This is a genomic window from Pseudomonas sp. 1912-s (genome assembly GCF_029269205.1).
In the GTDB taxonomy this organism is placed as follows: Bacteria; Pseudomonadota; Gammaproteobacteria; order Pseudomonadales; family Pseudomonadaceae; genus Aquipseudomonas.
The window spans coordinates 1-175,815 of the sequence record NZ_JARIXR010000013.1 but is presented as its reverse complement, the minus strand read 5'-3'; the positions used below and the strand labels follow the sequence as shown (position 1 = coordinate 175,815).

Below are 175,815 nucleotides of genomic sequence, written 5' to 3'. Positions count from 1 at the left end.
CCCCAATAAAAACGCCGCATTTTTTCAGATAGAACCCTGTGGCAGGTTTTAGGGCCGCTGCGCAGCCCAGCGCGGGGCAAGCCCGCTCACCACAGGGTGATTGCCTATAGGGAAGAAATGTTTCTAAACCGGATCCGCCTGTTCGGGTGGAGTTGGGGGATGGTTCGGTGCTGTCCGAGTCCCAACTGACGGCACTGGGTTGCCAGGGCGTGAGTCAACTTGAGAGCGGTGTTTGGCACTTGCTGATTGGTGACAAGGCTTCGGGCTTGGGTGAGGCACTGGAACGGCTGGTCAGCGGCCGCGAAGCCGTAACCGGCGCTTAGCAAAATTGTAGTGAGCGGGCTTGCTTGTGGTGAGCGGGCTTGCCCCGCGCTGGGCTGCGCAGCAGCCCCAATAAAAACGCCGCATTTTTTCAGATAGAACCCTGTGGCAGGTTTCAGGGCCGCTGCGCAGCCCAGCGCGGGGCAAGCCCGCTCACCACAGGGTTACTGCCTATAGGGAAGAAATGTTTCTAAGCTGGGTCCGCCTGTTCAGGCAACTCATACAAGTCCAGCGTCCGATCCACCATCAACTGAATCCCCTCCAGCACCCGACAAATCCCCAGCGCCACATCACGGTGGGAACCATCGACTTCAAACGCCAGATGAACTGTCAGCGCCTGCACGGAGGCCAGATCCTGAGAGGCGTTGGCCAGCCGCGCAGTCAAATGTGGGAGCCGGGCTTGCCCGCGATAGGGCCCTCACAGCCAACAAAAAACCCGCTGACCAAACTGGCCCAGCGGGTTTCCTGTTTTGCAGCCGACGAATCAAAAATCCGCCAACTGCCACACCTCATAAGCCGGTGTCTCGTACGGATGGCTCAGTTTCAACGCAGCCACCACAGCCACGATCAACTCATCCGCCACCACCAGCTCAACCTTCCATTCCTCAACCACTTCAACCTGGCCCACCTGCCCGATAAACGGCTGGCTGCCGTCCATCGCGCGGAATTGGCCCTGGCCCAGCACTTGCCAGGCGCAGCTATCGTAGTGGCCGATGCGCCCGCCGCCGGCTGCGAAGACCGCAGTTTTCACCGTCTCCACATGGCTGTCGGGCACAAAGAAGGCGAGTTTGTACACCGTCTTAGTTCACCCACACGCGAGCGTTACGGAACATGCGCATCCACGCGCCGTCTTCGTTCCACTCTTCCGGGCGCCACGAGTTCTGCACGGCGCGGAATACGCGCTCCGGGTGCGGCATCATGATGGTGACGCGACCGTCGCGGCTGGTGAGGCCGGTGATCCCGCGCGGCGAGCCGTTCGGGTTGGCCGGGTAGCCTTCGGTGACCTTGCCGTGGTTGTCGACGAAACGCAGGGCCACGGTACCGGACAGGTCGGCTTCCAGCAGTGCTTCTTCGCTGGAGAACTCGGCATGGCCTTCACCGTGGGCAATGGCGATCGGCATGCGCGAACCGGCCATGCCCTGCAGGAAGATCGAGTTGGATTCCTGTACCTGAACCATCGCTACACGGGCTTCGAACTGCTCGGAACGGTTACGCACGAAGTGCGGCCAGAACTCGCTGCCCGGGATCAGTTCGCTGAGGTTGGACATCATCTGGCAACCGTTGCACACACCCAGGGTGAAGCTGTCGTTACGCTCGAAGAAGCCCTGGAACGCGTCGCGGGCACGGCTGTTGAACAGGGCCGATTTGGCCCAGCCCTCGCCGGCACCCAGCACGTCACCGTAGGAGAAACCGCCGCAGGCAACCAGGCCTTTGAACTCATTGAGGTCAACGCGACCGGCGAGGATGTCGCTCATGTGCACGTCGATCGCATTGAAGCCGGCACGATCGAACGCTGCCGCCATTTCCACCTGACCGTTGACGCCCTGCTCACGCAGTACCGCCACTTGTGGGCGGATGCCTTTCTTGATGTAAGGCGCGGCGATGTCCTGGTTGACGTCGAAGCTGAGCTTGGTGCTCAGGCCCGGGTTGTCTTCTTCCAGGATCACGTCGAACTCCTGCTCGGCGCAGTCGGCGTTGTCACGCAGGCGCTGGATCTGGTAGCTGGTCTCCGCCCACTGGCGTTGCAGCAGGCGGCGCTGGCCTTCAAACACGGTTTCGCCGTTGAAGACGATGTTGATTTCACCGTTGTTGATCGGCTGGCCCACTACGGCCACGCAGTCGCCCAGGCCAGCAGCGCTGAATTGTGCGAGTACGTCCGGCGTTGCGTCCTGGCGAACCTGGATCACGGCGCCCAGTTCTTCGTTGAACAGGATCGCGGCGATGTCGGCAGAGGTTTCCGCCAGGCCATCGAGGTTCAGGCTCAGGCCGCAGTGACCGGCGAAGGCCATTTCCACGGCGCTGGTCAGCAAACCACCGTCGGAACGGTCGTGGTACGCCAACAGGTGACCGTCGGCGTTCAGGCCCTGGATCACCGCAAAGAAGGCTTTCAGGTCTTCGGCGTCGTCGACGTCCGGAGCCTGCTTGCCGAGCTTGCCGTGCACCTGGGCGAGGATCGAGGCGCCCATGCGGTTCTGGCCGCGACCGAGGTCGATCAGGATCAGGTCGGTGGTGCCCTTGTCCATGCGCAGTTGCGGGGTCAGGGTCTGGCGAATGTCGGTCACTGGCGCGAAGCCGGTAACGATCAGCGACAGCGGCGAGGTAACGCTCTTGTCCACGCCTTCATCGTTCCAGCGCGTGGCCATGGACATGGAGTCCTTGCCCACCGGAATGGTGATGCCCAGCTCAGGGCACAGCTCCATGCCGACTGCTTTCACGGTGTCGTACAGGCGCGCATCTTCACCCGGGTGGCCGGCAGCGGACATCCAGTTGGCCGACAGCTTGATGTCGGAGATCTTGGCGATGCGCGACGCGGCGATGTTGGTCAGGGTTTCGCCAATAGCCATGCGGCCCGACGCCGGAGCGTCCAGCAGGGCCAGCGGAGTGCGCTCGCCCATGGCCATGGCTTCACCGGTGTAGACGTCGAAGCTGGTGGCGGTGACGGCAACGTCTGCCACCGGAACCTGCCACGGGCCGACCATTTGATCACGGGCAACCAGACCGGTAATGGTGCGGTCGCCGATGGTGATCAGGAAGCTTTTGCTGGCAACGGCCGGGTGGTGCAGGACGCGCTCCACGCAGTCGGCGATGGCCAGGGTGGACGGATCGAAATCGTCGCCCAGTTCGTTTTCACGCACGGCCGAACGGTGCATGCGTGGGGCCTTGCCCAGCAGCACTTCCAGCGGCATGTCTACCGGGCTGTTGCCGAAGTGGCTGTCGGTGACCGTCAGTTGCGGCTCGGCAGTGGCTTCGCCGACCACGGCAAACGGGCAGCGCTCGCGTTCGCAGATCGCCTGGAAGCGTTCGAAGTCCGCAGGACCCACCGCCAACACATAGCGTTCCTGGGATTCGTTGCTCCAGATTTCGTGCGGGGCCATGCCCGGCTCGTCGTTTGGAATGTTGCGCAGTTCGAAGCGGCCGCCACGGTCGCCATCGTTGACCAGCTCAGGGAAGGCGTTGGACAAACCACCCGCGCCCACGTCGTGGATGAAGCTGATCGGGTTCTTGTCACCCAACTGCCAGCAACGGTCGATGACTTCCTGGCAACGGCGTTCCATTTCAGGGTTTTCACGCTGTACGGACGCGAAGTCCAGGTCTGCCGAACTGGTGCCGGTGGCCATGGAGGAAGCGGCGCCGCCGCCCAGGCCGATCAACATGGCCGGGCCGCCGAGGACGATCAGCTTGGAGCCGACCAGAATCTCGCCTTTCTGTACGTGTTCGGCGCGGATGTTGCCCATGCCGCCGGCCAACATGATCGGCTTGTGGTAACCGCGCACTTCATCGCCACGCGGGGTGGTGATGGATTGTTCGAAGGTACGGAAGTAACCGGTCAGGGCCGGACGCCCGAATTCGTTGTTGAACGCAGCGCCGCCCAGCGGGCCTTCGATCATGATGTCCAGCGCGGTGACGATGCGCTCAGGCTTGCCGTACGGCACTTCCCACGGCTGTTCGAAGCCCGGGATCTGCAGGTTGGATACGGTGAAGCCAGTGAGGCCGGCCTTTGGCTTGGCGCCACGACCGGTTGCACCTTCGTCGCGAATCTCGCCGCCGGAACCGGTGGCTGCGCCCGGGAACGGGGCAATCGCGGTCGGGTGGTTGTGAGTCTCGACTTTCATCAGAATGTGCACCGGCTCCTGCACCGCGCCGTACTGGCGGGTTTCAGGGTCCGGGAAGAAGCGGCCAGCCACGCTGCCGACGATCACCGAGGCGTTGTCTTTATAAGCCGACAGAACGCCTTCGCTGTGCATCACGTAGGTGTTCTTGATCATGCCGAACAGGCTTTTTTCCTGGCTCTGGCCGTCGATGTCCCAACTGGCGTTGAAGATCTTGTGACGGCAGTGCTCGGAGTTCGCCTGGGCGAACATCATCAGTTCGATGTCGTGCGGGTTGCGCTTCAGGCCGATGAAGGCGTTGACCAGGTAGTCAATTTCGTCTTCGGCGAGGGCCAGGCCCAGTTCGGTGTTGGCCGTTTCCAGCGCGGCGCGACCACCACCGAGCACGTCAATCGCGGTCAGCGGCTTTGGCTCGGCGTGGCTGAACAGACCGGCGGCCTGTTCCAGCTGGCCCACGATGATCTGGGTCATGCGGTCGTGCAGGCTGCTGGCGATCAGCTCGGCCTCGGCGTCGCTGAACTGGCCTGCTACATAGAAGGCGATCCCGCGTTCCAGGCGCTGGATTTTTTCCAGGCCGCAGTTGCGGGCGATGTCGCTGGCCTTGCTCGACCAGGGCGAGATGGTGCCGAACCGTGGCAGGACCAGGAACAAGCGGCCGTTAGGCTCTTGAACAGGAACGCTGGGACCGTACTTCAGAAGGCGCGCCAGCACTTGCTGTTCGTCGGCGGTCAAAACGCCGTTAACGTCGGCGAAGTGAGCAAATTCAGCATACAAGCCACTGACAGAAGGTACCTTCTGGCTCAGTTGCTCAAGGAGTTTGCTGTGGCGAAAGGCAGAAAGGGCAGGAGCGCCGCGCAGGATCAACATCTTCGGGACAGCCTCGGGAAGGGGGTGTGCTTTGAGGCCGTGCATTCTAGCGTAAACCGTCGCCAACGGCACCCGAAACGGTACCAGTGGCCGCAGCCGGACGTCAGTTGGCATAAATCGCACGATATCAGATGGCCATACCCGCTGTTCCGGGCAGTTATTTTAACCGTCACAATCGGCTGCCAAGCCCCGTTTCTGCGGGCTGCAGCCAAGGTTTACGGGCGCTAGCAGACAAGTGCCCCGCTGTCGAGATATGGCGCCGAGGGTCCTTTGCGTATACTGCGCAGATGTTCTCCCCAACTGCTTTACGCCCGCGAGGCGCCAAATGGCTCTTCGTCACCGGACTCTTCCTGCTGCTCAGCGCCTGTGTGGATAAACCCAACACGCTCGAGCGAATCAAGGAGGATGGCGTATTGCGGGTGGTCACCCGAAACAGCCCGGCCACGTATTTCCAGGACCGAAACGGTGAAACCGGTTTCGAATACGAACTGGTCAAGCGCTTTGCCGACGACCTGGGTGTAAAGCTGGAGATCCAGACCGCCGACAACCTTGACGACCTGTTTTCCCAGATCGGCAAACCCAACGGCCCGGTGCTGGCCGCCGCCGGCCTGGTGAGCAGCGAGCAGCGCCGCCAAGAGGTGCGCTTCTCCCATCCGTACCTGGAAGTCACCCCACAGATCATCTACCGCAACGGCCAGTCCCGCCCCACCACCGCGGCAGACCTGGTGGGCAAGAAGATCATGGTGCTCAAGGGCAGCACCCACGCCGAGCAACTGGCAGCGCTGAAAAAACAGTTTCCCGGGATTGAATACGAAGAGTCCGACGCCGTTGAGGTGGTCGACCTGCTGCGCATGGTGGACGAAGGCCAGATCGACCTGACCCTCGTCGACTCCAACGAAGTGGCGATGAACCAGGTGTACTTCCCCAACGTGCGGGTAGCCTTTGACCTCGGCGACGCCAGTAACCAGGCCTGGGCCGTGGCGGCGGGCGATGACAACAGCCTGCTCAACGAGGTCAACAACTACCTCGACAAGGTTGAAAAGAACGGCACCCTGCAACGCTTGAAAGACCGTTATTACGGGCACGTCGATGTACTCGGCTATGTCGGCGCCTACACCTTCGCCCAGCATCTGCAGCAGCGCCTGCCCAAATACGAGAAACACTTCCGGGCCTACGCCAAGGAAGAAAAGGTCGACTGGCGCCTGTTGGCGGCCATCGGTTATCAGGAATCACTGTGGCAGCCGGCGGTTACCTCCAAGACCGGCGTGCGCGGCCTGATGATGCTGACCCAGAACACCGCGCAGGCCATGGGCGTGTCCAACCGCCTGGATGCCAAGCAAAGCATCATGGGCGGCGCCAAGTACCTGGCCAAGATCAAGGATGAACTGGACGACAAGATTGCCGAGCCGGACCGCACCTGGTTTGCCCTGGCGGCGTACAACGTCGGCACCGGCCATCTGGATGACGCGCGCAAGCTGGCCGAGAAAGAAGGCCTGAACCCGAACAAGTGGCTGGACGTGAAGAAGATGCTGCCGCGCCTGGCTCAGAAGCAGTGGTACAGCAAGACGCGTTATGGCTATGCCCGCGGCGGTGAGCCGGTGCACTTTGTGGCGAACATCCGGCGCTACTACGACATCCTGACGTGGGTGACGCAGCCCCAGCTGGAAGGCAACCAGGTAGTGGAAGGCAACCTGCATGTGCCGGGCGTGGACAAGACCAAGCCGACGGAAGAAACCCCGAAGCTGTAACTCCCCGATCCTCCAAACACCACAAAATACTGTAGGAGCCGGGCTTGCCCGCGATGGCGGAGTATCAGCCAGCCTATATATCGCTGACACACCACCATCGCGGGCAAGTCGAATCGTCGCACCGCCGCTCCCACATTTGATCTTCTTTGATTTATAGAGCGGTGTTCAGGCCGGTAATCAGGTGCACCACCCCACCCGCCAACACCATCACACCCGGCACACCCGCCGCCTTCAACGCCTTCTCATCCAGCCGCCCCGCCTCCTTCAACTGCACCCGCACCCGGGTCAGTGCCACCCGTTGCTGCGACTTGAGATTCTCCGCGCCACCCAACGCATTCAACACCGCCGGCGCCAATAGTGATTCGCTCACCGGAGCCGCCTGCGGCGTCTCAAGAATCAAATCCGGGGTCAGGGCCTTCCAGAACGCCCGCTGAAATTTCTCGAACATGTCAGTTCTCCACAACCAATGAGGTTTCAACGGTAGCCGCGTGATACAGGCGCAACGCTTCGCGCACCTGTGACGCCTCTTCCAGGCCCAGCACCTGGCGGGCGATGGATTGGCAGTCCGTCAGGTCCAGCTCGCGCACGGTGGCCTTGATGGTCGGGATCAGCGGCACGCTGACCGACAACTCATCCACCCCCAGCCCGATCAACACCGGCACCGCCAGCGCTTCAGACGCCAGGGCGCCGCACACACCCACCCACTTGCCATGGGCATGGGCGGCCTTGACGGTGGTGGCGATCAGGCGCAGCACTGCCGGGTGGAAGCTGTCGGCCTGGCTGGCGAGCCGCGGGTGATCGCGGTCCATGGCCAGGGTGTATTGGGTCAGGTCGTTGGTGCCGATGGAGAAGAAATCCACCTCCGGCGCAAACACATCCGCCATCAGCGCCGCCGACGGCACTTCGATCATGATTCCCAGCTTCGGCAGTTCCGTCAGCCCCAAGGCCAGCGCTTCCTCTTCAAGAATCTGCCGCGCCAGGCGCAGTTCCGAGAGCAGGCTGACCATCGGCAACATGATGTGCAGACGGGCGAAACCGGCACTGGCGAGAATCGCGCGGAACTGTTCGCGCAGCAGTTCCGGGCGTTCCAGGCACAGGCGAATTCCACGCAGGCCGAGGAACGGATTGGTCTCTGCGTCCATCGGCACATAGGCCAGCGGCTTATCGCCACCGACGTCCAGGGTGCGCACCACCAGATTGCGCTCGGGGCCCAACGCACGGGCAATGGCGCTGTAGGTGCCCGCCTGTTCTTCGGGACTCGGTGCGCGGTTGCGGTCCAGGTAGAGGAATTCGGAACGCAGCAAACCGACGCCTTCGCCGCCCAGGGACAGCGCTTGTTCCACTTCTTGCAGGGATGCGACGTTGGCCGTCACCTCGACGTGGTGACCGTCGCGGGTGGTAGCGGGCAATGACGCCTGCTCCACTTCGCGCTGGCGGCGCAGTACGTGTTGTTGGCGGGTGGCTTGCAGTTGCTCGATCTCGGCCAGGTCCGGCTCCAGGTGCAACTCGCCCTTGTCGGCATCCAGCAGCACTTGCTTGCCGTTGGCCAGGTCCAGCACCTGCACGGGCACGCCGCAGATCGCGGGCAAGCCCAGGGCCCGCGCCAGGATCGCAACGTGGCTGGTAGCACCGCCGCCCACCGTGACGAAACCCAACACCTTGCGTGTATCGAGGCTGGCGGTTTGCGAAGGGGTGAGTTGTTCGGCAATCAGGATCGCCTGCTCCGGCAAGTCCCAGGCGCTGTCCTTGATCCCGAGGATCAGCTTCAGCACCCGTTGGCCGACGTCGGCCAGGTCCGCCGCGCGCTCGGCGAGCAAGGCGTTGCCCAAGCCCTGGAACAGCGTGGCGGTGGCGACGGTCGCACTGTTCCAGGCAAACGCTGCACTCTTGCCCTGGGCCAGTGATTCATGGGCCTGTTCCAGCAGCGTCGGGTCTTCCAGCAATTCTTGATGAGCGCGGAAAATCTCCGCCTGGGCACCGCCGACCGCCGTGGCCTGCAAGGCTTGCAGTGCCTCGGTCGCTTCGCGCAGGCCACGTTCCAGCGTCGCACGCTCGACCGCTTCACCGGCACCGGCTTCAGTGATATTCAGATCCGGCTCGGCCACCTGAACCACTTGGCCGAACGCCGAACCCGGCGAAGCACACACACCGCGCAGCAGGCTTGCCGATGACACCGGCGGCGCCGGCTCAACGACCTCGACCTGCGCCGCCACCGTCTCTCCGCAGCCGTCTGCCAGCAAGGCAACCAGGGCCGTGATCGCTGCCTCGGCATCGTCGCCCGCCGCACTCACCTGCACGGTATCGCCCTGCACCGTCTGCAACGCCATGATCGCCACCAGGGATTTGGCGTTGGCGCTCTGGGTTTGCTTGTGCAGGTAAATGCTCGCCTTGAAACCCTTGGCTGCCTGGGCAAACACCGCCGCCGGGCGAGCGTGCAGGCCGTTGGCATTGGGCAACGTCAGCGGCTTGGAAAACAGTGCCTCGCCCTGCTCTTCCTCGACCTCGGCCGCGCCCGCCTCAGGCGTTACCCGCAGCAGCGGTTGCCCCACGTCCACCAGGCCCTGCTCCGGGGTCAGCAGCTTGAAGGGCTCGCCACTGACCACCAGCATCAGGGTCAGCAAGCTACGGGCGTTGAGCGCCACGTAGTCGGCATCGAATTCGATCAGCGGCTGCCCGGCGTCCACCCGCTGGCCTTCCTCGACCAATCGGGTGAACCCCTGGCCCGCCAGATTCACGGTGTCCAGGCCAATGTGCATCAGCACCTGGACGCCGTTGTCATCGGTGACGCTCACCGCATGACCACTGTCCTGGATATTGCTGATCACCCCGGCCAGCGGCGCGCAGAGGGTCTGCGAGGTCGGATCGATGCACAGGCCATCGCCGATCAGGCGACTGGAGAACACCGGATCAGGCACTTGGTCCAGGGCGAGCAGCACCCCGGACAATGGCGCCAGCAATTCCAGGGGTTGGGTTGTGGTCATGACTTCACCTGCTGTTTTGTTCTGTAAAAATCATTGGGCACCGGCGGCTTATTTCCACCAATACTCAACCTGCACACCAACGTTGGAACCATGCAACGCACTGCCGTAGCTGCCGGTGTCGGACAACGCCGAACCTGCCGCCAGTTCATTGGCTGCACGCTTGGCCGCTTCGTTCCAGGTCGCGTAGGTGTAATACAAGCGCACTTCCGGCCGCGCCCAGAAATCCGGGCCTTTGGGCGACCAGGTCGGGGCGAAGGTAAATTTGCTCAGCTTGCGCGTGCCACCGGTGGCCTCGACCTGATCATGACCGAGTTCGGTGACCAGCTTGAATTGTTCAGAGATCGCGTAGGCCGGGCGTACGCCCACCGACATCCAGGTTTGATCCTGGCTGCCCGGCCGAATGTCTTTCTGGTACACGGCCTCGATCTGCCCGCCAAAACGCGGGGTCACTTGCCAGTCGAAGAACTCCACCGCGCGGTAGCTCTTGCTGCTTTTATCGAGGAACGTATCGCCGGTGTAGCCGAGGCCGGTGCCGGGGCCTTCACCGTACTGCAAGGCGAACTTGTTGCGCCCGCCGAGGAAGGGTTTCTGCACGTGCTGGGCGGTAATGGCCCAGCCGCTGTTGGTGTCGCGACCACCGGCTTTTTCGATGTAGCTCAAGCCCAGCTCCAGCTCGCCGCCTGGGTTGGTCTTGAAGCCCCCTACGTTGAAGTCGTGACGGGTGGCGTATTCCTTCTGGTACAGGTTGTCCTTGCGGGAAAGCGCATAGCTGTATTTCAGGTCGCCGATTTTCACGTCCTCGATACCGCCGCCCGTGGCGCTCTGGTTCCAGTAGTAGAAGTCGGAGATATGGATGTCGTTTCGTTTGTAGTAACGCCGGCCGGCCCACAGCGAACCGCCGTTGAGGCTGGGCAGGTTCGACCACTGTGCATACATCTGCGGCATGCGCGCCGAGCCGTTGTCTTCACCCTGGAACTTCAGCGCCCGGTCGTACTTGTTGTACAGCGAGGCCATGGCGTCGACGCTGAATACCGAACCGTCGTCGAGGGTCAGCAGGTCCTGGCGCAACTCGAGTTCGGCGTACTGCTCGCATTCGTTGCCCAGGCGGTACTTCGATTGTGCACCCGGCAACTGGAAGCACTGCTGCTTGCCGCTGCCGGTTGAAGTCCCCGCGCCGCTGCGCAAATACCCGGCAAATTCCAATGCCTGGGCGGCCATCGGCAAGGTCAGACAAGATGCAACGAGGCCCAGCTTTATTGTTGTTTTCATGTAGCACTCCGATATTTTTATTATGTTTTTTTAAAGCACCCCGGCGCTCCCACACCGGGGGTAAAGCGGGGTTCTCAGTCCTTGAGGTGCAGCACAAACGATTCATACGGGCGCAGCGAGACCTGGCTCGAACGCGGTGGGCAATCGTCGTAGTTGCTGATCAGCAGGCGTTGCTCGTGTGCCTCAGTCAGCAGGCCATCGGGCAATTCGATTTCGCAGGGCGTGCCGTAGAAGTTGTTCAGCACCAGCAGGCGCTCGCCCTGCCCTTCCCGCAGGTACGCCCACACCTGGGTGTGCTGTGGCAGCAGTTGGCGGTAAACGCCTTCCTGAATCAGCGGCTCGTGCCGACGCAGTTCGATCAGGGCGCGGTAGTGATGCAGCACCGATTGCGGATCATCCTGCTGGCTTTGCACGTTGATCTGCGCCGCGTTGGCCGGGATGCCGATCCACGGTTCACCGCTGCTGAAGCCGGCATTTTTATCGGCATTCCATTGCATCGGCGTGCGCCCGTTGTCGCGGGATTTCTGCATGATCGCCGCCATGCTCGACGCCTCGGACTCACCGGCCTCGCGCTTGAGCCGATAGATGTTCAGGGTCTCGACATCCCGGTATTGGTCGATGGTGTCGAAGCCCGGATTGGTCATGCCCAGCTCTTCGCCCTGGTACACAAACGGCGTGCCCTGGAGGAAGTGCAACGCAGTGGCGAGCATCTTCGCCGAGACCACACGGTGCTCGCCGTCATCCCCAAAACGCGAGACCACCCGCGGCTGGTCGTGGTTACACCAGAACAACGCATTCCAGCCGCCACCGGCCTGCATGCCGAGTTGCCAGTCAGACAAAATCTGCTTGAGTTGCAGGAAGTCGAAGTCGGCCGCGACCCACTTTTGCAGGTTCGGGTAATCGACTTTCAGGTGGTGAAAGTTGAAGGTCATCGACAGCTCTTTCGACTGCGGATTCGAATAACGAATGCAGTGTTCAAGGCTGGTGGACGACATCTCCCCGACGTTGATCAGGTCATGCCCCTCGAACACTTCGCGGTGCATTTCCTGCAGGTACTCATGCACGTTCGGGCCGTCGGTGTAGAAGCGCCGACCGTCGGTGTTGTCTTCCGGGAAATCCGCCGGCTTGGAGATCAGGTTGATCACGTCCAGGCGGAAACCGCCCACGCCTTTGTCGCGCCAGAAGCGCATCAACTTGAACACTTCGGCGCGCACTTTGGGGTTGTCCCAATTCAGGTCGGCCTGGGTGTGGTCGAACAGGTGCAGGAAGTACTGGCCGGTTTGCGCCTCGTACTCCCAGGCCGAACCACCGAACTTGGACTCCCAGTTGTTCGGCTGATCGCGCCAGATGTAGAAGTCGCGATACGGGTTATCAAGGCTGCTGCGCGCCTGCTGGAACCACTCGTGCTCGATGGAGGTGTGGTTGACCACGATGTCGAGCATCAGCGTGATGCCGCGCTTGGCCGCTTCGCTGATCAGCAGGTCGCAATCAGCCATGGTCCCGTAGCTGGGGTCGATGGCGTAGTAGTCACTGATGTCATAGCCGTTATCGCGCTGGGGCGAACGCAGGAACGGGGTGATCCACAGGCAGTCGACGCCCAGCCACTTCAGGTAATCGAGCTTGTCCACGATGCCCAGCAGGTCACCGGTGGCGTTACCCGCGTGGCTGTGGAAGCTTTTGGGGTAGATCTGGTAGATCACCGAGTGTTGCCAGTCTTGCATGGTGGTTTCCTTCAATTTGAAATGCGATCAACTGTGGGAGCTGGCTTGCCTGCGATGGCGCCAGATCAGGCAACCCTGTATCCAGGCCGGACAATCTTCATGCTCAGCGCACAGGTCAAAACAAACGGCACGACAATCGCGACGGCCATGCCGATGACAAAGCTTGGGATGTACTGCGGGATGATCGAGATGAACCCGGGCAAGCCACCCACGCCAATGGCCGAGGCCTGGACCTTGTTCAGCGACAGGAAAATGCTGCCCAGGGCCGAGCCGGTCAGGGCGGCGTAGAACGGAAACTTGAAGCGCAGGTTGACCCCGAACATCGCCGGTTCAGTGATGCCGAAGTAGGCGGAAATCGCCGAAGTGGACGCCATGCTTTTGTCCCGCGCATTGCGGCTCATGTAGAACACACCGAGCGCCGCGCTGCCCTGGGCCAGGTTGGACATGACGATCATCGGCCAGATAAAGGTGCCGCCCTGGGTGGAGATCAGTTGCAGGTCCACCGCGAGGAACATGTGGTGCATGCCGGTGATCACCAGTGGCGCATACAGCAGCCCGAAAATCGCGCCGCCGACCATGGGCGCCAGGTCAAACAGGGTGACCACGCCTTCGGTGATCAGGATGCCGAGATGACGGGTCACCGGGCCGATGATCGCCAGCGCCAGCACGCCGGTGACGACGATGGTGGTGATCGGCACCACCAGCAATTGAATGGCATTCGGCACCCGCGCCCGCAGCCATTTTTCAATCACGCTCATCACGTAGGCGGCCAGCAGGATCGGCAGGATCTGCCCCTGGTAACCGACCTTCTCGATCTTGAACCAGCCGAAAATATCGAAGTACGGCAGGCTCTGGCCGTCGAGGCCGGCGACTGCCTTGCCGTAGTTCCAGGCGTTGAGCAAATCGGGGTGCACCAGCATCAGGCCGAGGACGATGCCGAGGATTTCACTGCCACCAAACCGTTTGGCCGCCGACCAGCCCACCAGCGCGGGCAGGAACACAAACGAGGTGTTGGCCATCAGGTTGATCAGGCTCCACACACCATCCAGGTTCGGATAGGCATCGAGCAGGGTCTTGCCCTCGATGAACATGCCCTTGGCGCCCATCAGGTTGTTCACCCCCATGAGCAAACCGGCAATGATCAGCGCCGGCAGAATCGGCATGAACACGTCGGAGAACACCCGCACCAGGCGCTGCATGGGGTTTATTTTTTCGACGCTTTTCTGTTTCACGTCCGCGATGGTCGACGCGGCGAGGCCGGTCTGTTCGCGCAGGGCGGCGTAGACCTTTTCCACTTCGCCGGGGCCGATCACGATCTGGAACAGGCCGCCGGTGAAGAACGAGCCCTTGACCAGGTCGACCTGGTTCAACGCGCCGCTGTTGGCCAGGCTCGGGTCCTTGAGGGCCAGGCGCAGACGCGTCACGCAGTGGGCAGCTTGCTCAAGGTTGTCGCTGCCACCGAGGTTCTCGAGAATCTCGCGGGCAATATTCGGATAGTCGTGGCTCATGCTTGGTATCCACTTGGTTTTTTTTATTGGGGGCGGTCAGAGGCAGCACGCCGAGGGCAAAAGTACTCGTCTGTACGAGTTAAAGCAACAACTCGTCTGTACGAGTTACAAATTGTCTATTTTTCTGATTTTCGAGTCAGGCGTCGCTGATTTACACATTCCGTCGAATGGACAAACCTGACCTCTGCCACTAAGGTTCGTGCCTTGAATGCAATCGCGGCACAGAGCCCTCCTCCATGAGCAAATACAACCAGATCTATACCGATCTGCTTGCCAGCATCACCACCGAACGCCTGCAACGCGGCACGCGCCTGCCCTCCGAAACAGAACTGATGGACGCCTACCAGGCCAGTCGTGGCACGGTGCGCCGGGCGATCGAGCAATTGCAGGAGCGCGGCTTCGCGCAAAAGATCCATGGCAAGGGCACCTTCGTGCTCTCACCCAACCCCATCGAGTTCCAGCTGGGCGGGATTGTCAGCTTTCGCGAAACCCATGCTGCCCTGGGAGACGATGTCAGCACCGAAGTGGTGGAGTTCAGCCAGTTCCCGCTGGAAGGCTCGCTGCTGCAGCACATCGAAGCCGAACCCGGCAGCCTGATTACCCGAGTCAAACGGGTACGGCGCATCGCGGGCAAGCGGGTGATCCTCGACATCAACCACTTCGTCGCCGACCTGATTCCGGGGCTCGATCGAGAGATTGCCGAGCAGTCGATCTATGCGTTTATCGAGCAGACGCTGCAGCTGCAGATCAGCTATGCCCAGCGCACCATCGAAGCGCTGCCCCGGGGCAAGGACGATCAACTGCACCTGGACCTGGATGGGCAAAGCCATGTGATCGTGGTGAGCAACCAGACGTTTTTGCAGGATGGACGGCAGTTCGAGTACACCGAGTCGCGGCATACGCTGGATAAGTTTTACTTTTCGGATATTGCGCGGCGGTGAGGGAAGAAAGCCGCTAGCGAGTCACCCAGCGCCCGGCAAAAAAAGCCGGGCTTCTTATTACACAGCAATACTCCTCGCCAACCCTGCCGCCCAGGCAGCGGTCATCTTTTCCCCCACTGTGTCGAACGCTGGATGGGTGCTTCGATACTCGGAAAGCTCTTCCATGGCGAGGCTCATTCCATCACGCACCCTGGCGAGCAATTCGTTGCAGCGGGCCTCTGTCAAACCACAGGAACTACGCCCGAACTGAACCAGCATCTTGCGCTTTGGCCAGGCTTTCGAACCGCCGAGCAACAGTCCCATGATGTCGTTGCCGTTGTACACGGTGGTGGTCACCAGGTCGTAAGCAGGGGCGAGCCAAACGTCAGCATCCTCGGCACAGTTTTCATAAAGCAGGCCGAAGTTCTTCAAGTGCCCGTCACCGTTCTGGATACCGGCAGACAGCGCCACCATCATGAAGAAGTCTTCCAGCGTGCTGGTTATACGGCTTGGCGTGACAAAAGACCGGATCAGCTTTGCGCATCCCTGGTAACTGCCGTCGTACTTCTTCGCGGTTCCCCACCCCGACAGAACGCACATGTCCTCAAACCCGAGGTAGGCGCTTTCACCGATGTCGAACCGCTTCACCACCAGGAGCTTCCCTTGATGGCTGAGCTGGAATTCAGGCACCTCAAGACCGCAATGCAACGCGGCCCGCATGCAGAAGAACTCATTGGCCGCCAGTTGCGGAAACTCTGCCTCGTTGAACGCCTTCACCAGGTGCGTGGCGCCCCGATGGGTGAGACGCTCAATGTCGGCGGCCCCATCGTCAACGTCGCGCACCAGCACCTTCGGTTGAACGCCCGATACCCCCGAGTAGGCCGCGTAGGTGCTCAGAAGGTCATTGAATAGATCTTGCGTCCCGTCATAAACCAACAGCTCGGCAAGCTTGACCTGAGGCAACGCCCCATCTCCGGCTTCATGGGCAACGCTGATGCGACCCAGTTGGTGCGGCCCCACAATGCCCAGCAAGGCGAAGTCGTCAAAGCCGCGCACTGACTTGCTGAAACGTCGCACCAGTTCGTCCTTGAGATGCCCCTCGGGGATGTGCATCTCGAACAGCGGGTGAATCCCATACTCCCAGTTGTAGCTTTCCAGGCGCACCGGCATGGTCAGGGAAACAGCGTTCTCGTCGGCGACTCCCTCGTTATAGGAAAAGACCGAATCACGCCGATTTTCTTCACGCCGCCCCAGCGTTCCGGCAGGTACGCCACCTGCGCCGATGTACAGCCGCTCACGTTGACTAGTCATGGACGTTTCCTGATTTCAGTTCATCGAGGGTTTTACGCCGACGCATGGGGATGGCGGTCAGTTCGTATCCCAAACCCTCAAGGATCGCAGCCACCTTGCGAATACCGATTTCAGGGACGGTGTTGTTCTCAATCCCCGAAATGGTTGCGCGACTCATGCCGTGCCGTTGCGCGAGCTGGCTTTGTGACAGGCCTGCGGCTTTGCGGAGATTCTTGATCAGGATTCCTAAATCGCCCACTTATCTGCATCCTATACAATGCATTAATAGATATAAATTAACATATGCACCGTATACGATGCAGAAAATCCTGAATAGTCCTTTATTTGGGTAAACGACCAGCTGCAGCTCTCGCTTAAACATTCGCATCCCGGAAACACGTGAAGTCGATGGTTTCCATCGCAAGCAGGGCCATGCCCCACGCGTGGCGACGGCAATCACCCAGCACGTCAACCGATTTTACCGACTGGAACTCCACAAACGCCTGACTGAGCTTGTGGGAACTCCACCGACCTTGAAGGCACACTTACTCAATCGTACCGCCACTCGTATGGTCGCTTAACCGCCCTATTATTCTGGCGAAGCAGCTTGTTACCGTTGAGATACGCAGCGACCTGACAAACAGATAAAACCTTTCGTAGAATGCCTTCGTGGCTATGGAACACCTTCCTTCTAACCTCTGATGACCTAGGGGTTCCGCTCTCCACACCGCGCCTGCTTCTTGCAGGCGTTTTTACATCAGTTGCAGAACAATGCTGCAGCTCGTCCACGACGGCGGCCAAGGGAGAAAATCAAGCATGAATCAGGAGCTGTTCCTGCGTCGCCGTAGCAAAGTTCACGTCCCGATGGGCACTGGCGGTGCCACTCGCGCTCAGGTCGCGTCGGCTGTCCGGGAAGTCGCGGCGTTCCGATGCGTACTATCAGAGCCTCTGATTGAGCAAATCGGCATGTTGTCAGCCACAGAGCTAAAGCACTGGCTGCGCGAAATTGTCGGAGTCCTTCGGCGGAAAAATGGCGCTCATGTACACCACAGGCCATTTTATCCAGACTTTCCAGAGCAGGTTCTGGCGGCCTCAGAGGCGGAGTTGTACCTTAACGCCGTCATACACTACCTCACGCGTTGGCGTTTACCCCCGACTGAACACCATCGACCTGCGATGCTTGAAGGCAATTTCATGTCCCGCGTTATCGAACCGGGAAGCGTCTCTGAATTCGAGTCACTGCTTGAGCCGCTGGTTTCATCGCGCACCTCGCTCTCCGAAGAGGAAACTGCCGATGTCGTCTGGTTTATCCGAAAGTACAAAAGCGATGTGTTCCGTCTGCTACCAGAGACCGTTCCGTTCCGGGAGATCCGTGCACAGGTTGGCGGCGCACTTATCCTGCATGTCGCCGGTGATGCACGGGTAGACGAATTCCTGGAACGAAACGTCGAAACGGCGACTGATGTACTACGACTCGCGGTCGCGCTGAGTGGAGGAGACGTGTCACTGACGACAGCTTCGACACGTTTCAAAGCGATGAAGCGCTCAATGCGCCGTCTGCTTTTGCGCCATCTCGACCAAATACCTAACGCTGCAGAAGACGTGATGCGACATGCTGAGCGATGGAAGCGCCTGGCCGAAGTACTGCATCCGGGCGACTACGCCGATAAGTACCCACGAGCACTAGCCGCCATAACGGCTGCACGTCGCAACGAAGCACCAGAGTCATTCGGATCACGTGTCGAAACATTGCTTGCCCAGCGTCACATCTCCACGCTTATGCCCATACTACAGAGCCGTCCTGGTGAGCTCGCACGACGGCTGGACGCGACCCTGAGGCGCTCGACGGAACCAGAGTCGGTTCTCGACGCGTTCGAAACGGTTGCGACGCAGGTGTCCTCACCTGTCCTGCTGCAGTTGCTGGCCCAGGTACGTGCGCCGCGCCCCCTCCCCCTGCGAGCCTTCACACCTAAAGGTGCATTTGCCAAAATCTATGGCATCAAGGATCGACGCGAACCTATTGCCCCCGACGTGTTGGCTCGTGCGGCCAGAATCTGCGAGGGCGCTCTCGTAACGCGTTTTTCGTCGCTACCACCACTCGGTCGCTGCTTCGTCGACCCAGCATTACGCGAATACAAGGTGCCGTTGGCGCAGCGTGCCTCATCGAAATCGCTACGCACGCTGGTGCGGGGCAGTCGGTTACCTATGCCTGACACACGTTTCATTCGCCTGTTCCTGTGGTGGAAGAACGGTCGTGAACGCACTGATATCGACTTGTCCGCAGCTTTTTTCGACGCCAACTTCGTATTCAAACAAACGGTCGCGTACTACAACTTGAAGGGCTTCGGCGGCTACCACAGTGGCGACATCGTCGACGCGCCCGAAGGGGCTTCGGAGTTCATCGACCTTGACCTCAATGTCCTCGTCGAGAAGGGTATCCGCTATGTCGTCACGTCTATCAACTCATTCACCGAACAGCCGTACTGTGACCTTCCAGAATGCTTCGCTGGCTGGATGGCCCGCGCCGACGCGGCGCCGGGTGAAGTATTCGAGCCGCGCTCCGTATTCGACCGTATCGATATCGCATCCGACACAGGAATCTGTCTGCCATTCGTGATGGACTTGCAGGAACGACGCATGATTTGGGCTGATCTGGGGCTGACGTCATCTCCGCGCTGGAACAACGTCCAGACCAACCTCAGTGGCGTATCGCTGATGCTGCGAGCCTTGGTACATACACCAAGGCCGGATTTGGAGACCCTGTTCGATTTACATGTTCGAGCAAGGGGAGAACGAGTAGCCACACCGCAGCAGGCAGAGGCGGTGTTTGCTCCTGATCAAGGGGTAACACCGTTCGATACGGATTTAATTCGATCACAGTTTCTCTAATACCTGCGCCAGCCTTTGCCGCTCATTGCAAGCGACAGCTCTGGCTTCAGAGCGTTGTACCCAAAAACAAAAATGCCAGTCAGCATAACTGACTGGCATAGGCTAAATCCCTTCCTGCGCTACTCCGAATCTAGCGCCGCACTCTAGTCAGTGCCGGGCGCCCTGTTACTCCCACTCAATCGTCGCCGGCGGCTTGCTCGACACGTCATACGTCACGCGCGAAATGCCTTCGATCTCGTTGATGATACGGCCGCTGACAGTTTCCAGCAGTTCGTACGGCAGGTGTGCCCAACGGGCGGTCATGAAGTCGATGGTTTCCACCGCACGCAGGGCAACAACCCAGGCGTAACGACGGCCATCACCTACAACACCCACCGACTTGACTGGCTGGAACACCACGAACGCCTGGCTGACTTTGTGGTACCAGTCGGCCTTGCGCAGTTCTTCGATGAAGATATGGTCGGCGCGACGCAGCAGGTCGGCGTATTCCTTCTTCACTTCACCGAGGATCCGCACGCCCAGGCCCGGGCCCGGGAATGGGTGGCGGTAGACCATGTCGTACGGCAGGCCGAGTTCCAGGCCCAGGCGACGCACTTCGTCCTTGAACAGTTCGCGCAGCGGTTCTACCAGCTTGAGGTTCATTTCCTCAGGCAGGCCACCCACGTTGTGGTGGGACTTGATCACGTGAGCCTTGCCGCTCTTGGCGCCAGCGGACTCGATCACGTCCGGGTAGATGGTGCCCTGGGCGAGGTACTTGATGTTGTCCAGTTTGTTGGACTGGGCATCGAATACGTCGATGAAGGTGCGGCCGATGATCTTGCGCTTCTTCTCCGGGTCGGACTCGCCTGCCAGGTTGTTCAGGAACTGGTCTTCAGCGTTGGCGCGGATCACCTTGACGCCCATGTTCTCGGCGAACATGGCCATCACTTGCTCGCCTTCGTGCAGGCGCAGCAGGCCGTTGTCGACGAAGACGCAGGTCAGTTGGTCGCCGATGGCCTTGTGCAGCAGGGCCGCGACCACGGAGGAGTCAACACCGCCGGACAGGCCCAGCAGGACGTTGTCGGTGCCGACCTGGGCTCGCACGTTGGCGATGGCGTCTTCAGCGATCTTCGACGGGGTCCATAGCGCTTCGCACTGGCAGATGTCGAGGATGAAGCGCGACAGGATGCGACCGCCTTGCTTGGTGTGGGTCACTTCCGGGTGGAACTGCACGCCGTAGTAGCCGCGCTCGTCGTTGAACATGCCGGCAATCGGGCAGCTCGGGGTGCTGGCCAGGATGTGGAAGTCTTCCGGCATCCGGGTGACCTTGTCACCGTGGCTCATCCACACGTCGAGGCCGAACAGGCCGTCGGCGTCGATGTGGTCTTCGATGCCGTCCAGCAGGCGGCTCTTGCCGACTACGTCGACACGGGCGTAACCGAATTCACGCAGCTCGGAACCTTCAACCTTGCCGCCCAGTTGCTCGGCCATGGTCTGCATGCCGTAGCAGATACCGAAGACCGGCACGCCCAGGTCAAACACTGCCTGCGGGCAACGCGGGCTGTTGGCTTCGTGCACGGACTCGGGGCCGCCGGCGAGAATGACGCCTTTTGGAGCGAATTCGCGAATCGCTTCGTCGTCCATGTCGAACGGATGCAGTTCGCAGTACACGCCGATTTCACGCACGCGGCGGGCGATCAGCTGGGTGTACTGGGAACCGAAGTCGAGGATCAGGATGCGGTGGGCGTGAATGTCGAGGGCCATGGAGTCAGTCTCGTCTATGTAATTCAGAAACAACTCGGGGCTGAAGAACAGCCCCGGTTACTTAACGTTTTGCTGGAAGCATCAACCTACGCGGTAGTTTGGCGCTTCCTTGGTGATCTGTACGTCGTGGACGTGGGATTCGGCCATGCCGGCACCAGTGATCCGCACGAACTCAGGCTTGGTGCGCATTTCTTCGATGTCGGCGCTGCCGGTGTAGCCCATCGAGGAACGCAGGCCGCCCATCAGTTGATGGATGATGGCGCTCAGGGTGCCCTTGTACGGAACACGCCCTTCAATGCCTTCCGGTACCAGCTTCTCGGCGCCCGCGGAGGAGTCCTGGAAGTAACGGTCGGAAGAACCTTGAGCCTGGGACATGGCGCCCAGGGAACCCATGCCACGGTAAGCCTTGTACGAACGCCCCTGGAACAGTTCGATCTCGCCTGGCGCTTCTTCAGTACCGGCGAACATCGAGCCCATCATCACGCAGGAAGCACCGGCCACGATGGCCTTGGACAGGTCACCCGAGAAACGGATGCCGCCGTCGGCGATCAACGGTACGCCAGTGCCTTCAAGGGCCGCGGCGACGTTGGCGATGGCGCTGATTTGCGGCACGCCTACACCGGCAACGATACGGGTGGTGCAGATCGAGCCAGGGCCGATACCGACCTTGACCGCGTCTGCGCCCGCGGCAACCAGGGCCTTGGCGGCAGCGCCGGTGGCAATGTTGCCGCCGATCACTTGCACTTCAGGGAAATTCTCTTTGACCCAACGCACGCGGTCGATCACGCCTTTGGAGTGACCGTGGGCAGTGTCGACCACCACCACGTCAACGCCGGCCGCTACCAGGGCCGAGACGCGCTCGCCGGTATCCTTGCCGGTGCCGACCGCAGCGCCAACGCGCAGGCGACCTTGGTCGTCCTTGCTCGCCAGCGGGTAAGCCTTGGCTTTTTCGATGTCGTTGACGGTCATCATGCCTTTGAGGGCGAATTTGTCGTCGACGATCAGTACGCGTTCGATGCGGTGCTTGTGCAACAGCTCGCGAACGTCGTTCTTGTCGGCGCCTTCCTTGACAGTCACGAGGCGCTCTTTAGGCGTCATCACTTCACGGACGGTGACTTCAAGACGGTTCTCGAAACGCACGTCACGGGAAGTGACGATGCCGACCAGGTCGCCATCGTGCAGTACCGGAACGCCGGAGATGTTGTGCAGGCGGGTCAGGTCGAACAGGTCACGAACGGTGGCATCGGCCTCGATGGTGATCGGGTCCTTGACCACACCGGCTTCGTAACGCTTGACCTTGCGAACTTCGGCAGCTTGCTGCTCGATGGTCATGTTCTTGTGGATGATGCCGATGCCGCCTTCCTGAGCCATGGCGATTGCCAAACGGGCTTCGGTGACGGTGTCCATGGCAGCGGAAACCAGAGGAATATTCAGCTCGATGCCACGGGTTAGGCGGGTCTTGAGACTGACTTCGTTAGGAAGCACCTCGGAATAACCGGGCACGAGGAGAATGTCGTCGAATGTCAGAGCTTCTTGGCTGATACGCAGCATCGCGGGGGCTCCCGAGCGGGAAAATGGAAGCGCGCCATTATAGTCAGACACCCCCTCGGGTTCAATGTAAAACTCTGACAAACTTGGTAATACTGATAGAAGGATTAAAGTTCGACTTTGACCCAACTCATCTTCTGGTCCAGCCAGTCGGCAAATTCGTCGATAAAACTCTGCTTGAACCCCGCCTCTGCCCAGTTATTGAAGATGAATCCCAGGTTGGAGAAGCCGCATTCCTGCAGGAACAGAAAGCCGTTGATGTCGTCTTCATGCCCACACAGCGGGCAGGTGAAGTTGTCGGTATGGCCGGGCATCCAGTCTTCCAGGCTTTCGAACAGGGCTTCGCCGACTTCCTTGAGGCACCCGGGGCAGCCGGCTTCTTCGAGGAAGCCCTTGGCCGGGGTGTAGATGCAGCGCTTGTAGATGATCTCCAGCCCGTTGATCGGCTCGTTGAACGGCAGTGCGTCGGGGTGCAGCACCACGGCGCGGGCACCGTCGGCCAGTGCGTAACCCATGCGATTGCCGGTGCGCCCGCAGGTGGTGAGTTCTTCCTTGACGATGTTCTTGCGCACCAGCCAGCGCACGATCGCCCGGGCGCGGGGTTCGTGGACGGGCAAGGTGGAGATCTTGGGGACAAGGATACTTTGGGAGTTCATGGTGCCTGGGTGTCCTGCGGTGTGGCTTCTGGCCTCATCGCGGGCAAGCCCGGCTCCCACATTGGAATGCGATCAACTGTGGGAGCCGGGCTTGCCCGCGATGGGGCCCTAGAGCACGGCAGCTTAATCCCTGACACCCACAGGTCAAGTACTCAAGTACCGGGCAATCAAGGCAATGCCGCTGGCCAGCACCAGCCAGGTCACCAACCGCACGAACGCCTCACGGGACATGCGCAGGGTCAGCCGCCGCCCCGCCCACAACCCGAGCGCCATGGCCGGCAACAGGCACACCGCCAACATCAACAAGGGTAGCTCGGCATACACGCCCGCGATCAAAAACAGGCTCAGGCGCACCACCGTGCTGCAACTGATCAACGCGCTTTGGGTCGCCCGCGCGCCCTCCTTGGGCAAGCGGCTGTTGAGGTAGATCGCATATAAAAAGCCGCCACTGCCGAACAACGCCCCAAACAGCCCGCCGACAACCCCCATGGGAATCGCCCAGCCGGCCGCCATCTGCGTGGGCTTGACCTTCACCGCGAGACTGTAGATCGCATAGGCGCTGATAAACAGGCCCATCAGCAGCAGCAAAAAATCCGAATGCAGGTTAAGCAGGAAGATCACCCCAAGGGTGCAGCCCATTGCCATGCACGGCAGCAGCCGCAGCAATTCAGGCTTCACCACATCCCGTCGCGATTGCAGGAGATTGCCGAAGGCGGCGACAAAGTCCAGCAGCACCAGCAGCGGGATGATTTTCGACAGCGGCAGGAACAGAATCAGGATCGGCCCCGCCACCAGTGCGGTACCAAAACCCGCAATGCCGAACACGATATAGGCCAGGGCAATCGCCACGCCGATCACCAGCCAGTCCACACCGCCAAACGACCAGTGACTCAACAGTTCGACCGGGCTCATGAAGTATTCCTTATTGGAGATGGCCATCACTTTAGCCATTGGTGAGCGTTGCGACTAATATCTTCAAAGCCCGTCACTCATCTCGAAAAGGCATGACTTGTGATTTCCACCCGGCAGTTGCGTTACTTCGTCGAAATCGCCGACAGCGGCAGCTTCAGCGCGGCAGCCGAACGGCTGTTTGTGGCGCAATCCGCCCTGAGCCGGCAGATCAAGGAGCTGGAAAACCTGCTGCAAACCCCACTGTTTGAGCGCACCGCACGCCAGCCCAGGCTGACGGCTGCGGGTGAGGCGTTTTATCCACGGGCACGCAACCTGCTGGGCGAACTGCTCAAGGCCAGTGAAATGGCGACGCAAGTGGGCAATGGCCAGCTCGGCACGTTGCGTATGAGCCACTCAAGCACCGTGCCGATGAGTGGCCGCCTGCTGCGGGGCATCGGTGCCTGGCTGGAACAGTGCCCGGGCGTGTCGATGGACATCGCCAAACTGTCCTCCGAAGCGCAGTTGGAGGAAATCGCCGACGGTCGGCTGGACGTCGGGCTGTTGCGCCTGCCGGTGTTGCGCCAGCGTGAAGGCGTGCGCATCGTGCCTTTATACAGTGAGCGGTTGTTATTGGCGGTGCCGCCGAATCATCGGTTGGCCGGGCACACATCCGGTATCGATTTGGCGCAACTGAAAAACGAAGCGTTTATTTCGATCCCTCACCCCCAGCGCGGAGGGCTGAGTTACCTGTCAGCCGAGTTGTGCATGCGTGCGGGATTTTTCCCCAAGGCGGCGCGAGTGATGTCGCGCAAGACCACGCAGTTGCAGCTGATTCAGGCCGGATTCGGAATCGCCCTGCTGCCGGAGTCGATGCAAGACATTGCACCGGCCAATATTCACTTTTTGCCCCTGGCCGATCCCGACTGCCAAAGCATCGTCGCCCTCGCCTGCCAGCAAACGCCGAGTGCGCTGGTGGAGCAGTTCTGTCAAACCCTGCACGAATGCCTATAAACTGCCACCCATGATTAAAGATCCCTTTGCCCGTCTGGGCCTGGACCGCGAAGTCCTGACTGTCAGCCAGCTCAACGGCCGCGCGCGAGTGTTGCTGGAAGACGTGTTCACCAATATCTGGGTCGAAGGCGAGATCTCCAACCTCGCCCGCCCGGCCTCCGGCCACGTGTATTTCACCCTCAAGGACAGCGGCGCCCAGGTGCGTTGCGCGCTGTTCCGGCAGAACGCCGCACGGGTGCGCCAGGCGTTGAAAGACGGCCTGGCGGTAAAGGTACGGGGCAAGGTCTCGCTGTTTGAAGGCCGTGGCGACTATCAGTTGATTCTCGACACGGTGGAGCCGGCCGGTGATGGCGCGTTGCGCCTGGCCTTCGACGCGCTGAAGGAAAAACTCAGCGCCGAAGGCTTGTTCAGTGCCGAGCGCAAGGTGCCGCTGCCCGCCCACCCAAGGCGCATCGGGATTATCAGCTCGCCTACCGGCGCGGTGATTCGTGACATCATCAGCGTATTCCGCCGCCGGGCGCCCAACGTCGAACTGACGTTGATCCCGACGGCCGTGCAAGGCCGTGAGGCCGTGGCGCAAATCGTCCGCGCCCTGAAGCTGGCCGATGCCCGCGGCTTTGACGCGTTGATCCTGGCCCGTGGCGGCGGCTCGCTGGAAGACCTCTGGTGTTTCAACGAAGAAGCCGTAGCGCGTGCGGTGGACGCCTGCGTGACGCCCATCGTCAGTGCGGTCGGCCACGAGACCGATGTGTCCATCAGTGACTTTGTCGCCGACGTGCGTGCGCCTACCCCTTCCGCCGCTGCCGAGCTGTTAGCGCCGGATTCCAGTCACCTGACTCGCCAAGTAGAGAACCTGCACCGCCGCCTGGTGATGCTGATGCGCAACCGCCTGAGCCACGCCCGCCTGCGCCTGGAAGGCATGGCCCGTCGCCTGCGTCACCCGGGCGAACGCCTGCGCCAGCAAGCCCAGCGCCTCGACGACCTGGACATGCGCCTGCGCCGGGCCTTCGAGCGCAACCTGAATACCCGTCGTGAACGCCTGATCCGCCTCGAAACCCGCCTCGCCGGCCAACACCCCGGCCGCCAATTGGCCCTGCTGCGCCAGCGCCTGGACAGCCTCGCCGAACGCCTGCCCCGCGCCATGCGCGAAGGCCTCAAGGCACGCCGCCTGCAACTGCAAAGCCAGGTGCAGACACTGCACGTGGTCAGCCCGCTGGCCACCCTCGGCCGCGGCTACAGCATCTTGCTCGACGAGCGCGGCCAGGCAATTCGCAACGCCGCACAAACCCATACCGGCCAGCGCCTCACCGCGCGCCTCGGTGAAGGCCAATTGCAGGTGCGGGTGGAAGACAACCACCTGACGCCCGTCACCCTCTCGTTACTGGATTGATTGATGCCACGTTTTTTAAGTGTGTTGATGTTGCTGTGCCTGACCTTCAATGCCCACGCCGACAGCTACATCACCCGGCTGCTGAACAAGCCGGTGCCCGGTGGCGTCGCGGTGATCGACCTCGGCACTTCTGCCACGGCGCCCAAGGCCACTTACCTGAACAGGCCGGTATTGGTGGTGAAGGAGCAGAACAACTGGCTGGCGATTGTCGGCATCCCGCTGACGGTCAAACCCGGCACCCAGCGCATCACCAGCGGCAGCCAGAACCTGCCGTTTATCGTGGGCTTCAAGAAGTACCCCGAACAGCACATCACCTTGAAGAACAAAAGCCAGGTGAACCCCGACCCGGCGCAACTCAAACGCATCGAAGGCGAGTTGGCGGTCCAGCTCAAGGCGTATCGCAGCTTCAGCCCGAACACGCCGAGCAACCTGTTGCTGGACAAGCCGGTGAACGGGCCGCTGTCGAGTAAGTTCGGCGTACGACGTTTCTTCAATGGTGAGGAGCGTAATCCGCATTCGGGCCTGGATTTTGCCGTGGGCGCCGGCACACCGATCAAGACCCCGGCGGCGGGCAAGGTGATTCTCACCGGTAACTACTTCTTCAACGGCAACACCGTGTTTGTCGACCATGGCCAAGGCTTTATCAGCATGTTCTGCCATATGTCGAAGATTGATGTGAGCGTGGGCCAGCAACTGGCACGCGGTGCCGTGGTGGGCAAGGTCGGTTCCACCGGCCGGGCGACCGGGCCACACATGCACTGGAACATCAGCCTGAACGATGCGCGGGTGGACCCGGCGATTTTTATCGGGGCGTTTCAGCCCTGAGTTCTGCGCTGCATCGACGCCGGTGCAGCGCAGTTTGCTTACATTTCCTGCAGGAACCAACCCACCGTGAATACTCACCTACCTGACGACTTACAAGGAGCGTAACAACATTCAAATACTGTGAGGTTTCCCTATGTTTGCTCTCGCTCAAACGTCGATGCAGCGTACCTCGATCCACCCCCCCGCCCTACCTACCGTCCCCCCAACCCCCGTCGTCAACACCAGCCCACCTGGCCTGTTGCCCGACTCGCCAGGAATACCTCCGGAGCAACGCTCAGCACTCGCAGACCATTTCAACGTGAGCGATCAGCAAGCCTTCATCACTCAACACGACACCCTCACGCACGCGATGCAACGGCTGCAGAGCCAGCAGCCGAACTTCAAGGATTTCCTGTTGCAGCAAGTGACAACGATGCTTGCCGACCAACCCCATCTCAATCCAGCAGAGCTGACCTTCAGGCGCTGGATCAGGCAGAGCGATGGCAGTATCAGAACGCTCTCTGAGCAACCTCTTCTGAAGGCACTGGATAAAAAGATTGCAGAACTGTCGAGCCAGCCTGGGAGGAATACTGACGAAGGCACCGGCGTGCAGTCGGGCGTATTCAGCCAAGGCACAGCCAGCCAACCGCCGGCACTCATCGACACAACGCACTCGTTAAACACCATCGCCCAACGCATCACCACACAATATCCCGAGGCGTCACTCGCCTTCTGGACAACACCGCGCCCGTCGAAAACAAACCCGCCGGTACTGAAGACGCCGCAGGACGAACTGTTGACCCTGCACAAGCGCCAACTGTCGACACTGGCGGCACTGCGCGCAAGCGACGGCACCCTGAGCCCGGCAGGCAAACAACTGATCGACGCCGCGCTGCAATACCCCACTCTCGTCGAACGGGAGAAAGTCTTTGCCGATGGCGCCCGTCCGGGTGTGTATCCGCTCACCCTGGATGACGGCACCGAGCGTGGTGCTTTACTCGCAGGCACCTTTCTCATCACTCAGACTGACGGGTCCTTCGCCACTCCGCCGGCCTGGCCCAAAGGCAGATCCCTGGCGCTCAACGATGCCAATGGCCCGGTCGTACTCTATACACCCGGCGAGGGATTCGAAGAGTTCGCAACCCCCGCCCAGGCACGCGAAACGTTGGCGCAACGCCTGGATCAAGGCGGAACAGGCGCCGAGCTGCTGTTACAGACGCTACCGCTATCGTTGCAAAACCGGTCGAACCCACCCACCGGGGACGACCTGATGCTCAGCGCCGAGCCTCTGGCCGGGGAGGTGCTGGCCGAAGGCTTGCCTGAGATGCTCAAGCGCCAGCAGGCCGAAATCAACACGGGCTTTGCCAATATATCCCCCCAATCCACCACGCCATTACACCAAGCCATTGATGAGGCTGCCGACTGGTCATACCTGCTTGATGGCAGCAATGCCATGCAGGCACGCAACCAGAAACTGGCCGACAAACTGCAACCTGAATGGCTGAGAAGCTTGCAGCCGGTTCACTACGAACTGTTCAAAAAGTTGGAACATGCCGAGGAAAAAAGCCAGGACAGGTTGACTCCACTTCTGGAAAGCATTCCCTCATTGACCGAGTTTTCCCGGGACAAGATGAATGAGGCGATCAGAAAACTGTACCCAACCGCTCAGGTGAATGCTGACCAATTGAGGGTTCAGGTGCAAAGCAAAACCAGCACTCATACAGGCCGTCCCAGCGGTCACGAGTCACGCTCAGTAAACAACGCGCAGCTATCACTGACTGACCTGGGGTTGAAGAACCCTACTGAGTTTCCAGCCGGCGAGAGCGCAACCCATACCCAGATCACTTTCACGCTGCCCTTGAACGATACCCAAGGCAGACCGATTCTGGACGCTGCCGGCAAACCGGTGGTTCTGGACACGGACCAGCTAAAAACACTGGTCAATACCGCCGATGTCGGTGGCGAATACACCAAGCTGCTCAAACAACAGCTAGCCACAGATGCAGACTCAGGGCCTGCGGGCGTGGTACGCAACACCTGGAAAGCCACCCTGGCCGACGTGATGGAAAAAGAGGCGTTTCTCGCAGACCTCAACCCCGATGCCTATACCGCCAACGCCACTACCGAGACCACTACCAAACGTGGCGCACAGTGGGTTCGCGCGGTACTTGATCATCCCGAGCCGGCAAACCGCCCCACGGTGGATGGAAAGGCCATCATCACCAACACGCTCGTCCAGCATGGCTTAACGGTGCAAGGCGTCATGGTCATCAGCAACCAGATCGACGCTTCGCTGGTGTTGTACACCCCGAACGCGCCAGACGGCGTGGCCTTTCGCGAAGTGGCGGACCAGAATGCACTGAGCACCTTGCTCGAAAAGCCACAATGGAAACTCTACACCGCTGGCCGGAAGTCGCCAGTCGAGAAGAGCGACATCGATAAATACACACAAAAAATAAAATCGAATCCGCTCAACCTACTGACTAACCCTTTGTCCTCCCTGGAGCTCTTGATCGGCGCTGCGAAGCTCAAGGGCGGCGCCACACTCCACCCCATCACCGGAAACGTGCAGGATGAGCTGTACAAACAGCAGGTCCAAATGCTGATAGACAAGGCGGATTATCAGTCCGTCAGCAGCGCGGAAGTCGCGACACAATCAACAACCAACAAGATTCAATTCGGCATTGAGGTAGCCTCTATATTCCTGGATCTGTTGCCGGTAGTTGGTAAAGGCCTGTCGACGGGCCTGCGACTAGGCAAAGCAGGCGTGACGGCCCTGCGGGCCAACGCCAAGGTACTGCCAGGGCTGCTCAAGAAGCCTGGCCTGGGACGTGCGATCTACGCTGATTTTACAACCTCCGCGGCGGGCATCCCGCTGTTTCGCAGCGCGCCGCTGCGGCCGGTAAACAAGGCTTCGATGGCAATCGCTGGAAGCAGTAAAATACCCTTTGCGCAGCGAGCCTTGACGCCAGCGCCAGGCTCATTGCCCGCAGGTACTTCAACCGGCACGCCCGCACCCTCCTTACCCAAGCTACCGAGCCGCGACCTCGGCGCTTACACCGTCCCCGACAGCACGATCAAGGATCACCCCTTAAGAACGGACGGTACCTATAACGTTGGCGACAATTGGTACATTCGCTATACCGACAGCAGAGGGACCCACGATGTTTATCAGATCGATTCAGCGTTCCATGCGCGTAACGGGCAGGTCAATATCGTCGATCCCAATGCACCGCTGAGCGCCCCGAAAAGCAGCCGCATCAAGGCTTCCCTGGAGTCTGCCGGTAACGGGGAATGGCGCCTGAGCGAATTGCCGAGAGGCCGTCGCCACCGGGGAAGACCCACGCCGCCGCCTGATGACTATATGGACCGGATCATTACCGGAAAGGGTGCGAATGACTTTACTGATGCCAGCGGTGCAACGATTGGGCACATCAGGCGCTGGTTCAAACGGGACATGCAAGACTTCTACACCAGCATGGCCAACGGGCAGATGCCTGTTCGCCCTCAGCTAGCGCCGATAGACATTAATGCCACGCCCAAGAGCGCCGTTCAAAGTGCCCTGGCACAGCCGGATGTGAGGGGGTTGGTATTCGGAGAGGTGCACTACGAACCTGCCACGTTTCAACTCCTGATTGACCAAATGCAGACATTCAAAAACAGTGGAGTGACCGTTCTTTACATGGAAAACACGCTCTTTCTTCAGAAAGGGCCGGGGTTTGGCGCAGGCGCCTATACACCATCAGATGCCGTTTATGCATCGCCAAGAGTCTACGATGGAGCCTACTCACCAACGAGCCCAATAGTGTCGGATGTTATTGATGCGGCAGAAAAAAACGGTATCAAGGTCATAGGCCTCGAGCATAGAGAGCTGACAATGCACAGCGATAACTGGATTAGCAGAATAAGCAATTCACGCTTCTACGATGACCGCTTGCAAGAGTTCAATTATGCCGCTACCCAGCTTATCAATCAGACCCCGGCAGGTGAGAAATACGTCGCGGTTGTCGGCAAGGCGCACATGAATACCTATGACAATATTCCCGGTATCTCGGAGTTAACCGCAGGCGTAAGCGTCTCGATCAGCCCAACACCAAAAGGTGTGTCGACTATCGTCAGCCAGCCGCCCCATACCCCTCCACCCCCGCTCAAGCTGCTGCACGGCACCAGCATCCCTGAGCCAATCGGTGACATTCATATTGACTACAACATTGACAAGATCACCTTGTAGGTTCCTTACCGTATAGCCAACCAGGGTCGCGCCGCCCATAGCGGCGCAACCCACCATTCAAGATTGCGCACCAGCAAAATGAACAGCAATAAAAACCAACAATATTAATAAAAGAAACAATAAAAAATTGAAAAACCCGAATAACTTGGAAATTATCTCAATTTTTTTTCACGGCTTGCCATCTTAACGCCTCACGGTTAGGGTTGGACCTATGAAAACCTCTCACACCCTCATTCAGCTCCGCCAGCACCGCAGCCTGTGCCTCGTCAGCGCACGACTGCCAGGCTGAATCGATCTGCCTCGTCTTTTGCTTTATCCCCAATAACAGTTTTACGGCAGGCCGCCTTTTCTCGGCCCTTAAACAAAGGATTTCCCGATGAGCATGCTCAAAGACCCGTCTTCGAAGTACCGCGCGTTCCCGACCATTGATATCCCGGACCGTACCTGGCCGTCGAAGACCATCACCGCCGCGCCGATCTGGTGCAGTTCCGACTTGCGCGACGGCAACCAGTCGCTGATCGAACCGATGGACGCGGTGAAAAAGCTGCGTTTCTGGAAGACCCTGGTCGCCGTCGGTGTAAAAGAAATCGAAGCCTCCTTCCCGGCCGCCTCGCAAACCGACTTCGACTTCGTGCGCACCCTGATCGAAGACAACCACATCCCCGCGGACACCACCATCCAGGTGCTGACCCAGGGCCGTGAAGACTTGATCGCACGCACGTTCGAATCCCTGCGCGGCGCGAAGAAAGCCATCGTTCACTTGTACAACGCCACCTCGCCGTCGTTCCGCCGCATCGTGTTCAACCAGGACAAGGACGGCATCAAGGCCATCGCGGTCAACGCGGCCAAACTGTTCGTCAAATACGCCGCCCAGCAGCCGGAAACCCAGTGGACGTTCGAGTACTCGCCAGAGACCTTCAGCGCCACTGAGCTGGAGTTCGCCAAGGAAGTCTGTGACGCGGTGATCGAGGTCTGGAACCCGACGCCCGAGCACAAGGTGATCCTCAACCTGCCCGCTACTGTAGAATGTGCCACCCCGAACATCTATGCCGACCAGATCGAGTGGTTCGGTCGCCATATCAACCGTCGTGACAGCGTGATCATCAGCCTGCACACCCACAACGACCGTGGCACTGGCGTCGCCGCCACCGAGCTGGGCCTGATGGCCGGCGCTGATCGCGTCGAAGGCTGCCTGTTCGGCAACGGCGAGCGTACCGGTAACGTCGACCTGGTGACGGTGGCGCTGAACATGTACACCCAAGGCCTCGACCCGCAGCTGGACTTTTCCGACATCGACGGCATCCGCAAGGTCGTCGAAGAGTGCAACCAGATCCCGGTGCACCCGCGTCACCCGTATGTTGGCGACCTGGTTCACACCGCCTTCTCCGGCTCCCACCAGGACGCGATCCGCAAGGGCTTCACCCAGCAGAAAGACGACGCCCTGTGGGAGGTGCCGTACTTGCCGATCGACCCGGCCGACATCGGCCGCAGCTACGAGGCAGTGATCCGCGTCAACAGCCAGTCGGGCAAAGGCGGCATCGCCTATCTGCTGGAGCAGGAATACGGCATCAGCTTGCCGCGCCGCATGCAGATCGAGTTCAGCCAGGTGGTACAGGCCGAAACCGACCGTGTGGGCCTGGAGATGACTGCCGCGCAGATCTACAGCTTGTTGCAGCGTGAATACCTGCAAGCCAACACGCCGTACGCGCTGGTGAGCCATCGCCTGCAGGAAGAGAACGGCAACAGCTCGGTGGAAGTTGAAGTCTCCGGCAAGGGCCAGGGCGAAACCAACCTGCGCTGGCACGGTAAAGGCAACGGCGCCCTGGAAGCGCTGGTGGCCGGGCTGCCGATTGGCGTGGAGATCATGGACTACAACGAACACGCGATTGGCGCGGGCACCCATGCCAAGGCAGCGGCCTACATCGAGCTGCGAGTGAACGGTGAGCGTCCGGTGCACGGTGTGGGTATTGATGAAAACATCACCACGGCAAGCTTCAAAGCCGTGTTCAGCGCGCTGAACCGTTCGTTGAGCCAGCTGGAAGCGAAAGCGGCGTAAGCACTCAACGCTGACATGCAAAAGGCCCCGGGATGAGAATCCAGGGGCCTTTTTTGTGGAGTTCGAAATTTGTGGTGACTGTCAGGGCCTCTTCGCGGGCAAGCCCGGCTCCCACAGGGGAATGCATTCCTCCAGACAACTCAGATCAACTGTGGGAGCCGGGCTTGTCCGCGATAGCGATCTCCCAGGCGATGGAGGTCCTTCAGGTGAACTCGAAGCTGTCCGCATCCAGGTTCGCCGGGAAGCGTGTGCGGTACGCTGCCAATTCCGCTGCATCCAGGCACACCTGGAACACCCCGTCCGCCTCCCCTGCGCTCAGCAGGCTTTCTCCCTGGAAGTCCACGACCTGGCTGTCACCGGTGTAGGCAAAACCTTTCCCGTCGGTGCCCACTCGATTCACCGCCGCCACGTAGCACAGGTTTTCGATGGCCCGGGCCGGCAGCAGGCGGTTCCAGTGCTGGCGTCGTGCGCCCGGCCAGTTGGCGGTGTACAGCAGCAGGTCAGTGTCCTGGGCATCACGGCTCCATACCGGGAAGCGCAGGTCGTAGCAGATCAGCGGACGAATCCGCCAGCCCTTGAGTTCGAACTGCACCTGGCGCTCGCCGGGGGTGTAGTGGTCGTGCTCACCGGCCATGCGGAACAGGTGCCGCTTGTCGTAGTGCAACACCTCGCCATCCGGGCGCGCCCACAGCAGGCGGTTGCGGTGGCTGCGATCGGCGGCCTGGATGATCACGCTGCCGGTGATCACGGCGTTGTACTTCTTCGCCTGAGCCTGCAGCCATTGATGGGTGGGACCGTTTTCAGGTTCGGCGAGGGTTTGCGACTCCATCGAGAAACCGGTGGTGAACATCTCCGGCAGCACGATCAGGTCGGCGCCGCTTGCCTGCTCCAGCAGCAGCTCGAAATGCTCCAGGTTGGCCTGGCGGTCGTGCCAGGCCAGGGTGGTTTGCACCAATGCAATGTTCAGGTTGGGCAGTGCACTCAGATCACGCATAGTTTCTCGGCTGCTTGACGCAGCGTCTCCTCGCGTTTGGCAAAGCACAGTCGCACCAGGCGCTGGCTTTGCGGTGGGTTCTGGTAGAACACCGAGACCGGGATGGTGGCCACGCCATGTTCGCGGGTCATCCACAGTGACATGGCGACGTCATCCAGGTCCGGGCGAATCTGTGAGTAATCCACCAGTTGAAAGTAAGTACCGGCCACCCGGGTAAAGCTGAAACGCGACGGTTCCAGCAGGTCGCAGAACAGGTCGCGCTTGGCTTGATAAAACGCCGGCAGTTCCTCGACGTGTTCCGGGTGTTCGGCCATGAAGTCTGCCAAAGCGTACTGCAACGGGGTCACACCGCAAAAGTTGACATATTGATGCACCTTGCGCAGTTCGGCGCTAAGGGCCGGGGGCGCGATCACGTAGCCGGTTTTCCAGCCGGTGACGTGGTAGGTCTTGCCGAAGGAGCTGACCACGAAGGCACGCTGGTACAGCTCTTCGTGGGCCAGCACGCTGACGTGGGGCACACCGTCAAATACCAGGTGCTCGTAGACCTCGTCGCTGACCAGGTAGATATCCCGGTCGCGGATCAACTCGGCCAACTGGTCCAGCTCGGCACGGCTGATCAGGGCGCCGGTGGGGTTGTGGGGGCTGTTGAGGATGATCATGCGGGTGCGCGGTGACAGCGCGGCACGCAGTCGCTCGAAGTCCAGGGCGAAGTCAGCCAGGCCCAGTTGCACATGCACGCAGCGACCGCCTGCCAGTTCTACCGACGGCTCGTAGCTGTCGTAGGCAGGATCGAACACGATGACTTCATCACCGCTGCGAATCACCGCCTGGATCGCACAGAAGATCGCCTCGGTGGCGCCAGGGGTGATGGTCACTTCGCTGTCGGCATTCACCGTGGCGCCATAGCTGCGGGCGATCTTGGCCGCCACTTGCTGGCGCAGCACCGGCAGGCCGGTCATGGGCGCGTATTGGTTATGGCCGAGGGCAATGTGCTTGCCCACCGCATCGAGCAAACCTTGCGGCCCATTGAAGTCGGGAAAACCTTGAGACAGGTTGAGCGCACCGGTTTCGGCGGCGAGTTGCGACATGGTGGTGAAGATGGTGGTGCCGACATTCGGCAGCTTGCTGGTGATCATCGGTGCGCCCCTTGCGGTGAGCCCCAAGTTTTAAGCTGCATGCCGCGAAGGGTCAACCGCCAGGCACAAAAAAGGGCTCTGAAAGAGCCCTTTTTTAACCGATCAGGATCAGCGCTTGTCGCGGCGCTTTTTGTCGGCTTTCTTGTGGTGCGTCATCATCCGGCGCTTTTTGTTTACCTGGCGGTCGGTGAGGCTGTTCTTGTTACCTTCGTACGGGTTCTCGCCACCCTTGAACTCGATACGGATCGGCGTACCGACCAGTTTCAAGACACGGCGATAGGTGTTTTCCAGGTAACGCACGTAGGACTTCGGCACTTTCTCCAGCTGGTTACCGTGGATCACGATAATCGGCGGGTTGGCACCACCCAAGTGGGCGTAGCGCAGCTTGATCCGACGGTTGTTGACCATCGGTGGCGCGTGCTCGCTGACCGCATCTTCAAGAATCTGGGTCAGGCGGTTGGTCGGCCAGCGGGTAACCGCGGACTTGAACGAGTTCTGCACCGACGCGTAGAGGTTGCCCACGCCGGTACCGTGCAGTGCCGAGATAAAGTGAATATCGGCGAACTCGACGAAGAACAGACGACGCTGCAGCTCGACCTTGACGTAGTCGCGCTCGCTTGGCGTCATGCCGTCCCACTTGTTGATCGCAATCACCAGGGCGCGGCCAGCTTCCAGGGCAAAGCCCAGCAAGTTCAGGTCGTGGTCTACCACGCCTTCGCGGGCGTCCATGACGAAGATCACCACGTTGGCGTCTTTGATCGCCTGCAGGGTTTTCACCACGGAGAACTTTTCAACTTCCTCGTGGATCTTGCCGCGCTTGCGCACACCGGCGGTGTCGATCAGCGTGTACTTCTCGTCGTTACGCTCGAACGGGATGTAGATACTGTCGCGGGTGGTGCCGGGCTCGTCATAGACGATGACCCGGTCTTCACCGAGCATACGGTTGACCAGGGTCGACTTGCCGACGTTCGGGCGTCCGATGATCGCGATCTTGATACCGTCTTTTTCGCTTGGGCCAGGAATGCGCTTGGCTTCCTCGCCTTCGGCAACGATCTCTTCTTCGCCTTCGACTTCATCCACGTCATCACGCGGGAAGTCGCGCAGGGCGATTTCCAGCATCTGGGTGATGCCGCGACCGTGAGCACCGGCGATCGGGATCGCGTCGCCCAGGCCCATCGGGCTGAATTCGGCGCGGGCCATTTCAGGATCGATGTTGTCGATCTTGTTGGCCACCACGTAGGAACGCTTGTTGCGCTTGCGCAGGTGCTCGCCAATCATTTGGTCAGCAGCGGTGTAGCCCGCGCGGGCGTCCACCAGGAACAACACGACATCAGCTTCTTCAATGGCCAGCAGCGACTGCTCGGCCATCTTTTCGTCCATGCCATGCTCGTCACCGGAGATACCACCGGTGTCGACAATAATGTAGGAGCGCCCTTGCCACTTTGCCTCACCGTATTGGCGATCACGGGTCAGACCGGACAAGTCGCCGACGATGGCGTCGCGAGTCCTGGTCAGGCGGTTGAACAAGGTGGACTTGCCGACGTTCGGTCGGCCCACCAGGGCGATTACGGGAACCATGCGGCTCTCCACTTCGTTATTTCAGAAAATACAAAAGCCGCTGCAAGGCAGCGGCTGGTGCTCGGGGCAGCGCTCGGAAGCGCCGCATGCCCTGCCGAAGCAGGGCCGCCTGGGAATTACCCCAAGCATAGTCAAACCATTACTTGATGGTCAGCGCTTCCAGTTTGCCGCTGTTGCCATACACGTAAAGCATGTTACCTACCACCAGCGGACGGGCACGCAGGCCGTCGCTGTCGATGCGTTCGCGACCGACGAAGCGACCGTCTACCTGGCTCAGCAGGTGCAGGTAACCTTCAAAGTCACCTACCGCTACGTAGCTGGAGAACACTTCCGGTGCCGACAGTTGACGGCGGGCCAGGGAGTCGTTGCTCCACAATGCAGTGGTGGAACGCTCGTCGACACTTTCAACGGTGCCGGACGCCAGGCTTACGTAGACGCTGCCAAACCCTTGGGCGACACCGGCGTAGCTGGAAGCATCACGCTGCCAGTTGATCCGGCCGCTTTGCACGTCCAGTGCCGCAACACGGCCCTGATAAGTGGCGACGTAGAGGGTATCACCCGACAGCAGCAAGCCACCGTCGATGTCCACTACGCGGTCCAGTTCCGAACGACCTTGAGGGATCGCGACCCGGGTTTCCCAGGCCGGCACGCCGTTCTGGGTGTCCAGGGCGACCACTTTACCGGTCGACAGGCCTGCCAGTGCCAGGTTGCTGGTCACAACCGGACCGCTGGTACCGCGCAAGGTCAGGACCGCCGGCGTGCTGTCGTACAACCAGCGCTGGTTACCGGTGGCGGCGTCGAGGCCGATCACACGGTCATCCTGGGTCTGGACGACAACCACGTCACCGTTGGTAGCCGGTGGCGAGAGCACTTCACTGGTCACGCGAGCGCGCCATTTCTCTTCACCGGTGCTCGAATCCAGCGCCACGACGTCGCCTTTCAGCGTGCCGAGCATCACCATGCCAGAACCCACGCCAACGGCGCCGGACACAGGCAATTCGAGGTCTTTCTTCCACTTGACGTCGCCGTTCATGCGATCCATGGAGACCACAACGCCGGTGGAGTCAGCGGCGAAGATGGTGTCACCGTCGATCGCCGGGACCATCAGGTTGTAAAGATCGCCCTGACCGTCACCAATGGAGCGGCTCCACTGCTTTTGCAGGACCACTTCTTCCTTGAAGCTGGTCAGCTCGGCCGGAGGCAATTCTTTTTTGCTGTTGCTGCTGCAACCCGCGGCCAAAACGGCCAGAGCCAGCAATGCTGCATGTTTCCAACGGATCACGTCACGCATCCCCTTTGGCCAAGTCGTCGAGCTTGATTTGTAAGCCACCGACCGCCGCTTCATCAGACAGCGCCGCCTTGGCTTTTTGGTACGCAGCATTGGCTTCGTCGGTACGACCCAATTGGACCAGCAGGTCGCCCTTGAGCTCTTCACGAGTAGCCAGGAATGCCTTGTCAGCATCGCCGTCGAGCAGTTTCAGTGCGTCGTCGGCCTTGTTCTGTGCCGCCAGTACCTGAGCCAGACGCTGACGTGCGATTTCACCCAGTGTCGGGTTGGCCGGCTTGTCGGTGATGGCTTTCAGCTCGGAGGCTGCGTCATCCAGCTTGCCGTTGTCGACCGCAACTTTTGCGACGAACAGGCTGCCGTATTGCGCGTAGGTGCTACCGCCGAATTCGCTCTTCAGCTTGCCGGCCAGGTCCGCCACTTGGGCGAGGTCCGGCTTGCCGTTTGGCGTCAGCGTGGTTTCCAGCAATTGCTGATAGATAATCGAGGCGCCTTGCGACTGGTTAGCCTGATACTTGTGCCAGGCTTGCCAGCCGAACACCACTACTAAAGCCAGCAAACCGCCAGTGACCAGGGGCTTGCCGTTGCGCTGCCACCAGTCTTTGAACTCGGCCAGCTGGTCATCATCAGTACTCGACACCCCAATACTCCTTAATCGCTAAATCGGCTGTTTGACAGCTTCAACCCTGCACGATGCAGGTGGCCAGGTGCGCTGCAAGCGCATCAAAGGCAATGCTTTGTTGTTCACCCTGACCACGCAGGGGTTTGAAACTTACCACTTGCTGGGCCAACTCATCATCACCCAGGATCAGTGCATACAGCGCACCGCTCTTGTCGGCTTTCTTGAACTGGCTTTTAAAGCTGCCGGCGCCGGCATTGACCTGCAGGCGCAGGTTCGGCAGTTGGTCGCGCAGCTTCTCGCTCAGGGCCAGGGCAGCCAGTTCGGCCGCCTCGCCAAAGGCACAGAAGTACACGTCCACCTGACGGGAGATTTCTTCGGGAACCTGCTCCAGGGTTTCCAGCAGCAGGATCAGCCGCTCGATGCCCATGGCGAAACCGACACCGGTGGTCGGCTTGCCGCCCATCTGCTCGACCAGGCCGTCGTAACGGCCACCGGCACACACGGTGCCCTGGGCGCCGAGCTTGTCGGTGACCCACTCGAACACGGTCTTGCTGTAGTAATCGAGGCCACGCACCAGTTTGGGATTGATGACGTAAGGAATACCGGCCGCATCCAGGCGAGCCTTGAGGCCCTCGAAGTGGATACGGGATTCGTCGTCCAGGTAGTCGGCCATTTTTGGCGCGTCCACGAGTACGGCCTGGGTCTCGGCGTTCTTGGTGTCCAGTACCCGCAGCGGGTTGGTTTTCAGACGGCGCTGGCTGTCTTCGTCCAGCTTGTCCAGGTGAGCCGACAGGAATTCGACCAGGGCTTCGCGGTAGCGACCCCGGGATTCGCTGGTGCCCAGGCTGTTGAGCTCAAGCTTCACTGCGTCACGGATGCCCAGCATGCCCCACAGGCGCCAGGTCAGTACGATCAGCTCGGCGTCGATGTCCGGACCGTCGAGGTTGAACACTTCCAGGCCTATCTGGTGGAACTGGCGATAACGGCCTTTTTGCGGACGTTCGTGGCGGAACATCGGGCCGATGTACCAAAGCTTCTGCGGCTGGCCACCGCCGGTGAGGCCATGTTCCAGCACCGCACGCACGCAGGCGGCAGTACCTTCCGGACGCAGGGTCAGGGAGTCGCCGTTACGGTCTTCGAAGGTGTACATCTCTTTTTCGACGATGTCGGTCACTTCACCGATGGAGCGCTTGAACAGCTCGGTGAACTCGACGATCGGCATGCGGATCTGCTTGTAACCGTAGTTATCCAGCAGGCGCGCGACAGTGCCCTCGAAGTAGCGCCACAGGGGCGTCTGCTCAGGCAGGATGTCGTTCATGCCACGAATGGCTTGCAGAGACTTGCTCACATCAAATCCTTAAATTCGTTCGATCAGCCGCGCGCGATAACCGCTGCGTCAGCTTCGACCTTTTCGGCCGCTTTCTGGCGGATCAGCCGTTCCAGCTCATCCACCAGATTGTCATTCGTCAGTTTCTGCGACGGCTTGCCGTCGATGTAAATCAGGTTTGGCGTACCACCGGTCAGGCCCACATGGGCCTCTTTGGCCTCACCCGGCCCGTTGACCACACAGCCAATCACCGCAACATCCAGCGGCACCAGCAGGTCCTCGAGGCGTACTTCCAGTTCGTTCATGGTTTTCACCACGTCGAAGTTCTGCCGCGAGCAGCTTGGGCAGGCAATGAAGTTGATGCCACGGGAACGCAAATGCAGGGATTTGAGAATGTCGTAGCCGACTTTCACTTCCTCTACCGGGTCTGCCGCGAGGGAGATGCGAATAGTATCGCCAATCCCGTCGGCCAGCAGCATACCGAGACCCACCGCAGATTTCACTGTGCCTGAGCGTAAACCGCCGGCTTCGGTGATACCCAGGTGCAATGGCTGGACGATTTCCTTGGCCAGCAGGCGGTACGCTTCTACCGCCATGAACACGTCGGAAGCCTTTACGCTGACCTTGAAGTCCTGGAAATTCAGGCGCTCAAGGTGTTCAACGTGGCGCAACGCGGACTCGACCAATGCTGCCGGAGTCGGCTCGCCGTATTTCTTTTGCAGGTCTTTTTCCAGGGAGCCGGCATTGACGCCGATGCGGATTGGAATCCCGCGATCACGGGCAGCATCCACCACGGCGCGAACCCGGTCTTCACGACCGATGTTGCCCGGGTTGATCCGCAGGCAATCGACGCCCAGTTCGGCCACGCGCAAAGCGATCTTGTAGTCGAAGTGGATATCGGCGACCAGCGGCACCTTGACCAGTTGCTTGATGCGGCCAAAGGCTTCGGCAGCGTCCATGTCCGGCACGGACACCCGCACGATGTCGACGCCAGCCGCTTCCAGACGATTGATCTGGGCAACGGTGGCCGCCACATCATTGGTGTCGCTGTTGGTCATGCTCTGTACAGCGATGGGGGCATCGCCGCCCACCGGCACCGAGCCGACCCAGATCTTGCGCGATACGCGACGTTTGATTGGAGATTCGCCGTGCATGACTTTATTGTCCCAACTTGAGGCGAGCAGTCTCGCCACTGGTGAACGGCGCCACGTCCACAGGCTGGCCGTTGTAGGCCACTTGCGCGCCACGGGCGAAGCCCAGACGCAGCGTCAAAGGAGGCTTGCCGCCCTGGTCAAGTGTATCTCCCTTACGCTTCAGACCACTGAACAGCACCTTGCCGTTGCCATCGGAGACTTGCGTCCAGCAGTCAGCGACGTAGGTAATTTGTACTCGGCCATCACCGGCGATAAGCACCGGCGTGGTTGGCGCGGAAATCGCCGGGGCTACCGGGGTGACCGGAGCCGTTGTCGCCGGAGCCGGTGCAGGCGCAGCCGGGGCATGGGCCGGAGCGGCTGGCGTGTGAGCCGGAGCAACAGGCGTCGTTGCAACCGCTGGAGCGGGTGCGACGGCAGGAGCGGCAGGGACAGCCCCGGCCTCCGGCGCAGGTTGCTCGGCGCCAGGCTCTGCCTCAGGCGCCGCCTGGCCCTGGGCTACAGCCTGATCTTCCGGCTCGTCCAGCGGATGAATCTGGGTGGTGCCGTCGGCGCTTTCGACTTCGACGTGCTCCATGGCGTTGCTGGACAAGTCCTTGCCGCGCTGGGAGGTCTGGTCCTGCCACCATACAAAGCCACCGCCGATCACGGCGATCAGCAGCAGCAGGCTGACAATTCGCAAAATAGTGTGGGAAACCCGCACAGGCTCTTCTATGCGGCCCAGGCCGTGGACATTGCTGCCCTGGGAATCGGTGCCGGTGATCTGGTCGAATTCCTGGACCAATGCGGCCTGGTCGATACCGAGCAACTTGGCGTAGGCGCGGATATAGCCGCGGGCAAAGGTATGCCCTGGCAGCTTGTCGAACGCGCCAGCTTCAAGGTTGCCCAATGAAGTCGTGGTCAAATTGAGCTTGAGGGCCACTTCTGCCAGCGACCAACCATTGCTTTCGCGGGCCTGACGCAAGGTCTCGCCTGGGTTTCCACGATTAGCTGCTACAACTTCCGGGTGCGCCGCTTTCATCATTGCTCCGACAGGTATTGCTGATATTCCGGCGTACCGGGATAGAGTCGTTCGAGTTGCTGGCCAAAACGTGCGGCCTTGTCGCGTTCTTCATGAACCGTCGCCAGGCGCACACCGAGCAATAGACTACGTGCATTTTGCCCGCTCAGCAGGCTAAAACGCTCGTAATAGTCACGTGCCGGCACATAATGCCTGTCTTCGAAGGACAACTCAGCCATTTCGAGCAATGCTCGTGGCTGGCGCTGGTTCAGGTGCAGGGCTTTTTCCAGTTGCTGGCGGGCGCTGTCGCGCTGGCCAAGAAGCATTGAGGTCACCCCAAGGTTCTCGAAAACCCGCGAACGCTCAGGATAGAGGGTATCGGCCGCAGCCTGCTGGAAATATTCGGACGCCTGGTCATAACGTTTCTGCGCAAACAGAAAACTGCCGTAATTGTTCAGCAGTCTCGGGTCGCCAGGACGAATGGCCAAGGCCTTGTGGAAATATTGATCGGCCAGTTCGGGCTCGGCCTGGGCCTGGAACACCAAGGCCAATGCAGCATTGGCGTCAGCGTCGCTGGCGTCCAGTTCAAGGGCCTTCTTCAGCGGCAGCTTGGCCTGTTCGGCCATCCCTTGCTGCAAGTACCCCAAGCCCAGCTGCACATAGGCAGCACGCGCTTCGTCACGGCCCTTGCCGGTTTGCAACGGGCTGTCATGACCCGATGAAACACAGCCAGCCGAGAGGCTGGCAACAAGCAAAAGCAGCGCAAGGCGCAAGGGCATAGAGATCCTCTCTCAGGTTCGAGTCGCGGCACTTTGCGGCATATCGTCGGCGGCACTCAATTCACGCACGGCGATATAACGTTCGCTGCGACGGGTGCGATCCAGCACCTGTCCTACCAATTGGCCACATGCTGCATCGATGTCTTCGCCGCGGGTGGTGCGCACGGTGACGTTGAAGCCTGCATGGTGCAGTTGATCCTGGAAACGGCGGATGGCGTTGTTGCTCGGCCGCTCGTAGCCAGAATGGGGAAACGGGTTAAACGGAATCAGGTTGATCTTGCACGGTACATTCTTGAGCAGCTCGATCATCTCGACCGCGTGCTCGACCTTGTCGTTGATGTCCTTGAGCATGGTGTACTCAATGGTCAACACACGTTTTTCGCCCAAGGTCGCCATATAGCGCTGGCAAGATTCGAGCAGCATCTTAAGCGGATACTTCTTGTTGATCGGCACCAATTGGTTACGCAATGCGTCATTCGGTGCGTGCAGCGACAACGCCAGGGAGACGTCGATGTGCTTGGCCAGCTCATCGATCATCGGTACCACGCCGGAGGTCGACAGGGTCACACGGCGCTTGGAGATGCCGTAGCCCAGGTCGTCCATCATCAGGTGCATGGCCGCAACCACGTTGTCGAAGTTCAGCAGCGGCTCGCCCATGCCCATCATCACCACGTTGGTGATGGCACGGTCGGCGGTTGCCGGGATGCTGCCGAACGATTTATTGGCAATCCACACCTGGCCGATGACTTCGGCGGCGGTGAGGTTGCTGTTGAAACCTTGCTTGCCGGTGGAGCAGAAACTGCAATCCAGGGCACAGCCTGCCTGGGACGAAACGCACAGCGTGCCGCGTTTGCCCTGGGGAATGTACACGGTCTCGACGCAGCTGCCGGACGCCACGCGCACCACCCACTTACGGGTGCCGTCGGTGGAAATGTCCTCGCTGACCACTTCGGGGCCGCGAACTTCGGCAATGGCCTTGAGCTTGTCGCGCAGGGCCTTGCTGACGTTCGTCATGGCGTCGAAATCATCGACGCCAAGATGGTGAATCCACTTCATTACCTGAGCGGCACGAAAACGCTTCTCCCCGATTGAGTCGAAGAATTTTTCCATTTCCTGTTGAGTCAGACCCAGCAGGTTGGTTTTTGCAGTCAATGTAGTCATGGATTCACCTTCGCTCTTTTAAGCCAATGCTTAGCGAGCGGTTACTTCAGTAGCAGCGAAAAAGTACGAGATTTCGCGGGCAGCAGCGGCTTCGGAGTCCGAACCGTGAACGGCGTTGGCGTCGATCGATTCAGCGAAGTCAGCACGGATGGTGCCGGCAGCTGCTTCTTTAGGGTTGGTAGCGCCCATCAGCTCACGGTTCAGAGCGATAGCGTTTTCGCCTTCCAGAACCTGAACAACAACCGGACCGGAGATCATGAAGGCAACCAGGTCGCCGAAGAAACCACGAGCGCTGTGCTCAGCGTAGAAGCCTTCAGCTTCAGCCTTGGACAGTTGCTTGAGTTTCGAAGCTACAACCTTCAGGCCGGCTTTTTCGAAACGGGTGGTGATCTCGCCGATGACGTTTTTTGCAACAGCGTCAGGCTTGATGATGGAGAAAGTACGTTGAACAGCCATGGTGTAACTCCAGAAACGGTAATTTGCGAAAAATTAAACCCGCGAATTATACGCGGGTTCTTGGGTATTGCCTAACTGCGTAAAATGGTCCTAGTCCCGCTCATCGTTCCAGGCTGTCTGGATAGCTTCCAGTACCTTCTCGCCGCCTCGATCAGGAATATCATCGAATTCGGGCAGTTCCATGACCATCTGACGCAATTTGACGAAGTTCACCGAATAGGGATCCGTATCCGGGTATTTGTCCGCCAACTGAATAGCAATTTCTTGCACTTCAACCCATTTAAGACTCATGACGCTTCCTTGAATCAGTGCGGCGCTTCGGCGGCATGGTTGAGCGAGTATTTCGGGATCTCGACGGTAAGGTCTTCTGTTCCCACTTTTGCCTGACAGCTCAAGCGCGATGTCGGCTCCAGGCCCCACGCCCTATCAAGATAGTCCTCTTCCAGCTCATCAGCCTCTTCGAGGCTGTTGAAACCTTCGCGGACGATGCAGTGGCAGGTGGTACAGGCGTTGACGCCGCCGCAGGCGCTTTCGATCTCGATGTGGTTGTCGTGAGCGACTTCGAGAATGGACTTGCCGGTCTCAGCCTCCACAACCATACCGTCCGGGCAATGCTCGGCGTGTGGCAGAAAAATGATCTGCGGCATCAGTTAATCCTCAAGTTCGTTCAAGTTGCGGCCCGCCAGGGCGGCTTTCACCGTCTGGTCCATACGACGGGCGGCAAAGGCATCGGTCACTTGCGACAGGCGCTTGGTCTGTTGCTCGATGGCGTAACCATCGGTGCCTTTCATCAATTCAGCCAGTTCCTGCATTTGCAGGTCGATGACCATGCGCTCTTCGGCATCCAGAAGACGCTCACCGTCGGCATCAAGGGCGCCCTGCACCGCTTCAAGCAGGCGCTGGGCGTCAACTTGCTGCTCACGCAACACGCGGGCGACCTTGTCGTCACCGGCGTACTGGAACGAATCCTTGAGCATCTTGGCGATTTCGCCGTCGGTCAGGCCGTAGGACGGCTTGACCTGGATGCTGGCTTCGACGCCGGAGGCCAATTCGCGCGCAGCAACGCTGAGCAAACCGTCGGCGTCGACCTGGAAGGTCACGCGAATCTTCGCCGCACCGGCCACCATCGCTGGAATACCGCGCAACTCAAAGCGCGCCAGGGAACGGCAGTCGCTGATCAGTTCACGCTCGCCTTGCAGCACATGAATCATCATGGCCGTCTGGCCGTCTTTGTAGGTGGTGAAGTCCTGGGCGCGAGCAACGGGGATGGTGGTGTTGCGTGGAATCACCTTCTCCATCAGGCCGCCCATGGTTTCCAACCCCAGGGACAACGGAATCACGTCGAGAAGAAGCAGTTCGCCACCATCGCGTTTGTTACCGGCGAGGGTATCGGCCTGGATCGCGGCACCAATGGCCACCACTTGATCCGGGTCGATTTCGGTCAACGGTTGGCGACCAAAGGCTTCAGCAACAGCTTCGCGGACACGTGGCACGCGGGTCGAACCACCCACCATGACCACGGCAGCCACGTCTTCCAGCTCGACACCCGAGTCACGCACCGCGCGACGGCAGGCTTTCAGGCTGCGCGCGACCATCGGCTCGATCAACGAATCAAAGGCTTCGCGGGTCAGTTGAGCAGACCAACTACCGTAGGAAACCTCAACCGATGCAGCATCAGTCAGAGCCTCTTTAGCGGCGCAGGCGGTTTGCAGCAGGTTACGTTGCGCGCCCGGATCCAGGTCGGCAGACAAGCCGGCACTGGTGATGATCCAGCCAGCAATGGCGTGATCGAAGTCATCGCCACCCAGGGCGGTGTCGCCACCGGTAGCCAGCACTTCGAAGACACCGCCGGTCAGGCGCAGGATCGAAATATCAAAGGTGCCGCCGCCCAGGTCGTAAATAGCGACCAGGCCTTCGGCGTGCTGATCCAGGCCATAAGCCACAGCGGCCGCGGTCGGCTCGTTGAGCAGGCGCAGCACGTTCAGGCCGGCCAGTTTCGCCGCATCCTTGGTGGCCTGGCGCTGAGCGTCATCGAAATACGCAGGAACAGTAATCACCGCCCCCACCAGTTCGCCGCCCAGGGTGGTTTCTGCGCGCTGACGCAGCACCTTGAGGATATCGGCCGACACTTCCACCGGGCTTTTCGGACCCTGGATGGTGTCGATGAACGGCATATGGGATTCGCCGCCGACAAAGCGGTACGGCAGCTGGTCGCCCAGTTGCTTGACGTCGGACAGACCACGACCCATCAAGCGCTTGACCGACAGCACGGTGTTCAGGGGGTCGGTAGACGCCGCCAGCTTGGCCGACTCGCCCACTTCGGTGCGGTCGGCGTGATAGCGCACGGCAGACGGCAGGATGACTTGGCCATCCGCGTCGGGCAGCGGCTCGGAAAGGCCGCTGCGCAACGCAGCGACCAGCGAATTGGTAGTGCCCAAGTCAATCCCGACCGCCAGACGACGCTGGTGCGGTTGAGGACTTTGACCGGGTTCGGCGATCTGCAGTAGGGCCATGGTAATCAGGACTTATCTGTATATCAGGCGTGCAACCTGGGCGGCACTGGGTTAATCGTCGAGGCGCTCTTCTAACTGGCGCACTTCGTAGGTGAGCTTGTCGAGGAACTGCATGCGCCGCATCAGGCGCTCGGCCTGCTCACGTTGTGCTGCATCATCCCAACAGGCTGCGAAGCTTTCGTTGAGTTCATCCTGGGCCACTTTCAGACGACGCTTGAAGACTGCGATTCCGGCCAGGTCGGCTTCGTCCTGCAGTTCTTCGAGTTCTTCGCGCCATTGCATCTGCTGCATCAGGAAATCAGGGTCCTGGACCGTGACTTCAAGCGGCAGCTCGCGACCGCCCATGGCGAGCAGGTAGCGCGCGCGTTTGGGAGGGTTCTTGAGCGTCTGATAGGCTTCGTTGAGGCTGGCTGATTGCTCCAGCGCCAGGCGTTGCTCACGCTCGGAAGCGTCAGCGAAGCGGTCCGGATGCACCCCACGCGCCAGTTCACGGTAGCGCGTGGCAAGCTGTTCAAGGTCCAGTCGAAAACTCGGCTGCAGCTCGAACAAAGCGAAATGACAAGGAGTACCCACAATCAGCCTCAGATGTTGAAGCTTTCGCCGCAGCCACATTCACCGCGTACGTTGGGGTTGTTGAACTTGAAGCCTTCGTTCAACCCTTCCTTGACGAAATCGAGTTCGGTGCCGTCCAGGTAAGTCAGGCTTTTCGGGTCGATGATCACTTTTTCGCCGTGACTTTCGAACACCTGATCTTCCTCGACCACCTCGTCGACAAACTCCAGCACGTAGGCAAGGCCGGAACAGCCTGTGGTGCGAACACCCAGACGAATCCCCTCACCTTTACCGCGCCCATTCAGGGAGCGGCGAATGTGCTGCGCAGCCGCTTCTGTCATGCTGATAGCCATCGTGACTCCTTACTCGTCGCCAAATTGCTTAGATCAAGCCTTTCTTCTGCTTGTAGTCGCGAACGGCCGCCTTGATGGCGTCTTCTGCGAGTACCGAGCAGTGGATTTTCACTGGCGGCAAGGCCAGTTCTTCGGCCAGCTGGGTGTTGCTGATAGTCACAGCCTCATCCAGGGTCTTGCCTTTCATCCATTCGGTCGCCAGGGAGCTGGAGGCGATGGCCGAACCGCAACCGTAAGTCTTGAACTTGGCGTCTTCGATAACGCCAGCGTCGTTGACCTTGATCTGCAGGCGCATAACGTCGCCGCACGCCGGAGCGCCGACCATGCCGGTGCCGACATCAGGGTCTTCCGCGTTCATCTTGCCGACGTTGCGCGGGTTTTCGTAGTGGTCGATGACCTTTTCGCTGTAAGCCATGGTACTGAATCCTCACTCATCAGGGCCGCTCTGGAACCCTGTAAACACGCCTGCGTTTTCCGCCACGTCTTTACAGAGCCTTTTGGGTGGCGGCTTCTATATTTAGTGTGCCGCCCACTCGATCTTGGAAATGTCGACACCGTCCTTGTACATGTCCCACAGCGGGGACAAGGTACGCAGCTTGGTGACGGCCTCGCAGACTTTCTGCGCGGCGTAGTCGACTTCTTCTTCGGTGGTGAAACGGCCGAACGTAAAGCGGATCGAGCTGTGAGCCAGTTCGTCGTTGCGGCCCAGGGCGCGCAGGACGTAGGACGGCTCAAGGGAAGCCGAGGTGCAGGCCGAACCGGACGAAACCGCCAGATCCTTGAGCGCCATGATCAGCGACTCGCCTTCGACGTAGTTGAAGCTCAAATTCAGGTTGTGCGGTACACGGGCGGTCATGCTGCCGTTGATGTACAGCTCTTCAAGGTGCTCGACCTGCTTGTAGAAGCGATCGCTCAGGGCCTTGATGCGCACGTTTTCGGCAGCCATGTCTTCCTTGGCCACACGGAATGCTTCGCCGATGCCGACGATCTGGTGGGTCGCCAGGGTACCCGAACGCATGCCGCGTTCGTGACCGCCACCGTGCATGGTGGCTTCGATACGCACGCGAGGCTTGCGGCTCACGTAGAGTGCGCCAATGCCTTTAGGACCGTAGGTCTTGTGGGCAGAGAACGACATCAGGTCGACTTTCAGCTTCGACAGGTCGATGTCGACCTTGCCGGTGGACTGAGCCGCATCGACGTGCAGCAACACGCCCTTGGAGCGCGTCAGCTCGCCGATGGCGGCGATGTCGTTGATGGTGCCGATTTCGTTGTTCACGTGGATGACGGAAACCAGGATGGTGTCTTCACGCATCGCCGCTTCGATCATCGCAGGGGTCACAATACCGTCGGTGGTTGGTTCGAGGTAGGTGACCTCAAACCCTTCACGCTCCAGTTGGCGCATGGTGTCGAGGACAGCCTTGTGCTCAATCTTGGTGGTGATCAGGTGCTTGCCCTTGGTCGCATAGAAATGCGCCGCACCCTTGATTGCCAGGTTGTCGGACTCGGTGGCACCGGAGGTCCAGACGATTTCGCGCGGGTCGGCATTCACCAGGTCAGCGACCTGGCGACGAGCGTTTTCCACGGCTTCTTCAGCTTTCCAGCCGAACACGTGGGAACGGGACGCCGGGTTGCCGAAGTTTCCGTCAACCAGCAGGCACTCGCTCATCTTTTGCGCGACACGCGGATCAACCGGGGTGGTCGCTGAGTAATCAAGGTAAATCGGCAATTTCATGGACTTTCTCCTAAATCAGGCTGGCTGGCGTGCCGTTAGCTCTTCGGCTGTCACTCGACGGCGGACGCTTCAATCTTGTCCAGACGCGGCGCCTTGGTGTTGCAACGGCGCTGGTCCTGACGCTGGGCTACTTCTTGCACCTCACGGCGAGTCACAAGATCAGCCAAGCTGATACCACTCAAAAACTCATGGATCTGCAGGCTCAGGTCACACCACAAGTGGTGCGTCAGGCAGGTGTCGCCGGCGTGGCAATCACCCAGGCCCTGGCATTTGGTAGCATCGACGGATTCGTTCACCGCGTCGATCACCTGGGCTACCTGGATGCCCTGCATGTCGCGGGACAGTTGATAGCCGCCGCCTGGACCACGAACGCTGGAAACCAGATTGCTGCGGCGCAATTTGGCGAACAACTGCTCGAGGTAGGACAGGGAAATGCCTTGGCGCTCGGAGATATCGGCCAGGGACACCGGCCCATTTTGCGCGTGCAAGGCCAGATCAAGCATGGCGGTCACCGCGTATCGGCCTTTTGTAGTCAGTCTCATGGACAAGTACCAAGGTGTTTCAGAATGGGAGCAAGTATGCGATTCCCGAGTATTTAAGTCAACTATAAGACCTAGTACTTTAGTCAGGAATACCCGCAAAAAGGGCGCGCGAATAATAGCAGGACGGGGGCGGATGGAACAGCGGGAACAGGGTCAAGCCCCCAACCTCAAGACCAATGGAGATCAAATGTGGGAGCTGGCTTGCCTGCGATAGCGGTTTGCCAGCCAGCCTATCCGGCACTGACTCGCCGCCATCGCAGGCAAGCCAGCTCCCACAGGGATCGCGACCGGCTCAAGAGTCAGCCGGCTTTGGTAGCGCTTTCGTCCTTGATCTCGGCGAAGTCTTCCGTGCGCAGCTCAGGCAGGTCCTTGGCGCAGTAGCTGCTGCCCAGGTCTTTCAAGGCGCCACACATGCCGTCCAGCTTGCCATCCACCGCCTGCAGGTGGTCGAGCAACTGGCCGATGGCACGTGCCACCGGGTCGGGCATGTCTTCGCTGACGCCATAGGCATCGAAGCCAATCTTTTCGGCCATGGCCTTGCGTTTGGCCTCCTGCTCATCACCGACTTCCGGCTTGACGATGATCCGCCCCGGAATGCCGACAACGGTTGCCCCAGGCGGCACAGCCTTGGTCACCACGGCGTTGGAGCCGACCTTGGCACCCGCACCCACGGTAAACGGACCGAGCACCTTCGCACCCGCCCCCACTACAACGCCATCTTCCAGTGTTGGATGGCGCTTACCCTTGTTCCAGGTGGTACCGCCCAGGGTTACACCCTGATACAGGGTCACGTCATCACCAATCTCGGCAGTTTCACCAATAACGATGCCCATGCCGTGGTCGATAAAGAAGCGGCGACCGACCTTGGCGCCCGGATGGATCTCGATCCCGGTCAGCCAGCGACCAAAGTTCGACACCAACCGCGCCAGCCATTTCCAGCCCATATTCCACAAGGCGCCAGACAGGCGATGGATCCAGATCGCGTGCATGCCCGGGTAGCAGGTCAGCACTTCAAAGGCATTGCGCGCCGCCGGGTCACGGTGGAAAACACTCTGGATATCTTCTCGCAAACGCTCGAACATTTTTAATCCTTCCGCTTAAGAAGCTCGCCACGGGCCGCTTTCTGGGTTTCCGTGAGGATGCCACGCAATATATTCATTTCTGCCCGGCTGACCGAGCTGCGTCCGTATAACCGGCGCAGGCGCGCCATCAAATGCCGCGGTTTTTCCGGATCGAGGAATTCGATGGCCACCAGGGTCTGCTCCAGGTGCTCATAGAATCGTTCCAGCTCGTCCATGGTGGCCAATTCGCCACTCTTGGTCGATGCAACCTCGTCTTTCTCCACCTTGCTTGGCTGGCCTTCTGCAGCCAGCCAGGCCATGCGCACTTCATAACTCAACACCTGCACCGCTGCCCCGAGGTTCAGCGAGCTGAACTCAGGGTCTGATGGGATGTGCACGTGATAATGACATCGCTGCAGCTCGTCATTGGTCAGGCCGGAGTCTTCACGGCCGAACACCAAAGCGATTTCAGCACCGCCAGCGGCCTCTTCCACGACTTTGGCCCCGCATTCGCGGGGATCCAGCAGCGGCCAGGGGATGCGACGGTCGCGAGCGCTGGTGCCGAGCACCAGGTTGCAGCCGACCAGAGCGTCTTCCAGAGTGGCGACGACCTGGGCTTTTTCGAGAATGTCATTGGCGCCGGACGCGCGGGCATCGGCCTCGTGGTGCGGAAACACACGCGGCTCCACCAGCACCAGGCGCGTCAGCCCCATGTTCTTCATGGCTCGCGCCACCCCGCCGATGTTGCCGGGATGACTGGTATTGACGAGGACGACACGGATGTTTTGCAGCAAGGGAGGCGCTCTCGGACACGGGAAAGGGGAGCAAATCTTACAGAACAGCCTAAGGTTATGCCATGAAAGGTAACGTCGTCCTTCACCTGAAGAAAGTTTCTGCTAGAATGCTCGGCTTTCTTTAACAACCTTAGGTGACACATCCATGCAGCCCATGCTGAATATCGCGCTGCGCGCCGCCCGCAGCGCCAGTGAATTGATCTTCCGCTCCATCGAGCGCCTGGATACCATCAAGGTCGACGAAAAAGACGCCAAGGATTACGTATCCGAGGTGGATCGCGCCGCCGAGCAGAAAATCATCGACGCGCTGCGCAAGGCCTACCCTACCCACGGCATCCTCGGTGAAGAAACCGGCCTGCACAAAGGTAGCGGCGAAGGCGAAGACTACCTGTGGATCATCGACCCACTGGATGGCACCACCAACTTCCTGCGCGGCATCCCGCACTTTGCCGTGAGCATTGCCTGCAAATACCGTGGCCGCCTGGAACACGCTGTTGTCCTGGACCCGGTTCGCCAGGAAGAATTCACCGCCAGCCGTGGCCGTGGCGCCCAACTGAACGGTCGCCGCCTGCGCGTCAGCGGTCGCACCAGCCTCGACGGTGCCCTGCTGGGTACCGGCTTCCCGTTCCGTGACGACCAGATGGACAACCTGGAAAACTACCTGGGCATGTTCCGCGCCCTGGTTGGCCAGACCGCCGGCATCCGTCGCGCCGGCGCAGCCAGCCTGGACCTGGCTTATGTCGCTGCCGGTCGCTTTGATGCGTTCTGGGAGTCGGGCCTGTCCGAGTGGGACATGGCAGCAGGCGCACTGCTGATTCAAGAAGCCGGCGGCCTGGTGAGCGACTTCACCGGTGGTCACGACTTCCTTGAGAAAGGCCACGTGGTTGCCGGCAACACCAAATGCTTCAAGGCAGTACTGACGGCGATCCAGCCGCACCTGCCGGCTTCGCTGAAGCGCTAAGCGAGCGAGCACAAAAAAGCACCCCTAGGGGTGCTTTTTTTATACCTGAAATTACTGCTGCGGCTGGTTCTGACCGATAACCAGACGCCCTTCCTTGTCGACCGGGATCTGGTTGCCTGGATCGCGATCCATGCGCACAGAGCCTTCCTTGCCGTCCAGGGTGTAACGCACGTCGTACCCGACAACCTTGTCGCTGATGTCGTTAACGGTGTTACAGCGGGTTTGCGTGGTGGTGTAGGTATCGCGGTTCTGCATACCTTCCTGAACCTTGTTACCGGCATAACCGCCGCCGACCGCACCGGCCACCGTGGCCAGCTTCTTGCCATTACCGCCGCCGACCTGATTACCCAACAGGCCGCCCGCCAGCGCACCGACCACCGTACCGACGATCTGATGCTGATCCTGCACAGGTTTCTGCCGGGTTACGGCAACGTCCTTGCAGACTTCACGCGGGGTTTTAATCTGGGTTTTCACCGGCTGCACCGCCAGCACTTGCGCATACTCAGGGCCGCTTTTTACCAGGCTGTAGGTGGCAACAGCACCCCCGGCAGTCACACCGACAGCACCCAATACCGCACCAACCAGTAACGACTTGTTCACGTGAACCTCCTGACCATCACAAACGGACCGAACGATCCGCGCTATACCCAGCCTTGGAGCAAAAAAAAAGGCGCGAGTTCAATACTCGCGCCTTCTTTGTAACAGCAGATCAACAAACACCCATCAAGGGCGGTCGTCGACCTCCTTGCCGGTGCTGGCAGGAGGGATCAGGTCTTCGCTGTTGAGGTTCAGCCAGATCAGTACCACGTTGGCGATGTAGATCGACGAGTAGGTACCCGCCAGTACGCCGATGAACAGCGACAGCGAGAAGCCCCACAGGTTATCGCCACCGAACACCATCAGCGCGGCAATCGCCAGCAAGGTGGAGATCGAGGTCGCCATGGTGCGCAGCAGGGTCTGGGTGGTGGAGATATTGATGTTCTCGATCAACGTCGCCTTGCGCAGTACCCGGAAGTTCTCACGAACCCGGTCGAATACCACGATGGTGTCGTTGAGGGAGTAACCAATGATCGCCAGCACCGCCGCCAATACCGTCAGGTCGAAGGTGATCTGGAAGTAGGCCAGGATGCCCACGGTCACGATCACGTCGTGGATCAGCGACACAATGGCGCCGACACCGAACTTCCACTGAAAGCGGAAAGCCAGGTAGATCATGATGCCAACCAGCGCCATCAGCATGCCGAGGCCGCCCTGGTCGCGCAGCTCTTCCCCTACTTGCGGGCCCACGAACTCGACGCGCTTGACCGACGCCGGGTTGTCACCGCCGACCTTCTGCAAGGCCTCGGCTACCTGGTGACCCAGTTGCGGGTCTTCGCCCGGCATCCGCACCAGCAGGTCGGTGGTTGCACCAAAGCTCTGCACGATGGCTTCGTGATAGCCGGCCTTGACCAGCTCGTTGCGCACCAGGCTAACGTCGGCCGGCTTCTCGTAGGTCAGCTCGATGAGCGTACCGCCGGTGAAGTCCAGACCGTAGTTCAGGCCCTTATGGAACCAGCTGAACAACGCCAGAACGGTAAGGAGCATGGTGAAGCCGAACGCAACGTTGCGAACGCCCATGAAGTTGATTGTACGTAACATGGCAGCCCCTTAAATCCACAACTTCTTGAAGTCACGTCCGCCAAAGATCAGGTTGACCATTGCGCGGGTCACCATGATGGCCGTGAACATCGAGGTAAAGATACCGAGGGACATGGTCACCGCAAAACCTTTGACCGGGCCGGTGCCCATGGCAAAGAGAATCCCGCCGACCAACAGAGTGGTCAGGTTGGAGTCGAGAATCGCGGTAAATGCCCGGCCGAAGCCTTCGTTGATTGCCCGTTGCACGGTCATGCCCGCAGCGATCTCTTCACGAATCCGCGAGAAGATCAGTACGTTGGCGTCCACCGCCATACCCATGGTGAGTACGATACCGGCGATACCTGGCAGGGTCAGCGTTGCACCCAGCAGCGACATCAGGGCCAGCAGCATCACCATGTTGCCCGCCAGCGCGACGGTAGCGATGATGCCGAAGAAGCGGTAGATGGCGATGATGAACAGGGAAACGAACAGCATGCCCCACAGTGCAGCGTCGATACCCTTGGTGATGTTGTCAGCACCCAGGCTCGGGCCGATGGTGCGCTCTTCAGCGAAGTACATCGGGGCCGCCAGGCCACCGGCACGCAGCAGCAGTGCCAGTTCGGACGACTCACCCTGGCCGTTCAGGCCAGTGATGCGGAATTGAGCACCCAGCGGCGACTGGATAGTCGCCAGGCTGATGATCTTCTTCTCTTCTTTAAAGGTTTGTACCGGAACGTCTTTCTCGACGCCGTCGACCACTTGCTTGGTGTAGGTGGTGACCGGACGTTGTTCGATGAAGATCACCGCCATGCTGCGCCCGACGTTGCTGCGGGTTGCGCGGCTCATCAGTTCGCCGCCGTGGCCATCCAGGCGGATGTTCACTTCAGGCGTACCGTGCTCGCCGAAACCGGCCTTGGCGTCGGTCACCTGGTCACCGGTGATGATCAAGCCACGCTCGATCAGTGCAGGTGGGCGGTTGCCTTCACGGAACTCGAACTCTTCGGCAGTGGCGCGGGTAGCACCCGGTTCAGCCGCCAGACGGAATTCCAGGTTGGCGGTTTTACCCAGGATACGCTTGGCTTCAGCCGTGTCCTGTACACCCGGCAGCTCGACCACGATGCGGTTGGCACCCTGGCGCTGAACGATCGGCTCGGCCACACCCAGCTCGTTGACGCGGTTACGTACCGTGGTCAAGTTCTGCTTGATGGAGTATTCACGGATTTCCGCCAGCTTGGCCGGGGTCATCGCCAGACGCAGTACCGCCTGACCATTGAGGTCGGCCGGAACAATGTCGAAATCGTTGAAGTTCTTGCGGATCAGTGCACGGGCCTGTTCGCGGGTTGCTTCGTCAGCAAAACCCAACTGGATGGCACCGTTGAGCTGCGGCAGGCTGCGATAACGCAGGCGCTCTTTACGCAGCAGGCTCTTCACATCGCCTTCGTAGACTTTCAGGCGAGCGTCGAGGGCCTTGTCCATGTCCACTTCCAGCAGGAAGTGCACACCACCGGACAGGTCCAGACCCAGCTTCATCGGGTGTGCGCCAATCGCGCGCAGCCATTTTGGCGTGGTCTGTGCCAGGTTCAGCGCGACGACGTAGTCATCACCCATGACCTTGCGCACAACGTCTTTGGCCGGCAATTGGTCTTCTTGCTTGGTCAGGCGCAACAAGCCGCCCTTCGCATCAGCAGCCAAACTTGCCGCTTTAACCTGGATACCCGCGTCGGTGAGCGCTTTGCTCGCACGGTCCAGATCAGCCTGATTGACCTGCAGCGCAGTGCTGGCACCAGTGATCTGGATCGCCGGGTCATCAGGATAGAGATTGGGAGCGGAATAAATAAAACCGATCGCCAGCACCGCCAGGATCAGTACGTATTTCCACAGAGGGTATTTGTTCAGCATCACGCCGCCCGCTTATAACGCGGGGCGCCTTGCGCGCCCCGTCGATTGGTAAAGGTTGTTACTCAGATCGCTTTGAGCGTGCCTTTTGGCAGCGTGGCGGCGATGGCGCCCTTCTGGAACTTCATTTCTACGGTGTCGGAGACTTCCAGAACCACGAAAGCGTCGGACACTTTAGTGATCTTGCCGGCGATGCCGCCAGTGGTCACGACTTCGTCGCCTTTCTGCAAGCTGCCCAGCAGGTTCTTCTGCTCTTTGGCGCGCTTGGCCTGTGGACGCCAGATCATCAGGTAGAAGATGACCAGGAAGCCGACCAGGAAAATCCACTCAAAACCACCGCCCATAGGACCGGCAGCGGCCGGTGCAGCGGCATCAGCCATGGCATTAGAGATAAAAAAGCTCATTTAGCACTCCAGTTGCAAATAGTGAATCTTAGGGTCGGAAAACTCAGTCCAAGGGCGGCACAGGCAGCCCGCGCTTGGCATAGAAGGCATCGACGAAGGCGGCCAATGTACCCTGTTGAATAGCCTCGCGCAAACCAGCCATCAGGACTTGGTAGTGACGCAAATTGTGGATGGTATTCAACATGCTACCCAGCATTTCCCCGCACTTGTCCAGATGATGCAGATAAGCGCGCGAGAAGTTCTGGCAGGTGTAGCAGTCACAGGTGGGATCCAGCGGCGAATCATCATGGCGATGGAACGCGTTACGGATCTTCAGCACGCCTGTATCGATGAACAGATGCCCATTGCGGGCATTACGGGTTGGCATCACGCAATCGAACATGTCCACACCGCGGCGCACACCCTCTACGAGATCTTCCGGTTTGCCAACGCCCATAAGGTAACGAGGTTTGTCAGCCGGCATCAGGCCCGGCAGGTAGTCCAGCACCTTGATCATCTCGTGCTTGGGCTCGCCCACCGACAAACCGCCGATGGCCAGGCCGTCGAAGCCGATCTTGTCCAGACCTTCCAGCGAGCGCTTGCGCAAGCTTTCATGCATGCCGCCCTGCACGATACCGAACAGTGCAGCGGTGTTATCGCCATGGGCATTCTTCGAACGCTGGGCCCAACGCAACGACAGCTCCATCGACACCCGTGCCACGTCTTCATCGGCAGGATATGGCGTGCATTCGTCGAAAATCATCACGATGTCGGAGCCCAGGTCGCGCTGGACCTGCATCGACTCTTCCGGGCCCATGAACACTTTGGCGCCGTCGACCGGGGAGGCGAAGGTCACGCCCTCCTCCTTGATCTTGCGCATGGCGCCCAGGCTGAACACCTGGAAACCACCGGAGTCGGTCAGGATCGGGCCTTTCCACTGCATGAAGTCGTGCAGGTCGCCGTGCTTCTTGATCACTTCCGTGCCCGGGCGCAGCCACAGGTGGAAGGTGTTGCCCAGGATGATCTCCGCGCCAGTGGCGACGATGTCACGCGGCAGCATGCCTTTTACGGTGCCGTAGGTGCCGACCGGCATAAAGGCCGGGGTCTCGACGGTACCGCGAGGGAAAGTCAAACGGCCGCGGCGAGCTTTACCATCCGTGGCCAGCAATTCAAACGACATACGACTCATGATTGTTCCTCTGGGCCGCGCGGCGCCGGATTACGGGTGATAAACATCGCATCACCGTAGCTGAAAAAACGGTATCCATGCTCGATGGCGGCTTTATAGGCGGCCATGGCTTCGGGATAACCTGCGAACGCCGACACCAGCATCAACAGCGTGGATTCCGGCAAATGGAAATTGGTGACCAGGCAATCGACCACATGGAACGGCCGGCCCGGGTAGATAAAGATATCGGTGTCGCCACTGAACGGCTTGAGCACGCCATCGCGCGCCGCGCTTTCCAGCGAACGCACGCTGGTGGTGCCGACCGCCACCACACGCCCGCCGCGCGCCTTGCACGCATTGACCGCATCCACCACTTCCTGGCTGACTTCCAGCCATTCGCTGTGCATGTGATGGTCTTCGATGTTATCCACACGCACCGGCTGAAACGTGCCGGCCCCCACGTGCAGGGTCACAAAGGCCGACTCGATACCCTTGGCGGCAATCGCTTCCAGCAGCGGCTGATCGAAATGCAGCCCCGCCGTCGGTGCAGCCACGGCGCCCAGGCGCTCGGAATACACCGTCTGGTAGCGCTCGCGGTCCGAGTCTTCGTCCGGGCGGTCTATATAAGGAGGCAACGGCATGTGGCCGACGCGCTCCAGCAGCGGCAACACTTCCTCGGCAAAGCCCAACTCGAACAACGCATCGTGACGGGCGAGCATTTCAGCTTCGCCACCGCCATCAATGAGAATCTTCGAACCCGGTTTCGGCGACTTGCTGGAGCGCACATGGGCCAGCACGCGATGGCTGTCCAGCACCCGCTCCACCAGAATTTCCAGCTTGCCGCCGGAGGCTTTCTGGCCAAAAAGGCGAGCCGGAATCACCCGGGTATTGTTAAACACCATCAAGTCGCCCGGGCGTAAATGCTCAAGCAAATCAGTGAATTGACGGTGTGCGAGGGCACCACTGACCCCGTCCAGGGTCAGCAGTCGACTGGCGCGACGCTCGGCCAAAGGATGGCGAGCGATCAGCGAATCAGGGAGCTCAAAAGTAAAGTCAGCAACGCGCATGATGGGGTTCGTCTAGCAGGGCCGGGAAGTCTAGCGGAAATAGTGAAAATTGACCATGAAACGTGATTGACCAACGGTAATCTCATCTCTATACTTCGCCGCCATTGAGCCCTGATGGCGGAATTGGTAGACGCGGCGGATTCAAAATCCGTTTTCGAAAGGAGTGGGAGTTCGAGTCTCCCTCGGGGCACCATCTTAAAAAAAGACCTTGAAATTCAAGGTCTTTTTTTTCGCCTGCAGGAAAGTGATGATGAGCGGGCGAACGCGAGAAAAGAGGAACCCTGACCGTGGAACTGACGCTGGAAGCTGTAGCGCTTTTTGCTCTCAAGTTGGTGTATGAGACAGAAGGCGCGAGCCCGATTCTTCGGGACGACCTGGTCATGGACGGCTATGAGCGGGAAGTGTTTGGCTTGCTGGTGCGCCAGGGCGATGTGAATGCCATCCAGCAAAAAATCGACGAGTGCCTGGCGTTGGCCCTCGAATCCCTGGGCGGCGCACACACCGTGATGGGCCGCGAGCTGCAACGGCTCGCGGTGGATGTGCGCCAAGCGACGACACTCGAAGCACTCAATGCCCCGCTCAACGCACTCAAGGATTACCTGAAGGCGATCCTTTAACGCCTGCCTTCGACCGCCATGCGTACGGCCAGGCCCATCAGCACCGAGCCCATCAGCCAGCGCTGTACGGTTTGCCAGACCGGTTTGCGGATGAAAAATCCCGCGATCGAGCCCGCCATAAGAGCGATCAGCCCGTTGACGCTCACACTGATCATGATCTGCGTAAAGCCCAGCACCAGGGATTGCGAGAGCACGCTGGCGTGGCCGTTAGGGTCAATGAACTGGGGCAGCAACGACAAATACATCACCGCCACTTTGGGATTCAGCAGGTTGGTGACAAAGCCCATCATGAACAGCTTGCGTGGGCTGTCCTTTGGCAAATCCCGCAACTGAAACGGCGAGCGACCACCCGGCTTGACCGCCTGCCAGGCGAGGTACACCAGATACAACGCCCCGCCGAGCCGCAGCGCGTCGTAGGCATAGGGAACTGCCATCACCAACGCGGTGATACCCAATGCCGCGCAGAACATATAGACGACAAACCCCAGCGCAACGCCGCCCAAGGAAATCAGCCCGGCCACTCGCCCCTGGCAGATCGACCGCGAAATGAGGTAAATCATATTCGGACCGGGCGTCAGCACCATCCCGAGCGAGATCAGGCCATAGGCAAGCAGGCTGGACAGTTCGGGCATGGGGTAGCTCCTTGACGACGTAAAGCTTTGTAGTGTTTGGCGGGTTGTTGGCGCCATGGTAGGGCGATAAAAGAGAGGCCGTTAGATACAGATCCACGAGTAAAACGTCATACACCGGCATAGGCGTTTACCGCACCACTCACCCAAGGAAAGGCAAATGATCGACTTCAACAACAAAGGCTTCTTCAAGCTCAAGCAAAACAACGAATACGCCGAACGCGTCTCGTCCCTGCTGCTGGACGACGAGCAGGTGATCGATTCCTACAAGGCCATGCGCGACGGCGTGGTGTTCACCACCAAGCGCATCATCGCGGTGAACGTGCAAGGGATTACCGGCAGCAAGAAAGACTTCACGTCCCTGCCGTACAAAAACATCGTCGCGTATTCGGTGGAAACGTCCGGGACGTTTGACCTGGATTCGGAGCTGGAGATTTACTTTTCGGCGGTGGGGAAAGTGAAGTTTGAGTTTACGGGGAAGACGTCGATTGTGGAGATATCGAGGGTGATTTCCAAGCATGTGCTCTGAACCAATACGAAAACTCCGCTTGTAAGGACTTCCCACTATGGGCCCGAAAACCGCAGAGCTAATCGATGTGCTTGGGGATCTTGCCACCCTGCTGGAAAGCGACGGGGACAATCACTGGAGCCGCTGGATGCGTAAGGCCAAAACCTTATTGCAAGCATCCGATTACTCCGGAATCACCTATTTGCGCTCTGCATACGGCGGAATGGGTTCGTTCAATGACCTCGTTCTTGGACAAAGCAGCGAAGGCGGCGTTTTTTCCTGGAAGCCGGGATACAAAGAGTTAAACGACCGGTTGGACGAGTTACGCAACAAAGCTGCTCAATTGAGCACGGAGATACAGCGCTCTCAAGGAGAGTAAGTGTACTTGGCTCAATGTAGCGATTGATAAAGTGACATTTCCCACACCTCCCATCGAACAACGAGAATTTCAGGTTCGTCTCCGCTCTCATACGCTCGCTTCCTTGCACAGGGAAGTGAGTCGTCATGACAGAGCGCGCGTATCCGATTACCGAAGAAGAGCAGCTGAAGCGGCGAATTCTGACGCCGCAGCCTAAGCAGATTCCGTATTCACCGTTCATTGATTTGTATGAATCGCCTCCTGTTCCATCGCCTGAACCTGCAAGGATTCCAGGCCATGTGTTCGCCAAGTCCTGCCAACTACCCGTCGGGATCATCAGCTACAACAACCCCACCGGCTATGTGCCGCTTGAGCTGATCAAGGACTACGGCCACTTCACGCTGTTAGGCGGGCACGAGGTGGATAGCCACGGCGGTGTGGCCCTAAAGAAAATCAGTGGTAGTGCCCTACCCGTGGGGCTTGGCAAGCTTGTGCTGCGTACAGCGGTATTGGAGTCCGCGGCTACGGCGGTCGGTGCCGCAGCCGGGAGTTTGCTTGCAGGGCTGGTGGCGCTGGCCTGGCCGTCGGAGCTTGGCGACAGTGCGCTCTATAGCGAAGAGCAGCTTCGTCACCTGCAAAAAGCCCGCTCGCGGATGCGGTTGCATATCGAGCAACGCGCCGACGGGACGCTGAAGGGGTATGGGTTTTATACCGGAAAAAACGCTGACTGGCAGATGATCGATGTGGTGCAGTTTCAGAGTCGTGACAGCCAGTTTGTGGCGGATCTTGGCGAGGGTGTGGAGCTGATTTGGACGCCGGCCATTGATCCTGGCGACACCCTTGGCATTCCGGCATTGGAGGCTGCGCCACAAGCGCCGGTGATGTGGATTTATCCGCCGACGGAGGCGGCCAAACAAATTCTGGTGAACCCGATTTATCCGCCGGAGTATCGGGATTTTATTCTGGTGTTTCCGGTGGAGTCGGGGGTTCGGCCGCTGTATGTGGTGGTTAACGAGCCCAGGAAGGGTTTGAGAAACTCAGATCATGATTATTTTCCTGCTCCTAGAACTGAAGACATCACCGGTTTCCCTGGCTTGATAGAACAAAAGGGGAAAACTCAAAGACGAGGCGGAGGTGGTCTCCGTAAACGTTGGAAAGACGCCAAGGGAAGAACAATTTACGAATGGGATTACGAGAAGGGCGAACTGGAAACCTACCGCAGCAATGACCTAAGCCACCTAGGTTCTTTTGACCCCTATACCGGCGATCGTAGGGGCGAAGCAAAAGATAAGCGCCGCACAAACAAATAAGTGGAGATATTTTATGGTTATGAAAATCAGATTGGCATGGTACCACAAGCGAACCGAAAACCTGGAAGCCGATGAGTACTCGATAAATTTCGAGGACGACAAAAGCATCCTTATCGCACTCGGTTTAGACGAAGAGCCCCAAATTTATGCCGGAGGCTTCGACATTCTCCCAAGTTGGATTGGGACCCTCCAGCCCCACTTCAAGCAGGTGATCAATCCAACGCTTTTCGATTACCAAATCTCTTTCAGTTACCAAGGTACATGGCCACCTCAAGCGTCCAGGCAGCCATAAAGGACCCTAATGAAAAAGCCCCCTCTCTACCGTTCAGTCAACACCCGCACGTACAACGTGCATCACGGAAGTTGCCGCACCTATAGGCAACAACGCCATAGCAAAAGCGAAAAGAACTCCACGCTAAGCCGTGGCTCGATGCACAGCCATCACCGGCACGGCTTCGATTACACGCCATTATTCCGGTTTCTCCTGTCCAAGGTCGGCCATCGGTGGGATGAAGTTTTCAGCGAGGCCAATGCCCGCCTGGATCGCCCGGAACCTGTGTTCTGGATGGTTGCCGTGTGTGAAAGCGACAAAAACGAGTACGTGCGCATCGGCGAGTCCACCTATTACAGCGGCTTATTCGTCGACGATGCGGGCTTGCTACAAAAGGTCAACCCGCAATTGACACCCGCGTTCATGAAGCCGTTTTGCAACTGCTGCACCCACACCTTCAACGGTGTGGTATTCCCACCGGTTTCAGCACGCAGGAGCTAAAACTCAACCGCGCACACAACCCACCCACGTCCCGGTTATACAACTCCAACCGCCCCCCAATCCTCCCCACGATCATCTGCACAATCGCCAGCCCCAACCCCGCCCCATTCGCATTCCCACGACTATAAAACCGCTCGAACAACCGTCCAATCTCCCCTTCATCAATCCCCGGCCCCGCATCCTCCACACACAGCTGCACCACACCCGAATCCGTCCCCCGCACCATCACCCTCACCTCACTCCCCGCCGGCGAGAAATTCAGCGCATTGGTCACCAGGTTCTGCAGCGCAATCGCCAACGCTATCGGGTCCGTTTCAATCCAGCATTCCTCATCTCCTTCCAGCACCAACTCAACGTCTTTCTCCATCGCCAGGGGCGTCAGTTCCGCAAGCTCTTCGCGCACCAACTCCGTCAGCGGCACGCGCACGCGAACGGTGTTGTTCAACTGCGGCTCGATGCGCGCCATGGTCAGCAGTTGGCTGCCAATACGCGTCGCCCGGTCCACGCCATTGACCAGGAAGTCCAACGCCTCTCGCCGCTGTTCCTCGGTTTCCGCGCTCTGGGCGTTCTGCGCGTGAATGCGCAATATCGCCAACGGCGTGCGCAACTCATGCGCTGCGTCCGCAATAAACCGACGCTCCCGCTCCAGCAGGTCATCCACCTGTACCAGCAGGCGGTTCAGCGCGGTTTGCATCGGTTCCAGGTCCGTGGGCAATGGCTCAAGCTGCAGCGGTCGCAACGTATTGCTGTCCCGCCCGCGAATGGCCTGGGCCATGGCGCGCAGGGGTTTGAGGCCCCAGCCGATGGTCAGCCAGATCAACAACGCCAGCAGCGGTACGCCAATCAGGATGGGCCAGAGGGTATGGCGGATGATGCGCTGGATCACGTCCTGGCGAATGTCGTCGCGCTCGCCCACCCAAATGAGCAGGCCTTGTTGCATGTCGGCAAGCATGAACGCGCACCAGTCGTTGCCGTTTTCCATCAGGTCGTGGGGCCCGAGTGTGGTGGGCGGTGTGTTGAGGATCGGTGCGTCAGTGGAACGCACGAGCAGTTGGCCATCGGGGCGCCATACCTGAAAGGTCAGGCGGGTCTCATAAGGGTGCGCGGCGCCGTCTTCGCCGACGCGGCTCATGGCCTGGTCGAAGGCCTGATAGAGGCGGTCCCAGTCGGCATCGCCGGGGTCGCGCTGGCGCAGTACGCCTTGTAGCAAACGGGCGCTTTGGGCGAGTTGGGCGTCGTAGACTTCTTCTATTTCGTGGTGGCTGTCCCGCAGCACGAGCCAGCTGATCAGTCCATCACCCAGCAGGATCAGCACCAGCACCGGGATGAGGATGCGCGCGCGCACCGAGTTCATGACTTGAGCTCCACCACGTAGCCCACGCCGCGCACGGTGCGGATCAGATCGGTGGAGAGCTTTTTGCGCAGGTTGTGGATAAGGACTTCAAGGGTGTTGCTTTCGACGCGGTCCTGCCAGCCGTAAAGCGCGCGGGACAGGCGTTCGCGGGTGACGACTTTGCCGGGGCGCACCATCAGTTGATGGAGCAGTTGGTATTCCATCGGCGTCACCACGATGTCCTGGCCCTGATAACTGACTTGTTGGGTCGCCGGGTCGAGGCTCACGCCCGCATGCTCCAGCATTGGCTGCGCGCGGCCCTGGCTGCGGCGCAACAGCGCGCGTACGCGGGCCTTGAACTCTTCGACATCGAAGGGTTTGACCAGGTAGTCGTCGGCGCCAGCGTCCAGGCCGGCGATGCGTTCGGCGGTGCCGTCGCGGGCGGTGAGGATCAGCACTGGCAGGTCGTATTGCTCGGCGCGCAGGGTTTGCAGGAGTGTCAGGCCGTCGAGGCGCGGCACGCCGAGGTCGAGCAGCAGCAGGTCGAAGCTCTCGGTACGCAACGCGTGCAAGGCGCTGACGCCATCCTGCAACCAGTCCAGGGTGTAGCCTTCGGCACCCAGGGCCACGCGAATCCCTTGGGCGAGGGCGCGATCATCTTCTACCAGCAGCAAGCGCATGAGAGATTCTCTGTTGGAAACGGCGGCATCATGCAGGGTTCTGCGGATGTCTATTCCGGGAAAGATGTTACGGGCCGTTGCCAACTAAGCTTTCGCTAAGGTTGGTTTTGCACAGTGAAATCTCCCACATCTGCTGAGAGCGTTTCCATGCGTAAAATTCTCCTGCTGTCGCTGATTATCGCCAGCCCCCTGGCCATTGCCGGCCCGCAATGCACCACTGCCGAGCGCTCGCAATGGCAGGACCAGAAGGCCTTTCAGGACCAACTCAAAGCCCAGGGCTACGAGATCAGCAAGTTCAAGGTCACCGATGGCAACTGCTACGAGATCTACGGCTTTGACAAGGACAAACGCAAGGTCGAGATCTACCACGATCCAGTCACCGGCAAGGCCGTGAAGACTGAGATCAAGGGCTGATGCCAGCAACCTCCCTGCGCCTCTGGGACCCGGTGGTCAGGGTGTTTCACCTCTCCATCGCCGGCGTCTTTGTGGCCAATTACTTCTTCAACGAAGCAGGCGACGACTGGCATGTGTGGCTGGGCTATTACGCCATGGCCTGGTTGCTGGTGCGGTTGGTGTGGGGATTTGCAGGGCCGCGCAGCGCACGCTGGGCAGATTTTTGGCCGACGCCGGAACGACTCAAAAGCCATGTGCGTTCATTGCTCAACCGCCGACCGCAGCACCGCCTGGGCCACTCGCCCATTGGTGCGCTGGTGATGATTCTGATGTTGCTGGCGCTGCTGACGATCGGCGTCAGCGGCTTTTTGATGCAGGAAGTCGATGCCCTGTGGGGCGCCGATTGGCCGCTGCTGTTGCACGAAACCGCCGCCAATGTGCTGGCGGGTCTGGTTGGCGTGCATGTGCTGGCGGCGGTGTTTGAAAGTATCCAGGTGCGGGACAACCTGCCGTTATCCATGCTCACCGGCCGCAGGAGGCGCCTGCCGGATGACCGTGCGCAGTAATCCTTTTCCCGACAGGTTCTCTATGCGCCCGCTATTCATGATCTGCAGCCTGCTAGTGGTATTTTTCGCCGCCTGGCAAAGTCATCCGCCCCACGTGTTGGCGCCGTTTGCCCTGCCCGCCAAGGACACGTCCCAGGCAGCGGCCACCCCGCAATACAGCAGCCGCTTTGTCTCCTCGCAGCTCAATGACTTCGTGCACTCCTCCTCGGTCACCGCCCTGCCCGGCGGCGACCTGATGGCCGTGTGGTTTGCCGGCTCCCGCGAAGGCGCCGCCGATGTGCAGGTGCGCACCGCGCACTTTGACGCGAAAAGCGCCGAATGGGGCCCGGAGCAAGTACTCGCCACCCGCGAAAGCACGCGCGACGGCACCCACCGTTACATCCGCAAACTGGGCAACCCGGTGATCGCCCTGGCGCCGGACAACCGCCTGTGGATGTTTTACGTCTCGGTGTCGGTAGGCGGCTGGGCCACCAGTGCGATCAATGTGATGGTCTCGGACGACCTCGGCGCCAACTGGTCGGCGCCTCGGCAACTGATCACTTCGCCATTTTTCAACATCAGCACCCTGGTGCGCGCTGCGCCGGTGTTCCATGCCGACGGTTCCATCGGCCTGCCGGTGTACCACGAGTTCATGGGCAAATTCGCCGAGTACCTGTACTTGAGCGCCGACGGTGCGGTGGTCGACAAATTCCGTATCAGCCGTGGGAAAAATTCGCTGCAACCGACCATCGTCCCGCAGGACGGCCAGCGCGCCATCGCCATGCTGCGTTACGCCGGCGAAACGCATCACCGCGTGCTCGCCAGCCGCACCGAAGACGCCGGCCAAACCTGGAGCGAGCCTTACCCGCTGGAGCCGTCCAACCCCAACTCCTCGTTGGCGGCCGTCAGCACTGAGGGCGACGGTTTGCTGGTGGCCCTCAACGACCTGCAGGACGGGCGCTTCAAGCTGAGCCTGTACGGCACCGATGCCAACCTCAACCAGTGGCGCACCGTGGTCGAGCTGGACCAGTCCCCCGACCCGCTGGGCCAACCGTTCTCCCCCGAGGCCTACAAGGAAATCATCGGCGAAGGCTTCCGCGAATCCAGCGGCGCCCGCCGTCTGCCGCTGGAGCAACGCTTCCTCAGCAGCCTGGATTACCGGGTATGCAAACCCCGAGGCTGCGATTTCGAATACGAGTACCCGTACTTCAGCCGCAGCCCGGACGGCATGTACCACCTGGTGTACTCGTGGAATAACACGTTCATCAAACACGTCAGCTTCAACGAAGCCTGGCTGTCGGAGCGCATGTGATGGTTTCTGAATGGCAAGCGCATTTGAGTTTTGTGCTGTTGGGTTTCGTGCTGCTCAGCCTGTTGCGCATCACAACACCCTGGCGCCCATGGCTGCTGCCGGTGTTGGTGGTGGTGAGTTTTATCCCGGTCAACGAACTGCCGTTGGCGGCCTATGTGCGCAGCTTCACTGATGACCTGGCCATCAGCACCCTGGTGCTGTTGGCGTGGGTCAGCCTGTGCCGCCTGGGCGTGGTGCAGCCACTCCAGCACCCGCAGAAGCTCCAGGTGTTGCTGATGTTTGGTGCCCTGAGCCTGGTGCTTTACCCGGCGACGATGGGCCTGACGTATTTCGACCCCTACCGCTGGGGTTTCAACCCTCGGCCGATGATTGTGCTGATAGGCATCGCCGCACTGCTGATGCTCTGGCTGCGTAATACCTTGGTCGTGTGGATGCTCGCGGCGGGCACCCTGGCGTTCGCGCTGCGGCTCAAGGCCTCGGAAAACTACTGGGACTATCTGATCGACCCACTGCTGACAGGCTACTGCCTGGTGGCCGGGTTATGGATGCTGGCGATGGCCGCCTGGCGCCCTCTTATAAAACTGCACAGAGGTCAATGATGGGATGGCTGCACTCGCGCCGCCTGCGCTACGGCGTGGGCGCGATCGGTTTGGTATTTGCGTTGCTGGCGGCACTGCGGCTGGTGTTTGTACTCGGGTTTTCCGGGGTCGACCTCAAGGAACCCGCACTGCTGGAAACCTTCGGGATCGGCCTGCGTTTCGACCTGCGCCTGGCGGTGCTGCTCCTGTTGCCACTGGCCCTGCTCGCCTGGCTACCGCGCTGGAACCTGCTGACCGTCCCCGCCTTGCGCTGGCTCGCGCGGGGTTATCTGCTGGTGGCGCTGGCCGTCGTCGGGCTGGTGTACATCATCGACTTCGGCCACTACGCCTACCTCGGTGTGCGCATCAACGCCACGGTGCTGCGTTACCTGGAGGATGCGCAGATTTCCCAACAGATGGTGTGGGAAACCTACCCGGTGCTGTGGATAACCTTGAGTTGGCTTACGGCCGTCAGCCTGTGGACCTACGCCCTGGTTCGCCTCGAACGCATCACCCTGGACGGCGAACACAAACCCTTCGGCAAGCTGGCCCTGGCCTCGGTGGCCACTGTCGGTGTGATTGTGGTCTTGCTCGCCCTGCTCGGCCGCGTGGCCAACCTCAATCTCGAAAACCCGGTGCCGCTGCGCTGGAGCGACGCGTTCTTTTCCGGCAACAACCAGATCGCCGCCGTGGGCCTCAACCCGGTGCTGTTTTTGTACGACACCCTCAAGGTCGGCCAGTCGCAGTTCGATGAAGGCAAGGTGCGTGAGCATTACCCGCAAGTCGCGAATTACCTGGGGGTCAGCCAACCCGATCCCCAGCAACTGAGCTTCGCCCGCGAACAAGCCGTGCAGCCTTACCGGCTTAAAGGCGATCGCCCGCCAAACGTGATCTTTGTGATGCTCGAATCACTCGGCACCAGCGCCGTGGGCGCCTACGGCAACCCGCTGAACCCCACGCCGAACCTCGACAAGCTGGCGCAAGAAAGCTGGTTCTTCAAACACTTCTACGTGCCCGTCACCGGCACCGCCAAGACCGTGTGGGCGAGCATCACCGGCGTGCCCGACGTCACCCGCCGGGAAACCGCCACCCGCAACCCGCTGATCACCCGGCAACACACGCTGATCAACGCCTTCGAGAATTATCAGAAGCTCTACATGATCGGCGGCAATGCCGGCTGGGCGAACATCAACGCATTGATCCGCCAGAGCATCGACGGCGTGAAACTCTACGACGAAAGCCACTGGCGCTCGCCACGGGTGGACGTGTGGGGCGTGTCCGACCTGGACCTGTTCAAGGAAGGCGACGAGCTCCTGCGCGCCATTCCCAAGGACCAGCCGTTTTTCGCCTACCTGCAAACCTCCGGCAACCACCGCCCGTTCACCATCCCCAAGAGCAACGACGGCTTCGTGGTGCATGACCTCACCGTTGAGCAAGTCCAGGCCGCAGGCAGCCGCAGCGTCGAGCAATACAACGCCGTTCGCCTGCTGGATTTCAACATCGGCCGCCTGATGGAAATCGCCAAGGCCGGCGGTTACTACGACAACACCATCTTCGTGTTCTTCGGCGACCACAACACCCGCATCAGCCAGATCCCGCACATGGCGCCAGCGTTCGAACAGCTCGGCTTGGAAAGCAACAACGTACCGATGATGATCCATGCACCCGGCCTGGAACCCCGGGTGATCGAAGAAGCGGTCGGCCTGGCGGACTTGCTGCCCACGGTCGCCGGCATGGCGGGCATTGCGTTCCGCAATGGCGCCATGGGCCGCGATATCCAGCAGCCTGCGCCGGAAGGCGAGCGGGTGGTGCCGCTGGTACTGCGCGAGGGCACGTTCCCGCTGATCGGCGGCGTGACCAAGGACTTCCTGCTGCAGATGGAACACGACGGCAGTTCGCCGACCCTGCACGACCTGGCGTCGCAAACGCCGAGGGACGATGTGGCTCAGCAGTACCCCGAAGAGTTTCAGCGGTTGCAGGGGCTGACTCGGGGCCTGCATGAAAGTGCACGGTTGATGTTGTTCAGAAACGTTCGTTAAAGGTACCCCGCGGCTGGGCCTTACTATCGGCCCAGCCAATGCATCCCCCCAATCTATCGATTTGAGGTCTATCTCACCCTCCCCGACTATGGCGCCACTTCCAATAACAAAAACCAGGAACCCGCCATGACTGCCCGATTCCACAACCCGGTAGACACCCGCTTCGGCTGGGGCTGCCTGCAAGAACTTGCCGCCCTCACCGAAGGCCAGCGCGTCGCTCTCGTGACCTTCCCCGAAGCCCGTGGGCTCGGTTTGGTAGACCGCATCCAGACCCTGCTGGGTGACCGCCTCGTGTATGTGATCGAAGATGTGCAGCCCAACCCCGACGTGGCCCAACTGCGCGACACGTACGAGCGCTTCTGGCAGCAGGCCGGTGATTGTCAGGTGGTGGTCGCCGTTGGCGGCGGCAGTGCGATCGATACGGCCAAGGCGCTGATCGTCGGCACCGAGTCGGGGGATTTCGACGAATTGCTGGCGCTGCTGGCCACCGGCAAACCTTTCGTGCCGGCCCGCCACAAGCAATTGATTGCCGCACCGACCACCGCCGGCACCGGCAGCGAAGTCACGCCATGGGCGACGATCTGGGATTCCGCCAGCCTCAAGAAATACTCGCTGCACCTGGACTGCACCTGGCCGAAAGTGGCAATCATCGACCCGCAGTTGATGCTGACGGTACCGGGTGGCGTCACCGTCTCTACCGGCCTGGATGCCTTGTCCCATGCACTGGAGTCGATCTGGAATATCAACGCCAACCCGGTCTCGGACACCTTCGCCATCTCCGCCATCGAAGACATCCTGGAATGCCTGCCGCGCTTGCGGCGTGATCTCGGCAATCAGGAATTACGCTCACGGATGGCGTTGGCGGCACTGAAAGCCGGCCTGGCCTTTTCCAATACCAAGACCGCCCTCGCCCACTCCATCTCCTACGAGATGACCCTGCACCACGGCCTGCCCCACGGCATCGCCTGTTCCTTCACCTTGCCGCTGGTGCTGGGCCTGGCGTGGGGGCATGACGCCGCGCGGGACCGCACCCTGCAGCGGGTATTCGGCACCGACCTGCACCAGGCCCAGGCGCAGTTGCGCGACTTCCTCCACAGCCTGGACGTGAAGACCGAATTTGCCGACTACGGCGTGAATGCCAGCGAAGCCGACGCGATGATCCGCTTCGCCCTGCAAGGCGCACGCGGCAAGAACTTCATCGGCGCGCAAGCGGCCTAGACTCACCGTAATTCGGTCGTTTCCTGTTGCACCTATCAAGAGTGCCCCCCTGCGGCTGCGGTCGCCGGGGCGAATAACAATAAGGAAAACATCATGAATCGTGCACACGTGCTGCCTGTTCCTGCCGTCCGTACCTCGTCTTTCCGTGTTGCCCAGTGGCGCATGCTGCTGGCGGCGATGTTTTGTTATCTGTTTTTCTATACCGGTCGCCAGACCTTCGGTTTTGCCATCCCCGGGATCCAGGCCGAGTTCGGCCTGACCAAGGAAACCCTCGGCTGGGCCTCGGCCGCCATGCTCTGGGCCTATGCGATTGGACAGGCCATCAACGGCAACCTCGCCGACAAGTTCGGCGGGCGGCGCATCATGACCCTGGGCGCGGTGCTGTCCTGCGGGGCCAATTGGGTCACCAGTTTCGCCAGCGGCTTTGCCGGGCTGATCCTGCCGTGGGGCATCAACGGGTACTTCCAGGCCCTCGGTTGGGCGCCCGGCAGCCGGCTGATTTCCAATTGGTGGAGCGCCGGTGAGCGCGGCAAGGTGTACGGCTTTTATGTGTTCGCCGCCGGCTGCGCCTCGGTCCTGTCGTATGTGACCTCGATCGTGGTGCTGGAAGTGTTTCAACTGGAGTGGCGCTGGATCTTCCGCCTGCCGGTACTCTTGATGCTGGCAGGCGGCATCATCTTCTATCTGGTAGCCCGGGAACGGCCTCAGGACCTGGGCTTCGAACCCCTGGCCGATACCGGCGTGGCCAACGCCGAAGACAAGAATCATGAAGTGGCCCACGGCGAAGTCGAAACCTCGGCACAGCGCTACAAGGCTGTCCTGAAAAACCCGCGCCTGATCATCGCCGCCCTCTCCCTGGGCTTCCAGAACGCTGCCCGCTACGGGCTGATCGTCTGGGTGCCGGTGCACTTCCTGGGCGCCAACTGGAAAAGCGGCGACAGCATGATCGATCCGAAGTGGATCACCGTGGCCCTGCCGGTGGGCATGGCCATCGGCGCCCTGAGCAATGGTTGGGTCTCGGACAAGCTGTTCGGCTCCAAACGCTACCTGGCGATCATGCTCTACATGTTCCTCGGCGCCGCCACCAGCCTGTGGATGTGGAGCCTGCCGCCCCACAGCGCAATCGGCCTGGTGGCGCTGTTCCTGTGCGGGTTCTTTGTGTACGGCCCGGCATCGAGTTTCTGGGCGCTGTGCCCGGACCTGGTCGGCGCCAAGCGTGCGGGTACGGCCACCGGCGTGATGAACTTCTCATCCTATCTGTTCGCCGGCCTGGCGGAACCGCTGATCGGCAGTATGCTCGACAGTACCGGCAATACCTCGCTGATCTTCATCGTCGTGACCTCGGCCTGCCTGTGCAGCGCGGCGGTGGCGTTGTTTATCCGACGTTGATGACCGGCCCGGCGGACCTCAGGAACAGGACTCTTTATGTACCAGTACCACAAGTGGCTGCGCTCGTTTCATGCGGTGGCGAAGACCGGCAGTTTCACCCTCGCCGCCGAGTACCTGAGCGTCGGCCAGCCGACGGTCAGCGAGCAGGTCAACGGTTTGGAGAAGCAGTTCTCGGTGGAGTTGTTCCACCGTCGCGGGCGGTTTATCGAGATGAGTGCGGCCGGGCACGCCCTTTACGGGATCACCCAGGGGCTGTTCGGCCAGGAGGATGAAGCCATGCAACTGTTGCAGAGTTTCAAGCAGCGCAAGACAGGGTTGTTGCGCCTGGGCGCGGTGTCGCCGCCGATTGCGATGAACCTGACTTACGAACTGATGCAGCGCCACCCGGACATCGAACTGGAAACCTCGTTTTCCCCGGAAAAGGAAACCCTGGACCGGCTCTTCAACTTCGATATCGACGTGGCAATCCTGGCCCTCTCGGAATTCGACCAGCGCTTCGATACCCAGCTGTACCGGCGCTATCCGATTATTGCGGTGGTGCGCGATGACCACCCATGGGCGCAACAGAAAGAGGTGCACGTGGAACAGATCAGCCGCGAAAAGTGGGTGATGCGCGAGAAAAGCTCACGCACCCGGCAACTGGTGGAAGAAAGCTGCAAGCGCCAGGGAGTTGCCGTGAACTGCGTGATGCAGTTGAACAGTCGTGAAGCCATCGTGCACGCCATAACCAAGGGCATTGGCATCGGCTTTGTGTCCGCCGTGGAATACGCCGAAACCCCGGGCACCACGCCGATCACCTTCGTCGACCATCCGTTTTTCATCGACTACCACTTGTGTTGCCTGGGCATCCGGCGCAACCGACCGATGATCGCGGAGCTGTTCGAGGCCAGTCCGATCCCGGCCACCTGATCGCCTTACCCGTTTAAACCCTCACCAGGCGCTTACCTCTTCTTCGGCAGAGGGACGGCCTGCTCACACCTGAAAATGGAGACTTGCCATGCACTACCAACAACCTTCCAAGCTGCAAGCTGTGGTCCTGGATTGGGCCGGCACCGTTGTCGACTTCGGCTCCTTCGCCCCCACGCAGATTTTTGTCGAGGCGTTCGGCGAGTTCGGCGTTGCCGTGTCCCTGGAGGAAGCACGCGGCCCGATGGGCATGGGCAAGTGGGATCACATCCGCACCTTGTGCAACCTGCCGCAGATTGCCGAGCGTTATCGGGCGGTGTTTGATCGACTGCCCACCGACGAGGACGTCACGGCCCTCTACGAACGCTTCATGCCGTTGCAGATCGAGAAAATCGCACTGCATTCAGCGGTCATTCCCGGCGCCCTTGAGGCAATCAAAACCCTGCGTGGCCAAGGCTTGAAGATTGGCTCCTGCTCGGGCTATCCGGCGGTGGTGATGGCCAAGGTGGTCGAACTGGCGCGCCACAACGGCTACGTCGCCGACCATGTGGTGGCGACTGACGAAGTGCCCAACGGGCGTCCGCATCCGGCGCAGGCACTGGCCAACGTGATTGCGCTGGGCATCAGTGATGTGGCCGCCTGCGTGAAGGTCGACGACACCTGGCCCGGGATTCTGGAAGGCCGCAGCGCTGGCATGTGGACGGTGGCGTTGACCTGTTCGGGCAACGCCCTGGGCTTGACCTACGAGCAATACAAAGCGCTGCCCGCTGCTGAGTTGGCGCTGGAGCGTGCGCGCATCGCCCAGATGTTCGAAGGCTCCCGGCCGCATTATCTGATCGACACCATCGTCGAACTGCCGGCGGTGATCGAAGACATCAATGCGCGTCTGGCGCGCGGGGAAACACCGCAGGGTTCTTGATGGGCCGATGGGGTCAGTGAGCTGACCCCACACTGCGGCCTAGCGTCCGCCGATCAATTGTTCGCTTAACGTCCACAACCGTTGCGCCAACTCGGCATCCACCGCCCACGGCCTGACACCCAGCTGTTCTTCTGATTCCGCGCTCACCGCAACCGCCACATCACAGTTCTCGCAATACACCCCGCCCATTCCCGCCAACGGCTCGCTCACCGCGCACCACACCGTGGTGGCTGCGCCTTGCTCCGGGGTTTTCATGTTCCGTTCGGGGTCGATCACCGGTTGCCCGTGCTCGTCTACATAGCCTGATGCCTGCAAGACTTCTGCTTTCATGTGGCGCACCAGGTCGGTAATGATTCCGCCGGGATGCACCGCAAAAGCCCTCACACCGCCGGCTGCGCCGAGTGTGTCCAGATGCACGGCGAACAGCGCGTTAGCGGTTTTGGACTGACCGTAGGCCTTCCATGGATCGTAGGCCTGACGCTCGAAGTTCCAGTCATCAAAATCGACAGCGCCGTGTACGTGGCCCCGTGAAGACAACGCCACCACCCGCGCACCTTCGGCACGTTGCAGGGCTGGCCATAGGCGCTGGGTAAGCTGAAAATGCCCGAGGTGATTAGTGGCGAACTGGGACTCGTAACCCTGTGCATTGCGGCTCAGCGGTGGCGCCATGATGCCCGCGTTGTTGATCAGCAGGTGCAACGGGCGGCCTGTCGCCAGAACGCGCTCGGCAAACTGGTCGATGGAACCGGCATCCATCAGGTCCAGGGATTCAAGTTGCAGCTGTGGATAAGCGTTGACTGCAGCGCGAGCCTTGGCCGGGTCACGGGCCGGGACGATCACGTGGGCGCCGGCGGCAGCCAGGGTGCGGGCGGTGACCAGGCCAATGCCGGAGTAACCGCCCGTGACAATCGCCACCTTGCCGGAAAGGTCGGCACCTCGGATCACTTCGGCGGCGGTAGTCGCCGCGCCGTAGCCGCTATGGATGGGTTTTTGTGCAGTGGGCATGACAGAGTCTCCATTAGACGTGTGGTTAACACGCTACGCCCCGAAAGCCGTACTCTGAATACTCGAACATCCCGTTTACCTGCGTGAAAGTACGAATATGCACAGCGATCCGTTTTCCGAGATGCTCACCTTCGTGAACGCCCAATCGGTGATGACTGGCGGTTTCAGCGCGGGCGGCGCCTGGGCCCTGCGTTTTCCGGCGCCAGACAAGATCAAGTTTTTCGGTGTGGTGAAAGGACAGTGCTGGTTGTGGCTCGAGGACGAGCCAGCGCCGGTATTGATTGAAGCGGGAGATGTGTTCCTGCTGAGTGCGCAACGCTCGTTTGTGCTTGCAGGCGATGTGTCGGTAGCGCCTTTGGAAGCGCGGCAATTATTCGCTGACGCCGGCCGCTTCCCGCAAATCGGTGACGGCCAAGGCTGTGTGCAAATCGGCGGCTACGTGCGCCTGGACCCGGAAAGTGGCGGGCTGTTGGCCAATGCACTCCCACCCCTGATCCACGTGCGGGCCACGGCGCCGCAAGCGGCAATCGTGCAATGGCTGCTTGGCCAGTTGGCGCATGAGGGCGAATCCCGTTTGCTGGGGGCGAGCCTGGCATCGGCGCAGCTGGCGCAGTTGATGTTTATCCAGATCCTGCGGGCTTACGTCGAAACCTCGGGCGCATTACCCGAAGGCTGGCTGCGCACGGTCAGCGACAAGCGCCTGGCGCCCGCGCTGCGCTTGATGCACAGCGAGCCGGGGAATGCCTGGTCGCTGGAAGCCTTGGCTGCAGCCGCTGCAATGTCGCGCACCACCTTTTCGCAATACTTCAAGAACGTCGCCGGCGTGCCACCGCTGACGTACTTGACCGAATGGCGCATGCGCCTTGCGCAACGGGCGTTGCGCGAGGGGAATCTTTCCGTTGGGGTCTTGGCGCAGTCACTGGGGTACGGGTCTGAAAGCGCGTTCAGCAATGCCTTCAAGCGAGTGACTGGGAAGGCACCGAGGCATTATCGGCAGGCGTGCCGTCAATCAACCTGAATTACTGCGCCTGAAACGTCGCAAGATACGCCAACAAGTTATCGATCTTCTCCTGGTCACTGATCCCCCAGAAAATCATCCGGGTGCCGCTCACCACCTTTTTCGGCGCCTCGATATAGGCGGCCAGTTTGTCCCGCGTCCAGACCACGCCTGAATTCTTCATTGCATCTGAATACTGATAGTCAGTGGTGGTCCCGGCCGGGCGGCCAATGATGCCGTTGAGCTGCGGCCCGAAACCGCCCCGGGCGTTTTCGCCGACGCTATGGCAACCGCCGCAGGTTTTGCTGAATAGCTTCCCACCGGCTTCGGCGTCGCCTTCCGCCATTGCCTGGGCACTGACAAAACCGGACATCAAGGCAAGGGTGAGTAAAACAACAGGCTTCATAAATAGCATTCCATCCGGTGTGCCGGTTCAGGTGGTAACTTGCCACGACATGGCGCAACGACTGCCCGGCGCAAAACCGTGACGATACTCCTCACGCAAAGCCTCTGCCAAACGATGATCCGGCACCAGGGAGTGCTCTTGCCGAAATCCCAGCCGCTGGTAAAACGGGGCATTCCAGGGCACATCACAAAACGTGGTAAGGGTGACGGCCCGCAACTGGCGCGAGCGTGCTTCATTCATCACGGTTTCAAGCAATTGCCGCCCTGCGCCACGGCCTTGCATGGCCTGCGCCACTGACAGTTCATGGATGTGCAGGTCATCATCAAATACCTCTGCACTGAGGAACCCCTGGAGTTGGCCAGTAGCATCCACCGCCACCCAACACGTACCCAACGCGATGACCTGCAGATGGCGCCCAACACTCATGAGCTCGGCATCGGCAAGCCAGCCCAACGATTCGATGGTGCGGAAGGATTGGGCCGCAGATGCTTCTATCGCAGGCAAAAACGCTGCATCCTCAGAGATAGCGGTCCTAATAACGACAGAGATGAGACTGCAGCCACTCACGAACGCATGCCCATCCAGATCACCGCCTCTGTCCAGGCCGTCACCACCGGGTTCAACGCCCGGCTCCACGGATCGCGCGGGTCGATCTGCGCGGCCGACTGGTCATGGTGCTGCTGCTCTTCTTCCACAATCGAGGCAATCGCCACCACTGCCTGCGGGTCGCTGTCGCGTAAAACGTGAAGTTGATGGGCAAGGTGCTTAAGCACCACGCTTTCGACCGCGACGGTGGTGGCCAGGATCGCCTTGCGCCCGCAAAGCCCGGTCACCAACCCCAACACCAGGCCGCCGAGGCCGCATAGCCAGTAGCTGCGGCAACGCCGCCGGCCACGGCGCTGCAATTCGGACTGGAACACTGCGCGATGGCGCAACTCGTGGGAACGCAGCTCCCTGAGTTCTTCTACCAAACCAGGGGCAACCAGGCGTGCCATGAACAGTTGGCCGCTGTAGATGCAGATCGCGCCATGTTCGCCAGCGTGGTCGACCTTGATCATACGGCCGCCGATATCAATCGTACTCGACACTGGATTGCCTTCCATAGCGTGGGGGACGGCATCGTGACGTATCCCGTCCGTTACTCGCAAGCACACCCACCAAATGACCACCCATCGCAAAAAAAACATCCAATCGAACCTAATCAACTGCCGTCCACTCCACCTTACTTATCCCGGATGGTGGAGTGGTGATCATGGCTCAGCCATCGATATTGGTACTGGAAGACGACGAAATCATTCGCGCGTTGATGGTGGATGTACTGGAGGATTTCGGTGCGGTGGTGACCTCGTTTCCCTCCGCAGACGAAGGGATGATTTTTCTAGAACGGGCCAGTGATCCGGTGGACCTGATCGTGAGCGATATCCAGATGCCCGGCCTGCTCAATGGCTATGACTTGAGCAAGGTGGTCGCCCATCGCTGGCCGTCGCTGCCGGTGCTGCTGACCTCGGGCAATACCGTAATGGCGTCGCAACTGGGCGGCACGGTGCGCTTCTTGCCCAAACCGTGGAGCGCCGAGCGCTTGCTCGATTGCGTGCAATCGGCGCTGGTTCAGGGCCCGCCCATGCATTGATAGCGTAGCGATATCAGCTGCAGCGAACTTCGCGACAGCTCCTGCGGTCAATGATCAGGCAACCCTACATGGCCAGCAGGCCCCCAGTTCGAGTTTACTGAATGCATTCACAGGCCCATGACGTTGGTGCGCCCCCCGTACTTGAAGCCCTGCGCTCAGGTACCGCTTTACTGCACGTCGCCCTGGAAAAACGCTTGCCGTTTTTCTCCCCGCAGCTGGATCACGACGGGTACCGACGCCTGCTCCAGGCCTACTACGGGTTCTACGACCCTCTGGAAGCAACGCTGAACGACAGCGGCTTGATCCCGGTGGGATTCGATCAGGCACTGCGTCTGAAAACGCCTACCTTGCTGACAGACCTCCACGCCCTGGGCCTGGACGATCCGGCCATTGCCGCCCTTCCCCGCTGCACGTCGCTACCGCCCCTCGACACACCTGCCGCCTGCCTGGGTGCGCTGTACGTGCTGGAAGGCGCCACCCTGGGCGGGCAAATTCTGCGCCGGGAAATGGCGCAGCGCCTGGGTCTGGACGCCGACAACGGCGCTGCGTTTCTCAACGTGTATGGCGCCGAAACCGGCCGGCGCTGGAAAGACTTTCTCGATTACCTGAGCCATGTGCCCCTCGACGCGCACGCCAAACTGCGCGCTGTAAACGCGGCCCGCTCGACATTCAGCTGCTTTGAGCAATGGCTCGACAGCCAGGAGGTACTGCTATGAAACCCGATGATTTTGAAGAACTGCTTGCCAACTGTGCGGACGAGCCCATCCGCTTCCCGGGGGCCATCCAGCCCCACGGCGCGCTGCTGACCTTGTCTGAGCCACGCCTGCATATCGTGCAGGTCAGCGCCAACGTGGCCGGGCTGTTCAATCACGCGCCCGAGTCCCTGTTGGGCCAGCCACTGCATACATTGATCGGTACGGAACATGCGGATGCCGTCCAGGCCATGGTCACGCACAATAGTTTTTTCGACGCCCCACCCTTGCACGTGACGCTCAACGGCGCCGAGTTCGAAGGGTTGCTGCACCGCCATCAGGGTGTGCTGGTGCTGGAGTTCGAGCCGCGCCTCAAGGATTTCCAGCCCAAGGCGCTCAATGGCCGGACCAGCAACCTGGGCAAGATGCTGCAACGTCTGCAAGCGGCGAAAACCCTGCAGGCCTTGTATGAAATCAGCGTCAACGAAATCCAGGCCATGACCGGCTACGACCGCGTGCTGATTTATCGCTTCGAGGAAGAAGGCCACGGCCAGGTGATCGCCGAAGCGTCCGCGCCGTCGATGGAACTGTTCAACGGCCTGTTCTTCCCCGCCTCCGACATCCCCGAACAGGCCCGGGAGCTGTATCGCACCAACTGGCTGCGGATCATCCCCAACGCCGACTATGAGCCGGTACCACTGGTGCCCAGGTTGCGCCCGGACACCGGCCAGCCCCTGGACCTGAGCTTCGCCACCCTGCGCAGCGTGTCGCCGATTCACTGCCAGTACATGCAGAACATGGGCGTGCTGTCGTCCATGAGCATTTCCCTGATGGCCGGCGACAAACTCTGGGGCCTGATCAGTTGCGGCAACCGTCAGCCGCTGATGGTGCCCAATGAGTTGCGCACGGCCTGCCAGACCATCGGCCAGGTGTTGTCGTTGCAGATCAGCGCCATGGAGGCCCTGGACCTGAGCCGCCAGCGTGAAGAAAAGGTCGAGGCCCTGGCCCTCCTTAGCCAGGCCATGCAGGCCTCGCCCGCCAATGTCTTCGACGGCCTGGCGCAACGTCCGCAACTGCTGATGGACCTGACCCAGGCCTGCGGTGTGGCGATCATCGAAGACAAGCAACTGCACCGCTATGGCAACTGCCCGGAACCCGGGCAGATCCGTGTCTTGCACAAGTGGCTGCAAGAGACCGGGCAGCCGGTGTTTGCCAGCCATCACCTGGCGTCGGTGTACCCGCCGGCGGCGGAGTACCAGCACGTAGCCAGTGGCGTGCTGGCCATGAACTTGCCCAAGCCGGTGGATAACGGCGTGCTGTGGTTTCGCCCCGAGGCCAAGGAAAACATCAACTGGAGCGGCGATCCCAATAAACCCCTGAACCTGGAAACTTCCGACGCAGGCCTGCGCCTGCGCCCACGTACCTCGTTTGAAATCTGGAAGGTCGAAATGGCCGGCATTTCCACCAAGTGGAGCCATGGCGACCGCTTTGCCGCCAACGACCTGCGTCGCTCGGCCCTGGAAAATGACCTGGCCCGCCAGGTGCTGCGTGAGCAACAAGCGGTGCGCGCCCGGGATGAACTGGTGGCGGTGGTTTCCCACGACCTGCGCAACCCGATGACGGTCATCTCGATGCTCTGCGGCATGATGCAAAAGGCCTTCAGCTCCGACGGCCCGCACACCTCGCGGCGGATTTCCTCGGCCATCGACACCATGCAACAAGCCGCCGGGCGCATGAATGTACTGCTGGAGGACTTGCTCGACACCTCGAAGATCGAGGCCGGGCGCTACACCGTCAAGCCGGTAGCCCTGGACGTGAGCCAGATGTTCGAGGAGGCCTATTCATTACTGGCGCCCCTGGCGATGGAAAAGGGCATCGATTTGTCGTTCAACGCCGAACCCGGGCTGCAAATCAATGCGGACCCGGAGCGGCTGTTCCAGGTGTTGTCGAACCTGATCGGCAACGCCATCAAGTTCACGCCACGCCAGGGCAATATCGGCATCAGCGCGATGAGTACCGGCGAAGAGATTGTGTTTTCGGTGCGGGACTCCGGCGAAGGGATTGCGCCTGAACAATTGCCCCATGTGTTTGACCGCTACTGGACCCAGACCGAAAACAACCCCACCGGCAGCGGCCTCGGGCTGTACATTACCCAAGGCATCGTGCAGGCCCATGGCGGGCGGATCGAGGCTGAAAGTGAGTTGGGCCGGGGCAGCGAGTTTCGGTTTACGGTGCCCAAGCCGGCTTGAAACCGGCCCTGTTGAGACGGCGAAGCAAATAGAAACCCGATGGCCCGGAACGCTGGACCGGGCCAAAGCCACTGATCAGGACGCACTCAAAGGGAGTTGATGCGCACGGCAAACTTCCTATTGATCGAGAGGTACATCCATGATGATCGGCAGCGTTTTTCATACTCAAAACCTGATCCAGGCACTTCAACCCGTCCAGCCTGTTCAACCTGCGTCCAAACCAAAGGAGGAGCCATCGCGTAACGGCTTCAATCAACAACACGCCCAGTCGAATGGCGGCTCTCTGAGCAACCTGGGAAACGGCAAGCTGCCATGACCGTTTAAGCCCTCCTAAACCGGCAACACCACCACGGCGGCCAACCCGCCGCACGGGCGATTTTCCAAGGTCAGCGTCCCACCGTGTTCCAGCACAATCGCCCGTGCCGTGGAGAGCCCCAAACCGACACCGCCCGTACTTTTATTGCGTGAGCCCTCCAACCGGAAGAACGGCAGGAACACCTGTTCGTGCTGCTCCACCGGGATGCCGGGCCCACGGTCCAGCACCCGCACCGTCACCCTTCCAGGACTCTGTTGCAGTTCAACTTCCGGCGCCAGCCCATAGTGAATCGCGTTGTCCACAAGGTTGGTCATCACCCGTTTGAGCCCCAGCGGTCGGCCGAAATAAACCAGTCGCGGCGGGCCGTTGAAGGTGATGTCGATGGACTGGTCACGGTAGTCATCAATCAAGGTTTGCAGCAACTCGGCGAGGTCCAGTTGGGTGGCCTGCTCCAGGCGTGCATCGTCGCGGAAGAATTCCAGCGCGGTGTTGATCATCGCCTGCATCTCATCGACATCCCGGAACAGGCGGTGCTGCTGGTCGGCATCCTCGACGAATTCTCCCCGCAGGCGCAGGCGGGTCAGCGGCGCCCGCAGGTCATGGGAAATCGCGGCAAGCATCTGGGTACGGTCCTGGATGAAGTGCTGCAACTGCGCCTGCATGCCGTTGAACGCGAGGATCGCCTGGCGGATTTCGTGGGGGCCGACCGGTTCGATGGGCGGCGCACGAAAGTCGGCGCCGAAGCGCCGCACACCCTGGGCGAAATGTTGAAGCGGCCGAGCCAGGCGCCGGGTGGCGATCAGCGTGACCAACGCAGTGGAGACCAGCACCAGCATCAGCACCACCAGGCTTCGCGGGCCTTCCGCCAGGCCCCAACTGCGCGACGGTGCACTGAACATCAGCCAGGACTGGTCAACCAGTTGCACCACCAGCGCATAGTGCCCGCCGGGGCCTGGCCAGTCGGACGGTTCGTAGGCTTCCATTCGCCGTTCCGGTCCCTTGAGCAGTTGTTTGAACACCTGATCGGAATGAAAACCCGGGTCTTCCAGAATCGGCACATCAATGCCCCCACGGGTGGCCGACCAACTCACACTGAAACTGTCATCGCCCACTGCCTGCGTCAGCTGTGCTCGCTGTGACGGCTCTGCCGCCTCAATCATCCGCACGATCACCGCCACTTTTTCCAGCAGGCCGGTCTCACCCAGCGGCGGCCTGGCCCAAACGCCCGCCAGTTGCACAAATAGCGCGTTGAAGGCCAGCGCCGTGAGCATCGCAATCAGGATGGTCAGGGCGATCCAGCGGGCCACGGTGTCCCGGGGTTTGAAGCGACTCATGAGCGGGTCACGGCGACGGTGAACTGGTAACCACCGTTGCGCACCGTGCGAATCATCGCCGGGCGCTTGGTGTCAAATTCCAGCTTGCGTCGCAGGCGGCTGACTTGCACGTCGATGCTGCGGTCGAACGCGTCATGGCTATGACCCCGCGCCAGGTTGAGCAATTGCTCGCGGGTCAGCACCCGTTGCGGGTGCTCGACGAACACCAGCAGCAGGTCAAACTCCCCGGACGACAACGGGATCATCACCTGATCCGGCGAGCGCAGTTCCCGGCGCGTCAGGTCCAGTTGCCAGCCGGCAAAGCGGATCAGCGGGCGCGAAGCGTCACCCAGGCTTGGCTGGCTTTCTCCGGCCCGGCGCAGTACTGCGCGCACCCGGGCGAGTAACTCACGGGCGTCGAAAGGCTTGCTCAAGTAATCGTCGGCGCCCATTTCCAGGCCCACCACGCGATCACTCAACTCGCCCATGGCGGTCAGCATGATCACCGGCGTTGCGTATTGCTGGCGCAGGCGTTGGCACAGCAACAGGCCGTTATCCCCCGGCAGCATCAGGTCGAGGATGATCAGGTCGGCAGGCGTACGCTCCATGGCCGCCCACAGTCCGGTGCCATTGGCGGCGGTCTCGACCGTGTAGCCATGTTGCAGAAAAAATTTCTTCAGCAGGGCGAGGACCTCAAGGTCATCGTCCACGATTAAAAGATGGCTCACCGGCGGGCATCACTTGGTCTTGTCGATGCGCCATCTAAAACCATTCGACGCGGCCCGTCATATATTTCAATCGTGCAATAAAGCGTCAACGGCGCAATAAAGCAGACATCTTTGCGCAAACTGCGGCTGCCAGCATCGGCCTCCTTTTCCCGGAGACTGACCCTATGCGCTCGCTGACGTATCCCCAGCACCTGGCTCGCCAGGCCGTGTTGCTGCTGACCGTGTCTTACCTCACAGGCTGCGCGAGCCCGCCCAACGTGACGAGTACGACACGCTGCGCACAGGTTTCCTACCCGGTGTATGACCCCGCCGAGCCGGTCAACCGGGGCGTGTTCGCCTTCAACCGCGCCGTCGATGACTATGCCCTGGCGCCTGTGGCTCGTGGTTACCGATACCTGCCGGATTTTTTCCAGCAGGGTGTGCATAACTTCGCCAGCAACTTCAGCGAGCCCAAGGTATTTATCAACGACCTGCTGCAAGGCAACCCACGGCGTTCGATCAATACCCTGGGACGCTTTGCAGTGAACACCACTGTGGGGATTGTCGGGCTGATCGATGTCTCGGACCCGCTGGGCATCCCTCGTCACACCGCCGACTTCGGCCAGACCTTTGGCGTGTGGGGGATTGGCAACGGGCCGATTGTCGAGCTGCCGTTGCTGGGCACCGGCAACAGCCGCGATGCGGCAGGCAAAGTCCTGAACTTCCTGGTGGCGCCGCTGGGCGACAGCGACACCGTGCAGACCCTGGGCACCATCAGCCTGGTGGGCGGTACCGTCGATACCCGGGCGTCGTTGCTGCCACTGACCGACAGCCTGCAAAAGTTGCCGGACTACTACAGCGCCCTGCGTAATGTGGTGGCCGAACACCGTGCGGCCTTTGTACTGGAAGGCAAGCAGGGAGCGACGTCGCCCCAGGCCGATAGTTGCGCACAGGGAGCCGGCGATGATTTCTGAGTCAGGCTCACTGGTTTTGCAACATCAGGTGCGTAAGCGTGGGGCCCACGCCCTGCTCTGCCGGGAAACCCGCCTGAGCCTGTCGTCGGAACAGGGCCGCCTGGTACTCAGACGCTACGTCGAACAGTACAGCCCGCAGGGCGTGCGCTGGGTTGAGCGGCAGCACAGCGTGGCGCTGGGCGAAGTACTGCGCTGGATGATCGCTGAAGGTGAAACCACAGCCAGCCGGTCATGATTTGAGATGAAAGGTTTATAGCCCGGGCTCGCAGGTGCCGGGTAATTTGCGGCTCGCCCGGGTATCGCGCCTTAACAAAACGCTGACATTCAATGCGTTACCTTTTCGGCCCAACCCTGCCCAGAGCCGTTGCCTTGATGCCGCACCCCGACACACTTCCCGCTGTACTCGCCGGCCCGTTGCTGCGACGCCTGGAACCCCGGCGCCTGGTGATGTGGCTGGTGGGAAGTCGCGCCCTGGCATTGACCCTGAGGCTGCAACCCGCCCACGGCGAGGCGTTCGACATCGAACTGGACGCCAGCCGCTGCCAGGTCGTGCCCGTCGGGCGCCAGGCGTTTATCCACCTGATCGACGTTGAACTGGCGCACGCCCTGCCCCAGGACGTGAGCATCGGCTACGACCTGCTGGTCGAGAGTGCCGGTATCGCCGAGTGGGCGCCCCATCTGCTGTACCCCGGCGCCCAAGGCCCGAACGTTGTCCTGCACAGCCGCATCCACCAGTTGGTACACGGTTCGTGTCGCAAACCCCACCACAGCGCCGACGAAGGGTTGTTGTGTGTCGACCGGCTGCTGGCCGAGTCGACCACGGTCGAAGACCGCCCGGCCCTGTTGATGATGAGCGGCGACCAGGTCTACGCCGACGATGTCGCGGGGCCGATGCTGAGGGCCATTCATGCGTTGATCAGCCGCCTCGGCCTGTTCGACGAACACCTCGACGGTGCCGTCGTCGACAACAGTGCAGCACTCTACGAGCACGCCGCCAGCTACTACCATCGGGCCGATCTGTTGCCCGCCCTGGAAAGCAACGAGACCCTGCGCGAGCGTTTTTTTGGCGGCGTGAAGAAGCCGATTTTTACCAGCAGCAGCGCCGACAACCACCTGGTGACCTTCGCCGAAGTCATGGCGATGTACCTGCTGGCCTGGTCACCCACACCGTGGCAACTGATCACCCCGCAAGCACCGCAACTGCGTGCCGAAGAGCACGTACGCTATGCACACGAGCAGGTGCAGATCGACAAGTTTCGTGACGGCCTGGGCGGCGTGGCCCGGGTGTTCGCTCACCTTTCCTGCCTGATGATCTTCGATGATCACGACATCACCGACGACTGGAACCTCAGCGCCCAGTGGGAAGAAACCGCCTATGGCCACCCGTTCTCCAAGCGCATCATCGGCAACGCCCTGCTGGCCTACATGCTCTGCCAGGGCTGGGGCAACAACCCGGATGCGTTTGGCACCGTGTTGGGCAACACCCTGGCGCTGACTACGCAAGCCCATGGCAACTCTCTGGATGCCGTGGCCCAGGATGAACTGGTGGATGAACTGCTGAAGTTCCAGCACTGGCATTACGTGCTGCCCACCACACCCGCGCTGGTGGTGATCGACACCCGCACCCGACGCTGGCGCAGTGAATTCACCCTCAAGCAACCGTCCGGCCTGCTGGACTGGGAAGGCTTGAGCGAACTGCAACAGGAACTGCTGGATCACCCATCGGCAATCATCGTGTCGCCGGCACCGATCTTCGGCGTCAAGCTGATCGAGACCGTACAGAAAGCCTTCAGCTGGTGCGGCTACCCGCTGCTGGTGGACGCGGAAAACTGGATGGCCCACCGCGGCGCGGCACAGGTGATCCTCAACATCTTTCGCCACTCCCGCACCCCGGGTAACTACGTGATCCTGTCGGGGGACGTGCACTACTCGTTCGTCTACGAAGTGCTGATCCGCCACCGCAACGCGGGCCCGAAGATCTGGCAGATCACCAGCAGCGGCATCAAGAACGAATTCCCTCCGCGCCTGCTGGAATGGTTCGATCGCCTCAATCGCTGGCTCTATTCGCCGCGCTCCCCCCTGAACTGGCTGACTCGACGCCGTCCCATGCAGGTGGTGCCGCACATTCCGGAACACGCCGAAGCGGGTGAGCGGTTGTGGAATTCTGCCGGTATCGGGCAAGTGTTTTTTAATCAGCAAGGGCAGCCTGAGGCGATTTATCAGCACAATGCGAATGGGGCGCCACGGACGAGGATGGTGGCACCGAAGTAAGCTTTCCTACTCATGCCAAACAACCTTCCCATGTAATTCGAGGAAGCTGCTTAACACGCAGTTTCTCGCGCCATTTTTGGCAATATTTCAGTCCCCTTCGCTCACAGAACAACGTGCGACGCTTTGGTCGGCTTTTTCGAAAAAAGCCTCTTTAATCGCCGATTGTCAGATGAACCTTTTTTGGTACACTCACCTGTGAACGATATTCCTCTTGTACTAAACGTAAGTTTTTTTCGCACAGATGCCGGAAATGAGCCTGTTCGTGAGTGGCTGATGGAACTGCCCAAAGCGACGCAAAGCCAAACTTTGAGGAACAATCCATGAAAAAACATATCGGTTCCGACTTTGATGAGTTCCTTAACGAACAAGGACTCATTGAGGAGGTTTCCGCCGCAGCGTTGAAGCGAGTGATCGCCTGGCAACTGGCAGAGGCCATGAAAGCCCAGCACATCAGCAAAAAGGCACTGGCTGAGCGTATGCACACCAGTCGTACGGCAGTGGACAGAGCCCTGGATCAGAACGATGCAGGCATGACACTTGCCACCCTGGCAAGCGCAGCACGAGCGTTGGGGCAACGGGTTGAAGTGCGTCTTGTGCCGAATCCGGACGCAGCGCCGGCAATAATTTGAACACTGCCAGTTCGTAAAACTACAGACTAAACAGCAATAAATAGTGGCTCATAGCCACCTTCCAGCCTAGACCAAAGCCCCCCTTCTAAGCGCCAAAGCGCCGTTGTACAGTACCGCCAGCCACGGAGTATCGGCGTCAACTTAGGCTGGCCATGGGGGCCAGTCCACGCAGGGAGTGCGCAATGGACGATACATCCGCCAGCGAACCGTCAAGGAAGGACTTTTGCGACCTTAACGCCGACATGCTGCACGCAATCATGGAGCTGGTCAGCGACGGGATCTGGGACTGGAACGCCAACACCGGGTTCGTCTATCGCAACCCCGGCTGGTACGAAATGCTCGGCTACGCCCATCACTCCCTGGAAAACAGCGTGTTTACCTGGGAAAACGTGATTCACCCCGAGGACTATCCGAATGTGATGGTGCTGTTTGATGACTACATCAACCGCCGCACCACTCACTATCAAGCCGAATATCGCTGCCGCAAGAAAGACGGCTCCTACCTGTGGATAGAAGACCGTGGCTACGTGATTGCACGTAACGATGATGGCTCGGTGGCCCGTATGCTCGGCGCCCACCGCAGCATCCAGGCACGCAAGCAGTCCATCGAACAGCTGGAGCGACGTAACCAATCCCTGGAAGCCCTGGTGGCCGAGCGCACGCGCGAGCTGTCGCGGGTCAATCAACAACTGCAGTTGCAACTGGATGAAAACCGCTCCCTGGCCGAACGCGACGCCCTGACCCGTGTGGCCAATCGTTACCGCCTGGAGCGGGCCCTGGTGGAAGAATGCGATCGGGCCCAACGGTTTCGCCTGCCGCTGTCGCTGATCGCCATGGACATTGATGACTTCAAACCCATCAACGATCAGCACGGCCATGCCGTCGGCGATGAAGCCCTGGTGCATGTGGTGGAATGCCTCGAAGCCTGCCTGCGTCCCGGCGACTTGCTGGCACGCTGGGGAGGCGATGAGTTTATGGTGATCGCCCCCAAAAGCACGCTGGAAACTGCCCGGGAACTGGCCGAGCAGTTGCGCACGGCACTCAAGGCGCTGCCCGCCGTGGGCGGTTTCAAGGTGACGTTGAGCCAGGGCGTGGTGGAACGGCGCACCGATGAGTCACCCACAAGCCTGATGGCCAGGGCCGATCAGGCGTTGTATCGCTCCAAGGCGGCGGGTAAGGACACTGTGTCTTCGTGACGCCTCAACGAACCGGCGGCGCGTACTGGATCCCGCCGTTGCTCCACAAGGCGTTCAGACCACGCTTGATCTTCAGCACGCTGCCCTGGCCGATATTGCGCTCGAACACTTCGCTGTAGTTGCCCACTTGCTTGACGATCTGCACCACCCAGTCCTTGCGCAGTTTCAGGTCCTTGCCGTAGTCACCGTCTGCACCCAGCAGGCGGGCGACGTCCGGGTTCTTGCTGGACTTGGCCTGCTCCTCGACGTTCTGCGAGGTGATGCCCATTTCCTCGGCATTGAGCATGGCGAACAGGGTCCACTTGACGATGCTGAACCACTCGTCATCGCCTTTACGTACCAGTGGCCCCAGGGGCTCCTTGGAAATGACTTCCGGCAATACGACGAACTCATCCGGGTGAGCCATCTTGATCCGCTGGGCATACAGGCCCGACTGGTCGGTGGTGAGCACGTCGCAGCGGCCGGCTTCGAGGCCCTTGGCGCTTTCGTCGGCGGTGTCGAAGGTGATCGGCGTGTACTTCAGGCCGTTGGAGCGGAAGTAGTCCGAGACGTTCAGCTCGGTGGTGGTACCGGCCTGGATGCAGATGGTCGCGCCGTCCAGGTCCTTGGCACTCTTCACGCCGAGTTTGGTGTTCACCAGAAACCCGATGCCGTCGTAGTAGGTTACGCCGGTGAACACCATGCCCATGCCGGCGTCGCGGGAACTGGTCCAGGTGGTGTTGCGGGAAATCAGGTCGATCTCGCCGGACTGCAACGCGGTGAAACGCTCCTTGGCGGTCAACTGGCTGAACTTCACTTTCGACGCATCACCGAACAGCGCGGCGGCGACGGCGTGGCACACATCCACATCGATGCCGGTCATCTTGCCATTGGCGTCCGGCACGCCGAAGCCCGGCAAGCCGTCGCTGACGCCGCACTGGATAAACCCTTTCTTCTGGATCGCGTCCAGGGTCGCCCCTGCGTGAGCGGTCCCGGCCAGGCCCAATACGGCGGCGGCGGTGAATGCCGCCAAAGTGGATTTCACGTTCTTCATTCAAGGCACTCCCTGTCGATCTTTATTATTCGGCGCCAAAAACCCGCGCCGGTTTATAGTGTTGCCGGTCAGTATCAACGGCTTTACACCTTGGCCACAAACGACGTTTAGGCTTAGGCTCCTTCCGATTTGGAATGAACTCGGCTATTTAAAAGGATCTGCGATCCCGTGATATCCAAACGCTTGACCCCTTCGATGACGGCCCTGCAGTGCTTCGAAGCCGCCGCCCGCCACCTGAGTTTCACCCGCGCCGCCGAAGAACTGCACCTGACCCAGAGTGCGGTGAGCAAGCAGGTGGCGCAGCTGGAAGAGATGCTCTGCCATCCGCTGTTCCAGCGGGTTCGCCAGCGTTTGTACCTGTCGCCGGCGGGCTCGCTGTACCTGGAAGAAGTGCGCAAGATCCTCAACCAGGTGGATATTTCCAGCCGCTACATCCTGACCTACGGTGGCGAGACCGAAGTGCTGCGGATCGCCACCCAGCCGACCTTCGGTGACCGCTGGCTGGTGCCCAAGCTCAAGGACTTTGCTGCGCGCCATCCCACTATCCACCTGGACGTGCGCAACGAACTGGAGCCCTTCGACGTGTTGCAGGCCAAGGCGGATATCGCGTTTTTCTTCGGCCAGGGATCGTGGCCGGGGGCGACCTGCATCGAGTTGTTTCGCGAAGCCGTGGTGCCGGTGTGCGCACCCGGGTTTGTCGCCGCCGGCAGCGACGCCTCCTCCCGCCACACGTTGCTGCAATGCACCTCGCGTCCCGAGGCCTGGCACGCATGGTTTCTGGAACAGGGCCTGCACTCGCAAAACAGTTACCACGGGCCGCGTTTTGACACGTTCTACATGTGCATCCGCGCGGCGCAATCAGGGTATGGCGTGGCGCTGGTGCCGCAGTACCTGGTGGCCGAGGAATTGGCGAACGGCAGCCTGATGATCCCCTGGGACTACACGATGCCCAGTGCCGGTGCGCACTTTATCGCCCACGCCGAACATGCCGGGGAGATCCCGAAAGTGAAGGCGTTTTTGAACTGGATGGTGGAGTACGCCACAGCACATCCCGACTTTTAATAATGACCCGGCGACTTTATTTCGTTTGCGGGGCGAGGCGGCTCACGGCTTAGATAAAAGGACGCATCCCCTTCTTGAGTCCCGGATCCATGAGCCGCGAAACCATCAGCCAGTCGATTTCCATCGTCCACCCCATCAGCCTCAGCCATGGCAAGAACGCCGAAGTCTGGGACACCACCGGCAAGCGCTTCATCGATTTCATCGGCGGCATCGGCGTGCTCAACCTGGGCCACTGCAACCCGCGTGTGGTCGAGGCGATTCTCGAGCAGGCGACAAAGCTCACCCACTACGCCTTCAACGCTGTGCCTCACGCGCCGTACATCGAACTGATGGACCGCCTCACTGCCTTCATCCCGGTGGATTACCCGGTCAGCGGCATGCTCACCAACAGTGGTGCGGAAGCCGCGGAAAACGCCTTGAAAATCGTCCGGGGCGCCACGGGCCGCACTGCTGTGATTGCGTTTGACGGTGCATTTCACGGGCGCACACTGGCCACCTTGAACCTCAATGGCAAGGTCGCGCCCTACAAGCAGAAAGTCGGCGTGCTACCGGGGCCGGTGTTCCATCTGCCCTACCCCAGCCGCGACAACGGCGTGACCTGCAGCGAAGCACTCAAGGCGATGGACCGGCTGTTCAGCGTGGAAATCGACGTCAACGATGTGGCGTGTTTCATCATCGAGCCGGTGCAGGGTGAAGGCGGCTTCCTGACCCTGGACGTGGAATTCGCCCAGGCCCTGCGACGCTTCTGCGACGAAAAAAACATTCTGCTGATTGCCGATGAAATCCAGTCCGGCTTCGGCCGTACCGGCGAGCGTTTTGCCTTCTCTCGCCTGGGCATCGAGCCGGACCTGATTCTGTTGGGCAAAAGCATCGCTGGCGGCGTACCGCTGGGCGCGGTGGTCGGGCGTAAATCGTTGCTCGACAACCTGCCCAAAGGCGGCCTGGGCGGCACCTACTCCGGCAACCCGATCGCCTGCGCGGCGGCGTTGGCCACCCTGGATGAAATGACTGACGAGCACCTGCAAAATTGGGGCGCGCAACAGGAAGAAGCCATCGTCAGCCGATATGAAGCGTGGCGTTCGAAAAAACTCTCCCCGTATCTCGGTCGATTGACGGGTGTCGGCGCCATGCGCGGCATCGAGCTGGCCAATGCCGACGGCAGCCCGGCGCCACAACAACTCACCCAACTGCTGGCCCTCGCTCGCGACGCGGGTTTGCTGCTGATGCCCAGTGGCAAATCGCGGCACATCATTCGGCTGCTGGCGCCGTTGACCATTGAGGCGGCAGTGCTGGAGGAAGGGCTGGATATTCTTGAGAGTTGTTTGGTGAAGTTGGCTTAGCAACCAAAAAGGCCGGCAGGGAGCCGGGCTTCAAACGCGAGCCGATGAACAGTTTGATACCAAATCCAACGACCCAGCCCACTATTACCAAATCCGAAAGAATCCATCTTCCGTTTAGCCCTTTCTCTCCCCGCGTCAGGGCATTATCCTTGTCAGTAACAAACTGAAACGTTTCATCATTCTCATCCAACCATCGACTGCCCGCGTCCAGCGCCTTTGTGCGAACGCGCCAGGCCGCTGTTTGCGTTTCAAGACCATAAAATATTAAGACCCCATTTTGCCTATGCCTGCTTTCCAAAATCTGCGCCTGTGCGCTGCGCTGCTGCCTTTCGGTCTGGCCACCTGTGCCCAGGCTGCACCTGCCTTTGACGCTGAATCACCGTGGATGCTGGGTGATTTCGGCGGTACCCGGACAGCGCTGTCTCAACAGGGCTACGACTTCAAATTCGACTACACCGGCGAGATGGGCAGCAACCTGCACGGCGGCTCAAACCATGACCGCACCGCACGCTACAGCGATCAGTTCGGCCTGGGCACGCACCTGGACCTGCAGAAAATCCTCGGCTGGCACGACGCCGAATTCCAGTTGACGGTGACCGAGCGCAGCGGCAACAACATCACCAATGACCGGGTCAACGATCCACGTGTGGGCGGGTTCACCTCGTCCCAGGAAGTCTGGGGCCGCGGCCAGACCTGGCGCCTGACGCAGATGTGGTACCAGCAGAAATTCTTCGACCAGAAACTCGACATCAAGGCCGGCCGTTTTGGCGAAGGCGAAGACTTCAACAGCTTCCCCTGCGACTTCCAGAACCTGGCGTTCTGCGGCTCGCAGGTCGGCAACTGGGTGGGCAGCATCTGGTACAACTGGCCGGTGAGCCAGTGGGCACTGCGGGTCAAATATCACCTGACGCCCGAGCTTTACGCCCAGGTCGGCGCCTATGAACAGAACCCGTCCAACCTGGATCGCGGCAATGGCTTCAAGCTCAGTGGCAGCGGCACCCAGGGCACCCTGCTCCCGGTTGAACTGGTGTGGACCCCCACGCTCAACGGGCTGCCCGGCGAATACCGTGCCGGTTACTACTACAGCAGCGCCAAGGCCAGCGATGTCTATAAAGACCGCAACGACCAGCCGGCGGCCCTCAGCGGCGAAGCCTACCGCAGCGCCTCCAGCAAGCACGGGGTGTGGCTGGGCGTGCAGCAGCAAGTCACCAGCCTGGCCAGCGACCACTCGCGGGGCCTGAGCGTGTTCGCCAACGGCACGATGCACGACAAGAAAACCAACGCTGTGGATAACTACGTGCAGGCCGGCGTGGTCTACAAGGGCCTGTTCGACGCCCGCGCGAAGGACGATATCGGCTTTGCCGTGGCCCGGGTGCACGTCAACCCGGCCTATCGCAAGAACGCCGAGGCCAGCAACCAGGCCCGCGCCGTCTTCGACTTCGATGACCCGGCCTACCTGCCCCTGCAACACACCGAATACAGCGCCGAACTCTATTACGGCGTGCACGTCACGAACTGGCTGACGGTGCGCCCGAACCTGCAATACATCCGTCATCCCGGGGCCGTGGCCCAGGTGGATGACGCGCTGATCGGCGGGATCAAGCTGCAAAGTTCCTTCTGATTTCTGAATAAACCTTATTTGCCCTGAACCATGCCTGCGCCGGAACGTCATCTACAGTGAACTGTGCGCAATCAATTCAAAACGTAACGGAGAACCACACTATGAGCACTGATGGTGCTTCAAGTCCAAGTCGCCTGCTGCCCAGGCTGCTGGGGATCTTGCTGCTGATAATGGGCCTGGCCTTGTTGGCCGGGGGGATCAAGCTGAGCATGCTCGGCGGGTCGCTGTATTACCTGCTGGCCGGTCTCGGCATCACCGTTACAGGCCTGTTGCTGCTGGCGACACGCCGCGCGGCGCTGGGCTTGTACGCACTGGTGCTGTTTGCCAGCACCGTCTGGGCGCTGTGGGAAGTCGGCCTGGACTGGTGGCAACTGGTGCCGCGCCTGGCCCTGCTGTTCGCCCTCGGCATCGTCATGCTGATCCCGTGGTTCCGCCGTCCTTTGCTGCGTGGCCAAGCCGCGCCGCTGGGCACTGGCGCCCTGAGCGTCGCTGTCGTGCTGGCAGGCGCCGCTGCCTTGGCCAGCCAATTCACCGACCCGGGTGCACTGGTCAAGAAAGGCCAACTGGACCGCGACGCGGTACCGGGCATGGCCAGCGCTGCTCCCGCCCAGGCTGATGGTGACTGGAACTCCTATGGCCGTTCGGCCTTTGGTGATCGCTACTCGCCTCTGGCGCAGATCACCCCGGAAAACGCCCACAAGCTGGTGCCAGCCTGGACGTACCGTACGGGCGACATTCCTGGCCCAGGCGATCCCGGTGAAACCACCGCGGAAAACACCCCGCTGAAAGTCAACGGCATGCTCTACGTGTGCACCCCGCACAGCCAGGTGATTGCCCTGGACCCGGACACCGGCAAGGAAATCTGGCGTTTCGACCCGAAGATCAGCAGCGAAGGGGCTGCCAACTTCAAGGGTTGGGCGCACATGACCTGCCGTGGCGTGTCGTATCACGATGACGCGGTCTACGCTTCCGAGCAGAGCCCGACTGGCAGCGCCAGCCCGGCTGCCGCGCCGAATGCCTGCCCGAAACGCATCTTCGTACCGACCGCCGACACCCGTCTGATCGCCCTGAATGCCGACACCGGCAAGATGTGCGAAGACTTCGGTGACAAAGGCCAGATCGACCTGCGTGCCAACATCGGCACCTTCGCCCCGGGCGGTTACTACTCCACCTCGCCACCGGCCGTCACCAAGAACCTGGTGGTGATCGGCGGTCACGTGACCGACAACGTCTCCACCGACGAGCCTAGCGGCGTGATCCGCGCGTTCGACGTGCACACCGGCAAGCTGGTGTGGAACTGGGACAGCGGCAACCCGGACGACACCACCCCGTTGGCCGAGGGCAAGACCTACACCCGCAACTCGCCAAACATGTGGTCGATGTTCGCGGTCGACGAAAAACTCGGCATGCTCTACCTGCCGATGGGTAACCAGATGCCCGACCAGTACGGCGGCGACCGGACTCCGGACTCCGAGAAGTACAGCGCCGGCCTCACCGCCCTGGACATCGACAGCGGCCACGTGAAGTGGACCTTCCAGTTCACTCACCATGACCTGTGGGACATGGACGTGGGCGGCCAGCCTTCGCTGGTCGACATCAAGACCGCTGAAGGCGTGAAACAAGCAGTAATGGCGTCGACCAAGCAGGGCAGCATCTATGTGATCGACCGTTCGAACGGTCAGCCTGTAGTGCCGATCAATGAAATCCCTGTACCGCAAGGCGCAGTGGCCGGCGATCACACCGCACCGACCCAACCGAAATCCGACCTGAACTTCATGCCACCGCCCCTCAAGGAGCGTGACATGTGGGGCGTGACGCCGTTCGACCAGATGCTGTGCCGGATTGACTTCAAATCCATGCGCTACGACGGTCCGTTCACTCCGCCATCGCTGCAAGGTTCGATCGTTTACCCGGGTAACTTCGGTGTGTTCGACTGGGGCGGCATTTCGGTCGACCCGGTTCGCCAGATTGCCTTCGTGAACCCGAGCTACATGGCGTTCAAATCGAAACTGATCCCGGCCGCCGATATTGCCAAGCAAGGTCCGCGTGTCAGCGAAACCGAAGGCGTGCAGCCAAACAAAGGCGCGCCATACGGTGTGATCCTCGAAGCCATGCTGTCGCCACTGGGCCTGCCGTGCCAGGCGCCGGCGTGGGGTTATGTGGCCGCGGTCGACCTGACCAACCACCAGACCATCTGGATGCACAAAAACGGTACCGTGCGTGACAGCTCGCCGGTTCCGATTCCACTGACCATGGGCGTACCAAGCCTGGGCGGGACCTTCACCACCGCCGGTGGCGTGTCCTTCCTCAGCGGTACCCTTGACCAGTACCTGCGTGCCTACGACGTGAAAAACGGCAAGCAGTTGTGGGAAGGCCGCCTTCCAGCAGGCGCGCAAACCACACCGATGACCTACACCGGCAAGGACGGCAAGCAGTACGTGCTGGTCATGGCTGGCGGTCATGGTTCCCTGGGCACCAAGCAGGGTGACTATGTGATGGCGTTCAAACTGCCGGATTAAGTAAAACCGGCGGTAAGAAAAAGGCGGCTACCTAATGGGTAGCCGCCTTTTTTTATGTGGGTAATAAAGTAAAGCGAGACGGCCTATGCACTTAAATAAACACTAAGAAAAGTCCTATACCACCCTCCAAATATTTCACTCTACTTTAGTACCGGGCAAATCCCGTTAAATTAAACGTTACCCGCAATATTCAACATGGAGTTATTCATTATGACGGACCTGAACAACAGCGAACTAACGCCCGCCGCATTGCAAATCAAAACACCTGCCATCTTAGAGCTCACACAACTCGATGCAGCCAGCTTAAAAAGACTCATCACGGGTGAAGTACTCGCCATTCGAATAGCTGATTTTGCGAATGAACAAACCAGCGCAGTATTAACTAAATATATAGACGAAACGGCGATTCTTCAGGAGTACAATCACGAAACCTATGAGAGCGGGAAAGTTGTCCAGCAATTCTATGGTGTCCATCGCTGGGGAACACCGTTCAACTCTACCTACGGCAAGAGCGCAGGCAGTGACGCCCAACAGCAATACTATGCCGACGCAGCCCATATGCGCGGCTTGATCGACAGCCTATGCGCCCCGCAGAAGCCGCCCATCCACCTGCTGATGGAGCACCTGCAGCAGGTTTGGCCAGAAGGTGCGACCACCGCCGCATTTCAGGGCCAGCCAATGTTCTGCGGTATTATCCGCGCCATGTTCCCGGAGACAGCTCACCTCTCGGAAACCGTGCCCCATGTTGATTGCCTGCCTATTTCCATTGCCGAACTGGAACATCAATTCAGCGCCAACATTTACATTGATACTCCACCTTCGGGAGGAGAGTTGATCATCTGGGATACCGAAGCGTTTGCCTATGAAGACGTCGAGCGCTTTGAAGGCGCACTACTTCCCGAAGACCGTTTGCAAAAGCCACTGCACATCCAGCCGCGAAAAAACGAACTGATCATCATCAATACCCGCCGTCCTCACGCCATTTGCGGATTCGATTCAGGCAAACGCATCAGTATCCAATCGTTTATCGGCTATACCACTGGTGAGCCGTTTTACTTCTGGTGCTAACGCCCTTATTTCTTTTCCTGATGGACACTCTTATATGACACCTGACGAATTCCGCCAACATGGCCACGCCATGATCGACCTGATTGCAGACTATCGACAAAACATCGAGCAGCGCGGTGTGCAACCCACCACGACCCCCGGCGAAATCAAATCCGCCTTGCCGGCCAGCCCGCCTGAAACAGCCGAACCGTTCGAACAGATCATGGGCGACGTCGAAAAACTGATCATGCCCGGTCTGTTGCACTGGCAGCATCCGAGCTTCTTCGGTTTTTTCCCGTCCAATGTGGAACTGTCCTCCGTCCTCGGCGATTGCTTGAGTACCGGCCTGGGCGTGGTGGGATTGTCGTGGCAATCGAGCCCGGCCCTGACCGAAATCGAGGAAGTCACCACCGATTGGCTGCGCGACATGATCGGCCTGAGCGCCAACTGGAGCGGAGTGATCCAGGATTCGGCCTCGACCTCCACACTGGTGGCGCTGATCAGCGCTCGCGAACGCAGTTCCAACTACGCGCTGATGCACGATGGCCTGCAAAACAGCGGCGCACCACTCATCGTCTACACCTCGGCCCACGCCCATAGTTCAGTGAACAAAGGCGCCATCCTGGCCGGGTTCGGCCAGAACAATATCCGTACCGTGGCCACCGACGAACACAATGCGATGTCACCGCAGGCATTGGAGCAGGCCATCGAACAAGACCTGGCTGCCGGGAACAGACCCTGTGTGGTGATTGCGACCACCGGCACAACGGCAGCCATGGCCATCGACCCTCTGGAAGCCATCGGCGCCCTGACTCAGCGTCACGGCCTCTGGCTGCATGTCGACTCGGCCATGGCCGGTGCCGCGATGATCCTCCCGGAATGCCGCGTGCTGTGGAACGGCATCGAGAAAGCCGACTCGCTGGTCCTCAACCCTCACAAATGGCTAGGGGCAGCGTTTGATTGCTCGGTGTACTTCGTACGCGACCCCGAGCACCTGATTCGCATCATGACCACCAACCCCAGCTATCTGCAGTCCAAGGCTGATGGCCAGGTCAGAAACTACCGCGACTGGCGAATCTCCCTGGGCAGCCGCTTCCGCGCCCTGAAGCTGTGGTTCCTGATCCGCGAGCAAGGCGTCAGCGGCCTGCAGGCCCGGCTGCGACGTGACCTCGCCAATGCCCGCTGGCTGGCAGAACAGATTGAAGGCAGCAAGCACTGGAAACTGGTGGCCGCCGTCGCCCTGCAAACGCTGTGCATCCGGCACGAGCCGCCAGGCCTTGGTGGTGAGGCGCTGGACAACCACACCCGCGCCTGGGCGGAAAAACTCAATCAATCAGGCAAAGCCTACGTCACCCCCGCCATTCTGGGCGAGCGCTGGATGGTACGCGTGTCCATCGGCGCGCTGGGGACGGAGCGCCACCACATCGAAGGCTTGTGGGAACTGTTGCAAACCCTGGTCGATGAAACGGCCTAGCGTTGACAGCACCTGCGTCGGTGTAACCGCCGACGCTCTAAACCGGCACCCGCTCGCGGCGCATCCACATTTCAAACGCCATGGCATTCAATGGCCGGCTGATCAGATAACCCTGGGCCGTGTCGCACTTCCAGAGCTTGAGCAGCTTGAGGCTCGGCTCGAACTCCACGCCTTCGGCCACCACCTTGAGCCCCAGGTTGTGGCTCATCTCGATGGTCGAACGCACGATAACGCCGTCGCCGGAGGTGCTGTCGAGGTTGCGCACGAACGACTGGTCGATCTTCAGCTCCTGCACCGGCAGGCGTTGCAGTTGCGCCAGCGATGAATAGCCGGTGCCGAAGTCGTCCACCGACAGGCTGATGCCACAGCCGCGCAGTTGCTCGAGCACGCTGAGGGCCTGGGCCGGGTTGTGCATGATCGCGCTTTCGGTGATTTCGAAAATCAGTTGCCGGGCCGATACGCGGTAGTGCGCCAACAACTCGGTCACCCGCAGGGCCAGGCCGTCATCGGCCAGGTCGTCCACCGAGATGTTCACCGACAACTGCACCTGCAATCCACGCACCTCCCACTCGGCCAGTTGCCGAATGGCTTCTTCGATCACCCAGTGGGTCAGGCTACCCATGCTGCCAGTGCGCTCGGCCAGGGGAATGAATTCGGCGGGCGACACCAGCCCGAGGGTCGGATGCTGCCAACGCAGCAGCGCTTCGGCCTGGCGCACATGGCCGTGGGTCAGGTCGAGCTTGGGCTGATAACACAGGTACAACTCGCCCTCCGCCGCCGCCCGGCGCAGGTCGCGGATCAGGCTGATCTGGCGTTGGTGAGCGAGGTCGCGGTCCTGTTGGTAGATCTGCAAATAGCCCGGCAACGCCGCTGCATCGTGACGCGCAATGGCGGCGCGGCTGATCAGTTCTTCAACCTGCTGGCCGTCGGCCGGGTAAGCGGCGATGCCGATGCTCACTTCGTGGCGCAGTTCATCGCCGCCGATGCGCTGGGGCTCGGTCAGCAGCCCATACAAGCGGTCAGCCAGGGCCACGACCCGGTCGATCTCGGTGTTTTCCAGCAGCAGCAAGAACTCGCTGCCGGTGATGCGTGCGGCGGTGTCGCTGGCCGACAGGCTCGACAGCAGGCAGCGGCTGGCCTCGCGGAGCATCTCTTCCACGCCTTCCGGCCCATAGCCTTCGTTGATCACCCGGTAGTTTTCAATGCCCAGGTACAGCAACACCACGGGCCGGCCCGCGCTGATGGCGCTGCCCAGGCGCTCCATGGCCAGCGCGCGGTTGGGCAGGCCGGTAAGCGGGTCGTGCAGGGCGTTGTGGGCCAGTTGCCGCTCGCGCACGGCGATCCCGGTTTGCATGGCGTTGAAGGCCTGGGCCAGCAGGCCGAACTCATCATGGCTGCGAACCCGCACCGGGGTGCGGTAGTCACCGGCGCCGATACGTTCGGCCGCCTCGACCAGCGCATTGAGCGGGCGCGAAACCCGCCGTGCCAGAAACAACGCACCCGCCAGTGACACCAGCAGCACCACCAGGGCGATCGCGAGAAACTGCCGGTCCAGCGGCGCGAAGGATTCGAGGGCGTGGTCCAGCGGACTTTGCAGCAGCACCCGCACTTCACCGCCGTCTGCGGTGTTGCCCAGGGGCAGTACCTGGCTGAGATAACGCTGGCCGTGAAACAGGTTCAGTTGCGGCACAGGGTTGATGTACGGGGCCTGCAAGTCGCTGGCAATCGAGGCCTGGAACGCCTCGGGCTGGGTGCTGAACAACTCGCCGGGCTGGCCCTGCTGCACACTGATGAACGAGACTTCCAGGTTGCTCATGGAGCGCAATTCACTGGCAAACACTTCGTCCATGGGAAAGCCCATGGCGACACGGGCAATCGGTGCCGGGTCGACCACTTCCTGCTGCACCAGCAGAAAAGGCCGGCCATCGAGGGCCACGATCAACATTTGCAGGCCACTGCGCCGGGCCTGGCGCAAGGCATCGTTGTAGGGAAAGGCCTGGCCGGGCGTCAGCGCCTGTAACGTGCTGACCATCACCTGGCCGTCGAGGCCCAGCACAAACACTTCACTGGACGTCAGGCCGGTGCCATGCCGGCGCAGGGCAGCAAGAATCGCAGCGGGCTCGCCCTCGGCGACCGACTGGCGGAAGGGCAAGTCTGCCGTCAGCCAGTTCAAGCCGTATTGCAGGCGCCGGCCCCGCAGGTCGAGCAAACGTTCGAACACCTGGCTGCCGGTTTCCAGTTGCACCTGGGCCTGGTTTTCCACGGCGCGGTTGGTCGCGGTCTTCACCGCGAAATACACCGCGGCCACGACCACCAGCAACAGCAGCGCCAGCACCCCGGCGATCCGGGTTTGAAACGTATGGCGCCACCTCATTTTGTTGCCCTCTGGCAGCGCCTGCCCCCTCCAGCCGAAACGTCCCTTCGTCATGCGCGTCCCTCGCGATAGCTGACCGGCGTCAAATAAATATCCTTTTTGAAGGGATATTTGAATTATCCAGATTAGCTGTGCAAGAGCAGAAGTGCACCCAATAAATACGGGAACTTCAGTGCCATTAATTTGGCGACATAGCGCTGTACTTACGTCCGCGCCCGCATGAAGTCGCCCCAGCGCCGCACCAGGTAGTTGTGCTCGTCCATCACCGAGTTCCACACCGCGATATGCCCCATGCGCTGCTCATAGGAGCCGCCGTCGCGCACTTCGCCCACATCGATCAGCGGCAAGCCGTCGCTGCCCAAAAGCTCTTCCCGCGCGGGCAGGCCGGCGTACCAGTAGTCCCATTCGGCACTGCTCAGGTGATCGCGGCTGCGGGCCGGGTTGCCAATGTAATAACCCTGGCGCGCCATCACCGCGCCAGGCCAGCCGGACAGCCACCAGTTGAGGTAGGCATAGGCCGCGTCCAGCACCGGGCCCTTGGCATGGCGCGACAATGACAACCCGCCGAACCAGGCGCGATAGCCTTCACGGGGCACCGCCAGGCGGTATTTTACCCCGGCCCGGTGCAGGCGCATCAAGGTCGGAGACCACAAACTCTGGATGTCGATGCTCGGGCTGAGCATCAGTTGCGCCGCTTCTTCGTCGTCAGACCAGAACGCCGCGAAGTGCCCTTCCTTCTGCTTGCGCACCAGGATATCGGCGAGCACATCGATCTCTTCGATGCTCATGTTGCCGATGTCCTTGAAGCTTGCCAGCCCCGCGCCCTGCACCGCCAGCGCGGCGTCGAGGGCGCCGATGGCGGCGTCACTTTGCAGTGCGGTACGCGCGCCCCAGGCCGGGTCCAGCAGCCAGCCCCAGCTCTCGTTGGCGCGGTTGAACCCCTCGGGCAGGCGCTCGGGACGGTAGGCAAAACTGTCGGCGTTGTGGGTCAGGGGCAGCATGCTGATGCGTTCGGTGACGGTGCTGCCGAGGCTGCCGTCGTGCTGCACGAACAAGCGCTCGCTGGGCACACTGCCGCTGCCCAGGCGGTCGTTGGCAGACAGGCGGCCGCGCTTGGGCAGGTCGTTGATTTCGTGCCACAGCGCGATGCGCCGGGTGTCGATCGGCTGGATCGCCCGCGCCGGCCACACGAAGTCGACGTTGTGAAACCACTGGTCGTAGAGGTCGTAGCTGTCGGGCTGCATCACCGCGATGCGCTGGGCCTGCTCGACGTCGTGCACCTGGTACACCAGGCGAATGCCCAGTTCCTGTTCGGCGCGCACACGCAAGGTTTCCAGCAAGGTCACCGACGTGCCGAGGACGCGAAGCGTGATCATGCGGCGAACCTTCTGGAGAACACTTCAAAGGAGCGGCGCAGCAACGCGGGGTCGAGGCCACGCAGGATAAACACCAGGCGCGATTGCCGGTCGGTTCCCGGCCAGGCAGGCAGGTGAACCGGTGCATGCAGGCAATGCTGCACGCCATGGATAACGATGGGAGCCAAACTTGCGTTCACGTTGAGCAGTCCTTTGACGCGAAGAATACGTTCGCCGTGGCATCTTAACAGCATCGATAACCAGACCCCGAAGCCGACCCAATCCAGCGGCTGATCGAAGGTCAGGCAACAGACCTGCGCCGCGCCATGGTTGGCGGCGGTGGTTTGATGGAGTTTCCAGCGGCTGACTTCCGCCGCCGGTTCGGCGCTGCGCAGGCCTTCGCCGAGCAGCAGTTGTTCACCGCTGTCGATATCGCAGGTATTGAGGATCGGCGTACCGGCGTTCAGTGCCTGCAAGTGCGCGCGCAGCGAGTCGCAGTCTTCGACCAGGTCGGTCTTGCTCAACAGCAGGCGATCGGCGGCGGCCACCTGCGCCAGCCATTCCGGGTGCAGGCGTTCTTGCAAGGCAGCGTGACTGGCGTCTACCAACGTCACCACCAGGCCGATATGAAAGCGCCCGCGCAGTTGAACGTCGTTGTTCAAGGTGGCGAGGATCGGCGCCGGGTCGGCCAGGCCGGTGGTTTCCAGGATCACCCGCTTGAAGGCGGGAATCTCGCCGCGCTCGCGGCGCTGCAACAGGCCGAGCAAGGCGTCTTTCAACTCGCCGCGAATCGAACAGCAGACGCAACCGCTGGGCAGCAGCACCGTGTCCGGCGCCACTTCTTCCACCAACAGATGGTCGATGCCAACATCGCCGAATTCGTTGATCAGCAACGCCGTATCGCCGAGGCTTTCGCCTTGCAGCAGGCGCTTGAGCAAGGTGGTCTTGCCGCTGCCGAGGAACCCGGTGATGACGTTTAGAGCGATGCTCATATTTCTACCTCAATGATGCCCCTGTAGGAGCCCGGCTTGCCGGCGATGGCGATATGAAGGACGCCATCGCCGGCAAGCCGGGCTCCTACAGTTCCAGATGATCCAGCAGGCGCGGGTCCAACGGGTCCAGCGGCCGACCGAGCATGGCCTCCGCCGCCCGCCACAGTTGATCCAGGCCGCTGGCCAGTTCCTGTTTGCCCGTGGCGCCCATCAGCAGATAGGACGCGCCCTGGAAGTCTTCGACCTTGAGCCGGAACACCGCCAGCACCTGATTGATCGCCGCGATTCGGCGCAGGCGTTCGCGCCGGCGCGGCAGTTCATCGCCCAGCGGATCGCTCCAGTGCAGGTCTTCACCCAGCAGGCCGCAGAGTCCGCACATGCTTAGTGCCCGCTCATGGCATGACATCGCCGGAGTTCGGGCCCAGGGTCTGGCCAACGAACAGATTGCCGCCGGGCTCACTGGCCAACAGCACGGCGGTGGGCGCCACTTCGTCTGCCAGGCCGAAACGGCCCAGGGGCAACTCGGCGGCCTTGGCGCGTTTCCAGGTGTCGCTGATGCCGCCTACCAACGGCGTCTCAATCGGCCCGGGCGCAATGGCGTTGACCAGCACGTTGTCCTTGGCTACCTCCAGCGCCAGGGATTTTGTGAAGCCGATGACGCCGGCCTTGGCCGCCGCATAGTGCGTCAGCTCGGCACCGCCCTTGATGCCCAGTTGCGAGGCGACGTTGATGATCCGGCCCCAGCGCTGGGCGATCATGTGGGGCAACGCACGCTGGCTGGCGACGAAGACGCTGGTGAGGTCGATGCGCAGCATGTCGTTCCACATGTCCATGGTCAGGTCGATACAACGGGCCTGGGTCAGCATGCCGGCGTTGTTGACCAGGATATCGATGCCGCCGTAGTGGGCGACGCAGGCATCGACACTGGCCCGGGCGCCGTCGACGGTGCCGACGTCGGCCACGCATTCGAGGACTTCGGCGCCGAGGTTGCGGCAGGTGATGGCGGTTTCGGCGAGGGTTGCGGCGTCGCGGTCGGCCAATAACAGGCGCGCGCCTTCGACGGCGTAGGCGCGGGCGATGGCGGCACCGATGCCGCTGCCGGCGCCGGTGATCACGGCGCGGCGGTTATGCAGTTGGGACATACAAAAAACTCCTGATGACAACACTGGACCTGTGGTGAGGGAGCTTGTCCCCCGTTGGGCTGCGCAGCAGCCCCAAAAAAGCGGGAGCGCTGCGCACTCCAACGGGGGACAAGCCCCCTCGCCACAACAAGCCCTCACCGCTTAAGCCTTCATTTCCACGCTGCGTGGGTTAGTCCGGCCAGCGCACGGTCAACCCACCATCAATCACAATGCTCTGCCCGGTCAGGTAACTCGATTCCTCACTGGTCAAGAACCGCACCAGGGACGCCACTTCATCCGCCCGCCCTACCCGGCCCAGCGGAATCGCCCGCGCGGCTTTCGCCAGCCCTTGCGGGCCGAGTGAGTTCTTCGCATCCAGCGACTGCGGCGTCTCGATCAACCCCGGAATCACCGCATTGCAGCGAATCCCCAGCGGCGCCAATTCCACCGCCAGCGACCGGCACAAGCCCGGCACTCCGGCCTTGGCCGCTGCGTAGTGCGCGTGGTCCTGCCAGCCATACACGCCACCGGCAATCGACGAAATAGCCACCAGCGCGCCGCCTTCCTGCATGTGCCGGGTCGCCGCCCGGAAGGTGCGCATCACCCCGGTCAGGTCGACGTTGAGCATCTCGTTCCACAGCTCGTCGGTCATTTCCAGCAACGGCGCACGCCGCAACAATCCTGCGTTGGCCACCGCGTAATCGAGGCGGCCAAAATGCTGGATCGCCTGCGCGGCCAGGTTATCCACAGAGGCGGTGTCGCCCACGTCCAGCGGCAGCATCAGGCATTCACCGCCGGCTTCTTCCACCTGTAAAACGGTGTGGTGCGGGTCGTGGGGATCGGCCGGGTAATAGCCGCCCACCACCGCCACGCCGCTGCGGGCATACGCCACCGCCAGGGCCTGGCCGATGCCGCTGGCGGCACCGGTAATCAACGCAACTTTACGACTCATCAACTGACTCCTTACTGGACGGTTTCCGGACGCACATGGCGTGCGGCAAACATCAGTGCACCGGACAAAAAGCACGGCACTGCGCCAAACCACAGTGCGGCGGTCTGCCAGTCACTGCCGGCCGACAACACTTGGGTCGCGCCAAACCCGGCGACCACCGCACCAATCGGCCCCATGGCATGAATGATCGCGCCGCCGGTGGCACGGATGCTGGTGGGAAAACTTTCGCTGATGAAAAACAGCGCCGCCGAGTACGGCCCGATCAGGAAGAACAGGCCCAGGCTGTAGAGCCCGACCACCATCGCCATGTTGCTCGGGCCAAACAGCATCCCGGCAAACGACAGCCCGCCGAGCATCCAGCCCAGGCCGATCACGTTGCGCCGACCAATCTTGTCGCCCATCCAGCCGTGGCTGAGGTAACCGCAGTAACCCACCAGGTTCGACAGCACGAGGATGATCAGCGAGTTCTCGAACGAGATGTGGTGCACGCTGACGATCACCGATGTACCCAGCACGCTGAACACCTGGATCGCCGCCCAGTTGAGCAGCAGCGCCGCACCAATCACCAGGGTTGCACGGCGGGCCGGGCCACGGAATGCGGCCTTGAGGCCGGCCTTGCTGTGTTCGTCATAGTCCACGCCGTAGGTCACGGCGACGTTCTGCGCTTCTTTCACCGAGCCGCTTTTGCGCAGCTCGCTGATGCGCTGGTGAATCTGGAACTGCGGGCTCTCCTTGAGCTTGCGCGCCATGACCGCAATGACAATCGCCGGGATCGCCGCAAACACAAAGCAGCCCTGCCAGCCAATCACCGGCAGCAACAGCGCGGTCAACCCCGCCGCAATCAGCGCGCCCACCGGCCAGCCGCCCTGCACCAGGCTGTAGATAAAGCCGCGACGCTTGGCCAGTTTCGGGTCATCGGAGGCGGCGTACAGCTCGCTCAGATAGGTTGCGTTGACGGTTTCCTCGGCATACCCCAGGCCGCCCAGCGAACGGATCAGGATCAGCGACGACTTGCCCCACGCGCCGCCAATGGCGGTCAGCGCCGAGCAGATCGCCGAACCGGCCACGGTGAAAATAATCCCTTTGCGCCGGCCCAGTTTGTCCACGATCGGACCGATGGCCAGCGCGACCACGGCGGTGCCTACCGCCACCCATGTCGCAATCTCCGCTTGCTCCACTTCACCCCAGTTAAAGTGCCGCCCGATTTCCGGCAGCAAGGTGCCGAAAAGAATGAAGTCATACACCGCAAACACCCAGGCGAAAAACGCGATCCAGGTGGCGAAACGCACTTCCTTGGGCGTCAGTTGCCGGGGTTTCCAGCCAGTCAGATCAAGCTTGTTGTAGATAGACATGAATCGCGCCTCGGGAGGTTGGCCAGGGGTTGGTTACAGGTATCAGGTACGCGGTTGGCGGCGGATAAAGTCATCGGCGATTTCGTCGAAGGTGACGAAGCGCACGCCGGCATGGCTCTGGATGTGTTCGATCAGGCGCTCAAGCATCAGCAGCACTTGCGGGCGGCCGGACACGTCGGGGTGGATGGTCATGGTGAACACCGCGTGCTCGTGCTCGCGGTAGACCCAGTCGAACTGGTCGCGCCACATTTCTTCCAGGTGACGCGGGTTGACGAAGCCGTGGCTGTTGGGGGCTTTCTTGATGAACATCATCGGCGGCAGGTCGTCGAGGTACCAGTTGGCCGGGATCTCCACCAGGTCGGTTTCTTCGCCGCGCACCAGGGGTTTCATCCAGGTGTCGGGGTGCTGGCTGTAGTCGATCTTGGTCCAGCTGTCGCCCTTGCGTACGTAGTAGGGGTGGAAGTCGTTGTGCATCAGGCTGTGGTCGTACTTGATGCCTTTTTTCAGCAGCAGCTCGTTGGTGACCTTGCTGAATTCCCACCATGGCGCGACGTAGCCGGTGGGGCGTTTGCCGGTGACGTTGGTGATCAGTTCGATGGACTTGTCGAGGACGATTTCTTCCTGCTCGGCCGTCATCGCAATCGGGTTTTCATGGCTGTAGCCGTGCACACCGATTTCGTGGCCGGCGTCGGCGACCGCCTTCATTTGCTCGGGGAAGGTTTCCATCGAGTGGCCGGGGATAAACCAGGTGGTGCGCAGGCCATAGCGCTCGAACAGTTTGAGCAGGCGTGGCGCACCGATTTCACCGGCGAACAGGCCACGGGAAATGTCGTCCGGGGAGTCTTCGCCGCCATAGGAACCGAGCCAGCCGGCGACCGCGTCAACGTCGACGCCAAATGCACAGAGGATGTCTTTAGCCATGATGTGTCTCCTTAAAAAATGAGTGCTGTTTCGGCTGACAGGGCAGCCCGAAGCAGGCGCGCGTCTTCGCCGCTGGGGGCGCTGAGCAGCAGGCCGGTGGGCAGGCCCAGGGCATCGCGGCCGCTGGGCAGGCTGACGCCGGGCATGTCCAGCAAGCTGCCGGGCATGGTCAGGCGCAGGGTGGCGAGGTTGGTGCTGACGAACAGTTGATCGTCGGCTTCCAGTGGCGCCAGGGCCGGGGCCACGTGGGCCACGGTGGGAGTGATGAGAATCGCGCCGTCGAGCTCGTCGACAAGCTGCTGTTGCAGGCGCCGGCGCGCTTCATACAACGCCAGCAGTTGGCTGGCCGGCAGCGCGCGGGCCGCTTCAAGGCGACGGCGTACGCGAGGGTCGAGCTGGCTGGCGTCGGGGCTGTCGAGCAGGGCTTCGTGGAGCGCGAAGGCTTCGAAGGAGCCGAGCCAGCCCTGGTGCTGGATCAGGTCAAGGGTGGCCTGGAAGGTCTTCAAGGGACGCACATCAATCAGCGCGCCTTCGGCTTTCAATCGGTCCACGCAATACAACAGGTTGTTGCGTACGCCGGGCTCGACGCGAGCGTCTTCCAGCACACTTTGTTCAACCCAAAAACGCTGGCCATTGAGGCTGCGGGCCTGGCGTGGCTGGCGCTGGTCGCGACCGTTGAGCAAATCATCAATGGCCAGCGCATCGCGCACGCTGCGAGTCAGCGGGCCGAGGCTGTCGAGGGTATGGGCCAGCGGGAAAACGCCGTCGCGGCTGTAGCGCCGGCAACTGCTGCGATAACCCACCACGCCATTCAGTGCCGCAGGAATACGGATGGAGCCCGCGGTGTCGGTGCCCATGGCGATCGGCACGATATCGGCCGCCACGGCGACCGCCGAGCCCGACGACGAACCACCGGGGATCCGCGGTTGATCGATGCCACGGGGATTGTGCGGGGTGCCGAAGTGCGGGTTAAGGCCTAGGCCGGAGTACGCCAGCTCGCTGAGGTTGGTCTTGCCCACGCTGACCATCCCGGCGCGGCACAACAGGCCTACACTCGGCGCGTCCAGCAAAGCCGCCGGCGCGTCGCGACGATGGGCCGCGCCTGCCGTGGTAATGCTGCCGGCCACATCAAACAGGTCTTTCCAGGCCAGGGGCACGCCATCGAACACGCTCAAAGGCTGGCCGGCACGCCAGCGGGCAGCCGACGCTTCGGCCTCACGCCGGGCGCGCTCGGCGGTCAGGGAGATGAATACGCTGGGGGCCTGGCTCGCGCGAGCGAGTGCCTGTTCGAGGGCGTGCACCGGGTCGCTGCGACCGCTGGCGAAATCCTCGGCCAGTGAAGTGGCGTCTGACATGGGAATGACCTTCTGAAAACGTACATATTAATAAAATGTACATTTTACAAAGGCAGCTTTCGTGCCAGTCTCTCAGGGGTGATGTTTGAAGCATCTGGCACTTTGGGTCAGACCCACGGGATAGATGGGTTGTTGACATCAAAAGAAATATTCGGCGGCGCTCAATACTCGGCCACAATGAAATAATGTATCTTTTATTAATAAATACATTTTGGTGCAAAAAAGTAACAACCACCCTCTGAAGGCCCCAAAAAAGTGCCACCGACGTGGCGCAGAGTGACAGGCGCAACTATGAGAGAATCCCCGGCCACCGACCCGTTTGCTCCAGAGAACCCGATGAAAGCAGTGTCAGCCTCGGCTTCCCGTTACGCGATGATTCACCAGGTTTTGCGCGACGCCATCACCCACGGCACTGCCCGTCATGGCCTGGTGTTGCTGGAAGCGCCGCTGGCCGAGCTGTTCGGCACCAGCCGGGTGCCGGTGCGCAAGGCCCTGAACCTGTTGCATGACGAAGGGCTGATTTGCCGCTTCGATGGCCGGGGCTACCTGATCAACCCCGAAGGCCTGGACCTGGAACCGCTGCGACTGCCCTTGAGCCACGCGCACCTGGGCCTCAACGGTGAAGATGAGCTGGTGGACACCCGGCCACTGGGGGAGCGCATCGTCGAGGAAATCGGCGCAGCGCTGTCGACCTGCATCGCTTTCGGCCATTACCGCCTCGACGAACAGGCCGCCGCCGAGCACTACAACGTCAGCCGCGCGGTGGTGCGTGAAGCCCTGATGCGCCTGCGGGACCGTGGCCTGGTGGAAAAAGAACCCTATTCCCAATGGCTGGCCGGGCCGCTGACCGCCCGGGAAGTCACCGAAGACTACGAACTGCGCGCCTGCCTGGAGCCCGAAGCCCTGCGCCAGAGCGCGCCGAACCTCGACCGCGACCTGCTGCAAGCCATGTTGCAGCGCGTGCTCGACGCGCAGAACAGCGCCCATTGCAGCCTGGAAGAGATCGAGCAGATCGAGGAAGACCTGCACCAGCACTGCCTCGCGGGCCTGCAAAACCGCAAGATCGCCGCGCTGATCCGCCAGGGGCAGAGCCCGATGATCATCAGCCGGATTTTCTACCGGCTGCTGGGTATCGGCGCCGATCCGGCGATGCTGGCCGAGCACCGGCTGATCCTTGAGCTGCTGCTGCACGGCGCCTTCGACGCCGCCGCGCTGAACCTGCGCGAGCACCTGCAACGGGCCCGGCAGCGCATGTTGCAACGGTTGAAGGTGCTGTCGGTGCTGCCCGAACAGCCGTTGCCGGCCTACCTGCACAAACTCAGCTGACGAAACGCTCCCACATTGGTCCAGCAGCGTTTCGAAAATAGTGTGCAATTTGTTGCTAACTACCCTCGCCCATTGAAACCACTGCCGACCCGCCCCATCTAACCTGCATACTTCCTTATGCAGGTGCCCCATGAGCGACCAGCAAGAATTCCCGGACATCGACCTCGACGACTACGCCGACCCGGAAAACGCTGAACACACTTCCGCCAACACTGGCTTGGCGCTGCCTGGGCAAAACCTGCCCGACAAGGTCTACATCATCCCGATCCACAACCGGCCTTTCTTCCCGGCGCAAGTGTTGCCGGTGATCGTCAATGAAGAGCCGTGGGCCGAAACCCTGGAACTGGTGAGCAAATCCGAGCACCACTCCCTTGCCCTGTTCTTCATGGAAACGCCACCTGAAGACCCGCGCCACTTCGACACCTCCAGCCTGCCGCTGTACGGCACCCTGGTGAAGGTGCATCACGCCAGCCGTGAAAACGGCAAGCTGCAATTCGTCGCCCAGGGCCTGACCCGCGTGCGGATCAAGACCTGGCTCAAGCACCACCGCCCACCGTACCTGGTGGAGGTCGAATACCCGCATCAGCCGACCCAGCCGACCGACGAGGTCAAGGCCTACGGCATGGCGCTGATCAATGCGATCAAGGAACTGCTGCCGCTCAACCCGCTGTACAGCGAAGAACTGAAGAACTACCTCAACCGCTTCAGCCCCAACGACCCGTCGCCGCTGACCGACTTCGCCGCCGCCCTCACCTCGGCCACCGGCACCGAGCTGCAGCAAGTGCTGGACTGCGTGCCCATGCTCAAGCGCATGGAAAAAGTCCTGCCGATGCTGCGCAAGGAAGTCGAAGTCGCGCGCCTGCAAAAAGAAATATCCGCCGAGGTGAACCGCAAGATCGGCGAGCACCAGCGCGAGTTCTTCCTCAAGGAACAACTCAAGGTCATCCAGCAAGAGCTGGGGCTGACCAAGGACGACCGCAGCGCCGACGTCGAGCAGTTCGAACAACGCCTGGTGGACAAGGTTCTGCCGACCCAGGCGCAGAAACGCATCACCGAAGAAATGAACAAGCTGTCGATCCTGGAGACGGGTTCGCCGGAGTACGCGGTCACCCGCAACTACCTGGACTGGGCCACCTCGGTGCCGTGGGGCGTGTATGGCGAGGACAAGCTCGACCTCAAGCACGCCCGCAAGGTGCTCGATAAACACCACGCCGGCCTGGACGACATCAAGAGTCGCATCCTCGAATTCCTCGCGGTGGGCGCCTATAAAGGCGAAGTCGCCGGCTCCATCGTGTTGCTGGTAGGCCCGCCGGGCGTGGGCAAGACCAGCGTGGGCAAATCGATTGCCGAGTCCCTCGGCCGGCCGTTCTACCGCTTCAGCGTCGGCGGCATGCGTGACGAGGCCGAGATCAAGGGCCATCGCCGCACCTACATCGGCGCCATGCCGGGCAAGCTGGTACAAGCGCTCAAAGACGTCGAAGTGATGAACCCGGTGATCATGCTCGACGAGATCGACAAGATGGGCCAGAGCTACCAGGGCGACCCGGCGTCGGCCCTGCTCGAAACCCTGGACCCGGAACAGAACGTCGAATTCCTCGACCACTATCTGGACCTGCGCCTGGACCTGTCCAAAGTGCTGTTCGTGTGCACCGCCAACACCCTGGACTCAATCCCCGGCCCGTTGCTGGACCGGATGGAAGTGATTCGCCTGTCGGGCTATATCACTGAAGAAAAAGTCGCCATCGCCAAACGCCACCTGTGGCCCAAGCAGTTGGAAAAAGCCGGCGTGTCGAAAAACAGCCTGTCCATCAGCGACGGCGCCCTGCGCGCCCTGATCGACGGTTACGCTCGCGAAGCCGGTGTGCGCCAGTTGGAAAAACAGCTGGGCAAACTGGTGCGCAAGGCCGTGGTCAAGCTGCTGGATGAGCCGGACTCGGTGATCAAGATCGGCAACAAGGACCTGGAAGCTTCCCTGGGCATGCCGGTGTTCCGTAACGAACAGGTGCTGTCGGGCACCGGCGTGATTACTGGCCTGGCCTGGACCAGCATGGGCGGCGCGACCTTGCCGATCGAGGCGACGCGCATTCACACGCTCAACCGGGGCTTCAAGCTCACCGGGCAACTGGGCGACGTGATGAAGGAGTCGGCCGAGATTGCCTACAGCTACATCAGCTCGAACCTGAAGTCGTTTGGCGGTGACCCGAAGTTCTTCGACGAAGCCTTCGTGCACCTGCACGTGCCGGAAGGCGCCACACCGAAAGACGGCCCGAGCGCGGGCGTGACCATGGCCAGTGCGCTGCTGTCGCTGGCGCGTAACCAGCCGCCGAAAAAAGGCGTGGCCATGACCGGCGAACTGACGTTGACCGGGCATGTACTGCCGATTGGCGGGGTGCGCGAGAAGGTGATTGCGGCGCGGCGCCAGAAGATTCACGAGTTGATCTTGCCGGAGCCCAATCGCGGGAGTTTTGAGGAATTGCCGGAGTACCTGAAGGAAGGCATGACGGTGCACTTTGCCAAGCGCTTTGCGGATGTGGCGAAGGTGTTGTTCTGACCATTATGTAGCGCCTGAACTGGCCCCTGTGGTGAGCGGGCTTGCCCCGCTCACCACAAGCAAGCCCGCTCACCACAATAAACTCACTCACCACTATTAAGTGGTGTTTGCCTTCCTGTCACACCTTGTCTCATCTTCGGTTATGCTCGCCCTTCGTCGCCAAACAACGGAGCCCCCATGACCGCTGCCCGCCTGCTTCTCCCCCTGAGCCTTTGCCTGCTCGCCGCCTGTGCCAGTGCGCCGAAGCAAAACGTCACCGTGGAAAAACAGAGCGCTTGCCCCCTTCAACTCAAAACCGGGCAAAACCTGATCCTGACCCTGCCCAGCAACCCCACCACCGGTTACCGCTGGGCCATCCAGGACTCGGCCGGCGGCGTGCTGCGCAGCCTGAGCCCCGAGGTCTACAGCAACACCGAAGACACCGGCGTGGTCGGCAGTGGCGGTCAATCCACCTGGCGTTTCCAGGCCTTCAATGCGGGCCAGGGCCGGCTGCGCCTCACCTCACAACAACCCTGGGAGCCGGAAGCAGAACCGGCCGAAACCTTCGACTGCGCCATTACGGTGAACTGATATGCCATGGATGATCCTTGCGTTGATGGGGGCGGTGACCTTTATCTACGGCCTGAGCACCCACGCCACCCTGCTCTGCCTGTTGGTAAAGCCATTGCCGGTGCTGGCGCTGTTGGGGTGGCTGCATGATGCGCCGCCCACCGACTATCGACGCTGGATCAGCCTCGGGCTGATTTTTTCCCTGGTGGGCGACGTGCTGCTGGCGTGGCCCGGCGACCTGTTCATCTTCGGCCTCGGTGCGTTTTTGTTCGCGCACCTGGCGTACCTGAAAGCCTACTTGAGCGACTGCCGTCGCCCGGCGATTTTGCCGCTGGTACTGGCGCTGGTGGTGGGCGCGATCTTGCTGAGCATCCTGATTTCCCATGGCCTGGGCCCATTGCTGGTGCCGGTGGTGGTGTATGCGCTGGTGATCAGCGCGATGCTGTGGCGAGCGCTGGCACGGTTGGGCAGCGCAGTGCCCCAGCGCTCGGCGTACCTGGCGGCCGCAGGTGCGGCGTTGTTCGTGTTTTCCGACACGCTGATCGGGATCAATCGGTTCGTGGTGGCGTTTGAAGCGGCGCCGTATTTGCTGATCGTCAGTTACTGGCTGGGGCAGTGGGGCATTACCGCATCGGCGTTCCATCAGACAACCCGCGCATCCGAAGGCCAATTTGGCTAAAATGCCGGCCTTTTCCCCCTCGTCGCCGGAACAGCCGTGAGCAAAGAACCCGATCGCCTATTCGCCCAGCCCCTGCACCAGGTGCCGGACTTCGCCTTCAACGAAGACGTGGTGCGGGTTTTCCCGGACATGATCAAGCGCTCGGTGCCCGGTTACCCGACCATCGTCGAGAATCTCGGCGTACTCGCGGCGCAATTTGCCCAGCCCAATAGCGTGCTCTACGACCTCGGTTCGTCCCTCGGCGCCGTGACCCAGGCCTTGCGCCGTCACGTGCGCACCGACGGTTGCCGGGTGATCGCTGTGGATAACTCGGCGGCGATGGTCGAGCGTTGCCGCGAATACCTCAACGGCCAGGACTCGATGTTCCAGGAGTTGCTGCCGGTGGACGTTATCGAGGGCGATATCCTCGCCCTGCAATTCCAGCCGGCCTCGGTGGTGGCGCTGAACTTCACCCTGCAATTTATCGCCCCCGAACAACGCCTGGCGCTGCTGGGGCGGATTCGCCAATCGTTGCTGCCGGGCGGCGCGTTGATCCTTTCGGAAAAGCTGCGCTTCAATGATTCGGAAGAACACGCACTGCTCACCGATTTGCACATCGCCTTCAAACGCGCCAACGGCTACAGCGAACTGGAAATCGCCCAGAAGCGCAGCGCCATCGAAAACGTCATGAAGCCCGACAGCCTCGAAGAACACCGCGAGCGCCTGCTGGCGGCCGGGTTCTCGAAAGTCGTGCCGTGGTTCCAGTGTCTTAACTTTGCCTCGTTGATTGCCTTGCCATGATTGATCTGTCTCCCCTCGCCCGCCATCTGGTCGGCACTCCCCTGGCCGTATGGGCCCAGGGCCTGCAAGCGCAACTCGATGCAAAGATGGAAAAGGGTCACGGCGACCTGGAACGCTGGCAAAGCGCGCTGGACGCGCTGCCGAAGATCATGCCCAGCGAAATCGACCTGCTGAACGGCCTGGTGCTCGACACCGATTGCGACGACGACACCCGCGCGCAAATGCGTACCGCGCTGATGGGCCTGTGCCCGTGGCGCAAGGGCCCGTTCGATCTGTTCGGCGTGCACGTCGATACCGAATGGCGTTCGGACTGGAAATGGTCGCGGGTCGCGCCGCACCTGGACCTCAAGGGCAAGCGCATTCTCGATGTGGGTTGCGGCAACGGTTACTACATGTGGCGCATGCTCGGCGCCGGGGCCGACAGCGTGATTGGCGTCGACCCGAACTGGCTGTTCTTCTGCCAGTTCCAGGCGGTGCAACGCTACCTGTCAGCACCGAAGGCCTGGCACCTGCCGTTCCCGTTTGAAGACCTGCCGCCGAATATGGAAGGCTTCGACACGGTGTTTTCCATGGGCGTGTTTTATCACCGTCGTTCGCCCATCGAGCATTTGCTGGCGCTGAAGGATTGCCTGGTAAAGGGTGGCGAACTGGTGTTGGAAACGTTGGTGGTTGAGGGCGATCAGCAACAAGTGCTGGTGCCGGAAGACCGCTACGCGCAGATGCGCAACGTGTGGTTCCTGCCGTCGGTGCCGGCGCTGATGCTGTGGCTGCGCCGTGCCGGCTTCAGCGATGTGCGTTGTGTGGATGTGAGCGTGACCACGATCGAGGAACAGCGCGGCACGGAGTGGATGAAGTACCAGTCCCTCAGCGACTTCCTGGACCCTGAGGATCACAGCAAGACCGTCGAAGGGCTGCCGGCACCGATGCGTGCGGTGATAGTCGCGAAGAAATAAGACTACTGTTGTGTTGAAGAAATAAGACTGCTGTTGTGGCGAGGGAGCTTGCTCCCGCTGGAGTGCGCAGCGCTCCCCAGATTTTGGGGCCGCTACGCAGCCCAACGGGAGCAAGCTCCCTCGCCACAGGGTATCGCGTCAGCCTTTGGCGCGACGTGCCTTGAAAAACTCGCTCAACACCGTCCCGCACTCTTCGGCCAACACCCCGCCCTCATACAGCACCCGATGATTGAGAAAGCCCTGGGTAAAAAACTGCCCCTGGCTTTGCACGATCCCCGCCTTTGGCTCCAGCGCGCCGTACACCACCCGGGCAATCCGTGAATGCACGATCAGCCCGGCGCACATGCTGCACGGTTCCAGCGTGACGTACAGCGTACTGCCCGGCAGCCGGTAATTGCTCACGGCCTGGGCGGCCGCGCGGATCGCGACCATCTCGGCATGCGCACTGGGGTCGTTGCCACTGATGGGGCAGTTAAAGCCGCGCCCGATGATTTCCCCATCCTGAACCAGTACCGCGCCCACCGGCACTTCACCCAATGCCGCGCCTTGGGCAGCCAGGGCCAGCGCTTCACGCATGAAGTCCTGATCGCGACTGCGGTCGATAATCGCCGTGGGGCGAAACTGGCGCATTACGCCACCTCGATGGCGGCCATCAGGCCGGTTTCCATGTGGTCGATCACATGGCAGTGGAACATCCAGACACCCGGGTTATCCGCCACCAGCGCTACGCGGGCACGTTCGTTCTTGCCCAGCAGGTAGGTGTCGGTGAAGTACGGAATCACCTTGTGGCGGTTCGAGGCGATGACCTTGAAACTCATGCCGTGCAGGTGGATCGGGTGTTGGTACTGGGTCATGTTCTTCAATTCGAAAATGTAGCTCTTGCCCTTTTCAAGCTTGGCGATCGGGCGGTCGGCGCAGGTCTTGTCGGTGATGTCCCAGGCCTGGCCGTTGATCTGCCACAGGCTCGGTGGCTTGCCATTGTCCACGTTCACCGAGACCGATCCAACCCATTCGAAATTGAAGTTGAGTTTCTCGGCATTGGCCAGGTCCGGCTCGGCAATCGGGTTGGCGGGCAGCGCGGGCGGCCACTCGGTGGGCGCGTCGGTGCTGGCCACCGAGCGGAAGGTGCCCAGGCGCACCGGCCCGTTGCGGATCGACAATTCTTCACCGGCGGGAGGCGCCTTGATCGCCAGGCAAATGCGCATGCCCGGGCCCAGCCAGTATTCCTTGCCCAACGGGCGCGGTTCGACGGGATTGCCGTCCAGGGCATAGATCTGCGCTTCAACGTCGGGGATGTTGATGCGATAGGTCAGGGTGTTATCGAGGTTGAGCAGGCGCACCCGGGTGATCTGCCCGGCCGGCAAATCGATCACCGCCTGGGACACGCCATTGATGGTCGACAGGCGCCCGGCGGTGCCGCCCCGGGCTGCTTCGCGGGGAATGCTGAAGGCGACAAAGGCGCCCTCTTCGTCCACGTGCCAGCTTTTCAGGCTCAGGGTGCGTTCGTGTTTGAAACCGGTGGGTTCGCGCTCTTCGATGATCAGCGGGCCCACCAGGCCACGGCCCAGCTCTTCGCTGCTGTTCACGTGGGGGTGATACCAGTAGCTGCCGGCATCGGGCACGCGGAATTTGTAGTCGAAGTATTCGCCCGGCAGCACCGGCAGTTGCGAGACGTACGGCACGCCGTCCATTTCCAGCGGCAGGCGAATGCCGTGCCAATGGATGGTAGTGGCCACCGGCAGGTGGTTGATAAACCGCACCCGCAGCCATTCACCCTGGCGCACTCGCAACTCGGTGCCCGGCGCCGAAGGGCCGAAGGCCCAGGCTTGGGTCTTGTGCCCCGGCACCAATTCCACGTCCAGCGGTGCGGCGATCAACTCGTAATCGTGCCCCGCCTCGGCCTCGGCGACTTTGCCCAGCCAATAGCGGTAGGCGCCACCGGCACCGACGCCCACCACGGCAAGACCGGCAAGACCACCCAGGATTTGTCGACGGGAAAACGATTGGGACACAACAACCTCACGTATCTGCCGCGGGTCCGAGACCCGCAAAGGGCAGATACCATACACCGGCATCACCTAAACAGTAAGGGTTCGCATTGCCACATGTAGGAGCGGGCTTGCTGTGGTGAGCGGGCTTGCCCCGCGTTGGGCTGCGAAGCAGCCCCATCAATCTGTGGTGAACCCGACGGGGGACAAGCCCCCTCACCACAGCCCGCTCCCACATTGGATCTTCAGCGATTTTTTAATGTTTGGCAGCAGCCAGAATCAAGGCTTTCATCTCGGCGACGGCGCCTTTGAATCCGACGAACAGCGCATGGGCCACCAGCGCATGGCCGATGTTCAGCTCGTTGATGCCCTTGATCGCAGCCACGGCTTCGACGTTATGGTAGTGCAGGCCGTGGCCGGCGTTGACGATCAGGCCTTCGCCCAGGCCGCATTTGACGCCGTCGATGATGCGCTGCAATTCATCAGCGACTTCGGTCGGCGTGGTGGCGTCGGCGTAACGGCCAGTGTGCAGTTCGATGGCCGGGGCACCGACACGGCGCGAGGCTTCGATCTGGCGCTCGTCGGCGTCGATGAACAGCGAGACTTCACTGCCGATCTTCGACAGGCGTTCCACGGCGGCCTTGATCCGCGCTTCCTGGCCGGCCACATCGAGGCCGCCTTCGGTGGTCAGTTCCTGGCGGGTTTCCGGCACCAGGCAGATATGCGCCGGGCGGATGCGCTCGGCGAATGCCATCATTTCTTCGGTGACGCCCATTTCGAAGTTCATGCGGGTTTGCAGCACGTCCTTGAGCAGCAGTACGTCGCGTTCCTGGATGTGGCGGCGGTCTTCGCGCAGGTGCACGGTGATGCCGTCGGCACCCGCTTCTTCGGCGTCCAGCGCGGCCTTGACCGGGTCCGGGTAACGGGTGCCCCGGGCCTGGCGCAGGGTGGCTACGTGGTCGATGTTCACGCCGAGAAGAATGCGATTGCTGGTGGTCACGAAAAGCGCTCCTGAAGAGGGAAGGAATCGCTGCACAGCATACACGGGGATGTCAGGGCTTTCGAAACAACTCGCGACTGACCAATGGCCGACCGCCCAAATGCACGGCCAGGGCCTGGCGCATCAGGCGCTTGGCGGCGGACAACGCGCCGGGGGCGGTCCAGTCGGCTTCGCTCATGGCCAGCAACTCGGTGCCCTGGAACAGGCCGGGTTGCAGCAGGTAGACACGCTCCAGGCCCGCGTCGACTTGCAGGCGGTACATGCCGTCGGCGGCGATGGGGTCGCCGTGCAAGTCGCTGCTCAATTCGAAGCCGTAGCCAAGGTCGTCCAACAGGCGCCATTCGAACGCGCGCAGCAGCGGCTCCAAAGGGCGGCCTTCGGCGAGGGCGAGCAAGGTGGCGGCATAATGATCGAAGACGCCGGGGTGCGGGTCTTCGGCGGGGAGCAGGCGAATCAGCAATTCGTTGAGGTAGAGGCCGCTGAACAGCGCCTCACCGTTGAGCCAGTTGGAGGCACCGGCGGCCTCCATGCGGCCGACGTTCTTCAGCTCACCGCGTCCGCGAAACTCCACTTCCAGGGCCACAAAGGGCCGCGCCAGGGTGCCGGCCTTGCCGCGCGCACTGCGCAAGACAGCGCGCAGACGTCCTTGGGGTGTGAGGAAGTCCACCAGGGCGCTGGTCTCGCGGTAGGCGCGGCTGTGCAAGACGTAGGCGGGTTGGCCGGTGGGTGGGGTGGAGGACATGAGACGGGAGCTTTTCCTGTGGCGAGGGGGCTTGTCCCCCGTTGGGCTGCGCAGCAGCCCCAAACAAAGTAGCTGCAGTCTTTCAGAAAGACCTTATTGTTTGCTTTTAGGGCTGCTTCGCAGCCCAACGGGGGACAAGCCCCCTCGCCACAACAAGCCCCTCACCCACAAATCCGGTCAGGGCTTACAGGTCGCCGTAACCCAACGAACGCAACGCACGCTCATCATCAGACCAGCCACCCTTAACCTTCACCCACAGGTTGAGCATGATCTTGGAATCAAACAGCAATTCCATGTCCTTGCGCGCTTCGGTGCCGATGCGCTTGATGCGCTCGCCCTTGTCACCAATGATGATTTTCTTCTGGCCGTCACGTTCAACGAGGATCAGCGCGTGGATGTGCAAGGTCTTGCCCTGCTGCTTGAACTCTTCGATTTCGACGGTGATCTGGTACGGCAGCTCGGCGCCCATCTGGCGCATGATTTTCTCGCGTACCAGTTCGGCGGCGAGGAAACGGCTGCTGCGGTCGGTGATCTGGTCTTCCGGGAAGAAGTGCTCGTTCTCCGGCAGGTAACCGGCGATCACACGCTCCAGGGCTTCGAGGTTGTGCCCGTGCTGGGCCGAGATCGGCATGATCTGGGCGTTCGGCAGTTGTTCCTGCAGCCAGCTCAGGTGCGGCATCAGCTCGGCTTTGTCTTCGATACGGTCGGTCTTGTTCAACGCGACGATCAACGGGCCGGTGACGTACTGCACGCGCTCCAGAACCATCTGGTCTTCGTCGGTCCACTTGGTGCGGTCGACCACGAAGATCACCACGTCGACGTCTTTCAACGCCGCCGAAGCGGTTTTGTTCATGTAGCGGTTAAGGGCCTTTTCGCCGCCTTTGTGCATGCCCGGGGTATCAACGTACACCGCCTGGACGGCGCCTTCGGTCTTGATGCCCAGCATGTTGTGGCGGGTGGTCTGAGGCTTGCGCGAAGTGATCGCCAGCTTCTGTCCCAGGATGTGGTTCAGCAACGTGGACTTGCCCACGTTCGGACGGCCGACGATGGCAACATAGCCACAGCGAGTTGCGGTTGAATCAGTCATGGCCATTCTCCACGCCCAGGGCAATCAGTGCTGCAGCGGCCGCTACCTGTTCGGCAATACGACGGCTCACACCCTGACCTCGGCTTTTTTCATTCAGTAAGGTGATTTCACATTCGACGAAGAAGACTCGGCAATGCGGCTCACCCTGGATATCCACCACTTCGTAACGCGGCAGGTCGCAACCACGGGACTGCAGGAATTCCTGCAGGCGGGTCTTGGGGTCTTTGTTGGTGTCTACCAGCGTCAGGCTTTCGATCTCGGTCGACAGCCAGGCGACGACGCGCTCTTTGGCCGCTTCCATGCCCGCATCGAGGTAGATCGCGCCGATCAGCGCTTCAAGGGCGTCGGCCAGGATCGACTCGCGACGGAAACCGCCGCTCTTCAACTCGCCGGAGCCCAGGCGCAGGTAATCACCCAGGTCGAAACCACGGGCCAGTACGGCCAGGGTCTCACCTTTCACCAGGCGCGCACGCAAGCGCGACAACTGGCCTTCGCGGGCCAGGGGGAAGCGATTGAACAGGGCTTCACCGGCGACGAAATTGAGGATGGCATCACCGAGGAATTCCAGGCGCTCGTTGTTACGCCCGGCAAAACTGCGGTGTGTGAGGGCAAGGATCATCAATTCCTGATCCTTGAAGGTGTAGCCGAGCTGACGCTCGAGACGGCTTAGAGAAACGCTCACGGTTTACCCACATTCAGTTCGAGGCACCGGTGGCCTGCGACGATTAACGCTGTGTTCAAATTCAAATCCTGGTGGTTGCTGCATGGAGCCGGACTTTGTCCAAGCCCCAGAAAAGCATTCGGCGCTGTGTTCACAGCGCCGCATGGATTACTTGATCAGCCCTACCCGCGAGAAGTTCGGCAGGTGGCTGAGCTTGGGTTCCGGCCAACTCATCCAGACCGCGAAGGCCTTGCCGACGATATTCTGGTCGGGGACCATGCCCAGCAGGTCCTTGGGAATATTGGGGTCATCCCAGTAGCGGCTGTCATTGGAGTTGTCGCGGTTGTCGCCCATCATGAAGTAGTGCCCGGCAGGCACTGTCCACTGGTTGTCAGGCGGCGAACGGTAGCGGCTCATTTCCTTGCGGATTTCGTGCTCTACCGCTCCGAGTTTCTCCTGGTACAGCTCGGCGCTGCCCAGGGTGTTTGGCTCGGAACCGATCAGTTTTTCTGCCACCGACTCGCCGTTGACGAACAGGCGCTTGTCGCTGGTGTAGCGAATCACGTCGCCCGGCAGGCCCACTACACGCTTGATGTAGTTGACGTTCGGGTCGCTTGGGTAGCGAAACACCATCACATCGCCGCGCTGCGGGTCACCGATCTCGATCACTTTCTTGTCGATCACCGGCAAGCGGATCCCGTAAGAAAACTTGTTCACCAGGATGAAGTCGCCCACGTCCAGGGTAGGTTTCATCGAGCCCGAAGGGATCTGAAACGGCTCCACCAGGAACGAACGCAACACCAGCACGATGAACAACACCGGGAAGAACGACTTGCCGTATTCAACCAGCATTGGCTCTTTGTTCAGTTTCTCGATCACCGCCACATCGGGCTGGCTGACGCTGCCCTGATAGGACGCGATGGCTGCCCGGCGACGCGGGGCGAAGAACACCAGATCGAGCAACGCCAATAGACCGCAAACGGCAACGGCGATGACCAGCAACAGCGGGAAATTTAGTGACATAGGACCTAACTATCCAACCTGAGCACCGCAAGGAAGGCTTCTTGTGGAATTTCCACGTTGCCCACTTGCTTCATGCGTTTTTTACCGGCCTTTTGCTTCTCGAGCAGCTTGCGCTTACGGCTGACGTCGCCGCCATAGCATTTGGCCAGTACGTTCTTTCTGAGTGCCTTGACGGAGGTCCGTGCAATGATCTGCCCGCCAATGGCGGCCTGGATCGCGACGTCGAACATCTGGCGCGGAATCAGTTCTTTCATCTTTTCGGTCAACTGGCGACCTTTGTAGTGCGCGTTGTCCTTGTGCACGATCAGCGCCAGGGCATCCACCTTGTCGCCGTTGATCAGCACATCCAGCTTCACCAGATTAGCTGATTGGTAACGATCAAAATGGTAATCCAGCGAAGCATAGCCGCGGCTGGTGGATTTGAGACGGTCAAAGAAGTCGAGGACCACTTCGTTCATCGGCAAATCGTAGGTCACTTGCACCTGGGTACCGAGGAAGAGCATGTCGTGTTGTACGCCACGCTTTTCAATACACAGGGTAATGACGTTGCCCAGGTGCTCTTGCGGCACAAGAATATTGGCCCGCACGATCGGTTCGCGCATGTCCTCGATGGAAGACAGATCCGGAAGCTTGGACGGGTTGTCGACGTAAATCGTTTCACCGGTTTTCAGCGCCAGCTCAAAAATAACCGTCGGCGCGGTGGTGATCAGGTCCAGGTCGTATTCGCGCTCGAGGCGCTCCTGGATGATTTCCATGTGCAGCATGCCCAGGAAACCACAGCGGAAGCCGAAGCCCAGGGCGTCGGAGCTTTCCGGGGTGTACTGCAACGACGAGTCGTTGAGGGTCAGCTTCTGCAGGGCTTCGCGGAAATCCTCGAAGTCGTCGGAGCTGACCGGGAACAGGCCGGCGTAAACCTGCGGCTGGATGCGTTTGAAGCCTGGCAGCACGTCGACGTCAGGGGTGGAGCTCAAGGTCAGGGTGTCACCTACCGGTGCACCGTGGATGTCCTTGATACCGGCGATGATGAAGCCCACTTCACCGGCTTTCAGATCAGCGGTTGCGGTGTGCTTCGGGTTGAAAACACCGACGCTGTCCACCAGGTGGATCTTGCCGGTGGATTTGACCAGGATCTTGTCGCCCTTCTTCACACGGCCGTGGCGCACGCGTACCAGGGAAACAACACCCAGGTAGTTGTCGAACCAGGAGTCGATGATCAACGCTTGCAGCGGATCTTCGTAGTTGCCGGTGGGGGCTGGAATGGTCTTGACCAGGCGCTCAAGCACTTCGTCGACGCCCAGGCCGGTCTTGGCGCTGCACTCGACGGCGTCGGTGGCGTCAATGCCGATGATCTTCTCGATCTCTTCCTTGACGCGGTCCGGATCGGCCTGTGGCAGGTCGATCTTGTTCAGCACCGGCATCACTTCCAGGCCTTGCTCGATGGCGGTGTAGCAGTTGGCTACGGATTGGGCTTCAACACCCTGGCCCGCGTCCACCACCAGCAACGCACCTTCACAGGCCGCAAGCGAACGGCTGACTTCATAGGTGAAGTCGACGTGGCCCGGGGTGTCAATGAAGTTGAGCTGGTACTTGATACCGTCTTTGGCGGTGTAATACAGAGTAACGCTGTGGGCCTTGATGGTGATCCCGCGCTCGCGCTCGAGGTCCATGGAGTCCAGCACCTGGGCTTCCATTTCACGCTCGGCAAGGCCGCCGCACATCTGGATGAATCGATCGGCCAGCGTCGACTTGCCATGGTCAATGTGGGCGATGATGGAGAAATTGCGGATATGACTCAAATCACTCACGGATCAACACTCAAAAAGGCTGCAGGCAGACTGCCCGCTGAAAAATAGCCGGGAATTGTACCTGATGCGCAGACCAGACGTCATCCATGGTGACCAAGAACAAAAATGCCCCGATCGTTCGAGCGGGGCATTTTTTGTTCATAAGCGCGGGCTCAACCGGCCCGGCGCAACAGCCAGAAGCCGGCCACGGCGCAGATCGCGGTCGGCACCAGCACCGCAAACAGCGGCGAGAAGCCGAATACCAGGCTGGATGGCCCCAGCAGGTCCTGGGCAATACGGAAGGTGAACCCCACCAATACGCCGGTAAACACGCGCTGACCGAGGGTTACCGAGCGCAGCGGGCCGAAGATGAACGAGATCGCCATCAGTACCAGCGCAGCGGTCACCAACGGCTGCAACACCTTGACCCAAAATGCCAGCCAGTAACGACCGTTGTTCAAGCCCTGGTCCTTGAGGTAGTGGATATAACCCCACAGGCCTGAGATCGGCAGGCTTTCGGGGATCATCACCACGGTGTTCAGCAATTCAGGCTTGAGGGAAATATCCCACTGCTCCGTCGGCACATTGATCACTTCGGTGCTCGACGCCGCGCCCTTGCCGATATCGCGGAAATAGGTGGTGCTCACCTCGCTCAGTTGCCACTTTTCGTCGGCGTACTGCGCACGTTTGGCGAAGCTGGACGACAGAAGGTGACGTTCTTTATCGAAGTGGTAGCGCGTGACACCGACCAACAGGCCGCCCGGTTGCACGGCGTTGATGTGGATGAACTCCTCACCCTGGCGGTGCCACAGGCCATGCTTGGAGCTCTGGGCATCACCCGAGCCCTGGGCCAGGGCACGATTGGCCTGGGCCGTGGATTCGGCCGGAGGCGCCACGTATTCGCCGATCAGCACGCTGACCACCATCAGCAACAGCATGGGCTTCATGACCGCCCACACGATGCGGCCGATGGAAACACCCGCCGCACGCATGATGGTCAGTTCGCTGTTGCTGGCCAGGCTGCCCAGGCCGATCAGGCAGCCGATCAGCGCAGCCATCGGCATCATGTCGTAGAGACGACGGGGCGCGGTCAGCGCCACGTAGCTCAGAACGTCGGTGACGGTGTAGGTATCGCTGACGTTGCCGACCTCGTCAATGAAGGCGAACAACGAGGCCAAACCCAGAATAATGCCCAATACCGCAAGGATTGCGACCAGGACGCTGCTACCAATGTAGCGGTCGAGCTTAACCACGAGCCATCTCCTTCATGCTGCGACGACTCTGCATCTTCAAGCGCAACGGTTCCCAATAAAGCAGGCCCAGGCCAATCGCCAGGAAGATCCCGTGGACCCACCACAGCCCAAGGGCGGGCGGCAGCTTGCCCTTCTCCAGGGAGCCGCGGGCGGAAATCAGGATGGTCAGGTAAGCCATATACAGCAGGATCGCCGGCAACAGCTTGAGGAAGCGGCCCTGGCGCGGGTTGACCCGGGACAGCGGCACGGCCATCAAGGTCACGATAAACACCAGCAGCGGCAGGGAAATCCGCCATTGCAGCTCGGCAATCGAGCGCAGTTCCTTGCTGCCGATCAGGTCTGGCGTCGGGATCGCGTCACGGTCGGTGACTTCGTCGCTGACATCCGGCCGGGCCAGCATCACGCCATAGGTGTCGTATTTGATTGCGCGGTAATCGGCCTGCCCGGGGCTGCCGTCATAGCGATAGCCGTTTTCCAGGATCAGGTAACGGCTGCCGTCCGGACGCACTTCCTGCCGGCCGCTGTCGGCCACCAAGATCGAAATGCCACGGTCTTTCTGGTTCTGGCCGAGGTTTTTCTGGGAGATGAACACGCCGCCCAGGTTGGCACGGTCATCCGACAGTTGTTCGGTGTAGGTCACCCGGGTGCCGTCGTTGAGCGCTTGAAAGCGGCCCGGCTCCAGGGTGTCGAATTCGGTCATGGCGTCCTGTTTATTGAGCACCAACTGGAACTGCAAGGCTCCCTGGGGTGCCAGGCTCAAGCTCAACCAGGCCACGACCAGCGCGATACCGGTGGCAGGAACCATGGTCATGGCCAGCAAACGTTGCTGGCTCATGCCGGTGGCCGACAGTACGGTCATTTCGCTTTCAAGGTACAAGCGACCATAAGCCAGCAGGATCCCGAGAAACAGGCCCAATGGCAGGATCAGTTGCAAGAAACCTGGCAGGCGAAAGCCCATGATCAGGAACAGCGAGCCCGGATCCAGGGCGCCCGAGGCAGCCTGGGCGAGATATTTGACGAAGCGACCACTCATGATGATGACCAGCAATACCGCACTCACGGCACTCAGGGTCAACAGGACTTCGCGGGACAGATAACGGAAGACGATCAAACCAGACACTCCAGGGTTGTCAGGCTAAGGCGGCCAAACAAGCAAGCATATCGAGTCGACCCATTGCTGCAGGCCGGCTAAAAAGATGCCGCATTATCCTGTGATTGACCGCACCTGTCACGGAGCTTGCTCATACGCGTGCACAAAGCTGTCCGCAAGGGTTGTCAGGCTCGGCCGGCGAGGTTCAAACTGCGGCCTTTGTCGCGGGCGGCCTACAGGCTGCCAAGCTTACAAGCCGGAGTACAGACTCCTGGCTCACTGACCTTTATAAGGGACCCGAAAATGGAACTGGTTGTAAAAAGCGTTAGCCCCGAAACGTTGAAAACCGCCACCCTCGTGGTCGCTGTCGGCGAAGGCCGCAAGCTGGGCGTTGCCGCCAAGCAACTGGACGAACTGAGCGGCGGCGCCATCAGCGCGGTCCTCAAGCGCGGCGACCTGGCCGGCAAAGTGGGCCAGAGCCTGCTGCTGCAAAGCCTGCCTAACCTTAAAGCCGACCGCGTATTGCTGGTGGGCGTGGGCAAGGACGCCGAACTGGGCGACCGCCCGTTCCGCAAGATCATCAGCGGCATCCTCAATACCCTCAAGGGCCTGGGCGGCACTGATGCAGCCCTGGCGCTGGATGAAATCGTAGTAAAAGGCCGCGACAGCTACGGCAAGACCCGCCTGCTGGCCGAAAGCCTGCTGGACGGCGAATACGTCTTCGACCAGTTCAAGAGCACCAAAGCCGAACCCCGCGCCCTGAAGAAAGTCACCCTGCTGACCATCAAGGCCGCCCAGGCTGAAGTCGAACGCGCCGTGACCCACGCCCAGGCCATCGCCGGCGGCATGGCGTTCACCCGTGATTTGGGCAACCTGCCACCGAACATCTGCCACCCTACCTACCTGGGCGAGCAAGCCAAGGCGCTGGGCAAGGAATTCAAGGGCCTGAAAGTCGAAGTCCTGGATGAGAAGAAGATCAAGGAACTGGGCATGGGCTCGTTCTATGCCGTGGGCCAGGGCAGCGACCAGCCACCACGCCTGATCGTGATGCAATACAACGGCGGCAAGAAGTCCGAGAAGCCCTTTGCCCTGGTCGGCAAAGGCATCACCTTCGACACCGGCGGCATCAGCCTCAAGCCGGGCCTGGGCATGGACGAGATGAAGTACGACATGGGCGGTGCCGCCAGTGTCTTCGGTACCCTGCGTGCCGTGCTGGAACTCAAGCTGCCGATCAACCTGGTGTGCATCCTGGCCTGCGCCGAGAACATGCCAAGCGGCGGCGCGACCCGTCCGGGCGACATCGTGACCACCCTCAGCGGCCAGACCGTGGAAATCCTCAACACCGACGCCGAAGGCCGCCTGGTGCTGTGCGACGCCCTGACCTACGCCGAACGTTTCAAGCCGCAAGCCGTGATCGACATCGCCACCCTGACCGGTGCCTGCGTGGTCGCCTTGGGCGCCCACACGTCAGGCCTGCTGGGCAACAATGACGAACTGATCGGCCAACTGCTCAGCGCCGGCCAGGCGGCTGACGATCGCGCCTGGCAACTGCCGCTGTTCGATGAGTATCAGGAACAGCTGGACAGCCCGTTCGCCGACATCGCCAACATTGGCGGCCCGAAAGCCGGCACCATCACCGCAGCCTGCTTCCTGTCGCGCTTTGCCAAGAACTTCAACTGGGCTCACCTGGACATCGCCGGCACTGCCTGGACCAGCGGCGGCAAGGACAAGGGCGCCACTGGCCGTCCGGTTCCGTTGCTGACCCAGTACCTGCTGGACCGCGCCAAAGCCTGAACATGACGATCCCGGGGCGGCAGTTTCAACGCCGTCCCGGGCTCAGGAACCGCAATGACCCAAGTCGACTTTTATATCTTGCCCAGCGCCGATCCTTCCGCGCGCCTGGACTTTGCCTGCAAGCTCACCGAAAAAGCCTGGCGCATGGGCCATCGCATCTACCTGCATTGCAGCGACGCCGCCCAGCGTGACGACCTCGACGCCCGCCTGTGGCGCTTCAAGGGCGAAAGCTTCGTGCCACACGGCCCCGCCGAATCAGAGCCGGAAGGCCTGGTGGTGTTGGGTTTGGGCGACAGCTGTGGCGATCACACCGACCTGCTGGTCAACCTCGACCTGAAAGTACCGGCCTTCGCCAAAGGTTTCGCCCGCGTGGCGGAAGTGGTGGTGGAAGATCCGGCTATTCGTCAGGCCGCGCGGGAGAGTTTCCGTTTCTACCGCGAACAGGGCTATTCTCTGCAAGATCACCGGCTACAACGACTTTGAGCATATGATGGATACTCCAAACCCGCTAAAAGACTCTGACCACCTGCTGGATGACCTCGAGTCGATCCGCAAGCTGCTCGGTGATGATGAGCTGCAACCGCCGCTGCTGACCGATGCGGTCAACGGTGACGTACAAATTCCTTTGCTGTTCGACATGGTCGGTGGCAAGCCCGTTGCGCCGCAACCTCTCGAAACGCCCGCGGTACAAGCTGTGCCCGCTGCGGCTGTTGCCGTACCTGCCGCCGAAAAAGCCCCCGACGCCCTGCTGCTGCACTTGGACAACGAACTGCGCGCCGCCGCGCAACTGATCATGCAAGACGTGATCGACGATTTTGCCCCGCATATCGAAACCGAGATCAAGCGCCGGCTGGATGCGCGCATGGAGCGGTTGTTGAGCCAGTACCAGAACTGAGCTTCCATAAAGGAGCGGGCTTTCTCGCTCCTACCCCTGCGCTCCCTCCCCCGCTATACTTGCCGGCTTTCCTGAATTAATGCCAACTAGGGTCCCGCCGCGCATGGATAAGACCTACCAGCCGCACGCTATTGAAACTTCCTGGTACCAGACCTGGGAGTCCGAGAATTATTTCGCTCCGCAAGGCGCGGGCGATTCCTACACCATCATGATTCCGCCACCGAACGTCACTGGCAGCCTGCACATGGGCCATGGCTTCAACAATGCGATCATGGATGCCCTGATTCGTTTCCGCCGCATGCAGGGTCGCAACACCCTGTGGCAGCCAGGCACCGACCACGCCGGTATCGCCACCCAGATGCTGGTGGAACGCCAACTGGAAGCCACCGGCCAGAACCGTCACGACCTGGGTCGCGAGAAATTCCTCGAGAAAATCTGGGAATGGAAGGATCAGTCCGGCGGCAACATCAGCCGTCAGATCCGCCGCCTGGGTTCGTCCGTCGACTGGAGCCGCGAGCGCTTCACCATGGACGACGGCCTGTCGGAAGCCGTGAAAGAAGCCTTCGTGCGCCTGCATGAAGACGGCCTGATCTACCGCGGCAAGCGCCTGGTCAACTGGGACACCAAGCTGCACACGGCGATTTCCGACCTTGAAGTGGAAAACCACGACGAGAAAGGTTTCCTGTGGAACCTGAAATACCCGCTCGCTGATGGCGCCAAGACCGCCGAAGGCAATGACTACCTGATCGTCGCCACCACCCGTCCGGAAACCATGCTCGGCGACGCCGCTGTCGCGGTTAACCCGAACGATGAGCGCTACCAGGCGCTGATCGGCAAGTTCGTTGAGCTGCCGCTGGTCGGCCGCCGCATCCCGATCATTGCAGACGACTACTGCGACCCTGAATTCGGCACCGGCTGCGTGAAGATCACCCCGGCCCACGATTTCAACGACTATGAAGTCGGCAAGCGCCACAACCTGCCGCTGCTGAACATTTTCGACAAGAACGCCGCCGTTCTGCCGGCCTGCCAGGTGTTCAACCTCGACGGCACGCTGAACGAAAGCATCGACGGCAAGATCCCGGCCGAATACGCCGGCCTCGACCGTTTTGAAGCGCGCAAGCAAATCGTTGCTGCCTTCGACGCTGCCGGCCTGCTGGTGAGCGTTGACGACCACGGCCTGAAGGTACCGAAAGGCGACCGCTCCGGCACCGTCATCGAGCCTTGGCTGACCGACCAGTGGTACGTGTCCACCAAACCTCTGGCCGAGCCGGCGATTGCTGCCGTGGAAGACGGCCGCATCGCGTTCGTGCCGAAGCAGTACGAAAACATGTACTTCTCGTGGATGCGCGACATTCAGGATTGGTGCATCAGCCGTCAGCTGTGGTGGGGCCACCGGATCCCGGCCTGGTACGACGAGTCGGGCAAGGTCTATGTTGGCCGCGATGAAGCCGAAGTGCGTGCCAAGCACAACCTCGGCCCGGACGTGGCGCTGCAACAGGATAACGACGTACTGGACACCTGGTTCAGCTCGGGCCTGTGGACGTTCTCCACCTTGGGCTGGCCGGAAAAAACCGAGCTCCTCGAGAAATTCCACCCGACTGACGTGCTGGTGACCGGCTTCGACATCATTTTCTTCTGGGTTGCCCGGATGATCATGCTCACCATGCATTTGGTGAAAAACGACGACGGCACCCCGCAGGTTCCGTTCAAGACCGTGTACGTGCACGGCCTGGTACGTGATGGCCAGGGCCAGAAGATGTCCAAGTCCAAAGGCAACGTCCTGGACCCGCTGGACATCATCGACGGCATCGACCTGGAAACCCTGGTGCAGAAACGCACCTCGGGCCTGATGCAGCCGAAACTGGCGAAGAAGATCGAGAAGCAGACCCGCGACGAGTTTGCCGACGGCATCGCCAGCTACGGCACCGACGCCCTGCGCTTCACCTTCTGCTCGCTGGCGTCCACCGGTCGCGACATCAAGTTCGACATGGGCCGCGTCGAAGGCTATCGCAACTTCTGCAACAAGATCTGGAACGCTGCGCGCTACGTGCTGGATAAAGGCGAAGACTGCGGCCAGAACGGCGAGGCCATCGAACTGTCCCTGGCGGACCGCTGGATCATCTCCCAGCTGCAGCGCACCGAAGCCGAAGTAACCCGTCAACTCGACCAGTTCCGCTTCGACCTGGCGGCACAGGCCCTGTACGAGTTCATCTGGAACCAGTATTGCGACTGGTACCTGGAACTGTCCAAGCCGGTGCTGTGGGACGAGAACGCGCCGATCGAACGTCAGCGCGGCACCCGTCACACCCTGGTCCGCGTGCTGGAAGTGGCCCTGCGCCTGGCGCACCCGTTCATGCCGTTCATCACCGAAGAAATCTGGCAGCGCCTCGCGCCGCTGGCCGGCAAAGACGGCAAGACCATCATGCTGCAGCCTTGGCCAGTGGCCAACGAAGCACGCATTGATGAGGCCGCCGAAAGCGACATCGAATGGCTCAAGACCTTGATGCTCGGCACGCGCAACATCCGCGCCGAGATGAACATCGGTCCGGGCAAGCCATTGGCGGTGTTCGTGAAGAACGCCAGCAGCGAAGACCAGCGCCGTCTCACCGAGAACGATGCGCTGCTCAAGAAGCTCGCGAAGCTGGAGTCGATCACTGTATTGGCCGCAGACGCCGAAGCACCGCTGTCCGCCACCGCTCTGGTGGGCGAGATGGAAGTGCTGGTGCCGATGGCGGGCCTGATCGACAAAGGTGCCGAACTGGCGCGCCTGGACAAGGAAATCCTGCGTCTGCAAGGCGAAGTGCAGCGGGTGGGCGGCAAGCTGTCCAACGCAGCGTTCGTCGACAAGGCCCCGGCTGAAGTCATCGACAAGGAACGCGCCAAACTGGCCGAAGCCGAACAGGCTTTGGGCAAGCTGGCCGAGCAACACGCACGGATTTCCAGCCTGTAAGGGGCAACCCGTGTGAAAAAAGAGACCTTCGGGTCTCTTTTTTTTGCCCGCAGAACACTGCTATTTCTCTTTGGAAACCCGATCATCGTGGGAGCTGGCTTGCCTGCGATGGCGTCGCCTCGGGCCGACAGGTACACCGCGTCGCCTGCATCGCAGGCAAGCCAGCCCCCACATTTGGCCGAGTTCGACCAAGGAATGTGTGACAATACCCGCCACTTTTGAAACAACCCCAGAATCGACGCAGCCCATGACCGCCCCCAGCACACCCAAAGCACCGCGCAAGAAGCCAAAATCCACGACCCCGGCCAAGCCCGTCGTTCCGCGGAAAGAGGCCACCTTGCACCCGCGTAACCGCCACCAGGGCCGTTACGACTTCCCGGCGCTGATCAAGACCACGCCGGAACTGGCGCAATTCGTGATCATCAACCCGTACGGCAAGGAAAGCATCGACTTCGCCAGCCCCGACGCGGTGCGGGTGTTCAACCGGGCGTTGCTCAAGGCGTTCTATGGCATCAATCACTGGGACATCCCGGCTGACTACCTGTGCCCACCGGTCCCGGGCCGTGCCGACTACGTGCACTTCCTTGCCGACCTGCTGGCCAGCGTCAACGAAGGCGTGATCCCTCGTGGTGCGCCGGTGAAGGTGCTGGACATCGGCATGGGCGCCAACTGCGTCTACCCGTTGATCGGCTACAGCGAATACCGCTGGCACTTCCTCGGGTCGGAAGTCGACCCGACGGCCGTGGCCGCTGCCAAGGCGATTGTGCAGTCCAACGGGCTGAACAAGGCCATCCAGTTACGCCAGCAAACCAACCCCAAGCAGATCCTGCTGGGCCTGCTGGAGCCGGGCGAGCGGTTTGACCTGACGATGTGCAACCCGCCCTTCCACGCCTCCATGGATGAAGCGACCAAGGGCAGCGAGCGCAAATGGCGTGCACTGGGCAAGGCGGATCCGAAACGCAAGTTGCCGGTACTGAATTTCGGTGGCCAGTCGGCCGAATTGTGGTGTGAAGGCGGTGAAGCGCGGTTTGTGACCCAGCTGATCGCTGAAAGCGCGCATTTCCAGCATAAAGTGCTGTGGTTCAGCACCCTGGTGTCAAAGGCGTCGAACCTGCCGGCGATCCAGACCGCGCTGAAAAAAGCCGGTGTGCTGGAGAGCCAGGTGGTGGAGATGTCCCAGGGCCAGAAGCAAAGCCGCTTCGTCGCCTGGACCTTCCAGACCCCGAGCGAGCAACAGGTGTGGCGCCAGCGTTGGGCGCGTAAAGACTGATAAATCGCAGGCAACAAAAAACCGCGCCCGGATCACTCCGGAGCGCGGTTTTTTTTGCTGCGTCTTACTTGTTAACAGCGTCGGTCAGGCCTTTGGCCACAACCAGCTTGATAACTTTCTTGGCAGCGATTTCGATGGCAGCGCCAGTCGAAGGGTTACGGCCAGTACGGGCAGGACGCTCGGTCACTTTCAGTTTGCCAACGCCTGGCAGAGTGATTTCGCCGCCATTTTCCAGCTGATCAGCAACGATCTGGCTCAGTTGGTCCAGCAGAGCGCGCACGGTGGTTTTCGGTGCGTCTACAGCTTCAGCCAGATCAGCGATCAGTTGGTCTTTAGTAATAGCCATTGTGGTGTTCCTTCCCTATCAAATTCATTTGGATTGCAGAGTGCAGTGTCAGCCATCGAGCCCTGCCATCAAGGCCTGGCACCCAAGGGCTATAACCACGAAGATCGGGGTTATAGATACCTGAAACCGGGTTTGGTTCGACCTGACAAATGCTGAATGCACGCTTAACGCCCAGACTGCGCGTAAGACGGGGCAAAACTAGCACAGAGACGGGGAAATATCCGCCTCAACATACCCATTTGGTCAGCTTTATCGCTCTAAACCGTGAAAAAAAGGCATATGGACCGTCGGAGGGTGCCCAAAATGCCCTCCGAACAGCGCCATCCCCAGCGGGTGCGGTACACTGGCGACTTTTTCCGGGAGCCTCACCACTCCCCTTCAACCAGCCGAGAAGCCCATGCCGATCCGTCATTGCATCGTCCACCTGATCGACAAAAAACCCGACGGCACACCCGCAGTTCTCCACGCCCGCGACTCCGAGCTTGCCGAGTCGGCTGCGATCGAGAACATGCTTGCCGACCTCAACGAGAGCTATAACGCCAAACAAGGCAAGGCCTGGGGCTTTTTCCATGCCGAGTCCGGCGCGCACCCGTTCAGCGGCTGGTTGAAGGAATATTTCGACGGCGGCAAGGATTTCACCGCCTTCAGCCGCATCGCGGTGGAACACCTGCAAAAGCTGATGGAAGAGTCCAACCTCTCCACCGGCGGCCACGTGCTGTTTGCCCACTACCAACAGGGCATGACCGATTACCTGGCGATCGCCCTGCTGCACCACAGCGAAGGCGTGGCGGTGACCGACCAACTGGACGTGACCCCGTCGCGCCACCTGGACCTGGGCCAACTGCACCTCGCCGCGCGGATCAACGTCTCCGAGTGGCAGAACAACAAGCAGTCCAAGCAGTACATCTCGTTTATCAAAGGCAAGAACGGCAAGAAGGTCTCGGAGTACTTCCGTGACTTTATCGGCTGCCAGGAAGGCGTCGACGGCCCGGGCGAGACCCGCACCCTGCTCAAGGCCTTCAGCGACTTTGTGGAAAGCGAAGACCTGCCGGACGAGTCGGCCCGCGAAAAAACCAAGACCCTGGTGGACTATGCCAGCAGCCAGGCCAAGCTCGGCGAGCCAATGGGCCTGGAAGAGCTGTCGGGGCTGATCGACGAAGAGCGGCCAAAAGCCTTCTACGACCACATCCGCAACAAGGATTACGGCCTGTCGCCGGAAATCCCGGCGGATAAACGCACCCTGAACCAGTTCCGCCGCTTCACCGGGCGCGCCGAAGGCCTGTCCATCAGCTTTGAAGCGCACCTGCTGGGCGACAAGATCGAATACGACGAAGCCGCCGGCACCTTGATCATCAAGGGCCTGCCGACCCAGTTGACCGACCAGCTCAAGCGTCGCAACTGATGCTGGGCGGGGTTCTGAAGAAAGTCCTGCTGGTATTGCTGGTGGTGGTGGTTTTCCAGAACTGGGGCAAGATCGAGCGGCTGTTCAACCCCTCGCAGGTAGTGCCGGAGCAGACACGCGCAGCGGCGCGCGTGGTGCTGTATTCCACCGAGTGGTGCGGCTACTGCAAACAGATCCGGCGCTTTCTGGATTCCAAAGGGATTCCCTACCAGGCGTTTGATATCGAGAAGGACGCCCAGGCGCGCAAGGCGTACGAGGCGTTGGGGGGTGGCGGGATTCCGTTTGTGGACGTGAACGGCACGCTGATTCGGGACTACAACCCGGAAGCGATCATGGCAGCCTTGAAGTAATCCAGCCCCACCCAGTGTGGGAGCTGGCTTGCCTGCGATAGCATCACCTCGGTGCAACTGACTGACCGAGGCGCCTGCATCGCGGGCAAGCCCGGCTCCCACACAAGCCCATTCCCACCCAGGAAGGTGTGTGGCTTAGAAATTGGCCTCCAGGGAAACCATCGCCGTACGTTCTTCACCCACGTTGTAGTACGCCGAACTGGCCGCCAGGCCATTCACCGGCGCCGAGTTGAACGACACGGTACGCGCCGAGCTCAGGTATTCCTTGTCGAGCACGTTGAGCATCGAGAACCGCAGCGCGGCCGACTTGAAGACCTTTTTGTCCACCGGCAGGTAAATACCGGCGTTGAGGTCAAACACCGTGCGCCCGGAGATTTTCTCGTTGTTGGTCAAGTCGCCGTAGAACGCACCGACGTACTTGCCGGCAATGTTGCCGTAGTAGCGCTTGTCGTCATACCCGAACACCAGGTTCAACATGTTCTCCGGGACGTTGGCCAACTGGTTGCCCTTGGTCGGCAACAGTACGTTCTTGCTGACAAAGTCGTCTTGCTGCTCGGACTTGGTGTAGGTGTACGACGCGTAATAGTTGAAGTTGTACGGCAGCAGGCCGCTCCACTCCAGCTCCAGGCCTTTGTTGGTCACGTCACCCACGTTGGCCATCACGTAGTCACCGTTCAAGTCGGTGGTCGACAGCTGACGGTCCTTGAAGGTGATGTAGAACAGGGTGGCGCTCAGGGCCATTTTCTCTTCGGTGTAGCGCCAGCCCAGCTCCTGGTTCCAGCTCAACTCGGGGTTGAGGTTGAGGGAATCACCCTTGTTGTACAGCACGTAGTTCTGCGGCGTACGCATGTTGCGGGTGACGTTGTAGAACGCCTGGTTGCTCTCGTCGACCTGGTACTTGGCACTGAAGTTCGGCAGGAACTGATGGTAGCGGGCGTTACGTTTTTCCGGCTTGTCGTACAGGCTACCGAGGTTGTCGCCGTCACGCTCGACGTACTGGTACGCCAGGCCGCCGACAAAGCTCAGGTCTGGCGTGGCTTGCCAGCTGTCCTGCACCCACAGTTTCTGGGCCGGGGTGACGGTGTATTGATGACGACCCTGGACAGTCTTGCCGTTCTTGTCGACCACCTGGCCGCCGCTGTTGTAATCGCCCCAGACGTCGTCCGGTGCCCCCTCGCTGTTGATCCCGATATACGGCTGGGTCTGGCGCTGGCGAGCGCGCTCGTACCAGTAGCCGTAGTCCAGGCTGTGCTCCTCGTTGATGTCCCATTTCATTTTGACGGTGACGCCAGGGCGCCAGGTCTCGGTCCACGAGGGGCGATAGTAGTTGGCCGATTTGAGGTTGCTCAGGTCGTAGTTGCCGGCCTTGTCGGACTTCGGCCCCAGGTTGGTCGCGGTCTGGCCGCTGAAGCTGCCGCCGTTGCCCCAGTAGTAGTAAGGCGCAACCGTCAGGGCCAGGTCATCACGCAGGCGCCAGCGCTGGGTGAAGGTGGTCATGACACTTTCGAACGGGTTGCGGTTGAGCTTGTAGGAGGACGACAGCAAGCCGTTCTTGTAGACCGGGGTTTCCGCGTAATCCAGACGCCGCCCCTGTTGCTGGAACTGGGCCTTGCTCAGGGTGTTGTAGTTGTAGTTCTCCTGGGTGTTGTACTTCATGGTGAAGTTGCTGGTGTTGCCGTTGTCGTCTTCGAACAGTGTGCTCCACTCCACCTTGTCGCCGCGCAGGGTGCCCTTGCCGCGCCACTTGTCGCCCTCGGTATGAGAGGCCGACACCCAGGTCTTGAAGCCGCCCAGGTCGCCGGTGTTGATACGGGCGAAGGACTTTGTCAGGTTGTTCGAGCCCATGGACTGCTTGACGAATAACCCTGGCTCTTTGGTCGGCCGGATCGTGACCATGCCGATGTTGCCGCCGCTGGAACCGATGTGCGGGCCGTCCGCTTCAGAGGAGCCCTGGGTGACAAACACTTCGCCGACGTTTTCCGGGTCGCCCAACTGGTTGGCGTACACGCCATAACTGCCGGAGTCGTTGATCGGTACGCCGTCCATGGAAACCCCGACCTGGTCGGAGTTCATGCCGCGCATGGTGAAGCTGGTGCCGCTCATGCCGCTGGCGTCATCGTTGGAAACGTTGATGCCCGGCGTGTATTTGAGCTTGTCGATGGCGTTGGCCGTCGGGGACATTTCGTCCATGGCTTCCTTGGTCACGGTGGACCGGGCCTTGGCACTTTCTTCCTGAATCATGTGGCCGGTACCCAGGGTACGTTCGCCGGCGACGTGCACCGAACCGACGTCCTGGGAGTCGTCTGCCAAAACCAGCGGCGCAAAGCCGCCCAGGCCCGATGCTAAAAGCAGGGCATAGAGTTTGTTGTAGGTCACGAGTAGATCCCTTACATGCATCTATCTGTTGTTTGGGGGAGGTATTGGCGATTTCGGCCGGGTGAACAGCGCCGCCAATCTTCCTGACCACCTGCTCAGGAATCCGAGGATCATCCGTGCATCACGTAACGATTTGGTTACAGGTTTTGGCGATTGCGATGAAGGTTAAATGAAAGGTCCGCAAACACGGATGTGCCAAGACAGGGGGATTTTCAAGGGAAATCGGTGCAAGTAATGACAGCGCTACGCCATTGCAGCGTAGCGCTCTGTATCTAGCGCAATACGATCATCCGACCGAGCAGCGAGTGTTGTTCGAACCCCAGCACCGCCTGCAGGGCATTGAGCACCGCCTGGGGGTCCTTGCTCGGGAAACTGCCGCTGACACGCCGGGCGGCGAGGTCGTCATTGAGCAGGAGAATACGCCCGGGGTAGTAACGACCGAGGTCTTGCACCACATCGGCCAGGGGCGCCTTGTAATAATTGAGCCAACCGTCACGCCAGGCCAGTCGCGATTCGCTGTCGACCGCGTGCAGCTCATCGGCGACACCGTCGGCGTAGGCCACTTGCTGGCCGGCGGTCAGAATCTGTTGCTGGCCATCTTTGGACGGCGTCACGCCGACCCGCCCGGACAACACCGTCACCTGGGCGCCCGCCGGCTGCAGGCGCACTTCGAATTGCGTGCCCAGCACCCGCGCTTCGCCACTGCCGGCCTCGACCACAAAGGATTCGCCGGTGTGGGTCACGCTGAAAAAGCCGGCGCCACGGCGCAGCTGGACATGGCGCTCGCCATGCTTGAAATCCACTGCGATGGCGCTGTCCGCGTCCAGGGTGACCTGGCTTTGGTCGGCCAGGGTGACGGTCTTCACCTCCCCCGGCGCGGTGACGTAATCGGCACCGAAGTCATCGACCCAGCGCGACGGCTGCCACCCGGCCCCCATCGAGAGCATCACAAGCAGGCAGGCGGCCATCGCCAGCGCGCCGGACCAGCGCCGCACACCGGAGCGCTTCGAGGTGTTCATCGCGTTCAAGTAGCCCTGCAACGCCAAGGCGTCCTCACCGGCCAACTTTCTCGCCGGCACTTCACTCAGTTCCCACAGCACCTGAGCCTGGGCGTAGGCCTCCACGTGCGCCGGGTCGGCCCGCAGCCAACGGCTGAAGGTGGCCTGGTCGCCGCTGCTGGGCTGGTCGTGCAACAGACTCAGCCACGCCAGTGCGGCCTGTTCCTGGTCGGGCGTCGGGGTGACGCTGGCAGTGGAATTCACGGTGCTTTCCTTGGCGATGGGTCACGAAGGCTGGCCTTGCAGGCTTCGAGGGCACGCATCATATGTTTTTCCACGGCACTTTGGGACAGCCCCATGGCCTTGGCGATTTCCGCGTACTTGCGGCCATGGATGCGGTTGAGCAGGAAAATCTGCCGGGTCCGTTCCGGCAGGCTGCGCAAGGCCGCTTCGACATGGCGCAAGTCATTGCCCGCTTCCAGCGCGGCCTGGGGTTCGGAGCCCTGGTTGTCCTGCTGCTCGGGCAGCCAGCCTTCACTGCTGCGCACCCGGGCGCCTTCGCTGCGCAGGTGGTCGATGGCGATATTGCCCGCGCAGCGCAGCAAGTAGGTGCTGAGTTCCTCGACCTGCACCAGCGGCCGGCGCCAGAAACGCAGGAACAAATCCTGCACCAGGTCCGCCGCCGTCGCACGGCAACCCACACGACGACTGACCAAGGCTTCCATCTGCGAACGCTGGGACAGGAACACCTGCAGAAAATGCGCCCGCCCGCCTGCCGCGTCTGCGTGCTGTTCGTTGGGTTCGGGTGGCGTGGTGATCATCAAGGATGAGCTCAAAGGGTGGCGAAGGCCGCAATCGGGCTGGCCAGCAGGCCGACGCCCGCCAGAATCAAGGCCAGCCTTGGCCGATACGGCAACAGCAACACCAGCAGCAACCCGCTGAGCATCAGTACCGCGCACCACTCCACCAAACCCTGGCTCCAGCCAGTCGCGCGCACGGCGGGCCAGATCGAGACGATCAACAGCAGCCAGCCGCCCACGCGCAAACCCAGGCGCCGACGCGGCGAGGGTTTACTGTGCAGCAGTTCGCCATGGTGGCGGTCCATGGACAGGCACAACGCGGTAAACCCTGCGTAACACAGCAGCAGCGCCAACAGCATTCAGTTCACCTCGCCCTTGAGGGTCAACGGCCGGGCACGTTCGGCCTTGGGCTGAGGGGCGCGGCGGTGCTGCATTTTCCAGGCAGCCCAGGCGAGGAACACGCCGCTGCCCAGGCACGTCAGGTCGAAACCGGCCATGGCCCAGTCGCCGTTGGCCAGCGACACACCCAAGTGCTGCGATGTGGTCAAAGCGTTGAGCACCGGCACACCGATAAACAACATCGCGCCCACGCTCAATTGCTCGATCCAACCGCGGCGCCCCTGGCGGACAATGGCGTGCAAAACGCTCAAGCCCCAGGCAATAAAGAACGCGTTTACTTCCCAGTCCGAGCGCCCGACAAAGCTTGCCGGCAACAGACGATTGGCCCAGAAAAACACCGCAATGGCGATCATCAAGCCCGACATGCTGGCGATGTTCAGCACGTCCACCAGCCGCAGTTCAAACGGCATCACCCCGGTTTTGGTGTGTTTGAGCTGACGCTTGCCCAGCCACATCACCAGCCCGGTGCCGATCATCGCCGTACCCGCCAGGCCGCAGATGAAATACAACCAGCGCAATACCGGGCCGGCGAAATGGCCCATGTGCAAACCGTAGAAGCTGCCGCCGATCGCCGCCGGCAACGACTGCTCGCCGCTGACCCGCAACAGCTCGCCGGTGGTGCCGCTGAATGAGGCGGTGCTGCCAAAGTCGTGCACCACGCGTTCCGACCCGGCGCGGAACACATTGACCGAGGCATTCACGTCGCTTGGGTTGTTCACCACCAACCGTCCGACGTGCCCACCGGCCCACTGCTCGCGCGCCTGCTCGTACATAGGCCCCAGCGGCAATAACTGCCCCGGCTGGCCAAGGGCCGGCGCATTGTCGGTGGCCGGGAACACATCATTGAAGAACGCCCGGGTGTCGTTGCCGTAAGAAGCGAGGATGCTCGCCGGCATCACCATGCTCATGAAAATCACCAGGCTGCTGTAGGTGATCATCAAGTGGAATGGCAGCACCAGCACACCCACGGCGTTGTGGCCGTCGAGCCAGGAGCGCTGGCCCTTGCGCGGGCGGAAGGTGAAGAAGTCCTTGAAGATTTTCTTGTGGGTGATGATCCCGGTGATCAACGCCACCAACATCACCATCGCCGCAATAGTCGACAGCCAGCGACCCCACGGATACGGCATTTGCAACTGGAAGTGGAAGCGGTAGAAGAATTCGCCACCCCTGCTTTCCCGGGCCTGGACCTGCTGGCCGCTGACGGGATCGAGGAGTTTTTCGACGAAGTTGCCGCGCTTGCCTGGGTCGACCTTGTCTTGCCACATCACCGACAAACCCGGCTCACGGCTGCTCGGCAAGGTAATAAACCAGCGCGCGGCGTTGGGCGCCTGTTGCTGCAAATACGTTTGGGCGGCGGCCAGGCTACGAGCGTCGTCGACGGGATGCGCCTGCACTTCGGGCTGCATCCAGTGGGTAATTTCGTCTTTGAAATACGACAGGGTGCCCGTCAGAAAAATCGCAAACAGCAGCCAGCCAAAAATCAGCCCGGCCCAGGTGTGCAACCAGGCCATGGCCTGGCGAAAGCCCTCTTTCATGTGCGCGCCATCCAATACGTCAACCCGGCGAACGTGGCCAGAATCGCGCTGGGCAGCAACACGCCAAACCAGGCGCGCCAGGCGGTACGGCAGGCAAAACACCAGATCACCGCCAACAGATAGAAGACAAACGAACTGAGCATGCCGCTGATCACTGCATCGGCGCGGCCGGTGGGCAGCCACAGCGTCATGCACACGCTGGCCAGCGAGGCCAGCAGGTAACCGCCGACCACCGCCGCCAGCACGCGCGAAGTCACGGCCAGACGGTAGGACACGGGAAGTGAGGTTTTGCGTTTCATGCACAAGGCGCCAGGTTCGTCAGTGCGCAATATTAATGATAAATATTCTCATAAGCAAAAGAGAACGCATCCCTGGCAATTGCCGAACCGTCCTACTCGCCCTACAATGCGAACAATTCTTGTTCTCTAAAGCATGCGCATGCTGCCGGAGTGTTCGCGTTGCAGCCGTCCAACACCGTCGAAGTCCTGTACCACGACCATCACCACTGGCTCACCGGCTGGTTGCGACGCAAGCTCGGCTGCCCTGAAAGCGCCGCCGACCTGGCCCAGGACACCTTCATTCGCGTGCTCACAGCACGGGAAACCCCGACGCTGATCGAACCCCGCGCCTTCCTCACCACCATCGCAAAGCGTGTGCTGTTCAACCATTACCGCCGCCAGGACCTGGAGCGCGCCTACCTCGACGCCCTGGCGCAAATGCCCGAGCACGTGGCGCCGTCGGAGGAAGAGCGGGCAATCATCCTGCAAACCCTGATGGAGCTGGACCAACTGCTGGATGGCCTGGCGCCCGTGGTTAAACGCGCGTTCCTGCTGTCCCAGCTCGACGGCCTGACCTACGCGCAAATCGGCGCGGAACTGGGGATCTCCATCGCCACGGTCAAGCGCCACCTGAATAAAGCGGCCATGCGCTGCTACTTCGCCTTATGAGCTTCTCTACCCACGTCGCCGAACAAGCGGTGCACTGGCTGATGGAAATGCAGCAGGGCCCGCTCAACCCGCGCAAACAGGCAGCCTGGCAACAATGGCTGGACGCCCACAGCGAACATCAGCGGGCCTGGGAGCAAATCCAGCGGGTCAACCAGCGGTTGCGCGGGATGCCCTCACCCCTGGCTCACGCCGCGTTGAATGCGCCGAAATCCGGCAGCCGCCGTCAGGCGCTGAAACTGTTGCTGATCCTCGGCGCCGGCTCGGCAGCGGTCTGGGGCCTGCGCCAGCAACATATCCTGCCGCCGTTGAGCGCCGATTACCGCAGCCCCATCGGCCAGCGGCGCAAGTTCCAGTTGGCCGATGGCAGCCAGTTGCAGCTCAACACCGGCAGCGCCGTGGATGTGCACTTTGATGGCCAGCAACGCTTGATCCGCTTGCTCGAAGGCGAAATCCTGCTGACCGCCAAACCCGGCAACACCCCGCTGCGGGTCATCACGACCCAGGGCTTGCTCAGCGCCCAGGCCGCGCGGCTGAACGTGCGGCAGTTCAACGATCACACGCAGCTGGCGGTGTTTGATGGGCACGTTGACGTGATGCCCAACACCTATAGCGGTTTGCCGCTGTCGGTGGAGAAAGCCCATCAGGTCAATTTCACCCGCAAAGGCTGGGATACCGCGCGCCCCACGGATGCCGGCAGCGGGGCCTGGGCCGATGGCATGCTGGTGGCGGCCCACATGCGCCTGGAAGATTTCCTCGCCGAACTGAGCCGTTATCGCCGTGGCCAGCTCAACTGCGACCCGCAAGTGGCCAACCTGCTGATCTCCGGCAGTTACCCGCTGGACGACAGCGAGCGGATTCTGGACCTGCTGCAGGTCAGCCTGCCGGTCAAGGTCCGGCGGTTTACCCGCTACTGGGTGACCGTCGAAGCCCGTGCCTGAATTATTTTCAAAACCCGTGAGCCGTTTTCCAGCCCTCGCGTGACAGAGAAGGAAAGCCCCCCTTGATCCTTCCTTCTCAGGACCGCACTTCATGCCCCAGCAACCGACCCGCCTGACGCCCCTCGCCCGCACCCTGCGCCACTTGTTGCTGGGGGCCAGCCTCAGTTTCAGCGCCGTGCCCTACGTGATGGCGGCTGATGCCAAGCCCTACCGCATCGCCCCCACTTCACTGGAAGCCGCGTTGAATCAATTTGGCCGGGAAGCCGGCGTACTGATTTCGTTTGGCTCGGACGTGACGGCCGGCGTGCAAAGCCACGGCCTGTCGGGCAACTACACCGCCGAGGAAGGCTTGAATACCTTGCTCAAAGGCACCGGCCTGCAAGCCCGCGCCGAGGGCAACAATGCCTTCAGCCTGCAACCGGCCAATGCCCCGGCGCCCCTTGAGCTGGGCACCTCCAACGTGGTGGGCGACTGGCTGGGCGATGCGGCGCAAACCAACGTCTTCGAACACCCGGGCGCACGGGACGTGATCCGCCGCGAAGAATTCGAACGCCAGGGCGCGACCCAGGCCCGCGACGTGCTCAACCGCATTCCCGGGGTCAACGCCCCGGAAAACAACGGCACCGGCAGCCACGACATGGCGCTGAACTTCGGCATTCGCGGGCTTAATCCCCGCCTCGCCTCGCGCTCCACGGTCTTGATGGACGGCATCCCGGTACCGTTCGCGCCGTATGGCCAGCCACAGTTGTCGTTCGCGCCCATCAGCATGGGCAACATGGACGCGGTGGACGTGGTGCGCGGCGGCGGTGCCGTGCGTTATGGCCCACAGAACGTCGGCGGCATCGTCAACTTCGTCACCCGCGCGATTCCCGATGCGCCGACGGTAAAAGGTGGCCTGCAGACCGAAACCAGCCCGTCTTCCAGCCACGACGGCTTCAAGACCACCGGCAACCTGCTGGCCGGCGGCACGGCAGACAACGGCCTGGGCGGCGCGATCCTGTATTCCGGCACCCGTGGCGGTGACTGGCGCGAAAACAGCGACACCCGCATCGACGACCTGATCCTCAAGGGCAAATACCAGCTGGACGACGCCAACAGCTTCAACGCCATGGCGCAGTACTACGAAGGCAAGGCCGATATGCCAGGTGGCTTGAGCACCGCGGCCTACAAGGCCGACCCGTATCAGTCCACCCGCCCCTACGACCAGTTCTGGGGCCGCCGCACCCTGTTCAACGCAGGCTATCGCTACCAGGAGGATCGCCGGGAATTCACCGTCAACAGCTTCTTCACCACCACCTTGCGCAGTGGCTACCTGGACCAGGGCAGCTTCCTCTCCCTGTCGCCCCGCGAGTATTGGGTACGCGGCCTCGAAACCCGCTTTGCCCAAGGCTTCGACCTCGGCCCCACCAGCCACGAAGTCGGCGTGGGCTACCGCTACATCAACGAAGCCGGCCACGAACTGCGCTACCGCACGCCGATTGCCGCCAACCAGCAACTGCCCACCACCGACAGCCGCAACGACCGCGACACCCGGGGCAGCACCGAAGCCAACGCATTCTTCGTCGACGACCGGATTGATATCGGCAAGTGGACCATCACCCCGGGCATCCGCTACGAGATGATCGAGTCCCAGCAGACCAACAACCTCAGCAACGTCAAATACAAGGGTGACTACAACACTGCCCTGCCGGCGTTGAACGTGCTCTACCACCTGACCGATGACTGGAACCTCTACGCCAACACCGAAGGTTCGTTCGGCAGCGTGCAATACAGCCAGATGCCCAACCGCGTGACCAGCGGCGAAGTGAAGCCGGAAAAGGCCCGTACCTGGGAACTCGGCACGCGCTATGACAACGGCACCTTGCGCGCGGAAATCGGCGCATTCCTGATCAACTTCGACAACCAGTACGACAGCAACCAGACCAACGACACCGTGATCGCCCGTGGCGAGACCCGCCACCAGGGCATCGAGTCCAGCATCAACTATGCCCTCGACGGCTTGAGCCCCGCGCTCGCCGGTTTTGATGTGTACGCGACCTACGCCTACGTCGACGCCACCATCCGCGAAGACGGCCCGAACAAAGGCAACCGCGTGCCCTTCTCTTCCAGGCACAAAGGCACGCTGGGCGTGGGTTACACCGAAGGTCGCTGGAAGTTGAATGTGGACAGCAGCTACCAGAGCAGCCAGTTCGCCGACAACGCCAATACTGAAGCGGAAAGTGCCGATGGCAGCACCGGACGCATCCCTGGCTACATGCTGTTCAGCAGCCGCGCGGCGTACGACTTTGGCCCGCAGCTGTCGGACTTGAACGTGGCGGTGGGTGTGAAAAACATCTTCAACAAGCAGTACTACACCCGCTCGTTTGACGACAACAACAAGGGCAAATACGTCGGTGAGCCGCGCACGCTGTATGTGCAGACGTCCATCGCGTTCTGATCAACTGCCCGCCAGGCACGACGGTGTGCCGGCCACCAACGCGTCGATGGCACAGCGGGTCTTGGCCGGCATGTGCGTCGCCGTGGGCCAGATGACATGGATCGGCATCGGCTGCTCGCGGTGGCCCGGCAGTACCGCCTGCAGTTGCCCACGCAACACGTAGTGGGCGATCAGCCAACTGGGCAACCAGGCCAGGCCGACCCCGGCAATGGCAGCATCGGCCACGGCCTGCAGGTCATCGAGGATCAACGGCGAGGCCACCCGTTCCCGGTGCGAGGCATTGCTGCGATAGGCAATGCCCCGGTGCCCGGCCAGGTCCTCGATGGAGTCGATTCGGGGTGTGCGCTGCAAGTACGCGGGTGACGCCGCCAGGGCAATCGCCTGTTCACCCAGGCGGCGTGCGCTCAGGCGGTCGGTGTCGGGCAAAGCGCCGATGCGTACCGCCAGGTCGAAGCCTTCCTGGGCCAGGTCGATCAACCGGTCGGAGAAGGAAATCTCGATCTCCAACTGCGGAAAACGGTCCATCAGCCCCCACAACGCCGGCGCCGCATAATGGTGACCGAACGCCAGCGGCAAGCTCGCCCGCAACCGTCCGCGGGGTTGCTGGCGACCGCTTTCCAGCACGGATTCGGCGGCTTCCAACTCCGACAGCGCCCGCAGGCAATGCTCGTAATAGGCCTGCCCGTCTTCGGTCAAACGCTGGCGCCGGGTGGAGCGTTGCAATAAAGACGTGCCCAGCCGCGCCTCCAGGCGAGCCAGGCCCTTGCCCACCGCCGAGCGCGTGAGGTTCAGCCGTTCGGCGGCCTCCGTCAGATTGCCGCTCTCGACGATCTGCAAAAACAGTTCAACACCATCAAAGCGCGGGGTAGCCATGGTCGTTTGTCGCCCCTAATTCCCTTATCACAGGAATAAGTATCGCCAATAAAGAATCCTATTCCCGCAAAAATGACACCTTCCCCCATCGAAAGGAAGAGGCCATGCCATCCGACGCCGTTGTATCCGCCATCAGCCCGCCGCGTACCGCCAGGGACGGCCTCGCGCTCACCGCCGTGTGCCTGGTGGCGCTGATGTTCGGGCTGGAGATTTCCAGCGTGCCGGTCATCCTGCCCACCCTTGAACAGCAATTGGGCACCGGTTTCCAGGACGCCCAATGGATCATGAACGCCTACACCCTGGCCTGCACCAGCGTGCTGATGGCGGCGGGCACCTTGGCCGATCGTTTCGGCCGGCGGCGCATGCTGGTGCTGTGCCTGTGGGTATTCGGGCTGGCGTCGCTGGCCTGCGGGCTGGCCAACGACGCCTCCACGCTGATCGCGGCGCGTTTTGTCCAGGGCGTGGGTGCCGGGGCCATGATGATCTGCCAGTTCGCGATCCTGTCACACCAGTTCAGCGAGCCGGCGGCACGGGCACGGGCCTTTGCGGTGTGGGGCGTGATCGCCGGTGTGGGCTTGGGTTTCGGGCCGATGGTGGGCGCGTTGATTCTGGCCGTCGCGGATTGGCGCTGGGTGTTCCTGGTGCATGTGCCGCTCACGTTGGTCACCCTGGCCTTGCTGCGCATCAGCGTGCAGGAATCCCGTGACCCGGCGGCCCATCGCCTCGACATCGCCGGCATGACCACCCTGACCCTGGCGGTGTTTGCGCTGGTTTATTTCATCACCCAGGGCACCGCGAGCGGCTTTGCCACCCCGGCCATGCTCGGCTGGGCCGGACTGTCGGTGGCCGGCTTGCTGTTGTTCGTGGTGATTGAGCGGCGCAGCCCGCACCCGATGTTCGACTTCTCGGTGTTTCGCATCCCGCGCTTCAACGGCGCGCTGATGGGTTCGATCGGCATGAACTTCAGCTTCTGGCCCTTCATGATCTACCTGCCGCTGTATTTCCAGGCCGGCCTGGGTTACGACACGATGCTCACCGGCCTCGCCCTGCTCGCCTACACCCTGCCCACGCTGGTGGTACCGCCGCTGGCCGAACGCCTGGCCCTGCGCTACGGCGCCGAACGCATCATCCCGTTGGGCCTGGGCTTGATGGGCGTGGGGTTTATGGCCATGGCCGCGATCAACCATAGCGACCAGCCCAGTGTGGTATTGATCCTGATCGCCTGTGGGATTGCTGGCAGCGGCTTGGCGCTGACCAACTCGCCCACCACCAACACCACCACCGGCTCGGTGTCGTCCGACCGCGCGGGCATGGCCTCGGGCATCGACTTCAGCGCACGGCTGATCACCCTGGCACTCAATATCGCGTTGATGGGATTGGTGTTGATCCTCGGGATCGCTCATTACCTGGCTGGCGCATTGCCCGACACCGCACAACTGGCCACCCTCAGCCAGGACATCGCCGCCGGCAAGCTGGAGGTGTTGCCCCAGGGCCAGGTGATCGCCCAGGCCGCGCTGCGCAACGGTGCCGGTTGGGCCATGGTCTACGCCGGTTTGGGCGCGTGCGCACTGGCGGTCTTGAGCCGCAGCTTTTTCCGGCGCAGCCCGCGCTGACCTTTTGCGCATAAAAAAACGGGCCTGCATCTGCAGGCCCGTTTTCAGTGGGGATGAAAAAGTATCAGCTATCAGCCGTTAAGCGCAGCCTGTTCGTTTTCCAGGAATTCCTCTTCAAGCTCGGCCTCGTCGGCCTTGGTGTTGGGCAGGCTTTGACCCGCGGCGCGTGGTTTGCCGCGCAGTTTGCCGTACAGATGTTCCAGCGCATGCTCCAGCTTGGTGGCCGCACCATCGATCGCCTGTTCCAGCGTATCGGCTTTATGGAGGACCGAAATCGGTTGATGGCCTTTTGGCCGTGCTTCCAGTCGGCAACTCAGATCATGTGGACCGGGCTTGTCACCGTTTTCGTCCCGCAGATAAACCTCGACGCGGGTCAGATCTTCTTCATAACGTTCGAGCGTGCTCTCAATGGTGGTACGTACCCACTCCTCCAGTCGGATGCTGCTTTCAATATGGTTATCGCTATTGACTTGGATTTGCATAGTTTTCCCTTATTTCAGCTAGCTCGCGGAAGGCCATTCCTGCTTCACCGGATGGGTGAAAACCATGACCTCCTGATTACACAATTGAGCAGACAGAGGAACATTTCAAGCCCTTTGCAAAGATAAATCCCACATTACAAATTAACCCTGACTACAACCAAAAACGCTGTTAGGGTGGGGAGTTGGTTACATCTTCTTACCGCCAACTTCCTTACAATTGCCCCTCTCCCAACGGGTGCAATCCGCGAAAAATCCCGGCTTCCTCCACCAGCCAGTCATGCACCGCCCGCACGCCCGGATGGCTCAGCGCGCCCGGCGCATACAGCAGCACATACCGTTTGTGATTAGGCACCGCCAGGCCGAACGGCACGATCAACGTGCCACGTTCCAGTTCGTCATTGAGCAAGGTGCGCCGGGCAATCGCCACGCCCATGCCGGCAATCGCCGCTTCGATGGTCAGGTGGTTACGGTTGAAGGTATGCCCGCGCCGCACGTCGGCAGCGTCGTAGCCGATGGCATTCAGGTAAAACTCCCACTCTGCATACTCATAACTCCCACGCCAGGCGGTAATGTCGTGCAACAGCGGGAAATGCACCAGGTCAGCGGGGCCATGCAGCGGCGGTCTCCCGCGCAGCAGGCTGGGTGCGCACACCGGGAAGATCTGCTCGTCCAGCAGGGCTGTGGATAACAACCCGGGGTAGCTGCCGTCGTTCAGGTCGATGGCCAGGTCGAAGTCGCCCTCGTACAGGGCGATGCTGCTGTCTTCGGCCACCATGCGCAGTTGAATATCCGGGAAGCGCTGCTGCAAACGCGGCAGGCGCGGGGTCAGCCATTTGCCGAGAAACGACGGAATCGAGCGCAGGCGCAACGTACCGCTGATCATCCCCGCATCCAGCCGCTGCAACTCGGCATCGATGCTGCCATAGGCCTCGCCCACGGTGATCGCCAGCCGCTGGCCCTCTGCACTCAGCTCAACCCCGCGTGCGCGCCGATGGAACAGCCGGAAGCCCAAACGCTCCTCCAACTGGCGGATTTGCTGGCTGACCGCGCCCGGGGTGATGTGCAGTTCTTCGGCGCAGCGGGTGAACGACAAATGCCGCGCGGCGCAGGAAAAAACGTGCAACCAGACGTAAGTCTGGCCATGAAGCGGGCGAGCCATAGGGTTTAGTCCTGCTAAAGGGTGTCTTAGGATAATTCGTTGGTCAGTGCCGATCCAGAGGCTCAGTATCGCGCCAATTCCGCTTGTCCTACAAAAGATGGCAGCGATTCCTACTCCATTGCTTGTAAGGGTTTAGCATGGCTATCAGTGTTTTCGATCTATTCAAGGTGGGCATTGGTCCTTCCAGCTCCCATACCGTCGGCCCGATGCGGGCGGCGGCGACCTTCGTCCAGGCGCTGACCGACCAGCAATTGCTCGACGAAACCCGTCGCGTCGAAGTGCGTTTGTACGGCTCGCTGTCCGCCACCGGCGTCGGCCATGCCACCGACCGYGCCTGCGTAATAGGGCTGATGGGCGAATGGCCAGACAGCATCGACCCCACCAGCATCGGCCCACGCATCCAGCAGTTGCGCGAGTCCGGCCAATTGCTGCTCGCCGGCCGCAACTCGATTGCCTTCAACTGGCAACACGACCTCCTGCTGCTGGACGAAAGCCTGCCTTACCACCCCAACGCCATGTCCCTGCACGCCTACGACGAAAACGGCCTGTTGAGCGAACAGACGTACTACTCGGTGGGCGGCGGTTTCATCATCGAAGCGGCGGAAGCTGAATCCGGCATTGCGCCTACCAGCGAAGTGCAATTGCCCTACGACTTCTCCAGCGCCGTCGAACTGCTGGCCTTGTGCAACAAGCACGGCCTGCGGGTTTCCGAATTGATGATGGCCAACGAGCGGGCCTGGCGCAGCGATGCCGAGATCCGCAGCGGCCTGCTGCATATCTGGTCGGTGATGCGTGAATGCGTCGAACAAGGCCTGCGCCACGAAGGCATCCTGCCCGGCGGTCTGGATGTGCCGCGGCGCGCTGCGAAATTGCACCGCAGCCTGTTGGAAATCGGCAAACCCAACGTCATCACTTCAACCTTGTCGGCCATGGAATGGGTCAACCTGTTCGCCCTCGCCGTCAACGAAGAAAACGCGGCCGGCGGGCGCATGGTCACCGCGCCCACCAATGGCGCGGCGGGGATCATCCCGGCGGTGTTGCACTACTACATGAAGTTCAACCCGGACGCGTCCGACGATGACGTAGTGAATTTCTTCCTGGCTGCCGCCGCCGTCGGCATCCTCTGCAAGAAAAACGCCTCGATCTCCGGCGCCGAAGTCGGCTGCCAGGGCGAAGTCGGTTCCGCCTGCGCCATGGCTGCTGCGGGCCTGGCCGACGTGCTGGGTGCGTCCCCGGAGCAACTGGAAAACGCCGCCGAAATCGGCCTGGAGCATAACCTGGGCCTGACCTGCGACCCGGTCGGCGGGCTGGTTCAGGTGCCGTGCATCGAGCGCAACGCCATCGCGGCGGTCAAGGCGATCAACGCCACGCAAATGGCCCTGCGCGGCGACGGCAAACACTTCATCTCCCTGGACCGGGTGATCCGCACCATGCGCGACACCGGCGCCGACATGCACGACAAATACAAAGAAACTTCACGGGGCGGCCTGGCCGTTAGCTGGGTGGAATGCTGAGGAGCATTCCCTGACCGTCCCAACGTGAGCCCGCGCAAAAATAATAACGAGGCAATAACGATGACCGATGTACGTACACCTGCTGCCGAAAATCCCGCTGTAGACCTGACCACGACCACCGTGACAACCGGCTGGAACAAACACGACACCACCTGGATGCTCGGCCTCTACGGCACCGCCATCGGTGCCGGCACCTTGTTCCTGCCGATCAACGCCGGCGTCGGCGGCTTCTGGCCGTTGATCGTGCTGGCGTTGCTGGCCTTCCCGATGACCTTCTTCGCCCACCGTGGGCTGACGCGCTTTGTGTTGTCGGGCAAATCCGGCGACATCACCGATGTAGTGGAAGAACATTTCGGCATCGGCGCCGGCAAGCTGATCACCTTGCTGTACTTCTTCGCGATCTTCCCGATTTTGCTGGTGTACAGCGTGGCGCTGACCAACACCCTGACCAGCTTTATGGAACACCAACTGCACATGGCAACGCCGCCCCGGGCGATCTTGTCGCTGGTGTTGATCCTCGGCCTGATGGCCATCGTGCGCTGCGGCCAGGGCGTGATCGTCAAGGCCATGAGCGTGCTGGTGTACCCGTTCGTCGCCGCCCTGCTGCTGTTGGCGGTAAGCCTGATCCCCAACTGGAACGGCGCCTTCTTCGCCTCCGCCGGCGAAGGCATGCCCCTGCCGGTGTTCTTCAAGACCTTGTGGCTGGCGATCCCGGTGATGGTGTTTTCCTTCAACCACTCGCCGATCATCTCCGCCTTCGCCGTCGATCAAAAACGCGTGTACGGCCCGCAGGCCGAGCGCAAAAGCAGCGGCATCCTGGCCATGGCCCACAGCATGATGGTGCTGACGGTGATGTTCTTCTGCTTCAGCTGCGTACTGGCCCTGTCGCCGGCTGACCTGGCAGCGGCCAAGGCGCAGAACATCTCGATCCTGTCGTACCTGGCCAACCATTTCCAAACGCCGGTGATTGCCTACGCTGCACCGTTGATCGCGCTGGTGGCCATCACCAAATCCTTCCTGGGCCACTACATCGGCGCCAGCGAAGGCTTCCAGGGCCTGATCGTCAAATCCCTGCGCGGGCGCAACCGCAGCATGTCGGCCAAGTGGCTGGAGCGCTGCACCGCACTATTCATGGTGCTCACCTGCTGGGCCGTGGCCACCTTCAACCCGAGCATCCTGGGCATGATCGAAACCATGGGCGGGCCGATCATCGCCTGCCTGTTGTTCCTGATGCCGATGTACGCCATCCGCCGAGTGCCATCTTTGCGCCAGTACTCGGGCCAGGCGTCCAACGTGTTTGTGGTGTTGATCGGCTTGATTGCGCTGTCTGCGATCGTTTTTTCGGTCATGCCCTGAAACAGGACACACTCACCACGACTTGAGTGAACGCCGCACCCTGTGGGAGCCGGGCTTGCCCGCGATGGCGGTGGATCAGTGGGTATAAATGCCGGCTGATCCTCCGCAATCGCAGGCAAGCCAGCTCCCACAGTTAATTCAAGGCAATGCTGAACGCTCGTACGGCACGCCCCTTGCTGTACAGCACTCGAGGAAAACGGACCTTGTGAAAACCTCAGCGAGCGAATGGCCGGTGGTCAGGAAACGCGAACTAATCCCGACACCGGTCGTCAATGACTGCATGTTCTTATCAGGCGGTAACGCACCATGGACAATCCTTTTCAGATCATCACCGACACCTTCGCCCCGAAATACCGGGTCAACTTGAGCATCCAACGGCTGGACGGCAGCATCATGCTGACCCTGTCCGACGAAGACGGCGTAGTGGCCAAACGCATGATCAGCGCCGAACAACGCAACGACCCGCAGCGCCTGAAACGGCTGGTGCAAAGTGTGCAGTTCGGGATTGCGATTGAGCAGGGGCACAGCGCGATTGAGATATTGGCGGTGATGACCGACGGGGACAGCCACAAAGTGTTGCAGCGGCCGCCGGTCAGCCGGCCGCCGCTGAGTGCCGGGCTTTAAAGTTCGCCTTTCTCTGTTTCAAGGCTCGCTTCGCCCTTGCGGCGCGGGCCTTCGACCTTCACCGACGGAAACGCCGACGACGCATACCGCACCACCAGAATCGCGAACGCCAACAGCAGAATCCCGCCGCACAGGTAGATGATGCCGATGTCGGGCGGGTTGTGGTGGGACACGTTGGAGATCAGCAGGCGGGTCAGCGCGGTGATCGCCACGTAGATCAGGAAGCGCACCGGCATGTGGTTGGTCTTGAAGTAAATCCCGACCATCGCCCCCAGTTCCAGGTAGATGAACAGCAGCAAGATGTCATCGATCTTGATGTGCCCCGTTTCCAGCATCCCCAGAAACTCCATCACCGCTGCGTAGGCCGTCACCGCACCAATGGCGAACAGCGCCAGGTAGTGGAAGGTCTCGACGAACAGATTTCCCAAGGACTCGGCCAGTTGGTGCACGGTCTTGCGCAGGTTTTCAGCCCAGTTGATTTTCACGATGATGCTTCCTTAGGTCGGCTCGACCGGATAATGCGGGTTGGACGTGACGGTTTCTCTGCATGCAGAAAAAAGGCCAGGGAACAGGGAGTGAGATGGTGGCGGGGTGATATGAGGCACTTCAATCGGGTTTATGAGCCAAACGCTTAACATCTATCAGCGCCTTTACTTCCGACATGACCTGATCATGAGGGATGCCTGGTCTCGCGTCTTCAAGGGCGGCCTGCACGTTGGCGCGGAACCAACGGTCATAAGAAACAGCAGAACTTTCGCTTTCAGGCAATTCCGGAACGTCATGAAAACTCATTGTGGCTCCTTATGCAGTCGTTCCCACCAGCGCAGGAACGACTTAGCAGTCCAACATCAGGTCGGGGCGACTTGATCCAACGCTTGATCGATCAATAAACCACTCATTTCCAGCAGTTGGTGGATCGCCAGAAGCAAACTTCGCTGTGGTCCTTCAAGCTCAAAAGCCAGGCTGCTGGCCATTTCACGGGCACTGTTCAACGTTTCGCTGGCGTTGGCGAGTAACGTTTCCGTGTCGGCATTGGGCGTAACGCTGAAAAGAATCGAGGAGGGTTCGGGAGGTGGTTCAGGTGTTTCAGGGCGCAGATAGTAATCAATCGCGCGGTTGGCTGCGGCTTGAAGACGGGTGTCAGTGTGTGAATCGTAAGGGGGACTCGGGGTAATCTTTTTCATGATCAGACTCTTCCGTATTAAAAACCGTCCCCATCTGCCGCCAAGCAGATTGGGTGACGGATTGCACAAGGTTGGCGGACCGGTACGAAAGATGAAAACCGGCACCCCGAAGGGTCCATGCGCAACCCGTCATGACACAGGAATACAAACGCCACGAAGCGTCTGCAATCTTGTTGGGACGTTGTTACGCCTTTCGTTACCGAGCCGCCAAGCCCGTCCGCTGCATTTGCAGCGCCCGAGGAAGGTAAGCGAACGAACGAAGCCGGCGCAACCCCGGCAAGTTGTCAGAAATTTCTCTTGCTGCAAACCCCCGTATTCCAACTACATTAAAAAGCCACTACCCAAAGCCCATGGATTGGCTTATGCTTTTAGCTGTATATAAATACAGTATTCGCACGAACGCATGGCGAAACCCGAACCAAGGGCTACCCCCTTCAATACTGCACCGATGACGAGGCCGAAAAATGGCTGTTGAAACCCTGTATCGCAGTACCCGTGACCTGGAGACTACATTCGTGGATCGCAAACTTGCCGACGCACACGACCAGATGCTTGAACTGGCAGAGTCCCTGATGGAAGTGCTGTTGAAAAACGTCGAAGGCTTGAGCGAGAAGCAGGCTGAAGATGCCGGTATCTTCATGGCCAAGAACCGCGCAGCGTTTGCGGCGGCGTTCAAGAACAATGCGAGTGCATTGGCGGAGATTGGGCAGCCTGAGGCTGAGTGATGCGTTGCCGTTCGTCAGTGGGATTGTTGTAGCTGGGGTTTATTGTGGTGAGGGGGCTGGTCCTGTGGTGAGGGGGACAAGCCCCTCACCACAGGACCAGCCCTTTCACCATAGAAAGCCCTCACCACAGGGTTATGTGTAGGCCGGTAAGGCGTGTGTTACGCCTGCCATAACGTCTTGCCAAAGAACGTCAACGTGCGGTCCCACGCCAGTTGCGACCAGGCGGCATCGTATTGCGTGTCTGCAATCCGACCATCGCCAATCGCCGTCTCGTTGGCAAACGCATGGCGCGCCAGGTAGCGATGGAAAGTCGCGTCCACACCCGCCGCGTGCAGTTTTGACTCCAGCTCAGCCACGGTGTCGATGTTGAAGAAGGCATCCTGCGTGCCCCAGTGCCCGATCAGCGGCGCCTTGATTTTCGACGCATCCAGATACTCCAGCGGCGGGAAGCCGTACCACACCACGCCCGCAGCCACTTCCGCAATTGCGTTCAGCGCCAGCAACGTCAACGCCCCGCCCATGCAGTAACCGGTCACGCCGACTTTTTTCGAGTCTGCCTGCAGGTACTGCACAGCGCCCTTGATGTCCTGGGAAACCGCATCGCCAAAATCCAGACCATCCATCAAGTGGTGAGCTTCTTCCTCTTCCACCGTGGAGGCGCCGCGATAAAGGTCCGGCACCAGCACCCGGTAACCGCACTCCGCCAAGCGGTTGGCCACGCCCTTGATCTGATCGTTGACGCCCCACCACTCCTGGATCACCACGATCGCCGGCGCGCCTTCGAGTACTGCCGGGCTGGCCAAGTAGCCGTTGACGTCCCCGCCATCCGGACGTTTGAAGGTGATCATGCGCCCGCTGGAGCGCCCTGCTGTTTGTTTGGACATGCCAACCTCGTTCTGATGGGTTTGATAACAGAGATATCTGTATTTGCCCGTGTCCGCCACTGCGGGTGTATCAGAGTGTGTATGGATGCGCCTCAGATACACACGGACCGGCAATCGCGGCAGCGCGACACACGACAGATACACACCGGCGGTTAAGTGATGAAGCCTGTTGAACATTCAATCACCCAGGGCCAGGAAAACAAAATGAATAACCTCCCAGCTGTCGACCGCCTCAGCGTCACGTCCTACACCAACGGCCTGCTCGGCCCCAGCCAGAAAATGCTCGGGCCACTGGCCGACGGGGGCACCTTGATCACCGGCACCCCGCCCGGCTGCTGGGGCCCGATGATCACCCCGGCCTTCGAGGGCGGCCATGAAGTCACCCAGCCGGTGTTCATCGCCGGGGCAGAAGTTGGGGACGCGGTGGCGCTGAAGATCACACGCATGCGGGTCACCTCCCTGGCCAAGTCCTCGGGGGTCATGAGTTTTGTCGAGGGGCGCTACCACGGCGACCCGTTTGTCGCGAAGTTCTGCTCCAACTGCGGGCAAGAGCATCCCGCCAGCCATGTCGAAGGCATTGGCGAAGACGCTATCCGCTGCAATGCCTGCGGGGCCGAAGTCAGTGCATTCCGCTTCAGCAATGGCTACGTGATCGTCCTGGATGCCGAGCAACAGGTAAGTTTGACGGTCAACCAGGCCGTGGCAGACCGCCTGGCCGGCAAGGCCTCGGACCTGTCGGCGCTGCCCGAACTGTCGGCACAGCATTCGATCCTGTCCCTGGCCCGCGCCGACATCCCCGGCCTGGCCGCGCATATGCGCCCGTTCCTGGGCAATATCGGCACCACGCCTTCACGGGATCTGCCGGATTCCCACAACTGCGCCGACTTCGGCCAGTACCTGGTGGGCGCGCCCCATCGCTACAGCATGACCCACGAAGAACTCCACGCCGCGAAAACCGATGGCCACATGGACACCAATTCGGTGCGCGAGGGCTGCATCCTGATCTGCCCGGTGAAAGTCCCCGGCGCGGGGGTGTACATGGGTGATATGCATGCCCAGCAGGGCAACGGCGAAATTGCCGGGCATGCCACCGATGTGTCGGGAGAAACCGAATTGACGGTGCACGTGATCAAAGGCCTGAGCCTGGACGGTCCGATCCTGCTGCAAAACCTCGATGACCTGCCGCCCATGGCGCGCCCGATGAACGCGGAACAACGCCTGCGGGTGAAGGCATTGGGCGAGCGCTGGGGCCAGGTGGAGATCGAGGAGAACGCACCCATCACCTTTATCGGCAGTGGGATAAATCTTAATGTCGCGACAGAAAACGGACTGGAACGCGCCGCTGCCGTGACCGGGCTGCCGATCGACGAAGTGCGCAACCGCGCGACCATCAACGGTTCCATCGAAATCAGCCGCCTGCCGGGAACCGTGCGGGTCACGATTCTGTGCCCGATGCACATCCTTGATCGTATGGGCGTGGGCCAATTGGCCCGGGAAAAATATCAGCGTTGACCCGCTTCAGCGGTACAGCAACCGCTCCGCCAGCTCATCCGCCACCCGCGCGGGTGAGCGTTTTTCCGCCTGGGCGTGGGCGAAGATTTCGGTCAGGCGGGTGCCAATATTCGACAGGTGCGCGGTGATGGTTTCCAGCTCTGCGCCACCGTGCTTGAGGGCGACGTAGATCAGACCGCCGGAGTTGATCACGTAGTCCGGCGCGTAAAGAATCCCACGCCCTTCCAGTTGATCGGCCACTTGCAGGTTGGTCAGTTGCGCACTCGCAGAGCCGGCTACCGCCGCGCAGCGCAACTGCGCGACCGTGTAGCGGTTGAACACCGCGCCCACGCCACAGGGCGCAAGGATGTCGCACGGGGTGCTGAGCAAGGCTTCGTTGGCAATCGGGTGCGCGCCCAGCTGTTCCATGGCCAGTTGCACCTTGCCGTGGTCGATGTCGCTCACCAGCAATTCGGCCCCGGCGGCGTGCAGTTGCTCGGCCAGGGCATAACCGACGTTGCCCAGGCCCTGGATCGCCACGCGCAAACCTTCAAGATTATCGCTGCCCAGGCGGGCCATGGCGGTGGTGCGGATGCCGGCGAATACCCCCATGGCGGCGTGAGGCGACGGGTCGCCGGCCGCCGTGGTGCTGGTGACATAGCGGGTCTGCTGGGCGATGCAATCCATGTCGGCCACTGAAGTGCCGCTGTCGATGGCGGTGATGTAGCGGCCATCAAGCTGCTCGATGCAGCGCCCAAAGGCTTCAAACAGCGCGGCGCGGCTTTCGACATGGGCGGGGCGGATGATCACCGCGTTGCCGCCACCCACCGGCAAACCGGCCAGGGCAGCCTTGTAGCTCATGCCTTGGGCCAGGCGCGCGGCATCCGCCACGGCACTTTCATCGTCGGGGTAAGAGAGGTAGCGGCAACCTCCGAGGGCGGGGCCCAGGCGGCTGTTGTGGATGGCAATGACCGCCTTCAACCCGGTGGCCGGGTCGACGCTCAGGTGCAGCGATTCAAGGCGGGTGCTGTGCATGAGCGCAAACATCGTCGAGCTCCCGAATCACTTCTTGTAGGCGCCAAGTATAGGACTGCCAGCGAAAGCCTGCTGAAGCGCGCAGGAATAAGGCCACCGGTTTTAAAGGGTTTGCGACATAAACAGGCAGGGCGTTTCTCAAGGTACTGGACGAAAGTGCACAGCAAGGCTAAAACGAGACATCCGCCGGAGAACCCAATGAATCCCCGCAAAGCCTTTTTCGCCTGCCTGGAACGGTCACCGCCCGCGCTGTTTGAAGCTGCGCTGTGGATGGCGGCCGAGCACGACCCGGCAGTCGATCCTTTGGCCATCCTGCAGGACTTCAAGGTGTTGCAACAGTTGGTCAGCCTCAGCATGCCGATGCTGCCGCCGGATGAACTGGGGCAACCACTGCTGCGGCGCATGAACGACCTGGGGTTTGCCCAGGATGACCACACGCCACTGCGCCCCGCCGCCGCCCTGCTGGACAAGGTGTTGAAGCGCAAGCGCGGGCAGCCTCTGGCATTGGGGCTGATTGCCCTGGAACTGGCCCGGCGCCTGGACATTCCCCTGGTGGGCGTCAACTTTCCGGGACACTTCCTGTTGCGCGTACCGGGGGCCGATCATCTGCTCGACCCCTGCGGCGGCCGACGGCTGTACCCCAACGACTGCCGCGAACTGCTGACTCGCCAGTACGGGCCCAATCTCAAATTGCAGGCCGACCACCTGCACACCGCCGAACCGCGTTCGATCCTGCAGCGGCTGTCACGCAATCTGCGCCAGTTGCACCTGTCCAACGACGAGCATCTGGCTGCGCTGGTGGATGCCGAGCGGGTGCTGGAGCTGGGCAATGCCAGCGCCGCCGATTACCTGGCCCGGGCCAGTTTGTATCAGCGCCTGGACTGCCCGAATGCCGAGCGTTTTGACCTTGAGCATGCATTGATGCTCAGTGAAGACCCGATCCAGCGCCTGCGCCTGACCGAGCGGCTGGGGCATTTACCGCCTAACTCTGTGGTGCATTGACCGGCTTGGCGTAAGCTGTACCGCCCCATGGATGAGGTTGTCATGCCCCTGCGCTCCCCCGCCGAACGTTACCTCGAAGATTTCCACCAGCGCCAACCCGGCACCACCAGCGCGGCGTTCGCCGAACTGAGGGCGGTGAAATACAGCTCTTCCTATGCCGCGTTGACGGCGCACGTGCCGGCAACACACAGCCCACTCACCGTCCTGGACCTGGCCTGCGGCGATGGTTATCTGCTCAAGCTGCTGGCCGACCGCCAGCAACCCGGCTTGCAACTGATCGGTGTCGACATGAGCCAGGCAGAACTCGACGCCGCCCGCGAGCGTCTTCCAGTTGAGGTCACCCTGCTCAAGGAACGCGCCCAATCATTGAGTGTGGCTACAGCCAGTGTCGACGTGCTGCTGTCGCACATGGCGATCATGCTGATGGATGACCTCGACCAGGTGCTGCAAGAGGTGCAGCGAGTCCTGCGCAGCAGTGGCACATTGGCAGTACTGATTGGCAGAAGCTTTCTACTGGGCCCAGTCGGTGTGGCGTTTCTGGAAGCCTTTCGTCCAATCGCCGAGGAAGACCGCCTGCCCAACCTGCCGATGGGCGACCCGCGCACCCGCAATGAAGCCGGCTGGCACACCTTGCTGGAAGACCACTTCAGCGACCTCAGCGTCGAAGATATCGACGTCCATTGGCAGCCTCAGCCAGAGGAACTATGGACGTCATTAAAAGAAACCTACGATATCGACCGGCTGACACCGCCCGCCAAGGCCCGCCTGAAAGAGCGTTTCCTGGCCACCATCACCCACCTTCGGCAGCGTGATGGCAGCGTGTCCACCGGGTGGGGGTTACGCGTGATCAGCGCCCGGCGCCGCTAACGCATCAGCGCCCTGTGACACCGTGCTCTTTGGCGAGCGCACCTGGATAATCAACAACGCAGCAATCACCGCCGGAATCGCACAGAAGAAGAAAATCTGCTGCACCGGAATGTGCATCGCCAGCAGCAGGCTGCCGAACAGCGGCCCCAGGATCGAACCGAACCGGCCGACGCCCAATGCCCAACCGGTACCGGTCGCTCGCACGTGAGCCGGGTAGAAGTTACTGGCGAACGCATTCAGGGTCAGTTGGCCGCCGATGATGCAGAAACCCGCCGCGAACACGCAAGCCACCAGATAGCGCGGGTTGTCGTGGTTCAGGCCCAACAGAATGGTGCACACCGCGGCCGCCGCGAGTACGCCGGACAGCAGGCGCACTTTGCTTTTCAGCCGGTCGGCAAACCAGGCCATGCCGATGGCGCCCAAGGTCCCGGCGAACAGGAACATCGAGGTCACCAGGTTGGCTTCGTTCAGGCCCAGGCCGCTTTCCAGCAACAGCGAAGGCAGCCAGCTGATCATGAAATACAGCAGGATCAGGCTGACAAAAAACGTCGCCCACAGCAGCAAGGTCGGGCGTGCGTAACCATGGCGAAACAGCTCCACCACCGTCAGTTTGCTGCCCTGCTCCTGACGATTTTCTGCCTCGCTCGCCGCCGGCGGTTGCCAACCCGGCAACATCCGCGCGGTGACTTTTTGCAGGCGCGTATACGGCGGTGCGTCACGCAGCAGGCGCGGCAGGGATTCGGGCAACATCCAGGCGAGAAACGGGAACAGCAGCAACGGCGTCACGCCGCCGGCCAGGAACACCGCCTGCCAGCCAAAGCTGTCGATAAACCCGGCGGCCACGAAACCGCCCGCCGCGCCGCCAAAGGAGAAACCACAGGCCGCGAGCGTCACCATCAACGTTCGCAGGCGCGGGGGCGAATATTCCGACATCAAGGCCATGGCGCTGGGCATCGCGCCGCCCATGCCGATGCCGCAGATAAAGCGGGCGGCCATCAAGGTATTCAGGGAATTGGCGAAGACCATCAGCACCGTGAGGCTGGCGTAGATCAGCACGCAGCACAGCAGGATGCGCCGCACACCAAAACGATCCGCCAGTGGTGTGACGGCCAGGGAACCGAGGGTCAGCCCCAACAGGTTGGCGCTGAACACCGGGCCGAACGCGGCTTTTTCCAGGCCCCAGTCCTTGGCCAGCGCCGGGACCACGTAGCCCAGGACCTGGGCGTCGTAGCCGTCGGTGACCAGCAACAGAGCCAGCAACAAGAGAATCAACCACTGATAGCGCGACACCGGACGGGCGTCGAGTGCCGCACGAAAGCTGGCAATCTGATTGTGCATCGCAAGGGACCTGTGTTGTTTTTATATTTTTTTGGACACGCTGTAGATCAAATGTGGGAGCAGGCAAGCCAGTTCCCACATTGATTTATGGCGTGTCAGGGGTATCGGGTTGATTCGCCGGATGTGCCTGCATGAACACCGGATGCTGCGCCGCCAATCCCGCCACCCGCTGAATGCGCGGATACGCCGCCAGCGACACCTTGAACCGCTCGGCCGCATACAGCTGCGGAATCAAAAACGTATCCGCCATCCCCGGCTGCTCGCCAAAGCAATAGCCCTGATCACCGATCAACTGCTCCACCGCCGCCAGGCCCTGGCTGATCCAGTGCCCGATCCACTCCAGCACCTGCGCTTCATCGTGCCCCCATTGCTTGAGCAAGTTCTGGGTGCTGGAGTTGTGCAGAGGATGAATGTCGCAACCGATAATCGACGCCACCGCGCGCTCATGGGCACGGGTCGCCAGGTCCCTGGAAAGCAACGGCACCTGTGGATAACGCTCCTCCAGGTACTCGATGATCGCCGGCGACTGAATCAGCACATCGCCGTCATCGGTACGCAAGGCCGGCACGCGACCCTGGGGGTTGATCGCCAGGTACTCCGGCTGGCGATTGGCGCCGCCCTTGGGCACCAGCAGGTTGACCGGCACCGCGGTGAAATCCAGGCCCTTCAAGGCCAACGCGATGCGCACCCGATACGACGAAGTGGAGCGGTAGTAGGTATAGAGTTCCATGGCCCCGCCCTCTCAGCGCGCCGCGACCACGGTCCCCCGGCATTCGCCGAAGCCGATGGAGGCAAACCCGTCGCGGGTGCAGCGGGCACGCAGGATGATTTCGTCGCCGTCTTCGAGGAATTTACGCACTTCACCGGAGGCCAGTTCGATCGGTTTTTTACCGCCTTCGGTGATCTCCAGCAGGCTGCCAAACTGACCCGCCTCAGGCCCCGACAAGGTGCCCGAACCAAACAGGTCGCCGGCCTGCAACTCGCAGCCGTTGACGCTGTGGTGCGCCACCATTTGCGCCACGGTCCAGTACATGTGTTGGGTGTTGCTGAGGGTCAGGCGATGGGCCGGCAGGTTCTGCTCACGCATCGAGGCGGTGGTCAGCAGCACTTCCAGTTCGATATAAAAACCACCGGCAGCCTGGTCGCGCTTGTCCAGCAGGTAGGGCAGCGGTTGCGGGTCGCCTTCAGGGCGCGCCGGTTGTGCCTTGCGGAACGGCTCCAGGGCTTCAGCCGTCACCACCCAAGGTGAAATGCTGGTGATAAAACTCTTGGACAGGAACGGGCCCAGCGGCTGGTATTCCCAGGCCTGGATATCCCGCGCCGACCAGTCGTTGAGCAGGCAGAAACCGGCGATGTGATCAGCGGCGTCGCCGATGGCAATCGAGTCGCCCATGGCATTGCCCTGGCCGATCCAGATGCCCAGTTCCAGTTCGTAATCCAGGCGGGCGCAGGGGCCGAAGGTCGGCTCGGTTTGACCGGCTGGCAGGGTCTGGCCTTTCGGGCGGCGGACGTCAGTGCCCGACGGGCGAATCGTCGACGCGCGCCCGTGGTAGCCGATCGGCACGTACTTGTAGTTGGGCAGCAGCGGGTTGTCGGGACGGAACAGTTTGCCGACGTTTTGCGCGTGCTCGATGCCCACGTAGAAATCGGTGTAGTCGTTGATTTTGGCTGGCAGGTGCATCTCGCAATCGGCCGCCAGGTGCAGCGCGCTTTGCAGTTTGCCTTGCAGGCTGCTGCCTTCCGCCAGCAGTTCCAACAGGCGCTCACGCAGGGCCACGCGCGGGCCACGGCCGAGTTCGAAAAACGCATTCAGTTGACCGCCAGCAGTGGCTTCAACGGCACGCCGGGCTTCGCCCTCAAAGCATTCCACAGCGGCCTGCAGATCAAGAATCTGCTCGCCAATCGCCACGCCACTGCGCGGTGCCGAACCGTTGAGGCTGAACACACCCAGCGGCAGGTTTTGCAGCGGGAAATCCCGGTGACCGTTGGCGCAAGGCACCCAACTGCGGGTGAGATTAGGCTGAGTCATGGGTTATCTCCGATTCGGGTTGAAGGTTGCAGGCAGCGAGGCCCAGCAAGCGTCGTAGGAAGGTTGCAGTTGCGGGCATTCCAGCGCGAACTGTGTAGGACGCAGCACCTGGCTGGTCTCGAACATGAACGCCATGGTGTTATCAATCTTGTGGGGTTCAAGCGTCGCGTTGATGGCCTTGGTGCAGGTCTCGCCATCCGGGCCATGGGCGCTCATGCAGCTGTGCAGCGACGCGCCGCCGGGCAGGAAGCCTTCGGCCTTGGCGTCGTAGGCGCCCTGGATCAGGCCCATGTACTCGTTCATCAGGTTGCGGTGGAACCACGGTGGCCGGAAGGTGTTTTCGGCGACCATCCAGCGGGGCGGGAAGATCACGAAGTCGAGGTTGGCCAGGCCGTGCACGCTGGTGGGCGAGGTCAATACGGTGAAAATCGACGGGTCGGGGTGATCGAAACTCACGGTGCCAATGGTGTTGAAGCGGCGCAGGTCATATTTGTACGGCACGTTGTTGCCGTGCCACGCCACCACGTTCAGCGGCGAATGATCCAGCTCGCAGCCCCACAGTTCGCCGAGGAATTTCTGCACCAGTGTGGTCGGTTGCTTGAGGTCTTCGTAATGGGCGACGGGCGTGAGGAAATCCCGTGGGTTGGCCAGGCCATTGCTGCCGATCGGGCCGAGGTCCGGCAGGCGCAGCGGTGCGCCGTGGTTTTCGGCGACGTAGCCGCGGGCCTGGGTATCCAGCAGCTCGATGCGGAATTTCAGGCCGCGTGGCAGCACGACAATTTCCAGCGGCTCCACGTCCAGCACGCCCAGTTCAGTGGCGATACGCAGGCGGCCCTGCTCGGGAACGAGCAACAGTTCGCCGTCGGCGTTGAAGAACACGCGGTCCATGGAGCGGTTGGCACGGTAGGTGTAGATGCTGATGCCTGAGGGTTTTTCCGACCCGGCGTTGGCGACCATGCCGACAAGCCCGTCGATGAAATCTGTCGGCTCATCCGGAATATCCAGCGGGTTCCAGCGCAAGCGATTGGGCGTCACGGCGCCCAGCGGGCCACCGGCCAGTTGCCGCTCCAGCTTGACGAACGCCGGGTGATTGGCCGACGGCTGGATGCGATACAACCAGGTGCGCCGGGCTTCGCTGCGGGCCATCGTGAAGGCGGTGCCGGAAAAGAGTTCGGTGTACAGCCCGTAGGGCGCTTTTTGCGGGGCGTTCTGGCCGACGGGCAATGCACCGGGCAAGGCTTCAGTGGCAAATTCATTGCCAAAACCCGATTGGTATTCGAGGGTCATGGATCGTCCTCTGAGCGGAAGTTGTTTTTATCGTAATCCAGTTACGCATAACGTAATTTGATACCTGTTGACCGTCAAGCTATAAAGACGCCCATTCGTCTTTCGGATTCATGCCCTCCATGGAAAAGCCGCCCGCTCCCCGCGACACCGGTAAACAGAAAGTCCGCTCGGCTGAAGTGGGCACCGACATCCTCAAGGCCCTGGCTGAACTGTCGCCGGCCACCTCGTTGTCGCGCCTGGCCGAGCACGTGCAAATGCCGGCGAGCAAGGTCCACCGCTACTTGCAGGCGCTGATTGCCTCAGGCTTTGCCGAACAGAACACCGCCACCAACCATTACGGGCTGGGCCGCGAAGCCTTGCGTGTGGGGCTGGCCGCGCTGGGCAGCATGGACGTGCTGAAAGTCGCCGCCCTGCCCCTGGCGGAACTGCGGGATGAACTGAATGAAACCTGCTTCCTGGCCGTCTGGGGCAACCAGGGCGCAACGGTGGTGCATATCGAGCCGGCGGTGCGCGCGGTGACGGTGGTCACGCAATTGGGGTCGGTGTTGCCGTTGCTCAGTTCGTCCACCGGCTTGGTGTTCAGCGCCTTCCTGCCGTCGCGGGAAACCGTAGAGTTGCGTGAGCGGGAGATTCAGGCGGGCGTCGCCCATGCGTTGGCGGATGACCAGGCGTACGCCACCACCTGCGCGCAGATCCGCCAGCGCGGCCTGCACTTTGTGCATGGTTTGCTGATGCCCGGCGTGGACGCGTTGTCGGCGCCGGTGTTCAACGCTGTCGGGCAAGTGGCGGCGGTGTTGACCGTGGTGGGGCCGACGTCGTTGTTCCATGCCGATGAAGACGGGCCGGCGGCGAAGCGTTTGTTGGCGGCGACCGAGGCGGTGAGTTGGCGCATGGGTTATCAGCTTCCCTGACACAACACCGTTCAACTGTGGGAGCTGGCTTGCCTGCGATAGCGGTGCATCAGGTTAGCTATCTGCCACTGACACACCGTCATCGCGGGCAAGCCCGGCTCCCACATTAGCCTGCGTTGATTTCGAGATTAGAGTTCAAGCCATCAATCCCAGCGTCTTGGCCTTGGCCACTGCCTGGGTGCGCCGCTCTACGCCCAACTTGCTGTGAATGCGCCGCGCATGGGTCTTCACCGTGTGCAGCGAGATAAACAATTGGCCGGCAATTTCCAGATTGGAATTGCCCTGGGCAATCAACTGCAGCACCTCAAGCTCACGCTGGCTAAGGGGATTTTCCCCCGCCGCCGCCGGGCATTCCTGCGGCTCCAGCCCCAACGCGCTCAACAACCCCGGTTGCCTGAGCCGCAACTCGCGAATCGCCTGCTGCACCTGGCAACGCCCCGCCAGTTCCAACCCGGCTTCCAGCGAGCGCACAGCCAATGGGCGATCGCCAACTTGCCAGGCCACTTCCCCCAGCACCAACTGCAACTCCGCTTCCAGGCACAGCATGCCCCGCTGCCGGGCAGTCGCCAGTAACGCGCTCAGGCGGGCGATGGGTTCTTCGGCACGGCGCAATTTCACTTCGGCCAACACCTGCAAATACTCAAGGCGCGGGATCAATTCAAGGGTGGCCGGCGGCGCCTGTTTGGCCTTGGGCCCACGGTAGTGGCGCAGCACGCGGGTCACTGCTTCCAGGGTCAGTTCGGCGCGGCCCTGTTGCAACCAGAAATGCCCGCTGAGCAACAGCAGCACAGCGCGGTACACGGTGTCGGGCACCTGGCGTTGCTGCATCAGACGCTCGGCGTCCCGCAACTGGATAAAGGCCTCGGCGTAATCGCCCTTGTTGGCCGCCAATAACGCCAGGCCGAGGTAGCCATAGAGCACGCGTTTATCCTGGCTGTGCAGGCACATGCCCAGGCCGGATTCGAAGCATTCGGCGGCCACCGCATCGTGCCCCTGGCGCAGGGCCAAGTGACCACGTCGCAACGAAATCCGGCCGACCAACGGCCCGGCCTTGAGCCGCTGTTGCACCAGCATCCGCTGCACGTTTTCCAGCAGGCTCTGGGCCCGATAGGGCGCGCCACGTTGCTCCAGCAACTGCGCATGATCCAGCTCCAGCAACGCCTCCAGCAACAAGGAGCCATGGGACCGCGCCAGGCACAATGCCTCGCGGTTCAGCGCCTGGGCCACGTCCAGTTCGCCACGCAGCAGGGCCTGTTGGGTCAGGCCCGACAGGCACATCAGGCGCGAGGTCCAGGCGCTCTCGGGCAAGTCTTGCAGGGCTTCGAGAAAATGCTCGCGGGCCCGCACAGCTTCGCCGCCCAGATGCAGCAGCCAACCCCATTGCGCCTGCCAGCGGGCCAACAGGTAGCGCTGCAGGTGCGCGGTCGGTTGCGGGGTGAAACGTGCCAGTTGATCGATGCACAAGGCCGCCTGGTCGAAGCGCCCGGCAAACAACAACGCCGCCGTCACCAGCCCCACCAACTGTGCCGAACCCAGCATCAATTCATCGCCATGTTGCTCATGCAGGCGCAACAACAGCACGGCGTTTTGCTGGCGGAACAGGTCTTCAAAACTGAAATGCTGCAACAGGCTCACGGCCACTTCGTACTCTTCGGCCAGCAGCGCCTGTTCAAACGCCGCCTGCCAGTCCTCGGCGGCGGTAAACCATTGGCAGGCGCGACGGTGCCAGGAGCGCTTGGCCGGCCAGGGTTCGTCGCGCAGCAGTTGCGCCAGCGGCGGGAAGATTTGCAGCCAGTCGGTGGCGTCTTCCCAGGGCTCGATAAAGGCGCCCAGCGCCTGCAAGTCACGCAGGTAGGCGCCACCGTCGCCAAAACCGAACAGGTGGTCGCACAGGCTCGGGTTGAAACGTGGCAGGTGCGCAAGCACACGCCAGGCTTCGGCCAGTTCCGGGGCCAGGCCACTGAACAGCTCGTGTTGCAGGTAATCGAGCAAGGTTTTGTCGGGGTGCCCCTCGCCTTCAAGCAAGGCGATGCGCACACCGGCGCACCAGCCGGCGCTGAACGCCAGCACCTTGTCGGCGCGGGGCCCGGCCAGGTGCTGGAGCTCGGTGTGGTCAAACGCCAACTCGGCCGCGCTGCATTCCCACAGTTCATCGTCGAGCAACAGCCGGGGCCAGTTACACGCCGGGCGCCGCCGCGCGCCGATCCACCAGGTTAAAACGGGACTGCTGGCCGCCAGGATGCGATCGAGTAACGCATCCAGTTCAGGCGCCGGCGCCCGGCAAAAGTCATCGAGAAACAGCCAGGCAGGTGCTTGCCAGCGGTTCAGGGCCAGCAGCAGCGTGGGTTCATCGACAAAATCGAGGCCGAGGCTTTGGGCCAGGCGCTGACATAAATCCAGGGCCGCGCCGTTCAACGGCAACCAATGCACCTGGCAATCCGCAGGCGCTTGCAACGCGCACTCGGCGAGCAGCGCACTCTTGCCACTGCCAGCCGGGGCGCAGAGCAACTTCACCCGCGCGGGAGCGCTGAGCAATGGCCCGGCCAGGCGTGGACGCAACAGGTGATGGGGCGACAAGCGTGGCATGAATCCAGGACGATCCAGACAACGGGTCATGGCGGTCATTACTGCGTCCCTGTTTTTTATTATTAGGCGGCGTGCCCCCTACCCTAGTCCTGTGGTTGGCGGTTGTTGAGGAGTATTCAGCAGGCTGATTGCCGGGCATAAAAAAGCCGGGAGCGCAAACGGCCACCCGGCATGAGACTCAGCGTTGAAATGCGTTCCCGTGTGGGAGCTGGCTTGCCTGCGATAGCGGTGTGTCAGGTCAGGTATCTGTTACTGATACACCGCTATCGCAGGCAAGCCAGCTCCCACAGTTTGAGCGCATTTCAATCAGCTTTTAGCGCACGCCTTCCGAGCGCAATGCTGCCGGCGTGTAGTCGGCCGCCTTGGCCGCAAAGCCGAACACGAAGCTGCTCTTCTCTTCGTTCTTCATGCCCAACGCGATGTAGCGCCCGGCGATGATGTCGTACAGGGTCTCGACGGTGTAGGCCGGCACCTGGTGGTCATAGTAGAACTGCGCATGCCCTTCGGCGACGCGCCACAGTTGGCCGCGACCGTCGTAGTGATCCACCAGCGCGACTTGCCAGCTGTCTTCGTCGATGTACATGTGGCGCTTGGCGTAGATGTGCCGCTCGCTTGGCTTGACGGTACCGATCACTTCCCAGACCCGGTGCAGCTCGTAGCGGGTCAAATCCTGGTTGATGTGGCCGGCCTTGATGATGTCGTCGTACTTGAGGGTCGGCGAGTCGAGCTTGTAGCTGTTGTAGGGAATGTACATTTCCTTCTTGCCCACCAGCTTCCAGTCGTAGCGATCGGGGGCGCCGGAGAACATGTCGAAGTTGTCCGAGGTACGCAGGCCGTCGGCCGCGGTGCCGGGACCGTCATAGGCCACTTGCGGCGCACGGCGCACCCGACGCTGGCCCGCGTTGTAGACCCAGGCCAGGCGCGGTTCCTTCACCTGGTCGAGGGTTTCATGCACCAGCAGTACGTTGCCCGCCAGGCGTGCCGGGGCAGTCACCGATTGTTTGAAGAAGGTCAGTACGTTGGCGCCCTTGACCGGGTCCATGTCCGGGATCAGTTGCGGCACGGCCACTTCTTCTTCGAAACGGATCGGCGTGTAGCTGCCGTTAGTCTGCGGCGTGGCCTGGGTAATGATTCGCCGCAGGTTGCCCCCGTGGTAACGGGTGATGTGGTTCCACAGCACCTCCACGCCGTTCTTCGGAATCGGGAAGGCGTAGTAGCGATTGCCGGTGAAATTCTCCAGGCCGTTGCCGTCGTTGATCGCATGCACGTTGAGCGCGCTGCGCTTGATCGAGTCATAGATTTCCGGCGGCAGGTTGACCGTGCGGTGGGTCGGGTACACCGGGATTTTGTAAGTCTCGGGGTAGCGCTTGAACATCGCCACCTGGCCTTCGGAGAGCTTGTCCTTGTACTTGTCGACAGTGGCCGCGGTGATCACGAACAGCGGTTTTTCATTGGCGAACGGGTCGGCGAGGAAGCCCTTGCTGTCCACTGCGCCAGCGTTTTTCGGAATGCCACCGGTCCATGGCGGGATCGAACCGTCGGCGTTGCCGGCCTTCTCGGCGCCTACCGGGGTCAGGGTGGTGCCCAGCTTGGCCGCTTCTTCCGGCGACACCGCGGCCATCACGTTGGCAGCCAACAGGCTCAGTGCCAACACGCCGCATTGCAGAATCATCTTGCGCATAGTCTCTTGTCCTTCTTTAAGCCAAATCAGAAGTTCACGCCAAAGCTCAGGGCGATGAAGTCGCGGTCGGTGAGGGTGTTGTAGTCCCCGCCAAAAAAGTCGGTGTAGCTCAGGCTCGCGGTGTAGGTGTTGCGGTAGTCCGCATCCACGCCCACGCTGATGGCCTTGGCCCCTTCGTTGAACAGGCCGTTGGGCCCATAGCCGCTGACGTCCTGGGACCACGACACGTTGGGCTTGAGGTTGACCCCGGCAAACACGTTGTTGTAATCGAGGATGGCCCGGGCGCGATAACCCCAGGAATTGGCCGTGACAAAACCGTCGGTGTCGCCGCCGAAGCCGTATTGGCCGTAGACCGAATCACGGCCGTAACGCAGCTTGGATTTCGCCTCCAGCCCGCCGACATGCACGAAGGCCGCTTCGCCCACCAACGTCAGGCGTTCGGCGCCCAGGACCTGGTCGAAGAACTGGGTCATGGTGCTCTGGATCTGGGTGATTTCCTTGCGGCGGTAGCCAGCGTTATCGGCACCGAAGGAACTGCTGATCGGTGAGGCTGCGTTCCCGGCAATCGGGTTGACCAGGGCCAGCGTCAGGTCGGTGGTGTTGAGCTGTACGGGCGCATTCGGGCGGTAGCTGATTTCGCCGGTCCAGGCCGTGCCGGTGGGCAAGGTGGTGGAGAAGCTGGCGCCGAACAGGCGGATATTTTCCGGGTAGTCGAGGTAGTACTGGCCACGGCCGAGCATCGTGCTTTGCGCCAGGCCGGAGCCGGAGCCCGGGGCGATACCATTGGCCGCGTTGACGATGCGGCCAATGGTTGCCAGGTTGGTGTTGGCGGTGATGGTACCGACCGTGGGCGTGCGACTGTGGTAGTTCATGAAGTACAGGCCGTACTCCGTGTCATCGCCCAGCCAGCGCAAGGCCATCCCGAACTGGCCGCCATCGCGTGCCTCGCGGTCTTTTGCACGCTGAACCACCACGCCTTCGTTGGTGACCTGGAAGCCCTGGCCAAACGCCGCCGCCACCGGTTGCAACGGTGCAATTGCCGGGCTGCCAACGGTGTAGTTGCCGTTACAACCGTGGGCCACCACGTCGTTACCGAAGAAGGTGCCGCAGTTATCCACCACGGTGTTTTCCCAGTTCAACTGGTAGAAGCCTTCCACGCTCAGTTGGTTGGTGAGGCTCTGGGATGCAAACACCATGTTGACCGGAATCAGGCCTTCCTTGATCTCGGCACCGGGCCGGCGAAAGGCTGAGACGTCAATCGGGTTGATGCTGTTGATGGAGTTGCCGATGAACGTACTTTCGCCCCAGCTGACCACCTGTTTGCCGACACGCACGTTGCCCGGCAAATCACCGATGGAATAGTTGTGGTAGACGAACGCATCCAGCAACTCGTAACCGGAAGAGCGCGCGCCCTCGTCGCGGTGGTTGTTGCTGATCTGCTTGAATTCGCGGTCTTCGTCCTGCAGTTCGAAGTCGTACCAGTACTTGCCGCGCACGAACACGCCGCTGTCGCCGTATTTGAGCTCCAGGTCGTGGATGCCCTTGAAGATCTTGGAGAAGGTCTCGCCCTTCTTGAAGTTCAGGCGACCGTCATCACCGGTTGAGGCTTGCCCCGTGCCGCCGTTGGGAATGCCCACCAGCTTTTTGTCGGCGTCGCGCATGCCCCAGCTGGCACCGACCGACAGCGAGGAGTCGAATTGCCCTTCGATCTCGCCGATGTTGAATGAAACAGCCTGCGCCTGGGCACAGCAACCCAAAGCAACCGCAGCGGCCAGCGCCTGTGGCCTGAAGATGGCGCGCATTGTTGTTCTTGTCATGCGTCTTCCCCGGTGGTGTGACAGAAGGCCCCACCCTACTGCCCGCCATCAGGAGCGATAAGCGCACCAAGGAGGTATTCGTGTTGTCGCCCGAAAGGATGACGGGCCGCTCTGGGCGGGGTATTGGCGGGGGCATGGACGAGATGGATGAAGGGTTATCAGGAGGATGGATGAAGCGCTAACGTCACTGTTGCCGGTTTGGTAACAGTCCTTGTCCTGAATCGCTATTTTTCATTCTGTAACAAAAGCCTATTCTTGCTTGGCTTTCAGGGCAAACCGCCCGCTTCCCCACCTGGGAAGAACAGCCAGATTTTATGGATTGATCACTGTTTTCAATCTGTTACCGGTGTTCACTGACGTTGATTTATTGCTCCTTGATCAAACGTCTTACTTCAGCCGCTGCCTTTGCAGTGGCTTTTTTTTGCCAGAAATAAAGCGGGGCGCCATGGCGCCCCGGGTTGATTAAAACTTTTTCATGCAACGATCAGAGGCTGTACTTCTGCAGGTTGGCCATCATCTCCTTCAACGCCTCGATAGTGTCCTTGGGGTGAGCGGCCCCTTCGAAGTCGCAGATTTGCTGCCAGTGGGCGGCGACATCATCCGGCGAGAAACCGGCTTCAGGGTCGAACCCCACTCCCAGGCTGCGCTCCCAGCGGGTCTTGCCGATCCAGCCACCGCCCACTTCAAACAGCCCGGAGGTTTCCTGGCACGCTTCGCTGCCCAGGTACACCACCAACGGGCTGATCAGTTCCGGTTTGAGGCGCTCGAAGACTTGCGGCGGGATCAAGCCCTCGGTCATGCGTGTACCGCCGGTGGGGGCGATGGCGTTGACCAGGATGTTGTTTTTGCGGCCTTCCAGCGCAAGGGTGCGGGTCAGGCCGTACAGGCCGAGCTTGGCCATGCCGTAGTTGGATTGGCCGAAGTTACCGTAGATGCCCGAGGTGGAGGCGGTGAAGATCACCCGGCCGTAGGCTTGTTCGCGCAGGTGGGGCCAGGCGGCGCGAGTGACTTTGTAGGCGCCTTCGACGTGCACGCGGTAAACCAGGTCCCAGTCGCTGTCTTCCATCTTGTGGAAGGTTTTGTCCCGCAGGATCCCGGCGTTATTGACGACGACGTCGATGCGACCGAAGGCGTCGAGGGCGTTCTGGACGATTTTGTCACCGTCGGTGACGGAGTCGTGGTTGGCCTCGGCGATGCCGCCGGCCTCACGGATTTCGGCCACCACGCGATCGGCCGCCGAGGCGTTGGCGCCTTCGCCCTGGGTTGAGCCGCCAAGATCATTCACCAGCACTTTGGCGCCGTGTTTGGCGAACAGCAGTGCGTGGGCGCGACCCAATCCACCGCCGGCGCCGGTGACGATCACGACCTTGTCTTGGAACTGCACAGGCTCACTCATTGGGAACTCCAGGGGCGGTTAGGGATAGATGAGTGGAGTGTCAGGCACGGGGCTTTTGGTCACAATAAATACGGTTGGGGGTGAATGGTGTGCGATAAGGCTGGGGGATGATTGGTGTGGCCTAGGGGTGGGTACATATCCGTTATTTGGGTGATGGCTGATATGGGTTCCGCTCTTACAGCGGGTCACTTTTGAAAGGAGCCCAAAAGTAACCAAAAGGCTCTTGCCCCACCACTCGGCACCTCGCCTAGGCTCGGTGTGCCCTTGTAAGATTGTTTTCACCTGCTTCAGACCGTAGTGCCCTCTGATTTCGAGATCGTGAGTGAGCATGGGTCGGAGCAGGTTCCTTCCTAAACTAGTCCGAACGGTTGCCTGGGCGCAAAGCCCGATTCTGCAAGGTTGGACGTGAGGAAAACGCTATGGACCATGACTCTGCGTTCGTCGGAATTGATGTTTCCAAAAACAAGCTCGACTCATTTGTCAGCACTACTGGCCAAGTCGAACAGTTTTCCAATACTCAAGAAGATATCCAGCGTTTAGCTAAACATCTCAAGGCTCAGGAGCCGGTTTTGGTGGTGCTGGAAGCGACTGGTGGATATGAGCGGCTTGCCGCTGCCGAGCTTTGTGCTGCTGGATTACCCGTTGTTGTTGTCAATCCCCGTCAGGTTCGTGATTTCGCCAAGGCGACCGGTAGGCTGGCGAAAACCGACGCTCTGGATGCCCAGGTGATTGCGGAGTTTGCCCAGGCGGTCAAACCCGAGATTCGGGAGATGCCAGATGAACACGCTCGTGAACTGGCGGATCTACTGACTCGACGCCGCCAGCTCATCGATATGATCGTGGCGGA

The 175,815-nt window shown here is 61.0% G+C and carries 158 protein-coding genes, 1 tRNA gene and 2 pseudogenes; 68 read left to right on the top strand and 93 right to left on the bottom strand.

Annotated features, from left to right (window positions below; all coding sequences use genetic code 11):
* Window positions 1-140: 140 nt before the first annotated feature.
* Window positions 141-323, top strand: a pseudogene (locus P3C29_RS18135) (PTS N-acetyl-D-glucosamine transporter); the annotation flags it as partial.
* Between the two features lie 188 nt (window positions 324-511).
* Here P3C29_RS18135 and P3C29_RS18130 read toward each other — a convergent pair.
* The 3 genes and pseudogenes from P3C29_RS18130 to purL all read right to left on the bottom strand — a co-directional run.
* A pseudogene (locus P3C29_RS18130) lies at window positions 512-694 on the bottom strand (hypothetical protein); the annotation flags it as partial.
* Between the two features lie 111 nt (window positions 695-805).
* The gene (locus P3C29_RS18125) at window positions 806-1,117 is read right to left on the bottom strand and encodes a hypothetical protein (protein ID WP_063032975.1); all 312 of its coding nucleotides are present in this window, start codon (window positions 1,115-1,117) and stop codon (window positions 806-808) included.
* A 4-nt stretch (window positions 1,118-1,121) separates the two neighbouring features.
* Window positions 1,122-5,018, bottom strand: coding sequence for a phosphoribosylformylglycinamidine synthase (gene purL / locus P3C29_RS18120; RefSeq protein WP_169387182.1), 3,897 nt, complete (start codon window positions 5,016-5,018; stop codon window positions 1,122-1,124).
* Between the two features lie 287 nt (window positions 5,019-5,305).
* On the opposite strand from purL, the gene mltF reads away from it, so the two are divergent.
* Window positions 5,306-6,766, top strand: coding sequence for a membrane-bound lytic murein transglycosylase MltF (gene mltF / locus P3C29_RS18115; RefSeq protein WP_275965072.1), 1,461 nt, complete (start codon window positions 5,306-5,308; stop codon window positions 6,764-6,766).
* 151 nt (window positions 6,767-6,917) lie between these two features.
* On the opposite strand, the gene P3C29_RS18110 is transcribed toward mltF, so the two are convergent.
* The 5 genes from P3C29_RS18110 to treP form a co-directional block, all read right to left on the bottom strand.
* A complete protein-coding gene (locus tag P3C29_RS18110) occupies window positions 6,918-7,214 on the bottom strand; it encodes a PTS transporter subunit EIIB (RefSeq protein ID WP_275965071.1) in 297 nt (98 codons plus the stop codon).
* A 1-nt stretch (window position 7,215) separates the two neighbouring features.
* A complete protein-coding gene (ptsP, locus tag P3C29_RS18105) occupies window positions 7,216-9,747 on the bottom strand; it encodes a phosphoenolpyruvate--protein phosphotransferase (protein ID WP_275965070.1) in 2,532 nt (843 codons plus the stop codon).
* Window positions 9,748-9,795: 48 nt separating this feature from the next.
* Window positions 9,796-11,016, bottom strand: a complete 1,221-nt coding sequence (locus tag P3C29_RS18100) for a carbohydrate porin (RefSeq protein WP_275965069.1) — start codon at window positions 11,014-11,016, stop codon at window positions 9,796-9,798.
* Window positions 11,017-11,090: 74 nt separating this feature from the next.
* Entirely contained in the window at window positions 11,091-12,737 is a 1,647-nt protein-coding gene (gene treC, locus P3C29_RS18095) for an alpha,alpha-phosphotrehalase (protein ID WP_275965068.1), read from the bottom strand.
* A gap of 65 nt (window positions 12,738-12,802) precedes the next feature.
* Window positions 12,803-14,245: a PTS system trehalose-specific EIIBC component gene (treP, locus tag P3C29_RS18090; protein WP_201121626.1), complete on the bottom strand. Its 1,443-nt coding sequence runs from the start codon at window positions 14,243-14,245 to the stop codon at window positions 12,803-12,805.
* Between the two features lie 236 nt (window positions 14,246-14,481).
* Here treP and treR point away from each other — a divergent pair, with 236 nt between their 5' ends.
* Window positions 14,482-15,186 carry a trehalose operon repressor gene (gene treR, locus P3C29_RS18085; protein ID WP_010176851.1) on the top strand — a complete coding sequence of 235 codons (705 nt, stop codon included), beginning with the start codon at window positions 14,482-14,484 and terminating at the stop codon, window positions 15,184-15,186.
* 57 nt (window positions 15,187-15,243) lie between these two features.
* Here the strand turns inward: treR and P3C29_RS18080 are convergent, their stop codons facing one another.
* Together P3C29_RS18080 and P3C29_RS18075 are read right to left on the bottom strand one after the other, a co-directional pair.
* A complete protein-coding gene (locus P3C29_RS18080; protein ID WP_275965066.1) occupies window positions 15,244-16,476 on the bottom strand; it encodes a type II toxin-antitoxin system HipA family toxin in 1,233 nt (410 codons plus the stop codon).
* Entirely contained in the window at window positions 16,469-16,714 is a 246-nt protein-coding gene (locus P3C29_RS18075) for a helix-turn-helix transcriptional regulator (RefSeq protein WP_201121628.1), read from the bottom strand. The genes P3C29_RS18080 and P3C29_RS18075 overlap by 8 nt, the downstream gene beginning before the upstream one ends.
* A 557-nt stretch (window positions 16,715-17,271) precedes the next feature.
* Here P3C29_RS18075 and P3C29_RS18065 point away from each other — a divergent pair.
* Window positions 17,272-19,344 carry a TerD family protein gene (locus P3C29_RS18065; RefSeq protein WP_275965065.1) on the top strand — a complete coding sequence of 691 codons (2,073 nt, stop codon included), beginning with the start codon at window positions 17,272-17,274 and terminating at the stop codon, window positions 19,342-19,344.
* A gap of 165 nt (window positions 19,345-19,509) precedes the next feature.
* Here P3C29_RS18065 and guaA read toward each other — a convergent pair whose 3' ends face one another.
* The 4 genes from guaA to P3C29_RS18045 all read right to left on the bottom strand — a co-directional run bounded on the left by guaA (window position 19,510) and on the right by P3C29_RS18045 (window position 24,203).
* The gene (gene guaA, locus P3C29_RS18060; protein ID WP_003209644.1) at window positions 19,510-21,087 is read right to left on the bottom strand and encodes a glutamine-hydrolyzing GMP synthase; all 1,578 of its coding nucleotides are present in this window, start codon (window positions 21,085-21,087) and stop codon (window positions 19,510-19,512) included.
* A gap of 81 nt (window positions 21,088-21,168) precedes the next feature.
* Window positions 21,169-22,638 carry an IMP dehydrogenase gene (gene guaB / locus P3C29_RS18055; RefSeq protein WP_010176852.1) on the bottom strand — a complete coding sequence of 490 codons (1,470 nt, stop codon included), beginning with the start codon at window positions 22,636-22,638 and terminating at the stop codon, window positions 21,169-21,171.
* 104 nt (window positions 22,639-22,742) lie between these two features.
* On the bottom strand, window positions 22,743-23,291 hold the full coding sequence (locus tag P3C29_RS18050) for a sugar ABC transporter ATPase (protein WP_275965064.1): 549 nt from the start codon (window positions 23,289-23,291) through the stop codon (window positions 22,743-22,745).
* Between the two features lie 144 nt (window positions 23,292-23,435).
* Entirely contained in the window at window positions 23,436-24,203 is a 768-nt protein-coding gene (locus P3C29_RS18045) for a sulfite exporter TauE/SafE family protein (RefSeq protein WP_275965063.1), read from the bottom strand.
* Between the two features lie 99 nt (window positions 24,204-24,302).
* Between P3C29_RS18045 and P3C29_RS18040 the strand changes: the two genes are divergently transcribed.
* The 5 genes from P3C29_RS18040 to leuA all read left to right on the top strand — a co-directional run bounded on the left by P3C29_RS18040 (window position 24,303) and on the right by leuA (window position 33,674).
* Window positions 24,303-25,193, top strand: coding sequence for a LysR family transcriptional regulator (locus tag P3C29_RS18040; RefSeq protein WP_275965062.1), 891 nt, complete (start codon window positions 24,303-24,305; stop codon window positions 25,191-25,193).
* Between the two features lie 10 nt (window positions 25,194-25,203).
* Entirely contained in the window at window positions 25,204-26,583 is a 1,380-nt protein-coding gene (xseA, locus tag P3C29_RS18035; protein WP_275965061.1) for an exodeoxyribonuclease VII large subunit, read from the top strand.
* 3 nt (window positions 26,584-26,586) lie between these two features.
* Window positions 26,587-27,408 carry a peptidoglycan DD-metalloendopeptidase family protein gene (locus tag P3C29_RS18030; RefSeq protein ID WP_010176856.1) on the top strand — a complete coding sequence of 274 codons (822 nt, stop codon included), beginning with the start codon at window positions 26,587-26,589 and terminating at the stop codon, window positions 27,406-27,408.
* Window positions 27,409-27,706: 298 nt separating this feature from the next.
* Window positions 27,707-31,618 carry a membrane-targeted effector domain-containing toxin gene (locus P3C29_RS18025; RefSeq protein ID WP_275965060.1) on the top strand — a complete coding sequence of 1,304 codons (3,912 nt, stop codon included), beginning with the start codon at window positions 27,707-27,709 and terminating at the stop codon, window positions 31,616-31,618.
* Between the two features lie 376 nt (window positions 31,619-31,994).
* Window positions 31,995-33,674 carry a 2-isopropylmalate synthase gene (gene leuA, locus P3C29_RS18020; protein WP_201121634.1) on the top strand — a complete coding sequence of 560 codons (1,680 nt, stop codon included), beginning with the start codon at window positions 31,995-31,997 and terminating at the stop codon, window positions 33,672-33,674.
* A 202-nt stretch (window positions 33,675-33,876) separates the two neighbouring features.
* Here leuA and P3C29_RS18015 read toward each other — a convergent pair whose 3' ends face one another.
* The 21 genes from P3C29_RS18015 to trmJ form a co-directional block, all read right to left on the bottom strand.
* A complete protein-coding gene (locus P3C29_RS18015) occupies window positions 33,877-34,668 on the bottom strand; it encodes an amidohydrolase (protein ID WP_275965059.1) in 792 nt (263 codons plus the stop codon).
* The gene (locus tag P3C29_RS18010; RefSeq protein ID WP_201121636.1) at window positions 34,656-35,804 is read right to left on the bottom strand and encodes a pyridoxal phosphate-dependent aminotransferase; all 1,149 of its coding nucleotides are present in this window, start codon (window positions 35,802-35,804) and stop codon (window positions 34,656-34,658) included. Before P3C29_RS18010 ends, P3C29_RS18015 begins: the two co-directional genes overlap by 13 nt.
* Window positions 35,805-35,912: 108 nt before the next feature.
* Window positions 35,913-37,382: a ribosome biogenesis GTPase Der gene (gene der, locus P3C29_RS18005; protein ID WP_003209661.1), complete on the bottom strand. Its 1,470-nt coding sequence runs from the start codon at window positions 37,380-37,382 to the stop codon at window positions 35,913-35,915.
* A 139-nt stretch (window positions 37,383-37,521) separates the two neighbouring features.
* Window positions 37,522-38,673, bottom strand: a complete 1,152-nt coding sequence (bamB, locus tag P3C29_RS18000; RefSeq protein WP_029616169.1) for an outer membrane protein assembly factor BamB — start codon at window positions 38,671-38,673, stop codon at window positions 37,522-37,524.
* On the bottom strand, window positions 38,666-39,307 hold the full coding sequence (locus tag P3C29_RS17995) for a tetratricopeptide repeat protein (RefSeq protein WP_010176862.1): 642 nt from the start codon (window positions 39,305-39,307) through the stop codon (window positions 38,666-38,668). The genes bamB and P3C29_RS17995 overlap by 8 nt, the downstream gene beginning before the upstream one ends.
* Window positions 39,308-39,347: 40 nt before the next feature.
* On the bottom strand, window positions 39,348-40,637 hold the full coding sequence (gene hisS / locus P3C29_RS17990; RefSeq protein WP_003209664.1) for a histidine--tRNA ligase: 1,290 nt from the start codon (window positions 40,635-40,637) through the stop codon (window positions 39,348-39,350).
* 23 nt (window positions 40,638-40,660) lie between these two features.
* The gene (gene ispG, locus P3C29_RS17985; RefSeq protein WP_003209666.1) at window positions 40,661-41,770 is read right to left on the bottom strand and encodes a flavodoxin-dependent (E)-4-hydroxy-3-methylbut-2-enyl-diphosphate synthase; all 1,110 of its coding nucleotides are present in this window, start codon (window positions 41,768-41,770) and stop codon (window positions 40,661-40,663) included.
* A gap of 4 nt (window positions 41,771-41,774) precedes the next feature.
* Window positions 41,775-42,788, bottom strand: a complete 1,014-nt coding sequence (locus tag P3C29_RS17980) for a RodZ family helix-turn-helix domain-containing protein (RefSeq protein ID WP_275965058.1) — start codon at window positions 42,786-42,788, stop codon at window positions 41,775-41,777.
* The gene (gene pilW / locus P3C29_RS17975) at window positions 42,788-43,546 is read right to left on the bottom strand and encodes a type IV pilus biogenesis/stability protein PilW (protein ID WP_275965057.1); all 759 of its coding nucleotides are present in this window, start codon (window positions 43,544-43,546) and stop codon (window positions 42,788-42,790) included. The genes P3C29_RS17980 and pilW overlap by 1 nt, the downstream gene beginning before the upstream one ends.
* Before the next feature lie 12 nt (window positions 43,547-43,558).
* The gene (gene rlmN, locus P3C29_RS17970) at window positions 43,559-44,707 is read right to left on the bottom strand and encodes a 23S rRNA (adenine(2503)-C(2))-methyltransferase RlmN (protein ID WP_003209670.1); all 1,149 of its coding nucleotides are present in this window, start codon (window positions 44,705-44,707) and stop codon (window positions 43,559-43,561) included.
* Window positions 44,708-44,737: 30 nt separating this feature from the next.
* A complete protein-coding gene (gene ndk, locus P3C29_RS17965) occupies window positions 44,738-45,163 on the bottom strand; it encodes a nucleoside-diphosphate kinase (protein WP_003175956.1) in 426 nt (141 codons plus the stop codon).
* A 90-nt stretch (window positions 45,164-45,253) separates the two neighbouring features.
* Window positions 45,254-45,454: a Fe-S cluster assembly protein IscX gene (gene iscX, locus P3C29_RS17960; protein WP_010176866.1), complete on the bottom strand. Its 201-nt coding sequence runs from the start codon at window positions 45,452-45,454 to the stop codon at window positions 45,254-45,256.
* Between the two features lie 14 nt (window positions 45,455-45,468).
* Window positions 45,469-45,810 (bottom strand): ISC system 2Fe-2S type ferredoxin, encoded by a 342-nt coding sequence (gene fdx / locus P3C29_RS17955; protein WP_010176867.1) that lies wholly within the window; start codon window positions 45,808-45,810, stop codon window positions 45,469-45,471.
* Between the two features lie 3 nt (window positions 45,811-45,813).
* Complete coding sequence (gene hscA, locus P3C29_RS17950; protein ID WP_169387168.1) at window positions 45,814-47,676, bottom strand: Fe-S protein assembly chaperone HscA; 1,863 nt, start codon at window positions 47,674-47,676, stop codon at window positions 45,814-45,816.
* Between the two features lie 51 nt (window positions 47,677-47,727).
* Complete coding sequence (hscB, locus tag P3C29_RS17945; RefSeq protein WP_010176869.1) at window positions 47,728-48,249, bottom strand: co-chaperone HscB; 522 nt, start codon at window positions 48,247-48,249, stop codon at window positions 47,728-47,730.
* Between the two features lie 8 nt (window positions 48,250-48,257).
* Window positions 48,258-48,581, bottom strand: coding sequence for an iron-sulfur cluster assembly protein IscA (gene iscA / locus P3C29_RS17940; protein WP_003209680.1), 324 nt, complete (start codon window positions 48,579-48,581; stop codon window positions 48,258-48,260).
* 28 nt (window positions 48,582-48,609) lie between these two features.
* Window positions 48,610-48,996, bottom strand: a complete 387-nt coding sequence (gene iscU, locus P3C29_RS17935; RefSeq protein WP_003175965.1) for a Fe-S cluster assembly scaffold IscU — start codon at window positions 48,994-48,996, stop codon at window positions 48,610-48,612.
* Between the two features lie 102 nt (window positions 48,997-49,098).
* Complete coding sequence (locus tag P3C29_RS17930) at window positions 49,099-50,313, bottom strand: IscS subfamily cysteine desulfurase (RefSeq protein WP_008438290.1); 1,215 nt, start codon at window positions 50,311-50,313, stop codon at window positions 49,099-49,101.
* A 50-nt stretch (window positions 50,314-50,363) separates the two neighbouring features.
* Window positions 50,364-50,855 (bottom strand): Fe-S cluster assembly transcriptional regulator IscR, encoded by a 492-nt coding sequence (gene iscR, locus P3C29_RS17925; protein ID WP_003210305.1) that lies wholly within the window; start codon window positions 50,853-50,855, stop codon window positions 50,364-50,366.
* Between the two features lie 299 nt (window positions 50,856-51,154).
* Window positions 51,155-51,937, bottom strand: coding sequence for a serine O-acetyltransferase (cysE, locus tag P3C29_RS17920; RefSeq protein ID WP_201121638.1), 783 nt, complete (start codon window positions 51,935-51,937; stop codon window positions 51,155-51,157).
* A gap of 2 nt (window positions 51,938-51,939) precedes the next feature.
* Window positions 51,940-52,710: a tRNA (cytosine(32)/uridine(32)-2'-O)-methyltransferase TrmJ gene (gene trmJ / locus P3C29_RS17915; RefSeq protein ID WP_275965056.1), complete on the bottom strand. Its 771-nt coding sequence runs from the start codon at window positions 52,708-52,710 to the stop codon at window positions 51,940-51,942.
* Window positions 52,711-52,855: 145 nt separating this feature from the next.
* On the opposite strand from trmJ, the gene suhB reads away from it, so the two are divergent.
* Complete coding sequence (gene suhB / locus P3C29_RS17910; RefSeq protein ID WP_003175971.1) at window positions 52,856-53,671, top strand: inositol-phosphate phosphatase; 816 nt, start codon at window positions 52,856-52,858, stop codon at window positions 53,669-53,671.
* A gap of 51 nt (window positions 53,672-53,722) precedes the next feature.
* Here suhB and P3C29_RS17905 read toward each other — a convergent pair whose 3' ends face one another.
* The 6 genes from P3C29_RS17905 to queA all read right to left on the bottom strand — a co-directional run bounded on the left by P3C29_RS17905 (window position 53,723) and on the right by queA (window position 59,802).
* Window positions 53,723-54,271 (bottom strand): glycine zipper 2TM domain-containing protein, encoded by a 549-nt coding sequence (locus P3C29_RS17905; protein ID WP_003210309.1) that lies wholly within the window; start codon window positions 54,269-54,271, stop codon window positions 53,723-53,725.
* 123 nt (window positions 54,272-54,394) lie between these two features.
* Window positions 54,395-55,309, bottom strand: a complete 915-nt coding sequence (secF, locus tag P3C29_RS17900; RefSeq protein WP_003210311.1) for a protein translocase subunit SecF — start codon at window positions 55,307-55,309, stop codon at window positions 54,395-54,397.
* A 9-nt stretch (window positions 55,310-55,318) separates the two neighbouring features.
* Entirely contained in the window at window positions 55,319-57,187 is a 1,869-nt protein-coding gene (secD, locus tag P3C29_RS17895; protein ID WP_010176872.1) for a protein translocase subunit SecD, read from the bottom strand.
* A 62-nt stretch (window positions 57,188-57,249) separates the two neighbouring features.
* Window positions 57,250-57,588, bottom strand: a complete 339-nt coding sequence (yajC, locus tag P3C29_RS17890; protein ID WP_003175975.1) for a preprotein translocase subunit YajC — start codon at window positions 57,586-57,588, stop codon at window positions 57,250-57,252.
* Between the two features lie 43 nt (window positions 57,589-57,631).
* Window positions 57,632-58,747, bottom strand: a complete 1,116-nt coding sequence (gene tgt, locus P3C29_RS17885; protein ID WP_201121961.1) for a tRNA guanosine(34) transglycosylase Tgt — start codon at window positions 58,745-58,747, stop codon at window positions 57,632-57,634.
* A gap of 5 nt (window positions 58,748-58,752) precedes the next feature.
* A complete protein-coding gene (gene queA, locus P3C29_RS17880) occupies window positions 58,753-59,802 on the bottom strand; it encodes a tRNA preQ1(34) S-adenosylmethionine ribosyltransferase-isomerase QueA (protein ID WP_169387167.1) in 1,050 nt (349 codons plus the stop codon).
* 108 nt (window positions 59,803-59,910) lie between these two features.
* On the opposite strand from queA, the gene P3C29_RS17875 reads away from it, so the two are divergent.
* A tRNA-Leu gene (locus P3C29_RS17875) sits at window positions 59,911-59,995 on the top strand.
* Window positions 59,996-60,089: 94 nt separating this feature from the next.
* Window positions 60,090-60,419 (top strand): hypothetical protein, encoded by a 330-nt coding sequence (locus P3C29_RS17870; RefSeq protein WP_201121639.1) that lies wholly within the window; start codon window positions 60,090-60,092, stop codon window positions 60,417-60,419.
* Here the strand turns inward: P3C29_RS17870 and P3C29_RS17865 are convergent.
* Entirely contained in the window at window positions 60,416-61,051 is a 636-nt protein-coding gene (locus P3C29_RS17865; RefSeq protein ID WP_201121640.1) for a LysE family translocator, read from the bottom strand. The two genes, P3C29_RS17870 and P3C29_RS17865, sit on opposite strands and share 4 nt — an antisense overlap.
* Before the next feature lie 157 nt (window positions 61,052-61,208).
* On the opposite strand from P3C29_RS17865, the gene P3C29_RS17860 reads away from it, so the two are divergent.
* The 5 genes from P3C29_RS17860 to P3C29_RS17840 all read left to right on the top strand — a co-directional run bounded on the left by P3C29_RS17860 (window position 61,209) and on the right by P3C29_RS17840 (window position 63,996).
* On the top strand, window positions 61,209-61,577 hold the full coding sequence (locus P3C29_RS17860; RefSeq protein WP_177075462.1) for a PH domain-containing protein: 369 nt from the start codon (window positions 61,209-61,211) through the stop codon (window positions 61,575-61,577).
* A 37-nt stretch (window positions 61,578-61,614) separates the two neighbouring features.
* Window positions 61,615-61,935, top strand: a complete 321-nt coding sequence (locus tag P3C29_RS17855; RefSeq protein ID WP_201121641.1) for a hypothetical protein — start codon at window positions 61,615-61,617, stop codon at window positions 61,933-61,935.
* A gap of 125 nt (window positions 61,936-62,060) precedes the next feature.
* Window positions 62,061-63,224, top strand: coding sequence for an S-type pyocin domain-containing protein (locus P3C29_RS17850; RefSeq protein ID WP_275965055.1), 1,164 nt, complete (start codon window positions 62,061-62,063; stop codon window positions 63,222-63,224).
* 13 nt (window positions 63,225-63,237) lie between these two features.
* Window positions 63,238-63,516 carry a colicin E3-like toxin immunity protein gene (locus P3C29_RS17845; RefSeq protein ID WP_275965054.1) on the top strand — a complete coding sequence of 93 codons (279 nt, stop codon included), beginning with the start codon at window positions 63,238-63,240 and terminating at the stop codon, window positions 63,514-63,516.
* A 9-nt stretch (window positions 63,517-63,525) separates the two neighbouring features.
* The gene (locus P3C29_RS17840) at window positions 63,526-63,996 is read left to right on the top strand and encodes a hypothetical protein (protein WP_201121644.1); all 471 of its coding nucleotides are present in this window, start codon (window positions 63,526-63,528) and stop codon (window positions 63,994-63,996) included.
* Here the strand turns inward: P3C29_RS17840 and P3C29_RS17835 are convergent.
* Window positions 63,953-65,350, bottom strand: coding sequence for a sensor histidine kinase (locus tag P3C29_RS17835; RefSeq protein WP_201121645.1), 1,398 nt, complete (start codon window positions 65,348-65,350; stop codon window positions 63,953-63,955). The two genes, P3C29_RS17840 and P3C29_RS17835, sit on opposite strands and share 44 nt — an antisense overlap.
* Complete coding sequence (locus P3C29_RS17830) at window positions 65,347-66,009, bottom strand: response regulator (protein ID WP_201121646.1); 663 nt, start codon at window positions 66,007-66,009, stop codon at window positions 65,347-65,349. The genes P3C29_RS17835 and P3C29_RS17830 overlap by 4 nt, the downstream gene beginning before the upstream one ends.
* A gap of 147 nt (window positions 66,010-66,156) precedes the next feature.
* Here P3C29_RS17830 and P3C29_RS17825 point away from each other — a divergent pair, with 147 nt between their 5' ends.
* The 9 genes from P3C29_RS17825 (at window position 66,157) to phnX (ending at window position 75,308) form a co-directional block, all read left to right on the top strand.
* The gene (locus tag P3C29_RS17825) at window positions 66,157-66,423 is read left to right on the top strand and encodes a PepSY domain-containing protein (protein ID WP_010176882.1); all 267 of its coding nucleotides are present in this window, start codon (window positions 66,157-66,159) and stop codon (window positions 66,421-66,423) included.
* Window positions 66,423-66,968, top strand: a complete 546-nt coding sequence (locus P3C29_RS17820; RefSeq protein ID WP_201121647.1) for a cytochrome b/b6 domain-containing protein — start codon at window positions 66,423-66,425, stop codon at window positions 66,966-66,968. The genes P3C29_RS17825 and P3C29_RS17820 overlap by 1 nt, the downstream gene beginning before the upstream one ends.
* A 22-nt stretch (window positions 66,969-66,990) precedes the next feature.
* On the top strand, window positions 66,991-68,259 hold the full coding sequence (locus P3C29_RS17815) for a sialidase family protein (protein ID WP_275965053.1): 1,269 nt from the start codon (window positions 66,991-66,993) through the stop codon (window positions 68,257-68,259).
* Window positions 68,259-68,858, top strand: coding sequence for a hypothetical protein (locus P3C29_RS17810; protein ID WP_201121648.1), 600 nt, complete (start codon window positions 68,259-68,261; stop codon window positions 68,856-68,858). Before P3C29_RS17815 ends, P3C29_RS17810 begins: the two co-directional genes overlap by 1 nt.
* Window positions 68,858-70,876: an alkaline phosphatase family protein gene (locus P3C29_RS17805; RefSeq protein ID WP_275965052.1), complete on the top strand. Its 2,019-nt coding sequence runs from the start codon at window positions 68,858-68,860 to the stop codon at window positions 70,874-70,876. The genes P3C29_RS17810 and P3C29_RS17805 overlap by 1 nt, the downstream gene beginning before the upstream one ends.
* Before the next feature lie 126 nt (window positions 70,877-71,002).
* Window positions 71,003-72,094, top strand: a complete 1,092-nt coding sequence (psrA, locus tag P3C29_RS17800; RefSeq protein WP_201121650.1) for an iron-containing alcohol dehydrogenase PsrA — start codon at window positions 71,003-71,005, stop codon at window positions 72,092-72,094.
* A 93-nt stretch (window positions 72,095-72,187) separates the two neighbouring features.
* Complete coding sequence (locus tag P3C29_RS17795; RefSeq protein WP_010176888.1) at window positions 72,188-73,483, top strand: MFS transporter; 1,296 nt, start codon at window positions 72,188-72,190, stop codon at window positions 73,481-73,483.
* Window positions 73,484-73,519: 36 nt separating this feature from the next.
* On the top strand, window positions 73,520-74,392 hold the full coding sequence (locus P3C29_RS17790) for a LysR substrate-binding domain-containing protein (protein ID WP_201121651.1): 873 nt from the start codon (window positions 73,520-73,522) through the stop codon (window positions 74,390-74,392).
* A gap of 88 nt (window positions 74,393-74,480) precedes the next feature.
* Window positions 74,481-75,308, top strand: a complete 828-nt coding sequence (phnX, locus tag P3C29_RS17785) for a phosphonoacetaldehyde hydrolase (RefSeq protein ID WP_201121652.1) — start codon at window positions 74,481-74,483, stop codon at window positions 75,306-75,308.
* A 39-nt stretch (window positions 75,309-75,347) separates the two neighbouring features.
* Here phnX and P3C29_RS17780 read toward each other — a convergent pair whose 3' ends face one another.
* Window positions 75,348-76,313 (bottom strand): oxidoreductase, encoded by a 966-nt coding sequence (locus P3C29_RS17780; protein ID WP_275965051.1) that lies wholly within the window; start codon window positions 76,311-76,313, stop codon window positions 75,348-75,350.
* Window positions 76,314-76,410: 97 nt separating this feature from the next.
* On the opposite strand from P3C29_RS17780, the gene P3C29_RS17775 reads away from it, so the two are divergent.
* Window positions 76,411-77,331 (top strand): AraC family transcriptional regulator, encoded by a 921-nt coding sequence (locus tag P3C29_RS17775; protein WP_275965050.1) that lies wholly within the window; start codon window positions 76,411-76,413, stop codon window positions 77,329-77,331.
* A gap of 1 nt (window position 77,332) precedes the next feature.
* On the opposite strand, the gene P3C29_RS17770 is transcribed toward P3C29_RS17775, so the two are convergent.
* Genes P3C29_RS17770 through P3C29_RS17760 form a run of 3 tightly spaced genes read right to left on the bottom strand, consistent with a single transcriptional unit; the run spans window position 77,333 to window position 78,804 of the window.
* A complete protein-coding gene (locus tag P3C29_RS17770; RefSeq protein WP_201121655.1) occupies window positions 77,333-77,716 on the bottom strand; it encodes a cytochrome c family protein in 384 nt (127 codons plus the stop codon).
* Between the two features lie 27 nt (window positions 77,717-77,743).
* Entirely contained in the window at window positions 77,744-78,265 is a 522-nt protein-coding gene (locus P3C29_RS17765) for a GNAT family N-acetyltransferase (protein ID WP_275965073.1), read from the bottom strand.
* A 14-nt stretch (window positions 78,266-78,279) separates the two neighbouring features.
* Window positions 78,280-78,804: a demethoxyubiquinone hydroxylase family protein gene (locus P3C29_RS17760; RefSeq protein ID WP_275965049.1), complete on the bottom strand. Its 525-nt coding sequence runs from the start codon at window positions 78,802-78,804 to the stop codon at window positions 78,280-78,282.
* Between the two features lie 164 nt (window positions 78,805-78,968).
* Here P3C29_RS17760 and P3C29_RS17755 point away from each other — a divergent pair, with 164 nt between their 5' ends.
* From P3C29_RS17755 to P3C29_RS17740, 4 genes are all read left to right on the top strand, one after another.
* Window positions 78,969-79,346 carry a response regulator gene (locus P3C29_RS17755; protein ID WP_275965048.1) on the top strand — a complete coding sequence of 126 codons (378 nt, stop codon included), beginning with the start codon at window positions 78,969-78,971 and terminating at the stop codon, window positions 79,344-79,346.
* A gap of 101 nt (window positions 79,347-79,447) precedes the next feature.
* Window positions 79,448-80,062, top strand: a complete 615-nt coding sequence (locus P3C29_RS17750) for a biliverdin-producing heme oxygenase (protein ID WP_201121658.1) — start codon at window positions 79,448-79,450, stop codon at window positions 80,060-80,062.
* Window positions 80,059-82,287: an ATP-binding protein gene (locus tag P3C29_RS17745; protein WP_275965047.1), complete on the top strand. Its 2,229-nt coding sequence runs from the start codon at window positions 80,059-80,061 to the stop codon at window positions 82,285-82,287. Before P3C29_RS17750 ends, P3C29_RS17745 begins: the two co-directional genes overlap by 4 nt.
* 139 nt (window positions 82,288-82,426) lie before the next feature.
* Window positions 82,427-82,603: a hypothetical protein gene (locus P3C29_RS17740; RefSeq protein ID WP_158000321.1), complete on the top strand. Its 177-nt coding sequence runs from the start codon at window positions 82,427-82,429 to the stop codon at window positions 82,601-82,603.
* Between the two features lie 14 nt (window positions 82,604-82,617).
* Here the strand turns inward: P3C29_RS17740 and P3C29_RS17735 are convergent, their stop codons facing one another.
* Together P3C29_RS17735 and P3C29_RS17730 are read right to left on the bottom strand one after the other, a co-directional pair.
* The gene (locus P3C29_RS17735; RefSeq protein ID WP_201121662.1) at window positions 82,618-83,937 is read right to left on the bottom strand and encodes an ATP-binding protein; all 1,320 of its coding nucleotides are present in this window, start codon (window positions 83,935-83,937) and stop codon (window positions 82,618-82,620) included.
* The gene (locus P3C29_RS17730; protein ID WP_275965046.1) at window positions 83,934-84,644 is read right to left on the bottom strand and encodes a response regulator; all 711 of its coding nucleotides are present in this window, start codon (window positions 84,642-84,644) and stop codon (window positions 83,934-83,936) included. The genes P3C29_RS17735 and P3C29_RS17730 overlap by 4 nt, the downstream gene beginning before the upstream one ends.
* 164 nt (window positions 84,645-84,808) lie before the next feature.
* Between P3C29_RS17730 and P3C29_RS17725 the strand changes: the two genes are divergently transcribed.
* The 5 genes from P3C29_RS17725 to P3C29_RS17705 all read left to right on the top strand — a co-directional run bounded on the left by P3C29_RS17725 (window position 84,809) and on the right by P3C29_RS17705 (window position 89,693).
* Window positions 84,809-85,597, top strand: a complete 789-nt coding sequence (locus tag P3C29_RS17725; protein ID WP_275965045.1) for a VacJ family lipoprotein — start codon at window positions 84,809-84,811, stop codon at window positions 85,595-85,597.
* A complete protein-coding gene (locus P3C29_RS17720) occupies window positions 85,587-85,832 on the top strand; it encodes a hypothetical protein (protein WP_201121664.1) in 246 nt (81 codons plus the stop codon). The genes P3C29_RS17725 and P3C29_RS17720 overlap by 11 nt, the downstream gene beginning before the upstream one ends.
* Before the next feature lie 137 nt (window positions 85,833-85,969).
* Complete coding sequence (locus tag P3C29_RS17715) at window positions 85,970-87,868, top strand: alkaline phosphatase D family protein (protein ID WP_275965044.1); 1,899 nt, start codon at window positions 85,970-85,972, stop codon at window positions 87,866-87,868.
* 320 nt (window positions 87,869-88,188) lie between these two features.
* A complete protein-coding gene (locus tag P3C29_RS17710) occupies window positions 88,189-88,497 on the top strand; it encodes a helix-turn-helix transcriptional regulator (protein WP_010176905.1) in 309 nt (102 codons plus the stop codon).
* 182 nt (window positions 88,498-88,679) lie between these two features.
* Complete coding sequence (locus P3C29_RS17705; protein WP_201121666.1) at window positions 88,680-89,693, top strand: sensor domain-containing diguanylate cyclase; 1,014 nt, start codon at window positions 88,680-88,682, stop codon at window positions 89,691-89,693.
* A gap of 4 nt (window positions 89,694-89,697) precedes the next feature.
* Here the strand turns inward: P3C29_RS17705 and P3C29_RS17700 are convergent, their stop codons facing one another.
* On the bottom strand, window positions 89,698-90,726 hold the full coding sequence (locus P3C29_RS17700) for an amino acid ABC transporter substrate-binding protein (RefSeq protein WP_201121667.1): 1,029 nt from the start codon (window positions 90,724-90,726) through the stop codon (window positions 89,698-89,700).
* Window positions 90,727-90,897: 171 nt separating this feature from the next.
* On the opposite strand from P3C29_RS17700, the gene P3C29_RS17695 reads away from it, so the two are divergent.
* From P3C29_RS17695 to P3C29_RS17670, 6 genes are all read left to right on the top strand, one after another.
* The gene (locus P3C29_RS17695) at window positions 90,898-91,788 is read left to right on the top strand and encodes a LysR substrate-binding domain-containing protein (RefSeq protein WP_032882439.1); all 891 of its coding nucleotides are present in this window, start codon (window positions 90,898-90,900) and stop codon (window positions 91,786-91,788) included.
* An 89-nt stretch (window positions 91,789-91,877) separates the two neighbouring features.
* On the top strand, window positions 91,878-93,128 hold the full coding sequence (locus tag P3C29_RS17690) for an aspartate aminotransferase family protein (RefSeq protein ID WP_201121668.1): 1,251 nt from the start codon (window positions 91,878-91,880) through the stop codon (window positions 93,126-93,128).
* Between the two features lie 283 nt (window positions 93,129-93,411).
* Window positions 93,412-94,749: a carbohydrate porin gene (locus P3C29_RS17685; RefSeq protein WP_275965043.1), complete on the top strand. Its 1,338-nt coding sequence runs from the start codon at window positions 93,412-93,414 to the stop codon at window positions 94,747-94,749.
* A 101-nt stretch (window positions 94,750-94,850) separates the two neighbouring features.
* Window positions 94,851-97,268 (top strand): glucose/quinate/shikimate family membrane-bound PQQ-dependent dehydrogenase, encoded by a 2,418-nt coding sequence (locus P3C29_RS17680; protein ID WP_275965042.1) that lies wholly within the window; start codon window positions 94,851-94,853, stop codon window positions 97,266-97,268.
* A gap of 210 nt (window positions 97,269-97,478) precedes the next feature.
* On the top strand, window positions 97,479-98,336 hold the full coding sequence (locus P3C29_RS17675; protein WP_275965041.1) for a 2OG-Fe(II) oxygenase: 858 nt from the start codon (window positions 97,479-97,481) through the stop codon (window positions 98,334-98,336).
* A gap of 34 nt (window positions 98,337-98,370) precedes the next feature.
* On the top strand, window positions 98,371-99,789 hold the full coding sequence (locus tag P3C29_RS17670) for a pyridoxal-dependent decarboxylase (RefSeq protein ID WP_275965040.1): 1,419 nt from the start codon (window positions 98,371-98,373) through the stop codon (window positions 99,787-99,789).
* 37 nt (window positions 99,790-99,826) lie between these two features.
* Here the strand turns inward: P3C29_RS17670 and P3C29_RS17665 are convergent, their stop codons facing one another.
* The 9 genes from P3C29_RS17665 to P3C29_RS17625 form a co-directional block, all read right to left on the bottom strand.
* Window positions 99,827-102,163, bottom strand: coding sequence for a bifunctional diguanylate cyclase/phosphodiesterase (locus P3C29_RS17665; protein WP_275965039.1), 2,337 nt, complete (start codon window positions 102,161-102,163; stop codon window positions 99,827-99,829).
* A 203-nt stretch (window positions 102,164-102,366) separates the two neighbouring features.
* Window positions 102,367-103,539: a PotD/PotF family extracellular solute-binding protein gene (locus tag P3C29_RS17660; protein ID WP_010176914.1), complete on the bottom strand. Its 1,173-nt coding sequence runs from the start codon at window positions 103,537-103,539 to the stop codon at window positions 102,367-102,369.
* The gene (locus P3C29_RS17655; protein WP_275965038.1) at window positions 103,536-104,510 is read right to left on the bottom strand and encodes a GTP-binding protein; all 975 of its coding nucleotides are present in this window, start codon (window positions 104,508-104,510) and stop codon (window positions 103,536-103,538) included. The genes P3C29_RS17660 and P3C29_RS17655 overlap by 4 nt, the downstream gene beginning before the upstream one ends.
* 85 nt (window positions 104,511-104,595) lie before the next feature.
* The gene (locus tag P3C29_RS17650; RefSeq protein WP_201121678.1) at window positions 104,596-104,889 is read right to left on the bottom strand and encodes a hypothetical protein; all 294 of its coding nucleotides are present in this window, start codon (window positions 104,887-104,889) and stop codon (window positions 104,596-104,598) included.
* Between the two features lie 13 nt (window positions 104,890-104,902).
* Window positions 104,903-105,652, bottom strand: coding sequence for an SDR family NAD(P)-dependent oxidoreductase (locus P3C29_RS17645; RefSeq protein WP_275965037.1), 750 nt, complete (start codon window positions 105,650-105,652; stop codon window positions 104,903-104,905).
* A gap of 169 nt (window positions 105,653-105,821) precedes the next feature.
* On the bottom strand, window positions 105,822-106,583 hold the full coding sequence (locus P3C29_RS17640; RefSeq protein WP_275965036.1) for an SDR family NAD(P)-dependent oxidoreductase: 762 nt from the start codon (window positions 106,581-106,583) through the stop codon (window positions 105,822-105,824).
* Between the two features lie 11 nt (window positions 106,584-106,594).
* Window positions 106,595-107,935, bottom strand: a complete 1,341-nt coding sequence (locus P3C29_RS17635; protein WP_010176919.1) for an MFS transporter — start codon at window positions 107,933-107,935, stop codon at window positions 106,595-106,597.
* A 42-nt stretch (window positions 107,936-107,977) separates the two neighbouring features.
* Window positions 107,978-108,856 (bottom strand): polysaccharide deacetylase, encoded by an 879-nt coding sequence (locus P3C29_RS17630; protein WP_010176920.1) that lies wholly within the window; start codon window positions 108,854-108,856, stop codon window positions 107,978-107,980.
* A gap of 11 nt (window positions 108,857-108,867) precedes the next feature.
* Complete coding sequence (locus P3C29_RS17625) at window positions 108,868-110,211, bottom strand: amidase (RefSeq protein ID WP_275965035.1); 1,344 nt, start codon at window positions 110,209-110,211, stop codon at window positions 108,868-108,870.
* 336 nt (window positions 110,212-110,547) lie between these two features.
* On the opposite strand from P3C29_RS17625, the gene P3C29_RS17620 reads away from it, so the two are divergent.
* From P3C29_RS17620 to cmoB, 6 genes are all read left to right on the top strand, one after another.
* Window positions 110,548-111,537 (top strand): GntR family transcriptional regulator, encoded by a 990-nt coding sequence (locus tag P3C29_RS17620; RefSeq protein ID WP_010176922.1) that lies wholly within the window; start codon window positions 110,548-110,550, stop codon window positions 111,535-111,537.
* A gap of 130 nt (window positions 111,538-111,667) precedes the next feature.
* Window positions 111,668-114,088 carry an endopeptidase La gene (gene lon, locus P3C29_RS17615; RefSeq protein ID WP_010176923.1) on the top strand — a complete coding sequence of 807 codons (2,421 nt, stop codon included), beginning with the start codon at window positions 111,668-111,670 and terminating at the stop codon, window positions 114,086-114,088.
* Window positions 114,089-114,265: 177 nt separating this feature from the next.
* Window positions 114,266-114,658: a protease inhibitor I42 family protein gene (locus P3C29_RS17610; protein WP_010176924.1), complete on the top strand. Its 393-nt coding sequence runs from the start codon at window positions 114,266-114,268 to the stop codon at window positions 114,656-114,658.
* 1 nt (window position 114,659) lies between these two features.
* Window positions 114,660-115,316, top strand: a complete 657-nt coding sequence (locus P3C29_RS17605) for a lysoplasmalogenase (protein ID WP_275965034.1) — start codon at window positions 114,660-114,662, stop codon at window positions 115,314-115,316.
* A gap of 36 nt (window positions 115,317-115,352) precedes the next feature.
* Complete coding sequence (cmoA, locus tag P3C29_RS17600) at window positions 115,353-116,096, top strand: carboxy-S-adenosyl-L-methionine synthase CmoA (protein WP_275965033.1); 744 nt, start codon at window positions 115,353-115,355, stop codon at window positions 116,094-116,096.
* A complete protein-coding gene (cmoB, locus tag P3C29_RS17595; RefSeq protein WP_201121688.1) occupies window positions 116,093-117,049 on the top strand; it encodes a tRNA 5-methoxyuridine(34)/uridine 5-oxyacetic acid(34) synthase CmoB in 957 nt (318 codons plus the stop codon). The genes cmoA and cmoB overlap by 4 nt, the downstream gene beginning before the upstream one ends.
* Window positions 117,050-117,187: 138 nt before the next feature.
* Here the strand turns inward: cmoB and tadA are convergent, their stop codons facing one another.
* From tadA to lptF, 10 genes are all read right to left on the bottom strand, one after another.
* Window positions 117,188-117,679 (bottom strand): tRNA adenosine(34) deaminase TadA, encoded by a 492-nt coding sequence (gene tadA, locus P3C29_RS17590; RefSeq protein ID WP_010176928.1) that lies wholly within the window; start codon window positions 117,677-117,679, stop codon window positions 117,188-117,190.
* The gene (locus P3C29_RS17585) at window positions 117,679-119,061 is read right to left on the bottom strand and encodes a multicopper oxidase family protein (protein WP_201121690.1); all 1,383 of its coding nucleotides are present in this window, start codon (window positions 119,059-119,061) and stop codon (window positions 117,679-117,681) included. The genes tadA and P3C29_RS17585 overlap by 1 nt, the downstream gene beginning before the upstream one ends.
* A gap of 232 nt (window positions 119,062-119,293) precedes the next feature.
* Complete coding sequence (pdxJ, locus tag P3C29_RS17580) at window positions 119,294-120,037, bottom strand: pyridoxine 5'-phosphate synthase (RefSeq protein WP_010176930.1); 744 nt, start codon at window positions 120,035-120,037, stop codon at window positions 119,294-119,296.
* 52 nt (window positions 120,038-120,089) lie between these two features.
* Window positions 120,090-120,779, bottom strand: coding sequence for a DNA repair protein RecO (gene recO, locus P3C29_RS17575; RefSeq protein WP_201121692.1), 690 nt, complete (start codon window positions 120,777-120,779; stop codon window positions 120,090-120,092).
* 184 nt (window positions 120,780-120,963) lie between these two features.
* Window positions 120,964-121,866, bottom strand: coding sequence for a GTPase Era (gene era, locus P3C29_RS17570; RefSeq protein ID WP_003210432.1), 903 nt, complete (start codon window positions 121,864-121,866; stop codon window positions 120,964-120,966).
* Window positions 121,859-122,548: a ribonuclease III gene (gene rnc, locus P3C29_RS17565; protein ID WP_003210434.1), complete on the bottom strand. Its 690-nt coding sequence runs from the start codon at window positions 122,546-122,548 to the stop codon at window positions 121,859-121,861. Before rnc ends, era begins: the two co-directional genes overlap by 8 nt.
* Before the next feature lie 147 nt (window positions 122,549-122,695).
* Window positions 122,696-123,550, bottom strand: coding sequence for a signal peptidase I (gene lepB / locus P3C29_RS17560; RefSeq protein WP_003210437.1), 855 nt, complete (start codon window positions 123,548-123,550; stop codon window positions 122,696-122,698).
* A 5-nt stretch (window positions 123,551-123,555) separates the two neighbouring features.
* Window positions 123,556-125,355, bottom strand: a complete 1,800-nt coding sequence (gene lepA, locus P3C29_RS17555) for a translation elongation factor 4 (protein WP_029616179.1) — start codon at window positions 125,353-125,355, stop codon at window positions 123,556-123,558.
* A gap of 152 nt (window positions 125,356-125,507) precedes the next feature.
* Complete coding sequence (gene lptG / locus P3C29_RS17550) at window positions 125,508-126,587, bottom strand: LPS export ABC transporter permease LptG (RefSeq protein ID WP_275965032.1); 1,080 nt, start codon at window positions 126,585-126,587, stop codon at window positions 125,508-125,510.
* On the bottom strand, window positions 126,580-127,698 hold the full coding sequence (lptF, locus tag P3C29_RS17545) for an LPS export ABC transporter permease LptF (RefSeq protein WP_010176934.1): 1,119 nt from the start codon (window positions 127,696-127,698) through the stop codon (window positions 126,580-126,582). The genes lptG and lptF overlap by 8 nt, the downstream gene beginning before the upstream one ends.
* Before the next feature lie 282 nt (window positions 127,699-127,980).
* Here lptF and P3C29_RS17540 point away from each other — a divergent pair, with 282 nt between their 5' ends.
* From P3C29_RS17540 to rlmF, 5 genes are all read left to right on the top strand, one after another.
* Complete coding sequence (locus P3C29_RS17540) at window positions 127,981-129,471, top strand: leucyl aminopeptidase (protein ID WP_010176935.1); 1,491 nt, start codon at window positions 127,981-127,983, stop codon at window positions 129,469-129,471.
* 54 nt (window positions 129,472-129,525) lie between these two features.
* A complete protein-coding gene (locus tag P3C29_RS17535) occupies window positions 129,526-129,954 on the top strand; it encodes a DNA polymerase III subunit chi (RefSeq protein WP_102605183.1) in 429 nt (142 codons plus the stop codon).
* Window positions 129,955-129,961: 7 nt separating this feature from the next.
* A complete protein-coding gene (locus P3C29_RS17530) occupies window positions 129,962-130,366 on the top strand; it encodes a DNA polymerase III subunit chi (RefSeq protein WP_201121696.1) in 405 nt (134 codons plus the stop codon).
* Between the two features lie 103 nt (window positions 130,367-130,469).
* A complete protein-coding gene (locus P3C29_RS17525; RefSeq protein WP_275965031.1) occupies window positions 130,470-133,316 on the top strand; it encodes a valine--tRNA ligase in 2,847 nt (948 codons plus the stop codon).
* Between the two features lie 247 nt (window positions 133,317-133,563).
* A complete protein-coding gene (gene rlmF / locus P3C29_RS17520; protein ID WP_010176939.1) occupies window positions 133,564-134,586 on the top strand; it encodes a 23S rRNA (adenine(1618)-N(6))-methyltransferase RlmF in 1,023 nt (340 codons plus the stop codon).
* A gap of 64 nt (window positions 134,587-134,650) precedes the next feature.
* Here the strand turns inward: rlmF and P3C29_RS17515 are convergent, their stop codons facing one another.
* The gene (locus P3C29_RS17515) at window positions 134,651-134,932 is read right to left on the bottom strand and encodes an HU family DNA-binding protein (RefSeq protein ID WP_003212743.1); all 282 of its coding nucleotides are present in this window, start codon (window positions 134,930-134,932) and stop codon (window positions 134,651-134,653) included.
* Window positions 134,933-135,329: 397 nt separating this feature from the next.
* Here P3C29_RS17515 and yejK point away from each other — a divergent pair, with 397 nt between their 5' ends.
* Together yejK and P3C29_RS17505 are read left to right on the top strand one after the other, a co-directional pair.
* Window positions 135,330-136,334, top strand: a complete 1,005-nt coding sequence (gene yejK / locus P3C29_RS17510) for a nucleoid-associated protein YejK (RefSeq protein ID WP_010176940.1) — start codon at window positions 135,330-135,332, stop codon at window positions 136,332-136,334.
* On the top strand, window positions 136,334-136,684 hold the full coding sequence (locus P3C29_RS17505) for a glutaredoxin family protein (RefSeq protein WP_003212747.1): 351 nt from the start codon (window positions 136,334-136,336) through the stop codon (window positions 136,682-136,684). Before yejK ends, P3C29_RS17505 begins: the two co-directional genes overlap by 1 nt.
* 135 nt (window positions 136,685-136,819) lie before the next feature.
* Here P3C29_RS17505 and P3C29_RS17500 read toward each other — a convergent pair whose 3' ends face one another.
* From P3C29_RS17500 to P3C29_RS17475, 6 genes are all read right to left on the bottom strand, one after another.
* Complete coding sequence (locus P3C29_RS17500; protein ID WP_275965030.1) at window positions 136,820-139,060, bottom strand: TonB-dependent receptor; 2,241 nt, start codon at window positions 139,058-139,060, stop codon at window positions 136,820-136,822.
* A 272-nt stretch (window positions 139,061-139,332) separates the two neighbouring features.
* A complete protein-coding gene (locus tag P3C29_RS17495; RefSeq protein ID WP_010176942.1) occupies window positions 139,333-140,322 on the bottom strand; it encodes a FecR family protein in 990 nt (329 codons plus the stop codon).
* Window positions 140,319-140,879, bottom strand: a complete 561-nt coding sequence (locus P3C29_RS17490) for an RNA polymerase sigma factor (protein ID WP_169387133.1) — start codon at window positions 140,877-140,879, stop codon at window positions 140,319-140,321. Before P3C29_RS17490 ends, P3C29_RS17495 begins: the two co-directional genes overlap by 4 nt.
* 11 nt (window positions 140,880-140,890) lie before the next feature.
* Entirely contained in the window at window positions 140,891-141,217 is a 327-nt protein-coding gene (locus tag P3C29_RS17485) for a DUF3325 domain-containing protein (protein WP_275965029.1), read from the bottom strand.
* Entirely contained in the window at window positions 141,218-142,792 is a 1,575-nt protein-coding gene (locus tag P3C29_RS17480; protein WP_275965028.1) for a PepSY-associated TM helix domain-containing protein, read from the bottom strand.
* Window positions 142,789-143,091, bottom strand: coding sequence for a DUF3649 domain-containing protein (locus tag P3C29_RS17475; protein ID WP_010176946.1), 303 nt, complete (start codon window positions 143,089-143,091; stop codon window positions 142,789-142,791). Before P3C29_RS17475 ends, P3C29_RS17480 begins: the two co-directional genes overlap by 4 nt.
* A gap of 159 nt (window positions 143,092-143,250) precedes the next feature.
* On the opposite strand from P3C29_RS17475, the gene P3C29_RS17470 reads away from it, so the two are divergent.
* From P3C29_RS17470 to fecA, 3 genes are all read left to right on the top strand, one after another.
* On the top strand, window positions 143,251-143,739 hold the full coding sequence (locus P3C29_RS17470) for a sigma-70 family RNA polymerase sigma factor (RefSeq protein WP_177075370.1): 489 nt from the start codon (window positions 143,251-143,253) through the stop codon (window positions 143,737-143,739).
* Window positions 143,736-144,677, top strand: coding sequence for a FecR domain-containing protein (locus tag P3C29_RS17465; RefSeq protein ID WP_201121709.1), 942 nt, complete (start codon window positions 143,736-143,738; stop codon window positions 144,675-144,677). The genes P3C29_RS17470 and P3C29_RS17465 overlap by 4 nt, the downstream gene beginning before the upstream one ends.
* A 91-nt stretch (window positions 144,678-144,768) precedes the next feature.
* Window positions 144,769-147,114 (top strand): TonB-dependent Fe(3+) dicitrate receptor FecA, encoded by a 2,346-nt coding sequence (fecA, locus tag P3C29_RS17460; RefSeq protein WP_275965027.1) that lies wholly within the window; start codon window positions 144,769-144,771, stop codon window positions 147,112-147,114.
* On the opposite strand, the gene P3C29_RS17455 is transcribed toward fecA, so the two are convergent.
* Window positions 147,115-147,987, bottom strand: a complete 873-nt coding sequence (locus P3C29_RS17455; protein ID WP_275965026.1) for a LysR family transcriptional regulator — start codon at window positions 147,985-147,987, stop codon at window positions 147,115-147,117.
* 104 nt (window positions 147,988-148,091) lie between these two features.
* On the opposite strand from P3C29_RS17455, the gene P3C29_RS17450 reads away from it, so the two are divergent.
* A complete protein-coding gene (locus tag P3C29_RS17450) occupies window positions 148,092-149,600 on the top strand; it encodes an MFS transporter (protein WP_275965025.1) in 1,509 nt (502 codons plus the stop codon).
* 71 nt (window positions 149,601-149,671) lie between these two features.
* Here the strand turns inward: P3C29_RS17450 and P3C29_RS17445 are convergent, their stop codons facing one another.
* Both P3C29_RS17445 and P3C29_RS17440 read right to left on the bottom strand, forming a co-directional pair.
* Entirely contained in the window at window positions 149,672-150,082 is a 411-nt protein-coding gene (locus tag P3C29_RS17445) for an HPF/RaiA family ribosome-associated protein (protein WP_010176952.1), read from the bottom strand.
* A gap of 211 nt (window positions 150,083-150,293) precedes the next feature.
* Complete coding sequence (locus P3C29_RS17440; protein ID WP_275965024.1) at window positions 150,294-151,241, bottom strand: LysR substrate-binding domain-containing protein; 948 nt, start codon at window positions 151,239-151,241, stop codon at window positions 150,294-150,296.
* Between the two features lie 137 nt (window positions 151,242-151,378).
* Here P3C29_RS17440 and P3C29_RS17435 point away from each other — a divergent pair, with 137 nt between their 5' ends.
* From P3C29_RS17435 to P3C29_RS17425, 3 genes are all read left to right on the top strand, one after another.
* Entirely contained in the window at window positions 151,379-152,755 is a 1,377-nt protein-coding gene (locus P3C29_RS17435) for an L-serine ammonia-lyase (protein WP_201121717.1), read from the top strand.
* Window positions 152,756-152,815: 60 nt separating this feature from the next.
* Window positions 152,816-154,111 (top strand): serine/threonine transporter, encoded by a 1,296-nt coding sequence (locus P3C29_RS17430; protein WP_275965023.1) that lies wholly within the window; start codon window positions 152,816-152,818, stop codon window positions 154,109-154,111.
* A 306-nt stretch (window positions 154,112-154,417) separates the two neighbouring features.
* On the top strand, window positions 154,418-154,735 hold the full coding sequence (locus P3C29_RS17425; protein WP_010176956.1) for a DUF3509 domain-containing protein: 318 nt from the start codon (window positions 154,418-154,420) through the stop codon (window positions 154,733-154,735).
* Here the strand turns inward: P3C29_RS17425 and P3C29_RS17420 are convergent.
* From P3C29_RS17420 to P3C29_RS17410, 3 genes are all read right to left on the bottom strand, one after another.
* Window positions 154,732-155,220: a phosphate-starvation-inducible PsiE family protein gene (locus P3C29_RS17420; RefSeq protein ID WP_003212783.1), complete on the bottom strand. Its 489-nt coding sequence runs from the start codon at window positions 155,218-155,220 to the stop codon at window positions 154,732-154,734. The genes P3C29_RS17425 and P3C29_RS17420 overlap by 4 nt on opposite strands.
* Window positions 155,221-155,341: 121 nt before the next feature.
* Entirely contained in the window at window positions 155,342-155,527 is a 186-nt protein-coding gene (locus P3C29_RS17415) for an antitoxin (protein ID WP_275965022.1), read from the bottom strand.
* Between the two features lie 56 nt (window positions 155,528-155,583).
* Window positions 155,584-155,919 (bottom strand): DUF6124 family protein, encoded by a 336-nt coding sequence (locus P3C29_RS17410; RefSeq protein WP_275965021.1) that lies wholly within the window; start codon window positions 155,917-155,919, stop codon window positions 155,584-155,586.
* Window positions 155,920-156,383: 464 nt separating this feature from the next.
* Here P3C29_RS17410 and P3C29_RS17405 point away from each other — a divergent pair, with 464 nt between their 5' ends.
* Window positions 156,384-156,644 (top strand): YebG family protein, encoded by a 261-nt coding sequence (locus P3C29_RS17405; RefSeq protein WP_010176960.1) that lies wholly within the window; start codon window positions 156,384-156,386, stop codon window positions 156,642-156,644.
* Window positions 156,645-156,802: 158 nt separating this feature from the next.
* Here P3C29_RS17405 and P3C29_RS17400 read toward each other — a convergent pair whose 3' ends face one another.
* Entirely contained in the window at window positions 156,803-157,528 is a 726-nt protein-coding gene (locus P3C29_RS17400) for a dienelactone hydrolase family protein (protein ID WP_275965020.1), read from the bottom strand.
* A 204-nt stretch (window positions 157,529-157,732) separates the two neighbouring features.
* Between P3C29_RS17400 and P3C29_RS17395 the strand changes: the two genes are divergently transcribed.
* On the top strand, window positions 157,733-159,040 hold the full coding sequence (locus P3C29_RS17395) for an acetamidase/formamidase family protein (protein WP_275965019.1): 1,308 nt from the start codon (window positions 157,733-157,735) through the stop codon (window positions 159,038-159,040).
* Window positions 159,041-159,046: 6 nt separating this feature from the next.
* Here P3C29_RS17395 and P3C29_RS17390 read toward each other — a convergent pair whose 3' ends face one another.
* On the bottom strand, window positions 159,047-160,066 hold the full coding sequence (locus tag P3C29_RS17390) for a Glu/Leu/Phe/Val dehydrogenase dimerization domain-containing protein (protein ID WP_010176963.1): 1,020 nt from the start codon (window positions 160,064-160,066) through the stop codon (window positions 159,047-159,049).
* A 186-nt stretch (window positions 160,067-160,252) separates the two neighbouring features.
* Between P3C29_RS17390 and P3C29_RS17385 the strand changes: the two genes are divergently transcribed.
* Window positions 160,253-161,056 (top strand): transglutaminase family protein, encoded by an 804-nt coding sequence (locus P3C29_RS17385; RefSeq protein ID WP_010176964.1) that lies wholly within the window; start codon window positions 160,253-160,255, stop codon window positions 161,054-161,056.
* Between the two features lie 42 nt (window positions 161,057-161,098).
* A complete protein-coding gene (locus P3C29_RS17380; protein WP_169387120.1) occupies window positions 161,099-161,923 on the top strand; it encodes a class I SAM-dependent methyltransferase in 825 nt (274 codons plus the stop codon).
* Here the strand turns inward: P3C29_RS17380 and P3C29_RS17375 are convergent.
* The 4 genes from P3C29_RS17375 to hmgA all read right to left on the bottom strand — a co-directional run bounded on the left by P3C29_RS17375 (window position 161,894) and on the right by hmgA (window position 166,577).
* Window positions 161,894-163,261, bottom strand: a complete 1,368-nt coding sequence (locus P3C29_RS17375) for an aromatic acid/H+ symport family MFS transporter (RefSeq protein WP_201121730.1) — start codon at window positions 163,259-163,261, stop codon at window positions 161,894-161,896. The genes P3C29_RS17380 and P3C29_RS17375 overlap by 30 nt on opposite strands.
* 85 nt (window positions 163,262-163,346) lie before the next feature.
* Window positions 163,347-163,991, bottom strand: coding sequence for a maleylacetoacetate isomerase (maiA, locus tag P3C29_RS17370; protein ID WP_275965018.1), 645 nt, complete (start codon window positions 163,989-163,991; stop codon window positions 163,347-163,349).
* A 12-nt stretch (window positions 163,992-164,003) separates the two neighbouring features.
* Entirely contained in the window at window positions 164,004-165,290 is a 1,287-nt protein-coding gene (fahA, locus tag P3C29_RS17365; protein WP_275965017.1) for a fumarylacetoacetase, read from the bottom strand.
* Window positions 165,291-165,293: 3 nt separating this feature from the next.
* Window positions 165,294-166,577, bottom strand: a complete 1,284-nt coding sequence (hmgA, locus tag P3C29_RS17360) for a homogentisate 1,2-dioxygenase (RefSeq protein WP_201121737.1) — start codon at window positions 166,575-166,577, stop codon at window positions 165,294-165,296.
* A gap of 119 nt (window positions 166,578-166,696) precedes the next feature.
* On the opposite strand from hmgA, the gene P3C29_RS17355 reads away from it, so the two are divergent.
* On the top strand, window positions 166,697-167,488 hold the full coding sequence (locus P3C29_RS17355) for an IclR family transcriptional regulator (protein ID WP_201121738.1): 792 nt from the start codon (window positions 166,697-166,699) through the stop codon (window positions 167,486-167,488).
* 135 nt (window positions 167,489-167,623) lie between these two features.
* Here P3C29_RS17355 and P3C29_RS17350 read toward each other — a convergent pair whose 3' ends face one another.
* From P3C29_RS17350 to P3C29_RS17335, 4 genes are all read right to left on the bottom strand, one after another.
* Window positions 167,624-170,113, bottom strand: coding sequence for a LuxR C-terminal-related transcriptional regulator (locus P3C29_RS17350; RefSeq protein ID WP_275965016.1), 2,490 nt, complete (start codon window positions 170,111-170,113; stop codon window positions 167,624-167,626).
* A gap of 274 nt (window positions 170,114-170,387) precedes the next feature.
* Window positions 170,388-171,755: a DUF1329 domain-containing protein gene (locus P3C29_RS17345; protein ID WP_010176972.1), complete on the bottom strand. Its 1,368-nt coding sequence runs from the start codon at window positions 171,753-171,755 to the stop codon at window positions 170,388-170,390.
* 26 nt (window positions 171,756-171,781) lie between these two features.
* Window positions 171,782-173,572: a DUF1302 domain-containing protein gene (locus P3C29_RS17340; protein WP_029616183.1), complete on the bottom strand. Its 1,791-nt coding sequence runs from the start codon at window positions 173,570-173,572 to the stop codon at window positions 171,782-171,784.
* Window positions 173,573-174,056: 484 nt separating this feature from the next.
* Window positions 174,057-174,968, bottom strand: a complete 912-nt coding sequence (locus P3C29_RS17335; RefSeq protein ID WP_169387114.1) for an SDR family oxidoreductase — start codon at window positions 174,966-174,968, stop codon at window positions 174,057-174,059.
* Window positions 174,969-175,387: 419 nt separating this feature from the next.
* Here P3C29_RS17335 and P3C29_RS17330 point away from each other — a divergent pair.
* The coding region (locus P3C29_RS17330) for a transposase (protein ID WP_275965015.1) at window positions 175,388-175,815 on the top strand (428 nt) is incomplete at its 3' end.

What these genes read in the sequence shown, in the direction of transcription:
- purL (WP_169387182.1), bottom strand. Translation starts at nt 5,018, where the DNA reads ATGTTGATCCTGCGCGGCGCTCCTGCCCTTTCTGCCTTTCGCCACAGC.
- mltF (WP_275965072.1), top strand. Translation starts at nt 5,306, where the DNA reads ATGTTCTCCCCAACTGCTTTACGCCCGCGAGGCGCCAAATGGCTCTTC.
- P3C29_RS18110 (WP_275965071.1), bottom strand. Translation starts at nt 7,214, where the DNA reads ATGTTCGAGAAATTTCAGCGGGCGTTCTGGAAGGCCCTGACCCCGGAT.
- ptsP (WP_275965070.1), bottom strand. Translation starts at nt 9,747, where the DNA reads ATGACCACAACCCAACCCCTGGAATTGCTGGCGCCATTGTCCGGGGTG.
- P3C29_RS18100 (WP_275965069.1), bottom strand. Translation starts at nt 11,016, where the DNA reads ATGAAAACAACAATAAAGCTGGGCCTCGTTGCATCTTGTCTGACCTTG.
- treC (WP_275965068.1), bottom strand. Translation starts at nt 12,737, where the DNA reads ATGCAAGACTGGCAACACTCGGTGATCTACCAGATCTACCCCAAAAGC.
- treP (WP_201121626.1), bottom strand. Translation starts at nt 14,245, where the DNA reads ATGAGCCACGACTATCCGAATATTGCCCGCGAGATTCTCGAGAACCTC.
- treR (WP_010176851.1), top strand. Translation starts at nt 14,482, where the DNA reads ATGAGCAAATACAACCAGATCTATACCGATCTGCTTGCCAGCATCACC.
- P3C29_RS18080 (WP_275965066.1), bottom strand. Translation starts at nt 16,476, where the DNA reads ATGACTAGTCAACGTGAGCGGCTGTACATCGGCGCAGGTGGCGTACCT.
- P3C29_RS18065 (WP_275965065.1), top strand. Translation starts at nt 17,272, where the DNA reads ATGAATCAGGAGCTGTTCCTGCGTCGCCGTAGCAAAGTTCACGTCCCG.
- guaA (WP_003209644.1), bottom strand. Translation starts at nt 21,087, where the DNA reads ATGGCCCTCGACATTCACGCCCACCGCATCCTGATCCTCGACTTCGGT.
- guaB (WP_010176852.1), bottom strand. Translation starts at nt 22,638, where the DNA reads ATGCTGCGTATCAGCCAAGAAGCTCTGACATTCGACGACATTCTCCTC.
- P3C29_RS18050 (WP_275965064.1), bottom strand. Translation starts at nt 23,291, where the DNA reads ATGAACTCCCAAAGTATCCTTGTCCCCAAGATCTCCACCTTGCCCGTC.
- P3C29_RS18045 (WP_275965063.1), bottom strand. Translation starts at nt 24,203, where the DNA reads ATGAGCCCGGTCGAACTGTTGAGTCACTGGTCGTTTGGCGGTGTGGAC.
- xseA (WP_275965061.1), top strand. Translation starts at nt 25,204, where the DNA reads ATGATTAAAGATCCCTTTGCCCGTCTGGGCCTGGACCGCGAAGTCCTG.
- P3C29_RS18030 (WP_010176856.1), top strand. Translation starts at nt 26,587, where the DNA reads ATGCCACGTTTTTTAAGTGTGTTGATGTTGCTGTGCCTGACCTTCAAT.
- leuA (WP_201121634.1), top strand. Translation starts at nt 31,995, where the DNA reads ATGAGCATGCTCAAAGACCCGTCTTCGAAGTACCGCGCGTTCCCGACC.
- P3C29_RS18015 (WP_275965059.1), bottom strand. Translation starts at nt 34,668, where the DNA reads ATGCGTGATCTGAGTGCACTGCCCAACCTGAACATTGCATTGGTGCAA.
- P3C29_RS18010 (WP_201121636.1), bottom strand. Translation starts at nt 35,804, where the DNA reads ATGATCACCAGCAAGCTGCCGAATGTCGGCACCACCATCTTCACCACC.
- der (WP_003209661.1), bottom strand. Translation starts at nt 37,382, where the DNA reads ATGGTTCCCGTAATCGCCCTGGTGGGCCGACCGAACGTCGGCAAGTCC.
- bamB (WP_029616169.1), bottom strand. Translation starts at nt 38,673, where the DNA reads ATGCGTGACGTGATCCGTTGGAAACATGCAGCATTGCTGGCTCTGGCC.
- ispG (WP_003209666.1), bottom strand. Translation starts at nt 41,770, where the DNA reads ATGCACGGCGAATCTCCAATCAAACGTCGCGTATCGCGCAAGATCTGG.
- P3C29_RS17980 (WP_275965058.1), bottom strand. Translation starts at nt 42,788, where the DNA reads ATGAAAGCGGCGCACCCGGAAGTTGTAGCAGCTAATCGTGGAAACCCA.
- pilW (WP_275965057.1), bottom strand. Translation starts at nt 43,546, where the DNA reads ATGCCCTTGCGCCTTGCGCTGCTTTTGCTTGTTGCCAGCCTCTCGGCT.
- rlmN (WP_003209670.1), bottom strand. Translation starts at nt 44,707, where the DNA reads ATGACTACATTGACTGCAAAAACCAACCTGCTGGGTCTGACTCAACAG.
- ndk (WP_003175956.1), bottom strand. Translation starts at nt 45,163, where the DNA reads ATGGCTGTTCAACGTACTTTCTCCATCATCAAGCCTGACGCTGTTGCA.
- iscX (WP_010176866.1), bottom strand. Translation starts at nt 45,454, where the DNA reads ATGAGTCTTAAATGGGTTGAAGTGCAAGAAATTGCTATTCAGTTGGCG.
- fdx (WP_010176867.1), bottom strand. Translation starts at nt 45,810, where the DNA reads ATGCCGCAGATCATTTTTCTGCCACACGCCGAGCATTGCCCGGACGGT.
- hscA (WP_169387168.1), bottom strand. Translation starts at nt 47,676, where the DNA reads ATGGCCCTACTGCAGATCGCCGAACCCGGTCAAAGTCCTCAACCGCAC.
- iscA (WP_003209680.1), bottom strand. Translation starts at nt 48,581, where the DNA reads ATGGCTATCAGCATGACAGAAGCGGCTGCGCAGCACATTCGCCGCTCC.
- iscU (WP_003175965.1), bottom strand. Translation starts at nt 48,996, where the DNA reads ATGGCTTACAGCGAAAAGGTCATCGACCACTACGAAAACCCGCGCAAC.
- P3C29_RS17930 (WP_008438290.1), bottom strand. Translation starts at nt 50,313, where the DNA reads ATGAAATTGCCGATTTACCTTGATTACTCAGCGACCACCCCGGTTGAT.
- iscR (WP_003210305.1), bottom strand. Translation starts at nt 50,855, where the DNA reads ATGAGACTGACTACAAAAGGCCGATACGCGGTGACCGCCATGCTTGAT.
- cysE (WP_201121638.1), bottom strand. Translation starts at nt 51,937, where the DNA reads ATGTTCGAGCGTTTGCGAGAAGATATCCAGAGTGTTTTCCACCGTGAC.
- suhB (WP_003175971.1), top strand. Translation starts at nt 52,856, where the DNA reads ATGCAGCCCATGCTGAATATCGCGCTGCGCGCCGCCCGCAGCGCCAGT.
- secF (WP_003210311.1), bottom strand. Translation starts at nt 55,309, where the DNA reads ATGTTACGTACAATCAACTTCATGGGCGTTCGCAACGTTGCGTTCGGC.
- secD (WP_010176872.1), bottom strand. Translation starts at nt 57,187, where the DNA reads ATGCTGAACAAATACCCTCTGTGGAAATACGTACTGATCCTGGCGGTG.
- yajC (WP_003175975.1), bottom strand. Translation starts at nt 57,588, where the DNA reads ATGAGCTTTTTTATCTCTAATGCCATGGCTGATGCCGCTGCACCGGCC.
- tgt (WP_201121961.1), bottom strand. Translation starts at nt 58,747, where the DNA reads ATGTCGTTTGAATTGCTGGCCACGGATGGTAAAGCTCGCCGCGGCCGT.
- queA (WP_169387167.1), bottom strand. Translation starts at nt 59,802, where the DNA reads ATGCGCGTTGCTGACTTTACTTTTGAGCTCCCTGATTCGCTGATCGCT.
- P3C29_RS17865 (WP_201121640.1), bottom strand. Translation starts at nt 61,051, where the DNA reads ATGCCCGAACTGTCCAGCCTGCTTGCCTATGGCCTGATCTCGCTCGGG.
- P3C29_RS17860 (WP_177075462.1), top strand. Translation starts at nt 61,209, where the DNA reads ATGATCGACTTCAACAACAAAGGCTTCTTCAAGCTCAAGCAAAACAAC.
- P3C29_RS17855 (WP_201121641.1), top strand. Translation starts at nt 61,615, where the DNA reads ATGGGCCCGAAAACCGCAGAGCTAATCGATGTGCTTGGGGATCTTGCC.
- P3C29_RS17850 (WP_275965055.1), top strand. Translation starts at nt 62,061, where the DNA reads ATGACAGAGCGCGCGTATCCGATTACCGAAGAAGAGCAGCTGAAGCGG.
- P3C29_RS17845 (WP_275965054.1), top strand. Translation starts at nt 63,238, where the DNA reads ATGGTTATGAAAATCAGATTGGCATGGTACCACAAGCGAACCGAAAAC.
- P3C29_RS17840 (WP_201121644.1), top strand. Translation starts at nt 63,526, where the DNA reads ATGAAAAAGCCCCCTCTCTACCGTTCAGTCAACACCCGCACGTACAAC.
- P3C29_RS17835 (WP_201121645.1), bottom strand. Translation starts at nt 65,350, where the DNA reads ATGAACTCGGTGCGCGCGCGCATCCTCATCCCGGTGCTGGTGCTGATC.
- P3C29_RS17830 (WP_201121646.1), bottom strand. Translation starts at nt 66,009, where the DNA reads ATGCGCTTGCTGCTGGTAGAAGATGATCGCGCCCTCGCCCAAGGGATT.
- P3C29_RS17825 (WP_010176882.1), top strand. Translation starts at nt 66,157, where the DNA reads ATGCGTAAAATTCTCCTGCTGTCGCTGATTATCGCCAGCCCCCTGGCC.
- P3C29_RS17820 (WP_201121647.1), top strand. Translation starts at nt 66,423, where the DNA reads ATGCCAGCAACCTCCCTGCGCCTCTGGGACCCGGTGGTCAGGGTGTTT.
- P3C29_RS17815 (WP_275965053.1), top strand. Translation starts at nt 66,991, where the DNA reads ATGCGCCCGCTATTCATGATCTGCAGCCTGCTAGTGGTATTTTTCGCC.
- P3C29_RS17810 (WP_201121648.1), top strand. Translation starts at nt 68,259, where the DNA reads ATGGTTTCTGAATGGCAAGCGCATTTGAGTTTTGTGCTGTTGGGTTTC.
- P3C29_RS17805 (WP_275965052.1), top strand. Translation starts at nt 68,858, where the DNA reads ATGGGATGGCTGCACTCGCGCCGCCTGCGCTACGGCGTGGGCGCGATC.
- psrA (WP_201121650.1), top strand. Translation starts at nt 71,003, where the DNA reads ATGACTGCCCGATTCCACAACCCGGTAGACACCCGCTTCGGCTGGGGC.
- P3C29_RS17795 (WP_010176888.1), top strand. Translation starts at nt 72,188, where the DNA reads ATGAATCGTGCACACGTGCTGCCTGTTCCTGCCGTCCGTACCTCGTCT.
- P3C29_RS17790 (WP_201121651.1), top strand. Translation starts at nt 73,520, where the DNA reads ATGTACCAGTACCACAAGTGGCTGCGCTCGTTTCATGCGGTGGCGAAG.
- phnX (WP_201121652.1), top strand. Translation starts at nt 74,481, where the DNA reads ATGCACTACCAACAACCTTCCAAGCTGCAAGCTGTGGTCCTGGATTGG.
- P3C29_RS17780 (WP_275965051.1), bottom strand. Translation starts at nt 76,313, where the DNA reads ATGCCCACTGCACAAAAACCCATCCATAGCGGCTACGGCGCGGCGACT.
- P3C29_RS17775 (WP_275965050.1), top strand. Translation starts at nt 76,411, where the DNA reads ATGCACAGCGATCCGTTTTCCGAGATGCTCACCTTCGTGAACGCCCAA.
- P3C29_RS17770 (WP_201121655.1), bottom strand. Translation starts at nt 77,716, where the DNA reads ATGAAGCCTGTTGTTTTACTCACCCTTGCCTTGATGTCCGGTTTTGTC.
- P3C29_RS17755 (WP_275965048.1), top strand. Translation starts at nt 78,969, where the DNA reads ATGGCTCAGCCATCGATATTGGTACTGGAAGACGACGAAATCATTCGC.
- P3C29_RS17750 (WP_201121658.1), top strand. Translation starts at nt 79,448, where the DNA reads ATGCATTCACAGGCCCATGACGTTGGTGCGCCCCCCGTACTTGAAGCC.
- P3C29_RS17745 (WP_275965047.1), top strand. Translation starts at nt 80,059, where the DNA reads ATGAAACCCGATGATTTTGAAGAACTGCTTGCCAACTGTGCGGACGAG.
- P3C29_RS17740 (WP_158000321.1), top strand. Translation starts at nt 82,427, where the DNA reads ATGATGATCGGCAGCGTTTTTCATACTCAAAACCTGATCCAGGCACTT.
- P3C29_RS17735 (WP_201121662.1), bottom strand. Translation starts at nt 83,937, where the DNA reads ATGAGTCGCTTCAAACCCCGGGACACCGTGGCCCGCTGGATCGCCCTG.
- P3C29_RS17725 (WP_275965045.1), top strand. Translation starts at nt 84,809, where the DNA reads ATGCGCTCGCTGACGTATCCCCAGCACCTGGCTCGCCAGGCCGTGTTG.
- P3C29_RS17720 (WP_201121664.1), top strand. Translation starts at nt 85,587, where the DNA reads ATGATTTCTGAGTCAGGCTCACTGGTTTTGCAACATCAGGTGCGTAAG.
- P3C29_RS17715 (WP_275965044.1), top strand. Translation starts at nt 85,970, where the DNA reads ATGCCGCACCCCGACACACTTCCCGCTGTACTCGCCGGCCCGTTGCTG.
- P3C29_RS17710 (WP_010176905.1), top strand. Translation starts at nt 88,189, where the DNA reads ATGAAAAAACATATCGGTTCCGACTTTGATGAGTTCCTTAACGAACAA.
- P3C29_RS17705 (WP_201121666.1), top strand. Translation starts at nt 88,680, where the DNA reads ATGGACGATACATCCGCCAGCGAACCGTCAAGGAAGGACTTTTGCGAC.
- P3C29_RS17700 (WP_201121667.1), bottom strand. Translation starts at nt 90,726, where the DNA reads ATGAAGAACGTGAAATCCACTTTGGCGGCATTCACCGCCGCCGCCGTA.
- P3C29_RS17690 (WP_201121668.1), top strand. Translation starts at nt 91,878, where the DNA reads ATGAGCCGCGAAACCATCAGCCAGTCGATTTCCATCGTCCACCCCATC.
- P3C29_RS17685 (WP_275965043.1), top strand. Translation starts at nt 93,412, where the DNA reads ATGCCTGCTTTCCAAAATCTGCGCCTGTGCGCTGCGCTGCTGCCTTTC.
- P3C29_RS17680 (WP_275965042.1), top strand. Translation starts at nt 94,851, where the DNA reads ATGAGCACTGATGGTGCTTCAAGTCCAAGTCGCCTGCTGCCCAGGCTG.
- P3C29_RS17675 (WP_275965041.1), top strand. Translation starts at nt 97,479, where the DNA reads ATGACGGACCTGAACAACAGCGAACTAACGCCCGCCGCATTGCAAATC.
- P3C29_RS17670 (WP_275965040.1), top strand. Translation starts at nt 98,371, where the DNA reads ATGACACCTGACGAATTCCGCCAACATGGCCACGCCATGATCGACCTG.
- P3C29_RS17665 (WP_275965039.1), bottom strand. Translation starts at nt 102,163, where the DNA reads ATGAGGTGGCGCCATACGTTTCAAACCCGGATCGCCGGGGTGCTGGCG.
- P3C29_RS17660 (WP_010176914.1), bottom strand. Translation starts at nt 103,539, where the DNA reads ATGATCACGCTTCGCGTCCTCGGCACGTCGGTGACCTTGCTGGAAACC.
- P3C29_RS17655 (WP_275965038.1), bottom strand. Translation starts at nt 104,510, where the DNA reads ATGAGCATCGCTCTAAACGTCATCACCGGGTTCCTCGGCAGCGGCAAG.
- P3C29_RS17650 (WP_201121678.1), bottom strand. Translation starts at nt 104,889, where the DNA reads ATGTGCGGACTCTGCGGCCTGCTGGGTGAAGACCTGCACTGGAGCGAT.
- P3C29_RS17645 (WP_275965037.1), bottom strand. Translation starts at nt 105,652, where the DNA reads ATGTCCCAACTGCATAACCGCCGCGCCGTGATCACCGGCGCCGGCAGC.
- P3C29_RS17640 (WP_275965036.1), bottom strand. Translation starts at nt 106,583, where the DNA reads ATGAGTCGTAAAGTTGCGTTGATTACCGGTGCCGCCAGCGGCATCGGC.
- P3C29_RS17635 (WP_010176919.1), bottom strand. Translation starts at nt 107,935, where the DNA reads ATGTCTATCTACAACAAGCTTGATCTGACTGGCTGGAAACCCCGGCAA.
- P3C29_RS17630 (WP_010176920.1), bottom strand. Translation starts at nt 108,856, where the DNA reads ATGGCTAAAGACATCCTCTGTGCATTTGGCGTCGACGTTGACGCGGTC.
- P3C29_RS17625 (WP_275965035.1), bottom strand. Translation starts at nt 110,211, where the DNA reads ATGTCAGACGCCACTTCACTGGCCGAGGATTTCGCCAGCGGTCGCAGC.
- P3C29_RS17620 (WP_010176922.1), top strand. Translation starts at nt 110,548, where the DNA reads ATGAAAGCAGTGTCAGCCTCGGCTTCCCGTTACGCGATGATTCACCAG.
- lon (WP_010176923.1), top strand. Translation starts at nt 111,668, where the DNA reads ATGAGCGACCAGCAAGAATTCCCGGACATCGACCTCGACGACTACGCC.
- P3C29_RS17610 (WP_010176924.1), top strand. Translation starts at nt 114,266, where the DNA reads ATGACCGCTGCCCGCCTGCTTCTCCCCCTGAGCCTTTGCCTGCTCGCC.
- P3C29_RS17605 (WP_275965034.1), top strand. Translation starts at nt 114,660, where the DNA reads ATGCCATGGATGATCCTTGCGTTGATGGGGGCGGTGACCTTTATCTAC.
- cmoB (WP_201121688.1), top strand. Translation starts at nt 116,093, where the DNA reads ATGATTGATCTGTCTCCCCTCGCCCGCCATCTGGTCGGCACTCCCCTG.
- tadA (WP_010176928.1), bottom strand. Translation starts at nt 117,679, where the DNA reads ATGCGCCAGTTTCGCCCCACGGCGATTATCGACCGCAGTCGCGATCAG.
- recO (WP_201121692.1), bottom strand. Translation starts at nt 120,779, where the DNA reads ATGTCCTCCACCCCACCCACCGGCCAACCCGCCTACGTCTTGCACAGC.
- era (WP_003210432.1), bottom strand. Translation starts at nt 121,866, where the DNA reads ATGACTGATTCAACCGCAACTCGCTGTGGCTATGTTGCCATCGTCGGC.
- lepB (WP_003210437.1), bottom strand. Translation starts at nt 123,550, where the DNA reads ATGTCACTAAATTTCCCGCTGTTGCTGGTCATCGCCGTTGCCGTTTGC.
- P3C29_RS17540 (WP_010176935.1), top strand. Translation starts at nt 127,981, where the DNA reads ATGGAACTGGTTGTAAAAAGCGTTAGCCCCGAAACGTTGAAAACCGCC.
- P3C29_RS17535 (WP_102605183.1), top strand. Translation starts at nt 129,526, where the DNA reads ATGACCCAAGTCGACTTTTATATCTTGCCCAGCGCCGATCCTTCCGCG.
- P3C29_RS17530 (WP_201121696.1), top strand. Translation starts at nt 129,962, where the DNA reads ATGGATACTCCAAACCCGCTAAAAGACTCTGACCACCTGCTGGATGAC.
- P3C29_RS17525 (WP_275965031.1), top strand. Translation starts at nt 130,470, where the DNA reads ATGGATAAGACCTACCAGCCGCACGCTATTGAAACTTCCTGGTACCAG.
- rlmF (WP_010176939.1), top strand. Translation starts at nt 133,564, where the DNA reads ATGACCGCCCCCAGCACACCCAAAGCACCGCGCAAGAAGCCAAAATCC.
- P3C29_RS17515 (WP_003212743.1), bottom strand. Translation starts at nt 134,932, where the DNA reads ATGGCTATTACTAAAGACCAACTGATCGCTGATCTGGCTGAAGCTGTA.
- yejK (WP_010176940.1), top strand. Translation starts at nt 135,330, where the DNA reads ATGCCGATCCGTCATTGCATCGTCCACCTGATCGACAAAAAACCCGAC.
- P3C29_RS17505 (WP_003212747.1), top strand. Translation starts at nt 136,334, where the DNA reads ATGCTGGGCGGGGTTCTGAAGAAAGTCCTGCTGGTATTGCTGGTGGTG.
- P3C29_RS17490 (WP_169387133.1), bottom strand. Translation starts at nt 140,879, where the DNA reads ATGATCACCACGCCACCCGAACCCAACGAACAGCACGCAGACGCGGCA.
- P3C29_RS17485 (WP_275965029.1), bottom strand. Translation starts at nt 141,217, where the DNA reads ATGCTGTTGGCGCTGCTGCTGTGTTACGCAGGGTTTACCGCGTTGTGC.
- P3C29_RS17480 (WP_275965028.1), bottom strand. Translation starts at nt 142,792, where the DNA reads ATGAAAGAGGGCTTTCGCCAGGCCATGGCCTGGTTGCACACCTGGGCC.
- P3C29_RS17475 (WP_010176946.1), bottom strand. Translation starts at nt 143,091, where the DNA reads ATGAAACGCAAAACCTCACTTCCCGTGTCCTACCGTCTGGCCGTGACT.
- P3C29_RS17465 (WP_201121709.1), top strand. Translation starts at nt 143,736, where the DNA reads ATGAGCTTCTCTACCCACGTCGCCGAACAAGCGGTGCACTGGCTGATG.
- fecA (WP_275965027.1), top strand. Translation starts at nt 144,769, where the DNA reads ATGCCCCAGCAACCGACCCGCCTGACGCCCCTCGCCCGCACCCTGCGC.
- P3C29_RS17455 (WP_275965026.1), bottom strand. Translation starts at nt 147,987, where the DNA reads ATGGCTACCCCGCGCTTTGATGGTGTTGAACTGTTTTTGCAGATCGTC.
- P3C29_RS17450 (WP_275965025.1), top strand. Translation starts at nt 148,092, where the DNA reads ATGCCATCCGACGCCGTTGTATCCGCCATCAGCCCGCCGCGTACCGCC.
- P3C29_RS17445 (WP_010176952.1), bottom strand. Translation starts at nt 150,082, where the DNA reads ATGCAAATCCAAGTCAATAGCGATAACCATATTGAAAGCAGCATCCGA.
- P3C29_RS17440 (WP_275965024.1), bottom strand. Translation starts at nt 151,241, where the DNA reads ATGGCTCGCCCGCTTCATGGCCAGACTTACGTCTGGTTGCACGTTTTT.
- P3C29_RS17430 (WP_275965023.1), top strand. Translation starts at nt 152,816, where the DNA reads ATGACCGATGTACGTACACCTGCTGCCGAAAATCCCGCTGTAGACCTG.
- P3C29_RS17425 (WP_010176956.1), top strand. Translation starts at nt 154,418, where the DNA reads ATGGACAATCCTTTTCAGATCATCACCGACACCTTCGCCCCGAAATAC.
- P3C29_RS17415 (WP_275965022.1), bottom strand. Translation starts at nt 155,527, where the DNA reads ATGAGTTTTCATGACGTTCCGGAATTGCCTGAAAGCGAAAGTTCTGCT.
- P3C29_RS17410 (WP_275965021.1), bottom strand. Translation starts at nt 155,919, where the DNA reads ATGAAAAAGATTACCCCGAGTCCCCCTTACGATTCACACACTGACACC.
- P3C29_RS17405 (WP_010176960.1), top strand. Translation starts at nt 156,384, where the DNA reads ATGGCTGTTGAAACCCTGTATCGCAGTACCCGTGACCTGGAGACTACA.
- P3C29_RS17400 (WP_275965020.1), bottom strand. Translation starts at nt 157,528, where the DNA reads ATGTCCAAACAAACAGCAGGGCGCTCCAGCGGGCGCATGATCACCTTC.
- P3C29_RS17395 (WP_275965019.1), top strand. Translation starts at nt 157,733, where the DNA reads ATGAATAACCTCCCAGCTGTCGACCGCCTCAGCGTCACGTCCTACACC.
- P3C29_RS17390 (WP_010176963.1), bottom strand. Translation starts at nt 160,066, where the DNA reads ATGTTTGCGCTCATGCACAGCACCCGCCTTGAATCGCTGCACCTGAGC.
- P3C29_RS17385 (WP_010176964.1), top strand. Translation starts at nt 160,253, where the DNA reads ATGAATCCCCGCAAAGCCTTTTTCGCCTGCCTGGAACGGTCACCGCCC.
- P3C29_RS17380 (WP_169387120.1), top strand. Translation starts at nt 161,099, where the DNA reads ATGCCCCTGCGCTCCCCCGCCGAACGTTACCTCGAAGATTTCCACCAG.
- P3C29_RS17375 (WP_201121730.1), bottom strand. Translation starts at nt 163,261, where the DNA reads ATGCACAATCAGATTGCCAGCTTTCGTGCGGCACTCGACGCCCGTCCG.
- maiA (WP_275965018.1), bottom strand. Translation starts at nt 163,991, where the DNA reads ATGGAACTCTATACCTACTACCGCTCCACTTCGTCGTATCGGGTGCGC.
- fahA (WP_275965017.1), bottom strand. Translation starts at nt 165,290, where the DNA reads ATGACTCAGCCTAATCTCACCCGCAGTTGGGTGCCTTGCGCCAACGGT.
- hmgA (WP_201121737.1), bottom strand. Translation starts at nt 166,577, where the DNA reads ATGACCCTCGAATACCAATCGGGTTTTGGCAATGAATTTGCCACTGAA.
- P3C29_RS17355 (WP_201121738.1), top strand. Translation starts at nt 166,697, where the DNA reads ATGGAAAAGCCGCCCGCTCCCCGCGACACCGGTAAACAGAAAGTCCGC.
- P3C29_RS17350 (WP_275965016.1), bottom strand. Translation starts at nt 170,113, where the DNA reads ATGACCGCCATGACCCGTTGTCTGGATCGTCCTGGATTCATGCCACGC.
- P3C29_RS17345 (WP_010176972.1), bottom strand. Translation starts at nt 171,755, where the DNA reads ATGCGCAAGATGATTCTGCAATGCGGCGTGTTGGCACTGAGCCTGTTG.
- P3C29_RS17340 (WP_029616183.1), bottom strand. Translation starts at nt 173,572, where the DNA reads ATGACAAGAACAACAATGCGCGCCATCTTCAGGCCACAGGCGCTGGCC.
- P3C29_RS17335 (WP_169387114.1), bottom strand. Translation starts at nt 174,968, where the DNA reads ATGAGTGAGCCTGTGCAGTTCCAAGACAAGGTCGTGATCGTCACCGGC.